Source organism: Halomonas sp. MMH1-48 (genome assembly GCF_022348105.1).
Taxonomy (GTDB): Bacteria; Pseudomonadota; Gammaproteobacteria; order Pseudomonadales; family Halomonadaceae; genus Vreelandella; species Vreelandella piezotolerans.
Window position 1 is genome coordinate 1 of sequence record NZ_JAKRFL010000007.1, and the last position, 167,726, is coordinate 167,726.

Below are 167,726 nucleotides of genomic sequence, written 5' to 3' on the forward strand. Positions count from 1 at the left end.
TGATCCCATGCCGAACTCAGAAGTGAAACCGCTTAGCGCCGATGGTAGTGTGGGGTCTCCCCATGCGAGAGTAGGTCATCGTCAGGCACTTATACCGCAAAGAACCCAGCCAACCGGCTGGGTTTTTTGTTGTGCGCTCGATAAGCCCCGTACACACCGTGTGCGGGGCTTTTTGCTGTAAGAACTTCTAATAATTAAGCGAAAATACCAAGGTCGTTACCACTCGATCGACTCACCCGCCCAGTCCCAAAAGCTGCCGGTTTCCTCGGGGGATCTCTTGTTTATGACCTCGATTAGCCGTGTTGACACGAACTCTGGGCTGAACAACTTTTCGGCAGGGACGCGTGCTTGAAACGGCTTCGACAGAGAGCTGTCCGTCGTGCCTGGGTGAAGACAAAGAACGATCGACTGTTTATTAAGCCTGCTCAGCTCGATGGCCGCTGTCTTCATCAACATGTTGTGCGCAGCTTTACTGGCACGGTAGCTATACCAGCCGCCGTACCCATTGTCGGTAATGGAGCCGACTCGAGCAGAGAGGCTGGCGATGATCGTGGGGTGCTGGCCTTGCAGTGAGGGCTTGAGGGCACCAATGAGTAGCGCAGGCGTTGCCGCATTGACGTGCATGACGTGGGCAAAGGCTGCCTCATCCAACTGCTCTAGTCGTTTTTCGGGTTGTATGTGCTTAGACGTATCGTGAAGAACGCCCACGGCATTGAAGAGTAAGTGAACGGGCTGCCCATCCAATGCGTTACACAGCGCATCGCGACCTGTCGACGTGGTGATGTCCGCGGAAAGCGCCTCGAGTTTTGGATGCTGCATCGCTATCGTTGAACGGCTAGCCGCAATGACGCGCCCTGTTTGAGGTGCAGCCAAAAGGGTGTGCAACATGGCACGACCAATGCCGCCATTGGCACCTGCAATAACGGCGGTAAAATCTTCGGGGAGATAGGGAAACATGACACGCTCCAATAGTGAACAGTGTTGTTCTCATTGAAGCGTTTTGTATAGGGTTTGTCTATGCTTGTCGTTCAAGCCGACGCATTGATACGTCCTGGCTGAGCGCTGTTACGACCATTCGGTTTATACAGGGTTTTCTCGGCAATTTGCCGGATATAGTCGAGCATTTCTTGATTGTGCTTCATGCGCACGGACAGCATTTGGCCGGTCAGCGCGTTCATGCGTGATACGCGTTCACTCTTTTCGAGCAGGCTTTCCCAAGTGGCTAAGCAATCGGCATCGGTGGCAGCTTGTTTGGCGCCAGGAGCGCCTTCTGGATAGCCAAGCTTGGTTTGAACGCCGCGGCGTAAAACTTCCATACGCTCAAGCTCTGCAAGCAGTGCCTGTTTCTTGGCAGCGATGTCTGTTAACACTTCACCATCGATACTGCCTTTGGTCAGCTGCTCTTGCTCATCGGTAAGTAGCTCGATAAGTGCTTCAAGACGCTGCAACTGACTGGAAAGAAGGCGTGATAGGCTCATAGGTCTTTCAAGTTGGCAAGCAGGCCATCAGCGATTCGGTCGGCACGTACTTCAAGCCGACCTTCGCGAATGGCATCGCGAATTTCTTGGACTTTAGTCATGTCGATATCTTGACTATCATCGATCCTAGACTGGCTAAGCTGAGTGGCTTCACGGGTCGTGTTACCCGTTTCCGATGGCTTGGTGCCACTGATTTTTTGAGCATCGTCACGCTGCTGCGCTGGTGTATTACGAAGCAGCGGATTAAGGTTATCAATTTTCACGTTGTTGGCCTCATCGTCAACGTTGGGGCGCCGTGCGCTATATGATCCTTTATCGGCTTCCTAAAAAGAAACTTTAGATGATCGGCTAAAAATCCACCATCAAAGTCCCTTGGCCAATCACTCGCGCATTCATGATGTCTCGAGGGCCAAAACGCACACGAATGGTCTCGCCCTCTGCGCCATCCGTTAGCGCTTCTCCTTCCCTTGAGACGCGAAAGCCAGAACCTTCTGCTATGACCGTGACGCGCTGGCCGCGTTCAACGAGGCTGGGAGCTTGTAAGAAATGTGCTTGGAAGGTGCTACCGCTGCGAATGGGACGCTGAGCAACTTTGCCAACGACATCCTCCTCACTGGTTAGCGATTGAGATGACAGATCACTCAGATTGCCTTCACGCTGAGCCAGCATGGACGATGTGATGAGTGTGCCGCGGGCAATGTCTTGGCCAGCCACGATGTAGCGACCTATCACATCTACTTGGGCTTGCAGATAGCGAGTTTGGCGTCCGTCTTCTCCGCAGCGAACGCCCACCGACACACGACCGATTGGCGCTTGGTTTGCATTAGGGAGAAAGGGGGAGGGTTGAAGGCAGGGTGGCAGGTGCGGCGATGGTGGTGCGATATCGATGACGACCTCCTGCCCCAGTGTTTGAGTTTCTTGGTACAGAAACTGCTGCACTGTGTCGAGCAGCGTTTGATCCGTAGCTTGCGCCAAGACGGGCTGAGGAGCGCCGACATAAAGAAGTAATAACAAAACGTTAAGAACTATTGAGCAGCGTGCAGCAAAATGCAGCAAGTAGCGCATGAGAAGATCGCTCAGTTTAGAAAGACAGATGGCAAGCATCAGCCCGGCAGTGTAATGCAAAAGTACCCCACGCATCATGGGAAATGCTGGTGTAAACGGTAGCTGTTCCATGCTTTAAGGTGAAAGCCGCACGCCTATTATTCATCATCAACAATTTCCGATTTATTTTTTGCCTCTCAGCGAGCGAGGGTCGGCATGATCGATCAGCTTGAATCTGCCTTTAACTTTCACCAGCAGGCGCTAGGGTTGCGGCAGCAACGACACCAAGTACTTGCCGCCAATATTGCCAATGCCGATACCCCCAACTACAAAGCGCGAGACATCGATTTTGCCAGCGAGTTGAAGAAAGCCGTCGATGGTGGCCAAGCTCAGCAGCAGCGCGGTGGCTTGGCGTTGGCGCGTACGTCAGACCGGCATCTGGCAGGTGAAGGGCCAGCTTGGCGAGGCGCAGGAAGTGCAGATTTACTGTATCGGATTCCAGACCAGCCCAGTTTGGATGGTAACACTGTCGATATGGATCGCGAGCGAACACAGTTTGCCGACAATGCGGTGCGCTATCAGGCCGCGCTCACCATTATGAACCGTCGTATTCAAGGCCTGAAAAATGCGATGCAGCCTGAATAACCTAGTAATAGGAGAAGAATAAGCTATGTCGATGTTTTCAGCGTTTGAGATCGCCGGTTCCGCCATGAGCGCCCAAGCCCAGCGAATGAACGTCACCGCCAGCAACATGGCGAATGCCGATAGCATTGCGGGCCCAGATGGTGAGACGTATCGCTCCAAACAGGTCATGTTTGAGACCCAGTCCCAGAATAATCGTTTTGGCGTGGGTGGGGTGCGGGTTACTGAAGTCGTGGAAGACGACTCTCCGCTACGTATGGAGTACATGCCGAATCACCCCGCCGCCGATGAAGAAGGCTATGTGGCTAAGCCTAACGTGGATCCGGTGCATGAGATGGTCAACATGATTTCTGCGTCACGCTCTTATCAAGCCAACGTGGAAGTCTTCAACACAACCAAGCAAATGATGGTTCAAACGCTGTCGCTCGGTGAGGGCTAATAATGAATATTGACACGAGTGTCGTTAATAGTATCACCAGCAGTGGTTCGACCGCTGGCCTCTCCACGCGGCAGTCCGCTGAGCTGCGCGATAGCTTCATGACCCTGCTAATTACACAGCTCCAGAATCAAGATCCGCTCAATCCGATGGATAATTCGGAAATGACGTCTCAGCTTGCTCAGATCAATACCGTCAGCGGTATTGAAGAGCTGAACGCTACTTTGAATGGCATTACCCAACAGATGGATGCGGCACAAACGCTGCAGGCCGCAGGCCTGATCGATAAGGCCGTGCTGGTTCCTGGTAATAACGTAATGGTGAGCGTGGATCCTGAGAATGGTTCCTACGCTACGCCGTTCGGCATCGAGTTGGATACCCCTGCCGAGAAAGTTGAAGTCACCGTGACGAGCCAATCAGGGGAAGTGGTTTACACCAATAACTTAGGCCGCGTGGCTGCAGGCGTAGAATCGTTTAGTTGGGGTGGGATGACCAATGGCGGCGAAGCGGTTCCTGAAGGCGCTTACCGGGTCAATTTTAAAGCAACCAATGCCGAGGGCGAGTTGCTAGAGTCACGTGCCTTGAATTATGCCCTTGTTCAAGGCGTTTCGCCTGGAGCGGGGGGCAGTGATGTACGCCTTGACCTTGGCGCGATCTATGGCCAAGTGACACTCGATCAAATCAAACAAATTCTTTGATGATTCGCTAGCCGACACTTTTTCCAGGGGAATATCATGAGTTTTACGCAAGCACTCAGTGGTTTGAACGCTCAGCAGCAAAAACTAGGCGTGGTGGGTAACAACATCGCTAACTCGCAGACTGTTGGCTTTAAAAGCTCCAATATTCAGTTTGCGGATGTATTTGCAAACTCGCGCGTTGGTTTGGGGGTGCGAACATCTGCTGTATTGCAGAATTTCAGCCAGGGTAACATCGAATCCACCAGCCGTAACATGGACTTAGCCATTGCAGGTGAAGGCTTCTTTCGCTATCAGCAGCCGAATGGCGAGATCGGGTATTCTCGTAACGGCCAGTTAACCATGACCGCTGATGGCCGTCTTGTGAATGCTCAAGGCGCGCAGATTATGGGTTACCCTGCCGATGCCGAAGGTAACGTACAAGAAGGGGGTAATGTCGTCCCGATGGAAATTCCGCCGGGTGACTTACCTGCAAACGCTACGACAGAGTTAGGTGTCTCGTTGAACTTGAACTCTGGACAGCCAGTCATTGCTGCTGCGTTTAACGCCGATAATGCGAATACCTACAATTACTCCACTAACGCGACTGTCTTTGATTCGCAAGGTAACGCACGTAACTTAACCCTCTACTTTACAAAGACAGCGGCTAACCAGTGGAACGTGAATGGTCGCCTCTCGGGTGGGCCTGCTGATGGCGGCACCTACGACGTCGCGTTAGGTAATCTCACCTTTACCCAAAACGGTACTCTGCAGGCGGAGAACACCAATAATGCCACGTTCAATAATAATGAGTTCGGGGCAGGCAATCCGTTAGCGGCTTTGGATATTGAGCTGAGTTTCGAGGGAACGACACAGTTTGCCAGTGAGTCCACGGTCAATGACACTATTCAAGACGGCTATACCGCAGGTGCTCTCGTGGGTATCACCATTGAGGAAGATGGCACCATCATGCGTAACTACTCCAATGAGGAGTCGCGTGCCGCGGGGCAAGTGACACTGGTGACGTTCCGTAATCCTGAGGGCCTGCGTCCTGAAGGGGATAACCTATGGGCCGCTACCGGCACCTCAGGCCAGGAACTTCTAGGTGCCCCAGGGGCTGGTTTGCGTGGTTTGATCCAACCAAATGCGATCGAAACATCCAACGTTGATATGGCGCGTGAATTGGTCGATATGATCGTGGCTCAGCGTGCGTACCAAGCAAACTCCCAGACCATTAGCACCCAGGACGAGCTGCTGCAAACCATCATTAACATTTAATGACTGGGCGAACGGGTAAGGAGTAAACGTCTTGGATCGCATGCTTTATACCGCCATGAGTGGCGCAAAACACACGATGGATCAGCAGTCGGTAGTGAGTAATAACCTATCGAATGTGTCGACCGCTGGGTTCCGCGCTCAGCTTCAGGCCGTGCGCTCTGTGCCCGTGCAAGGCGATGGTGCATTGCCTACCCGGGTATCTGCCGTTGCCACGACGCCGGGAACCGATTTCTCGCAAGGCCCCATCGAGCGTACTGGGCGTACGTTGGACGTGGCCATGCAGGGGAATGCTTGGATGGCGGTGTTAGCAGACGATGGGACCGAAACCTATACCCGACGTGGTGACTTGCAGCTCGACAGCGATGGTGTGCTGTTGAGTGTCGGCCGTCCCGTCATGGGTGACGCTGGCCCCATTGCGGTGCCACAGGGGGCGCAAATCTCTCTAGGTGCCGACGGCACGATTAGTGCGATTCCTCAGGGAGAAGGTCCCGCGGCAATGGTGGATGTTGGTCGTATCAAGCTCGTGACGCCAGATGAGCTGGGTCTGGAGCGCGGGGATGATGGTTTGTTCAGAGCGCCCCCTGGTGCAGATGGGGCGCCTGGTGTGCTTCAAGCTGACGAAGATGCACGGTTGGTTAGCGGTGCGCTGGAGGGCAGTAACGTGAGTGCCGTCGATGCCATGGTGTCGATGATCGACGTAGCGCGCCGTTACGACATGCAAATGAAAATGCTCAGCTCGGCGGATGAAAATGCTCAGCGAGCCAACAGTATTCTCTCTATTCAAGGCTAATTGCAGCCACTCAGCCAAGGGAACCTACGTATGATCAAGTCTTTGTGGACTGCTAAAACCGGGCTCGAGTCCCAGCAAACCAAACTCGATGTCATTTCGAATAACCTTGCGAACGTGAGTACCAATGGTTTCAAGCGTTCTCGGCCTGTTTTTGAAGACCTGCTTTATCAAAACATGCGTCAGCCGGGTGCCCAGAACAACATTCAGGACCGCCTGCCTTCTGGTATGCAGATTGGCACCGGGGTGCGTGCCGTGGCCACGGAGCGTCTGCACACTCAAGGGGGCTTGGAAGAAACGGGCAATTCCCGAGATCTTGCGATCAATGGGGAAGGCTTTTTCCAGGTGTTGTTACCTGACGGCACAATTGGCTACACCCGTGACGGCAGTTTTCAGCTAAACGAAAATGGTCAGATGGTCACCGCCAATGGCTACCCGATTGAGCCAGCGATCTTCATTCCCGCCAATGCGTTATCGGTCACCATTGGGGAAGATGGAACCGTAAGTGTTCGGCAGCCTGGTATCGCTCAAGATGCCGATATTGGGCAGATCAACGTTGCCTCCTTTATCAATCCAGCAGGCTTGGAAAGCATCGGTGGCAATCTTTACCTGGAAACCGGTGCCTCGGGCGCCCCAAACCAAAATGCGCCGGGTAACAACGGTGCCGGACGACTGTTCCAAGGATATGTGGAGACATCGAACGTGAACGTCGTCGAAGAAATGGTCAATATGATCCAAACGCAGCGTGCCTATGAGATCAATAGTCGTGCTATCTCTACCAGCGATGAAATGCTAGCGCGTCTAAGCCAGCTCTAATGTCAAAGTTCGTCAGGGCTTCTTAACAGGTCGCGCTATGCTGAAATCAAACTTTAAGTTACGCCGCATCGTGATGGCGAGCTTGGCACTACTGGTGTTATTGACGGCAGGGTGCGCGCAGATACCTCGGGCATCGGTCGTCGGTGAGCAAGAGCAAATCACCATTGTCGATCGGCCGCCACCGATACCCAATGGCTCCATCTACCAGGCACGTCGTGGCTATCAGCCGCTGTTCGAGGACCGCCGTCCCCGTACCATCGGCGATATTCTGACCATCGTGCTCGATGAAGAGGTGAGCGCGAGTAAGAATGCCCAATCCAATGCCAACCGCTCGGGCAGTGCAAGCCTTAACCTGGCCCAGCTACCCGACGTGTTGGATACGCTGGCGGAGTACGGTTTCGATATCGAAGGCGCCAGTGACTTTGCAGGCGGTGGCGGCTCACAAGCCAACAATACGTTTACCGGTACGATTACCGTGTCCGTGTTGGAAGTCATGAATAACGGGAACCTGCGCGTGCGCGGTGAAAAGCAGATTGCGATCAATCAGGGCACCGAGTTCATTCGTTTCTCGGGTGTCGTGAATCCTCGCACGATTACCGCGCAAAACACCGTGCCGTCGACTCAAGTCGCCGATGCGCGTATCGAGTACGTGGGCGATGGCTATATCAACGAAGCGCAGCATATGGGGTGGCTGCAGCGCTTTTTCCTGAATGTGTCGCCGTTCTAGGCGTGTCAACAAGCTCGACAACAGAGACCTGGTGAAATGGCTATGCAGTGGAAAGCGTATCGATATCTAACAGCAACCTTGCGTATCGTGACGCTGTTGGCGCTTTGTTTGGTAATGCTGCCAGCCCACGCTGAACGCGTGCGCGAACTGGCGAGCTTTGCAGGCGTGCGAGATAACCAGTTAGTTGGCTATGGCTTGGTGGTGGGGTTAGACGGTAGCGGTGATCAGACCACCCAAGCGCCATTTACTAGCCAGAGCTTGACCAACATGCTGTCGCAGTTAGGCGTGACGGTGCCGCCAGGCACCAACCTACAACTGCGTAATGTGGCCGCCGTCATGGTGACGGCAGACCTTCCTCCGTTCTCTCGTCCCGGGCAGCGTTTGGACATCGTCGTTTCTTCGATTGCCAACGCCAGCAGTTTGCGGGGCGGTACGCTACTCATGACGCCGCTCAAAGGCGCCGATGGTGATACGTACGCGATTGCCCAAGGCAACATGCTGGTAGGTGGTGCGGGAGCACAAGCAGGCGGCAGTAGTGTGCAGATCAATCAGCAGGCGTCAGGCAGGATTCCTAACGGCGCCCTGGTCGAGCGGGAAGTGCCGCTCAACTTGGGGGGCAACGGCGGGGTGTTGGAGCTGCAGCTCAATGACGCCGATTTTGGTACCGTGCAGCGCATGGTCTCTGCCATCAACAGTGAATTCGGGCAGTCCGTTGCCTACGCGCGAAATGGACGGGTCATCGCCCTCGATGGTCCTATGGATGCCAATGACCGCGTCAATTTCATGGCGCGAGTCGAGAACGTGCAGGTGACGCCCACCGAAGCGCCCGCTAAAGTCGTGCTGAACGCACGAACCGGTTCCGTGGTGATGAATAGTGCGGTGACGCTACGTCGTGCGGCCGTCGCGCATGGCAATCTTTCGATCATGATCGACACCCAGTTTGGCGTGAGCCAACCCAACCCCTTGGGGCAAGGCGACACCGTGGTCGTGCCGGATGCAGATATCAATATCGAACAGCAAGAGGCGTACCTACAGATCGTCGAAGGGGCTGACTTGGCGGAAGTGGTGAACGCGCTCAATGCGTTAGGCGCCACCCCTCAAGATTTAATGTCAATTCTGGAAGCATTGAGAGCTTCGGGCTCTTTGCGTGCTGAGCTGGAGATCATTTAATGAGTATGGGGGATATGACCAGTCAGTTCGCGCTGGATATGAGCGGTTTTCAGCGGCTACAGCACAATGCCCGCCTCGACCCGGAGGCTGGGGTGCAAGGCGCAGCGCAACAGTTTGAAGCCCTTTTTATCCAAATGATGGTCAAAAGCATGCGGGATGCCACGCCAACCTCAGGGTTGCTAGAGAGCCGCGACACGACCTTCTATCAATCCATGCTCGACCAGCAGTGGTCACAGGTCATGGCTTCCCGAGGCATTGGCTTGGCCGATGCATTGGTGGAACAGTTACAGCGTCAAGGGGCGGTTGGTCAAGTTAGCAACCCTGATCAAGAACTTCAGGCACTGATTGCAGGTATTCCTCGTGGGACGCCGCGCGTGCTAGACAATCCACTACAGCCGAACAGTGCTCAGGCGCCTGCCAATACGACGGGTAGCGGCCGCTTTTATGACGAGCTGGACGCCGTCCAGCAATTGGAATCCAGCAGCGCACCCGCCATGTTGGCGGAGCCCCGGCGTCCGGTGACGTCTTCCCATGACCATGTCGAGCGTTTCTTAAACACGCTGGCCACGCCTGCCCAGGCGGCGAGTGCTGCCACGGGGGTACCTGCTGAACTCATTTTAGCGCAGGCAGCCCTGGAGACGGGCTGGGGGCGTCACGAAATAGCCACTCGGCAGGGGCATAACAGCTACAACGTATTTGGTATCAAAGCCGGTAGCCATTGGCAGGGCAAGACCACCGACATCGTGACCCATGAGTACGTGAACGGTCGCCGTACGCAGGTCGTCGATACGTTTCGTGTCTATGACTCGTTCGAGCATGCCTTTACCGATTATGCCAATTTGATTGGCAACAACCCTCGCTATGCCGGTGTTCTACAAGCGGCCAATGCGGAGCAGGCTGCCCGTGAGTTGCAGCGCGGCGGCTATGCGACCGACCCGCGTTACGCCGACAAGCTGGTCTCGGTCATGAACACGATGGGGCCCTTAAATACAGCGGAGAGTTTGCTGGCGGATTCTCGCTAGCGATGCCTCAAGTTTGCCTGCGCATTGCCGATAAATAGATACCGGCCTAAGGAATTGAACCATGAGCATGTTTTCGATCGGCTTAAGCGGCCTCAATGCGGCGCAGAATGCCCTCAATACGACAAGCAACAACATTAGTAACGTCTATACGCCCAGTTATAATCGCGAGCTTACCCAGCTCGGTGAGGGACGTGTAGGGGGCGGCGTACGTGTCGATGATATCGAGCGCCAGTTCAATACTTACGTGGCCAATCAGCTCAATAATGCTAAGACGCAGTCCAGCGCTTTAGAAACGTATTACAACCAAGTCTCACAAATTGATAACTTGTTGGCCGATCGAGACGCAGGTCTTTCCCCGCTCATGCAGACGTTTTTCTCGTCTTTGGAAGACTTGGCAAGCTCGCCCTCTGACCCAGCAGCACGCCAAGGGGTGCTGGGAACGGCAAACACGCTGAGCGCACAGTTTCGTTCGTTCGATGGTTATTTGCAGGACATGCAGAGCAATATCAATAACCAGATCAAAGACGAAATCACTCAAGTCAACAATACTGTGGAGCAGATTGCGGGCCTTAACAAAGAGATTTCGCTGGCACGCGCACGAACTGGTGAAGCTCCGAACAGCTTGCTGAATCAGCGAGATTTTTTGGTTTCTCAGCTCAACGAGCGCATGGATTTGCGGCTCAACGTGCAGGATGGCAAGACGTACAACATTAGCTTGCCCAACGGTCAGCCGCTCGTCACGGGAACTAGCTCGTTCAAATTAGAACCCGTGCAGGCCGACTACGATCCACAGCGGACGATCGTGGGATATCGTGATGGAGGCGGTAACCTGATTCAGTTGGACGAGTCCACGGTCAAAGGAGGCGCGTTAGGTGGCTTGATGAACTTCCGTTCTGAGACGCTCGATAAAACTCAGAACCAAGTCGGACAGCTCGCCGTGTCGTTATCCGTGGCGTTTAACGAACAGCATAAACAGGGCGTTGATTTGGACGGCGTTCAGGGCGATGACTTCTTTAATGTCAGGACACCCCAGGCCTACAGTTATGAGGGCAATAGTGCCGTCACGATCGATGCAATCGCGTTTGACACAGACAACATCGCTCAACTTCGTGCAACAGATTACACCGTCAGTTTTGCTGGCGGCACTCCTACCGTGACGCGTAACGATAGCGGTGCAAACGTCGATATCGGGACAGGGTGGGACGCTGCCAACAATACGTTGTCGTTTGGCGGCATCTCCATGACGTTCAGCAATACACCGGCCAATGGGGACCAGTTCGAGGTTCAACCCGTGCGTCGAGCGGCCAATGGGATGGAAGTCAATCTCATCGATGCCGATAAAATTGCGGCGGGTTTGCCCATCAATCCCAACGATGATCCGGCCGATTGGATCGCTGCAGGCGCAGGCGATAATAGCAACGCCTTGCTGCTCCAAGATCTTCAAAGTAAAAACATCGTAGGGGGGAGTGCCTCGGTCAGCGGTGCCTATGGTGCGCTCGTTAGTGACGTGGGTAATCGCACCAACATTACCCAAGTCAACCTGGATGCGCGTCAGGGGCTAACGGATCAGCTCCGGGCCGTACAGCAGTCCGAGTCGGGCGTTAACTTGGATGAAGAAGCGGCTAACCTGATTCGATACCAGCAATTTTATCAAGCGAATGCCCGCGTGATCGATACGGCAGGTACGATCATGGATACCATTTTGAACCTGCGGAACTAATAGGAGCTTAGGCGATGCGTGTCAGTACGGTCACTATGTATGAGCAGAGTACGGCTTCCATTAACCGTCAGCAAAATGACTTTCTAAAGATTGGTCAGCAAATTGCCAGCGGCCGCCGGGTCGTCAACCCGTCCGATGATCCGCAAGCGGCATCACGTGCGGTAGGGGTAGACCAGTCGAAAGCCATCACACAGCAGTATGAAGATGCTCGGGTATCGGCACGTAATTCACTGGCACAGACAGAAAGTATTCTGAATAGTATTAGTGATGCGGTGACCAGTGCCAAAACACTATTGATCCAAGCATCCAGTGATACCTTGAGTGATGTCGATCGGGAGTCCATCGCCAGTGAGTTGAAAGGCGTTTACGAGACGATGATTGGGCAGGCGAATGCCACCGATGGTAACGGCCGCTATATTTTTGGTGGTTATAAAGATAACGCGCCGCCTTTCGTTAAATCTGCGACAGGCAGTATTGAATACAATGGTGATGTTAACGCGCGTTCTCAGCGTGTCGACTCGTCTCGCCTCATGCCTGTCACAGAAAATGGAGCAACGATTTTCCAAGGTGTGCCTAGCGGAGCAGGCTACATCGCAAACGCTGACGTAGCCAATCAGGGAAGCGTGACGTTTAGTGGACCTCAAGTGACCAGCGTCAACGACCCGAATTATGGTGAAAGCTTTCGCGTCCTTTTCGACGATGATGGGGCTGGTAACCCCACTTATACCGTTGAGCAGTTTGATGGTGCTGCTTGGCAGCCAGTAGCGGGCCTTGAAGACCAAGCTTATGACCCTGCCGGCGAGCAAATAAGTTTTGGTGGCGTCAGTTTGACCTTGAAAGGAGCTCCTCAGGTCGGTGATGAGATCTTGGTAGCGCGGCCTGGCAGCGACCAGCTTCCCGCTGACCTGTTCCGCACCATGGAAGCAGCGATTCGTGTGCTAGAGACCCCAGCAGAGAACGATACGCAAAAGGCTGCCCTTCGCAATACGCTGAATACGTCCATGCGTGAATTAGATAATTCACTAGACAATGTGTTGACGGTACGCGCTTCTGCTGGCGCAAGGCTCAATGAGCTGGATGTCATCGATGCGGTAGGCAATAACCGTATGCTCAACTATGAGCAGACGCTATCGGATCTGGTCGATCTCGACTATGCCGATGCGATTTCGGAGTATAGCCTGCGTCAAGTAGGCCTGCAGGCGGCTCAAAAAGCGTTCGTGGATATCAAAGGCATGTCGTTGTTCGACTTCATGTAGCGTCTCAGCGCCTAACGTCTACTGAAAGCCTCAGCCAGGATGCTGAGGCTTTTTAGTTCAAGGGGGCCATGGTCTCGATGAGGCTCTGGGTAAAATTGACCCCTTGGCTAAACAGCTGTTGGAGAAAGCGGCCGATATCGCTCATCAACACCATGAGCAGCACAATGCCAACGGTCAACGACGTGGGAAAGCCGATATTGAAGACGGTCAGCTGTGGCGCTGAGCGGTTGAGGATGCCTAGCGATAGGCTAATGATCAGCAGCGATGCCACCAGAGGAAGAGCCAGCAGCATGCCGGAGGCAAAAATCGTTCCTGCATACCGCGCCAGTAATTCGAAGGCATTCGGGTTCAAGGTACCGATCCCGATAGGCAGCGTTTGAAAGCTCATCACCAACGCCTCCAACACCATCAAATGGCCGTTAAACGCGAGAAACATCAGTAGCGTGACCATGTAGAGAATGCGTGAGAGCACCATGATGTTCGTGCCGCTCGACATGTCGAAAAAGCTCGCAAAGGCCAAGCCCATCTGTAAGCCGATGAACTCACCGGCGGCCTGAACGACCGCGAAGACGATATGCATCACGAGTCCAATCGCGATACCGATCAGCATTTGTTCGACGATGATGCCAAGCCCCGCCCAAGACATGAGCGGGACGTCTGGCATGGGAGGCAAAACAGGAGTAATGACGACGGCAATGACCGCTGCCAGAGACACTTTCGCTGGCGTTGGGATGCTAGAGTGGCCCCAGAGAGGCGTCGCCGTCATAAACGCCGTAATGCGTACGAAAGGCCAAAAGAAAGCGACTAGCCACCCCTGTAGCTGCGCAAAGGTGACGTCGACCATGGTTACATCACCATGGCGGGAATATTGGTGAATAGGCGCGTTGTAAAGTCGGTAATCAAACCGATGAGCCAAGGGCCTGCTAGTACTAGAACGGCAAAAACGGCCAGAATCTTTGGAATGAAGGTAAGCGTCATTTCATTGATCTGAGTGGCCGCCTGAAACAGGCTGATAATCAGACCTGTAAAGAGGGCCGCCAACAGCATGGGTCCCGCCAAAAAAAGCGTTACGCGCATGCCTTGATAAGCAACGCTCATCACCATTTCAGGTGTCATGGATAGAGGCTCCTTGCCGCGCATGCGACGTTAAATCATATAAAAACTTTCAGCCAGCGAGCCAATGATGAGCTGCCAGCCATCGACTAGTACGAAGAGCATGAGCTTGAAAGGCAGTGAGATGGTCACAGGAGGCACCATCATCATCCCTAGTGCCATCAAGGTGCTCGCCACCACTAAATCAATGATCAAGAATGGAATGAAGATGGTGAAGCCGATTTGAAAGGCTGTCTTGAGTTCGCTGGTGACAAAAGCGGGAAGCAGCACCCGCATGGGGAGCTCCTCGGGGCCTTGCAGCGGACCGACATCGGCCAGACGAACGAAGAGAGCGAGGTCGGGTTCCCGCGTCTGTGCCAACATGAACTCACGAAAGGGGAGTTGAGCACGCAGTAAGAACTCTTCGAAATTGATTACTTCGTCCGTCAAAGGCACCCAGGCGGTATCGTAGACCTGACTCAAGACGGGCGACATAATGAAAAACGTCAGAAACAGCGCAATGCCCAGTAGTACCTGATTGGGCGGCGTTGCCTGCGTTCCCATGGCGGTGCGCAGCAAGCTCAATACGATGATGATGCGTGTGAAGCTGGTCATCATCAACAGCATCGCAGGTAAAAAGGCCAGCGAGCTTAAAAATAGCAGCGTTTGTAGCGAGAGCGACCACTGCTGGCCGCCATCTTCCATTGGCTGTGATACAAGGCCGGGTAGCTGCTGAGCGGCGGCGGGTAAGGCTATCAGGCTGCCAACCAGAAACAGCGCCAACAGCCACCAGCGACGTAGAAAGGGCCAAGCAACGGGCGAAACGTGAGTCATGATGAGTGCTGAGAGTCTGAAGAGGGTGAGGCGCTTTTACCACGATTCTTGGCCAGCGCATTGGCTAGGCGCTGCGAGAAACGAGAGGGCGGCGATTCAGGCGTCGGGGGGCGGTTTAGTGGAGCGGGCCGCTCATGCAGTTTGCTGATACGGCCACTACTGACCCCCAACACTAGCCACGTATCTTCCACTTCGACGACCACCACGCGCTCACGATTGCCAACGGCAGTGGTTCCGACGATCCGAAGCCGCGCCCCCTGGTCGAACCGGTGTTGTTGCCAGCGCTTGAGCAGCGACGTACAGACCAAAATGATCGCTATGACGAGTGCGAGCGCCGCGGCCGTTTTACCCAACGCGGCCATGCCCACCAGGGCGTCACCGCCGCTTAGCGCATCGACCGAGGGCTGAGCGCTGGAAGTCGCCACGCTCATCGGTTGAGTTTATGAATCCGTTCGGACGGCGTGATAATTTCCGTAATACGGATACCGTACTTATCTTCGATGACGACCACTTCGCCCTGGGCAATCAAATAGCCGTTGATCAGGATATCCATAGGCTCCCCAGCAAGGCCCTCTAGCTCGATAACGGAGCCTTGCGCCAGCTCCAGGAGCTGTTTGATCGTGAGCTTCGTGCGGCCGAGTTCTACGGTCAGCTTGACCGGAATGTCCATGATCATCTCTAGATCACGGGAGGGGGCATTTCCTTGCTCACCGCTCAGTGGGCGAAACACCTCTTCGGTTGCAGACTTGGCTTGAGGCGCCTCTGGGGCGGGCTCATCCTCTGCATGAGACTGCTCGGCTGCTTCCTGCTCAGCCATGGCAGCTGCCCAGGGGTCCTCGTCTTCGCTGGCGGCATCCGCGTCAGACGACGGCTCTTCTTGCTCAGACATGGCTTCCGCCCAATCGTCATCAGAGACTTTTTGATCGGGTTTATTAGGATCAGTCATGCTTTGGATTCCTTGGCTTTCTGTCGCGTTGAACCTTTAATAAAGTCCTTGGACGATACGTTATTCATAGCAGCATGGTCGATCATGCGCAGTACCCGTAACGCGCGTTGCTGGCGCTGGCTACCGTACTCGCACTCCATGACGGGAACCCCATCGACACGTGCGGTAATCGTGTTAGGGATATCCACCGGCAAGACATCCCCTTTTTTCAGTCCCATGACCTGCGCAATACGGCTGGGAATTTGTGCAAACTCGGCCACCAGCTCTACTTCCGATTGGCGGAGTTCGCTTGCCATACGACGTGACCAGGAGCCGTCACTGTCATGATTACTATCGTTGATCGGGTTCACCAACAGGTCACGCAGCGGCTCGATCATGGCGTAGGGCATACAGATTTGAAAACTGCTCGAGAGGTTGCCAACTTCGATGTTGAATTTGGTATTCACCACGATCTCGTTGGGAGAGTTAGTGATGTTGGCAAACTTCGACTGCACTTCTGAGCGTAAAAAGTGGACATCGATGGGGTATACCACTTTCCAGGCTTCTTGATACGCATCGATCGCCAGATTCAATAATCGCTGAATGATGCGCTGCTCGGTGTTGGTGAACTCACGCCCATCCGACTTGGTGACGAAACGTCCGTCGCCCCCAAATAGGTTGTCCACCACCATGAAAACCAAATTCGGTGGGAAAACCACCAGTCCAGAGCCTCGCAGCGGTTTCATCGATACGATATTGAGGTTGGTGGGTACCGGTACGTTGCGTGAAAAGTTGCTGAAGCTCTGATAGCTAACAGACTCTACCGTGATGTCTGAGCTGCGCCGAATCAGGTTGAACAAGCCGTTGCGGAAATAACGCGCAAAACGCTCGTTGATAAAATCGAGCGCGTGAAGACGTTCACGAATGACCCGGTGCTGTGTCGACGGGTCATAAGGACGTATACGCGACTCATCCTGCGTTTGAGAAGACGCTACCGAGGGCTCGTCATCTCCGCTGACGCCTTTGAGTAAGGCATCGATCTCTTCCTGGGACAGTAGATCGTCCTGCGACATGAACGGCTCCGTTCCCTAGGTTATTGCACAATGAATTCGGTAAACAGCACTTCCCGAAGGTCTAGCGGGGGCTGGTTTTCCGTCAGTGGAACGCTCAAGCGGTTAATGATTTCTTGGGCGAGCGTCTCTTTGCCTTCTGTCGAGGTCAGCTGGTTGGCTTGCTTGCCTGAGAGCAGAATGAGCAGACGGCTGCGAACTTGCGGCATGTGCTCTTCGATGAGTGCTTTACCTTGTTCGTTACCCACACGCAGGGTAATACCCGCGTAAAGTAGGCGCGATCCAAAGCGGTCATCCGCAAGATTGACGGTAAAGGGTTCGATCTGCGTAAACACCGGAGGCGTGTGTGCGACCGTTTGCTGTTGGGTTTCTCCATCGGTGCTGCCGTCACGCTGGTCGAGCACGAGGTAGATCGCCGCCGCTGCACCTGCTGACGAGAGCAAGACAAGAATGATCATTACCCAAAGCAGTTTTTTTGATCCGCCGCTTGATTCTGCCATTGTTGTTCCCATGATGTTCACGCATGACGCTAGCCAAGCATTATGCCTAACGCGGGTGATGGTGAAGAAACGAACAGGCTTCCTTGGGGAGCCTATCTTTTGGTTTAGTTAATTAACCCGATCATGACGACATAGGTCATGCCAAACGCCGAGGCGACTTAAGCATAGAGATCGACGCGTCCATCCAGGGTTACCGGCGTGCTGTCCAACGTGGCTGTTGGCCCATTACTTTCGACGTCGTTGCCGTCAATCAGCCCGCCGCCGCCATTACCCTGCTGGGCAAAGGCTTGTTCATTGGAAGCGTTTTGCTCACCCACTGACGTTTCACCCAGTGAAATGCCTTGTTCGGCCAGCGCGTCGCGTAGTTGCGGAATCGCCTGCTCCAATACCTGACGAACCTGCGCATGAGCCGATAAGAAGTGCGCCTGGGCACCGTGTTCGGTCATTTTCAATGAAATGGAGAGCGGGCCAAGTTCGGCGGGGTGCAGTTTCATCTGAATGTGTTGCTCCCCCCCTCGCTGAGCAAATTGAACGAGTTGCTGACCGAGCTGGGATGGCCACGCCGGATGCGATACGGGAGTACCGATCGAGGAGGGGAGCGAGGTGCCCGATGGAACGGCAGCAGGGGCAGGAGTGCCATGAACATTAGGCACGTTGAGTGCTAGTTCGCTGGCGCTACCCAGCCGCGCAGCTGTGTCATTAGCGCCATTGCTGACCGCCAAGGCACTCGTCATTGCCTCACTACTGACGCGAAGTTGAGATGCATTCATTTGCGCAGCCGATTCCGTCAGCGTGCTGTATGTGGCAGGCTGACTGCTCGAGGATGCATGAGCCGTAGAGTTGGCGGCGAGCAGTGAGACGATGTGCTGGTTGCGGGACTCAAGTGTAGAGTCACCGGCCGAGCCTGTGCCGGCAGCGAGTTGCTGATAAGCAGCGACTAACGCGGCAGCATCTTGTTGGCTTATCGCTAACTGTTCGGCAATATCAGCAATCGACACGGTCTCAGCCGTGACGTCGCGGGATTGAGTCGTTGCATCACTGAAGGCTGCGACCAGCGCAAGACGACTGGAAATTTCGTCAAGCGCTGATGGTGAGGTCTCTCCGGTGCTGCTGAGCATGCCGGGCAGAGCGGCTAGCTGGTCGGCGCTGGGTTGCTCTGCGTTGTGTAGCTGCGCGAGCAGCGTCGCGAGCTCTTCTTGGTCGAGCTCAATGCCTAGTGACTCCAATAGCGAGGCGAACTCCTTCAGAGCAGCCGATGCCTGTGAGGCGGATGTCGCACCGGTAGCGAGTTCTTGCGGCAGGCGTGGCTGTCCTTCATTCGCCTGAAGCATGGCTTGGCGGAAAAGACCGTTGCTGGAGAGGCTTTGAGCCCCGGTTGTCTGTGAAGCCGACATGCCATTGCCTTGGCTAGGACTCGCAGAAAGTAACAGTTGAATATTCATGAATAGGCTTCCTGACGCGACGCTAAAGGGGTTTGTCAGACTGCTGGCGAGCCAGACGATTAGTGACCATGTCGTCGCTCGCTTTCTGCTCGTGACGCGCTTGTCGGCGGTGCTCTTCTAATAACCGGCGCGAGGCCAGTGTATCGTAAGAGGAGAGTTTGCGCTGCTCCTGTTGCCAGTGCTGTTGGCTTTGTTGCACACGCTTTTGCTGCGCCGCTAGCGCCTGTCGGGCACGGCTAAGAGCAGCGTCCAGTGACGCCAAGAACTGTTGATAATTGTACATGGTAGCGGGATCGATGCCGTCACGCATGGCTTGCTGTAAACGCTCGGCGTACTCCGCCCGATAGCGATTGAGCGACTGAAGCTGCGCTTCGGTTTGCTGCTGAGTTTGGCGCTCTTGCGCCAGCAGTTTGCCGGCTTGGTCGCGTGCATCGCGGGCAAGGTCTGTCAGCATATCGAGCTGTTGATGACTCATTTAGCCTCCCACTACCGTGTGCAGGGCTTGGCGGGACTCCTCAAGCGGCGCACACTCCTCGATATTTTGTTGAAGAAATCGCTCTAGGTCAGGAAAGCGATTGACGGCTTCATCTAGCCGAGGGTCATGCCCAGGGCTGTAGGCTCCCACGCTGATCAAATCGCGGTTGCGTTGATAGCGTGAAAAGAGTTGTTTGAACGTTCGCGCTTTCTGCTGCTGTTCTTGCGTCACGATGGCAGTCATCGCACGACTGATAGACGCTTCTATGTCGATGGCAGGGTAGTGGCCTGCTTCGGCCAGTGTGCGTGATAACACGATATGGCCATCCAAGATCGCCCTGGCCGAGTCGGCGATAGGGTCCTGCTGGTCATCTCCCTCGGTGAGTACGGTATAGAACGCCGTAATCGAGCCGCCGCCTCGCTCCGCATTTCCCGCCCGCTCGACCAAGCCAGGCAATTTGGCGAACACCGATGGCGGATACCCTTTCGTGGCGGGCGGTTCGCCGATGGCGAGCGCAATTTCCCGCTGAGCCATGGCATAGCGCGTTAGCGAGTCCATGATCAGCAGCACGTTGCGTCCAGCGTCGCGGAACCCTTCGGCAATGCGCGTGGCGTAAGCGGCCCCCTGCAATCGTTGGAGGGGCGACGTGTCGGCAGGGGCGGCGACGACCACGGCGCGTCGACGGCCCTCTGGACCCAAAATATTGTCGATGAAATCCTGCACTTCGCGGCCGCGCTCGCCGATCAAGCCAACCACGATCACATCGGCTTGGGTATAGCGTGCCATCATACCCAGCAGTACCGATTTACCGACGCCAGAGCCAGCGAATAGCCCCATGCGTTGGCCTCGGCCTACGCTAAGCAGTGCGTTGATGGCGCGGATGCCGACATCGATCTGTGACTCTATGGGCGCTCGAGACAGTGGGTTGAGCGGTCGAGACTGCAGGGTCGTGCGGGGTGCCTCTTCGACGCTTTCACGGTCGTCGAGCGGATTACCGTTACCATCGAGCACGCGCCCCAGCAGTTCGTCGCCGACTGGGAAGCGACGAGCACTATGCCCGTTGCCATCGACCAAGGGCGTCACCCGTGCGCCTGGCATCAAGCCAGAAATTTCTTCCAGCGGCATCAGGTAAAGCTTATCGCCCGAGAAGCCAACGACTTCGGCTTCGGCATGCTTATCACTGTCGTTCAGGCGGCCATCGGCACCCGGAAGTTCGATTTGGCAGGCGCTGCCAACCGCCACACGTAACCCGACTACTTCGATCACCATGCCCGTTGCGCGCACCACGCGACCGCTGGTGCGGTAATACGGTAGCCTTCCCACGCGCTGAGTCGTGCGTTGGAGAGCTTTTTGCCATCGGTGCTGATGCGGGCAACGTAAATGGTTCATGGCATTACGCTCCCGATGATGGCGCGCTGTGGCGCTTACGGAGCTGAGCTTGGACGCTCTGCCAACGGCTTTCGAACGTGGCATCCAATTCGCCCTGGGCGCTGGTCAAGCGACAGCCACCACGTGCCAGCTGGTCATCCGGCTGCAGCGTCCAACTGGCCGCTTCTAGCTCGTTGCCTAAGTGCTCAGCGACGAGTTCATGGTCAGCGGGGTTGAGCCATAGCCGTTGGCTGCCAACGAGCGGAGGCTCGGTGTGCAGCAGCTCTCGCACGATGGCGAGAATATGGTCGGGATGGTCTGCCAATGCCTCGCCTGCCAACTGCTTGCCGGTGGTCAAAGCAAGCTCTACCAGGTCGTGAGCAATGGTGTCGTCAAGGTGCTCAAGAGCATCGGAGAACTGTTTAGCTAACGCCGCCAGAGGTGTCACGCTCTGGCGGATTTGTTCGTTGAGCTCTTGCGCGGCATGCTCGCGGCCTTCGTTAAGGCCTTGGGCATACCCCTCTTCATGTCCGCGCGCCAGCCCTGCCTGGTACCCCTCTTCTTCGGCGGCTTTGCGCAGTCGTTCGTAAATGTCTTTGCGCTCTTGCTCTTCACGTACCCGCGCTTCCTCTGCTGCGCGCCGTGCCGCCTCGACTTTTCGCTGGTGTTCGTTAGGCACTTTGCCATGGCTGTCGAATTGTGAGCGGCGGGACGAGGTCAGCTCGTCCATTTGCCAACGTCGCCAATCTCCGTGACGGTCAAACTCGGGAGCATGCGTATTAGACATACTCGTCGTCTCCACCTGCTAGGACGATTTCACCTGAATCAGCCAGGCGGCGAACGATTTGTAGAATCGCTTTCTGCTCGGTTTCTACCTGGGAAACGCGAATGGGGCCACGGGCTTCCATGTCTTCGCGAACCAAGTCGGCAGCACGCTGGGACATGTTGCGCAGGAATTTGTCCACCAGCGCGTCTTGGGCTCCCTTGAGTGCCACCACCAAGGAGTTCGTCTCGACTTCTTGTAGCACCATCTGAATGGCACGGTTGTCCAGGTCCAGCAAGTTCTCGAACAGGAACATCTCGTCGATGATTTTCTGGGCAAGATCTTCGCTGTGCGAACGAACGGTCTCGATGGCCACTTCTTCCTGAGACGAATTCATCAGGTTGAGGATCTCGGCCGCCGTTCTTACGCCGCCCATTTTGCTACGCTTGAGGTTCTGGCCATCGAGCATACTGCTGAGCACCTCGGTGAGCTCCTGCAGAGCGGCAGGCTGAACGCCGCTGAACGTGGCAATCCGCAGGACGACATCGTTACGCAACTTCTCTTCGAACAGCTCGAGAATATCGGCCGCCTGATGACGATCCAGGTGTACCAGGATGGTCGCAATGATCTGCGGGTGCTCGTCGCGGATAAGCTCCGATACCATGGATGCTTCCATCAGGTTCAGGGCATCGATACCCGAGTTTTCGCCCGTAGATTCGAGAATGTCCTCGATGAGGCTGGTGGCTCGCTCACTGCCCAGCGCCTTGGTCAGCACCGACCGAATGTGTTCGCTTGAGTTGAGGTTCAGGGCCACGAACTCTTCGGTCTCGCGATGGAAGGCTTCTAGCACGGCTTTCATGTCTTCATGGGAGACTTGGTGAAGCCGCGCCATTTCGGTACTGATCTCTTGCACTTCGCTGGCGCTGAGGAATTTGAACACCTCTGCGGCGCTGTCTTCATCCAGCGCCAGCAGGAGAATGGCGCTTTTACGAGCGCCGCTCATTTCGGCAATGCTAGTCATTGGCGTTCATCCAACTGCGAATGATCATCGCGACCATACGGGGGTCTTCCTGAGCCATCTCTCGCAGATCGTTAAGGTTGTGTTCGTAGAGCGACGTTTTGCGACGGCGCTTGGGCTTGCTGCTGTAGGTGTCTTCCTCGTCGCCATCACTCTCACTCTCCTGCTCGTCCTCTTCATCTCCTATGCGCGTACTCAGCGTTCCTCCAGGCATGGCAGCCGCCATCACCGGAGGTTGCGTGTAGCGCTTGATCAGCGGGCGCAAAATCAGCCAATAGAGTAGCAAGGCGGCAATAGCGACAAGAAGGTAGCGGCCCAGCGTCGTCGCCATGGCGATGTTGTCGGGGTGCTGCCACCACACCGTTTCGATGCGAGTCTCGTCATCGGCGGCAAAGGGCGTATTCACGACTTCGACTTGGTCGCCTCGTAGCTCAGAGAATCCCATGGCCTGCTGAACAAGGCGTTCGATCTGGGCGATCTCCTCGGCGCTGAGAGCCACCTGTTCTACCTCGCCCTCTTCATTGGTCACGCGTCGGAAATTGACAACGACTGCTGCAGAGAGCCTTTGAACTTGGCCCAGGCGATGCTGAACGTGCTCGATGCTGCGGTCGACTTCGTAATTCACCACGTCTTCTTGACGCAGGTTGCGCAGCGCACCGGGCTCGGCGTCGTCGTTCCCATCGCCCTCTTCTGCATCTGGCTGATTGATGGGGGAGGGAGCGACACCTGGCGGAGTATTGCTGAGCGCGCCAGGAATGCCGGTCGCTAGAGGGTCTTCGCCATCGTACGACAGGCTCAGCTGGCGACTGCGTACGGCGGACTCGTTAGGTGCTTGGTTGGGGCTATAGCGTTCGGAGGTTTGCTCACGACGCGAAAAATCGATTTGAGCCGCTACCTGGGCGCGTACATTGTCGCTGCCCATGATAGGTGACAGGATGTTTTCGATCCGCTGCTGGTAAGAGCGTTCGACTTCCGTGATATAGGCCAGCTGAGTGCCGTCTAGATCGTTGCCTTGGGCGCTGTTGGCTGTCAGTAGACGCCCGTTTTGATCGACGACGGTGACGTCCTCAATGGCGAGTTCGGGCACGCTGCTGGACACCATGTGGACGATGGCGCTCACCTGACCCTCACCCAGTACCCGCCCAGGTAACAGAGTGAGCACGACGGATGCCTTGGCAGGCTCCCGGTCGCGGATGAAGACTGACGGCTTCGCCATGGAAAGATGCACTCGGACGCGTTCGACGGGCCCCAGCGACTCGATGGACCGGGCAAGCTCACCTTCCAGTCCACGTTGGAAGTTGACCTGCTCAGCAAACTGGCTAATACCGAACGCCTGCGTTTCCATGAGCTCTAGACCCAGGTTACCCCCTTGCGGTAGACCCTGTTCGGCCAGTTGAAGGCGCAGGGTGTGCACTTGGTCGCTGGGTACCAGCAGGGCTTGGCCACCCTGGCTGAACTGATAGGGAACGCCACGGGTATCTAGCTCTGTAATGATTCGGCCGCCGTCAGCTTCGCTGAGGTTGCTATAAAGCACCCGGTAGTCGGGACTGCTGGCCCACATGAAGAGGGCGGCCACAATTGCGATAGACGCAGCAGCGGCCACCAAAACGACCACAAGCGGATTGCCGCGCAACTGCTTCATAGTGCGCTCAAAAACCGATGGGCTGTTGGTGTCGTTCTCTGCAGCTCCGCTACGCGGAGGGCTTTGTGTCGTGCTGTTTTGACGGCCTGCCGTCGCACCCGTTTCGCTCATGCGTCCCTCCAGATGGGAAGGCAAAACGGGGGTCGACCAAGGCGCATCACCAAAGAAGGCATAGGCTATATCCGTCAATCGCGGTTATCCGCTGAAAGAATGAAGCGGAATTGTGATGGACGCCATTATCCTGGGGGGCGTCAACCATAAATGAACGAAAAGCTTGGCTTTTCACACGCATTTGTACGTATGAGGCTTTTCGTACCGATGGTAGGCTTGCGGCATTAAATGGCCACCCGCAAATTGAGGCAAGTGTATGAGTTCACCTTCCATACAGTCTGCGCTGCAGCAGATGCAAGGGCTCGCCGCCCAGGCGGCTCAGCCGATCAAGGGCGAGCAGCTAACGACGTCGGTTGGGCAGTCGGGCTTTGGTAGTGAGCTGCAGGCTTCTATTCAGCGTATCAATCGTTTACAGCAGTCGGCCAACGCGAAAGCGATGGCGTTTCAGGCCGGTGAGCCGAACGTCGAACTGAACGATGTCATGGTCGATATGCAGAAAGCGAGCGTGGCCTTTCAAATGGGTATGCAAGTACGCAATCGTTTAGTGACCGCATACCGCGACGTTATGAATATGCAGGTGTAAGGCGTTTAGCTTAAGCCGAGAGGGTGGTCGGCTGACACGATGCCGACGCTCTTGGCCGTGCGCTGCTACCGTTACGCTTGTGAAGAGATAAGCTTGCCTTGCAGTTCCTCCAGGCGTTCGGCCATTTGTAATATCTCTTCTGCGGGGATTTGGCGTATCACATCGCCCGTTTCTCGATCGATCACTCGGGTGATGATGCGCGATGAATCCTCACTGATGTCGAATTCAAGCCCACGAGGGCGCATGACATCGTTGATGCGCTGGATAGGTTCCACCAGCTCTTCTCTGGTCGCGGGTTGAGTGTCTGAGGGTGCTGGCTGGAGGGGGGTAGGCGTGATCGCAATGAGGCTGGAATCATTGCGTGAGCGCTCCTGCGGCAGTGCGGCGACGAGTGATGAGGCGATTGAATCAACGATGAATGGGCCCATATACAACGTTCCTCCCTAAGCGAAGCCAGTCATGGCTAGGTAGCGTAACCGAGTAAAGGCGTGAGGCCGTTTACCGTTCGGTGATGAGCCTCTTCACAAGTCTATCGGCATGTTTGCCATCAACTTTATAGTTTTTACTATAGACGAAAAGAAAGTGTTATTAGCCCTATGGCGGGCATACGGCTCAATGAAAGCTTCTGTTATGCTTTGTTACTTTGTGATGGGTGTTAATACATAACGCGTTGGGGAAAGTGAGGCACGCATGGAAGTCCAGCAAGATGAGTACGAGAGCGTCACTAGCGCGTCGGCCATAAGCTCTCTATTAAACACCATGATCGAGAGTGGCGGCGTGTCTCTTTGCTTGGCAGCCCCTGATGCGAGTCCGGAGCCTATTGTGTTGATGGAGCAGCATGAGGGCGACACGCTCGTCATGGATCTCTCCTCCGTCGACTACTTGCTGGGCCGCTTGCAGCAAGGAGAGCAGTTTTTCTTGCGTGGTCAATCCCAGGGTAAAGTAGTGAGAACGCCGCTTCTCTCGTTGACCGAAACCCGCCGTTCTGGCGGTCGTTTTTTATGTTGCAGTGATTATCCTGCGTCAGTCGACGTTTTGCAGCGTCGTGAGTCCTATCGTGCCGAACTGCGCATGGGTATGGTGGTGGCGGCGACCGTCTTTGGGGATGGGGATGAAAGTGTGCTGGGCGAGCTGCGCGACCTGTCGCAAGACGGATGCCAGCTTGAGTTGCCGTTGGCCGCTAGTGGCGTGCTGGCAGAGACCGATGCGCCGCTGAAGATTGCGTTGACTTTCCCTAATGGCACTTACTTCGAGGTTCACGCGGTTGCGCGGCACCAAAAAACCGACCCTGAGCGTCACTTATTGCGCGTTGGCTTCCGTTTTACAGGCTGCACGTCCGAACAAGAGCGCCAGATTTGGTACTTCGTCTGCGAGATCGAGCGCGAAGCGTCGCGTTATAAAAAAGAAGCCCAAGAAGAGCGTCAGCCGTCGCCCCTTTTCGAGCAGCCTAGTCGTCGTGCGCCGGATACCGAGCACGTGGGAAGACGAGATATTCGTCGCTACGCGACACCAATGGCGCGACGTTTGGTCAAAGTGGCGGCGTTTTTGGATGCCCAGTTGCTGCTGCTTCAGCAGGGGAGCGACATCGATTCACGCCAGCTTTCACGCAATGCCGACCGTTTGTTGATGCTGCACGAAGAGGATCGTGAAGGGCTATTGTTTGCTTCTCGCTGTCTTTCATTGGAGCCGCTGCTGGTGCGCCACGGTATCGCAGTGGCGGTGCATTTACTGGACTTGGTAGGCAATAACATGCCCCGGGAAGTGCGTAAGGCCATCGTGGCAAGTGGATTGGTTCACGACCTGGGTAAAGCGTTGATACCGCAGGTAGTGTTCAAGGCGCCTAGCTTTGAGGCGACCCATCGTCGCGCGCTCAGTGAGCACGTGTCGCTACTATTGGCGCGTCTACATACCTGCCAGTGGCTCTCTGCCACCGTGGCGCAAGCCGTCATTGGTGGTATCAATGAGCGGCTGGATGGTAGCGGTTATCCAGAAGGGTTGACCGGTGAGGACATCAACGAGTTGGCAAAAGCGAGTGCGGTCGTCGATGTGGTAGAAGCCATGCGGCGCGACCGTGCGGATCGCCCAGGGCGCACCGCTCAGCAGATCTACCGACACCTCCTTGCGCATCCGCATCAGTTCGATCCGCGCTGGATCAAGCGTTACATCGAGCATTTCAAAACGCTACCGGTGGGTTCTTTGGCGCTCTTTTCGAGCGAACAGTTGGCCTGGGTACTACGTCTCGATGACAGTGGTTCGCCGCTAGAAGTCGTGTTGACGCAGCAGCCAGAGCCACCCATGCGTGACAATTTGGGTACGGTCATTCGAGGCGACGTCTTGGAGCGACTGGGTAAACCCATCCGTGAAGTAGCCGTCTCGACATAGGTGTCCGCGCAGGGTGGCAAAATTAAAACGCCATTATGCTTAAAGTCCGCGACGCCCGCGCCGATATATTGAATAGCTGAGCAAGCATGCTCAACCACTCAGTTGAAACAGCCGTTCGCTGCGAAGTAACGGCTGTCGTTTTACCTCATACAGGAGTGCCCGCCAATGACTTACACTCGCGGTGGCGCCGCTAATGGACGTGGTGCAAGTGCGTATGCCCGTGTCGGCGTTGAAAGTGGTGTGATGTCTGCTGACCCGCATCAACTGATCGTGATGCTTTTTGACGGTGCTCAGGCAGCCATCCGTGCAGCACGTATTCATATGCAAGCTGGTAATCGGGCCGAAAAAGGGCGCTCGATTTCCAAGGCTCTCGACATTATCAATAACGGCCTGGCGGCGGCCCTTGATCAAGAGAAAGGTGGCGTTATTGCCGAGCGGCTTGCGTCACTGTACGACTATATCGCTCGCTTGCTGTTGGCGGCTAACTTACGCAACGACGAAGAAAGCCTCAATCAAGCCGAGCGTTTACTTGAAGATATCGCTTCCGCATGGCGTGAAATCGGTCAACAGCAGAGTGCATGAGGCAAGCATGGCAGCTTCCGAAACAGCCCATCGTCATTCGCAACAGGCACTCTTGGATGCTTATTCAAAGCTGCTGGTGCGCGTTCACCATATGCATGAGCTGGCGAACGCAGAGCAGTGGGCAGAACTGATCGAACAGCGCAGTAATTACGTGGTGCTGGTTGAAGAGCTGCGTGAATTAGATGTCACGGTCGTGCTCGATGCGCAGGGTAAGCAGCGCAAGTCTGAACTGCTAGAGCAAATTCTGGAGCATGACGTTGAGATTCGTCGCCGCTTGGTTGCCCGGCGTGATGAGCTTGGCAAGTTGATCGGTGTCACCCAGCGTCAGCGGGATTTGCACCGCGCTTATGCGCCCCAGCAGGGGGCCTACGACGCTTACGAGAGCGATCCCTCTCGCGATAAGGGGGCGTCGTGAGTGGCATTACGCCGCTTATCGACACCCTGTTGCATCAGGTGCTTGGCCGCCAAGCCGAGGTGTCCACACAGCGTGCTTTGAATGCGCCCGTTCAACCGGTATATGCCGGTGACGGACCAAGAGCGTTACAGGGTGATGCTGGGCTGGATGGCCGCCCACTCGCACCGCTATTGGGTGATCTAAAGCGCTTGCCAGGCTCGCCCGATGGGTTTCGACAAGCGCCACCGGGCGCGCTGCCCACGGGGGCTCCTAGCTCCACGCAAACGCATTTCAGTCCGGCGGCGCGCACTATCGCCGATGTGTTGCTGCGTTTTCCTGCTCCTCCCACCGTGCTACGTCCACAAGCGCCGCTAATGACAACGCAGGAGACGCCCTCGGCAACGGTATTGGCTAACCGATTAGAGGCGAGTATTCGAGACAGCGGTCTCTTTTACGAATCCCACCTTAAGCGCTGGTTTCAAGGGGAGGCTCCCCGTCAACAGCTGATGCGTGAACCACAAATGCAGCCTGGTCCTCGCCCTGCCGCCATCTTCGTGCCTAACGCTACATCGGCAGTGCTGAATACCACCTCCACGGCTCCTGCGTCGGCGCTATTGGCGAGCTCGGCGCCGTTAGCCATTTTGCCTAATACATCGCTGACCCCGGCAGCGGGCGGTCAGCTACTGCTAGAGCGTCCCGCCCTGTTGCCGCCCAGCCCCAGCGCTACGCCACCTCCCTTGACGGTCAGTCGAGAGCTGCCTCAGGTGCCCGTGGCCTTGCCAGTGAGCAGCGAATGGGACGTGTCGAGTCGAGGAGGGCCCAAGGAGATCGTTCACGAGAGCTTGCAAGGGCTCGTGCGTCAGCAATTGGAGATGATGGTAACGCCGACGCTGCGCTGGGAAGGTGATGTCTGGGCGGGGATTTTTATGGCGCTCGTGATCCATCTGCCCGGTCGCGACGGGCAAAAAGGCGCGGGGTGGGACGAGGGTGAGGCAGACGAGGGGTGGCGGTCGGAAATGCAGCTCGATGTCCCTAATCTCGGACGCTTTAGCATTGCGCTGTCACTTTATCAGGGAACTCTAACGATCGATTTGACGGCCGATAATGTGACGACTCAACAGCGCCTAGAAGAGGGCGTTGGCGCGTTGGAGCAGCGGTTAAGTGCCTTCGATTTCCGTAAAGTTCGTGTCATGGTGGGACATGTAACATTGGAGAGCGATGATGGCGATCGCGGATGATCGACGCCGCCAAGCCGTCGCGCTGGCCTATCAAGAGGGAGAGCGGGCTCCACGTGTCGTGGCAAAAGGATACGGGGAGCTTGCAGAGCGGATTATGGCGGAAGCGCAGCGCCAGGGTATCTACGTACACGATGCCCCAGAATTGGTAGCGCTATTAATGCAGTTAGACTTAGATGCAGAGATACCTGCCAGCTTGTATCAGGTCGTCGCTGAGCTGCTCGTCTGGGTCTTTGAGCTATCGGACAGTGGGCTGACTCAGCGTGAAAGGCTCAAGTAGCCAATGCAAGCGTTGTATGCAACCATGATACTGGGAACAAAAGTCATCAATGGCGCCAGTATAACGGTCACAATGGAGCGCCTGTGTCGTTCGATGGGACACTATGAGTCAAACAAGCTTTCTCGATGAAATTCAAGAGATCAACTTAGCGTATCTATTACTTGCGCAGCGGCTGTTGAGCGAAGATCGTGAGGCAGCGATGTTTCGCCTAAAAATCGATGGTGAGCTCGCCGACCTTTTGATATCGCTCAATGCGTGGCAATTGACCAAGCTGGCGCGGAGCAACCAGTTGGTCTGCCGGTTCAGCCACTCGAGTGGACAGCGGCTGCGCGACATTCTTGAAAACCCTAGGGATCAAGGGCTGTCGGGGCTGCATGCGTCACTGCTATCTGCCTGTGAGCCGATGAGATCACTGACGTCAGGAGAGTCGAAGTGAGCCAGAAAAGCTTGGTTGATGAAATGCACCAAGTACAGCTGGCCATTGAGCTGATCGAATTAGGTGCACGTTTGCAGGTGTTGGAGACGGAGACGGAGCTGAGCCGTACCCGCTTGATCAAACTTTACAAAGAAGTGCGCGGAATGTCGCCGCCTAAGGGGATGCTGCCATTCTCTGCGGATTGGTTCGTCACTTGGCTGCCCAACGTGCACTCCTCGTTCTTCTACAACATTTATGTCGGGCTGCTGAAAGGCGCGGGCTGTGAGCGCATCGACGCCTTCGTTAAGGCTTATCGACTGTACGAAGAGCAGATTTCTTTGGAAGGTGTGGAGCCTGTGCTTGGGCTGACACGTGCTTGGACACTGGTGCGCTTTTTCGAAAGCGACCTTTTGCAGCTAACCACCTGCACGCGTTGTGAAGGCCGCTTCGTGGCGCACGCCCATAGCCCCGTCCACGACTACGTGTGCGGTATTTGTCAGCCCCCATCCCGAGCTGGCAAGACCCGTAAGGCGTCGCGCTAAACGTATAAAATTGTCACGCCCCTGGCGGCATGGCAGAGAGGCAATAAACTGGCCCTTTAACGCTTAGATAGCGGTAAAAGGCGGTGGTACTTTTTCATTAAGCAGCGCATTCGTCTGAGTATGATGTTGCTAAGTAGTACTAGGGATGGAGCGGTGCCTGCGCGGTCGAGCTCGTGACGCTGTTCCGTTTGATAAAAAACCGATATCGCAAGGACTCTGCTTGTGCTGATTCTTTTAGGTTATGTGGTCGTACTGGTATGTGTGTTCGGCGGTTATGTACTGGCAGGTGGAAGCCTAGGGCCACTATATCAGCCGACGGAGCTGCTGATGATTGGCGGGGCGGGGGTGGGAGCCTTCATTGCTGCCAACAACGGCAAAGCCATCAAGGCGACGTTCAAGATCCTGCCGCGGCTAAAGCGTACCAAGAAGTATAACAAAGCGCTCTATATGGAGCTGATGGCACTACAGTACAAGATCCTCTCCAAGGTGCGCCGCGAGGGCATGCTCGGCATCGAGCGCGATATCGACAATCCCCAAGAGAGCCCGCTTTTTCAAGAGCACCCTTCGGTGCTGGCAGACCCCCATATCATGAACTTCCTGACCGATTATCTTCGCCTGATGGTCAGCGGCGGCATGGAGCCCATGGAGATCGATGAGCTGATGCTCCATGAAATCGAGGTCTTCGAACAAGAAGCGCACGTGCCCATTGACGCCATTTCCAAGGTGGGTGACGCCATGCCGGCTTTCGGGATCGTGGCGGCGGTCATGGGGGTCATCAAGGCGTTGACGTATGCAGACGCTTCCGCTGCGCAAATGGGGGAGATGATCGCGCTGGCGCTGGTCGGTACTTTTCTAGGGATTCTGCTGGGCTACGGCTTCATTAGCCCAATCGCCAGTTACGCTGACCGCCAGGCCAAAGAAGCGGAAAAAATGTTGCAGTGCATCCGCGTGACGCTGCTGGCGAGCCTGCACGGCTACGCCCCGCAGCTCGCCGTCGAATTTGGTCGTAAAGCTTTACATACCGCTGAACGACCCAGCTTTACCGAACTGGAAGAGTATGTGCGCGACGCCAAAAAGGGCGGTAATGCATGAGTAAAGGCGGCGATAAACGCCCGATCGTCATCCGGCGTAAGAAAGTGGTTCATGCCCACCATGGGGGGGCGTGGAAAATTGCGCTGGCGGACTTCATGACCGCGCTGATGGCGCTCTTCTTGGTAATGTGGATTTTGAGTGTCTCCAGTGAAGAGACTCGGCGTGGCGTCGCGGAGTACTTCAGTACCCCGCTCGTGACGGCCATTACCGGAGGAGACATGTCGGGCAGTACCAGCGTGATTCCCGGCGGCGGCCCTGATCCGACGCATAGTGACGGTGAGCGGGCACGCATCGACGTACTGCAGCAAACGCGGCCAAGCGCCCAGGAAAGGCGTTTTTTCGATGAGCTGCAGGAGCGCATCGAGCGTGCCATCGAGCGGGATCCGGAACTGCGTGAGCTGCGCAACCAGATGCGCTTCGATTTGACTCGGGAAGGGCTGCGTATTCAGCTGCTGGATACCGAACAGCGTCCGATGTTCGAGCTGGGCAGCGACCAGGTGGCGCCGTATATGCGCAGTCTACTGCGCACCATGGCGCCGCTGCTGAACGAACTGCCGAATGACTTGAGCATCAGTGGCCATACCGACAGCGTGCCCTATGCCGGTGGTTACCGGGGTTACAGCAACTGGGAGCTCTCCAATGATCGTGCCAATGCGTCGCGTCGCGAGTTAGTGGCCGGGGGGCTTGATCCAGATCAACTATTACGCGTATCGGGCTTTGCGGATCGCGTGCTGTTGTCTGACACTGCGCCCACGGATCCTGTCAATCGCCGTATCGAACTCGTGGTGCTGCTGCCGGAGATCGCCGAAGCCATTCGCAACCCAGGCATTCTGTCGGCAGATGACACGCTGCCGGAGGGCAATGTGCCTGAGGCACTGCTCCCCGACCAAGCGTTGCCCGGCGACACGGCGCTCGATGAGCCAGTGCCAGCAGAACAAGTGCCACCCAATATGCCGCAGGTCGACGATGCACAGTAATCTCGGCTTGTCACAAAAAAATATGACGTTCACGTGGAGCGGTGCATGGATATAGCGGATTTTTTTGACACCTTTTTTGAAGAAGCGGAAGAGCTGCTGGCCGATATGGAGCAGCACTTACTGGAACTGGATGTCGATGATCCGGATAGCGAGCAGCTAAACGCTATCTTCCGAGCCGCCCACTCGATCAAAGGTGGCGCAGGGACCTTCGGTTTTAGCGTGCTCCAGAAAACCACGCATATTTTCGAAAACCTGCTGGATCATGCTCGCAAAGGCGAATTGACCCTGCGTGCCGAGCACGTGGATACCTTTTTAGAGGCCAAAGACATCATGCACGAGCAGCTCGATGCCTACCGCAACGAGGAAGAGCCTAACCAAGAAGCGTACGAGCGTATCTGCCAGACGTTACAGCAAATTGCCCTCGAAGAGATTGGCAAGACGCTCGATGCGCCCGCTGCGGCTCCGGCTCCGGCCCCCAAGAAAGAGGCACCTCAAGAGGAGAAAGAGACGGCGGCTGGCAGTGAGCAGTTACTCAAAGTGGCGCTTCTCAACGTTGGCGACAAAGACCGTGGGCTACTCGTCGAAGAGCTAGAGCAGTTAGGCGACATTCAATCACAGTCGGGCGATGAAAAACGCTACGAAGTCACCCTGAGCGGTGGTGTCAGTGCCGATGATATCGAAGCCGTCATGTGCTTCATTATTGAGCCTGACCAAATTGAAATCACGGCGTTGGGCGCAGCAGCCCCCGCTGCGGCGCCCGACGCGAAAGCGAAAGACGTCACGCCTGCCGCAGAAGCACCGGCCGTTGAAGCGAAGCCGGCTGCACCTGCGCTGAAAGAGCCTGCCAAAGCAACCGCCAGTAAATCGGCGAAGGCAGCGCCCAAAAAAGCGGCCGCAGAGTCATCCTCGATTCGTGTGTCGGTGGATAAGGTCGATCAGATCATCAACTTGGTAGGCGAGCTGATCATTACACAGTCGATGCTCGATCAAACGGTCAGTGACCTTGGCGACCAGTCGGTGGGCAATAGTTCCCTGCAAAATGGCATGAGCTTGTTGCAGCGTAACGCCCGCGACCTTCAAGAAGCAGTCATGTCGATTCGTATGATCCCCATGGAGTTCGTGTTCAGCCGCTTCCCACGAGTCGTGCGTGACACCGCAGGCAAGCTCGGTAAAGAGATTGAGCTGGTGACGGAAGGCAAATCCACCGAGTTGGATAAGAGCTTGGTCGAGCGCATCACCGACCCGCTGACGCACTTGGTGCGTAACAGCTTGGATCACGGTATCGAGATGCCCGACGAGCGCGAGGCGTTGGGTAAACCGCGTACCGGCAAACTGGTGCTTTCCGCCCGTCATCAGGGTGGCAATATTCTGATCGAAGTTCGCGACGACGGGGCCGGAATGGACCGGGATCGACTGCTGGCCAAAGCTCGTGAAAACGGCCTCAACGTCTCGGACACCATGTCGGACGAGGACGTCTATCAACTGATCTTTGCGCCTGGTTTCTCCACGGCGAAAGAGGTGACCGATGTCTCCGGTCGTGGCGTGGGGATGGACGTGGTCAAGCGAAACATCCAAGGCATGGGTGGGCGCGTTGAAATTCAGTCCAAAAAAGGCGAAGGCACCAATACGCGGATCGTACTGCCACTAACGCTGGCCATTCTGGACGGTATGTCGATCAAAGTCGGCAACGAAACCTTTATTCTGCCCCTTTCTACCGTGCTGGAGTCGCTACAGCCTGCCAAGGGAGACATGTACGCCATGGCAGGGGACGATGTGGTGCTCAAAGTGCGCGATGAGTACCTCCCAGTCATTGCCATTCACGAAGTGCTGGATGTCGAAAACGCCATTACCGACCCGACCAAGAGTATTGCTGTCATCGTTCAGGGGGAAGGGCGTCGCTACGCCATGTTGGTGGATGAGCTCATCGGCCAGCAGCAGGTCGTGGTGAAGAACCTCGAAGACAATTATCGCAAAGTGCCCGGCGTATCGGCCGCTACCATCTTGGGAGATGGTAGCGTTGCGCTAATTCTCGATATCACTGGCTTACACCGTTTAAGCCGTGCCAAAAAAGAAGCAGGGAAAGTCGCTAACCAACCCCATCTCTCTTATTACAAGGAGGCTGAGCCGTCATGAGTCAAGCATCTAATGAGGCGGTGCTAGCCGCCGCCGAAGCGGAAAACCGTGAGTTTCTCGTATTCTCGCTGGGCGATGAAGAGTACGCCATCGATATTTTGAAGGTGCAGGAGATCCGCGGTTACGAAAACGTGACCCGTATCGCCAATGCGCCCGACTTTATTAAAGGGGTGACGAATCTGCGCGGCGTCATCGTGCCGATCGTGGACCTACGTATCAAGTTTCATCTGGATAACGTCGAGTACGGTGGCCAGACGGTCGTCATCGTCGTCAACGTCGCGGATCGTATCGTCGGCATCGTGGTCGACGGCGTATCCGACGTCATGACCCTGACGCCGGATCAAATCAAACCCGCGCCCGAATTTGGCGTTACGCTCTCCTCCGATTTCCTGAGCGGTCTCGGCAGCCTAGACGATCGGATGCTCGTCCTGGTCGATATCGACAAGCTGCTCACCAGCGAGGAAATGGCGCTGGTCGACAGCACCAGCCACCACTAAAGACCTACCGCAGGGCACAGGGAGTGTGCCCGCCTTAAGTCAATGAATACCCACTCTGGCGCCATGGATAGCGCTGGCCAGTATGGTTGTGTTTGGAGAAAAGCGTGTGACACAGCTAGTACGTCAACTGATGAGCAATATGACTGTTCGTCTAAGCTGGGGGCTCGTGTTGGCCACCTTCTCAGTATGGGTACTCATCGCCTGCGGTATTGGGCTTTATGCGTTGCATCATGGCGCGAACATCGTCCAAAGTGCCAGTGATCCACAAGCTCAGCAGTTGGCGTTCCAAACCTTTGCCTCCCAGGTTCGCTGGGTATTGATTGGTGTGGTCGTGATGACGTTACTCACGGTCGCGGTGGTGATATGGGGCGTGAGTGCCAACGTGCTGCGCCCCTTGGACCGGTTGGTAGGCTATTTCGAGCGTATGGCACAAGGCGATCTCAGCCAGCAGATCCGCTCTCCCGGTAACAACGAGATTGGCAAGCTCTATACCGCCATGGCCCATATGCAGGGCTCCCTCTCTGAGACCGTTGGCGTCGTCAGGCGCAGTGGGACGACCATCTTCGAGCGCTCCCAGCACATTGCCAGTGGGAACAACGACCTCTCTTCGCGCACCGAGCAGCAGGCTTCGTCCCTTGAAGAGACGGCATCGAGCATGGAGCAACTCGCGTCGACCGTTAGCCACAATGCCGACAATGCTCGGCAGGCAAGCCAGTTGGCAGGCGACGCGACGCTGACGGCACGGCGCAGCGGCGAAGAAGTGAGCCATATCGTCGACACCATGCAAGAGATCAGCGCCAGCTCCCATCAGGTCGCTGATATCATCACGTTGATCGATAACATCGCTTTTCAAACCAATATTTTGGCGCTGAACGCGTCGGTCGAGGCGGCCCGTGCCGGCGAGCACGGCAAAGGGTTTGCCGTCGTGGCTCAGGAGGTTCGTAGCCTGGCCAGCCGCAGTGCAAGCGCCGCCAAAGAGATTCGCACCTTGATTGATGCATCGCTGGGTAAAGTGGATGCGGGCACTCAGCGTGTCAATCAAGCAGGCCAGACCATGCAGGATTTGGTGGCCGCCGTCCAACGCGTCAGCGACATCATGGATGAGATTGCCTCTGCATCGGAAGAGCAGAGTAACGGTATCGGCCAAGTGAATCAGGCCGTTGCGCAAATGGACCAAGTCGTTCAGCAAAATGCGCAGTTGGTGCAGCAAGCCGCGCGGAGCGCCAACGAACTCGAGAGCGAGGCGGCGCGCCTGCGTGAGGCCGTCGAGCGTTTCCAAGTGGCGGGCGAGAGCCCAGCCCGGGCACCAACGCGAATGACCACCACGGCGACCATCGCCTCGGTGCCGACCCGCTCTGCCCAGCCGGTGGCGAAACCTCTTACCACCAGCCAAGACGAGTGGGAAGCCTTTTGACGCGACGGCATTTTCGCTAATCGCAAGGCTCCACACGCGCTACAACATCAATAACAAGGCAGCAAGATGCGTAATAACCAGCCAGTGACTCAACGGGAAGTTGAACTCAAACAAGACGATTTTTTGGTCTCGCGTACGGATTTGAAAGGGCGCATTACCTACGCCAACCCGGCGTTCATCGAGATCAGTGGCTATCGACACGACGAGCTAATTGGCGCGCCGCATAACCTGATTCGCCATCCGGACATGCCGCCACCCGCGTTTCATAATCTTTGGCAAACCGTCCAGGCGGGAGACACCTGGCGGGGGCTCGTGAAAAACCGCTGTAAAAACGGCGACCACTATTGGGTCGACGCTAGCGTGACCCCGATCGTAGAAAATGACCAAGTGATTGGTTACACCTCGGTACGCGTGCAAGCAACCCGAGACGCCATTGCGCAAGCCGAGCAGCGCTACGCGGAAATGCGCGAAGGGCGCAATAAACGTCTCTACCTCGATAAAGGTCGCTTACGTCAAAAAGGGGGTTGGCAGCGTCTCAAACGCATCCGGCTCGACACCATTCGCGCCAAGCTGATCGGCATGGTCGTCGTCGCAGGGGCGCTGCTCATGGCTAGCGGCGGCTTAGGCCTTTATGGTTTGAACGTAGCGGGTGAGCGGCTAGGCGAGCTAAACGACGACGGACTCAGGGACGTCATTCGTTTGCAGCAGATCGACCAAACCATTGCCCAGACGCGTCAGTCGATGATCGAACCCGAGCGGATGGAACTGATCAATCAACGTTTTGAGATGGGCGAGGCCGTTGCCGACAACGCGGCTGAAGTGGCCAGCGTGTGGGAGGCGTTCTATGGTCGAGAGGTGAACGCAACTCCTCTGGCCGAGTCGTTCGACGAACGGCTTCAGGCCTTCCTGACGAATGGGATGAATCAAGCGGCGAGCGTGCTTCAGGCTGAAGAGACCTATCAAGCCTTTACCGGCTTGGATGCCGTGATCAGTGTGATGAACGAGGATGGGCGGGCCTTGTCGGGCATGGTCAATGAGCTGATTGCACAGAAGCAGGCAGCCGCCGAAGCCATGGCGGCAGATGCCGAGCGTGGCCAAGCGACCATGTTGACGGCTCAGGCAGCGATGCTGGGTGTTGGGCTGTTGCTGCTGGTGCTCATCAGCGTCGTAACGCTGCGCTCGATTATTACGCCGCTAAAGCGTGCCTCGCGTTTCACGCTGCAAATTGCCGGTGGCAACCTAGCGGCTCGCGTACCGCCCAAGCGGCGTGATGAGATAGGTCAATTAATGGACTCGCTGAACACCATGCGCAAAAGCTTGAGCAGCATCATCCGCGATGTGAAAGATGGCATCGACGTGGTGACGCCTGCCGCCAAGAATATCGCCAGTGGCAACGAGGCGCTCTCATCGCGCACCGAACAGCAGGCCGCGTCGCTACAGCAAACCGCCTCGAGCATGGAGGAGATGACCACGACGGTGCGTCAAAACAGTGATAATGCTCAAGAAGCGCGTCGTCTGGCCGATAATAATGCAACAAGAGTGACACAAACCGGTGAATTGATGACGCAACTGGTCGCCAATATGCAGCGGATTACCCAAAGCTCCCAAAAAATGACCGAGATCATCAACGTCATCGACTCGATCGCATTTCAGACCAATATCTTGGCGCTGAATGCGTCGGTCGAGGCTGCTCGGGCAGGTGAGCATGGCCGTGGGTTCGCCGTGGTGGCCGAAGAGGTGCGCAAGTTGGCCGGGCGCAGTGCTGGCGCATCGCAAGAGATTCGTGCGTTGATCGATACCTCCAGTCAGCAGGTCAGTGCGGGAGCAGGGCTCGTCGAGAAAGCCGAGGCGGCGATTAGCGAAGTTGCCGAAGCGGCGCGTAGCGTGACCCATATCATGCACGATATCTCGTCCGCCTCGGAGGAGCAGAGCAGCGGTATTGCGGAGGTCAATCAGGCCGTCGCAGAAATGGATCAAGCCACACAGCAAAACGCCGTGCGCGTGCAAGAAACGGCACAAGCGGCCATGGCATTAGAGCAGCAGGCAAGTCTGCTGGCGCTATCGGTAGAAGCATTCCGGCTAACCAGTCAGGGACCATTGACGCCGCCAGCCGTTTCCACGGGCGCCACCGTTTTACCGAACGTCAAGGCATCACCTGCAACAGCGCAGATCAGCAGTGCCACAGCGCCGGTGCCGAGTCACAAGAAGCGGCAGATCGCCACTGTAGAGGAGTGGGAAGAGTTTTGACAGACCAACGCGAACGGGGTAGCGACGCAGGCCAATGGGCGTCCAGTGGACAGATCGAACGCGATCTGGTGCTGACCGATGCGGATTTTGCGCGTATTCGAGAGCTGATCTATCAGCGCGCAGGCATCGTTTTGGCCGAGCATAAGCGTGAAATGGTCTATAGCCGCTTGGCCAAGCGGCTGCGTCATCATGGCATGACGCGCTTTACCGACTACCTGTCGCGGCTGGAGCGTCAGCCCGACGCGAAAGAGTGGGAGGCGTTCACCAATGCACTGACGACCAATCTCACGGCATTTTTTCGTGAAGCCCACCACTTTCCACTGCTGGCCGAGCATATCAAGCACAAGCCTGATCCCGTCACCATCTGGTGTTCGGCGGCATCGACGGGAGAAGAGCCTTACTCCATCGCTATGACGCTGTTGGAAACGTTGGGGCCCAAAGCGTCGCAGGCCAAGGTCATCGCCACGGACATCGACACAGAAGCGCTGGCCAAAGCACGCAAGGGCATTTATCCCCAGGAGCAGGTGCGCAAACTCGATGAGTCGCGCGTCAAGCGGTTCTTTCAAAAGGGCACAGGCAACCATGTGGGGCTCGCCAGGGTGCGGCCGGAGGTCTCGGCGCTGGTCGAGTTCATGCCGCTCAACCTACTGGCGCCACAGTGGCCAGTAAAGGGGCCATTTGATGCGGTCTTTTGTCGTAATATTATGATTTATTTCGATAAAGATACGCAGGCTAAGATATTGAAGCGGTTCGCGCCGCTGATGAAGCCTGATGGCCTGCTCTTTGCCGGTCACTCCGAAAACTTCTCGTATATCAGCGATGCGTTTAAGTTGCGCGGGCAAACAGTCTACACCCTCGCGAAATAAGCGAATAAAAAATGCGCGTTGTGCTCGACCTTGGGATAGGGCTCGGACGAGCAACGCGGCAATGGCTATCGTAAGAGGAGGCGTGCTTTGAGCGCAGCCAAGATTAAAGTGTTGTGCGTCGATGACTCGGCGTTGATCCGTGATTTGCTGACAGAAATCATCAACTCCCAGCCCGACATGGAAGTCGTCGCCGTTGCGCCTGACCCCATCGCTGCCCGGGATCTGATCAAGCAGCATAATCCTGACGTGCTGACGTTGGACGTCGAGATGCCGCGCATGGACGGTCTCGACTTTCTCGAACGGCTGATGCGCTTGCGACCCATGCCGGTTCTGATGGTGTCGTCGTTGACGCAAAGTGGCTCTGAAATCACGTTACGAGCACTGGAGCTGGGCGCGTTGGATTTTGTCGCCAAGCCGAGCCTGGGTATTCGCAGCGGCATGATGGAGTACGCCAACGAGATTGCCGATAAACTCCGCGCTGCCGCACGCTCTCGACCGCGCCAAGCGCGTCACAAAAACACGCCGCCTCCGAGTCAGCTCAAAGCCCCGATGATGACCAGTGAAAAGCTGATCATCATTGGTGCTTCCACCGGCGGCACCGAAGCCATTCGTGCGGTGCTGGAGCCACTGCCTGCCAATGCGCCAGCGATTCTGATCACTCAGCACATGCCTGGGGGCTTTACACGCTCTTTTGCCGAGCGTCTGGATCGTTTGTGCCGTATTACCGTGAAAGAGGCCGCGGACGGTGAGCGCGTGCTGCCAGGGCACGCCTATATCGCGCCCGGCGACCAACACCTGGAGCTGGCCCGCAGCGGCGCTAACTACGTCGCACGGCTCAACGATGGGCCACCGGTCAACCGTCATCGCCCCTCCGTCGATGTGCTGTTTCACTCGGCGTCGAAGCACGCCGGTAAAAACGCCATTGGTGTGATTCTCACGGGGATGGGCAAGGACGGCGCGGCCGGTTTATTAGAGATGCGCCAGGCTGGCGCGCCCACCATCGCTCAGAACGAAGAGTCTTGCGTGGTCTTCGGCATGCCGCGTGAGGCGATTGCCGTTGGCGGAGCGGTCGAAGTGGTGGCGCTCGACGACATCCCGTCTCGACTGATGGCGCTAATCGCCGCTTCCGGTCGCGCGCAGCGGGTTTGACACCACGATATCGAACATCACCTGGATAGCTATTGACAAGGGAAACGACAACAATGAACCGCTTGCTGCGCAATCTCCGTATCCATACCGCCGTCGTCACGGCACTTGCCTGTTTGGTCACCCTTATTTTGGTGGTGGCCGGACTTGGTGTCATGGCCGATCGCAGTGCGCAGAGTAATCTTGCCACGCTCAATCAGATCGGCAACGAGCAGCTCAACGAGTTGAACCGCGCCGACTCGCTGCTCAATCAGGCCATGCTGGCGATGGAAACGGCGTCCAATCTATTGATGGTGGGTCGTACGCAGCAGTCCAATGAGCAGGTAGAGGTGGCAGCCAATCGGATCGAGCGGGCAGAGGCGCGCTTCAATAACTTTGCAGCGACGCCTCGTACGCCCCAAGGGCAAGCGCTAGGGGAGGCCGTGGAGGACAATTTCCACACGGTGCTCGCGCTCGTCAAGCAGCAGCACGAAAGCTTCGCGTTCATGGATATCAATACCTTCAATCAGTTGCGGGGGGAGTTAGCCCAGCCGCTGGAAGCACTGGCAGCGAGTATTACGGCGTTCGTAGAGTACGGCTTCGAGCGTGTGGCGACGACCCGTGCCGACGCGGAGGCCCAGGGGGATACCTTCACGTTGATCAATGCGCTCGCCGTCGGGATGGCGCTGTTGGTTTCCTTAGCGATCTATATGGGTTTGCGCCGTACGGTCATTGCACCGCTGAACGATGCCGTTCAGCGGCTGGACCGTATTGCTCAGGCAGATTTGACTCAGCCGTTGCCTGAAGCAGGCAAGAACGAAATTGGGCGCCTTTTTGCGGCCATGGCGACCATGCAGCAGAATCTCAGCACGACCGTGACGCGGGTACGTGAGGGCAGCCGAGAGATTCACCATAGTACGCGAGAAATCGCCAGCGGCAACGCGGATCTGTCGTCTCGCACCGAGCAGCAGGCCGCCTCGATCGAGCAAACGGCCGCCAGCATGGAGCAGATGACGGCCACGGTGAAACAGAATGCCGACAATGCTCGTCAGGCCAGCACGCTCGCAGCGGACGCCTCGACCACGGCAGAGCAGGGGGGCGAAGTGGTGCAGCAAGTGGTCGATACCATGCAGGGCATCTCGTCCAGCTCACAAAAGGTGGCCGATATTACCAGTGTGATCGATTCGATTGCTTTCCAGACCAATATCTTAGCGCTCAATGCGTCGGTCGAGGCGGCGCGTGCCGGTGAGCAGGGGCGCGGCTTTGCCGTCGTGGCAGGCGAAGTGCGCAACCTCGCTAGCCGCAGTGCCGATGCGGCAAAAGAGATTAAAACGCTGATCGAGGCGTCTGTTAGTCAAATCAACCAGGGCTCTTCTCTGGTAGAAAAGGCAGGACAAACGATGACCGATGTCGTCACGGCGGTGCGTCGTGTGACCGATATCATGGATGAGATCTCCGCCGCCTCTCAGGAGCAGAGTGACGGGATCGAGCAGGTGAGTCAGGCCGTTGGGCAGATGGATCAAGTGACACAGCAAAACGCGGCGCTAGTGCAACAAGCGTCTGCCGCTGCGGCGTCGCTGGAAGAGCAGGCGAATCGCTTGGAAGAAGCGGTGGCCATCTTTCAGGTGCTGAGCGACTCGTCCGCGCGTAGCGCCCTGCCGGCACAGCATGCCGCTACCCAACGTGCACCGCACAAGCTGGCTCAGAACACATCGGCGGCTGCGGCTCCTGTTGCACCGCCGCGGCATCAAACGACGACCCAGGCCCACGATGAGTGGGAAGAGTTTTAACCCTGACTGAATTCACAGTCACCCAATACATGATGTTAGTGAGAGGATGACCCATGGCCGATAAGAACATGAGCTTCTTGGTAGTAGACGACTTTCCCACCATGCGCCGGATCGTCCGCAGCCTGTTGAAAGAGCTCGGGTTTACCAATGTAGATGAAGCCGAAGATGGTCAAGACGCGTTGAACAAGCTGCGCGCTGGCAACTTCGAATTCGTCGTGTCGGATTGGAACATGCCGAATCTCGATGGTTTGGAGATGCTCAAAGAAATTCGTCAGGATGATGCGTTGAAAGATCTGCCGGTTCTAATGGTGACGGCAGAGGCCAAAAAAGAGAACATCATTGCCGCCGCACAAGCGGGCGCCAATGGTTACGTCGTCAAGCCGTTCACAGCCGCCACCCTAGAAGAGAAGCTGAATAAAATCTTCGAGAAAATGGGTAAATGACGCGGCGGAGCCAAGGTGCTCGGTTAACGAGGAGACAACACAATGAGTCAGAATGAGCAGGGTGGTTCTGCCCAACTGTCCGAAGAAGCCGCTGAAGACCTGATCTTTCGTATTGGTAAGCTCACCCGCATGCTGCGTGACAACATGCGCGAGCTTGGCTTGGACAAGGAGATCGAGAAGGCCGCCGAAGCGATTCCCGATGCCCGTGACCGACTGCACTATGTGGCAACGATGACCGAGCAGGCGGCGGACAAGGCGCTCAACGCCATCGATCGGGCGCAGCCGCTGCAAGACCAGCTCTCTGAGCGTGCCGAAGCCTTGGATAAACGCTGGGGTGAGTGGTTCGAAGCACCCAAGGAACTGGATGACGCCAAGGCGCTAGTCAAAGAAACGCGGACCTACCTGAGCGATGTGCCGCAGATCACCGCAGCGACCAATAAAGAGCTGCTGGACATCATGATGGCTCAGGATTTCCAGGATCTCACGGGCCAAGTCATCAAAAAGATGATGGACGTGATTCGTGAGATCGAGCACCAGCTGGTTCAGGTACTGATCGACAACGTGCCGGGCGCAGAAGCGCGCGAAACGATGCAGCGCAAGGCGGAAGATCAGTGGAAAAACGAGAACGCGCGTCGCAATGAAGACCTTCTCAATGGGCCGCAGGTGAAAGCGAACGCCCCTGATATCGTCACCGGACAGGATCAGGTAGACGACTTATTGGACGAATTAGGCTTTTAATGCCGGGTTATTAGCATATTGTAAGCCTCTGCCTCTGGCAAAATAAGACCCCAGCTCAGCCGTCCTCAAGGGCGGCTGAGCTTGTGGTGTGCCTTATTTTGGTCGACCGACCACTCGTCAGCCGGATGACAGCATGGCAGATAACGACAGCGATCAGGAAAAAACCGAAGAGGCCACGCCTCGACGCTTGGACAAAGCGCGGGAAGAGGGCCAGGTGCCTCGGTCCCGAGAGCTGACGACCTTCCTGATGCTGCTCGGGGGCGTGATAGGTCTATGGAGCATGGGGCAGATGCTCTATGACCAGCTTGGCATGGTGATGGAGCAGGCGTTCTTGTTCGAACGTCGCCAAGCCATGGAAACTACCTCGATGCTGGTCAACGCGCTGGACTTGGGGCAGCGAACGCTCATCGCGATGCTACCGCTCTTTCTGCTGCTCACGGTCATTGCGCTGGTAGCGCCCGCACTGTTGGGCGGCTGGCTCATTTCCTCCAAATCTCTCCAGCCCAAGTTCTCGAAGCTGAACCCGATCAAAGGGATCAAACGACTCTTTTCCACCCAAGCACTGGCCGAATTGGCAAAGGCTATCGCCAAGTCGGTACTGGTGGGAAGTGTGGCGTTCAGCTTTTTATATTTTAATATGGGGCGGTTTTTGGGACTGATGGATCAGCCCATTCAGCAGGCGCTGGTGAGCGCACTGAACATGGCCGCTCTGGCGGCTGGTCTCATCGTGTTGTCGCTGATCGTAGTGATTTTGATCGATGTGCCGTTCCAGCTATGGAACAACGCCAAGCAACTGCGTATGACCAAAGAAGAGGTCAAACAGGAGCACAAAGACTCCGAAGGCGACCCCCATGTCAAAGGGCGTATTCGCCAGCAGCAGCAAGCCATGGCGCGCGGACGCATGATGAGTAAAGTCCCCGACGCCGATGTCATCATCACCAACCCAACGCATTACGCGGTGGCACTGGTATACCAGGAGGGGCGTATGGGGGCCCCTCGGCTGGTGGCCAAAGGCGCGGACGCCGTGGCCGCACGTATCCGTGAAATAGGTGAAGAGTCTGGCGTTCCGAGATTGGAAGCAGCGCCATTGGCGCGTGCCCTGTATCATCATGTCGACTTAGAGGCCGAAGTGCCTGCCGAACTGTATACCGCCGTGGCCGAGGTCATGGCCTGGGCCTATCGCCTGAAGCACGTTGCACAGCAAGGAGGCGAGGTGCCCCCCACTCCCGATAATTTACCGGTTCCCCCGGAAATGGACAGTCCCGGCCGTCGTGCCGGTGGCAATGAGGCGCAAACATGAAAGGCTTAAGCCAGTTGATCAATCAGCGACCCTGGATGAACGACGTGAGCATGAAGCTGCTTGCGGGCCCGCTGCTGATTTTAATGATTCTGGGCATGATGATTCTGCCCCTCCCGCCGTTCGCGCTGGATCTGCTGTTCACGTTCAACATTGCGTTGTCCATCATGGTGTTGCTGGTCAGCATGTTTGCCGAAAAGCCGCTGGACTTCGCCGCTTTTCCGGCCGTCCTGCTGTTCACGACGCTGCTTCGCCTCTCGCTCAACGTGGCCTCCACCCGCGTGGTATTGATGGAAGGCCACGAAGGCGGTGATGCGGCGGGCAAGGTCATTGAGGCGTTCGGCACCTTCCTCGTCGGCGGTAATTTTGCAGTGGGGCTAGTCGTCTTCCTCATCTTGGTCATCATCAACTTCATGGTCATCACCAAAGGTGCGGGGCGTATCGCCGAAGTGGGCGCTCGCTTCGTGCTCGACGCCATGCCTGGCAAGCAGATGGCCATCGACGCCGACTTGAATGCTGGGTTAATTGGCGAAGATGAAGCGAAAAAGCGTCGCGCCGAGGTAGCCCAGGAAGCCGACTTCTACGGCTCCATGGACGGTGCCAGTAAATTCGTTCGTGGTGACGCGGTGGCGGGTCTGGTCATCATGGTGGTCAACATTATTGGTGGCCTGCTGATTGGCATGATGCAGCACGATCTGGGCTTTGCCGATGCCGCGCGTACCTATACGCTGCTGACGATTGGCGATGGCTTGGTGGCTCAGATCCCGGCTCTGGTCATCTCGACGGCTGCAGGCGTCACCGTGTCTCGGGTAAATACCGAGCAGGACGTTGGTCAGCAGATGATCAGCCAGCTGTTCGTCAATCCTCAGGTCATGATTCTAGCGGCGATGGTCATGGGGTTGCTCGGCCTGGTGCCCGGCATGCCCAATTTCGTATTCTTGGTCTTCACCGCGCTGCTGGGCGGCTTGGCGTGGTATCTGATGCGTCGCAAAGAGCAGACCTTGGTCAAAGAGGAGATCGCCACGGCGCCACCGCCTCTTCAAGAGACGCCAGAAGCCAGTTGGGAAGACGTACAGCTGGTTGACACGCTGGGTCTGGAAGTGGGCCACCGTTTGATTCCGCTGGTAGATTCGCGGCAAAAAGGGGAGTTGCTGGGGCGCATTAAAAGCGTCCGTAAGAAATTCGCCCAGGAGGTGGGCTTTTTGCCCCCGGTGGTACACATTCGCGATAACTTAGAACTGCCGCCCAATACCTACGTGCTTTCCATGAAAGGCGCCGAAATCGGCCGTGCCGACGCGCAGCCCGGCAAATGGCTGGCCATCGACCCCGGCCAAGTGTCCGGTGAGCTACAAGGCACGCCAACGCAAGACCCAGCCTTTGGACTGCCTGCGGTATGGATCGATGGCAACCAGCGCGAGCACGCTCAGGTCTACGGCTATACGGTCGTGGATGCCAGCACGGTGATCGCCACCCATCTGAACCATCTGCTGCACCGTCACTCTCCCGAGATGCTGGGGCGGCAAGAAGTGCAAAAGCTGCTGGACAAACTGGGCGAAGACCAAAAATCGCTGGTCGAAGAGGTGGTGCCCAAAGCGATCTCTCTGACCGTGTTGCAGCGAATTTTGCAGAACCTGCTGGATGAAGACGTCTCGATTCGCGATATGCGCACGGTGTTGGACACCTTGGCTGAGTATGCGGGACAACAGAAAGACCCCAATGAGCTGACCGCTCTGGTGCGTATCGCGCTGGGTCGCGCGATTACACAACAGTGGTTTGCTGGCCAGGAGACCCTGCACGTCATGGGACTGGACGCGCAGCTCGAACAAGTATTGATGCAGGCCATGAACGGTAACGGGGCCATGGAGCCGGGGCTGGCGGATACGTTGATGAATCAGGCACAGCAGGCGCTCGAGAAGCACGAAGGCAGTGGTGAAGCGCCCGTGCTGGTCGTTCAACACTCGTTGCGCGCGGTGCTATCGCGCTTCCTACGCCGCCGGATGCGCCACTTGGTGGTGATGTCCCAGGCAGAAATTCCCGACGACCGCACCCTGCGCGTGACCACCCTGGTCGGTGGCCGCTAAATTGGTAACAGGTGAACCATGAGCGTGAGACGTTTTGTCGGAGCCAATAGTCGCGATGTCATGCGCCAAGTGCGCGAAATACTGGGTGACGATGCCTTGATCGTCGCTAATCGCCGCACCGAAGGCGGCGTTGAAATTCTGGCCATGGCCGACGACGCGGTCGACCAGTTCGATCCGTCACCCGCAGAGCCTTCAGAAGTATCGCGAGACGCCCCGGCGCCCGCCGCGGCTTTCTCACTGCCGACACAGCCAGATCCGCTGGAGGCAATGAGCGAGCGCCTGCTCCGAGAAATGCAGGACATGCGCGAGCTGCTCTCTCGCCGTCAGCCGATGGTGGAGTCGCCGCGCGGCACTCAAACGACGTATGAATATCTGCTAGCCATGCTGGTGCGGGTGGGCTTTAGCGCCGAACTCAGCCATGAGGTGCTCGAAGCGCTGCCCGAGGAGTTATTGACCCAGGAAGGCGGCCATGACGCTGCCAGCGCTTGGCTGCGCGAACAGCTCATAGCGCGGCTGAAGGTGCTGGCGCACGAAGATCGCTTTTTCGATCAAACCGGCATCGTGGCGCTGGTAGGGCCTACTGGGGTCGGTAAAACCACGACCACGGCCAAACTGGCGGCGCGTTTCGTCATGCGCCATGGCACTCGTCCGGTGGCGCTCGTGACCACTGATAGCTTCCGCATCGGTGCCCACGAGCAGCTACGCATCTACGCCCGACTGTTGGATACGCCGATGTACGCGCTCGACGCAGAACAGCCTATCGACGAGCTGGTCGGCCGATTGCAAGGCAAACAGTGGGTCATCATCGATACCGTTGGGATGAGCCAACGAGATCAGCGCGTGATCGAGCAGATTGCGCACTTGCAGGGCGGACAGTCGACCGTACGGCTGGTGCTATTGCTCAATGCGGCCAGCCAGCCAGAGACCCTGGAAGAGGTGGTGTTGCGCTACCGTCAGGCAGCGCGGGCCGCAGGGGCCGAGCTCGACGACTGCATCATCACCAAGCAGGACGAGGCCGGGCGACTGGCGCCCGTTCTGGATATCGTAATGCGCCACGGCATGCGCGTACTGTTTGGATCACACGGCCAGCAGGTGCCGGAAGACATGGCCGTGGCCACGCCTTCTGGCCTGATCGACCAAGCGCTCTCGGCCAGTTCGAGCGCTTCGATGGATCAAGGCGGCCCGGCCAGCGCGCCGAGCCTGCCGCGCTGGTCGCGGGATGTGCTAGGCCAGGGGCGCCGGCTGACGTCGGTACTGACTCGGCTGCGCCAACGGGTCGCCGATTTTCACCGTTTGGAGGCCGCCTGGGACATCGCTGCGCTGCCCAGCGTGGTGCAGGATCAGCGTTTAGACACGCTGCTGGCTGGCGCGGAAGCGACCCACGATGCCATGGGCGTCGTATGGTCGCCCAGGCGCAACGAGCGCAACTGTGACTGGTCGATGCCGGACGTGGCGCTCGACGATCAAGGGGCATGGTTGGCACTGACGCGTTTGCAGCATCGCCAACCTGCTGGGTGGCAACCACGATTGGCGGGCTGCGCGGCAGACATCGCCGTTCATCTGCTGCCTACCCTGCCGGAGTCCGACGCGCTGGCATGGCTTAACGACCAGCGCTTGACCTGGGTCAGCGCCGTCAACGCCGGTCAGCGTGTACACTGCCAGGGCGAGCGTCATACCCTGCGCACGCTGTTTCAAGAGAGTACGCTCACCCACCGTGTTGCCATTCGTTTTCGTGGTCAACGCATGCAGCTGTCGACAGCCTACGTGGAGGCCCACGATGCCACCGGCAACGCGGTGCTGGCCTGGGTGGGCGACGTGTGCGATCCAGAAAGCAGCAAGCGTGTCGTGCGCCGCTACTGGCTAACTCCCGCGCGTCTAGGCAGCGACGTTGTATCGCTACTGGTCATTCAGTTACAGAGTGATGGGCTATCCGCGTTGACCAAGCGTGCCTGGCAGCAGCTAAAAGAGGCGGATGGCGGCGAGGTGAGCAGCGAGCTACGCCTGCTCATGGCCAGCGGCGCCGCCGCTGTAGCCAGTCACTTGGATTTGGCCGATGACGACGCGGTGCAAGCGTTGCGAGCCGACCTGTTGCGCCTGCTGGGCAGTCAGCGTAAACGCCGCGATACGGCGCTACTCGACGCCTTGGTGCACGTGTTGATGGCACGCGATGCCATTCGCCAGCTCGGTAGCGTCAGTCGCGAGGACCTGATATGAGCGGCCAGGATCAAGCGGCGGGCCTGCGGAAATGGGCCGATCTACAGCGTCAGCAGCGAGCCGCACAGGACGAACCACAAGATACCCATGCGTCCGCCGCTCCTGCCTCGCCGGTCAGTACTGAAGAGGCGGCGGTGCATACCCAAGACGCTCTGGCGCCCACTGTCGCTGCCGCCACTGAACCGGCGACGGTGACGCCACCGCGCCCTCAGAAACCGCTGGTGGTGATAGGGCTACCGCATACCGGCGCCGCACAAGTCGATAAAGTGCGTGGACGTTTGGGGCAGTGGTCGGCGTTGGGGCGTCAGTGGGCGGGCGACCCGCAGGATTGGCAGATTCAGGTCGTCATGGCCGATACGCCGTCGCTGGCCATGCTGGCGAAGGAGCATGCACGATGGGCGCTATGGGTCACTAGCGATGCCGATGGCTTTGCCAGCATGTACCGTGTGCTTCGAAAAGTGCGAGAGCATGGCGGTCCGCGACGCCTGCTGGCACTCCATGAACCGCACCTGCCGCGTCAGGGGCTGCTGGAGAACTTGCGTGACGCCGCCGCTTACTATTTGGATATCGAGCTTTTGTTGCTTGCACGTTGAGACAGATGATCGGCTTGCTGTCGTTAGCGACCTACGCCGAATAGAGGGCCCGCGTATGAGGCTATTTGCCCGACAGACGTTGATAAAAGCCGTAAAGTTGTTAACAGTGAAAAGGGTGAGCCCCTACGCAGCGATGCTGGCAACCATCATGTGGGTCGTTAGCGTCGAGGCGGCAACGGGTAGCTGGAGCCGAGACGTGCCTGGCGTGTTGGTCGCCATGAGCGACCGCACCAGTCAGAGCCAGGCCATTTCGCCACCAGCAGGCATCCCGCTGGGAGGAGCGACGCTAACGCGCGTGCAGTGGCGGTTCGACACCCCACCGAGTCATCCCGTCAACGCTTGGTTGTGTCACCCTGAGCGCTGCGTGGCACTGTCGGGCATGCGCGGCAGTACCACTGCGCTGGAAGGCATGTTGGCAAATGCGCCGTTGCACTTTCGGTTTGCACTGTCGCCGGGCCAGCGGCCAGTGAGGGTGCAGGGGCTACAGGTGATAGTGAATTATCGGTAAAGGCCGTTCAGCCGCGAGGCACGAGGATGTATACAGCACAAGGCAGGATCAAACAAAGTGAGCTGTTGACCCAATACATGCCACTGGTGCGACGTCAGGCCTTAACGCTGCAGGTAAGATTGCCCGCAAGTATTGAGCTAGATGATCTGATCCAGGCAGGCATGGTGGGGCTATTAGAGGCGCTGGGACGCTTCGATGCTGCCCAGGGTGCCACGTTCGCGACGTTCGCCAGCCAGCGGATTCGCGGTGCCATGATGGACGAGCTGCGCACTCGCGACTGGCTGCCGCGCAGCGTACGTCGTTCGGCGCGGGCAGTGGACGATGCTGTACGCCGCTTGGAGCAGCAGTTGGGCCGCCCCCCTGAAGAGGGTGAAATTGCCCGCGAGCTGGAGATGCCCCTGAGCGAGTACCAGCAGCTGTTAAATGACACCAACAGTGGTCAACTGCTGCCGTTCGAAGAGCTGGTCGCCGATGGCGGTGAGCCGGCGGGTGACGATGCCCAGCATCGGCCGTTTGACCAATTGCTTGATGAGCAGCAGCGACACACCCTGATCGAGGCCATCGAGGCATTGCCCGAGCGCGAAAAGCTGCTGATGGCGCTCTATTACCAAGAAGAGATGAACCTTAAAGAGGTCGGCGCGGTGCTGGGCGTCACCGAATCGCGGGTCTCCCAGCTACACAGTCAGGCGGTGAGCCGTCTGCGCGCGCGTTTACGCGATCACGATGAATCCTAATACCCACTCACCCTACTCGGCGAGGAGCCGTTGATGAACCCATCTACGTTGATCGGTATCTTTGCCAGCATGTTGCTGCTGGTAAGCGTGCTGTTCTTTACTGCAGAGTCGCCCGAAAGTTTTATCAATGTGCCGGGACTGGCCATCGTCATCACCGGTACGCTGGCGGCGACCTTCATCAGCTATCCGTTGAAAGAAGTGCTGCGAGTGGTGCGTTTGGTGGGCTTGGTATTCCGCCGTGAGAATACCTATGTGCGGGACGATATCAACGAGCTGGTGTCCATGTCGCGGCTCTGGTTCAAAGGTGACGTGCGGGCCGTCGAACGGGAGCTCGAACACACCCGCAACCCGTTCTTACGAACCGGTATTCAACTTGTGATTGCCAATACCAAAGAGGATGAGATTTTCGACATGCTGCGCTGGCGTATCGCCCGCTTGAAAGCCCGCGAACACGCCGAAGCGCAAATTTTTCGCACCATGGCGACCTACGCGCCCGCTTTCGGCATGATCGGCACGTTAGTGGGGCTGGTCAACATGCTCGAAGTCATGGATGCCGGAGACCTTCAGGTCATCGGCCCCCGCATGGCGGTAGCACTGCTGACCACCTTCTACGGTATCTTGCTGGCCAACCTCGTGTTCAAGCCCATCGCCGTCAAGCTGGAGCGGCGCACCGAGGAGCGGTTGATTACCATGAACATGGTGCTCGAAGGGATTTCATTGATCACCAAGCGCCGCTTGCCATCGTTCATCGAAGAGACGCTCAACTCCTTCGTAGCGAACTACCACGATGAGATCCGGGACGCCAACGTCAAACCCCGTCCCGACGTTGGCTCCGCATTGAAAGGGTAGCGCCATGCTCGACCGCGACTCACGGCATGCCCTGGAGCTGCCCGCTGCAGTGGGTGAGAGTGACGAGAGCTGGCTAACCAGCTACTTGGACGTGCTCACACTGCTCATCACGCTGTTCGTTCTGCTGCTAGCCTTGGCGCCGCCGAGCGGCGGCGAAGGGCAGAGCCGCGAGGCCCTGAGCGTCGCCAGCGCCGTGACCTCACTGCCGCTCGCTAGCTTGGCCACGGGTATTCAGCCACGCCATGAAGGGTTGCAACCTCATATGGCGGGACTCGACATTCCTGGTGTAAGCGTCTCGCAAGGTCAAGAGGGCGTGACGCTGCGCATCGACGACAGCCTTTTGTTTCCCAGCGGCAACGATGTGCTAACGCCCCAAGGGCAAGATGTGTTAGAACGACTCTCTTCCGTGCTGGCGACTTTCGATGGGCAAATCTCCGTTGAAGGTCATACCGATAACGTGCCTATCTCGACGCCGAGGTTTCCATCGAACTGGGAGCTCTCAGTAGGCCGTGCCATTGCGGTCGTGCGCCAATTAGAGCGGCAAGGCATTGCCATTTCACGTATGCGGGCGGTCGGTTATGCCGACACCCAACCCATGGAAAGTAACGCTACCTCGGAAGGGCGAGCAGCCAACCGGCGCGTTGAACTGCTGCTAAGGCAGCAGGTCGAGGGGTAAAGCACTATCTCGAGGCTATCTGCGTGTCGAAGCATCACTCGCTACTACAATCGTTTGGCGCCGTCATGGTGCTCGACGGTGAGAGTCGGCGCATTCAGGCGGTCAGTCGCAACCTAAACAAACTGCTGGGATTGGCAGACACCGAGCTCCGTGCGATTTCCCCCGCCACCGTGCTGGGCAAGCGGTTGAGCCAACGATTGCGCCAAGAGCTGCATGGACGCCAGCGGTTAGCGAGCCCGCTGGCCTTCCGTCGGCTACATGACACCACGCGCCTGCAGGTTCACGCTTATCGCACGCATCGCCACGTGGTGGTCGAAATCGAGCCCCTCAGCCCGCTGGGCAAACGGCGCCTGCTGGGGACCGTCAACGAGCGCTTGATGCGTCTAGCCGAAGCGACCCATCAAGAAGAACTGCTGGATTATTTAGTGACTGCCGTGCAACAGCTCACCGGTCATGATCGCGTCTCGGTCTGTCATTTCGATAGCGATTGGCACGGGCTGATCGTCGCCGAAGCGCAAGGCGGGCACCTGCCTGCGCTGCTGGGCCAACGCTTTCCTGCCAGTGACTTTCCGATCACGCTGCGCCGCACCTACGAGCGCCATCCGATCCGTTTGATTCATGACGCCAGCGCCCATGCAGAACCGCCGCTGCCGTGTACGCCAGAGGGCGAGAGCGTCGATTTGCGCCACTGCTTTTTACGTGCCCCCGCGCCGGAGCGTCAGCGCTACTTGCAACGGTTGGGCGTACGCGGTGCGATGAGCCTGGCCATGCAGGGTGACACCGGGCTGTGGGGCTTGCTGTTCTGCCACTCGGCAGCGTCTCATCCGGTGTCGCCGCCAGTCCGCGATGCCGTTCGCACCCTCGTCCAGATGGCGACCCAGCGGCTTTTGCTACTCAGGGCTCGACAAGAGGCCCGCTATCTTCAGCGCGTACAAGATAGTTTGGTGCTCTCGACGAATGCCCGTATCGAGCCGCAAAGCCCCGTCGAGTTGTTGTCAGCCCAAGCGGAGACATGGTGCTCGCTGTTTCGCGCCCACGGTGTTGCACTGTGGCTGAAAGGCAGCGTTTACGCGGACGGTCATACGCCTGACGCCGCAGTCGTCGCTCAGTTCGTCAAACGGCTCGACCAAGCGCATCGACACAGCGGGCCTTGGTGTACCCGTGGCGTGGCCAGCGAGCCCTTGACCGAATCCCTGAACATGCCGGACCAATGCGGCATTCTGGCCGTGCCGCTGCCCATGAGCGCGGCTCAGCGCGGCTGGCTGATCTTCTTTCGCCCCGAGCAGGTAGAAACGCTTTACTGGGCGATGCAACCGACCTCGGCACCGCTACCCCCGGTGTTGGTGGCGCCGTCGGCGGCCTGGTGCGAAGAGGTAGTGGGCAAAAGCGAGGCGTGGCAGCGCGTCGAGCGCCTGGCGGTGATGGACCTGGGAGAAGACCTGACGCTGGCGATCTCCGCTTACGAGATTAGCACGCTGAACATGCATTTAGAGCGTGAGCGTAAGGCGCTTGCCGCTGCTAATCAGCGCTTGGAGCAGCTCGCCCACTTCGATCCGCTCACTCATGTGTGGAACCGCTACCGTATCGAACAGGCCATCGATGCCGAACTGGTCGCGGCCAAACGGTACGGTGCTGCCTTTGCGCTGCTGCTATTCGATGTGGATCACTTCAAGCAGATCAACGATACCCACGGACACAGCGTGGGCGACGACGTGCTGGTGTCGCTGGCGCGCCTGGTGGAAACCTCGCTACGCGGCTGTGACCACCTGGGCCGCTGGGGCGGCGAAGAGTTCGTGGTGCTCGCCACGCACTCGGACATGGACGCCGCGGTCGGCTTGGCCGAGCGGCTGCGTAGCCTGGTGGCGACACTGCACGTCAGCGGCCTGGACCAGCCCATCACGGTGAGCATCGGTGTCGCCATTTGGCAGCCCGGCGATAGCTGTAAAACGTTGATGGCCCGGGCCGACGCTGCCATGTATCGAGCCAAGCGTAGCGGCCGTAACCGCGTAGAACTCGCCGAAGAGCGCGTGACTTAAGGCGTGCGGGCCGTCTCGGCGGCCGCACTGCACAACGCTTGCATGCGCGAGATGGCCGCATCTGCACCCGCCAGGCTAAAGGTCATGTACCAAGGCTCCCGCTCGTTCTGATCGAAGCCAAGAAAGAGCTGTTCCCCCGACTGCATTTCCTCGATCAGCGTCTCCATATCTTGCAAATAGAAATGGGCATAAAAGCCGTCATCGCCGCGCTCGGTAATGAACTCCGCCATGGTGTCGATGATCGGCTGGTCGTCGATGCGTAGCCGCGTCGGCACGAGGTTCACCGCACGGCTTTCGCCTTGCTGTTGCGCCAGCGTCACTCGCATCTCGAGCCAAGGTAGGTCGCAGACACCCTGGGTCGTGTTCACGCTGAGCGTAGCGTCTGAGTAGCTGTGGGTCTCCACGGCGCGGAAGTGGCGTTCGTCGCCAAGGCTAAGGGCCATCGACTGCCAGTGCCCGTGGGGTTCGGTAGAACTCACGTTGAACGTGGCCGCCAGCGCCGGGTTCGCCAGCAGGAGCGTGGACAACGCGTAGGAAGAGAGTGCGCGAGTGGGGCTCATAGATCGTATCGTCATCGAAAACCCTAAGCCTATAGCGTGTTGAGAATAATCAAAAGGGTAAGGTGCTGTTTTTTCTATATCTAGTGGGTTTGATTCAAAAAAGCAGCCGATATAGTAGAAAGTCGGGGCTATACTCTCTGGCGATGCCTTGTATCATCGGGCCGTTTTAGCCTCTATTGATCCCTCGTGAAGGAGTTTCGTGACATGAACACCGCAGCCAAGGCGATGAAGACATCCAGTGAGGTCCCTCTGCAGGCCCCCTCAAGAGAGATCTGGGATGCCAAATATCGGTTGAAAGATCGCCATGGCCAGCCGGTAGATCAGGATGTCTCGGCGACGTTCGAACGCGTGGCGCGCGCGCTAGCGGCCGTCGAGGGCGAGCACGCTGACGAGTGGCTGCCCAAGTTCCGCTGGGCGTTGGAGAACGGCGCGATTCCCGCCGGCCGTATTCTCTCCAATGCCGGTGCCGACGCCTACAAACCCGCCGTCAGTCTGATCAATTGCACCGTCTCGCGTACCATCCATGACTCCATGCGCGATATTCTCGATTCCGTGGTCGATGCTGGGATGACCTTGAAATCGGGCGCGGGCATTGGCTACGACTTTTCGACGCTGCGACACAAAGGCGCTTTCGTGTTTGGCGCAGGCGCGGGCACCAATGGCCCGCTGGCCTTCATGGATATCTATGACAAGATGTGTTTCACCGTGGCATCCGCCGGGGGACGTCGCGGTGCCCAGATGGGGACCTTCGATGTCGGTCACCCCGACGTGCGCGACTTCATCCAGGCCAAACGTGAAGCCGGGCGGCTGCGCCAGTTTAACCTTAGCCTGCTGATCACCGACGAGTTCATGGAAGCAGTGAAGCACAACGCCGACTGGCCGCTGGCCTTTCCGCTGCATCCAGGTGAAAAAGAGGACGTTAGTGATGACGACATCATTTACCGCGACTGGCCGGTGATCGAAGAGGGCTACACGGTGGATGATCAGGGGCGCGTGGCCTGCCGCATTGTCGAAGTGATCAAGGCCCGCGAGCTGTGGGACACGATCATGGCCTCCACCTACGACTACGCCGAGCCAGGCTTCATCTTGATCGATCAGGTCAACCGTATGAACAACAACTGGTTCTGTGAAGATATTCGCGCGACCAACCCGTGTGGTGAACAACCGCTCCCACCAGAAGGGGCCTGCCTACTGGGATCGGTCAACTTGACCAAGTTCGTGATCGAACCATTTAGCGCCGAGCCGCGCTTCGACTGGGAGCGCTATCGTAACGTCGTGGCGATCTTTACCCGAATGCTCGATAACGTAGTGGAAATCGCCGGACTGCCGCTTCCCCAACAGCAGCGCGAAATCGAAGCCAAGCGCCGCCACGGCATGGGCTTTTTAGGGCTCGGTTCGACACTGACCATGTTGAAGATACCCTACGGTTCTCAGGCATCGCTGACGTTCACTGAGGAAGTGAGTCGTCACCTCGCGTTGGAAGGGTGGAAGCAAGCGCTGGAGCTCTCTAAAGAGAAGGGCATGGCGCCGGTGCTCGAAGAGGAGCACACCATCACGCCAAAAATGATGCGCGAGCGCCCACAGCTGGCCAGCGACGGTTACGAGGTCGGTGACAAAGTGCCGGGCCGCATTCTGCATGCCCGCTATAGCCAATACATGGCCAAAGTGGCCGAGCTGGAGCCGGACTTGGTGGCGCAGCTCGCCGAGCACGGCGCGCGGTTCACTCATCACAGCTCGATTGCCCCGACGGGCACTATTTCGCTCTCCATGGGCAACAACGCCTCGAATGGTATCGAGCCGTCGTTCTCACATCGCTATTTCCGCAACATCATTCAGTCCGGCAAAAAGACAAAGGAGCAGGTGGAAGTGGTCTCCTTCGAGCTGGCCGCCTATCGCCACTTCATCGCTGCCGATGCGGTAGAAAGCGATCTGCCGGATTACTTCATCACCGCCGACTCGGTGTCGCCCGAACAGCACGTCGCCGTGCAGGCCGCCGCGCAGCAGTGGGTAGATTCTGCCATTTCCAAAACGGTCAACGTGCCGACCGAGTTCCCGTTCGAGCAGTTCCAAGACCTCTATTTGCAGGCGTATGAGAGCCGTTTGAAAGGCTGCACGACCTTCCGCTTCAATCCAGAAGCGTTTCAAGGGGTGCTGGTGCGGGAAGACGATCTCAAGAACACCACCTACGTCTTCGAACTAGAGAGTGGCGAAACGCTGGAACTGACGGGCGATGAAAAAGTGCTCTATGACGGTGAGGAGCACAACGCGGCCAACCTGTTCGATGCCTTGAAAGAGGGCACTTACGGTAAGTGGTAACCAGCGCACGCGTAGGCTTGAGCAACGGTCAAACATTGGGAGAGAGCGTTATGGCGGTCGAAATCACGTCGAAAATTGTCGGTTACCGAATCAAACAGCCGGAACGGCCTACCCCCGAGCCCGTGTTGGCCGAGGAGGACCCGCTGACGGTCCGTATCCCCTCGCGTCCGGAGGGGACGCTGGAGGCGGTGTCGGAGAAGATCTCCTACGTGGGGGCCGAAGGGCGTAAGAAGGTCTATTTGCTGGTGTCGTTCATGCCGGTGGAGGGGGTGGTCGGTGGTCAGCGCGTGGTGATCGAGCGCCCGGTGGAGTTTTTCTTTCCGTCGGGCCAGCTCTCCAGCGAGCATCAGTGGATCACTGCCACGATGCGTAGCCTGTCGCTAGCGGCGCGGGGCGGCTATGTCACGCAGGCCGTGGCGGATCTTCGCAAGGTGGCCTGGGATAAGGGGTTGGTGCGCTGTGGCATGAATCGCTGGGATAAGCCCATGTTTCACGATTCTGAAGTGGCGGCGATTGCTTGGTCGATTCAGCAGATTCTCTATCGGCGTGGCTTTCTGGATCAGGACGGCCACCAAGTGCCGGTCGAGACGCTGGTTGCCCGCTACGCCCACCGAATGCAGCATGGCCATGCTTGGCAGCCCGAGGAGCGTCCAACTGTCGATGAGGCCTCAGGCGCGCCTGTATCCGCCAGCGGCGCGCCGGCCACCGTGGGCACCTGCCCCGAGTGCCGAGGGGACTTGATCATGATGGATGGCTGTCCTACCTGCTACGCCGGATGCGGCTGGTCCAAGTGTGGCTGACGCGCCCCCTTTGCTAAGTGCTGCGCGCTGGGCCAGCGGGCGGCACACGTCGCATCAGCCGTCATCGGAGGATCAACCGTCGAGCAGGGGGCGGACGTTATCGGTCAGGTAGCAGTCATCGAACTCTCCTTCCGTGGCCAGCGCATCCAGGTCGGGAATCGACACGTGGTGGCGGTCGCGGAAGACCAAACCATCCTCGCTGAGCGCGCTGAACGTGCGGCTGACATGCACCGGGCTCAGCCCCAGAATATCGGCCAGCTGCTCTTGGGAGAGCGGGAGACGGAACTGCCCACTAATATCGTCATTGGTTTGGCGTAGGCGCAGGTACATTTCATGGAGGAAGTGGGCCATCTTTTGGCGCGCGCTGCGCCGTGCGAGGTTCACCAACCGTTCGGTGAGCAGCGCCTGCTGACGGCTGCCGATGGCGAACATCACCGAGGTGAGCGGCAGCGACTCACGAAAGAGATCGAGCATCCGTTTATGGGGGAAATGGCAGACCACTCCGTCCGTAATCATGCGCACGTTCTCGAGACGCTGAGAAAACGCAAACTCCCGCAGGCCGATGATGTCCCCAGGGAGGAAAACTTCGAGAATCTGCCGATCACCATTTTCTAGGTGACGGTAAGAGTAAGCCCAGCCGCTGCGCAGCGTGCAAAACTCGTTGGCAGGGGCGCCCATCTCCCATAGTAGCGAACCAGCCTTGATGTCGTCAGGGCTCTCTTCGAGTGAATTGAGCAACTGCTTTTCGTCGTCTGTCAGCGTACAGTAGTGGCTAAAGTGGCGAATAATGCAGCTCTTATCCTGTTCCACGCGTGCTTCTCCTCGTGCAAACCACCTTTGTTAAACGGCGTCGTTACTTACTATAAGCAGTCGTCACGCGGCATGCTCGCTCTTTTGCGTCTCCCGGCGCGTTTGCGCCGGGACGGCCGCTTAAGAGGTGGTTGACGCGCGGTGTCCCCGCTCGAGAAGCGGGGCCAAAAAGCGCCCTGTATGCGAGACGTGCTGCTTGGCAAGCTGCTCCGGGGTGCCTTCGGCAATGATTTGTCCGCCACCCGAGCCGCCTTCCGGGCCCAGGTCGATTAGCCAGTCAGCGGTCTTGATCACATCCAGATTGTGCTCGATCACCACGATGGTATTGCCGTGATCTCGCAGGCGATGCAAGACCGTGAGCAGTTGGCGAATATCCTCGAAATGCAGTCCCGTGGTGGGCTCATCCAGAATATAGAGCGTTTTCCCGGTGTCGCGCTTGGCGAGTTCGCGGGCGAGCTTCACTCGCTGGGCTTCACCGCCAGAGAGGGTGGTCGCGCTCTGGCCCAAGCGAATGTACGAAAGCCCAACGTCCATCAGCGTTTGTAGGCGGCGGGCAATGGCTGGCACTGGGCTGAAAAATGCCAGGGCGTCCTCCACGGTCATCTCCAGCACTTCGTGGATGGTTTTACCCTTGTAATGAATATTCAGCGTTTCGCGATTATAGCGCTTCCCTTTGCACACGTCGCAAGGCACGTAGATATCCGGCAGAAAGTGCATCTCGACCTTGATCATGCCTTCGCCCTGGCACGCCTCGCAGCGCCCACCTTTGACGTTGAAGCTGAAGCGGCCCGGTTTGTAGCCCCGTGAACGTGCCTCTTGGGTGCCCGCAAACAGCTCACGAATGGGCGTGAAAATGCCGGTGTAGGTGGCCGGATTAGAGCGCGGCGTGCGACCAATCGGACTCTGGTCGATATCGATCACTTTATCGAGCTGATCGAGGCCCTCGACCTTCTCATATGGCGCGGGAGTGAGCGTGGTGGCACGGTTGAGCTCGCGGGCCGCAATCGGCATCAGGGTGCCGTTGATCAGCGTCGACTTGCCCGAACCGGATACTCCGGTGACGGCAATGAAGAGCCCGAGCGGCAGGCTGAGGGTGACGTTTTGCAGATTATTGCCCGTCGCGCCGTGTACCACTAGCTGCTTATCGGGATTGCCGGGAATGCGATAGGGCGGCACGGCAATTTCGCGGGTGCCAGAGAGATATTGACCGGTCAGTGAGTGAGGGTTGTCCATCACCTGCTGAGGCGTGCCTTGGGCGACGATTTCACCGCCGTGCACCCCGGCACCGGGGCCAATGTCCAGCACATGGTCCGCCGCGCGAATGGCGTCCTCGTCGTGTTCGACCACGATCACGGTGTTGCCCAGGTCGCGCAGCCGCTCCAGGGTTTTCAACAGGCGATCGTTATCCCGCTGGTGCAGGCCGATGGAGGGCTCGTCCAGGATGTACATGACGCCTACCAGCCCCGCGCCGATCTGGCTGGCCAGACGAATGCGCTGGGCTTCGCCGCCCGAGAGGGTGTCGGCGCTGCGCTCCAGGTTCAGGTAGTCCAGGCCCACGTTGACCAAGAACTCCAGGCGCGCGTGGATCTCGTTGACGATCTTGGCGGCGATCTCGCCTTTACGACCGGGTAAGTCGAGCTCGGCAAAGTAGTTCCACGCCTCGCCAATCGGCAGGTGGACGATATCGGCAATGTTGTGTTCGTCCACGTAGACATGACGCGACTCTTTGCGTAGCCGCGAGCCGCCGCAGGTCGTACACGGCTGGACGGCGATATACTTGGCGAGATCGTCGCGCACCATGTTGGACTCGGTTTCGCGATAGCGGCGCTGCATATTGGGCAAGACACCCTCGAACGCATGTTCCCGAGTGACTTTGCGGCCGCGATCCCCCACGTACACGAACGGAATTTGCTCATTACCGCTGCCGTTGAGAATGATGTCGCGCTCGTGTCGCGCTAAGTCCTGCCAGGGCGTTTCCAGCTCGAAGCGGTAGTGCTTGGCCAGTGCTTGTAACTGGGTGAAGTAATAAATGTTGCGCCGATCCCACCCTTTAATGACGCCTTCCGCCAGAGAGAGCTCCGGGTGGCTGATGAGCTTGTCGGGGTCGAAGTATTGTTGAACGCCCAAGCCATCGCAGGTCGGGCAGGCCCCCGCCGGGTTGTTGAAAGAGAACATGCGCGGCTCGAGTTCGGAGAGCGAGTAGCCACACACCGGACAGGCAAAGCGCGATGAAAAGGCGAGATCCTCCTGCTCGCCATCCATGAAGTGAATCATCGCCGTGCCGTCGGCCAGGTTCAGCGCCGTCTCGAACGACTCTGCCAGCCGCTGGGCAATGTCGTCGCGTACTTTGAAGCGGTCGACCACCACGCTGATATCGTGTTTTTTACGCTTATCCAACGGTGCGATGTCGTCGAGTTCGAGCACTTGACCGTCGATCTGCACCCGCACGAACCCCTGGGCACGCAGCTCGCTGAGCAATTGTAAATGCTCGCCTTTGCGACCCTTCACCACTGGGGCCAGCAGCATTAGCTTGGTGCCTTCGGCGAGATTCATGACTTGGTCGACCATTTGCGAGATGGTCTGGGCTTCTAGGTCTTCCCCGTGCTCGGGGCAGCGCGGTGTGCCGGCGCGGGCAAACAGCAGGCGCAGGTAGTCGTAAATTTCGGTGATCGTACCGACCGTCGAGCGAGGGTTATGCGAGGTGGACTTCTGCTCGATGGAAATGGCCGGAGAGAGTCCCTCGATGTGATCCACATCGGGTTTTTCCATCATCGACAGGAACTGTCGCGCGTAGGTGGAAAGCGACTCCACGTAGCGACGCTGCCCCTCCGCGTAGAGCGTATCGAACGCCAGCGATGACTTGCCGGAGCCGGAGAGCCCGGTAATGACAATCAGTTTGTCACGGGGCAGCTCCACATCGATCTGCTTGAGGTTGTGGGTGCGGGCACCCCTGACCAGAATGCTGTCCATCAACACCTCGAATCGCGTGGCAAAAGCGTAATTATACGTTTGCTGTACCCTTCCCGGCAAAACTGTCTCTGCTGTCGCCACCGCGCTGGCGTTTCCAGCGTGGTGACAAAGCGCTAGAATGGTCGGTTATCTCAGGCCGTTCTGGCCCATCCACCATACACAAGGGCACTATGCGCAAGGTTTCCGCACTGCTGCTGGCCGCTGAACGCCGTGCAATCAGCGGCTTGGCTGGCCTTTACGCGTCTCGTATGCTGGGACTCTTCATGGTTCTGCCGGTACTCGCGCTCTATGCTGATACGTTGGCAGGTGCAACGCCGCTGCTCGTGGGGGTCGCGTTAGGCATCTATGGCCTTACCCAGGCGTCGCTGCAAATTCCGTTTGGCCTGCTCTCTGATCGTATCGGGCGCAAGCGAGTGATTGCCATGGGGCTTGTGATTTTCGCCGTCGGTAGTGTGATCGCTGCAATGGCGGATACGATTGTCGGCGTGATCGCCGGGCGCGCGCTGCAGGGCGGTGGCGCCGTGGCGGCGGCCATCATGGCGCTACTGGCCGATCAAACCCGCGAGCAGGTTCGCACTGCCGCCATGGCCACCATCGGTCTTTCGATCGGCGTGTCGTTTGCCATTGCCATGGTGCTTGGTCCCTGGCTGGCCGCCTGGGCCGGTCTCTCCGGCGTGTTTTGGTTTACCGCCCTGTTGACGCTGGTGGGACTGGTGGTGCTATGGCGCTGGGTGCCGCCCGCTCCGCGCCGGTTGCGCCACCGCGACGTTGGGCTGGATCGCAAACAGTTCAAGAGCGTGATGACTCGACCCGATTTGTGGCGACTGGATCTATCGATTTTTGCGCTGCATTTGGTACTGATGGCCATTTTCGTCGCCATTCCGTTTCGCTTGCTCAATGCAGGCGTAGCAGCGGAGTACCATGGGCTTGCCTATCTCGGCATCATGGCACTGTCATTCGTCGCCATGGTGCCGCTGGTCATCGTCGCGGAAAAACGTCAGCGGATGAAGCTGATGTGCCTGCTGGCCATTGGGGCCATTGCCTTGAGCCTGGCGAGCCTGGGGATGCCGCTCTCGCAAGGACGTTGGCTGTTCGTTTGGTTGTTCGTGTTTTTCACCGGATTTAATTTGCTGGAGGCGACGCTGCCCTCCATGCTCAGTAAGCTGGCCCCAGCGGGTGCCAAGGGGACGGCCATGGGGGTGTACTCCACCAGCCAGTTTTTAGGCGCCTTTTTAGGCGGCACGCTGGGCGGCTTGTTAGCCAACGTTTGGGGGTTGAACGCCGTCTTCATAGGCTGTGCCTTGTTGGCGCTAGGGTGGTGGACGGCCATGTGGCGTATGCCGTCGCCGCCGCCGCTCTCGAGTGAAGTGATGGCGCTGCACGAAACGCAGCCCGATGCGATGAACCTGTTGATGGAGCATCTTGCCGACGTGGTCGGCGTAGAAGATGTGATGGTCGTGCCAGAAGAGCGTTTGGTCTACTTGAAGGTCAATCGCGACGCATTGGACCAGGCGGCGTTGTCGAGACTGATGTCGCCGCCACGAACCTAATGACTCACCGCTGGCTTAGCTGTGACCAGCTGTCAGTGACCGCTAATGTACACGATGAATGATGAGGAGCGACCTTATGGCGCGCGGGATTAATAAAGTTATTTTGATTGGCAACTTAGGCCAGGATCCGGATGTCCGTTTCACTCCCTCCGGTACCGCGGTGGCGAACCTGAACCTGGCCACCTCTGATACCTGGATGGATCGTCAAAGCGGCCAGCGTCAGGAGCGCACCGAATGGCATCGCGTGGTGCTGTTCAACAAAACGGCCGAAATTGCCCAGCAGTACCTGAAAAAGGGCTCGAAAGTCTATATCGAAGGCCGCCTGCAAACGCGCAAATGGCAGGATCAAAATGGCCAGGACCGCTACAGTACGGAGATCGTCGCCAACGACATGCAGATGCTCGATGGCCGCAGCGGTGACTACCAGGGCGGCGGTGCGCCGCAAGGTGGCTATGCCCAGCAGGCACCTGCTCAGCAGGCCCCGCCGCAGCAGAACTATGGCCAAAACTATGGTCAGCAGCAGCCACCCCAACAAGGCGGTTACCCCAATCAAGGCGCTCCGCAGCGCTCTGCGCCGCCCCAGCAGCCTGCGCCTAACCAGCAGAACAACAGCTACGGTGCGCCTGATCCGGGCAATTTCGACGACTTCGACGACGAAATTCCGTTCTAACGCTGGCAGGCGTTCGTCACCGCATGACGCACGAGTTTACGTTCTTGGGTTGAGGAAGAGGGTCTGTCTTGAAGCTGCTGATACTGGATGCCGGGCACTGCTTGAGTTTAGCATTGGCTCGGGAAGCGAGCCGGCGCACCGATACCGAGCTGGTAATCGAACAGGGCCTCGCCGTTTCGGCGAGCCAGCTGCAGGCCATCGCGCCCGATGCGGTGATCATTCCGCCGCTGGCGCATCCGCTGAGCATGACCCCTGCCGAGGTAAAAGCCCATGCGGACGCCGTGGAGCGCTGCGTGGATGCGTGTCAAACCCAAGGAGTGGCGCTGGTCTGGTGCGTGTCCGATCAGCTTTACGAAGAGGGATTCGATATCCCCATCGATGAGCACGTCGTGCCCGCCCCACGCGACGAGTGTTTGCGCCGCCTCGTCCAGACCGGCGACCGCATTCGCGCCGACTACCACCGACACCTGATCGTGCGCTTGGGGCCCCTGTTCGCGCTGGAAGGCAGCCACGCTTGGCTGAATGAAATCATTGATAGCTTGGTGACCGGGCAGGCGGTTCGGGCCGCCGAGGATGTCGTCTGTTGCCCAACATCGGCCGATGCAGTGGCGATGGCGCTCATCGGCATGCTGCAGCAGCAGGCCTGCGGGGCCGACGCTTGGGGGGCCTACCATTTGGCAGGGACGGAGCCGGTCAGTGCGTTCACCTTTACCTCGATGGTGCGCACGCAATTGGCGACGCACCTGGAGGGCCGAGGTGAGACGGTCGCGCTAGGTGAGGTGCAAGCACTGAACCATCACCACGATGCTAAATTACGCCGCGTATTGAACTGTCGCCGCGTGCTGGATGTGTTTGGCGTTCATCAAAAGCCATGGCGGCTGGAAGTTGGACGCATGCTGGATGCTTGGTGTCTCACCCGCGACCAGCAGCCCGATGACGTTGGGACAGGAGAGTCAGTTTGATCAATGTGGGTCGCAGCCTGCTGTTTTATGTAGGTTATTTCACTGCCATGCTGCTCATTGGGGTGCTTTTTTTACCCATCGCACCGTTTCTGCCACTGGCGGCTCGCTATCGGCTGTTGAATCTCTACAACTACTTCTTGATGGTGTGGTTCCGCATTGCCTGCGGTGTGCGCTATGAGATTCAGGGGCGGGAGAATATCCCGTCAGGGCCCTGCGTCATTCAAGCCAATCACCAGTGTGAGTGGGAGACGGTCTTTCTGCAGGTGATGAAGCCGCCGGTGTGCACCGTGCTCAAGCGCGAGCTGCTGCGCATTCCCGTTTTTGGGTGGGGGCTGCGCTTGCTACGCCCGATCAGTTTGGATCGCTCCAAGCCCGCGCGAGCCATGAAACAGGTGCTGACGCAGGGCGTCGAACGCCTGGGCACTGGCCTGTCTGTCCTGATTTTCCCAGAGGGCACGCGGGTGGATCCTGGCGTGCGCAAGCGCTATAACAAAAGCGGTAGCGTCGTTGCTTGCCGAGCCGGTGTGCCGGTGCTTCCCGTCGCTCACAATGCCGGTGAGCGCTGGCCTGGTCGTCACTGGGTCAAGCGCCCAGGGGTGCTTCGCGTGCGCATTGGACCGCCCATCGCGACCGAAGGGCGCACGCCCGACGAGGTGTTGGTGGATGTCGAAGCCTGGATCGAGGGGCAGCTGCAGGAGATTTCCGAGGTCCCAAGGCCCGTGGTTCGCTAAGCGCGCTGAGCAACTATCCACACATATTCACGCAAAAACGGCGCCCGAAGGCGCCGTTTTTGATGCCGTACATGGATATCAGTCGTCGTAGCGCTGGAACACCAAGCAGGCGTTGGTGCCGCCAAAGCCAAAGCTGTTGGAGAGCACGCGCTCGAGGGTGACGCCGTCGCGACGCTCGGTCACGATATCGAAACCGTCGGCCTGCTCGTCGAGCTGCTCGACGTTGGCAGAAGCGGCCACGAAGTCGTGCTGCATCATGAGCAGCGAGTAGATCGCTTCCTGTACGCCAGTGGCACCCAGCGAGTGGCCGGTGAGCGACTTGGTCGAGCTCATGGCGGGCGTTGAGTTGCCGAACACGCTGCGAATCGCTTTCAGTTCAGCGACATCGCCAACCGGTGTCGAGGTGCCATGGGTATTGATGTAGTCGATATCGCCCTGCACCGTGGCCATGGCCTGATGCATGCAGCGCATCGCGCCCTCACCAGAGGGGGCCACCATGTCATGGCCATCCGAGGTCGCGCCATAGCCGACGAGCTCGCCATAGATCTTGGCGCCGCGCGCTTTTGCATGTTCGAGCTCTTCCAGCACCAGCATGCCGCCACCACCGGCGATGACGAAACCATCGCGGGCCTGATCGTAAGGGCGAGAAGCTTTGTCCGGGGTGTCGTTATAGTGCGTAGAGAGAGCACCCATGGCGTCGAACAGACATGACAGCGTCCAGTGCTCCTCTTCGCCACCGCCAGCAAAGACTACGTCCTGCTTGCCGAGCTGGATCTGCTCCATGGCGCTACCAATGCAGTGGGCCGAGGTCGCACAGGCAGAAGAGATGGAGTAGTTCACGCCTTTGATCTTGAACGGCGTGGCCAAGCAGGCGGATACCGTGCTACCCATGGTGCGGGTCACGCGGTAAGGGCCAACGCGGCGCAGGCCTTTCTCGCGCATGAGATCGGCGGCTTCGACCTGATTGGCGCTAGACGCGCCGCCCGAACCTGCAATCAGGCCGGTGCGCTCGTTCGACACTTGCGCTTCGGTCAGACCAGCGTCTTCGATGGCTTGAGCCATGGAGACGTAGGCGTAAGCCGCTGCATCGCCCATGAAGCGGCGCAGCTTGCGGTCGATTAGCGTATCGAGATCGATATCGACACTGCCCGCCACATGGCTGCGGAAGCCGCGCTCGGCGTACTCTTCCTTGAAACGAATACCGCTGCGCCCGCTTTTGAGCGCGTCTAAGACCTGTTGCTGGTCGTTGCCTAAGCACGACACGATGCCAAGGCCGGTGACTACCACTCGTCGCATGGGAGCCTCCTGTTAGAAATTCGCAGTGGAGGTGAATAGGCCAACGCGCAGGTCATTAGCCTGGTAGATATCGCGCCCGTCGACGGACACGGTTCCGTCGGCGATGCCTAAAATGAGCCGACGGGTAATGACGCGCTTCATGTTGATGCGATACGTCACTTTTTGAGCGTCGGGCAAAATTTGGCCGCTGAATTTCACTTCGCCGCAGCCTAGCGCACGGCCTCGGCCAGGATGGCCAAGCCAGCCCAGATAAAAACCTACCAGCTGCCACATCGCGTCGAGACCCAAGCAGCCAGGCATCACCGGGTCGCCGGGGAAGTGGCAGTCGAAGAACCACAGATCCGGAGTGATATCCAGCTCGGCGATCAGTTCGCCTTTGCCGTGTTCACCGCCCTCTTCATGGATATGCGTGATACGGTCGAGCATCAGCATGTTGGGGGCTGGCAGCTGTGCATTGCCTGGGCCAAAAAGCTCGCCACGCGAGCAGGCCAGCAGTTCTTCGCGATCAAAGGAGTGTTGCTTGGTCACTGAATCGTTCCGAGTATGAAGATGGTTGTTGCGCCTAGTCTACTTCCCGAGACCACCGAATGCACGTCACGGGCGCCTTATCGTCACTTTCTAATGCTTTTTAATGATTTGCCAATACGGCAATCGTCATGAGTGTAACGTTTCACTTAGCGAATTCGCACAATAAACGGCCTATTGACGTAATATGCTCTATCCAAGTTTTGGGTTAGACGGCATGATGTCGTCGACCCTTGTTTTTAGTTAGTGATTGCTGATAGGACAACAAGACCCGCCATGTGGCTGCCTGTTTCTCTTAATCGTCCGCTGGTTTGGGTAGCGCTCATGGCGCTGCCTGCGTGTGTATGGATTCCTGATACCGCGCTGCGCATGGTGGCCGCCAGCTTGGTTACGTTGGGTTTATGGGATGCTTGGCACCAAGTTCGTCAGCAGCGGTTGCGCCTGCGGCTTGCCCAAGATGCCATGGGGTTGGCGGGGGATGCCATGGTCATCAGCGACGTGCAAAATCGCGTTCTGGCCGTCAATCCGGCCTTTACCGACATTACCGGCTACGAGAGTCAGGAGATGGTCGGCCGCAAGCTTGAAACCCTCGCGGCGCAGCGCCACGACAAAGCCTTCTATGAAAGCTTTTGGAGCACCCTCAAAGCCACGGGCCGTTGGGAAGGGGAAATGTGGAACCGCCGCAAACATGGCGATGAGTACCCCGAGTGGCTCAAGGTTCGTGCCGTGACCGACAAACGCGGCAAGATTACCCATTTCATCAGTCTGTTTACCGATATTTCGGCGCAAAAGGCTCGCGAGCGTGACCTGCGCCGCATCGGCTACGAGGACCCGCTGACCGGGCTACCTAATCGTCGCCGCCTGCATGACCTAATGGCCTCAAGGCTGCGCCACCTGCGCGCGGGTGAGAGTTTGGACATGGCGCTGATCGATATCGATGGTTTGAAGTCGGTCAATGACAGTCTGGGCGTCGAGCAGGGGGATCGGTTGCTTGCGCGGTTTGCTCAGCGGCTCACCAGCTACATGGCGGGCAGCGTCGTCGGCCGCCTGGGGGGTGATGAGTTTTTGGTGATTCGCACCACCACCTTCGATGATCACGACAAATGGATCATGACCCTGCGCGATCATATGTGCAGCCCTTTCGAGATCAATGAGCAGTCGCTGCGCCTAGGGCTGACCATTGGCAGCTGCCGCGCGCCCGAAGATGGCCGCGACTCCGGCGTGCTGTTTCAACGTTTGGAGTCCGCCCTGTATAGCGCCAAGCGATTGGGGCGTAACCATAGCCAGCGCTTTCGCCCAGCCTTGGACAAGCAGGATAATCCCCAGCTGGCGCTGGTCAGCGATCTGCGCGCCGCGCTGGTGTCCGGTGACCAGTTAGAGCTTCACTACCAAACTCAGCACCACCCAGGCAGCGGTGAGCTGATGGGCATGGAGGCATTGCTACGCTGGCGCCATCCACAGGATGGCATGATCTCGCCGGGCGAGTTCATTCCTCTGGCCGAGCGTCATGGTCTGATGGCCGAGCTAGGTAGCTGGGTGATCGAGAAAGCGTGTGCGCAGCAAGCACACTGGCAAAACAGCGGTATGCCCAAAGTGACCGTGTGGATCAACATCTCGGCGCTGCAGCTCTTTCAGGGCGATCTGGAAACCCAATTGGCGACCTGCTTGGAGCGCTATCAGCTCAAACCGTCGCAAATTGGTCTGGAGCTCACCGAGTCGGTGCTGCTGGACGAGCGTGCCGGCGACATGGGCCCCCGCCTACAGGCGCTTCGGGCGCTTGGCTACGCCATTGCCATCGACGACTTCGGTACCGGCTATTCATCGTTAGGCTATTTGAAACGACTGCCGGTGGATAAGATCAAACTGGACCGTGCGTTCATCCGCGAGCTTCCCAATGACCAAGCCGATGCGGCCATCGTCACGGCGGTGTTGGCCATGGCCGATGGGATGGGACTGGAAGTCGTGGCGGAGGGCGTTGAAACTCAAGCCCAGTGTCAGTTTTTGATCAAAGCGGGCTGTACGCTGGTGCAGGGATTTTACTTCGCCAAACCACTGCCTGCCTCCGAGCTAGAGCAGCGCTGGTCGCCGGTGGCGCTTGCCGAGGGTGTTCATTGAGTCGTTGCAGCGACCCGCCGTGCGTAGTAGCTAATGCCTAGGCAAAGCGCGGCCCAGATGACCGCTTGCACCGGCAAAAGCCACGCTGCCAAACTTACGTTGGCCAGCGCCGCGCCCCCCAAATAAGAGAGTGGGCCACTGATCGCGCCACACGCGGCGGCCATCAGAGGGTAGCGCCATAGCCAAACAAGCGAGTGAAAGACCAGCGTGGCGAACAGCGGCCAGAGCATCCATAGCCATACGGGCAGCAGTCCCGCAACGAGCGCTTGGTCGCCAAAATCGAAGCCGCCTGCCACATGTAGTCCGCCATCCATCGCCAGCCCCAATAGAGCGAATAGCCCGATGAAACGCCATTCGCCGGGTTTGGCCCAGTGCCAAAAGTGCCAGCCCAGCAGTGCCGCCCCGCTGATCGCGGCGATCCATGAGCCGCCCAGCACACATAGCAGCCAGCCCGCCTCGAAGCGCAGCGCATTGAATAACATCGCGCGTACTGGCATGGGGGAGGGCGACGCCATTTACAGCGCTCCGGTGAGCGGGGCCGGTTTGGCCGCCGGCTTGGCCAGCAAAAGGTGGCAGGTGCCGATGGAGCGCTCGATAAAGCCGCCTTCGCAGTAACACAGGTAGTAGCGCCACATACGAATGAAGCGCTCGTCATAGCCTTGGCTACGTACCTGGTCGAGACTCGCCTCGAAACGGTGGCGCCACTCCCGCAGCGTCCGTGCGTAGTGCTGGCCAATCTCATCGAGCGCCACGACGTTGAGAGACGTTTTACGCATTACGCTCGAGAGCATGGCGTGATGGGAGGGCAAAAAACCACCGGGGAAAATGTAGCGCTTGATGAAGTCCATGTCGCGTTTGGCCTCTTCGAAGCGCTGGTCGCGAATGGTGATCGCTTGCAGCATCACTTGACCATCATCGGTCAGCAGGCTGTCGATCTTTTCGAGATACGTATTGAGATACTGATGTCCCACCGCCTCGATCATTTCTACCGAGATCAGCCGATCGAAACGTCCGGTCAGCTCGCGATAATCCTGCTTCAGCAGTGTGATTTTATCTTCCAGCCCTTCTTCTTTGATGCGCAGGGCGGTATGTGCGTACTGCTCCTCGGAAATCGTCGTGGTGGTCACCCGGCAGCCGCGTGTCTTGGCAGCGTGAATGGCCAAGCCGCCCCAGCCCGTGCCAATTTCCAACAAGTGGTGCTCGGGGCGAACGTCCAGCTTCTCGAGCATGATGTCGAGCTTATAGGTCGAGGCCTCTTCCAAACTGGCTTCCGGGTAGGGGAAGACGGCGCTGGAGTACATCCAGTGGCGTGTATCCAGGAATGTCGCAAACAGATCGTTACCGATGTCATAGTGCGCGGCGATATTGCGCTTGGAACCGGACAGACTGTTGCGTTGGAAGCGGTAAGCCAGTCCCAGCAGCCAGCGGGTGAGGCGAGCGCTACCGTTCTCCATCTGGCCATTGACATGATCCAGATTGGCCGCGAACAGGCGGACCAACGCCACCAAGTCATCGGCGTCCCAATCGCCGTCCATATAGGATTCTGCGGCACCGACGGTGCCGCCAAAGGCGAGCCGCTTCCAGGCGCGTGAGTGACGGATCACCACGGTGACTTGTAGCGGGCCCTCCTGACCCAGGTGATGGCACTGGTTGCCCTCGATCAACGTGATGCGTCCGCCGCGAAAGGCATCCAACTGAGCCAGCAAACGGGGTTTTAGCCAGCGAGTGAAGCGGTCTTGGCGCGCTGGCTGGCTATTGGGAGGCGTGGTACGCAGGGTGGTCATTTTGAAGTCTCCTTGCGCTTAGGGTGGTTATAAACGGGGATGCGCTTGAGCCACAGGCGAAGCGCTTCAAAATGGATTCCCGCGACCGTTTTCAGACTCATCCAAGGGTGCTTGGCGAGGGTGGCCAGGAGCACGCCGCGCGTGGCGGGCGCTGCATCGAGCGTGAGCGTAGCGTCGAAATGGCGTTGTTCGTGCTGCCAGTTCTCCATATGCAGATAGAGCTGGTCGCCGGGCGAATTGAATTTCCAGCGATAGGTCATCTCCATGGGGTTGAAGGGCGACACGTGCATGGCTTTAGCAAAGCGTGCCTGATGCGCGTGGCGGTCGGTCTCGACATGGCAGGCGTAGCAAGTACGCTCGCGCCAGGGCATATTGGTGACTTCACCCAGCACGGCGGCTAGGCGTCCCAGCTCATCGTAGGCGTAGTACACGGTGATAGGGTTGAACATCGTGCCGAGGGTGCGCAGTTGGGTCAGCATGCAGATACGACCGTTAGGGGCGCTGCCTAGCTGGCGGGCCAACTCTTCCCGCACGGCGGTGCGCAGCGGGCGGTCCGTCGGGGCCAGATAATCTTCGCGACGAAAGCGCGCCAGCGCCGGGCGTCGCGCGCTGAATCCCGGCACGCCGTCGAAGAGCGTGGGGAGCTCATCGAGATCGAGCCACGCCATCCACATCTGATAGCTAAACGTGTGAACCTTGGGCGTAAAGCGGCGGTGGCGAAGCGTACCGCGATAGATGCGCGAGCGCGGCGCAGCGATCATCCCAGCCCCTCCCCAACGCTGTTGGGCATCAACTCATGCGCGGGCAGCGCCGTCGGCGTGGTGGGCGGCTCAGCGGCTTCGTCACAGCCCAGTGCCTGCGCCACACGTAGCGCGCTCCAAACGCCGTCCTCATGAAAACCGTTGCGCCAGTAGGCGCCGCAGAAGTGGGTGCGCCGTGCCACCGACGAGATCTCGTCGTGGCGCATTTGAGCGGCCTGACCTGCCAGCGTGAACTGGGGATGGGCATAGGTGTAGCGGCCAAGCACCTTGGTCGGATCGATACTGTCGGAATCGTTCAGCGTGACGCAAAACGTGGTGTCTGCTGCTAAACGCTGCAGGATGTTCATGTTGTAAGTGACCGATACTCGCTCGTCGGCGCCGCGGCCATCCAACCGGTAGTTCCAGCTTGCCCAGGCGCGCTGGCGGCGGGGCAGCAGCGAGGTGTCGGTGTGCAGCACGACCTCGTTGTCCTGGTAAGGCATTGCTCCCAGGATCTCGCGCTCGGCGGCAGAGGCATCTCCTAGCATGGCGAGCGCTTGGTCAGCGTGACAGGCCAGTACGACCTGGTCGAAGCGTTCGCTGCCCTGGGCCGTGGTCACCACGACACCCGTGTCGCTGCGAGTGATGTGGGTCACCGGGGTGTTGAGACGGATGCGCGACGCATAGGGCGCGGTCAAGCTAGGGATATAGCGCTTGGAGCCGCCCACGAGGGTATACCATTGGGGGCGGTGGTTGACCGATAGCAGTCCATGGTTGCGGAAAAAGCGAACGAAAAACGTCAGTGGGAAAGCGCGTAGATCACCAATGCTCGCCGACCAGATGGCGGCCCCCATGGGCAGCAGGTAACGACGCTGGAACGCGTCGCCGTAGCCGTGTCTATCGAGGTACTCACCCAGCGTCATGTCCGCCGGTAGCCGTTTGCTCTCTAGGTCGGCGGTGGCCTGTTTGTTAAAGCGTAAAATATCGCGTAGCAGACGATAGAACGAGGGATTGAGCAGATTGCGGCGCTGGGCGAAGAGCGACGTGAGCGTATGGCCGTTGTACTCGAAGTCGACGTCCGTCTCATGCACCGAAAAACTCATCTCGGTGGCTTGGCTGGGCACGCCGAGGGTCGCTAACAAGCGTTGAAAATGGGGGTAGGTCCAGTCATTGAAAACGATGAAGCCGGTATCGATGGCGTAGGGCTCGCCATTGACCTCGACGTCCATGGTGGCCGTATGGCCGCCTAGTCGACGATCGGCTTCGAACAGCGTCACCTCATGCTGTGAGGATAGGTACCATCCGGCGGCCATCCCGCTGATGCCGCTGCCAATAACCGCAATGCGCTGTGACGCTGTGACGCTCATGGTGACTCCTTGGTTTGCCGCGTCATGCGCAGGCCAATCCATCGCCGCAGGGCGGGGGGTAAAATGCCCAAACATTTGACGATATAGGTAAACCGCCGTGGGAAATGGATATCCAGGCGACCTTTGGCCAGCCCTGCAATGATCGCCTTGGCGGCTTCGTCGGCCGTGACCTGCATGGGCATAGGAAAGTCGTTGCGGTCGGTGAGCGGTGTTTTCACGAAGCCCGGGTGGATCAAGCTGACGTCGATGCCTTCCTGGTGCAGATCAAGACGCAGAGATTCAAGAAAGTAACTCACGGCGGCCTTCGACGCGCCGTAAGCCTCCGCGCGAGGCAGCGGCAAGTAGGCCGAGGCGCTCGATGTCGCGGCCAAGCGTGCTGGTTTGCCTTCCTGACGAGCAGCACGCAGCAGCGGAAGGGCGGCGTCGACGCCATACAGCGTGCCAAACAGGTTTGGAGTGAAAACACGTTCGACGAGCGCCATATCAAAGTGTCGCGCGTCGAGATACTCGCAGGTGCCCGCGTTGAATAGTGCAACGTCTAATGCGCCCAGCCATTCGCGAATCTGCTCACCGGCGGCTAATACGGCCTGATGGTCGCTGACGTCCAGGGGCAACGGATAAGCGTTGTCATGGCCATTGCAAAGCGCATGCAATGCCTCTTCGTTGCGGGCGCTCAATACCACGCGGTGTCCCTGTTCGATTAACTGTTTGGCCAGCGCTTCACCAATGCCGGAGGTCGCGCCGGTCAGCCAGATACGTTGGGACGTATTCCATGTGCTCATCCTGCTCTCCTGTAGCGGCCTGTTAGCACGCAGCCTGCGTGCGTATCAACGAGGTCACACGACTCAACCCAGGCGCTGCTTTAACCAGCGTATGACACGTCCCATGATGGGAAGGTGCTCGTACAGCATGGCCCCAGCATCGAAATAGTCGCGGTGACGCGACACTTTTCCGTCCTCGGTAAACGTCAGCGCACTGCAACCCTCCACACTCACTGGCCTTCCCCGGGCCAAGCGAGGGTGAACGAACTCCATGGTCCACGTCACGAACGCTTGATACCCCTGCATCTGCTGGGTATGGAACGTGAAGCGGCAGCGCTCAACGTTTTCGTACATCGTGGCGAAGTAGCGCTCTAGCGCCTTGCGACCCTCAATGTGATGTAGCGGATCGTTGAAAACAACTTCCTCAGTATATACCTCGTATAGTTTTTCTGTACAGGTGTTGTCTAGTTTGTTGAAGAAAGCACAAAACTTGGCCAAAGCGCGGTCGTCGGTCATCGCACACTCCTTGCAAGTGACAGGGCGTCATGATGAGAGAATGGTAGGTAGATAGGCAGCATAGCGGCACATGGCCGCCATGAAGAGGCGTATGTGGCGGCTACTTCGAGAGCGCTTTGAAGGCGTCGAGTGCCCGCTGGCGCGCCGCTTTGTGATCGACGATGGGCGCTGGGTAATCGATGGGATCGAGCATGTCTTTTGGTGGGGCGTGTCGCGCTTTGGCTGGCAGCGATGCAAGCTCGGGCAGCCATTGGGCGATGAACTCGCCGTCGGGGTCGAAGCGAGTCGATTGGGTGGTGGGGTTGAAAATGCGGAAATAGGGTGCCGCATCGGTTCCCGTCGAAGCGGCCCACTGCCAGCCGCCATTGTTGGCGCAGAACTCGCCATCCACCAAGTGGCGCATGAAAAAAGCCTCACCACGTCGCCAGTCGATCAGCAGGTGTTTGCTCAAGAACATGGCCGTGATCATGCGCAGACGGTTGTGCATCCAGCCGGTCGACACGAGTTGGTGCATGGCAGCGTCCACGATGGGGTAGCCGGTGCGGCCCTCGCACCAAGCGGCAAAGCCGTCGTCGTCATCGCGCCAGTCGAGCTGCTTGGTGTGTTCTTGAAACGGCTGGTAGCGGCACACCTGGGGGAAGCCGACCGCCACATGCTGATAAAACTCCCGCCACACCAGCTCGTTCACCCAGGCCGTCAAGCCCGCGTCGCCGTCGGCGAGGCTCCCGCCGTTTTCGCTCATCACGGCTTGTAGGCACTGGCGATACGAGATCATCCCCAGGGCTAAATAGGGTGACAGCTCGCTGGTTCCCCGCACCTTGGGAAAATCGCGCTGATCCTTGTAATGCCGCCCGCGAAAACGCAAGAAGCGCTCCAAGTTGTCGCTAGCGGCGTTTTCGCCTGCGGGCCACTGGCGGCCATCCAGCGGCTCGTCGTCGAGCGCGGGCAGAGACGGAAGCGAGTCGCTTTGGATCTCGAGGGGCGACTGGGCTTCTGGCGTGTCGCGCAGCGCAAGCTGATCCGCCGTTACCTGTTTGTGCCACGCTTTCGCAAAGGGTGTAAACACGCCGTAGTAATCGCATTTGCCGGTCAGCAAACTGCCTGGGGCAAAGGCAACGGCGTCATGGTGACCATGAGCAGTTATCTCTGCCTGTTGAAAGGCCTTCAGTACTGCCTGATCGCGGCGCTGCTCGTTGAGCGGATACTCGTAATTGAAGTGTAGCCGCTCGACGCCGTACTTCTGGGCAATCTCCAACAGCGCTTGAGGGGCGTCGTCGTAGCGTTCGATATCGCGGTGCAGAAGCGGGATGTTCAGACCGTTGAGCGACGTCTTCAGTGCACTGACGCCGCGCGCCCAAAAATCGAGCTTGTTCGCACCGTGACCGTGGTCACGCCACTGCTCGATGCTGCGTAAAAAAACCGCTACGACCGGCCCTTTGGCGGCAGCGGCGGCGAGTGCGGAATTGTCATGAATACGTAAATCGCTGCGAAACCAAACAAGCTGCAGGTTCATGCAAAATCCTTAGGTTAGCCGATGCCACCGCGTTTACAGGATACCGGATTCACGTAGCAGCGGGCGCAAACGAGCAATCGCTTGGGGAAGGTCGTCCCCCAGCATGTGAACGGCGCCGTCACGGAGGTCGTTCTCGCGCAGCCGCGCCACTTCGCCGCAAACGCCGAGGGGCACGCCGAGGGCTTCGGCGGCTTTGGGTAAATCGTCGCGAATATAGCGATCGTTTTCCCGCTGACCGCTGGAAAGCAGCACCATCGATGAATGTAGGCGAGATACCGCTTGCGGCAAATCGTCGAGTGGCAGCGAGTGATCGAAGAGTTGCACGCGGTAGCCTTGTTCGCTGGCCATGAGCGCGCACATCAACACCCAAAGCGGACCGGGGTCGTCAGGCATAGCGCTGAGTAGGATCAGCGGTCCCCGTGTCGCTTGGTTGGCGTAGTGCAAGCGAATACCTACTTGGCTGCGGAAAAACGCTTCGAACGTGCGGCGTACCAAGTCGTCGGGCTCGGCGGCCCACTTGGCTTCTAGGGTCAGAATGACCGGCTGCCAAAGCTCGTTGATCGCCACGCTCAGCGGATAAAGCGCCAGGCTCTGGTGATACAGGGCTTCTAACTTCGGCAAGTCGACCGCTTCGATGACCGCCTGAAGCTGCTGGCGTTGGCTGGCCCAGTCACCGGCATTCGGCGTTGGTGCCTCGACCGTTTCAGGTTGGTCGAGCAGGTCCGCCACTTGGCTGACCGGTACGCCGCGGTTTAGCCATTGAAGAATGCGCTCGATGCGGCTGATATCGTCCTGGGCGTAGAGCCTGTGGCCCTTGGGCGTGCGCTGTGGACGAATCAAACCGTAGCGTCGCTCCCAGGCGCGTAGAGTGACCGAGTTCACACCCGTCAAACGGGAAACTTCCCGGATCGGATAGAGGGGAGTATCGGGTGGGTGGGTCGCCTTGTTGCTCATGGGCGCCATTGCCTCTTGGTTGCCTGCAGCCAGCGCTGCAGGGGTCTGTCAATAATTGCGATAGCTATGTTGCCGCGCCAGCTCGGCGCAGGGCCATCTAGCCGTATAGCGATGTCGTATAGCGATTCGTTGAATAACACCTAATCGATGGAATAGGATCACGCTATTATAGGCACCTTTGTACAATTTGTGGCGACTGGGTACAACCTTTGCGGTGTCCATCTTGGTGCGCTGTTAGTCGGAGTATTATTAGACCGACCGGCCTAATAATGCCGCCCCCAGCTCGTTTCCAGAGAGCCAAGCATCCTCGACACGGCTACCGCGGAAGCTGTCACCGCACAGTGCTAAACCGCTCTCACTGTACAAGAACGACTGCCTGCCTGGCGAGGCAGGCTGGGCATAGCGCCAGCGGTGCGCCCCTACGTCAATAGGAGAGGGGAGCGATGTGTCGCTGGGCAGTGTGATGACGAATGCCTCCCATAGCTGCTGCGCCGCGGAGGCTGGTGTCGCGTCGATATGTGCATCGCTCCAGTCGAGTTGGGCCAGCAGGCTCAGGCTTTCCGGCTGGTGCTTTCGCCCTGGTTTGGTGTGGTTGCGAGAGACCAAGCGTAGAGCAGGATGCTCAAGATGCAGGCTCTGCCACTGGTCGCCGACGGGAAGTCTTGGAAGCGATTCGTCAAATATGGCCCATGCCGCCCAGCAGCTCCGCTGCGGTCTTTCTTCACAGGCGTCGGACAGCATCGGTTCCCAATCTGCCAGCAGCGCTTTCGCCTGGGGCGGCGGGGCGCTGATCACCACGCAATCGAAAAGACCGTACCGGTTGTCTTGAGCATCGCGAAGCTGCCAGCCTTTGGGCTGGCGCTCTAAGGCCGTGATGGTCGTTTCGAGCAAGAGCGTGGCATCAGCGAACGCGCTCAGCCCGTCGGCCAGGTAGCGAGTAATGGCGCTCATGCGCGGCGCTCCACAATAGCGTATCTGCCCATCGTCGTGTGTTTGCCAGCCGGATGCACTAGCCTGATAGCGATGTGTTGGCCAGATGTCCACACAACCGGCGTGTCGCCACTCGTCGACCTGACGCGCAAAACGCTCATCACGCACGGTAAAGGCTTGGGCGCCGAGGTCGAGCATGGCGGCAGGGCGCTGTTTACTGGACATTCGCCCGCCGGGACCGCGTGCCTTATCGAATAGCCGAACCTGGGTGCCCTGCTGCGCCAGTCGATGGGCGCAGGCCAGCCCAGACAGCCCGGCGCCCACGATGGCCACGCGAAGCGCAAAGGGTGATGGATAGCTCTCGTTTGCCGTTGCGGCCATACGTCCTCGCGGTATCAGTAGGCGGGTTCCATTTTATCGTAGCAGTTATGTATAAATATCGTACAATTAAATAAGTTGCAATGTGTATGAGTGACCGAACCTCGCCCACCGAGACCGCTCATCCGGCGGTGGCAGGCAACACTCTCCTGCACACCACGTTTAACGGCAAAGGAGTGACACCATGCGGGTATTAATCACCGGGGGCAGCGGTTTCGTGGGCCAGCGACTCAGCCAAGTGCTGATCGACCAAGGGCACGAGGTGCAGGTGGTGTCCCGAACGCCCCACAACGTGCGCGGTAAACTGCCCAAGACCTGCGATATCCGCGATAGCGCGCAAGCCTTCGTGGACACACCGCCAGACGCGCTGGTGAATTTGGCGGGGGAGCCCATTGCGGCAAAACGCTGGAACACCGAACAGAAAGAGCGACTCATCCGCTCACGGGTCGAGAGTACCCAGCAGCTCATTGCCCTCTGCGAGCAGCTGACGGCCAACGGCCAACCTTTACCGAGCGTCATGGTGAGCGGTTCGGCGATGGGCTATTACGGCGATCAGGGGGACAAGGTGGTGGACGAGACCACCACGCCCCACGACGAGTTCGCGCATCGGCTGTGCGCTCAGTGGGAAGCGGCGGCCAAGCCCGTGGAGACGATGGGCATCCGGCTGGCGATTCTGCGTATTGGGCTGGTGCTCGAAGCGGGGGGCGGGACGCTGCAAAAAATGCTGCCGCCGTTCAAACTCGGCCTAGGCGGGCGGTTTGGTGATGGTCAGCAGTTCATGCCCTGGATTCATCGAGATGACCTGGTGGCCGCGATCATCTATTTGATCACCCAGCCAGCCCTCTCTGGTGCGTTCAACGGCAGCGCACCGCATCCGGTGACCAACGCCGAATTCACCCAAACGCTGGCCAAGCAGCTGCATCGTCCGGCCATGTTTCCGGTGCCCGCGTTCGTGCTGAAAGCGGGCTTTGGGGAGATGTCGCGGCTGCTGTTGACCGGGGCAGACATGCGTCCCGAGCGGCTACGCGAAGCGGGCTTCGAGTTTCAGTACCCGACGCTCGACCAAGCACTGGCGGCCATCCTATAGCCGCCCGTCGTGAGCCTTAGTTCGCGTTGGAGTCGACGGTGATGATCACCCGCACCGAGTCGAGTCGTAGGCGAGTGTTTTCGATAGCGCTGCTCAGCGCCTGACGCTCCTGCTGCAGCGCTTCCAGCTCTTCACTACGCACCGCCGGATTGTGCTCCGCCAGCGCCGTCAGGCGGGCCAGCTCGGCGTCGAGCTGGGCGCGCATGCGGATTTCTGCGGCCTCTACGATACTCGGCAGTTCACGCTCGGCTTCGCCTTCTCCTTGGGTGAGCAGCTCGCGAAGCTGATCATGGCGGCTCTTGATCAAATCCCGCGCCAGCGACTTGTTCACCTTCTGCAGGTTTTTGCCCAACCCGGTGAACGAGATTTTGCTGGTCAAATTGGCGCCTGACTCATCCAGCAGTACGCGTACGGCGGTGGGCGGCAAGAAGCGGTTCAGGTGCAGCGATTTGGGGGCCGGGCAGTGGGTGCGAAACACCAGTTCGGCCATCAAACGCCCGCTGGGAATCGCTGGGTGGCGTAGCAGCGCCAGCGCGGTATTGCCCATGGTGCCATCGAGAACCCGGCCGATCATTTCGCGCACCAGCGGATGCTCCCAGGAGAGTCGCTGTACGTCATCCCGCGCCAGTGCCTGGGCGCGACTGTAAGTGGCAGAGAAGCCCTCTTCGCCTTTGACCAACCCGGGCAGGCCATCCAGCATGTGCTGGCTGGGCTGAAGGTGCAGCAGACCGTTGCCGATCTCCTGGCTGTCGACCCCGAAGATATCCAGCGCACGCTCCACGTAGCGAGGCAGCGCCGGATCCTCGTCCAGCTCGCGCACGGCATCGATCACCTGCTGCGCTCGCCCGGGGCGGCAGGCGTTGAGTTCCAGCAGGCGGTTGCGGCCTGCATCCCGTTCGGCGAGCTTGGCGATGAACATCTCTCGGGTCTCGTCGATGATCTCGTCGAGCATCTCGTCGTCGAGCAGCGCATCGGCCAGAGCATCGCCAAAGGCATCGAACAGGTCGCTGCCCACTCCATGGGGCGCGCTGAACGCGTCCATGCCTTCGTGGTACCAGCGCAGCAGGCGCTCGCCGGGGCTGCCGGTAAACGTAGGCACGTGCAGTTCGATGGCGTGGCGCTGGCCGATCCGGTCAAGGCGGCCAATACGCTGCTCTAGCTGGTCGGGGTGCTGCGGCATGTCGAACATGACCAAGTGGCGGCAGAACTGGAAGTTGCGCCCCTCGGAGCCGATCTCGGAACACACCAACACCTGGCAGCCATCCTCTTCATCGGCAAACGCGGCGGCGGCCCGGTCGCGCTCGACCAGCGACAGGCCTTCGTGGAAGACCGGCGCATGGTAGCCGCCCAAGACCCGCAGGCCCTCCGCGAGCCCTTCTGCGGTTTCCCGGTGGTGGGCAATGACCAGTACTTTGTCGTTGGCGAAGCCCGTCTCGCTGTCGTCGCTGAGTTTTTCGAGCAGCCAGTTGACGCGAGGGTCGATGTGCCACCAGGCCTCGGTGTTCAGCGGGTCGTTGCTGAGCTCGCGGTACATGGCGTCCGGGTAGATCAGTACGTCCGGATGGTCCATGCCGGTTTCGATCAGCAGCTCGTCCAAATAGTCGTCGTCGCGCTCCAGGCGGCGCAGCACGCGGCGGTAGGCCGACGGCAGTTCGAGCGGAGCTAAATGCAGGCGTCGCTCGGGGAAGCCACCTACGTGACGGCGGCTGTTGCGGAACATCACGCGGCCGGTGCCGTGGCGGTCGAGCAGTGCATCGCGCAGCTGGGCGCGTGCGGCGTCCTGCTGCTCCGGGCTGGCCTCTGGGTGGCACAGCGTGGCGAGCAGCGCCTGGCTGTCGCGGTCGTCGGCCACGGCGGCGACGCGTTCGCGGGCGCTCGCGGTGTGCGGCAGCTCCTCCAGGGCATCGATGGCGCCTGCCACCGCGACGTAGTGCTGCTCCTCCTCTTTGAAGCGCTCGATGTCGTGGTAGCGCTCGGCGTCTAGTAGCCGCAGGCGGGCGAAGTGGCTTTCCAGACCCATCTGCTCCGGCGTGGCGGTAAGCAGCAGCAGGCCGGGAATCTCGGCGGCGAGCTGTTCCACGCACTGGTAGCCGGGGCCGCTCTTCTCCGGGCTCCAATCCAGGTGGTGGGCCTCATCGACGATCAGCAGGTCGAAGCGGCTGGCCAGGGCTTGGTCCTGGCGATGAATGTTGGCGAACAGCCAGCCTTGGCTGGCCAGCACGAGCTGGGCGCTCTCGAACGGGTTGACGCTGCCGTGGGCCTGGCTCTGGTGCTCGTCCAGCAGAGTGACGTTCAGCGAGAAGCGGCGCAGCAGTTCGACCAACCACTGGTGGGTCAGGCTGTCGGGCACCAAAATCAGCGCGCGCTCTACCCGGCCAGCCAGCAGCAGGCGGTGCAGAATCAGGCCGGCTTCGATGGTTTTGCCCAGGCCCACTTCGTCGGCCAACAGAACCCGCGGCGCATGGCGTCCGGCGACTTCGTCGGCAATATAGAGCTGATGGGGTATGAGGTCGATGCGCGGCCCGGCAAAACCGAGGGCCCCGTGCTGCTCGATGCGCTGGAAGTGGTGAAGAGTGCGAAAGCGAAGATCAAACCAGTCGTTGCGGTCGACTTGACCGGTGAGCAAGCGGTCGCGGGCCTGATCGAACTGCATGGTATCGGCCAGCTTGGCCTCGGGCAGCTCGCGCAGAGTGCCGTCGCTGTCTTCACCGATGTAGGTGATCAGGCCGCGACTCTCTTTGCTGTCATCGACGATCATCTGCCAGCCATCGGCAGAGAGAACGCGGTCGCCGCTGCCGAACATCACGCGGGTGAGCGGCGCCTGGCGAGTGTTGTAGGTGCGGGTTTCCTGGCTGGCACTGAACAAAATGGTAACGCTACGGGCGTCGCAGTTAAGCACGGTGCCGAGTCCAAGCTCGGCTTCGCCGTCGCTAATCCAGCGCTGGCCGGGAGAAAAATCGCTCATGATGCCTCGAGGAAGTCGTCAAAATCGGGTCGTACGCCGCCGGGGCAGGTGACCGGCGGCTAACAGGGCGGGGGATTCTAACGCAAAGCAGCGGGGGGATTAAGGTCTATCGTGGTCAATCGCTCAACCAGCGCTCCAACTGCGCGCGGGTCAGTTCACCGACGTGCACGTCGAGGGTTCTGCCCGTCGTATCGAAGAGCACCGTCGTCGGAAGCCCCGGCGCTTGGAAGCGCGCCATCAGCGTCTGCTCGGGGTCGCGCAGCGGGTAACGGAAGCTGAGCGATTGCTCGTCCAAATAGCGGGCGATGGGCAGCAAGTCCTCGCCCTGATTCGCCACGATGACGGTGACGCCTTCGCGCTGGTCCGCCTCTTCCAGCAGCGGCATCTCGCGCAGGCAGGGCGGGCACCAGGTGGCCCACAGATTGACGATGATGCGTTCGCCTTGATGGGTCAGCGACGGCAGCGACACCGCGTTGCCGTCGAGATCGTCTAGCGTGACATCGGGTAGCGACGTGACGGCAAATGATTGACCCAGCGGTGATAGCGTGACCAGCACCAGCCAAAGGCTGGCGGCGCCTACCGTCATGGCCAGGCCGCCGATCATCGCCAATAGCCGCGCGCGCAGTGCCCAGACGGTCCAAAGCAAGCCAGCAAGCAGGCCGCCGAGGGCGTGATAGCCCGGCTGCCATACTTTCAGCGCGTCCAGCGGGGACGCAGCGTAGCTCTCCCAATGGAGGACGACGAACGTCACCCGCGCGCCGACGAGCCAGGCGAGCAACAAGCCGTTGAACCAGCGGCCATGGGGTCTGGCGGATAGCCCCAGCAGGTAGCGGCTGCTCAGCAGCAGCAGCAGCGCGCAGGCCAGCGCGTAAAGCCGTGGCGTCGAAATCAGCAGGGGGCCGAGGGCTATGGCATTCATCGTCATTCCGGTAAGCAGGTACACTAGGGCACCATACCATGCACGCTACTCACGATGGAGATGTCGATGCCGCAATCCTCTTTTGACACCCTGCGCGCTCTGGCCATAGGCAGTCAGGCGCTAGGCCTCGCGCTGATCATTACTCTCGAAACCGTGCTCGATGACGGTGCCCGCCCCTGGCAGGGCGCGGTACTGGCCGTCATGGTGGCGTGTGCGCTGCTCATTGCACTGGTGCGCATGTACCGCAACAAGCGCCGACAGAAGCGACTGGCTGAGCATTTAGAGGCATCAGAGCCGAAAAACCACGAGCGTTAGAAACCGTTGCTTGTGTTTTTGACGGGACGGTTCCAGATTATGGGTAGCCCTGCGCTGGACGGTCAGGGCACTCAATCTACTGGGAGCGACAAATAATATGATCAATAAGCGCGCACTAGCCATTGCCGTAGCGGCCTCATCACTTGCTTTAACCGGGATGGCCCAAGCGGAGGTCAAAGTTGGCTTCTTGGGCGGCTTTACGGGGGGGATCGAGAGTCTGACACCGCCGATCTTTGCTGGGGCTCAGCTGGCGGTCGAACAGGTCAACGCGCAGGGCGGTATCTTGGGGGGGCAAACCCTGGCCATGCCTTCGGGCGATACCACCTGTTCCGATGCGTCGGCCGCCTCCAACGCCGCCGACCGCATGGTGAACTCCGAGAACGTCACGGCCATCGTTGGGGCGTTATGCACCGGTGCCACGATTGCCGCCGCCAACAACGCCGCGATCCCTGGCGGTGTGCTGATGGTGTCGCCAGCATCGACCGCGCCTGCGGTATCGGAGCTGGACGACAACGATCTGGTCTTCCGTACCGTGCCGTCGGACGCCTTCCAGGGGGAAATGCTGGCCAAGCTGCTGCTGGATAAAGGCATCGACTATGTGGCCGTTACCTTCGTCAACAACGACTATGGACGTGGTCTGTCGGACGCCTTTAGCGCCGCGTTTACCGCCGGTGGCGGCGAAGTGGCCGAGAACCTCGCCCACGAAGATAACCGGGCCGATTACCGCTCCGAGCTGGGCTCACTCTCCGCCAGCGGTGCCGATACCCTGGTCGTCTTGGCCTACGCTGACACGTCTGGCCAAACGGTACTGCGTCAAGCCTATGAGAGTGGCATGTTCACCCAGTACGTGGGCGCTGACGGGATGGTGGGCGACAGCCTAGTCGAAGCGATCGGTGCCGACGTATTGGATGGCATGATTGCCACTCGCCCCGGCAGCCCAGAGCTACCCGGCACCGAAATATTTAACAACGCAGCGACTGAGGCGGATATCGATCCCAGCGCCGTGTTTGCGGCTCAGGCATACGATGCGGCCTTCCTGATTGCGCTAGCCATCGAGCAGAACGGCAGCGCCGACCGTGAAGGGCTCTCGGAAGCACTGCGCAGCGTATCGAGTGCGCCCGGTGAAGTGATCCTGCCCGGTGAGTGGGAGAAAGCCGTCGAGCTGATCGCTGCGGGTACGGACATCAACTACGAAGGCGCCTCCGGCTCCCACGAGTTCGATGACAACGGTGATGTACCGGGCGTGGTCGTCGAGATGGCTGTAGAAAACGGCACCTTTACCAGCAAAGGGCAAGTGGACCTGTAAGCCGTTACCATCGCTACATAACACAGCGCCCCGCTCATTGAGCGGGGCGCTTTTCGTTGGGCGATGCCTGTGTCATTAGCCGTGGCTTTTGATCTTTTCAGGCAGCAGCCCTTTGGGGGCAAAGCGCAGTACCAGGGTGATCAGCATGCCGATCACCAGGACGCGCGCTTGAAGCGCTCGACTGTCCATATTGCTGGGTGCCTCCCAGCCAAAGGCGTTCTCTCCGAGTGCGACGAACAGCTCCATCAAAAACAGCGCCAGCGGCTCGGACATGATCCAGATGATGTAGACGGCCACCGCACCAAAAATGGTGCCCAGGTTATTGCCGGGGCCGCCCAGGATGACCATCACCAGCACCAGAAAGGTGTGGTTCAGCGGTAGGTAGCCCTGCGGATCGAACAGGCTGTTGAACGTGCCCAACATGCCGCCCCCCAGGCCCATCAAAATGCAGCCCAGCACGAAAATCTCCAGGCGACGCTTGTTGATGTCCTTACCCATGGCCGCCGATGAGAGTTCGTTGTCGCGGATCGCGCGAATCATTCGCCCCCAAGGGGCGTGATAAGCACGGTGCAGCAGGAAGAAGATCACCGCAATGACCACCGCCGTCACCGATAGATAGATGGCGCGGGAGAGGGTAAAGCCGAGTTCGGCAGGGCCAGGCGTGGGCCAAGGCAGCGGCGAGACCGTGGCCGTGCCGCGGGTCAGCCAGTCGGAGTTTTTCAAAAACGCCTTGATGATCTCGGCAATACCCAGGGTGGCAATCGCCAAGTAGTCGCTGCGCAGCCCAAGACACACATGGCCGATGAAGTAGCCCACGCCACCGGCCAGCGCGCCGCCGACGATCCAGCCCACCCAAGGCGGCAGGCCAAATCCGCCCACAAAGCCCGCCTGGGACTGAATTTGGCTGGTGACATCGCGCAACAGACTGATCACGACGAGGTAGAGTACCACCGCCAGCACTACGGCGATCACGGTGCGCAGCGTTTTGGGTACACCCAAGCGGTCGAGTTTGGTGGCACCGATGACCACGACCGTGGCCGCAAGGCCATAGAGCAGCACTTGGCCTAGCTCGCCCGGCAGCTCGGTACCCCAAAAGGCGTCGTTGACCGGTACGCTAAACAGCATGGCGCAGAAGCCGCCGAGGGCGACGAAGCCCATAACCCCGGCATTGAACTGCCCGGCGTAGCCCCACTGAATCGTCAGGCCCAAAGCGAGAATGGCGTAACAGGCGGCTTCGACCAGCATGCGGGTGCTGTAGGCCGCACCCATCAGGGCATACACCGCCAAAACGGCGAGGAGCAGCGCACCAAACAGCACCAGCTCGCGCAGCGGGAAGCGGCGCTGCGGGGTGGCGTCTTTCGGCGTGTAGGCCGGATTGCGAGTATTGGTTGGATGGCTCATTAGATCACCTTGCCTTTGAACAGGCCGGTCGGGCGCCACACCAGGATGGCCACCAGAATGAAGAACGGCACCACGATTTTGTATTCAGTACCCACGAAGGCAAGATTCGACGGCAGCGCCAGCCACTCGGGAAAACTGTCTTGGAAAGGGCGTATCAACACGTTCCAGTTGAAGACGGCCAAGGTTTCGGCAAAGCCCACCACGAACCCACCGGCAATCGCGCCGTAAGGATGGCCCACTCCGCCGACGATGGCCGCCGCAAAGATCGGCAGCAGCAGGAAGAAGCTCAGGTCCGGTTTGAAGGTCACGTCCAACGAGAGCAGCGTGCCCGCAATCGCTGCGAGGCCGCCCGCAATCACCCAGGTGACCGCCACGATGGTATTGGTATTAATGCCCGATGCCTGGGCCAGCTCCGGATTATCCGACATGGCGCGCATGGCTTTGCCTAACCGTGAACGGTTGAGGAACAGGTGGAGCGCCATCACCGCAACGATGGTGATCACGAACAGATAGATCTGCGGTTCGGTGATCACGATCGGTGCCCGCGCGCCTTCGAACGGTAGCGCTAGACGAAAGATCTCTTTGCGGTCATCGACATACAGACTCTGCCCGCCGGTGCCCGAGAACAAACGAATCAAGCCCTGCAGCATCAGCGTGACCCCCAATGAGCCAATCACCATGACGATGGGCTTTACGCCATGGGCGCGCAGCGGCTTATAGAAGGCCTTATCGATACCGACGGCGAGCAGGGCGGTGAGCAGCATCGCCAGCGGCAGCATGATCAGCGCCGTGGGAACGCCAATGCTGGCCCCGACGGCAGGAAACGCCGTGGTGAGCAGCAGCACCATGAAGGCACCGAAGGTCATCATGTCGGCATGGGCAAAGTGGGCAAAACGCATGATGCTGAAAATCAGCGTCACGCCAATCGCGCCAATGGCATAAATCGAGCCGGTGACGCTGCCCGCAATCACCACATTATTAATGAAAAAAGCCAGTTCGTTCACGCGTTTCTCCCCCGGGCTAGCCGCCCAAAAAGCTTTTGGCGACATCGGGGTCGGCCAGCAGAGCCGCCCCGGTATCCGTAAAGCGGTTCTGGCCTGCTGCCAGGACAAAGCCTTTATCGGCAATCGCCAAGGCCTGCTTGGCGTTCTGCTCGACCATCAAGATGCCCACACCTGCGGCGTTGATCTTCTTCACGCGATCAAAGATCTCATTCATATAGAGTGGCGATAATCCGGCCGTGGGCTCGTCTAGCAGCAGCAGGCTGGGCTCTGCCATCAGTGCACGACCCATGGCCACCATCTGGCGCTGGCCGCCGGAGAGCTCGCCCGCCGGCTGGTGGCGCTTCTCGACCAGCGGCGGGAAGAAGTCGTACACCTGTTCCAGCATGCGCTTGACGTTCTGCGGCTTCAGGTAGGCGCCCATCTCCAGGTTCTCTTTCACCGAGAGGCTGGGGAAGACGTTTTTCTCCTGGGGGACGAAGCCCATGCCTCGCTCCACGAGTTGGTTGGGCGGTAAATTGTGGATGGGTTGGCCGTTGAGCAGGATTTCGCCCTGGTTGACGTTCAGAAGCCCAAATACGGCTTTGAGCATGGTGGATTTTCCCGCGCCGTTGGGGCCGACGATGACGCCGACCTCGTCGGCATACAGGGTCATATCGACCCCGTTTAAAATGTTCATACTGCCATAACCACCGTGCACGTCGCGTGCTTCAAGCAGTGGCTGGGGTGATGCCTGTGTCGATGACATAAACGCGTCTCAGCAAGCGTCGCGCTGGGGTCTCCAGACGCGATCATGTTGTTGTAGCCGTGGGTGGGCTGTTGGTCGTGACGGTGTGAAGCGTATTGCCGGGGTTAGGCGGCATCCGAGCCGAAGTAGGCCTCGATGACTGCCGGGTCGTTCTGTATCGCTTCGATGTGTCCTTCCACCATGACGCTGCCCTGGGCCAGTACGATGACCGGATCGCAGAGCCGCGAAATCATGTCCATGTCGTGCTCGATGACCAGGAAGGTGTAGCCCATCTCGCGGTTGAGCCGCTCGATGTTGCCCATCAAATCGCCGAGCAGGGTGCGGTTCACCCCGGCGGCGATTTCATCGAGCAGAACGACCTTGGCATCGGTCATCATGGTGCGGCCAAGCTCCAGAAGCTTCTTCTGTCCGCCGGAGAGATTGCCCGCAAGTTCGTTGCGCACATGGTGCAGGCCGACGAAGTCGATGACCTCCAGCGCGCGGCGGCGCACCTCGGCCTCTTGCTCGCGCACCAGCGATGGCTTGAACCAAGTATTGAACAGATTTTCACCGGCCTGTCGGGGGGGCACCATCATCAAATTTTCCAGCGCGCTCATCTGGCTGAACTCGTGGGCAATTTGAAAGGTGCGTAGCAGTCCTTTGTGGAAACGCTGGTCGGCGCTCAAGGTGGTGATGTCTTCGCCATCGAGCAGGATCTGCCCGCTGTCCGGCGTCAGCGCCCCGGCGATCAGGTTGAAGAGCGTCGATTTACCGGCTCCGTTAGGGCCGATCATGCCGGTGATCGACCCTTTCTCGACTTGGATCGAACAGTCGTTGATGACATGTAGCCCACCGAACGCTTTATTGACGTGTTGTACTTCGATAAGCGGTTGCATGGTGTCCTCGTAAGGCAGGCGGCCTCGTCACCGCCTGCAGCAGGGATATTGTTATCAAGGTTTAGAGTGGCGCAGACGCTGGGCAAGCGCAAAAGCCGCCACGATGAGCAGTGCGCCGAGCGTTGGAATCAGATACCCCTCAATGTGGGGTATCGTACGTAAAAAGACGAACGATACTGCCGCCGGCCCGACGAAACGCACTAAAAAGCGCCAGAAAGCGAACCAGGTGGCATTGGTGCCGAGCTCTTTCATGACTTCGCTCTGGGTCAGCGCCCAGCCGGCAAACAGGGCGATCAACAGGCCACCCAGCGGCATGAAGATATTGGTCAGCAGCTCGATGACATCGAAGGCGCTGCGTCCAAACAGCGTATGGAAAATCGTGCCTTCTGCCCAGACGTTGAAGCTGACCACCGTGAGTAGCCCCATGGCCCAAGCCGCAACGACCATGATGGTGACCGCCTGGGGACGCGTCATGTCGAAGCGCTCGACCAGAAACGCCGCGACCGGCTCGATCAGCGAAATGGAGGAGCTAATGGCGGCCCCCAATACCAGAATGAAGAACACACCACCGACCAAGGCACCAAACGGCATCTCGGCAAAGGCCAGCGGCAGCGTCACGAACATCAGCCCGGGGCCCTGGCCGGTTTCCAGGCCCGCGCCGAACACCAGCGAGAAAATGGCCAGGCCCGCGACCATGGCAACGGCGGTATCGACGAACGCGACGGCAATGGCCGTCCGTGTGAGCGACGCGTCGCTGGACATATAAGCGCCGTAAGCCATGATCGCGCCCATACCGAGGCTTAGGGTAAAGAACGATTGACCCATGGCCTGCAGCCAGCCTTCCAGGCTGAGATCGCCAATGTTGAAGGTGAACAGGAAGCTCGCTGCCGCGCCTACATCGCCATTGATGATGCCGTAAATCAGCACCACGATCAGAATGACGAACAGCGCAGGCATCATGATGCGCAGGCCCGACTCTATGCCTTTATGAATACCCATACCGACGATCAGCGCGGAGCCCACGATGAACAGCGTGTGGTACAGCGTCATTAATCCGGGCGAGGCGAGCAGCGCATTGAAGCCCTCGCTGATGGTTTGCGCGTCTGCGCCAACCAGCGAACCGGTGAGCATCAGCCAGGTGTAGTGCAGCGCCCAGCCCGCGATCACCGAGTAAAAGCTCAAAATCAAAAAAGCGGAGGCGGCGCCCAGCCAGCCTATCGACTCCCACGCCCGTGATGTGCGATGCGTTTTAGTCAAATGCCGCATACCCATGATAGGGCTTTGACGGCTGGTGCGCCCCAGCATGGTCTCGGCGATGAGGATAGGAATGCCCACGGCAAAAATGGTCAGCGCGTAAATAAGGATGAACGCCCCGCCCCCGTTTTCACCGGTGAGGTAGGGAAAGCGCCAGAGGTTGCCGAGGCCGACGGCAGAGCCCACCGCCGCCAATAAAAACGTGCCTTTGTGTGTCCAGACGTTATGACCGCTCATGTGAAGGAGTGTCCGTATAGGGGTGCCAGGATGGGGGTAAGTATCCAAACACTTGTATGAATTATGGCATGTCAGCACCCCGAGGGCGTGCTGAGAATAGCGCTACTTTGCGATAGAACGTCAGCGCTTTCCAGCGTACTAGCGTTTAGGGTGCGTTAACGAGCACGCTTGGCGATGAACCAAAACGCGCGGCCAGAGGGGCTGTCGTACGAAAAAGGTTGCTACGCTGAGAACTTACATAAAAAAGCCCGCGCGGCGGCGGGCTTTGTGTCGGCAGCGGTCAGCTTACTTTTTGCTGGAGCGCTTGCGCTCGTTCTCTTTGAGCAGTTTCTTACGTAGGCGGATAAAGCTCGGCGTTACTTCGACCAGTTCATCGGAATCGAGGAATTCGATGGCTTGCTCCAGAGTGAACTTCACTGGCGGGGTCAGTACGATGTTCTCGTCGTTGCCCGAGGCGCGCATGTTATCCAGCTTCTTACCTTTGGTGGGGTTGACCACTAGGTCGTTGGCACGGCTATGGATACCGATCAGCATACCTTCGTACACCTCGGTGCCGTGGTCGACGATCAGCTTGCCACGCTCTTGCAGCGTGTAAAGCGCGTAGGCCAGCGCTTTGCCGTCGACCATGGAGACCATGACGCCATTACGACGCTCGATGGCGGCGTCGGGCTTTAGCGGGCCGTAGTGGTCAAAGCGGCTGGTTAGAATGCCGGTACCAGACGTCAGGGTCAGGAACTGGCCGCGGAAACCGATCAAACCACGGGCGGGTATGATGAAGTCCAGACGAACACGGCCTTTACCGTCCGGGTTCATGTTGGTCATTTCGCCCTTGCGGTAGCCGAGCTCTTCCATGATCGAGCCTTGGTGCTGCTCTTCACAGTCGATGATGACTTCTTCGTAGGGCTCCTGCTTGACGCCGTCGATCTCTTTGATGATGACCTCCGGACGGCCAACGGCCAGCTCGAAGCCTTCACGGCGCATGGTTTCGATCAATACCGACAGGTGCAACTCGCCACGGCCAGAGACTTTGAACTTCTCGGGGGTTTCGCCCTGCTCGACGCGCAGCGCCACGTTGTGGATCAGTTCTTGATCCAGACGATCCTTGATATTGCGGCTGGTAACGAACTTGCCGTCTTTACCGGCAAACGGCGAGTCGTTGACCTGGAACGTCATGGAGACGGTCGGCTCATCGACGGTCAGCGGCGGCAGCGCTTCGACATTATTCACGTCGCACAGCGTGTCGGAGATCGCTAGATCTTCGATGCCGGTGATGCAGACGATATCGCCAGCGGTGGCTTCATCGGTCTGCACTCGCTCGAGGCCCATATGGGTCATCACCTGGCCGACCTTACCCTTACGGGTCTTGCCTTCTTTAGTGATCACGCTGATTTGCTGGTTCGGCTTGACGCTGCCGCGAGTGATGCGGCCCAGGCCGATGACGCCGACGTAGCTGTTGTAGTCCAGCGCTGAGATCTGCATCTGGAAGGGGCCGTCGACTTCGACCTTCGGCGGCTCGACGATGTCCACGATGGCTTGGAACATCGGGTCCATGTTGTCGGCCAGCTCTTCCGGATCCATGCCGGCAATACCGTTCAACGCCGAGCAGTAGATGATCGGGAAGTCGAGCTGCTCGTCGGTGGCGCCGAGGTTGTCGAATAGATCGAAAATTTGATCGATGACCCAGTCGGGGCGCGCGCCAGGACGGTCGATCTTGTTGACGACGACGATCGGCTTCAGGCCCTGGGAGAACGCTTTTTGGGTCACGAAGCGGGTCTGCGGCATCGGGCCGTCAACGGCGTCGACCAGTAGCAGTACCGAGTCCACCATGGACATGACGCGCTCGACTTCACCACCGAAGTCGGCGTGCCCAGGCGTGTCGACGATGTTGATGTGGTAACCCTTGCCATTACCATCCTGCCACTGAATAGCGGTGTTTTTGGCCAGGATGGTAATACCGCGCTCCTTTTCCTGGTCATTCGAGTCCATGATGCGCTCTTGGCCTTCGGCCTTGCGGTCGAGCGTTCCGGACTGGCTTAACAGTTTGTCTACCAAGGTAGTTTTACCGTGGTCTACGTGGGCGATGATGGCAATGTTGCGAAGATTCTCGATCACGACGCGATCCTGCTGGAAAAATAGGGCGGCATTATAGGGTCTGGGGATGGTCTACTACCAGCGCTGTCTTAAACAAAGCAGCAAGTCAATAACCTAAACGCGGCAGTTTTCGCTGTTGTGACGCTTCCGTTAAGATAGGCGTTTTCCCAGTTGGGGCAAGCACATGACCATCGGTAACCTGATGCGTTTGTTAAGCGATGGCGAGGTTCATTCCGGTGAACAATTAGGCGAAGCGCTGGGCGTTTCCCGAGCCGCCGTGTGGAAACAACTAAAAAAATTAGAGGTGCTGGGTGTCGAGCTGGTGGCCGTCAAAGGGCGCGGCTACCGGCTCGCCTACCCGTTAGAACCGCTGGAGGGCGCCAAGATCGTCGAACGGCTGCCCGCCGATGCCCGCCATTTGCTGACACGGCTATTCGTCGAAGATCAGCTGCCGTCCAGTAACGAATATCTGCGCGAACGCTTTTCGCAAGGGGCGGGGCATGGCGAGGTCTGCTTCGTCGAGCTGCAAACGGCTGGGCGTGGTCGCCGGGGGCGAGTGTGGTCGACTCCCTGGGGGCAGAGCCTAATGGTGTCGATGGGGTGGCGCTTCGAGTCCGGCATCAATGCGCTGGAGGGGCTTAGTCTGGCCGTCGGTGTGGTGGTCTCCCAAGTGCTCGAACGTTATGGTGTGTCGCCCAAGTTGAAGTGGCCCAACGATGTGCTGCTGGCCGAGCAGGGTGGTGAACTCGGTAAGCTGGCCGGTATTTTGATCGAGGTGACCGGCGACGCGGCTGGCCCCTGCGAAGTGGTCATCGGCATGGGCATGAATCTGTCATTGCCAGATAGCTTGCGCGCCACGATCGACCAGCCGGTGGCGGCGCTGTTCGATGCGCAGCCGGGCATTTCGCGTAATCAGCTAGCGGCAGACATGGTAGCAGGGCTTTTGAACATGCTGGCAGGGTTCGAAACCCGCGGGTTTGCTCCCTGGTTGAATGCCTGGAATCAGCGGCATGCCTACGCAGGCCTGCCCATCCGTGTGATTCAAGGCGAGCGTACCAGCGATGCCGTCGCCGGGGATGTCGATGAAAGTGGTAACCTATGGGTTACTGAAAATGGTTACTCGCGACGCCTGGTCGGCGGTGAGATTAGCGTACGTAGGCGCCTATGATTTTGGATTTGGATATCGGCAACACGCTGTCGAAGTGGCGGCTCAAGGATGCCGAGAGCAGCGAGATCCGTTCGCGAGGCGCCGTGTGGACGCGAGAGGAGTGGCGTCCCGGGGCAGACATTCCCGATTTGGACGTCGTGGAAGCGGTACGTATCTCCAGCGTGGCCAGGACGGCCGTGCTTGAAGAGACCGTCGCGCTGCTGCGGCGCCAGGTGCGCCATGTGTACGTGGCTCGCTCGACGTCAGAGGCGCTCGGTGTCGTCAACGGATATGAAGAGCCGGGGCGACTCGGCGTCGACCGCTGGATGGGGGCGCTGGCAGGCTACCAGCTGGCGGGGGGGTGCTGCGCGGTGGATTGCGGGAGTGCCATTACCATCGACTTCGTATTACCGGGCGGTATGCATCTAGGTGGTTTTATCATCCCAGGGCTGCGGCTGATGAAAGAGAGCCTGAAGCTGGGAACACGCAATGTCGCCATCGATCCGGAAAGCGAAGCCGATGCGCTACTAGAGCCGGGAAGGCGCACGGTGGATGCGGTGAACCATGGTATTTACATGGCCGCCGTTAGCGCCATCAACCGCATTTACAGTGAAGTATGCGATCAGCAGGGGGTGACACTACCGGTGCTGCTGACCGGCGGCGATGCCCGTGTGGTATCCCGTGGCGTGCAAGTGCCTCACGCGGTGTGGCCCGACATGGTCTATGGTGGGTTGGAGGCCTGCTATCCGCTCACGTTTGCCGAACGTGCTGGAAAGTTGTCGGGCGCGCCGCGAGTGCCAGAGCCGGTATCATTAGAAAAAATTCGTGCAGGCCTTGCATTCTCCATGCTGCTTTGACAGAATGCAGCGCGTTCCAGAGCGGATGCCGTGCTTTGAAAGTGCTGCTTCCAGCAAGCTTTGATAAATAAAGGGTTTGCAGGCTTGACACCGTTTTGGAGGCTGGCATAATGTGCCGCCACAGCTGGAGAGGTTCCCGAGTGGCCAAAGGGAGCAGACTGTAAATCTGCCGCGAAAGCTTCGAAGGTTCGAATCCTTCCCTCTCCACCAGATTGATCGAGCGCTGAGTTGTTCAGCGTTTGGGAATGAAAAGCCGGTAAGCGGGCATTAGCTACTGTTTCTCGTGCAACGGATTGTCATTCTACAGGCAAGTTCGGCGGGCGTAGTTCAATGGTAGAACCTCAGCCTTCCAAGCTGATGGTGCGGGTTCGATTCCCGCCGCCCGCTCCAGTTTGATGTGTTTGGCTCATGTAGCTCAGGGGTAGAGCACACCCTTGGTAAGGGTGAGGTCGACGGTTCAATTCCGTCCATGAGCTCCATATTGCAAAAAAAGCGAGCGAAGCTCGCTTTTTTTGTCTGTGCTCTCCCATTGGGTGGAGGGTAAAAGTAAGGGTTGTCAGGTGGGGGTTTCTCCGCTATCATGGCGCCCGCTGTTGCGTAGGCGTTTGCTTGCGCACGTGACGATACAGGCCAGTAGCTCAATTGGCAGAGCAGCGGTCTCCAAAACCGCAGGTTGGGGGTTCGATTCCCTCCTGGCCTGCCAGCCTTCCCCAGGTTGGTATGTCTTTTTCTAGAATTCCTTTGTCGCTCGCTGCACCCTTGGGAGTCTCGTTTTTATGAAGCCTAGTTCCGTAAAACATGGCGAAGAGGTGCAACAGACGCGCCATGACGGGCTCAAGTGGGCGGCGGTTGTGGCGCTGCTTGTCGTTGCAGTCGTTGGTAATACCTATTTCACCGATGTTGGCCTGCTCTACCGCGTCTTAGGTGTGGTGGTGTTGTGTGCGCTTGCGGGTTTGATCGCCTTAACAACCACCAAAGGCCGTGACTTGGTTGAGCTTGCCATCAGCGCCAAGAAAGAGATTCAGCGCGTTGTATGGCCGACCCGTCCTGAAACCATCCAAACCACGGCGATCGTGCTAGTGGCTGTGCTGGTGGTGGGTCTGATGCTGTGGTTGATCGATACTCTTCTTGGCTGGGCGATGTCCGGCGTCATTGGTTAGGAGTTTTCATGTCCAAACGTTGGTACGTCGTCCACGCTTATTCCGGCTTCGAAAAGCATGTCATGCGCTCGCTTATCGAGCGTGTGAAGATGTACGGCATGGAAGATCGCTTTGGCGAGATCCTGGTGCCGACGGAAGAAGTGGTTGAGATGCGTGACGGTAAGCGCCGCAAGAGTGAGCGCAAGTTCTATCCGGGCTACGTGTTAGTCGAGATGGAAATGGTGGATGAAACTTGGCACCTGGTGAATGAAACGCCGCGTGTCATGGGGTTCATTGGCGGCACCAAAGAGAAGCCCGCCGCGATTACCAGTCGCGAGGCGGAAGCCATTCTGCGTCGTGTGAAAGACGGCACCGACAAGCCGCGACCCAAAACCATGTTCGAGCCGGGTCAGTCCGTTCGTGTCATCGATGGTCCGTTTGCTGACTTCAACGGTGTCGTTGAAGAGGTGAACTACGACAAGAGCCGCCTGCAGGTCAGCGTGCTGATCTTTGGGCGTGCAACGCCTGTTGAGCTCGAGTTCTCGCAGGTAGAAAAAGAGTAATCTCAAAATGTTGCAGGCTGGTGTCCTATGCGCGCCAGTCTGGATTCATGTAAAGCAGCCCAGCGCTGCTTTACGCGTACCGGGGAGCCGTCAGGCGCTATCACCCAACTGGAGTATTTACCATGGCCAAGAAAGTACAGGCTTATATCAAGCTGCAGGTTGCTGCAGGTAAAGCCAACCCGAGTCCGCCCGTAGGCCCCGCGCTGGGTCAGCATGGCGTGAACATCATGGAATTCTGTAAGGCGTTCAACGCTGCGACTCAAGAAATTGAGCCGGGCCTGCCGACGCCTGTCGTGATCACTGTCTACTCTGACCGTAGCTTCACGTTCGTCACCAAAACACCGCCTGCGGCTGTTCTGCTCAAGAAAGCGGCTGGCATCAAGTCCGGTTCTGGTGAGCCGAACAAGAAGAAAGTCGGTACCGTGACTCGCGAGCAGCTCGAAGAGATCGCCAAGACCAAAGAGCCGGATATGACGGCTGCTGATCTCGACGCCGCGGTGCGCACCATCGCTGGTAGCGCTCGTAGCATGGGCTTAAACGTGGAGGGTCTCTGATCATGGCTAAATTGTCTAAGCGCGCGAAAGTCATCCGCGAGAAAGTAGACCCGAACAAAGCGTACTCTCTGGAAGAAGCCGTTGCGCTACTTTCCGAGCTGTCGACTGTCAAGTTCAAAGAGTCTCTGGATGTGGCGATCAACCTGGGTGTTGATCCGCGTAAATCCGATCAGGTCGTACGTGGCGCTACCGTCATGCCTAACGGTACTGGTAAAGACGTTCGCGTAGCCGTCTTCACCCAAGGTGCCAATGCTGATGCGGCTAAAGAAGCCGGTGCTGACATCGTGGGTATGGACGATCTGGCTGAGCAAGTCAAAAAAGGCCAAATGGACTTCGACGTGGTCATCGCCTCTCCGGATGCGATGCGCGTTGTCGGCCAGTTGGGCCAAATTCTTGGTCCGCGTGGCCTGATGCCGAACCCGAAAGTAGGCACCGTGACGCCTGACGTGGCGACGGCGGTCAAGAATGCCAAAGCGGGTCAGGTGCGTTTCCGTACCGATAAGAACGGCATCATCCACACGACCCTAGGTAAAGTGGATTTTGACGCGGCGTCCGTTCAGGGCAACTTGGAAGCACTGGTAGCTGACCTGAAGAAGCTCAAGCCGAGCTCTTCCAAAGGCATCTACTTTAAGAAAATTACCCTGTCCACTACCATGGGCCCGGGTTTGACCATCGACCACTCTGCGCTGGTATAAGCGAGTCGTCGGCAGGTTTTAGTAAGTACCGAGCAAGAACTTTGCGGTCCCTCGCTAGGCAGTCAGTCGAGCGAGGCGCCGTCAAAGACCGCAGGTGCCGCCTCGTCTTTTGAGACGGGGCGGCTTAATCGCCCTAGAGCGCCTGCGCAGATGGTGTGGCCGCCAGTTGGTTAACGCTTTTCGCAAGCCGCTTTCTGGTGAGCACCATCCCCCAAGGCTTCCAAGGCCAGCAGTATGCCTTGGAAGAGATGGTAACCACCGGAGCCTTGATGGGTTCCGGCACGAAGGAGTGATCACTGTGCCACTAGCACTTGAAGGCAAGAAAGCGATTGTTGCCGAGGTCAGTGAAGCGGCCAAGGGCGCACTCTCCGTCGTAGTTGCCGATTCTCGTGGCGTTACGGTCAGCAAAATGACCGATCTGCGTAAGCAGGCCCGCGAGAACGGTGTAGAGCTTCGCGTTGTTCGTAACACGCTGGCTCGCCGCGCACTCGAAGGCACTCAGTGGGAGTGCCTGAACGAGAGCTTTGTTGGTCCTACTCTGCTGGCTTTCTCTACTGAGCATCCGGGCGCTGCCGCTCGTCTGTTCAAGGATTTCGCCAAAGACGAGAAGAACTTCGAAGTCAAAGCGTTGGCCTACGAAGGTGAGCTGATTCCGGCTGCTGACATCGATCGTCTAGCAACCCTGCCGACCTACGACGAGGCGATTGCCAAGTTGATGTCGGTCATGAAAGAAGCCTCCGCTGGCAAGCTGGTTCGTACTCTGGCCGCACTGCGCGACCAAAAGCAAGAAGCCGAAGCTGCCTAAGCAGCGTTTCTTGCAGGCGGCGTGAACGATCGAGTCGTAGCGTTGCCTGAACCAAGCAATGAACCCTGAGTTCTCGGTCGACCGAGACTCCCGCAAAGTTAGGAATGAAACAATGGCACTGACCAAAGACGATATCATCAATGCTGTAGCCGACATGTCCGTCATGGAAGTTGTCGAGCTGATCGAAGCGATGGAAGAGAAGTTCGGCGTTTCTGCAGCGGCGGCCGTGATGGCTGGTCCGGCTGCTGGCGGCGAAGCAGCTGCTGAAGAGCAGACTGAATTTGACCTGGTGCTGGCATCTGCTGGTGACAAGAAAGTTAACGTCATCAAAGCCGTTCGTGAAATCACCGGTCTTGGCCTGAAAGAAGCCAAGGGTGCCGTTGACGGCGCGCCGGCGACCATCAAAGAAGCCATGTCTAAAGAAGACGCTGAAGCCGCTAAGAAGAAGCTGGAAGAAGCGGGCGCAACCGTCGAGCTCAAGTAATCCTTGTGCTGATGGCTTTACGCGCTGCGTAAGCTTCCACGGCTGGCGGCGGGCTATCCCGCTGCCGGCCTTTTTCTGTTGTAATATGCTGCAAGGCAACAGCAGAAGCGCTGCGGTAAAAAGCAGCAAAACAGTAAGACCGTTGTTGTGAAGCGTACGTTGTTGTGACGCGTCAGTTGTGAAGCGCGAGTGATGTTGGCAAGCGACAGCAAAGCGCGAACAGCACTACTGTAACACTGTTATCTATCAAGATTTTTGACGGCGAGCTACCGATTTAGGAGCTTGCTGTCTGCGTCTGAAACGCCCGCGGGGCAGATGACCACGCATCGGTCACCCATGGTGAACAAGCTGGGGAATACAGATGGCTTACTCATATACTGAGAAAAAACGCATCCGCAAGGATTTCGGCAAACTGCCCCAAGTGATGGATGTGCCTTACTTGCTGGCCATCCAGCTTGATTCCTACTACGACTTTCTCCAGCAGGATCGTTCGCCCGACGAGCGCCACGAGGTTGGCCTGCACGCGGCGTTCAAGTCCGTGTTCCCGATCGAGAGCTTCTCAGGCAATGCGGCCCTGGAGTACGTGAGCTACCGTTTCGGTACGCCAGCGTTCGATGTCAAAGAGTGTCAGCTGCGTGGCGTGACCTATTCCGCTCCGCTGCGTGTCAAGGTTCGCTTGATCATCTACGATCGCGACTCTTCGAACAAGGCCATCAAAGACATCAAAGAGCAGGAAGTCTACATGGGGGAGATCCCCCTGATGACCGAGAACGGTACCTTCGTCATCAACGGTACTGAGCGGGTTATCGTTTCTCAGCTCCACCGTTCGCCCGGTGTGTTCTTCGATCACGACAAAGGCAAGAGCCACTCCTCAGGGAAGTTGCTCTACTCTGCTCGCGTGATTCCTTACCGTGGCTCTTGGCTCGACTTCGAGTTCGACCCGAAAGACAACGTCTTCGTACGTATCGACCGCCGCCGCAAACTGCCGGCCTCGGTATTGATGCGTGCGCTGGGCATGAGCACCGAAGAGATCCTCGACGAATTCTTCGAAACCAGCAAGTTCCACATCGAGAAGAGCGGTTTCTCGGTGGAGCTGGTACCGTCACGTCTGCGCGGTGAAACGGCCACGTTCGACATCAAAGATGGCGAAGGCGGCGTCATCGTCGAAGAGGGCCGTCGGATCATTCAGAAGCACATTCGTCAGCTTGAAAAAGCCGGCCTTGAGCGTCTGGAAGTGCCGATGGAGTACCTGTTCGGCAAAACGCTGGCCAAAGACCAAATCGATACCAAAACCGGTGAGCTGATCTGCCCGTGTAACACGGAAATCACTCCGGAAGTCCTCGAGCGTATGGCGCAGGGCGGTATCACGCATATCGAAACCCTCTACACCAACGACCTCGACTGCGGTTCGTTCATTTCCGACACTCTGAAGCTGGATACCACCGGCTCTCAGTTGGAAGCGCTGGTCGAGATTTACCGCATGATGCGCCCCGGCGAGCCGCCCACCAAAGAGGCTGCCGAGACGCTGTTCCACAACCTGTTCTTCACCGAAGACCGCTACGACCTGTCGGGCGTTGGCCGGATGAAGTTCAACCGTCGCCTGCGCCGTGAATCCGACACGGGCTCTGGCGTATTGGATCGTAAAGACATCCTCGATGTCCTGCGTGAGCTGATCAATATCCGTAACGGCTTCGGCGACGTGGACGATATCGATCACCTGGGTAACCGTCGTATTCGCTGCGTGGGCGAAATGGCCGAGAACCAGTTCCGCGTCGGTCTGGTGCGCGTCGAGCGTGCGGTGAAAGAGCGCCTTTCCATGGCGGAAAGCGAAGGCCTGATGCCGCAAGACCTGATCAACGCCAAGCCGGTTGCGGCGGCGGTGAAAGAGTTCTTCGGCTCCAGTCAGCTGTCTCAGTTCATGGACCAGAACAACCCGCTCTCCGAGGTGACCCACAAGCGTCGTGTGTCGGCACTCGGCCCGGGTGGTCTAACCCGTGAGCGTGCAGGCTTCGAAGTGCGCGACGTACACGCCACGCACTATGGCCGTCTGTGCCCGATCGAGACGCCGGAAGGCCCGAACATTGGTCTGATCAACTCGCTGGCGACGTACAGCCACACCAATAGCTACGGCTTCCTGGAGACGCCTTACCGTAAGGTCGTCAATAGCCAGGTGACCGATGACGTGGTGCATCTCTCTGCCATCGAGGAGGGCGATTTCGTTATCGCCCAGGCCTCTGCTGCCGTAGATGAGTCTGGCAAGCTGAGCGATGACTTGGTGCAGGTGCGTCACCGTGGCGAGACGACCTTCATGCGTCCTGAACAGGTGACGCTGATGGACGTGTCTCCGCGTCAGGTCGTCTCCGTGGCCGCCGCGCTGATCCCGTTCCTCGAGCACGATGATGCCAACCGCGCCTTGATGGGGGCGAACATGCAGCGTCAGGCCGTTCCGACCCTGCGCGCCGACAAGCCGCTAGTAGGTACTGGCATGGAGCGCTTCGTGGCCCGTGACTCCGGCGTTTGTGCCGTGGCACGCCGCGGCGGCGTCATTGACTCCGTCGACGCGCGTCGTGTCGTGGTGCGGGTCAACGAAGACGAGATCATCGGCGGTGAAGCCGGTGTCGACATCTACAACCTGACCAAGTACACCCGTTCCAACCAGAACACCTGCATGAACCAGCGCCCCATCGTGCGCCCTGGTGACAACGTGGCGCGTGGTGACATCCTCGCCGACGGTCCGTCCGTCGACATGGGTGACCTCGCGCTTGGCCAGAACATGCGTATCGCGTTCATGCCCTGGAACGGCTACAACTTCGAGGACTCCATCCTCCTGTCCGAGCGTGTGGTTCAAGAAGACCGTTTCACCACGATCCACATCCAGGAGCTGACCTGTGTGTCCCGCGACACCAAGTTGGGGCCGGAAGAGATCACCTCCGATATTCCCAACGTCGGTGAATCGGCGCTGGGTAAATTGGACGAAGCGGGCGTTGTTTACATCGGTGCCGAAGTCGGCCCCGGCGATATTCTGGTCGGTAAGGTCACGCCCAAAGGCGAAACCCAGCTGACGCCCGAAGAGAAGCTGCTGCGCGCCATCTTCGGTGAGAAGGCGTCTGACGTAAAAGATACCTCTCTGCGTGCTCCTACCGGCATGAAAGGGACGGTCATCGACGTTCAGGTCTTCACCCGTGACGGCGTCGAAAAAGACTCCCGTGCACTCTCCATCGAGCAGATGCAGCTGGACGAAGTGCGTAAGGATCTTCAAGAGACCTACCGCATCGCCGAAGATGCCACCTTCGAGCGTCTGAAGCGTACGCTGGCCGGTCAAGCCGTCAACGGTGGACCGCAGCTGAAGAAAGGCGACGTGCTGGACGACGCGTACCTGGACGAACTGCCCCGTCAGCAGTGGTTCAAGTTGCGTATGCAGGACGAGTCGTACAACGAACTGCTGGCCCAGGCCGACGAACAGCTCGAAAACCGTCGGAAAGAGATGGACGAGCGTTTCGAAGACAAGAAGCGCAAGCTGACCCAGGGCGATGACCTCGCGCCGGGCGTGCTGAAAATCGTCAAGGTCTATATGGCGGTCAAGCGTCGTATTCAGCCCGGTGACAAGATGGCCGGTCGCCACGGTAACAAAGGTGTTATCTCTGCGATCATGCCCATCGAAGACATGCCGTTCGACGAGAAGGGCGAGCCGGTGGACGTGGTACTGAACCCGCTGGGTGTACCGTCGCGTATGAACGTCGGTCAGATTCTGGAAACCCACCTGGGTATGGCGGCACGCGGCTTGGGTGTCAAAATCGACGCCATGCTGCGCGACGCCCGCGGTCAGCAAGTCGCAGAAATTCGTGACTTCCTGGGTCAGGTGTATAACACGCCGGGTACTCGCGTCGAGGATATCGACTCCTTGACCGATGACGAAGTCATCGCGCTGGCGAAGAACCTAAAGGGCGGTGTGCCCATGGCCACGCCGGTGTTCGACGGTGCCAAAGAGCACGAAATCAAGCACCTGCTGAAGCTGGCGGACATTCCGGAGTCGGGCCAAATGACGCTGTACGATGGCCGTACCGGCGATGCGTTTGACCGCCCGGTGACCGTTGGCTACATGTACATGCTGAAGCTCAACCACTTGGTAGACGACAAGATGCACGCGCGTTCTACCGGTTCTTACTCGCTTGTTACGCAGCAGCCGCTGGGTGGTAAGGCGCAGTTCGGTGGTCAGCGCTTTGGTGAGATGGAAGTGTGGGCGCTGGAAGCCTATGGCGCCGCGTACACGCTGCAAGAGATGCTCACCGTCAAGTCGGACGACGTCGAAGGCCGCACCAAGATGTACAAGAACATCGTGGATGGCGACCACACCATGCAGGCAGGCATGCCGGAATCCTTCAACGTACTCGTGAAGGAAATCCGCTCGCTGGGCATCGATATCGAGTTAGAGAGCTAGGAGCCGTCCCATGAAAGATTTGGTGAAAGTACTCAAATCGCAATCTCAGTCCGAAGAGTTTGACGCGATCAAGATTACCCTGGCGTCGCCGGACATGATTCGCTCCTGGTCCTTCGGCGAGGTGAAGAAGCCTGAGACCATCAACTACCGTACCTTTAAACCGGAACGGGATGGTCTGTTCTGTGCCAAGATTTTCGGCCCGGTCAAAGACTACGAGTGCTTGTGCGGCAAATATAAGCGCATGAAGCACCGCGGTATCATCTGTGAGAAGTGTGGTGTCGAAGTCACCAAGGCGGCCGTGCGCCGTGAGCGCATGGGTCACATCGAACTGGCATCGCCGGTGGCTCACATTTGGTTTTTGAAATCCCTGCCGTCGCGTATCGGCATGTTCCTCGATATGACGCTGCGTGATATCGAGCGCGTGCTCTATTTCGAAAGCTTCGTGGTCATCGACCCCGGCATGACCACGCTGGAGCGTGGTCAGCTGCTCAACGACGAGCAGTACTTCGAAGCCTTGGAAGAGTTCGGCGACGACTTCGACGCCCGTATGGGGGCCGAAGCCGTTCAGGAGCTGCTCAAAGACATCGATCTGGAAGAAGAGATCAACACGCTGCGTGAAGAGATTCCGCAGACCAACTCTGAAACCAAGATCAAGAAGCTCTCCAAGCGCTTGAAGCTGCTGGAAGCGTTCTACCACTCCGGCAATGCGCCGGCGTGGATGGTCATGGAAGTGCTGCCCGTACTACCGCCGGACCTGCGTCCGCTGGTGCCGCTAGACGGTGGCCGTTTCGCGACCTCGGATCTCAACGACCTCTACCGTCGTGTGATCAACCGTAACAACCGTTTGAAGCGTCTGCTCGACCTCAATGCGCCCGACATCATCGTGCGTAACGAGAAGCGTATGCTGCAGGAAGCGGTCGACGCACTGCTGGATAACGGCCGCCGCGGCCGTGCCATCACGGGTTCCAACAAGCGTCCGCTGAAATCCTTGGCCGACATGATCAAGGGTAAGCAGGGGCGTTTCCGTCAGAACCTGCTGGGTAAGCGCGTCGACTACTCCGGCCGTTCGGTGATCACCGTGGGCCCGACCCTGCGTCTGCACCAGTGCGGTCTGCCGAAGAAAATGGCGCTCGAGCTGTTCAAGCCGTTCATCTACTCCAAGCTGCAGTCGCTGGGCCATGCGTCCACGATCAAAGCCGCGAAGAAGATGGTCGAGCGCGAGCTGCCGGAAGTATGGGACATCCTGGCCGACGTCATTCGCGAACACCCGGTACTGCTCAACCGCGCGCCGACGCTGCACCGTCTGGGTATCCAGGCGTTCGAGCCGCTGCTGATCGAAGGTAAGGCGATTCAGCTGCACCCGCTCGTCTGTGCGGCCTACAACGCTGACTTCGACGGTGACCAGATGGCGGTTCACGTACCGCTGACGCTGGAAGCCCAGCTCGAAGCCCGCGCGCTGATGATGGCGACCAACAACGTGCTGTCCCCGGCCAACGGCGAGCCGATCATCGTACCGTCGCAGGACGTTGTTCTGGGTCTGTATTACATGACCCGCGAAAAGATCAACGCCAAGGGCGAAGGCATGGTGTTCTCCGACCTCAATGAGGTAGAGCGCGCCTTCGGCACACAGTCCGTGTCGCTGCATGCCCGCGTCAAGGTGCGTCTGGACGAAGTGGACGTCGACGAAGAGACTGGCGAGCGCTCCGAGCACCGCCGTCTTTACGACACCACCGTCGGTCGTGCGCTGCTGTTCCGCATTCTGCCGGAAGGCGTTCCGTTCGCGCTGATCGATCAGCCGATGAAGAAGAAGGCGATTTCCAGCCTTATCAACGAGGTATACCGTCGTGCGGGGCTGAAGCCCACTGTCATCTTCGCTGACCAGCTGATGTACACCGGCTTCCGTCTGGCGACCTGGTCCGGTGCCTCGATCGGTGTTAACGACTTCGTTATCCCCGATGCCAAGACCGAGATCGTTGATGCCGCTGAAGCAGAAGTCAAAGAGATCGAAGACCAGTTCTCCTCTGGCCTGGTAACCGCAGGCGAGAAGTACAACAAAGTTATCGATATCTGGTCCAAGGCGAACGATAAAGTTGCCAAGGCGATGATGGTGGGTATCTCGAAAGAGACGGTCGTTGATCGTGATGGTAACGACGTCGAGCAAGACTCGTTCAACAGCGTCTTCATCATGGCCGACTCCGGTGCTCGTGGTAGTGCCGCTCAGATCCGTCAGTTGGCGGGTATGCGTGGCCTGATGGCCAAGCCGGATGGCTCGATCATCGAAACGCCGATCGTGGCCAACTTCCGTGAAGGTCTGAACGTACTTCAGTACTTCATCTCGACCCACGGCGCACGTAAAGGTCTGGCGGATACGGCACTGAAAACGGCCAACTCCGGTTATCTGACTCGTCGTCTGGTAGACGTTGCTCAGGACTTGGTGATTACCGAGACTGACTGTGGCACCGAAAACGGCCTGACGCTGCACCCGATCATCGAGGGTGGCGATATCATCGTACCGCTGTCTCAGCGCGTACTGGGTCGTGTCGTCGCGCAGGACGTGGTCGATCCGAGTACCGAAGAAGTACTGATTCCGCGTAATACGCTGCTCGACGAGAAGTGGTGTGCCTCGCTGGACACCATGGGCGTTGACGAAATCGTCGTACGCTCCACGATTACCTGTGATACCGCTCACGGCGTGTGTTCCGCCTGTTACGGACGTGACCTTGCCCGTGGCCACCAGGTCAACATCGGTGAGTCCGTCGGTGTCATCGCCGCACAGTCGATCGGTGAGCCGGGTACCCAGCTGACCATGCGTACGTTCCACATCGGTGGTGCAGCATCGCGTTCGTCTGCGGTCGACAGCGTTCAGGTCAAGCACGGCGGTAAAGTGCGCCTGCATAACATCAAGCACGTTGAGCGTGCCGACGGCAAACTGGTCGTGGTCTCTCGTTCGAGCGCCTTGGCGGTTGCCGACGATCACGGTCGTGAGCGTGAGTACTACAAGCTGCCCTATGGTGCCGAGCTCTCCGTGCGCGATGGCGACGTGGTCGATGCCGGTGCTGTCGTAGCCAAGTGGGATCCGCACACCCATCCGATCATTGCGGAAGTGGAAGGTAAGGCGCAATTCATCGACCTCGATGAAGGTGTCACCATGCACCGCAGTGTCGATGAGATGACCGGTCTGTCGTCCATCGAAGTGATCGAGTCGGCCGCACGCCCAATGGCGGGTCGTGACAAGCGCCCGATGGTGATGCTGAAAGATGCCGCTGGTGAGTACGTATCCGTGTCCGGTTCCAATACGCCGGTTCAATACCTGCTACCGGGTAACTCCATCATCTCGGTGGACGACGGTGCGACCATCGGTGTAGGTGAGGTCGTTGCGCGTATCCCGGTCGAGGCGTCGGGTAACAAGGACATCACCGGTGGTCTGCCCCGCGTGGCTGACTTGTTCGAAGCACGTAAACCCAAAGAGTCCGCTATTTTGGCGGAAATCAGCGGTGTGGTGAGCTTCGGTAAAGAGACCAAAGGTAAGCGTCGTTTGACGATTACGCCTGAGTCTGGCGATCCGTTCGAGGCGCTGATCCCGAAATGGCGTCAAATCGCCGTGTTCGAAGGCGAGACGGTCGAGAAGGGGGAGGTGATCTCCGATGGCCCAAGCAACCCGCACGATATCCTGCGTCTGCTGGGTGTCGCAGAGCTGGCCAAGTACATCACCGCCGAAGTACAGGACGTTTATCGTCTGCAGGGCGTAGGCATCAACGACAAGCACATTGAAGTCATCGTGCGTCAGATGCTGCGCAAGGTGGAGATCACCGATTCCGGCGACTCTGACTTCATTACCGGTGACCAGGCAGAACTGGTGCGCGTGCTGGAGCAGAACGAGCGTCTGGAGAAAGAAGGCAAGTTCCCGGCCAAGTATCAGCGCTTGCTGCTGGGTATCACCAAGGCCAGCTTGGCCACTGAGTCGTTCATCTCTGCCGCGTCGTTCCAGGAAACGACCCGCGTACTGACCGAAGCAGCGGTAACCGGCAAGCGCGACTACCTGCGCGGCCTGAAAGAAAACGTGGTGGTTGGACGTCTGATTCCGGCAGGTACCGGTCTGACCCATCACGCAGAGCGTCGTCGCAAGCGCGAAGACGTAGAGCGTCTGTTCAATCCCTCGGCCACCGAGGTAGAGCAGGAGCTTGGCGCTCAGTTGACCGCCCTGGATTCAGACGACGATCTGTAACCAACGGTAGACAACGAGCAACACGAGTAGCTGGCCCAAAGAGCAGGGTCTTGTCGGCGAATACGTCGGCAAGACTTGACGCCACCTGGGGTCAGCCTTTAGAATGCGCAGCCTTTAACAGTGGGGCGGGTGCGCCCGCATCCGCTGAAGGTACTTGTTAAAGGCTAAGGCAACCATTGGAGTCAGCTAAACACCATGGCAACGATTAATCAGCTAGTGCGCAAGCCGCGCAAGCGCCCCGTCACTAAAAGTGACGTGCCTGCGCTTCAGGCATGCCCGCAAAAGCGCGGCGTTTGTACGCGCGTTTACACCACCACCCCGAAGAAACCGAACTCGGCGCTGCGTAAGGTTTGCCGTGTGCGCCTGACCAACGGTTTTGAAGTCTCTTCTTACATCGGTGGTGAAGGTCACAACCTGCAAGAACACTCTGTTGTTCTGATCCGTGGCGGTCGTGTAAAGGATTTGCCCGGTGTGCGTTATCACACCGTTCGTGGCGCCCTGGACACCTCTGGCGTTCAGAACCGTAAGCAGGGTCGTTCTAAGTACGGTACTAAGCGTCCGAAGTCCTAAGACGTCTTATCGCAGCATCAAGGGCTGCGGCGTTACCTTTCACACGAATATATCGGTCTGATAAGAGTAAGGTCGGGCGGCGCAACGAGCGACGTGAGTCCCGGGTTTACCTGAAGGATCCTTAATTGAGGGCTTGTCATGCCTAGAAGAAGAGTTGTAGCTAAACGCGAAATCCTGCCGGATCCCAAGTTCGGAAGTGAGCGTCTGGCGAAGTTCATGAACCACCTGATGGTCAGCGGCAAGAAGTCCGTAGCTGAGCGCATCGTATACGGTGCGTTGGACAAGGTTGCCGAGCGTAGTAAAGAAGAGCCGCTGGAAATCTTCGACAAAGCGCTGGAAACCATCCAGCCGATGGTTGAAGTTAAGTCTCGCCGCGTAGGTGGTGCGACCTATCAGGTGCCGGTTGAAGTTCGTCCGTCACGCCGTCAAGCGCTGGCAATGCGCTGGTTGGTAGACGCTGCGCGTCGTCGCGGTGAAAAAACGATGGTTCAGCGTCTGGCAGGTGAAATGCTGGATGCCGCTGAAGGTAAAGGTTCTGCCGTTAAGAAGCGTGAAGACGTACACCGCATGGCAGAAGCCAACAAGGCCTTCTCTCACTATCGTTTCTAAGCTCGGCGCTTCTAAGTTTGTGTCGCTTTTTGCCAGTTGTAGTGTGATTGAAAAGATGTTCGTCATGTTGCAACACGCCGCCGCTATCGTTGTCGATGGCGGCGGTGGCATAAGCAAAAAGTACACCGCTGGATTAACGAGCATCGCCAACTAACGGGAGTTTCACCGTGGCACGCAAGACTCCACTTAAGCGTTATCGCAACATCGGTATCGTGGCACACGTCGATGCGGGTAAAACCACAACGACCGAGCGCGTACTGTTCTACACCGGCCTTTCCCACAAAGTGGGTGAAGTGCATGACGGTGCGGCGACCATGGACTGGATGGAGCAGGAGCAGGAGCGTGGTATCACTATCACCTCGGCTGCAACGACCTGTTTCTGGCAGGGCATGAGTAAGCAGTTCGACGAGCACCGCATCAACATCATCGATACGCCTGGGCACGTTGACTTCACTATCGAAGTCGAGCGTTCTCTGCGCGTTCTCGATGGCGCGGTCGTCGTGCTGTGCGGTTCCTCCGGCGTTCAGCCGCAGACCGAGACCGTATGGCGTCAGGCCAACAAATACGAAGTTCCGCGTATGGTATTCGTCAATAAGATGGACCGTACCGGCGCTGACTTCTTCATGGTTGTCAACCAGCTGAAAGAGCGTCTGGGTGCCAACGCTGTGCCGATCCAGATCAACTGGGGTACGGAAGAAGACTTCAAAGGCGTTATCGACCTGATCGAGATGAAAGCCATCTTGTGGGACGAAGAGAGCCTGGGCATGAACTTCGACCTCGTGGACATTCCGGCGGAGCTGCAAGAGACCGCTGAAGAGTACCGCGAGCAGATGGTCGAAGCGGCTGCCGAAGCCTCTGAAGAGCTGATGGACAAGTACCTTGAAGAAGGCGAGCTAACCGTCGCTGAAATCAAGGCGGGTCTGCGCGCTCGCACGCTGGCTAACGAGATCGTTCTGGTTACCTGTGGTTCTGCTTTCAAGAACAAAGGTGTTCAGGCGGTACTGGACGGCGTTATCGAGTACATGCCTTCGCCGACAGAAGTCAAGGCGATCGAAGGTGAGCTGGACGACAAAGACGGCACCGTCGCGACTCGTGAAGCAGACGATAGCGCTCCGTTCGCTGCACTAGCGTTCAAGATCGCCACCGACCCCTTCGTTGGTACGCTGACCTTCATTCGCGTCTACTCAGGCGTTCTGAAATCTGGTGACGGTGTCTACAACTCCGTGAAGCAGAAGAAAGAGCGCGTTGGTCGTATCGTTCAGATGCACGCCAACTCTCGCGAAGAGATCAAAGAAGTACTCGCAGGCGACATCGCTGCTTGTATCGGTCTGAAGGACGTCACTACAGGTGACACTCTGTGCGACATCGATAACAAAATCATTCTCGAGCGCATGGAGTTCCCGGATCCGGTCATCTCGGTTGCCGTTGAGCCGAAATCCAAGGCCGACCAAGAGAAGATGGGCGTTGCGCTGGGTAAACTGGCTCAGGAAGACCCCTCTTTCCAGGTCAAGACCGACGAAGAGACCGGCCAGACCATCATCTCGGGTATGGGCGAGCTGCACCTGGACATCATCGTTGACCGTATGCGTCGCGAGTTCAAGGTAGAAGCGAACATCGGTAAGCCGCAGGTTGCCTACCGTGAAACGATTCGTGGCAGCGTCGAGCAGGAAGGTAAATTCGTACGTCAGTCCGGTGGTCGTGGTCAGTACGGTCACGTGTGGCTGCGTATCGAGCCGCTGACTGCAGAAGAGAAGGGTGAAGGCGAAGAAGAGATCTTCTTCAAGTTCAACTCTGAGATCGTAGGTGGTGTGGTTCCGAAGGAATACGTACCTGCGGTTGAGAAAGGTGCTTTCGAGCAGCTGCAAAATGGTGTCATCGCGGGTTACCCGATGATCGACGTCAAAGTATCGCTGTTCGATGGTTCCTACCATGACGTGGACTCTAACGAGACTGCGTTCAAGATTGCTTCTTCTATGGCAGTGAAAGAAGGTGCCAGGAAGGCCAAGGCCGTGCTGCTGGAGCCGGTGATGAAGGTCGAAGTCGTGACCCCCGAAGAGTTTATGGGTGACGTCATGGGCGACCTGAACCGTCGTCGCGGCCTGGTGCAGGGCATGGATGACTCTTCCTCTGGTAAAGTCATTCGTGCAACGGTGCCACTGGGTGAGATGTTCGGTTACGCAACCGATCTGCGCTCACAGACCCAGGGCCGTGCGAGCTACTCTATGGAGTTCGCGAAGTACGAGGAGGCGCCCTCCAGCGTCGTTGAAGCCGTCATCAACCAAAACGGTTAACCGTTAGCTAACGTAAAGAGGTTATAGCAGTGGCTAAGGAAAAATTTGAACGTTCCAAACCGCACGTCAACGTCGGCACCATCGGTCACGTCGACCACGGTAAAACGACTCTGACAGCGGCCCTGACCCGCGTGTCTGCTGAGGTTTTCGGCGGCGACTGGCGTGAATTCGATACCATCGATAACGCTCCGGAAGAGCGTGAGCGTGGTATCACCATCGCGACATCTCACGTTGAATACCAGTCTGAAGTGCGTCACTACGCACACGTTGACTGCCCGGGACACGCTGACTACGTCAAGAACATGATCACCGGTGCTGCCCAGATGGACGGCGCGATTCTGGTATGTTCTGCCGCTGACGGCCCCATGCCGCAGACGCGTGAGCACATCCTGCTGTCTCGTCAGGTTGGCGTTCCGTTCATCGTCGTGTTCCTGAACAAAGCGGACATGGTCGATGACGAAGAGCTGCTCGAGCTGGTCGAAATGGAAGTTCGTGAACTTCTGTCCGAGTACGACTTCCCGGGTGACGATACGCCGATCATCACTGGTTCTGCCCTGATGGCACTGAACGGTGAAGACGAGAACGGCATGGGTACTACTGCGGTAGCTAACCTGATCAAAGCTCTGGATGACTACATCCCCGAGCCGGAGCGTGCGATCGACCAGCCGTTCCTGATGCCGATCGAAGACGTATTCTCTATCTCTGGCCGTGGTACCGTTGTTACCGGTCGTGTAGAGCGCGGTATCGTTAAAGCTGGTGAAGAAGTGGAAATCGTGGGTATCCGCGACACCACCAAAACCACCGTTACTGGCGTAGAAATGTTCCGTAAGCTGCTCGACGAAGGTCGTGCAGGTGAGAACGTTGGTGCGCTGCTGCGTGGTACTAAGCGTGATGACGTTGAGCGTGGTCAGGTACTGGCGAAGCCGGGCACCATCAACCCGCACACTGTCTTCGAAGCCGAAGTCTACGTACTGTCCAAAGAAGAAGGTGGTCGTCACACCCCGTTCTTCAAAGGCTACCGTCCGCAGTTCTACTTCCGTACCACTGACGTTACCGGTACTTGTGAACTGCCGGAAGGCGTTGAAATGGTCATGCCGGGCGACAACGTGAAAATGGTTGTTACCCTGATCGCTCCGATCGCTATGGACGACGGTCTGCGCTTCGCGATCCGCGAAGGTGGTCGTACCGTTGGTGCTGGCGTTGTGGCCAAAATCGTTAAGTAATCTGATTACTTGATGATAAGAGGGGGCTCTAGTGAGCCCCCTTTTCTGCGCACCAATCGCAAATGTTTGACATGTGCTGTTGGCGTGCCTATAATGCGCATCCTTTGAATGCGTGGGTAGACGGCTCGCGCCGTCGACATCCATTGGAGTTTAGGGCAAATGCAGAACCAAAAGATTCGCATTCGGTTGAAAGCGTTCGACCATCGCCTGATCGATCAGTCCACAGCGGAGATCGTTGAAACCGCTAAGCGTACTGGTGCTCAGGTTCGTGGTCCGATTCCGCTGCCGACCAACCGCGAGCGCTACACCATCCTGATTTCACCGCACGTCAACAAAGATGCGCGTGATCAGTATGAGATTCGTACTCACAAGCGTGTGCTCGATATCGTCGAGCCGACCGAGAAAACCGTTGATGCGCTGATGAAGCTCGATCTCGCCGCTGGCGTAGACGTGCAAATCAAGCTCGACTAATACACTAGACACTTTGCGGCCCAGCGCTCATCGATCATGTTTGAGCAGCAGCCGCCGCGCCGTGAGGCGCCACACAATGTGCTAGTGGAATGCTCTGGAAAGGGCAGCCATAGCGGGTGATAGCCCCGTACACTATAGGAGACTGAGTATGACTATCGGTTTAGTCGGTAAAAAGGCCGGGATGACCCGTGTCTTTACCGAAGATGGCGCATCCGTGCCCGTGACCGTTATTGAAGTTGATCCTAACCGTGTAACACGCGTCAAGACCATTGAGTCTGACGGTTACGCAGCGGTTCAGGTGACTACAGGTTCTCGTAAAGCCAAGCACCTCACCAAAGCGCAAGCGGGTCAGTTTGCCAAGGCGGGTGTTGAGGCTGGTCGTTCACTGATGGAATTCCGCCTTGCAGAAGGCGAAGAAGCTCCTGAAGTGGGTGGCGAACTCACCGTATCCCTCTTCGAAGCTGGTCAAATGATCGATGTGACCGGCACCTCTAAGGGTAAAGGCTTCCAGGGTGCTGTTAAGCGCTGGAACTTCCGTACCCAAGACAACAGCCATGGTAACTCCCTGTCGCACCGCGCGCCGGGTTCTATCGGCATGTGTCAGACACCGGGTCGTGTATTCAAAGGCAAGAAAATGGCCGGTCAAATGGGTAACACCCGTTGCACCGTACAGAGCCTTGAGATCGTCCGTGTCGACGCCGAGCGTAACCTGCTGCTGATCAAGGGCGCAGTGCCGGGTGCTACCGGTAGCGACGTTATCGTTCGCAGCGCCGTGAAAGCTGGCTGAAGGGGATAATTACCAATGAATCTGAATCTTGCTGCAGGCACGGGTACCGTTGAAGTAGCCGACGCCACTTTTGGCAAAGAATTCAACGAGGCGCTGGTGCACCAGGTCGTTACCGCCTATTTGGCTGGTGGCCGTCAGGGCACGCGCGCTCAAAAGAACCGTTCCGACGTACGTGGTGGTGGTAAGAAGCCGTGGCGTCAGAAGGGTACCGGTCGTGCACGTGCCGGTACTATCCGCTCTCCGCTGTGGCGCAGCGGCGGTGTCACTTTCGCGGCGCGTCCACAGGACTACACCCAGAAAGTTAACCGCAAAATGTACCGCGCGGCGATGCGTTCCATCCTGTCTGAGCTGGTACGTCAAGAGCGCTTGGTCGCTGTTGAAGAGTTCAGCGTAGAAGCGCCGAAGACCAAGCAGGTCGCTGCCAAGCTGAAAGAGCTCAACCTTGAGAAAGTGTTGATCGTCACTGAAGAAGTCGATGAAACGCTCTATCTGGCCGCACGCAACCTTCCCCACGTTGACGTGGTGGATGTCGCTGCAGCTGATCCGGTGAGCCTGGTTGCCTTTGATAAGGTCCTGGTCACCGTCTCCGCCCTGCGTAAATTCGAGGAGAAGCTGGCATGAACCAGGAACGCGTATTCAAGGTTCTGCTTGGACCGCACGTGACCGAAAAGGCCGCGATGGCAGCCGAGCGCAACCAGTACGTTTTCAAGGTGGCAAGCGATGCTACCAAGCCCGAGATCAAAAAAGCCGTTGAAGCACTGTTCGGCAAGAAGGTCGGCAGCGTTCAGGTGCTGAACGTCAAGGGTAAAACTAAGCGTACTGCTCACGGCGTTGGCCTGCGTAAGGGTTACCGCAAAGCGTATGTGACCCTGGCTGCGGGTGAAACGCTCGAAGACTTCTCTGGCGCCGAATAAGGGCAGGAGTACGGATAATGGCAATCGTCAAGACCAAACCCACATCCGCCGGTCGTCGCCACGTCGTCAAGATCGTTGGTGAGGAACTGTACAAAGGCCGTGCCTATGCACCGCTTTTGGAAAAGCAGTCCAAGTCCGGTGGCCGTAACAACTACGGTCGCATCACCACCCGCCACGTGGGCGGTGGGCACCGTCATCACTATCGGTTGATCGACTTCAAACGCACCAAAGATGGCATTCCGGCCACCGTTGAGCGTTTGGAGCACGACCCGAACCGCAGTGCGCACATTGCACTGCTGAAGTATGCCGATGGCGAGCGTCGTTACATCATTGCACCGAAAGGTGTCAGCGCGGGTGACGTGCTGGAGTCTGGTGTCAACGCGCCCATCAAGAAAGGCAATGCCTTGCCGCTGCGCAACATCCCGTTGGGTTCTACCGTTCACGGTATCGAACTGAAGCCGGGTAAAGGCGCGCAGATTGCTCGCAGTGCCGGTACTAGCGCTCAGTTGGTTGCTCGTGAAGGTAACTACGCCACCCTGCGTCTTCGCTCTGGCGAAATGCGCAAAGTGTTGGCAGAGTGCCGCGCAACCTTGGGTGAAGTGAGCAACTCCGAGCACAGCCTGCGTCAACTTGGCAAGGCCGGTGCGAAGCGCTGGAGAGGTGTGCGTCCGACTGTTCGCGGTGTCGCGATGAACCCGGTGGATCACCCGCACGGTGGTGGTGAAGGCCGCACCAGTGGTGGTCGTCACCCGGTATCCCCGTGGGGCGTACCGACTAAGGGTCATAAGACGCGTAAGAACAAGCGCACCGACAAGCTGATCGTTCGTCGTCGTAATAAGACACGTTGATCTAAATTGCCAAGACATTAAGAGGTAACGGCTGTGCCACGTTCACTTAAGAAAGGTCCCTTCATTGACCTTCATCTTTTGAAGAAGGTAGAGGCTGCAGTGGAGAAGAACGACCGCAAACCGATCAAGACTTGGTCGCGTCGTTCGATGATCCTGCCAAACATGGTAGGCCTCACCATTGCTGTCCATAACGGTCGCCAGCACGTCCCGGTGCATGTTTCCGAGGAAATGGTTGGCCACAAACTGGGCGAATTCGCTGCCACTCGCACGTATCGCGGGCATGCGGCGGACAAGAAAGCCAAACGGTAAGCCAGAGAGGATTAAGAGATGGAAGTCACAGCTAAGCTGAGTGGCGCTGCTTTATCCGCACAGAAGGCCCGTTTGGTGGCTGACCAGGTGCGCGGTAAACCGGTCGCCGAAGCGCTTGATCTGCTGACCTTCTCCCCGAAGAAGGCTGCCAAACTGGTCAAGAAAGTGCTTCAGTCCGCCATCGCGAATGCGGAAGAAAACAACGGCATGGACATCGACGAGCTGCGTGTCTCGACCATCTGCGTCGATGAGGGCATGACGCTCAAGCGTATCAAGCCGCGCGCCAAAGGCCGTGCGGACCGTATCTTGAAGCGCACCTGCCACATCACCGTCAAGGTAGCCGAGAAGTAGGAGTCGACCAGATGGGTCAGAAAGTCAATCCAACAGGCATTCGACTGGGCATCGTCAAAGACCATGCTTCTGTCTGGTATGCCGAGCGCGGCGCCTATGCCGATAAGCTCAACAACGATCTCGAAGTGCGCAGCTTCCTGGAAGAGCGTCTGAAAAACGCTTCCGTAAGCCGCATCCACATCGAGCGTCCGGCTAACAACGCCCGCATCACCATTCACACTGCCCGCCCGGGTATCGTGATTGGTAAAAAAGGTGAAGATGTCGACCGTCTGCGTCGCGATCTGACCGAGATGATGGGTGTTCCGGTTCATGTGAACATCGAAGAAGTTCGCAAGCCGGAGCTGGATGCCAAGCTGGTCGCTGCCAACGTAGCGGGTCAGCTGGAGCGTCGCGTCATGTTCCGTCGTGCCATGAAGCGCGCGGTACAGAACGCAATGCGTCTTGGCGCTGGCGGCATCAAGATTCAGCTGTCAGGTCGTCTGGGTGGTGCCGAAATCGCACGTACCGAATGGTACCGCGAAGGTCGCGTTCCGCTGCACACTCTGCGTGCGGACATCGACTACGCCACTTACGAAGCTCACACCACCTACGGCGTCATCGGCGTCAAAGTGTGGATCTTCAAGGGTGAAATCCTCGGCGGTATCGAGGAAGTACGTGCCAAGGCGAAGCAACAGCAGCCTGCCGGCAACGCGCCCAAGAAGAAAGGTTCCAGGTAAGGGGAGAGCGAGTCGATGTTACAGCCCAAGCGTATGAAATTCCGCAAGATGATGAAAGGCCGCAACCGTGGCCTGGCGCATCGCGGAAGCAAGATCAGCTTCGGGGAGTACGGTCTCAAAGCAACCGGTCGTGGCCGCATCACTGCGCGTCAGATCGAAGCTGGCCGTCGTGCGATCACACGTCACGTCAAACGTGGCGGTAAGATTTGGATCCGCGTATTCCCGGACAAGCCGATCTCCAAGAAGCCGCTCGAAGTTCGTATGGGTAAGGGTAAAGGTTCAGTTGAGTACTGGGTAGCCCAGATCCAGCCGGGTCGGGTCCTGTACGAAATTGAAGGTGTGTCCGAAGAGCTGGCCCGTGAAGCATTCGAGCTGGCCGCCCAGAAGATGCCCCTGTCCACCACCTTTGCGAAACGGACGGTGATGTGATGAAAGCCCAGGAAATTCGTGAAAAGTCCGCAGGAGAGCTCAAAGAGCAGCTCCTCGAGCTCCTCCGCGAGCAGTTTAACCTGCGCATGCAGAAGGCCACTGGCCAACTGAGCCAGACTCATCTGCTCAAGCAGGTCCGTCGGGATATCGCCCGCGTTAAGACTGTGCTCAACGAGAAGGCAGGTGATTGAGATGGCCGAAGAGAAAAAAACACGTACGCTGACCGGCAAGGTGGTCAGCGACAAGATGGACAAGTCCATCGTCGTTATGATCGAGCGTCGTGAGCGTCACCCGATCTACGGAAAATACGTTAAGCGCTCCACCAAGCTGCACGCCCATGATGAGGCGAACCAGGCAAAGGCAGGCGATACGGTTTCCATTCAGGAGTGCCGTCCGCTTTCCAAGAAGAAAGCCTGGACGCTGGTCGAGGTGGTCGAGCAGGCCAAAGGTTAACCCCTGCGTCTGTCCAACCAGTGCAGTCAGATTAGGTTTGGAGAAAACCGATGATTCAGACTCAGACAATGCTGGATGTCGCCGACAACAGCGGAGCGCGCCGGGTGCAATGCATCAAGGTGCTAGGCGGTTCTCACCGTCGTTACGCCCGCGTTGGTGACGTCATTAAGGTAACGGTGAAAGAAGCGATTCCGCGCGGTAAGGTCAAAAAAGGCCAAGTGCTGAAAGCGGTGGTCGTTCGCACCCGTAGTGGCGTCCGTCGTAGTGACGGTTCGCTGATCCGTTTCGATGGAAATGCGGCAGTTTTGTTGAACAACACCAACGAACAGCCGATCGGCACGCGTATCTTCGGGCCGGTAACTCGTGAACTTCGTAACGAGAAGTTCATGAAGATCATTTCCCTAGCGCCTGAAGTGCTGTAAGGAGCGAGGCGGATATGCAAAAGATCAAACGTGACGATGAAGTCATCGTCATCGCCGGGAAGGATAAGGGCAAGCGCGGCACCGTTAAGCGGGTACTAGAAAACCGCTTCGTGGTGTCTGGTGTGAACATGATCAAACGTCACACCAAGCCCAATCCCATGGCGGGTAATCAGGGCGGTATCGTCGAGCGTGAGGCTCCGATTCACGCGTCCAACGTAGCCATCTTCAATTCGGAGACCGGTAAGGCGGATCGCGTCGGCTTCCAAGTTAAGGAAGACGGTACCAAGGTACGTATCTACAAGTCGACGCAGACGCAGATCGACGCCTAACGCGAGTCGGGTAGCAAAATGGCGAACTTGAAAGAACGTTATCAAAACGAGGTGGTAGCTCAACTCAAAGAGCAGTTCAGCTACGCCAACGTAATGCAGGTACCCCGGATCACGAAAGTGACTCTGAACATGGGTATCGGCGAAGCGGTCAGTGATAAAAAGCTGATCGACAACGCCATCGGCGACCTGGAGAAACTCTCTGGTCAGAAGCCGCTGGTGACCAAGGCACGCAAGTCCATCGCGGGCTTCAAGGTGCGCGAAGGTTGGCCGATCGGTATCAAAGTGACACTGCGCGCAGAGCGTATGTGGGACTTCCTGGACCGCCTGGTAAACATTGCGATTCCCCGCGTGCGTGACTTCCGTGGTCTTAACCCGAAGTCTTTTGACGGTCGCGGCAATTACTCTATGGGTGTGCGTGAGCAGATCATCTTCCCGGAGATCGAGTATGATAAGATCGATCGCGTTCGGGGGCTGGACGTCACTATCACTACTACCGCCAACACCGACGAGGAAGGCCGTGCGCTGCTAGCTGCACTGAACTTCCCGTTCAAGAAATAAGGGTTGGATCATGGCTAAGAAAAGTATGGTAGAGCGTGAGCTCAAGCGTACTCAGCTAGTCGAGAAGTATGCGGCTAAGCGCGCAGAGCTCAAGAAAATCATCTCGGACGTGAACGCTTCTGAAGAAGATCGTTTCGAGGCGACGCTGAAGCTGCAGCAACTGCCGCGCGACTCAAGCCCGGTGCGTCAGCGTAACCGCTGCCGCGTGACTGGCCGTCCGCACGGTTTTTACAACAAGTTCGGTCTCGGCCGTAACAAGCTGCGTGAAGCCGCCATGCGTGGCGACGTCCCTGGTCTGAAGAAGTCCAGCTGGTAACGCCACGTAGAATCATCAGGAGCGCACATTAAATGAGCATGCAAGACACTCTGGCGGATATGTTCACCCGTATCCGCAATGCGCAGATGGCCACCAAGGAGACGGCTACCATGCCGTCCTCCAAGCTGAAAGTCGAAGTGGCCCGCGTGCTAAAGGAAGAAGGCTACATTACCGACTTTACGGTGGCTGAAGGCGTTAAACCCGAGCTGACCGTTACTCTCAAGTACTTTGAGGGTAAGCCGGTTATCGAGCACATTCAGCGGGTTTCCAAGCCGTCTCTGCGCCAGTACAAAGGCAAAGACAACCTGCCTAAGGTCGCCGATGGTCTGGGTATCGCGATTGTCACCACCTCTAATGGTGTCATGACCGATCGTGCCGCGCGCCAAGCAGGCGTCGGTGGCGAAGTCATCTGCACCGTATTCTAGGAGGCTGGAATGTCCCGCATAGCGAAATATCCGGTTAAAGTGCCTGCTGGTGTCGACATCAAAATCGACGCTGGCCAGCTGACCGCCAAAGGCGGCCAGGGCACGCTGTCTATGACCGTTCACCAAGACGTGGTGATCGCTCAAGAAGACGGCCAGCTGACCTTCGCCCCGAGTGAGTCTGCCAAGAGCTGGGCAATGGCCGGTACTACCCGCGCCTTGGTTCAGAACCTGGTCACGGGCGTATCTGAGGGTTTCACAAAAACTCTCGAAATTGTTGGCGTCGGTTATCGTGCCCAAGCTAAGGGCCAGACGCTCAATCTTTCACTGGGCTTCTCGCACCCGGTCGACTACGAACTGCCTAAGGGTGTTACGGCGGAAACGCCGAAAAACACCGTGATCGTGCTGAAAAGCGCGGACAAGCAGATGCTCGGTCAGTGCGCCGCGGAAATCCGCGCCTTCCGTCCGCCTGAGCCGTATAAAGGCAAGGGTGTACGGTACGCCGACGAGCAGGTGCGTCGCAAAGAAGCCAAGAAGAAGTAAGGCAGGGTTATGAACGCGAAGAAAGAATCTCGTCTCCGTCGTGCCCGCCGCGCTCGCGCCAAGATCCGCGAGCTGGGCGTGTATCGCCTGTGCGTCAACCGTACCCCGCGTCACATCTACGCGCAGATTATCTCGCCGGATGGTGGCAAAGTGCTGGCCAGTGCTTCTACGCTGGACAAGGCACTGCGCGAGGGTGCGACCGGCAACACAGACGCGGCTACTAAGGTCGGTGCTCTGATTGCCGAGCGCGCTAAAGAAGCAGGCATCACCCAGGTGGCCTTCGACCGTGCTGGCTTTAAGTATCACGGTCGCGTCAAGGCTCTGGCCGACGCCGCTCGTGAAGGCGGCCTGGAATTCTAAAGGGTTTTACGATGGCGAAGAACGAACAGCAAAGCGGCGATCTGCAAGAGAAGTTAGTGCAGGTCAACCGCGTCGCCAAGGTGGTCAAGGGTGGTCGTATTTTCGGCTTCACCGCACTGACCGTCGTTGGTGATGGTAAAGGTCGTGTCGGTTTCGGTCGTGGCAAGGCGCGTGAAGTGCCGGTCGCAATCCAGAAAGCGATGGATCAAGCTCGTCGCAACATGGTCAAGGTCAACCTTGCAGGCAACACGCTGCAGTACCCGGTCAAAGCCCGTCACGGCGCTTCCAAGGTGTACATGCAGCCAGCCTCCGAAGGTACCGGTATCATCGCCGGTGGCGCCATGCGCTCTGTACTAGAGCTGGCCGGTGTCCACGATGTACTGGCCAAGTGCTACGGTTCCACCAACCCGGTTAACGTGGTGCGGGCGACTGTCAAAGGTCTCTCCTCCATGCAAGCACCGGAAGACGTGGCCGCCAAACGCGGTCTGTCTGTCGAAGCGATCACGGGGTAAGGCACCATGGCAGCAACGATCAAGGTTACCCAGATCCGCAGCACCATCGGCGTTTTGCCCAAGCACAAGGCTACTATGAAGGGCCTGGGCCTGCGTCGCATCGGTCATACGGTTGAGCTGGAAGACACCCCTGCCGTACGCGGCATGATCCACAAGGTGACCTACCTTGTGCGCGTTGAGGGAGAGTAATCCATGAAACTCAATACCCTGAGCCCGGCACCGGGCTCCAAGCACGCTGAAAAGCGCGTTGGTCGTGGTATCGGTTCCGGTCTTGGTAAGACCGGTGGCCGTGGCCACAAAGGTCAGAAATCTCGCAGTGGCGGTAGCGTCAAGCCAGGTTTCGAAGGCGGTCAGATGCCGCTGCAGCGTCGTCTGCCGAAGTTCGGCTTCACGTCCGCTAAATCGCTGGTATCTGAAGAAGTCCGCCTGGCCGAGCTTGCCAAGGTTGCCGGTGACGAGGTCACCATGGAAACCTTAAAGCAAGCCAACGTGCTGAAGGATGCAACGCAACACGCGAAAATCATCCTTTCTGGCGAACTGAACAAGGCGGTTACCGTTCGTGGTATCAAGGTCACCAAAGGTGCCCGTGAAGCGATCGAAGCCGCTGGCGGCAAGGTAGAGGACTAAATGGCCAAGTCAGGAAATATGCCGGCGATGGGCAGCGGTCTGAGTGAACTGTGGGCGCGTTTGCGCTTCGTGCTCCTCGCCATCGTGGTGTACCGTATCGGTGCCCACATTCCCGTTCCCGGTATCAATCCTGACCAGCTTGCTGCCTTGTTTAGGGAGCAACAGGGCACCATCCTAGGCATGTTCAACATGTTCTCGGGTGGCGCCCTGGAGCGCATGAGCGTCCTCGCCTTGGGCATTATGCCCTACATATCGGCGTCGATTATCATGCAGCTCATGACTGCGGTCTCCCCTCATCTTGAACAGCTCAAGAAAGAGGGCGAGGCTGGCCGCCGCAAGATCAGCCAGTACACCCGCTACGGCACGGTGATACTGGCACTTGTCCAGGCTACCGGCATGTCCGTGGGTCTGGCTAGCCAAGGCATCGCTTACAGCGCTGACTTCAGCTTCTATTTCACTGCGATCATCACGTTCGTGTCGGGCGCGGTGTTTATGATGTGGCTAGGTGAGCAGATCACCGAGAAGGGCATTGGCAACGGTATTTCGCTGCTGATCTTCGCGGGGATCGTCGCTGGGCTGCCCAGTGCCGTGGGGCAAGCGTTCGAGCTTGCTCGCAATGAAGGGGCCTGGAATGTTCTTCCGCTGTTAGCGCTGTCAGTGCTAGGTATTGCCACCGTTGCGTTCGTGGTGTTCATCGAGCGCGGTCAACGCCGCCTCAAAGTGAACTATCCGCGACGCCAAGTCGGCAATAAGATGTATGCAGGCCAAAGCAGCTACTTGCCTTTGAAGGTGAACATGGCCGGTGTTATTCCAGCCATCTTTGCTTCTAGCATCCTCCTCTTTCCGGCTTCGATCGGTCAGTGGGTAGGGGCTGGCGAAGGGATGGAGTGGTTGCAGCGTGCATCACAAGCGTTAGGCCCTGGCCAACCGCTTTACATCTTGCTTTTCGCGGCGGCAGTGGTATTCTTCTGCTTCTTTTACACAGCGCTGGTCTTCAATCCCAAGGATGTGGCTGACAATTTGAAAAAGTCAGGCGCCTTCCTGCCGGGCATTCGCCCCGGCGAGCAGACCGCTCGCTATATCGACAAAGTGATGACGCGTCTCACTCTGTTCGGTGCCTTGTATATCACTGCGGTTTCCCTGATGCCCCAGTTCCTGATCGTAGCGTGGAACGTCCCGTTCTTCTTTGGCGGTACGTCGCTGCTGATCGTGGTAGTGGTCATCATGGACTTCATGGCCCAGGTGCAGTCGCATCTCATGTCGCATCAATATGACTCAGTGATGAAGAAGTCCAACCTGAAAGGCTACGGTAGCGGCGGCATCATGCGCTGAGGCGCGCCGTTGCGAATTGGAGAGAACGATGAAAGTTCGAGCTTCCGTAAAGAAGATGTGCCGTAACTGCAAGATCATTCGTCGCAATGGCGCTGTTCGCGTCATTTGCATCGAACCGCGGCACAAACAGCGTCAGGGCTAAACCTGGGCTGTATTAAGCGGGTGCCGGCATACCCCTTGCCTTAGGGCTTATAAAGGGGTATGCTGTTGCGCCTTTTGTAGATGATTAAACGAGCAAGCCGCTCAAATTTCGGAGTAAGCTGATGGCCCGTATTGCAGGCGTCAATATCCCGGACAACAAGCATGCGGCGATCTCGCTGACCTATATCTTCGGGATTGGCCGTACTCGCGCTAAGCACATTTGTGCTGCTGCCGGTATCGCGCCGACTGCCAAGATCGTAGACCTGTCCAGCGATGAGCTGGATACCCTGCGTTCTGAAGTTGGTAAGTTCACCGTAGAAGGCGACCTTCGTCGTGATGTCACGCTTAACATCAAGCGTCTCATGGACTTAGGCTGCTACCGTGGTCTGCGTCATCGTCGTAGTCTTCCGCTGCGTGGTCAGCGGACCAAGACTAACGCGCGTACCCGTAAGGGCCCGCGTAAGCCGATCCGCAAATAACACGCAGGCTCTTTCATAGAGAGCCAGCGTATAGACAGGAATAGACATCAACATGGCTAACCCGCGTAGTAACCGTAAAAAGGTTAAAAAGCAGGTAGTGGATGCCGTTGCGCATATCCATGCCTCTTTTAACAACACGATCGTGACGATCACAGACCGCCAGGGCAATGCTCTCTCTTGGGCAACTGCCGGTGGTTCGGGTTTTCGTGGTTCTCGTAAGAGCACCCCGTTCGCTGCGCAAGTAGCAAGCGAACGTGCAGCGACTGCTGCAGCCGAGTATGGTGTGAAAAACGTAGACGTGCTGGTCAAAGGCCCCGGTCCCGGCCGTGAATCCGCCGTGCGCGCACTGAATGCCGCCGGCTTCCGCGTGCAAAGCATCGTAGACGCGACGCCCATTCCCCACAATGGCTGCCGTCCGCCTAAGAAACGCCGCGTTTAAGGAGACAGATTCATGGCTCGTTATATTGGACCTAAGTGCAAATTGTCTCGTCGTGAAGGCACCGATCTCTTCTTGAAGAGTGGCGTGACTCCCTTCGAGAAGAAGTGTAAATCCGAGCAGATCCCGGGTGTACACGGCCAGCGTCGTCAGCGTCTTTCCGACTACGGCTTGCAGCTTCGTGAGAAGCAGAAAGTACGCCGTATGTATGGCGTACTCGAAAAGCAGTTCCGCAACTACTACAAAGAAGCCGCTCGCCTGAAAGGTGCGACCGGTGAAGTATTGTTGCAGCTGCTCGAATCCCGACTGGACAACGTCGTCTACCGCATGGGCTTCGGCTCGACTCGCTCTGAAGCGCGTCAGCTGGTCAGCCACAAGGCGATTTCCGTGAATGGCCGCACCGTTAACGTTGCTTCCTACCAAGTGAAGCCCGGTGACGTGGTCGCTATCCGTGAAAAGGCGAAGAACCAAGCCCGTATTCAAAACGCGTTGACCATTGCGGCCAACCGTGGCGACATCGCTTGGATTGACATCGACGCCAAGAAGATGGAAGGCACTTTCAAGGCTCTGCCTGAACGCGGTGACCTGACTGCCGACATCAACGAAAACCTGATCGTCGAGCTGTACTCCAAGTAAGCAGTTTGATGTACGTTTCTGCTTCTTGAGGCCTGGGCGGGATAGCAAAGCTAACCGCCCAGATGCTCTTGAGTATTGTGCTTTAGAGTACTCAGTATCCGTTTGGCAGCCTGAAAGGTGTTCATATGCAGCGTTCAGTGACAGAGTTTCTTCGTCCTCGCGACATCAAGGTCGAAGAAATCAGCGCACATCATGCCAAAATCGTCCTCGAACCGTTCGAGCGCGGCTTTGGTCACACCCTGGGGAATGCACTTCGTCGCATTCTGCTTTCATCCATGCCCGGCGCCGCTGTGGTAGAGGCTGAAATTGCCGGTGTAGAGCACGAATACAGTGCGCTCGAAGGGGTGCAGGAAGATGTCATCGAAATCCTCCTGAACTTGAAAGATGTTGCGATCAAGATGCACAGCCGCGATGAGGCGGTGCTCTCGCTGAACAAGCAGGGCCCAGCCGTCGTCACCGCTGGCGACATTGCGCTTGATCATAGCGTCGAAATCGTCAACCCGGACCATGTCATTGCACACGTCAATGAAGGTGCCGAGCTGAAAATTCAGCTTAAGGTCGCGCTGGGTCGTGGTTACGAACCGGCTGACGCTCGTGGCTCTGATGAAGAGACCCGTGCGATTGGACGCTTGCAGCTGGATGCCACCTTCAGCCCTGTTCGCCGTGTTTCCTACTCGGTCGAAGCCGCTCGTGTCGAGCAGCGTACCGACCTCGATAAGCTGATTATCGACCTGGAAACCGACGGTACCCTGGATCCGGAAGAGGCTATCCGTCGCAGTGCGACCATTCTGCAAGAGCAGCTGGCCGCCTTCGTCGACCTGGAAGCTGATAAAGAGCAGGAAGTCGAAGAGGAAGAGGATCACGTCGATCCGATCCTATTGCGCCCCGTAGACGATCTCGAGTTGACCGTACGCAGCGCTAACTGCCTCAAAGCCGAGAATATCTACTACATCGGTGATCTGATTCAGCGCACGGAAGTGGAGCTGCTGAAGACTCCGAACCTCGGTAAGAAGTCCTTGAATGAAATCAAGGATGTATTGGCAGCGCGCGGCTTGTCCCTCGGCATGCGGCTGGAAAATTGGCCACCCGCTAGCCTGAAGGACGACAAGGCTTCCGCGTAAGCGTCGACTTGAGTCCCAGTTTGGTAAGGAATCACAACCATGCGTCATCGTAAGAGTGGTCGTCATCTGAATCGTACCAGCTCGCACCGTCAGGCCATGTTCAAGAACATGTCTGTCTCGCTGGTCGAACATGAAGTCATCAAGACAACCCTGCCCAAGGCCAAGGAACTGCGTCGCGTTATCGAGCCGCTGATCACCCTGGCAAAGCAGGATAGCGTTGCAAACCGCCGTTTGGCGTTTGCTCGTACGCGCTCCAAAGAAGCCGTCGGCAAACTGTTCAACGAGCTGGGTCCGCGTTACGCCGAGCGTCCGGGTGGTTACATCCGTATTCTCAAGTGCGGTTACCGCACCGGCGACAACGCGCCCATGGCGTACGTTGAGCTCGTAGACCGCCCGGTGGCTGAAGAAGAAGCCGTCGCTGAATAAGCGCTGCTCCTTCTGGTAGGCACAATGAAAACCGACCCTTTTGGGTCGGTTTTTTTATATCTGCGCTTTTTCCGCTGCTTTATCGAGATGAATGCTCTAAGGGAAGATCAATTTAACGATAAGGCATGCTAGGCTAATGCAGCAGCCGTATGAACGGCCAAGCGTCGGGCAGTGTGATCAATCAGTAAGAGGTCGGTATGGCAACAACACGAGGAGTGAGCACAGCGGTTTGGGCGGCGCACTGGCTACTGGTCATGCTGATGATGATGCTGATGGGTAGCGCCAACGCCCAGGCGAATCCTCGTTATGCAGGCATCGTTGTGGATCTCGAAAACGGCGAAGTGCTATACGCTGAAAATGCTGACGAGCCACGCTATCCTGCGTCGCTCACGAAAATGATGACGCTCTACCTAACATTCGAAGCGCTGGAGGAGGGAAGACTAAGCCTCGATCAGCCGTTGCCCGTTTCTGCTCAGGCGGCTGCCATGCCGGCGACCAAACTATGGCTGTCGGCCGGTAGCTCCATTCCTGTGGATACGGCGATTCGTGCGCTAGCCGTGCGCTCTGCCAACGATGTGGCCGTGGTCGTGGCGGAAGCATTAGGTGGCAGCGAGCAGCGCTTTGCTAACCTGATGACGGTGAAAGCCCGTGAACTGGGGATGAACGCCACCACCTTCCGCAACGCCTCTGGGCTGCCCGATGACCAGCAAAGGACGACCGCGCGTGACATGCTGACGCTCTCGGTACGAGTCATGCAGGACTTTCCTCAATACTATCACTACTTCGGGTTGCAGGAGTTCACCTATCGTGGCACGCGCCATACCAGCCACAATCGCTTGGTGCGCGACTACCCCGGTGCCGACGGCTTGAAAACCGGCTTCATTCGCGCGTCGGGCTTTAACGTAGCCACCACCGCCGTTCACAACGGTCGGCGGATGGTGGCCGTGGTGATGGGCGGATTTAGCTCCTCCTCGCGAGATACCCACATGGCGGATCTGCTGGACCGTAGCTTTATGCGCGCCTCGCTCAGAGATCGGCGCACCTGGTTGGCGAACACGAGCTTTTCCAGTGAGTTCATGGGCTTTGCCGGGCCTGCGCAACCGCTGCGACAGTCAATGCCTGTTCGACCCTCTAACCAGCCGATGGTAGCCAATGTCTCGGCAACGTCCCTCTCCCCGACACCGAGCGCTACACGCACAACGCCCGCGCAGGCAGTCGAATCTCAACTCATCGATGCTGCTGAGGCAGACCGTACGCCGCCCTCCGCGTCTCCAGATCCGCTGCAGGCCTTTATCGAGCGGGAGCAGGTACTGGCCAGTGCGTCGCCTGAGGGGCAAGCAGCCTCGGCGAGTTGGGGCATACAAGTCGGAGCATTTAGCCAAGCGGCACAGGCAGAGCAGTTTGCTCGCCAAGCCGCACAGCGGCTGCCAACGAGCGTGGGAGGCCGCGTTGCCATCGATCCGCTTCAGGGGCCCACGACAGTGTTTCGCGCCCGTGTCGTCTCATTGAACGAATCGCAGGCACGCCAAGCGTGCCAAGCGCTACAGGCGCAGGGCATGGACTGCATGGTGGTCAACGCGAGTCTTTGAGCCGCATGATATCGCTGCCCCGCCAATCCCCGGTTGGCGGGGCTTTTTTATGCTGTGCGTCTGGGTGCGCAGCCACAATAATAAACGTAGAAGAGGAGACAACGGATGACGCCCTCGCTAAAAGGCATTTTATTCATGTGCTTAGGCGTGCTGTTTTTGGCGCTTGGCGATGCGGTCTCTAAATGGCTGGGAGCCGTCCACTCGCCCTTACAGATCATCTTTTTCCGCACATTGGTATCGCTGCCGCTGATTGCCCTGTTGGCTTACGTAAGCGGCGGATTACGCAAGCTGCGTACTCGGCGTCCAGGCGTGCATCTGCTGCGCGGTTTGATTTACACCGCCACGATGGTCTGCTTCGTGTGGGGCTTGACCCTGCTGCCCTTGGCCGAGGCCACGGCGATTGCCTTCGTCGCGCCGCTGTTCGTGACGCTACTCTCCGTACCGCTGCTGGGTGAGCGTATCGACCCGCCGGTGCTGGTGGCGTCGCTGCTAGGCTTCTTAGGAGTGCTGATCGTCGTGCGCCCTGGCGGTGATGCTTTCCAGCTGGGCGCAATGATCGTTCTTGCGGCGGCGGTGTTCTATGCGCTCATGATGGTGACGGCGCGGCGCTATGGCGCCAACGAGCACCTATGGGCGATGGTGTTCTATATGACCATGGTGCCGCTGGTCGTGACGGCCGTGAGTTTGCCCTGGGTATGGCAAACCCCACAGCCGTGGCATTGGCTTGGATTTTTGGTATCTGGGGTGTTGGGTGTCGGTGCCACGGCATTCATTACTCTGGCCTTTCGCTATGCGCCTGCGGCCATTGCAGCCCCTTTCGATTATACGGCCATGCTCTGGGCGGTGCTGTTGGGTTGGTGGTTCTGGGGAGAGCTGCCGGACCTTTGGGTATGGGTCGGCAGCGCGCTGATCATGTTGAGCGGCTTAGCTATCGCTTACCACGATCGACGCACTACCTTGAAACGCCGCCCAACGGCGTAGACGTTAGGCAAACTGATAGACATCCATGGCCAGCACGCCGTGTTCGACGCTGTGATGACGCAGTGTTGCCTGTCCGCCCGCCCCCATGGCTACCAGAAGCGGCTGAAAGTGCTCGGGTGTGGGGTGATTACGTTCAGCATCGGGGCCGCGTTGCCAGTGGATGAGTGCATCGCGGTCATCTTCTCGCAGCCTTGCATGCACCCACTCGGCGAAACGCTCGACCCAAGCCGGCACTTGACTGCCCTGAGCCTGCAGCTCGTAGAGATTGTGGGTCAAGCTGCCCGAACCGATCACCAGGATACCCTCCTGACGCAGCGGTGCGAGCTGCTCGCCCAGGGCGATCAACTCGCTAGCACCCCAGCGGCTGGGCAGTGATAGCGACACCACCGGTATATCGGCATCCGGATGCATCAGTGACAGTGGCACCCACGCGCCGTGATCCAGTCCGCGCTCCGTCTCCGTGGCGCCTAGCTGTTGGGCCAAACGTTTGGCCAAGACGGGTTCCCCAGGCGCTGGGTACTGCACGGCAAACAGGGCGTCGGGAAAACCGCCAAAATCGTGGATAGTCGTAGGTGTCGCGCTACGGCTCACCTGCAACCGTTCGGTCTCCCAGTGTGCTGAAACCACCACGACGGCCTTGGGTCGCAGAGTGCGGCCCAGCTTCCTCAAGAAGTGATGGGCTGGCGTGGGGGTGAGCGCCAGCATGGGAGAGCCGTGGGAGATGAAGAGACTCGGTAACATAGGATGCGCTCCAGTCAATGGGCCTGCCAACGTGTGATTCTCGGCAGGCCATTGGATTATGCCAGTCGGCGGCTGATGACGAAGCTACCGCTGCCCAGGCCGGCTTGCACCAGGAGGGCCACGGCCCAGAACACTGGGAACTCCCAGCCGCCGCCGGGATTGGAGAAGACCCAGCCGTTACCGAGGTGTACCCAGGCGGCGCCGAGCAGCACCGGTACTAGCGCCAGACTCACCCAGCGGGTGTATAGGCCCAGCATCAGGGCCAAGCCTCCGCCGACTTCGGCGGCAATGGTCAAGTAAGCCATGAAACCGGGCAGGCCAAGCGATTCGAAGTAGCCCACCGTGCCAGGAAGAGTAAACACGAACACTTTCATCAGGCCGTGAGCCAGGGCCATCACACCTAGGCTAACGCGCAGTAGGGCGGTTGCATGAAGGGTTGTCGTCGGGGTAGGTAACGTCGTCATAGCACTCTCTCGCGTTTTGGGCATCACCATGGATGCGATGATGCTACTGTAGGCTAGCGAGAGGAGAAGATAATCTAACCGATGAGCACTTTACTGTTGCGATATACGCGATAATCCAAGCCCCTGTTCCCATATGGGTGGGTCGCCCCAGGCATCGGCCAACTGATCGATGAAGTGCGCTACCTTGGCGGGTAGAAAACGCCGTGCGGGGTAGAGGGCGTGTATGTCTAGGTAGGTCGGCGGTAGGTCTAATAGAAGCGGCACCAAGTGTCCCCGCTGTACGCTCTCATGAATCAGAAAACTGGGTTGTTGGGCGATGCCTAATCCCGCTTCTGCGGCATGGGTCAACATATCCCCATTATTGCTCTCCAGCGGCCCCGTGACGCTAACGTACTGCTGGCCGAAGCGCCAGTCGCCGCTGTTCTGCCCGCTGCGGTAGCGTAGGCAGTGGTGCTGGGTAAGGTCTTCGATGCGCAAAGGCGTACCATGCTGCGCTAAATAGCCGGGTGACGCGCACAGCACGAGCTGGCAGCGGGCTAGCCGTCTGGCGATCAGGCTGGAGTCGGGCAGGCTGCCGATGCGGATGGCGACATCATAGCCCTCCTCCAACAAATCTACGCGGCGGTCGTTGAGATCGAGGCGTACATCGAGTGCGGGGTGCGCCTGCATGAACTGCGCTACCTGAGGCGCGAGATAGCGCGTGCCGAAACTCATGGGACCATTGATGCGCAGCCGCCCACTCACAGTGTGAGTGCCACTGCCGACATCGGCAGCGGCCTCCTCCAACGCCAGCAAAATGGCCTGGGCATGGGCTAAATAGCGCTCTCCCGCATCGGTAAGATGCAGCCGCCGCGTCGTGCGCTGAATCAAGCGAGCGCCCAGCGTCTCCTCTAGCGCCATGACCTGCCGCGACACCCGCGTACGTGAAAGATCCAATGCCTCGGCAGCGCGGGTATAGCTGCCAAGCTCCGCCACTTTGACGAAGGCGGTCAGCTGGTCGAGTCGACTCATGGGGCGCGAAACGCCAGCGCCGCCCGGTAAGGGTCGGGCTGGCCGCAGATCGCAGAAATCACCGCCATCCCTTGGGCGCCGGCGGCACTCACTTGGGTGGCGTGCTGCGCCTTTAAGCCGCCAATCGCCACGCTGGGCAACGGGCAGGCGCGCACCAGCTCGGCTAAGCCCTCGAAGCCGATGGGCCGAGCATGATCCTGCTTGCTGGCAGTGGCGAAAATGGGGCCTAACCCGACGTAGTCCAACAGCGCGATGGGCGCGTCACGAAGCTGCGCGAGGGTGTTGATCGACAGTCCTAGAATGGCCTGCGGCCCCAGCGCCTCCCGCGCCTCTGGAACCGCGGTATCGCTCTGGCCAACATGCAGGCCGTCGGCACCGCTGGCGATGGCCACGGCGAGTCTGTCGTTGATGATCAGCGGCACATGGGTGCCCGCCAGCAGCCTTTTGAGGCGCTTGGCTTGTTCGATCATCGCCTCGTCGCTGGCATGCTTGTCGCGTAGCTGCACCACGGTGACTCCGCCTTTGACGGCGGCTTCCACCGTCGCTTCGAGGCCCGCTTCCGCGCACAGAGCGGCATCGGTCACCAAATAGAGCGAAAGATCACACGGCATGCAGCGTCTCCACTTGGCTTTGCGACGAAAGATCCTCTGGAGTGAGCTGGTACAGTGCATCCAGAAACGCGACCTGAAAGCTGCCCGGCCCCTTGGCCTGCTGACCCGCACGATGACCGGCGATGCCAAAGCACGCCAAGGCGGCCAGCGTCGCGGCCAGCGGGTGCTCGCGGTTGGCGGCAACGAACCCGGCCACCAAGGCGCTCAAGCCACAGCCGAGCGTCGTGACGCGGGGCATCAGCGGGTGGCCCCCGGTTAACCGTACGTGGTGGATGCCATCGGTGATGACATCGGTTTCGCCGGTCATGGCGACGATGCAGCGTTGCCGCTGGGCGAGCGTCATGGCGGCGTGAGTGGCGTCATCGGTGGTGGCGGTCGCATCGACCCCACGCCCTTGGCTGGCCAAGCCGGCCAGAGCCATCACTTCCGAGGCATTGGCGCGAATGACGCTGGGGCGATGGGACAGCAGCGCCTGGCACACCCGCTGGCGGAACTCGGTGGCCCCGACGGCGACGGGGTCCAGCACCCAGGGGGTGTCGGTCGTGTCGGCCGTGCGCGCCGCCAGCTGCATCGACTCAGCCCAGGGGGCAGAGAGCGTGCCGATATTGATGGAGAGCGCGTCTGCCATCGTGGTAAATTCAGCGACCTCTTCTGCGGCGTGCAGCATGGCAGGCGATGCGCCCGTGGCCAGCAGCAGGTTGGCGGTACTGTTCATGGCCACGTAATTGGTCATGCAGTGAACGAGCGGCGTGGACTCGCGCAGGGCAGCGAGCATATCGCCAAGTGGGGGGTAAGTCATGGTTTCCTCCCGGGTAAGGAGGTGGTGGTAAGCACCACGACTCCCTACGCCGGCGTTATCCGGTTCAGGTTCAAAGGGTGCTTCTCAGCCGCTGAGCGGCGCCCCTGTCGTTGGTGGGTACTATCCTAGCCTTGGGCGGCGCTGTAAAGCCCGCAACGAGTTAACGAAACGCGATGCGGGTCCCGTACGTGAGCATTTCGTCAGGGGTGATGGCTCGGCCCTGCACGCCAATCATTTCGTCGCCGCACTGATCGGCAAAGGTCAGCACGCCATGGGTTAAGCCGAGCTGGCCCAGAGCGTCGCGAATTTCACCGGTTCCCAGAAAGGTGCTGACGCGACCTTGAGCGTCACAGAGGTCCGAGACGCCATTAGCATGGTGGAAACGCACTTTGTAGATACCGTCCATGGATTCGACTTCGACGATGGGGGAGAAGCCGTTTTGAATCGCATTACTCAGCTGCTTCAATGTCAGGCGATCGCCAAGGGTCATATCGATAGCGGTCATGACGTGCTCCTATCGGACGCCGTTCATGGGGCATCACGGGTCACTATGTAAAATTGTCGAAATAGAAGTGTAGAAGATTTGCATCATTTTTCCAGGGGCATTCGGGGGCGCCTTTGCCCAGGTATTAATGCACGGCATCTAGCGCATGCTGCTGGAGTTTGACCAGTGGAATGATGTCCAGCGTTCGCTCGTTCGTACCGGACAAAACGACCGGCGGCGCGAGTCCTACCTGTGCCGCTTCGGCCCAGCGGTGCGCGCAAAGACACCAGCGATCCCCGGGTTTCAAACCGGGAAAGCCAAACTCCGGCCGCGGTGTCACCAAGTCGTTGCCTTGCGCCTTGGAGAAGGCCAAAAACTCCTCGGTCACCATGGCGCACACCGAATGGATGCCGACATCGTCTGGCCCTACCCGGCAAAAACCATCGCGATAGAAACCGGTTTTCGGCGAGTGGCAGCAGGGCGTGAGCGGTTCACCCAATACGTTTAGATCACGGGACATAAAGACTCCTCGGGGGCAGGCTGGAATTCTGCGTTCCTCGCCCTCATAACATGGGAAATAACGCCTTCAAAGGCAGTGATGCACAGGCAGCGGGAAGCACGACGCTGTCGCCTAAGCCTTGTACAAAGTCATACGTCCGTCAAAGATTTTGCATCGCGTAAACACAAGCATCATCCAACCAGGAGAGTGTCATGTCGTATCAAGGTGAACAGCATCCGGGGGTGACCCCGGCCGCTTCGCAAACCCAGGGCTTTCGCTTGAACCACACCATGCTGCGGGTCAAAGACCCTGAGCGTGCGCTCGCGTTTTACTCCAAGGTGTTTGGCATGCAGGTGCTGCGCCGTCTGGACTTCGAGGAGATGCAGTTTTCGCTCTACTTTCTGGCCAATGTCGAGGAGAGCGATCACGTGCCGGAAGAGACCCAAGCGCGCACCGCCTGGACCTTCAGCCAGAAAGGCCTGCTAGAGCTGACCCACAACTGGGGCACCGAAAACGAGCAGGACTTTGCCTACCACGACGGTAATGCCGAGCCGCAAGGCTTCGGGCACATCTGTTTTAGCGTGCCGGACTTGGAAGCCGCCCAAGCGTGGTTCGATGAGCACGACGTCACCTTCGTGAAGCGTGCCGACCAAGGCAAAATGAAAGACGTGATCTTCGTCAAAGACGCCGATGGCTACTGGATCGAAGTGATTCAAGCCGACCGTATGGCAGGCATGGGCGATTAACGATGGCTCATCTGCTGTTTCGGTTGCACCACGTGACCGATGAAGAGGCCATGGAAGTCCGCCAACTGCTGGAAGAACATGGCTTCGACGTGTACGAAACCCAAGCGGGCTTTTTCCGCCTGGGAGTCGACGCCATCTGGTTGCGCGACCCAGCACAGCAAGACGATGCCGAGGCGGTGCTGGCGCGTTACCAGGCCGAGCGATTAGCCAAGGTGCGCCGTGAACACGAAGAGGCGCTGGCGCGTGATGATGCCCCTACGCTGTGGCGACGCTTCATGGCCCATCCGCTTCAAGTCACGCTAGTGATCGTGGCGGTGCTTATGATCGCTCTGCTGACCTTACTGCCGTTCGTAGGACTCGCCCGCTAAACGTCGCACAGCGCGTTAGATAGGTGTCCGCGTTTGATGTACATCATGACCCCTGAGGGTCCAGCGCTAAGCCGCGGGGCAGCCCCCGGGGGATAGCGGCACCAGCTACCTGCCGGGTACTCGGTGTCTGCGTCACGTAGCGAGCCCTCCAGTACGAACAGCTCCAAGCCGCCCGGCAGTGCCGGATAGTCGATAATGACCTCGCCTTCCCAACGCTCTAGGCTGACGCGTTCATGTTGATAGGTGTGCAGCATTTTGTAGGTGATGCCTGGCCGACGGTCGGGCTGCCAGGGCAGGCGGTGGGCGGGAATGGCGAGTTGGAGCAGGTCGTTTTTATCGAACTGATGAAGTTTCACCAGGATCAGCGCACCCTCGTCGCCAATGCGCGGCGTGTGCCCCGTGCCGATGGGGTTGCGTAGATAGCTGCCCGCTGGGTAACGGCCATGCTCATCGGCAAACACGCCTTCGAGTACCAAAATTTCCTCACCGCCTTCGTGGGTATGGCGGCTGAACTGGCTGTTGGGCGCGTAGCGCACCAGGCTCGTGGCGCGGGCCACCTCATCGCCAATGCGATCCAGCATCATACGTTCGACACCTGCGCTAGGCGAGGCCACCCAGTGATACTGTTCCGGCGTGACACAGGCAAAGTGGCTAAAGTCGGCGTTTAGGCGCATGGTCGTGGCTCTTTGCGGTGAAGTAAACAGTGAACAGTGGCAGCGGCGTTGTTAGTGTCAGTCTCCCCATCCCGACAGCAAAATGCAATGCAAAAAAATACCGCCCTAATGGGGCGGTATAGGGCCTTTCCGGCCTGGTCTAGTGGCGATGACCATGAGCTTCATGGCCCGGAGTAGCTAGGGCATCGTGCAGCACCCGGGCGTTATGGCGCATCATGCCAAGGTAGGTGCTGGCATCGCCTTCACTGGCCAGCGCATCGGCGTATAGCGTGCCAGCGATGGGCAGGCCGGTCTCTTCCGCTAGCTGCGTAATGATCGCTTGGTTGGTCATGTTCTCGTGGAACAGCGCCTGTACGTTCTCCTGCTCGATCACATCGATCAGTGCGGCCATGCTGGCACCGCTGGGATCGGCTTCGGTCGATAGACCAACCGGTGAAAGAAAATTCACGCCGTAGGCGCTGGAGAAGTAGCCAAAGGAGTCATGGCCGGTGATGACGCTGGCCGACGCAGGAATCTCGCTTAGCAGTTCACGAATCTCGGCATCAACGTTATCCAGCTCTGCCAGATAACGCTCGGCGTTGGCTTGGTAGCTCTGCGCATTGGCGCTATCCGCCTCGATCAAGCCATCGCGAATATTGGTGACGTAGACTTTCGCCTGCTGCAGATCTTGCCAAGCGTGAGGGTCGTCATCACCATGCTCGTGACCGCTATGGTCATCATGCGCATGATCGTCGTGACCGTGTTCATGATGGCTGTGCTTTTCATGTTCATGCTCTTCATGACCGTGTTCTTCATGCGCATGGTCGTGCTCGTCATGGTGCGCGTGGTCATCGTGGCCGTGCGACGCAAAAGCGCGGGGTGCGATGCCGTCGGTGGCGGTGACCAATGGGCCGTCGTAATCGCTGGAGTCAATCAGGCGCTCCATCCAGCCCTCGAACAGCAAACCGTTGAAGACCACTAGGTCTGCCCCTGCCAGTGCGCGGGCATCGCCGGGGCTTGGGGAGTAAACGTGAGCATCGCCATCCGGGCCAACCAGGGCGCTGACCTCCACATGCTCTCCGCCGACGTTCTCGACCATATCCGCCAAGATGGAGAAACTGGTGACGACTTGAACCCGCTCGTTCGCCATGGCCGCAGGCAACGCCAACATGGCCGACACGCCGACTAACCAACGCGATGAAGAGAAAAGCGACATAACATGCTCCTGATGATGTAAGAAAACGGATAACGACGACTCGCTAGTGAGAATGCTCCATCGCCAGCGGCGTGGTTTTACGGCGCAGCTTGGCGGCCAAACTGTGGTAGCGGCCAAACAGCGCCGAGAACAAATAGGCCACCCCAGCCAGCAAGATGATGCTCGGGCCCGAGGGCGTGTCCAAATGGAACGACAGCAGCAGCCCGCCGGTGCTGGCCAGCATCGCCAGCACGACGGCAATGCCCATCAACCCTTCCAGACGCTTGCTCCAAAACCGTGCCGCCGTGGCGGGCAGCATCATCAAGCCAACGGCCATCAGCGTGCCGAGCGTTTGGAAACCGGCGGTCAAGTTGAGCACCAACAGCCCTAAAAAGATGCTGTGCACCCAGCCGCTGCGGCGGTGTTGGCCGCGCAAAAATAGCGGATCCAGACACTCCACCACCAGGGCGCGGAAAATGATCGCCAGGGTGATGACGATCAGTGTGCTGATCGACGCAATCAACAGCAGCGCCGTGGAGTTGATCGCCAAAATGGAGCCAAACAGTACGTGGGTTAAATCCACGCTGCTGCCCCCCATGGAGATCAGCATGACCCCAGCAGCCAGGGAAATGATGAAAAAGCTCGCCATGGCGGCATCTTCCCGCTGGCCGCCCATTTTCGAGACCGCTCCCGCCAGCAAGGCCACCATCACCCCAAATAGCACGCCACCCACGCTCATCACCGGTAGCGAAAAGCCCGCCAGCAAAAAGCCCAGCGCCACGCCGGGCAGAATCGCATGGGCCATGGCATCGCCAATCAGACTCATGCCACGCAGCACCAAAAACACCCCCAGCGGCGGGGCGGCCAGTGAGAGCGCGAGCCCGCCGACCACGGCGCGGCGCATGAAACCGTAATCGAACGGGCTGACGAACCAGGTATTAAGCAGTTCCAGCATGACGCCCTCCCAGCGTAAACGGCACCACTTGGGCAGATGCATGCTGCTGATTGAGCGCGCTGGGGGCGACCCAGCGGCCGTGGCCAGCGCTCAGCATCAATACCTCATCGGCCAGGCGACGCAGGTGATCCATATCGTGCAGTACGATGATGATCGTGACGCCGTCGTCGGCCATTTGGCGCAGAATGCGAATCAAGATATCCACCGTGTCGCTGTCCACGTTGGCAAACGGCTCATCCAATAGCAGCAGTTCTGCCTCTTGCATCAGCGTTCGCCCAATCAGCGCCCGCTGGCGCTGGCCACCGGACAGCTCGCCCAGGGGGCGGTGCGCCAAGTGAGAAATGCCCAAGCGCGCCATGATCTCACGGCCCTTGCGGTAATGGGCGGCACAGTACCCTTTCAGCGCCCCGTGGCTTGGCCAACTGCCAGTCATCACCAGCTCTTCCACGCTCATCGGGAAGGTCAGATCCAGCGCCAACTGCTGGGGTAGCCAAGCGCGGCGAGCGTTATCCACCGTACACACCACCTTGCCACTAATAGGGCGAAGTTCGCCCATGATGGCCTGGATCAGCGTGCTTTTACCGGCCCCGTTCGCGCCGATGAGCGCGGTAATCGCACCGGGTTTGATATCGCCATCCACATGCTCGAGCACCGTGCGGCGACCCTGGGCCAAATGCAGATCGTGAAGCTGCAAGCGCGATGGTGAACGCTCGCTCATAGCGGCCACCCGCTGGCCCATACCACCAGCCCCCACAAGGCCAACAACGGCAGCGCCATCAGCCCGAGCCGCTTCGTGGCCGACAGCGACATCAATGAAAAATGACAAGGACCTTCCTTGTTATGGCGATGCATGTGCGCACTCATCGAGCAACCTCACTTACCAATAAATAAGTTATAACATAACGTTTTGTGAAACCAAAAAAGTGGCGAATATTTTACGCGCTCATCGCGTGCTGACAACGATGAGCGAGCTTATGTTTGAGAGATATACCAAGTGATCCTAGTAACGCCAAACGGCGCCAATCTGCTCAGGGGATACCAACAGCGCGTACTCGCCTTCCAGCGTGAGTGGGCCAAGCGATACGCGGGCGGGTTGGAAGCGATTGATAGCGCGGGTCGCCTGGCGGGGCTGCGTCCAAATTTGTAGCTCATTGATCAGCATGCCCGTCGCAAAGTTCATCGCGCCATCGCGCTCACGACCGTCGGCGGCAATGACCGCGCCCGCTACGGTATTCACCACCAACGAGCCAACCCGCGCCTCGAGCCCGCGGCGCTCCCGTTCCGCCTGGGCAAGCGACAGCCCTAGCGCCTGTACGCCGCTCAGATCGCCCTGCGCTTTCAAGCGTTCGTACTCCGCCAGCGCCGCCGGATGCGGTTGGCGGTCGGTCAGCATACCCCCTAGCGCTAACGCGGATTTCACCACGCCAACGCGAGCATCGAAACGGTCGTCCGGATCACTGGCCTCGCTCGATTGGTAGGCGTTATAGGCCAGGCTCGTGGCATAAACACCCGTCCATCCCCACTGCCAAACGTGGGCCTGTTGGGCACCGCTTTCGAATACCTCATCGTAAGCCGCCCAGTCATCCGCTGGCTGCGCCTGGGCGGGCAGTGCCAGCATCAGCGGAACTGCTGCGAAAAGCACGCGCAAATAAAGGGGTAATTGCATGGGGAACCGCCTGAAGGGCTGAGAAATGAGTGTTAAGCGTAGCATGGGGAGAGTACGCGTTTGTAAAAAGAGCGGGAGCAGGCAGCGTTCTGGCTAACCCCTGATGAGGGTCAATGGTGTTTCAAAGTAAAGAGTGCTTAGATGGTGGCAAGAACAATAGGAGAGCCGCCATGGATGACTTTTCACCTTCTGATCTTAAAACCATCCTGCACTCCAAGCGTGCGAACCTGTACTACCTCCAGCACTGCCGAGTGTTGGTGAACGGTGGGCGGGTAGAGTACGTCACCGATGAAGGGAGCAAGTCGCGCTACTGGAATATTCCCATTGCCAATACCACCTCGATACTGCTGGGCACAGGCACTTCGATTACCCAAGCGGCCATGCGCGAACTCGCCAAGGCAGGTGTACTGGTCGGGTTTTGTGGTGGCGGTGGCACACCGCTGTTTGCCGCCAATGAAGTGGATGTGGACGTTGCCTGGCTGACGCCACAAAGCGAGTACCGGCCCACGGAGTACCTCCAATACTGGGTACGCTTCTGGTTTGATGACGCCAAACGCCTGGATGCTGCGCGCGCCTTTCAGCAGGCGCGCTTAGCCCGTATCGATGCGCTGTGGACAAGCCGAGTGATGAAAGACGCAGGCTTTACGATTCCCACTGATCACCTACAGAGCGCACTCACCCATCATCGCGAAGCCATCAAGCAAGCCCCCAGCACGGTTGACCTGCTCACCCTGGAAGCGCGATTAACCAAAACGCTGTTCAAGCTAGCGGTGAACGCCGTTGATTACGGCGACTTCTCCCGCGCCAAGCGCGGCGCGGGTACCGACCCCGCCAACCGTTTTCTCGATCATGGCAACTACCTAGCCTATGGCTTGGCGGCGACCGCCACTTGGGTATTGGGCATTCCCCACGGCCTGGCGGTACTCCACGGTAAAACCCGCCGAGGTGGGCTAGTGTTCGATGTGGCGGACCTGGTGAAAGACGCGGTGATTCTGCCCCAAGCGTTCATTTCCGCCATGCGCGGCGATGAAGAGCAGGAGTTCCGCCAAGCCTGCATCGAACGCTTGACCCGCACCGAATCCCTCGACTTCATGATCGATACGCTCAAGGAAGTCGCCCAGGCGCTGGGGCAAGAACTGGGGAGCGGCGATTCATGAACGTGTTGCTGATTTCCCAGTGCAATAAAAATGCCCTGAAAGAGACGCGCCGCATTCTCGACCAGTTTGCCGAACGCCGGGGCGATCGCACGTGGCAAACACCGATTACCCAGGCCGGGCTGGATACGCTGCGTAAGCTGCTGCGCAAAACTGCCCGCAAGAACACGGCCGTTGCCTGCCACTGGATTCGTGGCCATGACCACAGTGAGTTGATGTGGGTGGTGGGGGATGCTGCCCAGTTCAATCTCAATGGCGCCGTACCGACCAACACCACCGCCCGAGATATCCTGCGACGCCGCGATGAAAATGACTGGCACAACGGTGAAGACATTCTTCTGCTCACCGCGATGGCCGCGTTACTGCACGACCTGGGAAAAGCCTGCGACGCCTTCCAGCAGCGGCTTAAAGGCACACTGGAAGGGCGTAACTTATACCGTCATGAGTGGATATCGCTGCGCCTGTTTCAAGCATTCGTGGGGAAAGATGACGACGCCACTTGGCTGGCGCGTCTGGCCGAAGGCAGCTATCAAGAGCAGGACTGGCTTGAGGGTTTGGAGCGCGACGGGATAGATGCCCCCACCTCATCGGTGTTTAGTCGCTTACCGCCGCTGGCTGCCGCGTTGGGTTGGCTAGTGCTTTGCCACCATCGGCTACCGCTAAAACCACCGGAAAAAGAAGGCAATACTGAAAGGCGCTGGGGCAGAGGCAAGGCGCCCCTTCAGGCGGAGCAACTGGGTGGACTGTTTGATTCTATCCATGCCGAGTGGAACGAGATTCCCGAGACGCAAGACCCTAAACGAATAGCGCCGTATTGGCAGTTCAGTAAGGGCTTGCCGGTCAGCACATCCCGCTGGCGCGAACGAGCGGTAAAGTTGGCCTCTCGGCTACAGGCGCGGCTTCAGAGTAATGGTGGTCGCTGGCTGGAAAGCCGCTACGTCATGCACTTGGCTCGGCTTAGCTTAATGCTGGCCGACCACCACTACTCAAGCCTTGAAGATCTCCAGCATCGCGTGCGCGGTGAGCCTAACTACCCGTTAATTGCCAATACCGTGCGCAAAACTGGCAAGCCCAACCAGCCATTGGATGAGCATATTCTGGGGGTTGAGAAACACGCGGCGGCGGTTGCTCGCGCGCTACCCAGCGTCGACAGCCACTTACCCCGTTTAGCGCGCCATAAAGGGTTCCGTAAGCGCAGTAGCCATCCGCGTTTTCGGTGGCAAGATAAAGCGTTTGACCTTGCCCAGTCGCTAAGGGAGCGCAGCCAGCGCCAAGGATTTTTTGGCATTAACATGGCGTCCACCGGGTGCGGTAAAACCCTCGCCAATGGGCGCATCATGTATGCGTTGGCTGACCCTCAGCAGGGCGCGCGGTTTAGCATTGCGCTGGGGCTACGCACCCTGACGCTTCAAACTGGCCAGGCTCTACGTGATCGTTTGAATTTGGGTGAAGACGAACTCGCCGTGCGCGTGGGGGGCAGCGCCAATAAAGCCCTGTTCGAACACTATGAGCAGCAGGCTGAAGCCCGAGGCTCGGCGTCGCAACAGGCGTTGATCGAAGAAGATGCCCACGTGGTGTTTGACGGCAATTTTGATAGCCACCCAGTACTGCGCCGCTTGAGCGATGAGCCGGGCACTCGCGCGCTGATCGCCGCGCCCATTTTGGTATGTACCGTTGACCATCTGGTGCCGGCTACGGAAAGCACACGCGGCGGGCGGCAGGTCGTGCCTATGCTGCGCCTAATGAGCAGCGATCTGGTGCTCGATGAAATAGACGATTTCGATATCAACGACCTGCCCGCGCTTACTCGATTAGTCAATTGGGCGGGGCTGCTAGGTTCAAGGGTACTGCTTTCATCGGCCACCTTGCCACCCGCATTGGTCGAGGGTTTGTATGAAGCTTACCGCAGCGGGCGCGAAGCCTTTCAGCGCCATCGTGGCGAGCCGGGCTTGGCGGTGGATATTTGCTGTGCCTGGTTCGACGAGCACGATCGTCAGCATGAAAACTGCGCCAGTCGCGAGGCCTTCAAGGCCGCACACAACGCTTTTGCCAAGCGCCGTTTAGAACGTTTGGCCAAAAGCCCGATACGCCGCCGCGCGGATATTTTAGCGGTGCCGCCGCTGGGCAAACGCCCTGAAGAGATAAGGCCAGCCATTGCGGCCCTACTGCGTGAGAATACGCTAGCGCTTCACCAGCAGCATCATTCCGTTGACCCGCATTCGGGCAAGCGCGTCAGCTTTGGCTTGGTTCGCATGGCGAATATCGACCCATTAGTGGATGTTGCCAGAGCGCTGTTTCAACAGGGCGCGCCGGAGGGGTTTCGCATTCACCTCTGCGTTTACCACTCCCGCCACCCGCTGGTCATGCGCTCGGAGATTGAGCGTCGGTTAGATAGAACGCTGCAACGGGCCGACCCTGAGCGCGTTTTTCAGCAGCCGGATATCCGCCGCCTATTGGATAGCAGTGAAGAAAGCGACCACCTATTCATTGTGCTGGGCTCGCCAGTCACTGAGGTGGGGCGCGACCACGATTACGACTGGGCGATAGTCGAGCCGTCTTCCATGCGCTCGATTATCCAGCTAGCAGGCCGGGTACGCCGTCACCGCGAGCAGGCGTGTGACTCGCCGAATATCTTATTGCTGGATACCAACCTCAAGCATCTGGAGCAGCCTGGAAAGCCTGCTTTCCACAAACCGGGCTTTGAAACAGATCTGCAATGGCGGCTAAGTAGCCACTTCCTTAGTGAGCTGTTAACGCAAGATGAGTACCAGGTGATCGATGCCCGCCCCCGCGTGCTGGCGCGGGAAGTGCTGCGCGCCAAAGATAGCCTTGTTGATCTAGAGCATGAGCGGCTGCATCAACTGATGGTCGAGCAGCCCGCCGAGCCATTGACCAAAAAAGAGCTACGGATCGGCAAAACGCCCAAACCACCGCCGTTAGGAGCCTACAGCTGGCATGTGATGCCGCAGCTGCATTTGACGGGTGTATTGATTCAGCGCGACCCATTTCGCCAACAGCTCGAACCTGAAATAACCCTAGCGCTGCTGCCGGATGAGGGCGGCGAAACCTGGAGGCTACATCGTGTCGACGACGGCGCAAGGCGAGGCGAAAAGCTCTACGTGCCGGTGGAAGAGAGCCTACTGGTGCGGGTAGACCTGGCAAAAGAGCAGGGCGAGCGGATACAGCCCTGGGGTGCAACCGACTATTTAACAGCCCTGGCCGACTTGGCCGAAGACCTGGATATCTCTCTGGATCGCGCCGCCCGATCCTTTGGTACGGTGACGGCGTCGGCTAGAAATCAGCGGTGGGGGTATCACCCGGTGCTGGGGTTTTGGCGGAGCAAATGAAGGCCGGTGATAGTCACCGGCCCGCTGCCTGTGCGGCAGTGTATCGTAGCTGGAGTACCCCATGGGGTAATTTTCTAAGCTGCCTATGCGGCATTCATGTGAAATTTTGTTTTTAACCATTACACCTTGAGGTGCGCTAGCAATCGTATCGGTTTGCTTTTGGGTAGAAACAAGTATAGGCTAGCCCTCAGAGTGCTGCAACACTCTACGGGCTAGCCTTCAGGGCTGCACTGTACTTTACCTAGAGAAGGAGGGACTCATCATGCCTAACTACGATTACCATATCGTCGTGGCGAACTATCTGATCGTCGTAGCAAATTTCATGATCGTGATCATGCAATAGCAAGCGTCGACTCCATCCACTCCCCCGAAGCACTGCAATGCTTCGGGGGATTATGGTTACATGAAGCGTACTCCGTTTCAACGCTGAGGTTAGCAATATGCCCAGTAATATAAGCCCCAATCATCAAGTTTTACGTAAGATAATCAATGATTTTTTGGAGGAGCGACTTGCATTAAAAACTGAAAAGCTAGCTCCCGATGATCCAAAATACCAGGCGCTGGTTGAGCAGTTTCACTTCGATACATGGATCAACGATGCAGCCAGGCGCGTTGGACAACTGCAAGTCGTCACCCATTCTCTCAAGCCGATTCACCCGGATGCCAAAGGCTCCAATCTTTACGCCCCACCTGAATCGCTAAATAACCATTCTCTGGTTGGCAGCCACACGCTATCCGCTGATTTTGCGGGCGATGTGGTGGGGAACGCTGCCGCCCTGGATGTTTATAAGTTCTTGAAGCTGCAATTCGAAGGGAAGTCACTGCTTGAGCGGGTGCTGGAAAACGACGCTGAGATGGCAAAGGCGTTAAGCGCCAATCCTGAGCAGGCTCAGTCGTGGATCAGTGCCTTTGCTGCGATTACCGAACCGCGTGGCGAGCACGCCTCACATACCCGAGGCAAACAGCTCTATTGGCTGGTGGGGGAGGATGCAGCAGACCTGGAAAAGGATGCTGAGAATTTTCATCTGCTCGCACCGCTTTACGCCACTTCGCTGGCGCACCGTGTATTCCAGACCATTAACCATGATCGATTTAGCGAAGAGGCCAAAGAGGCACGTAAGGCCAAGCGAGAAGGCAAGTACGCTGGGCAACCCGTGCACAGCTACCCCAACTTGGCTGTGCAGAAAATGGGCGGCACCAAGCCGCAGAATATCTCACAGCTGAATAGCGAGCGGGGTGGTAATAATTACTTATTGGCTTCAATGCCGCCTAGTTGGGGAAAACAACAGGTTAGCCCACCATATAATGTGGATTCTGTTTTTCATCGCTTTGAGAAATTAGATAATGTCAAGAGAGATCTAGGTAGGCTTGCTTGGTTCCTCTCAAGCGATCCTTCCCCGAATGTTCATACTCGCACTCGGGTGGATGATATACATGGCTCTCTCATAGATGAGTTGATGGCTTTCACAAGCCAGTTTCATGAGTTGCCAGCAGGTTGGAGCACTAGCGAAAAGTGTAACCTGCCTATTGAAGAAATTTATTGGCTTGATCCTGGACGCTCTGAGGGCGATGAGCAGTTTCGAAAAGAACGCGAGAACCTTGATTGGACTGCTGCTGTACGTCGTCGGTTTTCCAATTGGCTTAACGAAAAATTAAGCAAAAAACTTAGCGTAGGTGATGTTGAGTTTTTTTATTGGCAGAAAAAGCTGAAAGAGAACGCTACCCACCAGCGTGTTTTGGATCGTGATCGCCGCTGGTTGGCATCGCTTGAAAAAGAATTAGATGCATGGGAAGGAGCGCTAGACGATGAGTAAAGTAAAAAATATTCTGGTTCTGCCGCGCCTGCGAGTGCAAAACGCCAACGCGATTTCCAGCCCCATGACCTGGGGCTTTCCCGCCATGAGTGCATTTGTAGGCTTGATGCATGCTCTGGAGCGGAAGTTAGCAGAGGCGAGTCTTCCCGTTTCGTTAGGTCGCGTTGGGGTTATTTGCCATGACTTTGAAACCCAAGCCACAGAGGGTGGCTACATTCGTGGCTTTCACTTGACGCGCAACCCAGTGGACAAAACCGGCGGCACGGCAGCGATTGTAGAAGAAGGGCGTGTTCATCTGGATATCACGCTGATCTTCGCGATTGATACCGGCGCTGCAGAAAGCGAGCATGAGAATATCGCCCATCAAATCAGTGAGATGGTATCGGGCATGCGTATTGCCGGTGGCAGTGTGGTGCCCAATCGCAACGTGCCGAGCCATAAGCAGCGCCCGCAATGGGTCATGCTCGATGACAATGAAGATGAACGCTACAAGCAGTTCGCTCGACTGAAGCGCCGCTGGCTGCCGGGCTTTGCGCTGACCCTGCGCGATGACTACCTCACCGAACACCTTACAACGCTGCAACAACACAACCCTGAGGCCAGCTTACTAGATGCGTGGCTAGACCTCTCTCGTCTTAACCATGTTTGTACGCTAGAGAACGAAGGCGAACCCAACGAAAAGCCCGTTTGGCAGGCGCAGCGTCCCTATCGCGGCTGGTTGGTGCCGATTCCAGTTGGTTATGGCGCTATTTCCGACCTTTTCCAGCCCGGAGAAGTGGCTAATGCCCGCGATACCAAGACCCCGTTCCGCTTTGTCGAAAGCCTCTACTCCATTGGTGAATGGGTTAGCCCACACCGCATGAAGCAACCTGAAGACCTGCTTTGGTACGTGGATAACGACGAGGAAGCGGGCCTCTACCGTCTCAATAACGACTATCACCTTCGCACCTCAGCACAGTAAACAAGGAGCTTTATCATGGCTAAGAACGATACCCTTAAAACCGCTTCTGTCCTCGCTTTTGAGCGCAAGCTCGACCCTTCCGATGCGCTACTGTACGCCAGCAATTGGGATAAGCGGCAAGAAGAACAGCAATGGCAGTCGGTTAAGGTGCGCGAAAAATCGGTGCGCGGCACGATTTCCAATCGCTTGAAAGCCAAAGACCAGGACCCCGCCAAGCTAGATGCCGCGATTGAAAACCCCAACCTACAAACCGTCGATGTAGCCACACTGCCCCATGATGCAGATACCCTAGTTGCCCGCTTCACCCTGCGCGTATTATCTGGTGCGGGAACACCGTCAGCCTGTAATAACGCTGAGTACCAGGCCAAGTTGGAACAGGCAGTTGCCGAGTATAAGCACACTCAAGGCTTTGGCGAGCTGGCGCATCGTTACGCCAATAACCTCGCCAATGGCCGCTTTCTGTGGCGTAACCGCATGGGCGCAGAGCAAGTAGAAGTGAGTATTCGCCAGTTGGCCCAGGGTAAAGCCACCAAAGAGTGGACGTTTGATGCACTCTCCCTTTCGTTGCGTGCTTTCGAGGATACTGCCGAGCTTAAAGAGCTGGCGGGTGTCATCGCCGCTGCGTTGGCAGGCGAGCAGCACTTGCTGCTAGAAGTGGTGGCCTATGTCCGCATGGGCAGTGGTCAAGAAGTGTTCCCTTCTCAAGAGCTGATTCTTGATCGAGGCCGAGGCGACAAAAGCAAAACGCTATACCACGTCAGCGGTATTGCCGGTATTCACTCGCAGAAGCTGGGTAACGCTATCCGTACCATCGACACCTGGTACCCCAATGAAAACGATGAAGATCTTGGGCCTATTGCTGTCGAGCCTTATGGTTCAGTGACCACCCAAGGCAAAGCGTACCGCCAGCCCAAGCAGAAGGCCGACTTTTACTCACTGCTGGATAACTGGATGATCAAAGATCAAGTGCCTTCCAAGGAAAACCAGCACTTTGTGATGGCAACACTCATCCGTGGTGGCGTGTTCGGCGAAGCGGGGTAAGCCATGGATCATTACATCGATATCCGGCTAAGGCCGGACCCCGACTTTCCCGAAGCCATGCTGATGGGGGCGCTTTACAACAAGTTGCATCGAGCGCTATTCGACCTACAGGCAACGGATCTAGGCGTGAGCTTTCCAGTCCATAAACACGGTGTTCGTGCCCGCACGTTAGGCAGCCATTTGCGTTTGCATGGCACCCATGAGCGACTACAGCAGCTGATGGGTATGGATTGGCTGACAGGCATGCGGGATCACACGCAGGTAAGCGAAGTGTTGGAAGTGCCTGCGGGTGCTCAGCATATCAACGTGGCGCGGAAGCAGTTCAACACGGGCAGCGAGAGCCGCGCCAAGCGCTATGCCAAACGGCACAGCATTAGCGAAGAGGAGGCAAGGAGCATTTACGCCAAGGTGGCGGCTCGACGAATTGAGCTACCGTTTGTGCAGATCAATAGTCGATCTACTCAACAGCGCTTCAGCCTGTTTATTGAACATGGCAAACCTGCAGCGTCTTCATCGGAAGGCTCATTCAGCCATTACGGCTTGAGCCCCAGCGCCACCGTGCCCTGGTTTTGACCCTTTTTTCTGACATGAAAATAGGCAGCTAATAATCAATGACTTAGCGGTATTGCTCCTGAAAGGGTAATACCGCTTTTTTTGGTGAAAGCTCTTTAACAATCAGCACATTAATTTTGATATGCTCTAGTGCGCTGCCGCCCAGGCAGCTCAGAAACGCCAGTCGGATCTCGTCATTCTGCCCACCGCGTGCGCTGCCGCCCAGGCAGCTCAGAAATGCATGGCACTGCCGTGGTGTGGGGTCGCGCGGTGCGCTGCCGCCCAGGCAGCTCAGAAACGATCCGCTCCGAGCGTGAGCTATGGATTGAAGTGCGCTGCCGCCCAGGCAGCTCAGAAACTGAAACCGGCACTTGGCTGCTGGAAAAAGGGGTGCGCTGCCGCCCAGGCAGCTCAGAAACGAGCCAGCCTGTGTCTGGGCTGCCGTTCGCCGTGCGCTGCCGCCCAGGCAGCTCAGAAACACCCGCTTGGTGGTGTAGAAGCCAACGTACGGTGCGCTGCCGCCCAGGCAGCTCAGAAAGTGATAGCCCTGGGCGGTTTTGCTGTTGGTGCGTGCGCTGCCGCCCAGGCAGCTCAGAAACAGAACATGCGGGCCGATGCGCTGCTGTCCAAGTGCGCTGCCGCCCAGGCAGCTCAGAAAAGCCGATCATTGACCGGCACCACCACTCCACAGTGCGCTGCCGCCCAGGCAGCTCAGAAACCCACTCTCTCTGACGCAAGCGCGCCTGAGCCAGTGCGCTGCCGCCCAGGCAGCTCAGAAATGCAACGTGTGCAGGTAATGGAAAGCGCCGCCGTGCGCTGCCGCCCAGGCAGCTCAGAAATATCCACAGAAGCTAGGTAGGTGCCTGACGTCGTGCGCTGCCGCCCAGGCAGCTCAGAAAATCATCCAATGCCCCTTCAATATTTTATGCTGGTGCGCTGCCGCCCAGGCAGCTCAGAAAACCGCCCCACCAATGCTGGTGGTATCAATCCCGTGCGCTGCCGCCCAGGCAGCTCAGAAATTTGCTAGCGGTGTTGATCAGCGCGCCCCATAGTGCGCTGCCGCCCAGGCAGCTCAGAAAAGCCGCGACGATGCCGAAGCGCACTACCTGGCGTGCGCTGCCGCCCAGGCAGCTCAGAAATTAGCGCCCGCCTCCTCAAGGTCTGCCGCCGCGTGCGCTGCCGCCCAGGCAGCTCAGAAAAGCACCGACGGCTTGGTTGCGCAGGAGGACGGGTGCGCTGCCGCCCAGGCAGCTCAGAAAAGATGGAGATTCGCCGCCAGGAGTTGCTGCAAGTGCGCTGCCGCCCAGGCAGCTCAGAAAATAACGGCGACGGTAGGCCATGGCATAGTTGGGTGCGCTGCCGCCCAGGCAGCTCAGAAATGATGCGTGAGCGTGACGGTCGCACCGTCGAGGTGCGCTGCCGCCCAGGCAGCTCAGAAAGGTATCATTTACTTCGTGGCCGGGTAGCTGCTGTGCGCTGCCGCCCAGGCAGCTCAGAAAAGTGCCAGCAATTCGCTAAACGTGTCGCGGTAGTGCGCTGCCGCCCAGGCAGCTCAGAAAATCCTGTCACAGCAACGAGAAGCGCCGCGAATGTGCGCTGCCGCCCAGGCAGCTCAGAAATGCCTGCCCGCCACCATCCACCACGGCATCACGTGCGCTGCCGCCCAGGCAGCTCAGAAATCGACGGCCACAAATTGGGCGTGAACAAGCACGTGCGCTGCCGCCCAGGCAGCTCAGAAATCGCAAAGATCGCAATGAGCAATCGCCAGTCGGTGCGCTGCCGCCCAGGCAGCTCAGAAAACGCTCCCCAGCGAATTGGTGGGCTTTTTCGTGTGCGCTGCCGCCCAGGCAGCTCAGAAAACCACGAAGCGGAGGGAGATTGATCATGATCATGTGCGCTGCCGCCCAGGCAGCTCAGAAACAAACCTATGGCGACCCGGCATGGACGGTGAAGTGCGCTGCCGCCCAGGCAGCTCAGAAAGATGCAGCGGCCCGAGTACAGTTTGCCACGGTGTGCGCTGCCGCCCAGGCAGCTCAGAAAAAGCGGCAAAGATCACGGAGATCAACGACGCGGTGCGCTGCCGCCCAGGCAGCTCAGAAAAGCTCGTCCTTGGGCGCCGTCTCAATCGGCTGGTGCGCTGCCGCCCAGGCAGCTCAGAAATATAGACGGATTTCAGCCAAGCGTCGGTTAACGTGCGCTGCCGCCCAGGCAGCTCAGAAAGTGTACCAGCTCCACGACGCCCAAGCGATCGAGTGCGCTGCCGCCCAGGCAGCTCAGAAAACATGGGTTACCCATGCAGCGAAGCTGACAATGTGCGCTGCCGCCCAGGCAGCTCAGAAATTGCCGCCAGCGACCAGTGAGCGCTTGTCGTTGTGCGCTGCCGCCCAGGCAGCTCAGAAATGTTAGGCCAATCAGCTCTTTATGATCCGCATGTGCGCTGCCGCCCAGGCAGCTCAGAAAGAATGGTGGAGGGGACGCCCGTTCGACAGATCGTGCGCTGCCGCCCAGGCAGCTCAGAAATGCAGCGCTCGCTCTTGCTCGTCCCACTGCTCGTGCGCTGCCGCCCAGGCAGCTCAGAAATCTGGCGGGTACAACATGGGCGAGGCTGGTGCGTGCGCTGCCGCCCAGGCAGCTCAGAAATTTGGCCACCACCGCTTCGGCTACGTAGTATTGTGCGCTGCCGCCCAGGCAGCTCAGAAAATGCCGAGCATCACGTCGCTGCCCATGTACTCGTGCGCTGCCGCCCAGGCAGCTCAGAAAAGTCGAAATACGCGTTGATATTGGCAAATTCGGTGCGCTGCCGCCCAGGCAGCTCAGAAACTTGGCCTCGCTGCCCTCGCGGGCCTCGTTTTGTGCGCTGCCGCCCAGGCAGCTCAGAAAAGCTTCTTGACGCCGTACTCAAAGGCCGCTTCGTGCGCTGCCGCCCAGGCAGCTCAGAAAAGGACATACCGAGAGGTTAGCCCCTGGCGTAAGTGCGCTGCCGCCCAGGCAGCTCAGAAATGCTCAACAAGAAGGGCTACCGCTACGGGGGCGTGCGCTGCCGCCCAGGCAGCTCAGAAATGCCGGACGAAAGCCACGGCATGAGCCGCAAGGTGCGCTGCCGCCCAGGCAGCTCAGAAAGGAGAGCGGAAACAAAAAAGGCCGCCCGAAGGGTGCGCTGCCGCCCAGGCAGCTCAGAAAACCATCATGCAAGAACGCGGCTGGTCGACTGCGTGCGCTGCCGCCCAGGCAGCTCAGAAATGACTCGATCATCATTAGCAGCGACCTAGCATGTGCGCTGCCGCCCAGGCAGCTCAGAAATCTTGAGCAATGCGCCGTGATTCGCGGTCGTTGTGCGCTGCCGCCCAGGCAGCTCAGAAATTGTCCAGCACAAAGCCCAGGAGGCGCGGGTTGTGCGCTGCCGCCCAGGCAGCTCAGAAAAGGCAGCAAAAACGCCCTCCAGGTGAATCCTGGTGCGCTGCCGCCCAGGCAGCTCAGAAATTTTCGCCAACACTGGCCAAGAGAACGAGGAAGTGCGCTGCCGCCCAGGCAGCTCAGAAAATAAATCCAGGCTTGGCCATCGCTTTAAGGTCGTGCGCTGCCGCCCAGGCAGCTCAGAAAAGCAGCGCAGGCGAGGCAAACGCCTGGATGACGTGCGCTGCCGCCCAGGCAGCTCAGAAATGTGTTCAGGCCCAATAGAATGAAGTCTGCTAGCTCGCTGCCGTGCAGGCAGCTCAGAAAATCAAACTCGGTGATGCCAGTAAAGGCGGCAAGTTAGCTGCCGCCCAGGCAGCTTTAGTTGAAAGGCAAGGGCGGGACAAGTAAACCCCTACCCCGATGCCTTTCTTACTTACTCCTTCTCCTCATCCTCTTCCCAGCGCTCCATGGCGCGTTTGTCGTCGGGTAGGCGGACCATGTCACCGATGTTGAGCTTTTTGTGCGACTGAAAGCGGTGGCCGTGCTGGTCGAGAATGGCGGCGACGCTGCCGATGCTGACGGCGTCTTCTTCCCGGTAGGCTTCGACTTTGACTCGGACGATGCGGCCCTGATAGCGAGCGGAGAGAATCGCGCCGGGGTAAGGGGGCGTGTGGTCGGGGTCGTTTTTGAAAAAGGCGGCGACGCTTGCGCTACCGGGTTCATCCCATTCGACATGTTGATGCATGGTCAGTGTCCTTACAGGAGTCGTTAGAAAATAAGCCAGCACATTCAGTGTAGTGTGCGTTAGCAGCACTCGGCCAATGTGCGTGGACACGCCTAGTCGATGCGCTTAACTTACCCCTCTAGGGGAACGTGGGAGGAGAAGGCGCCATGCATCCGTACCGTGCGCTATTTGAGCAGTCGAGCACGCCTCTGTTCGTGGTGGAGCGTTCAGCGCACGAGGCGATGAACGTGTATGCAAACGCGGCCTTTCGGCACGCGGTGGGCTGGGTTGACGATAATAGCGACATGGCGCTGGCCAGCTGTTTTCCATTGGACGTGAATAACGTGCTGGCCGCCGTATATGCCTGCGATCAGCAACAGACCGTGCAGGAGCTGATGGTGACTTGGGCAGATGCCTCAAGGCGTTGGCAACTGCAGCTTTCTCCCGTGGTAGAGGGCGAGTATCGTGCAGTGTATGGGGCACTTCATGAGCTGGTTCTGCCATTTGGCGAATCTTTGGATGCGCTGCTGTCTCAGTTGCCGGGCTTCATCTACCAGTTGCACTACTCGCTGTCGGGTCACTGGCGTTACACCTACGTTGGCCAGCGGGTAGAAGAAATGTTTGGGGTGAGCGTCGAAGAGGCGCTGGCCGATGCGCAAACGTTGCTGGCCAACATTCATCCTGGAGACCGCGATACCGTCATCGCAAGCTCGCTGGAAAGCGCTCGCACGCTGACGCCAGGGAAACAGGAGTTTCGGATGTTTCATCGTCACGGCGAGATGCTGTGGGTGGAAGCCAGTGACCAACCCCGCCGCGAGCCCGATGGCAGCGTGCTGTGGACGGGGTATGCCAACGATATTACTCAGCGTAAAGCGCTCGAAGCGGCGCTGAAATCCAGCGAGCAGCGCTTTCGCCAACTGGTGGAGCAGGCGAACGACATCATTTACACCCTCGATGCCGATGGCATGCTGACCTATATCTCGCCTAACTGGCCGCGCATATTGGGGCACGAGGTGAACGAGGTGCTCGGGCGGCATATGAGCTTCGTTCTACATCCGGAGGACTTAGAGGCGTGCCGTCGTTATATCGAAAACGTGTTTGTGACGGCCGAGCCGCAAGGGCTGATCGAGTACCGTGTGCAGCATGCCAACGGCGAGTGGCGCTGGCACTTTACCAACGGTGCGCCGTTGTTGGATGAGCAGGGCAACGTGATCAGTTTTATGGGCATCTCTCACGATATTACGCCACGACACGAAATGGAGCAGCGGGTGCTGCATTTGGCACAGCACGATACGCTGACCGACCTGCCCAATCGAGCGATGTTTTTTGGCGAGCTGACCAAGGCGCTGCGCTCGGGGGGCCAGTTGGCCTTCTTGTTCATTGACCTGGACAACTTCAAGCCGGTGAACGATCGCTGGGGCCACGCCGTTGGCGACCAGTTGTTAAAAGCGGCGGCACAACGCATGCGCGCCCGGCTGCGGGGCACCGATATGGTAGGGCGAATCGGCGGCGATGAGTTCGTGGCGCTGCTGGGTGGTTCGGTCATGAAAGAGGACGCGTTAGCGGTCGCGCATCAGCTCTGTTCAGCGCTGGCCGAGCCGTTTGCGCTGTTGGTGGGCGAGGTATGCGTCTCCGCCAGTATTGGCGTGGCGCTCTTTCCACTACACGCAAAGGATGAGGCCACCCTGATTCACTGCGCGGATCAGGCGATGTATCGCGCCAAAGCGGAAGGGCGTAATCGCGCTATCCTTTACTCTGCTTGTGAGTCAGGCAAGACTGCGGGCGTTGCATCGACAGACTGAAACATGAAGTTTAGCGCCGCGGGTAGGCTGGCTCTCCATACGCGCCAAGTATGGCCACCAGGGTAGAGGTCGAGCCGTACGTCACCAGGTTGAATACGTTCTATGGCTTGGCGCAGCTGGCGTGCATGGAACTCGGCGTCATAGACATCACGGCGTCCGGCGCTGATATAGAACGGGACAGGGGGCGTGTCGCCTTGCTCTGCCTCTGGGCGCGGCGTGACGCGTAGGCGGTAGCTTTCTAAATGGGCTGTGTAGTTTAGCTGCTCCCAAAGCGCTTGATCGAACTCGCCCTGCGCATTCAAAAACGCTGGATGTCGGTGAGCGGAAGAGTTTTTGGGTGGCGCAGGGATATAGCTGGCGGGGCTGAGGGCAGCGGCAGCGGCAAACAGCTCTGGACGTTCGAGGGCGAAATTCACCGCGCCATAGCCACCAGCAGAGAGCCCCGCTACGCCACGTTGCTCGCGCGTCGTTCCCACATGATAGGTCGCTTCGATATGCGGCAGCAGGTCGTTGAAAAAAGCGCTACGGGCAGCTTCGTTATGCCCATCGACCCACCAACTGCGGCTGCCGGGCATGACGAATACCGCTGGAGGTAGATGCCCAGCCTCGATCAAACGATCAGCCGTTTGTGGCAAGTTGCCTTTGGTTGCCCAGTCAAACTCGTTACCAAATGACCCGTGTAGCAGGTATACCACTGGGTAAGGCGCCGAGGCCTGAGGGTCATAAGCGTCCGGTAAATAGATCGTATACGGGTAGTCATAACCCAGGGTGGGTGAAAAGAACTGTGCCCGTGAGACATCGCCCGCCAGGGCAGCGCTACTCAGTGCCAACCCACCCAAAACGACCATGATCGCGCGCATCCAGCCGGTGAGGCATTCAGAGACAGTGCGTCCGAGAGCGTGTAAAAGCGGGAATCTGAGCGACTGTTCGAACACGAGGCCTCCAGGAATTTACCGTCGTTTAAAAGGTCGGACAACGCTGTAAGCCAGCCTGTTCATTGTCGTAAGCCCCTACATCAGCTTAGCAGCGGGGCTTGGTGGAGGTTCGATGCAGAAAATCGAGGAAATTTACTGGCTGCGCGCGTACGGCTGTGTCGCCGTGTTTCTCTTTCATTGGCTAGATCACCTGAATCAGCGCGTGGACAACGTCGTTACCGATCTCATGCGCATACCGCTGGTGCTGGGCACGCCTGTATTCCTGTTCATTTCGGTCTTTGTGTTTGCCGTTCGCTATGACAAGCAAGTACCGCCAGGTTTTCTATGGCAGCGAGTGAAATACGTCATGCTGCCCTATTTAACGTACGGGTTCATCTATTCCACTGCCCAGTGGTGGCAACTGGCGGGCAGCGACAGCGCCGTGAATGTTTGGGAGAACGCAAAAGCCTACTTTATTTATGCGGGCTGGCATGGCTATTTTTTGATCATCGCCATGCAGTTCTATGCCGCTTATTGGGCCTTTACTCGTTGGCAGCTATGGCGCTTGCATCCGGTTCCTTGGCTATGGGGAGCTTGCTTGATGAGTATGGCATATTGGGGGTTGGCGTATGCGTTGGCTATTGAGCCGCCGGGTTATTTGCTTTGGGTGGCTCCGTTGGGTTGGATCTATCTGTTCTTCTTGGCGCTAGTGCTGGTGCGCTATTACCCCTTAACGCCTTCTAGCCAGTTGATCGAACGGCCCGTTTGGCTACAAACTCTCTCGCAACCACGTTGGCTCTTGTTGTTCGTTGGCTTGATCGTGCTGGCCACGTTCGAGTATCGGCTGTCGTTCTCCTCGAAAGAGGTGTGGGTCATTCCCTTTTTTGTGCTGTTCACGCTGGCATTGATGCGTGGCTTAAAAGGGCGTAAAGCGCCTGGATGGGTGCGCTATATCAATGCTTACTCGTTTGGTATTTATCTAGCGCATCCTATGTTTTTTACGCTCACCGATACGCTAGTGGGCATTTCTACGCTGCCCCTGGCGGTTTATGCGCTGTTGCTCATCATGGTGGGTAGTGTGGGATCGATTCTGCTCAACAAAGTAGCCAATACCACCACATTGGGTGCCATGTTGCTGGGTAAGCGTTTAAAAATATGAACGGTTCGACGGGTTGGTGAGCTGGCAGGTTGGCGTTAAGAGTCAAAGAGGGGCAGGCGCTAAGAGGAGGTGGGTGAGCGGCTTTGTGGCGAGCCTCGAGCAAGCCCAAGCGACTCGCCGCTTAGCGTTTTTAAACGCGTAGGGCAAGCGTATAGGCGCTGTAAAAAGTCGAGCAGTGCTGGCTCATCGAGCTCTGGATCGAAGCCTCCGATTCGCTCCAACCACGCACGGCGAATGGCAATGTAGGGGGGAACGGTCACCGCCGAGCTGAGAAAGTGCAGCAACAGACGTTCCGAAAAGCGGGGAGTGGCGGCGTTGATGAGCAGCGCATCCGTCGCCGTGTCTAGCTGTGGATAGAGTAGGTACCAAAGCTGCGCCGCCATGGGTTCTTTATGCAGCGCAATCAGCAGCCAGTCTGCCTGGCTAATATACGCCGCTTGGTTGAGGCGTGCACCTAGGGTATGGGCAGGTGTCACCAAGCCGTGCGCGTGGTAACGCTTTTCGAGATCGGTGAGCCGTTCATCCGAGTGAGCACAGGTCACGATAATGGGTAGGGCATGGTCAGCAAGACCGGATTGGCGAATCGAGCGCAGGTGGCGGGGTAGCAAAGCTCCTGTCACTGAAGCATCAACGATAAAGCAGACCGTACCCATGCACGCGGCTTCCTTTTGTTATGAAAGCATCTCTGTTTGTAATTGATTGTAGATGTGGGTTTCTTTACGTAGCAAGAGAAAGTTTTTTAACGAAAAAAACAGTGAGGCTGGCGAGTTATTCATTTTGGTGCGTCTTGAGTGTTATTTGCACCAAATGCGTGCAAGGAAATGACGGTCTAGGCGTTTGAAAAAGCAATTGCCACTCCCTTGCTGCATTAAGACGCATGGGATGAGTCATTTTTCATATTTTAAAACAAAGAGTTGTTGATATTTTTTTCCATTATGGTGCAGAGTTGGCATGCTCTGTGCTTGTAAGCCATAGGTAGTTTCATCAGCGGCTATTGAAGCGTAGGCAGACGCCTCCAGGCGTGCTACAACGATAGCCGGTCTGAAATGATCGCTGGGCGGTTTGTTATCCATCGTCGAACAAACGTTGAGCGAACAAAAAAGACAAACGCGCCACATGCAGCCGCGTGTTGAACGATTTGTTGAATAACACCTTTATCGATCGCTTACAGTTACACGCTTTAAGCCACGCTCATACCGGAGGACACTATGTCAGCCAAGACTCTCGCGCTAATCGAAGAACATGATGTTAAGTGGGTAGATCTGCGTTTCACCGACACGCGCGGTAAAGAGCAGCACGTCACCGTACCGGCACGCGACGTGAACGAAGAGTTTTTTGAAAACGGCCAGATGTTCGATGGTTCTTCCATCAACGGCTGGAAGGGCATCAACGAGTCTGACATGATCCTGCGTCCGGAAGACGGTACCGCCTTCCTCGACCCCTTCACCGAAGATGCCACACTGATTCTGCGTTGCGACATCATCGAGCCGGCCACTATGCAGGGCTACGATCGCGACCCGCGCTCCATCGCCAAGCGCGCCGAAGCCTACCTGCAGTCGACTGGCCTGGGTGACACTGCCTTCTTCGGTCCGGAGCCGGAATTCTTCATCTTCGATGAGGTGCACTGGAAAGCCGACATTCAAGGCGCCATGTACAAAATCACCTCTGACGAAGGCGCATGGGCGACCAGCAACCAGGTAGAAGGCGGCAACTTGGGCCACCGTCCGCGCGTGAAAGGCGGCTACTTCCCGGTACCCCCGGTCGACAGCTTCCACGATATCCGTGGTGCGATGTGTAACACCCTGGAAGCGATCGGTCAGACCGTCGAAGTTCACCACCACGAAGTGGCGAACGCCGGTCAGAACGAAATCGGCGTGAAGTTCAACACGCTGGTGAAGAAAGCCGACGAAGTTCAGGAAATGAAGTACGTGATCCACAACGTGGCGCACGCTTATGGCAAGACCGCGACCTTCATGCCGAAGCCGCTGGTGGGCGACAACGGCTCGGGCATGCACGTCCACCAGTCGTTCTGGAAAGATGGCCAGAACCAGTTCGCTGGCGACGAGTACGCGGGCCTGTCCGAAATGGCGCTGTACTACATTGGCGGTATCATCAAGCACGCTCGCGCGCTGAACGCCTTCACCAACGCCTCTACCAACTCGTACAAGCGTCTGGTGCCGGGTTTCGAAGCGCCGGTCATGCTGGCCTACAGCGCCCGTAACCGTTCTGCGTCCATCCGTATTCCGTACACCGCTAGCCCGAAAGGCAAGCGTGTCGAGACGCGCTTCCCCGACCCGACCGCCAACCCCTACCTGGCGTTCGCGGCGATGCTGATGGCGGGTATCGACGGTATCAAGAACAAGATCCATCCTGGCGATGCCATGGACAAGAACCTGTACGACCTGCCGCCCGAGGAAGGCAAGTCCGTCCCGACCGTGGCCAACAGCCTGGATCAAGCCCTGGAAGCGCTCGACGCTGACCGTGCGTTCTTGACCGAAGGCGGCGTGTTCACCGACGACATGATCGATGCCTACATCGAACTGAAGATGGAAGACGTCGAGCGTATTCGCATGACGACTCACCCGATCGAGTTCGACATGTACTACAGCTGCTAAGATCACCCTTGAGGTGTCGTTAGCCTGAAAACCCCGCCTCGGCGGGGTTTTTTCGTTGAGGCGAGGAAAGGAAAAGAAAAGGGAGGAAGACGTCATGATCCGTCGCTGGCACGTGCGCTATGCAAGAGGATTATCCACAGGTGCTGCGCTGCTATTGGGGCTGTGGGTAAGCGCGGCGCTGGGGCAAACGGTGTATCGCGTGGTGGACGCCCAGGGCAAGGTGACGTTTACCGACAACCCAGAACGTGGCGGTGAAGCCGTCACGTTGGCACCGCTGCCCAGCGTGACGACGGTGCGCTCTGCCCCACCTGACAGCCGAACCCCGGGCCGCACTCAGAGCCATCCCGGGCAACCGTTTATGCCTTATGACCGCTTTACCATCGTCAACCCGGCAAACAGCAGCGCCGTTCGGGGCGGCATGACGCCCGTGGAAGTGCAGGTGGTGCCGCCACTGCGGGACGACCACCAAATTCAACTGAGGGTGAATGGCGAACTGAGCCAATCCGCCCTGCATAGCGACGCCTTCTGGCTGGCGGGGTTACCTGTGGGAGCGCACCATATTCATGCGGAGTTGTTGGATAGCCAGGGCCGTGTGCAGCACCGCACCGATCCGGTGACTATTTTTATCACTGACTAATCGAGTGCACTATAATGGTGCAATGAGGCGGTGGGCTAGGCGGCTCATTGCGCTATTAAGGCTCGTCATCTCCCCGCTATCTGCCCACAAGCCGTGCATGCCGTCGCTTGCGCCGAATTGGCGCGCTTTTTGCAGATCCTCTCGCATACCTCTTTTGATGGATCAGTGCCATGTGTATTGATCGAAGCGACGTTTCAGGACACGCCATGTATCAGCGCTTGCTCGAACACCTCACCACAGCAGTCCTGTTGCTCGACGGTGAACTCCGCGTTCGCTGGATGAACCCGGCGGCGGAAGCGCTGCTGGCCGTGAGCTTTAGCCGCGTGCAGGGGATCAGCCTCGATACGCTGTTGGGCGGAGACGAGAGCATCGACGACGTACTGGCCAAAGCACGCGATGCGTTTCATCCCTATACACAGCGTGAAGCGCGTATCACGTCGCTCAATAGCGAGCCGCTGACCGTCGATTATACCGTGACACCGCTGTCGGCCGACGAGCTGCTGTTGGAAGTCGAGCCGCGGGATCGGTTGATGCAAATCTCCCGAGAGGAGGCCCTTACCACCCGCCAAGAAACCATCAAAGTGCTGGCGCGGGGGTTGGCCCACGAGGTGAAAAATCCGCTAGGGGGCATTCGCGGTGCCGCGCAGCTGTTAGAGCGAGATTTGGATGACCCGGCCCTGCGCGAGTTTACCCATATCATCGTGGAAGAGGTTGACCGCTTGCGTGACTTGGTCGACTCCATGCTAGGGCCGAACCGTATCGTCAAGCATGAGCCGGTCAACATTCATAAAGTGTTGGAGCGCGTAAGGGCGCTGCTGATCGCCGAGCATCCTCAGGTGGTCGTCAGCCGCGACTATGACCCGAGCCTACCGGACCTGTCCGGTGATGAGGCGCAGATGATCCAAGCAGTGCTCAACGTGGCCCGCAACGCGGTGCAAGCCATGAGCGATGCAGGTACGCCCGCGCCCGAACTGACACTGCGTACCCGTGCGCGCCGCCAATTCACTTTGGGAGCCGAGCGGCACCGCCTGGTGAGCGAAGTCGGCATCATCGATAACGGTCCTGGCATCCCCGAGTCGCTACGCGACACCCTTTTTTACCCGATGGTCTCCGGCCGCGCAGAAGGGAGCGGTCTGGGGCTATCGATTGCCCAGTCAATACTGCACCAACATCAAGGATTGATCGAATGCGACTCTCGTCCCGGACACACCGAATTTCGTTTACTGATTCCATTGGTCATTAATTGCACCGGAGAAGCGTCATGACTGAGGCGACACGTACCGATGTTGCACGAGTGGTTATTGTCGATGATGACCGCGCTATCCGCTGGGTATTGGAGCGCGCTCTGGCGCAACCCGATCTGGAGGTCGAGTGTATCGAGCGTGCCGATACGGCGCTCGCACGCTTGCTGGAGAGCCCGCCGGATGTGCTGGTCACCGATATCCGTATGCCGGGCATCGACGGGTTGGATTTAATGGCACGGGTGCGTGATGCCCATCCGGATTTGCCTGTGATCGTCATGACCGCGCACTCCGATCTCGACAGCGCTGTCGCCTCCTATCAAGGCGGGGCATTCGAGTACTTGCCCAAGCCGTTCGATGTGGATGAAGCGCTCGCGCTGGTGCGCCGGGCCGTGGCCCATGCGCGTGAACGGCAGCGGCCGGTGAGTGTGCCGGAAGGTCTTAGCGCCGAGATCATCGGTGAAGCGCCGGCTATGCAAGAGGTCTTCCGGGCGATTGGACGGCTCTCCCATTCGCATATCACGGTACTGATCAACGGTGAGTCGGGTACGGGCAAGGAGCGCGTGGCCCAGGCGCTGCATCAGCATAGTCCGCGCTCGGGAAAGCCGTTCATTGCCTTGAATATGGCGGCGATTCCGCGCGATTTGATCGAATCAGAACTGTTCGGCCACGAGAAAGGCGCGTTTACTGGTGCTGCGCAGCAGCGCCAGGGGCGTTTCGAGCAGGCCAATGGCGGCACGCTGTTTCTCGATGAGATCGGCGACATGCCCGCAGAAACGCAAACCCGCCTACTGCGCGTGCTGGCCGATGGCGAGTTTTATCGGGTGGGCGGGCATACGCCGGTGAACGTCGATGTACGGATCATCGCGGCAACGCACCAGAACCTTGAATCACTCGTCGACGATGGGCGCTTTCGTGAAGACTTGTTTCACCGCCTGAACGTGATTCGTGTCCATCTTCCGCGTTTGGCCGAGCGGCGCGAGGATATCCCACGCCTCACCCGGCACTTTTTGGCCGAAGCCGCCAAGGAGTTGTCCACCGACATTAAAGTATTGACCCCCGAAGCAGAAGCGCATCTGACCCGCCTGCCGTGGCCCGGTAACGTCCGTCAGCTCGAGAACATTTGCCGATGGCTAACGGTGATGGCTTCCGGTCGGGAGATTCTGGTCGAAGATTTGCCTCCGGAGCTACGCACCGTCGGCACGTCAGAGAGCAGCGTCCATGGCGACTGGCGCTCGGCGTTCCGTGATTGGGCCGATCATGCGCTGGCCGAAGGGCATACCCATTTGCTAGAAGAGGCCGTTCCTGACTTCGAGCGCATTTTGATCGAGACGGCGCTCAAGCACACCGGCGGGCGTAAAGGCGAAGCCGCCGAGCTGCTGGGCTGGGGGCGCAACACCTTGACACGCAAGCTTAAAACGCTGCTGCCTGCGTTGGCGGATGACGCCTAATTCGTGGGCTCGTGGGTAAGGGCTGGAGGTAGAACAAAGACGGCATCGGCAAGCGCGGGGTCTGGGAGGCGGCACTCTGCCTGATCCCACGGCAGTAGGCTGAGGGTGTGTCGAATCCCCATCCCTTCGAGCTGGTGCTCTACGCCGTGGCCATAGGTGACGTGACCAAGGCCCATTAAGCCAACGGCTAACGCACCCTCTTTGACGGCGCCTGCAAGCCCGTGGGCCATGGCGGTATCCCAGGTGAGCTGCGCTTGGGTGAAGCGGGCTAGCATGGCAGGGTCCCCTTGCCCCATGCCATGCTGCTCGAATACCTCGGTCAAACGCTGCTGATAGGCTGAACTGGCGGGTAGTGGGGTAGGAATCCCGTAGCGCTGGTCAGCGGGGACACGATCAAAGCCTTCTTGAACGAGCCGTTGGCGCAATTCTGGCGTGATGTTGAGAGCCACCAGCGGAATCGCTTGCAGTCGCGCGAAGTGAAGAATGGGCAAGTAGAGCTCGGCATCGAATCCCCACGCGTCATCCCAGCGGCTGTCGGCCAGCAGCTCTGTCTCGGTCAGCTCGCCCGCTACCCAGCGGTCTAACACCGGCTGAGCGCTTCTTGGCAGCATCTCCAAGCCAACCACCATATCTTCGCGGAGAGCATGTAGCCCTGCGAGCGTGTGCAGCTGCCAGCGGTGATGATCCTCGACGTCGTGCTGTTCGCCCAGTAGTACGACCTGCTGTCGAGCGGCCTGGGCAAGCAACGTTGGTGCGCCCACGGCACCGTCTGCTTGCCACCACTGCCCTGGTGACGGGCAATCGCCATAGGCGTGTCCCGTGGCAAGTGCCATCGTCAGCAGAATCCATGGCCACGTGGGGCGCATTGTGTTAGCCCTTCTGAGCTTTGAGCCGGTTGATCTCGGCCAAAAGTGCTTCTGCTTCTTCGGTCAGCGTGGCGTTGGCTCGCATATCACCGTTGCGGGACGCCTCCATCGCCGCTTGAAGCTTACGCTCATAGGCTTGCTGAAGCTTTTTTTGAGGGTCGCGATTAAATAGACCGAACATGATCACTCTCCTTTTTTGTGTACACTATTTGTATAGCCATGAGGTGACAATGTCGACTCTTAATCGTTCTTATTTTATGTAGCGCCGCGCTCACTCGTCGCGCATAGCGTTAAAAAACGACGAAAATCAACCAAGATCGTCTCCAAACTGTTATGCAGACGATGATCGTCGTCGATCATCCTGAGTGACAATCGCTGTGCCTGGGCGCGTTCAATAACGGGGCCAGGAGGTACCACATCATCCTGCCAACCGTGAATGATATGCGTGTGCCGCGCTTGAATGGTGGGGGATGTTTGGGGGTATTTGGGTAAGCCAAGCGCAGGGGCAAGCAAAAAACAGCCCAGGACTGGTGTCCGAGCACTGACGGCGGCGCTTAACCAGCCACCAAGGCTAGACCCTGCCATGACGCAACGTGAGGGATCATCGCCGCGCTTCTGAAGTGCCTGCTGTAGATGAGCCAGCCGCTGGGCTGGCTCGTCCATGCCCCGGTAATCCATGACGACTGGCTCACAGTCATCTAGCTGTTCGGCAATGCCCTTGAGCGCTTGCATCTTTAGTGCGCCCGGGCCACTTTCCAAGCCATGTGAAAGGTAGACAGTCATCATCATGGTCAATCCGCCGACCGCTGAATGGCTTCACCGCCTTGTTCGATATCTTGCCCCATTCCGCGAACGGTATTGCAGCCACTCAGCACCAACAGCGTTGCCAGCAGCAAAATGCCCAGTGCGACGGTACGTTTCATCGGCCTTTCCTCGTGCCTAAGTATGCCCATGCGAGCGTGAGAGTGTGATAAGTAACATAAGCGTTGTTGTCATCGACCGCTACCGTGAAACGAGGGATTTTGTCACGATGAGCCAACGTCTGATGTGCCAAAGGATGGGGGCGGCTCGTGCGAATTTGTCGCATGTGTCAGTTCGATACATAAAGATTCGCCCTAGTGGGCGCTTCTCTGCTTGACTTGGTAGTGAGTATTTTTTCTAAATTATTGTTTTATTTGTTTTTATTTTTGTTTTTTCGAACGATGGCCTAGAGTCTGCAATACATTGAGTGTTATGAAGAGTATGACGTCAGCACCACCCTTTAACAGCGTGAGCAGGCTGACAAGCAATCAAGGAGGGCAGGACGCCCAATCAGCACCAGGGAAGTGAAAGGACACTCAGCCTGCTCACTCTTATCAACACAGGATGTGTTGGTCATCGACGCCAGGGAGTGGCAGCGGTGCAAAACAGCCATCTCGCTTCGGCGGGATGGTTTTTTTGCGTCAATTTTTAACGAGTAACTCTCTGATTTGTCTATTTTTTAATATTTACAGCGTTATTTGAACAGCACTTGTACAGATGAAGAAGGGGTTTTGGTCTATCCTTTCGGTTAAACCAAAATTCAGCGGTTAGAAGACGTCAACGTAGCAACCGCGTACTTTCAGGGACAAGCGCTATGGCGATGGTACTGATGTTGGGCATGTTCGTCCTGTTTCTGGGATTTTCCGGGGTCGGCGTATACATGATGTTCAAGACATCCTTGATGGCGGCGACCGAAGAACGTGACGATATTCCGCCCGATAGGTAGTACCGCCACGTTGACCGTTCGCATCACAAAGCCGCGCGCTCCATCGCTATTTCATGAGCGATAGAGCGCGCGGCTTTTTTTGTGCGTAGCCCCAGAGCGGTGATGGCGTCTTGTCGTAGTACCGGCCGAGGCTAGCCCATCCAGTAAAGGCTCAACAGTGCAAAGCCATAGCCCATGACACCGCCGACCAGAACGTCACTGACGTAGTGCAGCCCAAGTCCTACGCGAGAAATGGCAATCAGCAGGCTGAGTGGTAAAACGATGGGCAGTAACCAGGGCGTATGGGCAGCCACCAAGACGCTAAACATGACGGCATGCATGGTGTGGCCGCTAGGAAAACTGTAGCGGTCTCGGGCAGGCTCACCGCAGTGCACGCCGCCCAAATACGTAATGAAAGGACGTTCGCGGCACAGTTTCGTTTTGACCAGTTTGTAGACTGTAATGGCTATGAGCGCGATCAGCGTGTACTGCAAAATGCGCCCCCATCCATCGGGTTGTAGCCAGGGCTGCGCTGTAATCAGTAGCACCCAAACGGGCCAGTCGCCCAGTTTACTGGCCGCTTGCAGGGTCAGCCGCCAGGGGCGATAGATCGAGAGGTGAGTGACTCGTTGGCAAAACCGCCACTCCCATAGATCAAGACGATCGAATACGACAAGCGGACGAGCTCGCATGATTAGCCTCCTGGGCCTCGTTGAGGTAGCGCAGAAATTGCTCCGCGATGCCCGACCAGCTCTGTTCTAGGGCGCGTAAACGGGCAATCCTTCCTAGTCGTGCGTATTCGGCGGGATGCTGGCAAAGCGCGACGGCCGCCTGTTGAAACGCCACGGCATCGTTGGGTTCGACCGTGATACCGTTGTGCCCGCTCTGGATCAGTTCGGCGCTGGCGGCATGACGGTATGCCACCACCGCTAACCCGCTGGCCATGGCTTCGGTGACCACATTTCCCCAGGTTTCCGACAGTGATGGAAACACGAACATATCCGCACTGGCATAGTGCCGAGCCAATGCCTGCTTATCGATGAAGCCTGTGAAATACGCGTCAGGTAGTGCTTTTTCTAACTGTGATCTCCCTGGACCATCGCCGACCACCACAAGCGCCATGTCGGGGCGCACATCGCGCATGGCTTGCAGTGTTTCCTGAAGTAAGGTGAGATTTTTTTCTGGTGCAATGCGCCCTACGTAGAGGGCCACTGGCTGGTGTTCACTAACGCCCCACTGCAGCCGGAGTGCGTCATCACGAGAGGCGGGCGAGAAGTGTTCGCCATCGATACCCCGAGACAGCACCTGCACGTCGCGGATGCCCTGCTGGCGCAGTAACGTTGCCTGCTGCTGGGTGGGGACTAGCGTCAGCGCGCAGCCGTTATGAAAGTAACGCAAATAGCGGCGTGTGGCGGACGACAGCCAAGAAACCCCGTAATCGTGGCAATAGTGGTCGAAATTGGTGTGCCATCCCGCGACTAACGGAAGCTGGAGCCGCAAGGCGGCCTGCCGTGCTGCCCAGCCAAGCGGGCCTTGGGTGGCCAGGTAGACCACGTCGGGTCGATGCTGTTGCCAAAAGCGACGCACCGTGGCGTGGCGAGCAAAGCCCACCTGCACGTCACGGTAGCCGGGAATCGAACAGCGATTCACCTGTAGCTCGTGCCCGGCGTCTTGGGCAGCGCCAGCGGTTTTAGGCGTCGGTCGAATCACATCCACTGTGACCCCCAGGCGCTGTAATTCACGGCACAACCGGCTGAGCGTGTGGGCAACGCCGTTGATTTCTGGTGACCATGTTTCGCTAACGATACAGAGCCGCATGTGCGATTCATCCCTTTATCACGTTTGCGAACATAGTGCGCAGCCACAATGACATTGACGAGTCAGGTAGGTGAACAAGCGATGACAGCGCGGCTGGGCGCAGCGTGTTCGACGTTTTAATTATAGGTCTCACTATAAGTTGAAACGTTTATTTTGGATAACAGATAAATGTTAATTTTTGAGGACATTTTTATTTAAGTTTTTATTGATGAAATAGACATAAATAAAATAAAACTTTAAGAAGAATGACATATACCTTCTCTAAGGTAGCCGATGACGAAGCAGTCAATGCTTCGGTCGTGACTTTACAATGTATAGTCTTAATGACTTGAATGGCGAATTAACGCTTTACTCTGGCTCAATAAGTGCTGATAACAAGCACGGGCGAATCTAAAGGGATCCATCATGTTTAAGAAAACGACACTTGCTCTGGCCGTTAGCGGTTTACTGGGTGCCTCTGCTGCCCAAGCGGCGATGGTGTATGATCAAGACGGCACTACGCTGGATATCTATGGCCGTATTGCCATGGGGTTCGAAGGTGGCGGCGCAGAAGAAAACAACGTTGATAATAGTGAAGAGTTTCGCAACTTTGGCTCTCGTTTACGTATTACTGCTGGCCATCCCCCACTGTCAAGCTAGTTGGAGTGTCAGCGGCTGTTAGACTCTGAACGATGTGGGGCGTGACGAGGTTCCGATGAAGTACTCCGACGAGCGCCGGGAAGCCATCCTCAAGAAGCTGCTCCCGCCG

At 58.1% G+C, this 167,726-nt stretch carries 170 protein-coding genes, 4 tRNA genes, 1 rRNA gene, 1 pseudogene, 1 CRISPR repeat array and 1 riboswitch; of the genes and pseudogenes, 114 read left to right on the top strand and 62 right to left on the bottom strand.

From position 1 onward, the window contains the following. Positions 1–87 (top strand): 5S ribosomal RNA (gene rrf, locus MHM37_RS08245); the annotation flags it as partial. A 129-nt stretch (positions 88–216) separates the two neighbouring features. Here the strand turns inward: rrf and MHM37_RS08250 are convergent. The 4 genes from MHM37_RS08250 to flgA all read right to left on the bottom strand — a co-directional run bounded on the left by MHM37_RS08250 (position 217) and on the right by flgA (position 2,453). Next, positions 217–957 (bottom strand): SDR family NAD(P)-dependent oxidoreductase, encoded by a 741-nt coding sequence (locus tag MHM37_RS08250; protein ID WP_139527765.1) that lies wholly within the window; start codon positions 955–957, stop codon positions 217–219. Between the two features lie 71 nt (positions 958–1,028). Continuing rightward, a complete protein-coding gene (locus MHM37_RS08255; RefSeq protein WP_139527767.1) occupies positions 1,029–1,478 on the bottom strand; it encodes a flagellar protein FlgN in 450 nt (149 codons plus the stop codon). Then, a complete protein-coding gene (gene flgM / locus MHM37_RS08260; protein ID WP_139527769.1) occupies positions 1,475–1,741 on the bottom strand; it encodes a flagellar biosynthesis anti-sigma factor FlgM in 267 nt (88 codons plus the stop codon). Before flgM ends, MHM37_RS08255 begins: the two co-directional genes overlap by 4 nt. 85 nt (positions 1,742–1,826) lie before the next feature. After that, on the bottom strand, positions 1,827–2,453 hold the full coding sequence (flgA, locus tag MHM37_RS08265; RefSeq protein ID WP_239296410.1) for a flagellar basal body P-ring formation chaperone FlgA: 627 nt from the start codon (positions 2,451–2,453) through the stop codon (positions 1,827–1,829). A 285-nt stretch (positions 2,454–2,738) separates the two neighbouring features. Here flgA and flgB point away from each other — a divergent pair, with 285 nt between their 5' ends. The 11 genes from flgB to flgL all read left to right on the top strand — a co-directional run bounded on the left by flgB (position 2,739) and on the right by flgL (position 13,050). Further along, positions 2,739–3,167: a flagellar basal body rod protein FlgB gene (flgB, locus tag MHM37_RS08270; RefSeq protein ID WP_139527772.1), complete on the top strand. Its 429-nt coding sequence runs from the start codon at positions 2,739–2,741 to the stop codon at positions 3,165–3,167. 25 nt (positions 3,168–3,192) lie between these two features. Further along, on the top strand, positions 3,193–3,603 hold the full coding sequence (gene flgC, locus MHM37_RS08275; RefSeq protein ID WP_139527777.1) for a flagellar basal body rod protein FlgC: 411 nt from the start codon (positions 3,193–3,195) through the stop codon (positions 3,601–3,603). Beyond that, on the top strand, positions 3,603–4,298 hold the full coding sequence (locus MHM37_RS08280; RefSeq protein WP_239296417.1) for a flagellar hook assembly protein FlgD: 696 nt from the start codon (positions 3,603–3,605) through the stop codon (positions 4,296–4,298). The genes flgC and MHM37_RS08280 overlap by 1 nt, the downstream gene beginning before the upstream one ends. Positions 4,299–4,334: 36 nt before the next feature. After that, positions 4,335–5,552 (top strand): flagellar hook protein FlgE, encoded by a 1,218-nt coding sequence (gene flgE / locus MHM37_RS08285; protein WP_139527779.1) that lies wholly within the window; start codon positions 4,335–4,337, stop codon positions 5,550–5,552. Positions 5,553–5,583: 31 nt separating this feature from the next. Then, positions 5,584–6,342, top strand: a complete 759-nt coding sequence (locus tag MHM37_RS08290; RefSeq protein ID WP_139527780.1) for a flagellar basal body rod protein FlgF — start codon at positions 5,584–5,586, stop codon at positions 6,340–6,342. Between the two features lie 30 nt (positions 6,343–6,372). After that, on the top strand, positions 6,373–7,155 hold the full coding sequence (gene flgG / locus MHM37_RS08295) for a flagellar basal-body rod protein FlgG (RefSeq protein WP_139527781.1): 783 nt from the start codon (positions 6,373–6,375) through the stop codon (positions 7,153–7,155). A gap of 37 nt (positions 7,156–7,192) precedes the next feature. Then, positions 7,193–7,882, top strand: a complete 690-nt coding sequence (locus MHM37_RS08300) for a flagellar basal body L-ring protein FlgH (protein ID WP_139527782.1) — start codon at positions 7,193–7,195, stop codon at positions 7,880–7,882. Between the two features lie 42 nt (positions 7,883–7,924). After that, a complete protein-coding gene (locus MHM37_RS08305; RefSeq protein WP_139527783.1) occupies positions 7,925–9,052 on the top strand; it encodes a flagellar basal body P-ring protein FlgI in 1,128 nt (375 codons plus the stop codon). Next, a complete protein-coding gene (flgJ, locus tag MHM37_RS08310) occupies positions 9,052–10,074 on the top strand; it encodes a flagellar assembly peptidoglycan hydrolase FlgJ (RefSeq protein WP_139527784.1) in 1,023 nt (340 codons plus the stop codon). The genes MHM37_RS08305 and flgJ overlap by 1 nt, the downstream gene beginning before the upstream one ends. A 61-nt stretch (positions 10,075–10,135) precedes the next feature. Further along, complete coding sequence (gene flgK, locus MHM37_RS08315) at positions 10,136–11,794, top strand: flagellar hook-associated protein FlgK (protein WP_139527785.1); 1,659 nt, start codon at positions 10,136–10,138, stop codon at positions 11,792–11,794. Between the two features lie 14 nt (positions 11,795–11,808). After that, positions 11,809–13,050, top strand: a complete 1,242-nt coding sequence (flgL, locus tag MHM37_RS08320; RefSeq protein ID WP_139527786.1) for a flagellar hook-associated protein FlgL — start codon at positions 11,809–11,811, stop codon at positions 13,048–13,050. Positions 13,051–13,102: 52 nt separating this feature from the next. Here the strand turns inward: flgL and fliR are convergent, their stop codons facing one another. The 13 genes from fliR to fliF all read right to left on the bottom strand — a co-directional run bounded on the left by fliR (position 13,103) and on the right by fliF (position 24,290). After that, positions 13,103–13,894 (bottom strand): flagellar biosynthetic protein FliR, encoded by a 792-nt coding sequence (gene fliR, locus MHM37_RS08325; protein WP_139527787.1) that lies wholly within the window; start codon positions 13,892–13,894, stop codon positions 13,103–13,105. Positions 13,895–13,896: 2 nt separating this feature from the next. Beyond that, on the bottom strand, positions 13,897–14,166 hold the full coding sequence (gene fliQ, locus MHM37_RS08330; protein ID WP_044629584.1) for a flagellar biosynthesis protein FliQ: 270 nt from the start codon (positions 14,164–14,166) through the stop codon (positions 13,897–13,899). Between the two features lie 30 nt (positions 14,167–14,196). Beyond that, positions 14,197–14,976 carry a flagellar type III secretion system pore protein FliP gene (gene fliP, locus MHM37_RS08335; RefSeq protein WP_139527788.1) on the bottom strand — a complete coding sequence of 260 codons (780 nt, stop codon included), beginning with the start codon at positions 14,974–14,976 and terminating at the stop codon, positions 14,197–14,199. After that, positions 14,973–15,407 (bottom strand): flagellar biosynthetic protein FliO, encoded by a 435-nt coding sequence (fliO, locus tag MHM37_RS08340; RefSeq protein WP_239296409.1) that lies wholly within the window; start codon positions 15,405–15,407, stop codon positions 14,973–14,975. Before fliO ends, fliP begins: the two co-directional genes overlap by 4 nt. Then, positions 15,404–15,922, bottom strand: a complete 519-nt coding sequence (gene fliN, locus MHM37_RS08345; RefSeq protein WP_239296408.1) for a flagellar motor switch protein FliN — start codon at positions 15,920–15,922, stop codon at positions 15,404–15,406. Before fliN ends, fliO begins: the two co-directional genes overlap by 4 nt. Further along, the gene (gene fliM, locus MHM37_RS08350) at positions 15,919–16,974 is read right to left on the bottom strand and encodes a flagellar motor switch protein FliM (protein ID WP_139527791.1); all 1,056 of its coding nucleotides are present in this window, start codon (positions 16,972–16,974) and stop codon (positions 15,919–15,921) included. Before fliM ends, fliN begins: the two co-directional genes overlap by 4 nt. A 20-nt stretch (positions 16,975–16,994) precedes the next feature. Next, the gene (gene fliL / locus MHM37_RS08355) at positions 16,995–17,471 is read right to left on the bottom strand and encodes a flagellar basal body-associated protein FliL (protein WP_239296407.1); all 477 of its coding nucleotides are present in this window, start codon (positions 17,469–17,471) and stop codon (positions 16,995–16,997) included. 158 nt (positions 17,472–17,629) lie between these two features. Continuing rightward, entirely contained in the window at positions 17,630–18,913 is a 1,284-nt protein-coding gene (locus MHM37_RS08360) for a flagellar hook-length control protein FliK (RefSeq protein WP_239296406.1), read from the bottom strand. A 22-nt stretch (positions 18,914–18,935) separates the two neighbouring features. Beyond that, on the bottom strand, positions 18,936–19,388 hold the full coding sequence (fliJ, locus tag MHM37_RS08365; protein WP_139527794.1) for a flagellar export protein FliJ: 453 nt from the start codon (positions 19,386–19,388) through the stop codon (positions 18,936–18,938). Beyond that, positions 19,389–20,777, bottom strand: coding sequence for a flagellar protein export ATPase FliI (fliI, locus tag MHM37_RS08370; RefSeq protein ID WP_139527795.1), 1,389 nt, complete (start codon positions 20,775–20,777; stop codon positions 19,389–19,391). It lies immediately after the preceding gene. Positions 20,778–20,781: 4 nt separating this feature from the next. After that, positions 20,782–21,543 (bottom strand): flagellar assembly protein FliH, encoded by a 762-nt coding sequence (fliH, locus tag MHM37_RS08375; RefSeq protein WP_239296404.1) that lies wholly within the window; start codon positions 21,541–21,543, stop codon positions 20,782–20,784. Further along, positions 21,536–22,540, bottom strand: coding sequence for a flagellar motor switch protein FliG (gene fliG, locus MHM37_RS08380; protein ID WP_139527797.1), 1,005 nt, complete (start codon positions 22,538–22,540; stop codon positions 21,536–21,538). The genes fliH and fliG overlap by 8 nt, the downstream gene beginning before the upstream one ends. Continuing rightward, the gene (fliF, locus tag MHM37_RS08385) at positions 22,533–24,290 is read right to left on the bottom strand and encodes a flagellar basal-body MS-ring/collar protein FliF (protein ID WP_239296402.1); all 1,758 of its coding nucleotides are present in this window, start codon (positions 24,288–24,290) and stop codon (positions 22,533–22,535) included. Before fliF ends, fliG begins: the two co-directional genes overlap by 8 nt. Positions 24,291–24,546: 256 nt before the next feature. Between fliF and fliE the strand changes: the two genes are divergently transcribed. Continuing rightward, on the top strand, positions 24,547–24,873 hold the full coding sequence (gene fliE / locus MHM37_RS08390) for a flagellar hook-basal body complex protein FliE (protein ID WP_139527799.1): 327 nt from the start codon (positions 24,547–24,549) through the stop codon (positions 24,871–24,873). Between the two features lie 71 nt (positions 24,874–24,944). Here fliE and MHM37_RS08395 read toward each other — a convergent pair whose 3' ends face one another. Then, positions 24,945–25,301: a flagellar protein FlaG gene (locus MHM37_RS08395; protein ID WP_139527800.1), complete on the bottom strand. Its 357-nt coding sequence runs from the start codon at positions 25,299–25,301 to the stop codon at positions 24,945–24,947. Between the two features lie 262 nt (positions 25,302–25,563). On the opposite strand from MHM37_RS08395, the gene MHM37_RS08400 reads away from it, so the two are divergent. The 27 genes from MHM37_RS08400 (at position 25,564) to MHM37_RS08530 (ending at position 55,013) form a co-directional block, all read left to right on the top strand. After that, positions 25,564–27,255 carry an HD domain-containing phosphohydrolase gene (locus MHM37_RS08400; protein ID WP_239296401.1) on the top strand — a complete coding sequence of 564 codons (1,692 nt, stop codon included), beginning with the start codon at positions 25,564–25,566 and terminating at the stop codon, positions 27,253–27,255. Between the two features lie 165 nt (positions 27,256–27,420). Continuing rightward, positions 27,421–27,837 carry a flagellar export chaperone FliS gene (gene fliS / locus MHM37_RS08405; RefSeq protein ID WP_139527802.1) on the top strand — a complete coding sequence of 139 codons (417 nt, stop codon included), beginning with the start codon at positions 27,421–27,423 and terminating at the stop codon, positions 27,835–27,837. A gap of 7 nt (positions 27,838–27,844) precedes the next feature. Next, positions 27,845–28,252, top strand: a complete 408-nt coding sequence (gene fliT, locus MHM37_RS08410) for a flagellar protein FliT (RefSeq protein WP_139527803.1) — start codon at positions 27,845–27,847, stop codon at positions 28,250–28,252. Further along, complete coding sequence (locus MHM37_RS08415; protein WP_239296400.1) at positions 28,249–29,469, top strand: flagellar hook-length control protein FliK; 1,221 nt, start codon at positions 28,249–28,251, stop codon at positions 29,467–29,469. The genes fliT and MHM37_RS08415 overlap by 4 nt, the downstream gene beginning before the upstream one ends. After that, complete coding sequence (locus tag MHM37_RS08420) at positions 29,453–29,746, top strand: EscU/YscU/HrcU family type III secretion system export apparatus switch protein (RefSeq protein ID WP_139527805.1); 294 nt, start codon at positions 29,453–29,455, stop codon at positions 29,744–29,746. The genes MHM37_RS08415 and MHM37_RS08420 overlap by 17 nt, the downstream gene beginning before the upstream one ends. A 103-nt stretch (positions 29,747–29,849) precedes the next feature. Then, positions 29,850–30,182 carry a flagellar transcriptional regulator FlhD gene (flhD, locus tag MHM37_RS08425; RefSeq protein ID WP_139527806.1) on the top strand — a complete coding sequence of 111 codons (333 nt, stop codon included), beginning with the start codon at positions 29,850–29,852 and terminating at the stop codon, positions 30,180–30,182. Beyond that, a complete protein-coding gene (gene flhC, locus MHM37_RS08430; RefSeq protein WP_153843269.1) occupies positions 30,179–30,703 on the top strand; it encodes a flagellar transcriptional regulator FlhC in 525 nt (174 codons plus the stop codon). Before flhD ends, flhC begins: the two co-directional genes overlap by 4 nt. Before the next feature lie 222 nt (positions 30,704–30,925). Next, complete coding sequence (motA, locus tag MHM37_RS08435; protein WP_153843268.1) at positions 30,926–31,795, top strand: flagellar motor stator protein MotA; 870 nt, start codon at positions 30,926–30,928, stop codon at positions 31,793–31,795. Next, positions 31,792–32,772 (top strand): flagellar motor protein MotB, encoded by a 981-nt coding sequence (motB, locus tag MHM37_RS08440; protein ID WP_153843267.1) that lies wholly within the window; start codon positions 31,792–31,794, stop codon positions 32,770–32,772. The genes motA and motB overlap by 4 nt, the downstream gene beginning before the upstream one ends. Before the next feature lie 45 nt (positions 32,773–32,817). Further along, positions 32,818–34,905, top strand: a complete 2,088-nt coding sequence (cheA, locus tag MHM37_RS08445; protein WP_153843266.1) for a chemotaxis protein CheA — start codon at positions 32,818–32,820, stop codon at positions 34,903–34,905. Beyond that, positions 34,902–35,402 carry a chemotaxis protein CheW gene (gene cheW / locus MHM37_RS08450; RefSeq protein ID WP_139527811.1) on the top strand — a complete coding sequence of 167 codons (501 nt, stop codon included), beginning with the start codon at positions 34,902–34,904 and terminating at the stop codon, positions 35,400–35,402. Before cheA ends, cheW begins: the two co-directional genes overlap by 4 nt. A 130-nt stretch (positions 35,403–35,532) precedes the next feature. Beyond that, a complete protein-coding gene (locus tag MHM37_RS08455; protein ID WP_239296415.1) occupies positions 35,533–36,816 on the top strand; it encodes a methyl-accepting chemotaxis protein in 1,284 nt (427 codons plus the stop codon). 66 nt (positions 36,817–36,882) lie between these two features. Continuing rightward, positions 36,883–39,063: a methyl-accepting chemotaxis protein gene (locus tag MHM37_RS08460; protein ID WP_239296399.1), complete on the top strand. Its 2,181-nt coding sequence runs from the start codon at positions 36,883–36,885 to the stop codon at positions 39,061–39,063. After that, a complete protein-coding gene (locus MHM37_RS08465) occupies positions 39,060–39,929 on the top strand; it encodes a CheR family methyltransferase (RefSeq protein ID WP_139527813.1) in 870 nt (289 codons plus the stop codon). The genes MHM37_RS08460 and MHM37_RS08465 overlap by 4 nt, the downstream gene beginning before the upstream one ends. Before the next feature lie 87 nt (positions 39,930–40,016). Continuing rightward, positions 40,017–41,078 carry a chemotaxis response regulator protein-glutamate methylesterase gene (locus tag MHM37_RS08470; protein ID WP_239296398.1) on the top strand — a complete coding sequence of 354 codons (1,062 nt, stop codon included), beginning with the start codon at positions 40,017–40,019 and terminating at the stop codon, positions 41,076–41,078. Positions 41,079–41,131: 53 nt separating this feature from the next. Continuing rightward, positions 41,132–42,844, top strand: a complete 1,713-nt coding sequence (locus MHM37_RS08475) for a methyl-accepting chemotaxis protein (protein ID WP_239296397.1) — start codon at positions 41,132–41,134, stop codon at positions 42,842–42,844. Between the two features lie 53 nt (positions 42,845–42,897). Continuing rightward, a complete protein-coding gene (gene cheY, locus MHM37_RS08480) occupies positions 42,898–43,287 on the top strand; it encodes a chemotaxis response regulator CheY (protein ID WP_139527816.1) in 390 nt (129 codons plus the stop codon). 42 nt (positions 43,288–43,329) lie between these two features. After that, entirely contained in the window at positions 43,330–44,025 is a 696-nt protein-coding gene (cheZ, locus tag MHM37_RS08485) for a protein phosphatase CheZ (protein ID WP_139527817.1), read from the top strand. A gap of 133 nt (positions 44,026–44,158) precedes the next feature. Then, a complete protein-coding gene (gene flhB, locus MHM37_RS08490) occupies positions 44,159–45,325 on the top strand; it encodes a flagellar biosynthesis protein FlhB (RefSeq protein WP_139527818.1) in 1,167 nt (388 codons plus the stop codon). Next, complete coding sequence (gene flhA, locus MHM37_RS08495; protein WP_219862357.1) at positions 45,322–47,403, top strand: flagellar biosynthesis protein FlhA; 2,082 nt, start codon at positions 45,322–45,324, stop codon at positions 47,401–47,403. Before flhB ends, flhA begins: the two co-directional genes overlap by 4 nt. 18 nt (positions 47,404–47,421) lie before the next feature. After that, a complete protein-coding gene (gene flhF / locus MHM37_RS08500; protein WP_239286279.1) occupies positions 47,422–49,617 on the top strand; it encodes a flagellar biosynthesis protein FlhF in 2,196 nt (731 codons plus the stop codon). After that, positions 49,614–50,210, top strand: coding sequence for a hypothetical protein (locus MHM37_RS08505; protein ID WP_139527821.1), 597 nt, complete (start codon positions 49,614–49,616; stop codon positions 50,208–50,210). Before flhF ends, MHM37_RS08505 begins: the two co-directional genes overlap by 4 nt. Positions 50,211–50,325: 115 nt before the next feature. After that, positions 50,326–50,718 (top strand): flagellar protein FlhE, encoded by a 393-nt coding sequence (locus tag MHM37_RS08510; protein ID WP_239296396.1) that lies wholly within the window; start codon positions 50,326–50,328, stop codon positions 50,716–50,718. A 26-nt stretch (positions 50,719–50,744) separates the two neighbouring features. Next, entirely contained in the window at positions 50,745–51,452 is a 708-nt protein-coding gene (locus MHM37_RS08515) for an RNA polymerase sigma factor FliA (protein WP_139527823.1), read from the top strand. Positions 51,453–51,485: 33 nt separating this feature from the next. Next, the gene (locus MHM37_RS08520) at positions 51,486–52,301 is read left to right on the top strand and encodes a MotA/TolQ/ExbB proton channel family protein (RefSeq protein WP_139527824.1); all 816 of its coding nucleotides are present in this window, start codon (positions 51,486–51,488) and stop codon (positions 52,299–52,301) included. A gap of 4 nt (positions 52,302–52,305) precedes the next feature. Beyond that, a complete protein-coding gene (locus tag MHM37_RS08525) occupies positions 52,306–52,977 on the top strand; it encodes an OmpA family protein (protein WP_153843262.1) in 672 nt (223 codons plus the stop codon). A 23-nt stretch (positions 52,978–53,000) separates the two neighbouring features. Then, positions 53,001–55,013 (top strand): sensor domain-containing diguanylate cyclase, encoded by a 2,013-nt coding sequence (locus MHM37_RS08530; protein ID WP_239296395.1) that lies wholly within the window; start codon positions 53,001–53,003, stop codon positions 55,011–55,013. Here the strand turns inward: MHM37_RS08530 and MHM37_RS08535 are convergent. Further along, complete coding sequence (locus tag MHM37_RS08535; protein WP_168444417.1) at positions 55,010–55,573, bottom strand: hypothetical protein; 564 nt, start codon at positions 55,571–55,573, stop codon at positions 55,010–55,012. The two genes, MHM37_RS08530 and MHM37_RS08535, sit on opposite strands and share 4 nt — an antisense overlap. Before the next feature lie 204 nt (positions 55,574–55,777). Here MHM37_RS08535 and MHM37_RS08540 point away from each other — a divergent pair, with 204 nt between their 5' ends. Continuing rightward, positions 55,778–57,889 (top strand): adenosylcobalamin-dependent ribonucleoside-diphosphate reductase, encoded by a 2,112-nt coding sequence (locus tag MHM37_RS08540; protein WP_239296393.1) that lies wholly within the window; start codon positions 55,778–55,780, stop codon positions 57,887–57,889. 50 nt (positions 57,890–57,939) lie between these two features. Continuing rightward, positions 57,940–58,689: a ribonucleoside-diphosphate reductase gene (locus MHM37_RS08545; protein ID WP_239296392.1), complete on the top strand. Its 750-nt coding sequence runs from the start codon at positions 57,940–57,942 to the stop codon at positions 58,687–58,689. 72 nt (positions 58,690–58,761) lie between these two features. On the opposite strand, the gene MHM37_RS08550 is transcribed toward MHM37_RS08545, so the two are convergent. Then, positions 58,762–59,499, bottom strand: a complete 738-nt coding sequence (locus MHM37_RS08550; RefSeq protein ID WP_153843259.1) for a Crp/Fnr family transcriptional regulator — start codon at positions 59,497–59,499, stop codon at positions 58,762–58,764. A gap of 120 nt (positions 59,500–59,619) precedes the next feature. Further along, positions 59,620–62,469, bottom strand: a complete 2,850-nt coding sequence (gene uvrA / locus MHM37_RS08555) for an excinuclease ABC subunit UvrA (protein WP_239296391.1) — start codon at positions 62,467–62,469, stop codon at positions 59,620–59,622. Positions 62,470–62,639: 170 nt separating this feature from the next. Here uvrA and MHM37_RS08560 point away from each other — a divergent pair, with 170 nt between their 5' ends. From MHM37_RS08560 to MHM37_RS08575, 4 genes are all read left to right on the top strand, one after another. Continuing rightward, positions 62,640–64,019: an MFS transporter gene (locus tag MHM37_RS08560; protein WP_153843257.1), complete on the top strand. Its 1,380-nt coding sequence runs from the start codon at positions 62,640–62,642 to the stop codon at positions 64,017–64,019. A gap of 76 nt (positions 64,020–64,095) precedes the next feature. Next, positions 64,096–64,689 carry a single-stranded DNA-binding protein gene (gene ssb, locus MHM37_RS08565; protein ID WP_239296390.1) on the top strand — a complete coding sequence of 198 codons (594 nt, stop codon included), beginning with the start codon at positions 64,096–64,098 and terminating at the stop codon, positions 64,687–64,689. A 68-nt stretch (positions 64,690–64,757) separates the two neighbouring features. Continuing rightward, positions 64,758–65,651, top strand: a complete 894-nt coding sequence (locus tag MHM37_RS08570; RefSeq protein ID WP_139527834.1) for a sugar nucleotide-binding protein — start codon at positions 64,758–64,760, stop codon at positions 65,649–65,651. Beyond that, on the top strand, positions 65,648–66,382 hold the full coding sequence (locus MHM37_RS08575) for a lysophospholipid acyltransferase family protein (RefSeq protein WP_239296389.1): 735 nt from the start codon (positions 65,648–65,650) through the stop codon (positions 66,380–66,382). Before MHM37_RS08570 ends, MHM37_RS08575 begins: the two co-directional genes overlap by 4 nt. Before the next feature lie 78 nt (positions 66,383–66,460). Here MHM37_RS08575 and fabB read toward each other — a convergent pair whose 3' ends face one another. Beyond that, positions 66,461–67,678: a beta-ketoacyl-ACP synthase I gene (fabB, locus tag MHM37_RS08580; RefSeq protein WP_239296388.1), complete on the bottom strand. Its 1,218-nt coding sequence runs from the start codon at positions 67,676–67,678 to the stop codon at positions 66,461–66,463. A 12-nt stretch (positions 67,679–67,690) separates the two neighbouring features. Continuing rightward, positions 67,691–68,206: a 3-hydroxyacyl-[acyl-carrier-protein] dehydratase FabA gene (gene fabA, locus MHM37_RS08585; protein WP_139527837.1), complete on the bottom strand. Its 516-nt coding sequence runs from the start codon at positions 68,204–68,206 to the stop codon at positions 67,691–67,693. Between the two features lie 273 nt (positions 68,207–68,479). Between fabA and MHM37_RS08590 the strand changes: the two genes are divergently transcribed. Beyond that, positions 68,480–70,318 carry a GGDEF domain-containing phosphodiesterase gene (locus MHM37_RS08590; protein ID WP_139527838.1) on the top strand — a complete coding sequence of 613 codons (1,839 nt, stop codon included), beginning with the start codon at positions 68,480–68,482 and terminating at the stop codon, positions 70,316–70,318. Here the strand turns inward: MHM37_RS08590 and MHM37_RS08595 are convergent. The 9 genes from MHM37_RS08595 to MHM37_RS08635 form a co-directional block, all read right to left on the bottom strand. Further along, a complete protein-coding gene (locus MHM37_RS08595) occupies positions 70,312–70,833 on the bottom strand; it encodes a DUF2878 domain-containing protein (RefSeq protein WP_239296387.1) in 522 nt (173 codons plus the stop codon). The two genes, MHM37_RS08590 and MHM37_RS08595, sit on opposite strands and share 7 nt — an antisense overlap. Further along, positions 70,834–72,102: a cyclopropane-fatty-acyl-phospholipid synthase family protein gene (locus MHM37_RS08600; RefSeq protein ID WP_153843254.1), complete on the bottom strand. Its 1,269-nt coding sequence runs from the start codon at positions 72,100–72,102 to the stop codon at positions 70,834–70,836. It lies immediately after the preceding gene. Next, positions 72,099–72,863, bottom strand: coding sequence for a DUF1365 domain-containing protein (locus tag MHM37_RS08605; protein ID WP_153843253.1), 765 nt, complete (start codon positions 72,861–72,863; stop codon positions 72,099–72,101). The genes MHM37_RS08600 and MHM37_RS08605 overlap by 4 nt, the downstream gene beginning before the upstream one ends. Beyond that, positions 72,860–74,209, bottom strand: coding sequence for an FAD-dependent oxidoreductase (locus MHM37_RS08610; RefSeq protein ID WP_153843252.1), 1,350 nt, complete (start codon positions 74,207–74,209; stop codon positions 72,860–72,862). The genes MHM37_RS08605 and MHM37_RS08610 overlap by 4 nt, the downstream gene beginning before the upstream one ends. Beyond that, a complete protein-coding gene (locus MHM37_RS08615; RefSeq protein WP_139527843.1) occupies positions 74,206–74,991 on the bottom strand; it encodes an SDR family NAD(P)-dependent oxidoreductase in 786 nt (261 codons plus the stop codon). The genes MHM37_RS08610 and MHM37_RS08615 overlap by 4 nt, the downstream gene beginning before the upstream one ends. 63 nt (positions 74,992–75,054) lie before the next feature. Continuing rightward, the gene (locus tag MHM37_RS08620; protein ID WP_219862372.1) at positions 75,055–75,486 is read right to left on the bottom strand and encodes a nuclear transport factor 2 family protein; all 432 of its coding nucleotides are present in this window, start codon (positions 75,484–75,486) and stop codon (positions 75,055–75,057) included. A gap of 100 nt (positions 75,487–75,586) precedes the next feature. After that, entirely contained in the window at positions 75,587–76,999 is a 1,413-nt protein-coding gene (gene phrB / locus MHM37_RS08625) for a deoxyribodipyrimidine photo-lyase (RefSeq protein WP_239296386.1), read from the bottom strand. A gap of 33 nt (positions 77,000–77,032) precedes the next feature. Then, positions 77,033–77,953 (bottom strand): MerR family transcriptional regulator, encoded by a 921-nt coding sequence (locus tag MHM37_RS08630; RefSeq protein WP_176558247.1) that lies wholly within the window; start codon positions 77,951–77,953, stop codon positions 77,033–77,035. A gap of 249 nt (positions 77,954–78,202) precedes the next feature. After that, positions 78,203–79,264 carry an FAD-dependent oxidoreductase gene (locus tag MHM37_RS08635; protein WP_239286271.1) on the bottom strand — a complete coding sequence of 354 codons (1,062 nt, stop codon included), beginning with the start codon at positions 79,262–79,264 and terminating at the stop codon, positions 78,203–78,205. A 181-nt stretch (positions 79,265–79,445) separates the two neighbouring features. Here MHM37_RS08635 and MHM37_RS08640 point away from each other — a divergent pair, with 181 nt between their 5' ends. Further along, positions 79,446–80,348: a TIGR01777 family oxidoreductase gene (locus MHM37_RS08640; RefSeq protein WP_239286269.1), complete on the top strand. Its 903-nt coding sequence runs from the start codon at positions 79,446–79,448 to the stop codon at positions 80,346–80,348. Between the two features lie 16 nt (positions 80,349–80,364). Here the strand turns inward: MHM37_RS08640 and rapA are convergent, their stop codons facing one another. Both rapA and MHM37_RS08650 read right to left on the bottom strand, forming a co-directional pair. Continuing rightward, positions 80,365–83,313, bottom strand: a complete 2,949-nt coding sequence (gene rapA, locus MHM37_RS08645) for an RNA polymerase-associated protein RapA (protein WP_239296385.1) — start codon at positions 83,311–83,313, stop codon at positions 80,365–80,367. 115 nt (positions 83,314–83,428) lie between these two features. Then, the gene (locus MHM37_RS08650; protein WP_239286265.1) at positions 83,429–84,232 is read right to left on the bottom strand and encodes a TlpA disulfide reductase family protein; all 804 of its coding nucleotides are present in this window, start codon (positions 84,230–84,232) and stop codon (positions 83,429–83,431) included. Between the two features lie 66 nt (positions 84,233–84,298). Between MHM37_RS08650 and MHM37_RS08655 the strand changes: the two genes are divergently transcribed. Next, positions 84,299–84,547 (top strand): hypothetical protein, encoded by a 249-nt coding sequence (locus MHM37_RS08655; RefSeq protein WP_239296384.1) that lies wholly within the window; start codon positions 84,299–84,301, stop codon positions 84,545–84,547. 97 nt (positions 84,548–84,644) lie between these two features. Next, entirely contained in the window at positions 84,645–85,853 is a 1,209-nt protein-coding gene (locus MHM37_RS08660; protein ID WP_139527852.1) for an ABC transporter substrate-binding protein, read from the top strand. Between the two features lie 75 nt (positions 85,854–85,928). Here MHM37_RS08660 and MHM37_RS08665 read toward each other — a convergent pair whose 3' ends face one another. The 6 genes from MHM37_RS08665 to typA form a co-directional block, all read right to left on the bottom strand. Continuing rightward, positions 85,929–87,254: a branched-chain amino acid ABC transporter permease gene (locus tag MHM37_RS08665; protein WP_239286261.1), complete on the bottom strand. Its 1,326-nt coding sequence runs from the start codon at positions 87,252–87,254 to the stop codon at positions 85,929–85,931. Next, the gene (locus MHM37_RS08670) at positions 87,254–88,258 is read right to left on the bottom strand and encodes a branched-chain amino acid ABC transporter permease (protein WP_139527854.1); all 1,005 of its coding nucleotides are present in this window, start codon (positions 88,256–88,258) and stop codon (positions 87,254–87,256) included. The genes MHM37_RS08665 and MHM37_RS08670 overlap by 1 nt, the downstream gene beginning before the upstream one ends. Positions 88,259–88,274: 16 nt before the next feature. Beyond that, entirely contained in the window at positions 88,275–89,003 is a 729-nt protein-coding gene (locus MHM37_RS08675; protein WP_153843243.1) for an ABC transporter ATP-binding protein, read from the bottom strand. Between the two features lie 104 nt (positions 89,004–89,107). Then, on the bottom strand, positions 89,108–89,878 hold the full coding sequence (locus MHM37_RS08680; protein WP_239286259.1) for an ABC transporter ATP-binding protein: 771 nt from the start codon (positions 89,876–89,878) through the stop codon (positions 89,108–89,110). A 54-nt stretch (positions 89,879–89,932) separates the two neighbouring features. Further along, positions 89,933–91,369, bottom strand: a complete 1,437-nt coding sequence (locus MHM37_RS08685; RefSeq protein ID WP_139527857.1) for a sodium-dependent transporter — start codon at positions 91,367–91,369, stop codon at positions 89,933–89,935. 285 nt (positions 91,370–91,654) lie between these two features. Continuing rightward, entirely contained in the window at positions 91,655–93,481 is a 1,827-nt protein-coding gene (typA, locus tag MHM37_RS08690) for a translational GTPase TypA (RefSeq protein ID WP_139527858.1), read from the bottom strand. 163 nt (positions 93,482–93,644) lie between these two features. Here typA and MHM37_RS08695 point away from each other — a divergent pair, with 163 nt between their 5' ends. From MHM37_RS08695 to MHM37_RS08930, 48 genes are all read left to right on the top strand, one after another. Further along, the gene (locus tag MHM37_RS08695; RefSeq protein ID WP_239296383.1) at positions 93,645–94,628 is read left to right on the top strand and encodes a biotin--[acetyl-CoA-carboxylase] ligase; all 984 of its coding nucleotides are present in this window, start codon (positions 93,645–93,647) and stop codon (positions 94,626–94,628) included. Next, the gene (locus tag MHM37_RS08700) at positions 94,625–95,464 is read left to right on the top strand and encodes a type III pantothenate kinase (RefSeq protein ID WP_239296382.1); all 840 of its coding nucleotides are present in this window, start codon (positions 94,625–94,627) and stop codon (positions 95,462–95,464) included. Before MHM37_RS08695 ends, MHM37_RS08700 begins: the two co-directional genes overlap by 4 nt. 126 nt (positions 95,465–95,590) lie before the next feature. After that, positions 95,591–95,674, top strand: a tRNA-Tyr gene (locus MHM37_RS08705). A 106-nt stretch (positions 95,675–95,780) separates the two neighbouring features. Continuing rightward, positions 95,781–95,854 (top strand) — tRNA-Gly (locus tag MHM37_RS08710). 14 nt (positions 95,855–95,868) lie between these two features. Further along, a tRNA-Thr gene (locus tag MHM37_RS08715) sits at positions 95,869–95,943 on the top strand. A gap of 148 nt (positions 95,944–96,091) precedes the next feature. Further along, positions 96,092–96,167, top strand: a tRNA-Trp gene (locus MHM37_RS08720). Between the two features lie 73 nt (positions 96,168–96,240). Then, positions 96,241–96,624 (top strand): preprotein translocase subunit SecE, encoded by a 384-nt coding sequence (gene secE / locus MHM37_RS08725; protein WP_139527861.1) that lies wholly within the window; start codon positions 96,241–96,243, stop codon positions 96,622–96,624. 8 nt (positions 96,625–96,632) lie between these two features. Beyond that, positions 96,633–97,166: a transcription termination/antitermination protein NusG gene (gene nusG, locus MHM37_RS08730; protein WP_139527862.1), complete on the top strand. Its 534-nt coding sequence runs from the start codon at positions 96,633–96,635 to the stop codon at positions 97,164–97,166. Between the two features lie 122 nt (positions 97,167–97,288). Further along, complete coding sequence (gene rplK / locus MHM37_RS08735; RefSeq protein WP_139527863.1) at positions 97,289–97,720, top strand: 50S ribosomal protein L11; 432 nt, start codon at positions 97,289–97,291, stop codon at positions 97,718–97,720. A gap of 2 nt (positions 97,721–97,722) precedes the next feature. After that, positions 97,723–98,415 (top strand): 50S ribosomal protein L1, encoded by a 693-nt coding sequence (gene rplA, locus MHM37_RS08740; RefSeq protein ID WP_139527864.1) that lies wholly within the window; start codon positions 97,723–97,725, stop codon positions 98,413–98,415. A gap of 298 nt (positions 98,416–98,713) precedes the next feature. Beyond that, entirely contained in the window at positions 98,714–99,220 is a 507-nt protein-coding gene (rplJ, locus tag MHM37_RS08745) for a 50S ribosomal protein L10 (RefSeq protein ID WP_139527865.1), read from the top strand. Between the two features lie 112 nt (positions 99,221–99,332). Then, complete coding sequence (rplL, locus tag MHM37_RS08750) at positions 99,333–99,704, top strand: 50S ribosomal protein L7/L12 (RefSeq protein ID WP_139527866.1); 372 nt, start codon at positions 99,333–99,335, stop codon at positions 99,702–99,704. A gap of 361 nt (positions 99,705–100,065) precedes the next feature. Continuing rightward, positions 100,066–104,142: a DNA-directed RNA polymerase subunit beta gene (gene rpoB / locus MHM37_RS08755; protein WP_239296381.1), complete on the top strand. Its 4,077-nt coding sequence runs from the start codon at positions 100,066–100,068 to the stop codon at positions 104,140–104,142. Positions 104,143–104,152: 10 nt separating this feature from the next. Continuing rightward, the gene (gene rpoC, locus MHM37_RS08760; RefSeq protein WP_153843238.1) at positions 104,153–108,367 is read left to right on the top strand and encodes a DNA-directed RNA polymerase subunit beta'; all 4,215 of its coding nucleotides are present in this window, start codon (positions 104,153–104,155) and stop codon (positions 108,365–108,367) included. 195 nt (positions 108,368–108,562) lie between these two features. After that, positions 108,563–108,937, top strand: a complete 375-nt coding sequence (gene rpsL / locus MHM37_RS08765) for a 30S ribosomal protein S12 (protein WP_009098973.1) — start codon at positions 108,563–108,565, stop codon at positions 108,935–108,937. Between the two features lie 138 nt (positions 108,938–109,075). Further along, complete coding sequence (gene rpsG / locus MHM37_RS08770; RefSeq protein WP_016915771.1) at positions 109,076–109,546, top strand: 30S ribosomal protein S7; 471 nt, start codon at positions 109,076–109,078, stop codon at positions 109,544–109,546. Between the two features lie 167 nt (positions 109,547–109,713). Next, complete coding sequence (gene fusA, locus MHM37_RS08775) at positions 109,714–111,837, top strand: elongation factor G (protein ID WP_239296380.1); 2,124 nt, start codon at positions 109,714–109,716, stop codon at positions 111,835–111,837. A 29-nt stretch (positions 111,838–111,866) separates the two neighbouring features. Then, on the top strand, positions 111,867–113,060 hold the full coding sequence (gene tuf / locus MHM37_RS08780) for an elongation factor Tu (RefSeq protein ID WP_139527870.1): 1,194 nt from the start codon (positions 111,867–111,869) through the stop codon (positions 113,058–113,060). Positions 113,061–113,219: 159 nt separating this feature from the next. Continuing rightward, positions 113,220–113,531: a 30S ribosomal protein S10 gene (gene rpsJ, locus MHM37_RS08785; RefSeq protein ID WP_009098983.1), complete on the top strand. Its 312-nt coding sequence runs from the start codon at positions 113,220–113,222 to the stop codon at positions 113,529–113,531. A gap of 148 nt (positions 113,532–113,679) precedes the next feature. Further along, positions 113,680–114,318, top strand: a complete 639-nt coding sequence (gene rplC, locus MHM37_RS08790; protein WP_044628835.1) for a 50S ribosomal protein L3 — start codon at positions 113,680–113,682, stop codon at positions 114,316–114,318. 15 nt (positions 114,319–114,333) lie between these two features. Continuing rightward, positions 114,334–114,939, top strand: a complete 606-nt coding sequence (gene rplD / locus MHM37_RS08795; RefSeq protein ID WP_139527871.1) for a 50S ribosomal protein L4 — start codon at positions 114,334–114,336, stop codon at positions 114,937–114,939. Beyond that, the gene (gene rplW / locus MHM37_RS08800) at positions 114,936–115,232 is read left to right on the top strand and encodes a 50S ribosomal protein L23 (RefSeq protein WP_009723902.1); all 297 of its coding nucleotides are present in this window, start codon (positions 114,936–114,938) and stop codon (positions 115,230–115,232) included. The genes rplD and rplW overlap by 4 nt, the downstream gene beginning before the upstream one ends. Positions 115,233–115,249: 17 nt before the next feature. Then, the gene (gene rplB, locus MHM37_RS08805; RefSeq protein ID WP_044628832.1) at positions 115,250–116,080 is read left to right on the top strand and encodes a 50S ribosomal protein L2; all 831 of its coding nucleotides are present in this window, start codon (positions 115,250–115,252) and stop codon (positions 116,078–116,080) included. 33 nt (positions 116,081–116,113) lie between these two features. Further along, positions 116,114–116,389 carry a 30S ribosomal protein S19 gene (rpsS, locus tag MHM37_RS08810; RefSeq protein ID WP_009098993.1) on the top strand — a complete coding sequence of 92 codons (276 nt, stop codon included), beginning with the start codon at positions 116,114–116,116 and terminating at the stop codon, positions 116,387–116,389. A gap of 18 nt (positions 116,390–116,407) precedes the next feature. Beyond that, positions 116,408–116,740, top strand: coding sequence for a 50S ribosomal protein L22 (gene rplV, locus MHM37_RS08815; RefSeq protein ID WP_044628831.1), 333 nt, complete (start codon positions 116,408–116,410; stop codon positions 116,738–116,740). Positions 116,741–116,751: 11 nt separating this feature from the next. Next, positions 116,752–117,456, top strand: a complete 705-nt coding sequence (gene rpsC, locus MHM37_RS08820) for a 30S ribosomal protein S3 (RefSeq protein ID WP_018917731.1) — start codon at positions 116,752–116,754, stop codon at positions 117,454–117,456. A gap of 15 nt (positions 117,457–117,471) precedes the next feature. Further along, positions 117,472–117,885 carry a 50S ribosomal protein L16 gene (gene rplP, locus MHM37_RS08825; protein WP_007112000.1) on the top strand — a complete coding sequence of 138 codons (414 nt, stop codon included), beginning with the start codon at positions 117,472–117,474 and terminating at the stop codon, positions 117,883–117,885. Further along, positions 117,885–118,076, top strand: a complete 192-nt coding sequence (gene rpmC, locus MHM37_RS08830; protein ID WP_027337514.1) for a 50S ribosomal protein L29 — start codon at positions 117,885–117,887, stop codon at positions 118,074–118,076. Before rplP ends, rpmC begins: the two co-directional genes overlap by 1 nt. A 1-nt stretch (position 118,077) precedes the next feature. Then, positions 118,078–118,338: a 30S ribosomal protein S17 gene (gene rpsQ, locus MHM37_RS08835; protein ID WP_009723897.1), complete on the top strand. Its 261-nt coding sequence runs from the start codon at positions 118,078–118,080 to the stop codon at positions 118,336–118,338. A gap of 50 nt (positions 118,339–118,388) precedes the next feature. Continuing rightward, on the top strand, positions 118,389–118,760 hold the full coding sequence (rplN, locus tag MHM37_RS08840; protein WP_009723896.1) for a 50S ribosomal protein L14: 372 nt from the start codon (positions 118,389–118,391) through the stop codon (positions 118,758–118,760). Between the two features lie 14 nt (positions 118,761–118,774). Next, positions 118,775–119,089 (top strand): 50S ribosomal protein L24, encoded by a 315-nt coding sequence (gene rplX, locus MHM37_RS08845; protein WP_009723895.1) that lies wholly within the window; start codon positions 118,775–118,777, stop codon positions 119,087–119,089. Positions 119,090–119,107: 18 nt separating this feature from the next. Continuing rightward, positions 119,108–119,647, top strand: coding sequence for a 50S ribosomal protein L5 (rplE, locus tag MHM37_RS08850; RefSeq protein WP_139527872.1), 540 nt, complete (start codon positions 119,108–119,110; stop codon positions 119,645–119,647). Positions 119,648–119,657: 10 nt separating this feature from the next. Continuing rightward, positions 119,658–119,963: a 30S ribosomal protein S14 gene (gene rpsN / locus MHM37_RS08855; protein WP_044628827.1), complete on the top strand. Its 306-nt coding sequence runs from the start codon at positions 119,658–119,660 to the stop codon at positions 119,961–119,963. Between the two features lie 32 nt (positions 119,964–119,995). Further along, the gene (gene rpsH, locus MHM37_RS08860; protein ID WP_009723892.1) at positions 119,996–120,388 is read left to right on the top strand and encodes a 30S ribosomal protein S8; all 393 of its coding nucleotides are present in this window, start codon (positions 119,996–119,998) and stop codon (positions 120,386–120,388) included. A 9-nt stretch (positions 120,389–120,397) separates the two neighbouring features. Beyond that, positions 120,398–120,928 carry a 50S ribosomal protein L6 gene (gene rplF / locus MHM37_RS08865; protein WP_139527873.1) on the top strand — a complete coding sequence of 177 codons (531 nt, stop codon included), beginning with the start codon at positions 120,398–120,400 and terminating at the stop codon, positions 120,926–120,928. A 9-nt stretch (positions 120,929–120,937) separates the two neighbouring features. Beyond that, entirely contained in the window at positions 120,938–121,288 is a 351-nt protein-coding gene (rplR, locus tag MHM37_RS08870) for a 50S ribosomal protein L18 (protein WP_139527874.1), read from the top strand. 11 nt (positions 121,289–121,299) lie between these two features. After that, entirely contained in the window at positions 121,300–121,800 is a 501-nt protein-coding gene (gene rpsE / locus MHM37_RS08875) for a 30S ribosomal protein S5 (protein WP_044628824.1), read from the top strand. 6 nt (positions 121,801–121,806) lie between these two features. Next, a complete protein-coding gene (rpmD, locus tag MHM37_RS08880) occupies positions 121,807–121,989 on the top strand; it encodes a 50S ribosomal protein L30 (protein ID WP_139527875.1) in 183 nt (60 codons plus the stop codon). 3 nt (positions 121,990–121,992) lie between these two features. Continuing rightward, entirely contained in the window at positions 121,993–122,427 is a 435-nt protein-coding gene (gene rplO, locus MHM37_RS08885) for a 50S ribosomal protein L15 (protein ID WP_089674586.1), read from the top strand. Continuing rightward, the gene (gene secY, locus MHM37_RS08890) at positions 122,428–123,759 is read left to right on the top strand and encodes a preprotein translocase subunit SecY (RefSeq protein WP_054640906.1); all 1,332 of its coding nucleotides are present in this window, start codon (positions 122,428–122,430) and stop codon (positions 123,757–123,759) included. 28 nt (positions 123,760–123,787) lie between these two features. Further along, on the top strand, positions 123,788–123,901 hold the full coding sequence (gene rpmJ / locus MHM37_RS08895) for a 50S ribosomal protein L36 (RefSeq protein WP_009099023.1): 114 nt from the start codon (positions 123,788–123,790) through the stop codon (positions 123,899–123,901). Between the two features lie 121 nt (positions 123,902–124,022). After that, positions 124,023–124,379 (top strand): 30S ribosomal protein S13, encoded by a 357-nt coding sequence (gene rpsM / locus MHM37_RS08900; protein WP_062363022.1) that lies wholly within the window; start codon positions 124,023–124,025, stop codon positions 124,377–124,379. A 52-nt stretch (positions 124,380–124,431) separates the two neighbouring features. Continuing rightward, positions 124,432–124,818: a 30S ribosomal protein S11 gene (gene rpsK / locus MHM37_RS08905; protein ID WP_009099028.1), complete on the top strand. Its 387-nt coding sequence runs from the start codon at positions 124,432–124,434 to the stop codon at positions 124,816–124,818. Positions 124,819–124,830: 12 nt separating this feature from the next. After that, positions 124,831–125,451, top strand: a complete 621-nt coding sequence (rpsD, locus tag MHM37_RS08910; RefSeq protein ID WP_044628820.1) for a 30S ribosomal protein S4 — start codon at positions 124,831–124,833, stop codon at positions 125,449–125,451. Between the two features lie 125 nt (positions 125,452–125,576). Then, entirely contained in the window at positions 125,577–126,572 is a 996-nt protein-coding gene (rpoA, locus tag MHM37_RS08915; RefSeq protein WP_016915790.1) for a DNA-directed RNA polymerase subunit alpha, read from the top strand. A 39-nt stretch (positions 126,573–126,611) separates the two neighbouring features. After that, entirely contained in the window at positions 126,612–126,998 is a 387-nt protein-coding gene (rplQ, locus tag MHM37_RS08920) for a 50S ribosomal protein L17 (protein ID WP_044628819.1), read from the top strand. A gap of 197 nt (positions 126,999–127,195) precedes the next feature. Beyond that, positions 127,196–128,587: a serine hydrolase gene (locus MHM37_RS08925; RefSeq protein WP_239296379.1), complete on the top strand. Its 1,392-nt coding sequence runs from the start codon at positions 127,196–127,198 to the stop codon at positions 128,585–128,587. Positions 128,588–128,692: 105 nt separating this feature from the next. Further along, the gene (locus MHM37_RS08930) at positions 128,693–129,568 is read left to right on the top strand and encodes a DMT family transporter (protein WP_153843237.1); all 876 of its coding nucleotides are present in this window, start codon (positions 128,693–128,695) and stop codon (positions 129,566–129,568) included. A 3-nt stretch (positions 129,569–129,571) separates the two neighbouring features. On the opposite strand, the gene MHM37_RS08935 is transcribed toward MHM37_RS08930, so the two are convergent. From MHM37_RS08935 to MHM37_RS08965, 7 genes are all read right to left on the bottom strand, one after another. Further along, positions 129,572–130,309 carry a class III extradiol ring-cleavage dioxygenase gene (locus tag MHM37_RS08935; protein WP_153843236.1) on the bottom strand — a complete coding sequence of 246 codons (738 nt, stop codon included), beginning with the start codon at positions 130,307–130,309 and terminating at the stop codon, positions 129,572–129,574. A 56-nt stretch (positions 130,310–130,365) separates the two neighbouring features. After that, the gene (locus tag MHM37_RS08940) at positions 130,366–130,773 is read right to left on the bottom strand and encodes a DoxX family protein (RefSeq protein ID WP_153843235.1); all 408 of its coding nucleotides are present in this window, start codon (positions 130,771–130,773) and stop codon (positions 130,366–130,368) included. A 90-nt stretch (positions 130,774–130,863) separates the two neighbouring features. After that, positions 130,864–131,784, bottom strand: a complete 921-nt coding sequence (locus MHM37_RS08945; protein ID WP_239296378.1) for a LysR family transcriptional regulator — start codon at positions 131,782–131,784, stop codon at positions 130,864–130,866. Then, positions 131,781–132,395, bottom strand: a complete 615-nt coding sequence (gene thiE / locus MHM37_RS08950; RefSeq protein WP_239296377.1) for a thiamine phosphate synthase — start codon at positions 132,393–132,395, stop codon at positions 131,781–131,783. Before thiE ends, MHM37_RS08945 begins: the two co-directional genes overlap by 4 nt. Then, positions 132,385–133,194, bottom strand: coding sequence for a hydroxyethylthiazole kinase (thiM, locus tag MHM37_RS08955; protein WP_239296376.1), 810 nt, complete (start codon positions 133,192–133,194; stop codon positions 132,385–132,387). Before thiM ends, thiE begins: the two co-directional genes overlap by 11 nt. Positions 133,195–133,218: 24 nt before the next feature. Then, positions 133,219–133,310: riboswitch (TPP riboswitch) on the bottom strand. Between the two features lie 44 nt (positions 133,311–133,354). Beyond that, positions 133,355–133,699, bottom strand: coding sequence for a hypothetical protein (locus MHM37_RS08960; protein WP_139527882.1), 345 nt, complete (start codon positions 133,697–133,699; stop codon positions 133,355–133,357). 124 nt (positions 133,700–133,823) lie between these two features. Further along, positions 133,824–134,198, bottom strand: a complete 375-nt coding sequence (locus MHM37_RS08965) for a DUF2237 domain-containing protein (protein WP_139527883.1) — start codon at positions 134,196–134,198, stop codon at positions 133,824–133,826. Positions 134,199–134,389: 191 nt separating this feature from the next. Here MHM37_RS08965 and gloA point away from each other — a divergent pair, with 191 nt between their 5' ends. Beyond that, positions 134,390–134,923: a lactoylglutathione lyase gene (gene gloA, locus MHM37_RS08970; protein WP_139527884.1), complete on the top strand. Its 534-nt coding sequence runs from the start codon at positions 134,390–134,392 to the stop codon at positions 134,921–134,923. 2 nt (positions 134,924–134,925) lie between these two features. Further along, the gene (locus MHM37_RS08975) at positions 134,926–135,291 is read left to right on the top strand and encodes a DUF6164 family protein (protein ID WP_239296374.1); all 366 of its coding nucleotides are present in this window, start codon (positions 134,926–134,928) and stop codon (positions 135,289–135,291) included. Here MHM37_RS08975 and MHM37_RS08980 read toward each other — a convergent pair. The 5 genes from MHM37_RS08980 to MHM37_RS09000 form a co-directional block, all read right to left on the bottom strand. Continuing rightward, positions 135,288–135,965, bottom strand: coding sequence for a cupin domain-containing protein (locus MHM37_RS08980; protein WP_239296373.1), 678 nt, complete (start codon positions 135,963–135,965; stop codon positions 135,288–135,290). The genes MHM37_RS08975 and MHM37_RS08980 overlap by 4 nt on opposite strands. A gap of 139 nt (positions 135,966–136,104) precedes the next feature. Further along, complete coding sequence (locus MHM37_RS08985) at positions 136,105–137,160, bottom strand: zinc ABC transporter substrate-binding protein (protein WP_239296372.1); 1,056 nt, start codon at positions 137,158–137,160, stop codon at positions 136,105–136,107. 43 nt (positions 137,161–137,203) lie between these two features. Next, positions 137,204–138,094 carry a metal ABC transporter permease gene (locus MHM37_RS08990; RefSeq protein ID WP_239296371.1) on the bottom strand — a complete coding sequence of 297 codons (891 nt, stop codon included), beginning with the start codon at positions 138,092–138,094 and terminating at the stop codon, positions 137,204–137,206. After that, positions 138,078–138,812 carry an ABC transporter ATP-binding protein gene (locus MHM37_RS08995; RefSeq protein WP_239296414.1) on the bottom strand — a complete coding sequence of 245 codons (735 nt, stop codon included), beginning with the start codon at positions 138,810–138,812 and terminating at the stop codon, positions 138,078–138,080. The genes MHM37_RS08990 and MHM37_RS08995 overlap by 17 nt, the downstream gene beginning before the upstream one ends. A gap of 282 nt (positions 138,813–139,094) precedes the next feature. Next, positions 139,095–139,712, bottom strand: a complete 618-nt coding sequence (locus tag MHM37_RS09000; protein WP_239296413.1) for a hypothetical protein — start codon at positions 139,710–139,712, stop codon at positions 139,095–139,097. Positions 139,713–139,930: 218 nt separating this feature from the next. On the opposite strand from MHM37_RS09000, the gene cas1f reads away from it, so the two are divergent. The 6 genes from cas1f (at position 139,931) to cas6f (ending at position 148,650) form a co-directional block, all read left to right on the top strand. Further along, complete coding sequence (cas1f, locus tag MHM37_RS09005) at positions 139,931–140,917, top strand: type I-F CRISPR-associated endonuclease Cas1f (RefSeq protein ID WP_239296370.1); 987 nt, start codon at positions 139,931–139,933, stop codon at positions 140,915–140,917. Continuing rightward, positions 140,914–144,261, top strand: coding sequence for a type I-F CRISPR-associated helicase Cas3f (gene cas3f / locus MHM37_RS09010; protein WP_239296369.1), 3,348 nt, complete (start codon positions 140,914–140,916; stop codon positions 144,259–144,261). The genes cas1f and cas3f overlap by 4 nt, the downstream gene beginning before the upstream one ends. A gap of 440 nt (positions 144,262–144,701) precedes the next feature. Next, positions 144,702–146,075, top strand: a complete 1,374-nt coding sequence (csy1, locus tag MHM37_RS09015) for a type I-F CRISPR-associated protein Csy1 (protein WP_239296368.1) — start codon at positions 144,702–144,704, stop codon at positions 146,073–146,075. After that, positions 146,068–147,036 carry a type I-F CRISPR-associated protein Csy2 gene (gene csy2 / locus MHM37_RS09020; protein WP_239296367.1) on the top strand — a complete coding sequence of 323 codons (969 nt, stop codon included), beginning with the start codon at positions 146,068–146,070 and terminating at the stop codon, positions 147,034–147,036. Before csy1 ends, csy2 begins: the two co-directional genes overlap by 8 nt. A gap of 15 nt (positions 147,037–147,051) precedes the next feature. After that, positions 147,052–148,077, top strand: a complete 1,026-nt coding sequence (gene csy3, locus MHM37_RS09025) for a type I-F CRISPR-associated protein Csy3 (RefSeq protein ID WP_239296366.1) — start codon at positions 147,052–147,054, stop codon at positions 148,075–148,077. Between the two features lie 3 nt (positions 148,078–148,080). Beyond that, positions 148,081–148,650 (top strand): type I-F CRISPR-associated endoribonuclease Cas6/Csy4, encoded by a 570-nt coding sequence (gene cas6f / locus MHM37_RS09030; protein ID WP_239296365.1) that lies wholly within the window; start codon positions 148,081–148,083, stop codon positions 148,648–148,650. 129 nt (positions 148,651–148,779) lie between these two features. Beyond that, positions 148,780–152,349: a CRISPR direct-repeat array (repeat unit 28 nt; unit sequence GTGCGCTGCCGCCCAGGCAGCTCAGAAA). 109 nt (positions 152,350–152,458) lie between these two features. Here the strand turns inward: cas6f and MHM37_RS09035 are convergent. After that, positions 152,459–152,770, bottom strand: a complete 312-nt coding sequence (locus MHM37_RS09035) for a hypothetical protein (protein ID WP_139527890.1) — start codon at positions 152,768–152,770, stop codon at positions 152,459–152,461. A gap of 146 nt (positions 152,771–152,916) precedes the next feature. Between MHM37_RS09035 and MHM37_RS09040 the strand changes: the two genes are divergently transcribed. Next, positions 152,917–154,551, top strand: a complete 1,635-nt coding sequence (locus MHM37_RS09040; protein ID WP_153843225.1) for a sensor domain-containing diguanylate cyclase — start codon at positions 152,917–152,919, stop codon at positions 154,549–154,551. On the opposite strand, the gene MHM37_RS09045 is transcribed toward MHM37_RS09040, so the two are convergent. Next, the gene (locus MHM37_RS09045; protein ID WP_239296363.1) at positions 154,500–155,399 is read right to left on the bottom strand and encodes an alpha/beta hydrolase-fold protein; all 900 of its coding nucleotides are present in this window, start codon (positions 155,397–155,399) and stop codon (positions 154,500–154,502) included. The two genes, MHM37_RS09040 and MHM37_RS09045, sit on opposite strands and share 52 nt — an antisense overlap. Positions 155,400–155,598: 199 nt before the next feature. On the opposite strand from MHM37_RS09045, the gene MHM37_RS09050 reads away from it, so the two are divergent. Next, positions 155,599–156,624 (top strand): acyltransferase, encoded by a 1,026-nt coding sequence (locus tag MHM37_RS09050; protein ID WP_239296361.1) that lies wholly within the window; start codon positions 155,599–155,601, stop codon positions 156,622–156,624. A gap of 59 nt (positions 156,625–156,683) precedes the next feature. On the opposite strand, the gene MHM37_RS09055 is transcribed toward MHM37_RS09050, so the two are convergent. Then, positions 156,684–157,277 carry a hypothetical protein gene (locus MHM37_RS09055; protein WP_153843223.1) on the bottom strand — a complete coding sequence of 198 codons (594 nt, stop codon included), beginning with the start codon at positions 157,275–157,277 and terminating at the stop codon, positions 156,684–156,686. Between the two features lie 234 nt (positions 157,278–157,511). Beyond that, entirely contained in the window at positions 157,512–157,697 is a 186-nt protein-coding gene (locus MHM37_RS09060; RefSeq protein WP_153843222.1) for a hypothetical protein, read from the bottom strand. A 135-nt stretch (positions 157,698–157,832) separates the two neighbouring features. On the opposite strand from MHM37_RS09060, the gene glnA reads away from it, so the two are divergent. The 4 genes from glnA (at position 157,833) to ntrC (ending at position 162,568) form a co-directional block, all read left to right on the top strand. Then, the gene (gene glnA / locus MHM37_RS09065; protein WP_139527893.1) at positions 157,833–159,239 is read left to right on the top strand and encodes a glutamate--ammonia ligase; all 1,407 of its coding nucleotides are present in this window, start codon (positions 157,833–157,835) and stop codon (positions 159,237–159,239) included. A 94-nt stretch (positions 159,240–159,333) separates the two neighbouring features. After that, complete coding sequence (locus MHM37_RS09070; RefSeq protein ID WP_139527894.1) at positions 159,334–159,876, top strand: DUF4124 domain-containing protein; 543 nt, start codon at positions 159,334–159,336, stop codon at positions 159,874–159,876. Between the two features lie 206 nt (positions 159,877–160,082). After that, positions 160,083–161,141: a nitrogen regulation protein NR(II) gene (gene glnL / locus MHM37_RS09075; RefSeq protein WP_239296412.1), complete on the top strand. Its 1,059-nt coding sequence runs from the start codon at positions 160,083–160,085 to the stop codon at positions 161,139–161,141. Then, positions 161,138–162,568, top strand: a complete 1,431-nt coding sequence (ntrC, locus tag MHM37_RS09080; RefSeq protein WP_139527895.1) for a nitrogen regulation protein NR(I) — start codon at positions 161,138–161,140, stop codon at positions 162,566–162,568. The genes glnL and ntrC overlap by 4 nt, the downstream gene beginning before the upstream one ends. Here ntrC and MHM37_RS09085 read toward each other — a convergent pair. From MHM37_RS09085 to MHM37_RS09100, 4 genes are all read right to left on the bottom strand, one after another. Next, complete coding sequence (locus MHM37_RS09085) at positions 162,565–163,434, bottom strand: ChaN family lipoprotein (protein ID WP_239296359.1); 870 nt, start codon at positions 163,432–163,434, stop codon at positions 162,565–162,567. The genes ntrC and MHM37_RS09085 overlap by 4 nt on opposite strands. Positions 163,435–163,438: 4 nt before the next feature. Then, on the bottom strand, positions 163,439–163,615 hold the full coding sequence (locus tag MHM37_RS09090; protein ID WP_139527896.1) for a DUF6435 family protein: 177 nt from the start codon (positions 163,613–163,615) through the stop codon (positions 163,439–163,441). A 74-nt stretch (positions 163,616–163,689) separates the two neighbouring features. Beyond that, complete coding sequence (locus MHM37_RS09095) at positions 163,690–164,220, bottom strand: YqiA/YcfP family alpha/beta fold hydrolase (RefSeq protein WP_239296411.1); 531 nt, start codon at positions 164,218–164,220, stop codon at positions 163,690–163,692. A 5-nt stretch (positions 164,221–164,225) separates the two neighbouring features. After that, complete coding sequence (locus MHM37_RS09100) at positions 164,226–164,357, bottom strand: entericidin A/B family lipoprotein (RefSeq protein WP_239296357.1); 132 nt, start codon at positions 164,355–164,357, stop codon at positions 164,226–164,228. Positions 164,358–165,049: 692 nt separating this feature from the next. Here MHM37_RS09100 and MHM37_RS17090 point away from each other — a divergent pair. Beyond that, positions 165,050–165,181 carry a hypothetical protein gene (locus tag MHM37_RS17090; protein WP_255303963.1) on the top strand — a complete coding sequence of 44 codons (132 nt, stop codon included), beginning with the start codon at positions 165,050–165,052 and terminating at the stop codon, positions 165,179–165,181. 131 nt (positions 165,182–165,312) lie between these two features. On the opposite strand, the gene MHM37_RS09105 is transcribed toward MHM37_RS17090, so the two are convergent. Both MHM37_RS09105 and MHM37_RS09110 read right to left on the bottom strand, forming a co-directional pair. Then, the gene (locus MHM37_RS09105) at positions 165,313–165,852 is read right to left on the bottom strand and encodes a phosphatase PAP2 family protein (protein ID WP_239296355.1); all 540 of its coding nucleotides are present in this window, start codon (positions 165,850–165,852) and stop codon (positions 165,313–165,315) included. Continuing rightward, positions 165,815–166,978 carry a glycosyltransferase family 1 protein gene (locus tag MHM37_RS09110; protein ID WP_219862419.1) on the bottom strand — a complete coding sequence of 388 codons (1,164 nt, stop codon included), beginning with the start codon at positions 166,976–166,978 and terminating at the stop codon, positions 165,815–165,817. The genes MHM37_RS09105 and MHM37_RS09110 overlap by 38 nt, the downstream gene beginning before the upstream one ends. 405 nt (positions 166,979–167,383) lie before the next feature. Between MHM37_RS09110 and MHM37_RS17095 the strand changes: the two are divergent. Further along, positions 167,384–167,614 (top strand): annotated as a pseudogene (locus MHM37_RS17095) (porin); the annotation flags it as partial. Between the last annotated feature and the right edge of the window lie 112 nt (positions 167,615–167,726).

What these genes read in the sequence shown, in the direction of transcription:
- motB (WP_153843267.1), top strand. Translation starts at nt 31,792, where the DNA reads ATGAGTAAAGGCGGCGATAAACGCCCGATCGTCATCCGGCGTAAGAAA.
- cheA (WP_153843266.1), top strand. Translation starts at nt 32,818, where the DNA reads ATGGATATAGCGGATTTTTTTGACACCTTTTTTGAAGAAGCGGAAGAG.
- rpsG (WP_016915771.1), top strand. Translation starts at nt 109,076, where the DNA reads ATGCCTAGAAGAAGAGTTGTAGCTAAACGCGAAATCCTGCCGGATCCC.
- fliO (WP_239296409.1), bottom strand. Translation starts at nt 15,407, where the DNA reads ATGAGCGTGGCGACTTCCAGCGCTCAGCCCTCGGTCGATGCGCTAAGC.
- phrB (WP_239296386.1), bottom strand. Translation starts at nt 76,999, where the DNA reads ATGAACCTGCAGCTTGTTTGGTTTCGCAGCGATTTACGTATTCATGAC.
- MHM37_RS08395 (WP_139527800.1), bottom strand. Translation starts at nt 25,301, where the DNA reads ATGGGCCCATTCATCGTTGATTCAATCGCCTCATCACTCGTCGCCGCA.
- rplL (WP_139527866.1), top strand. Translation starts at nt 99,333, where the DNA reads ATGGCACTGACCAAAGACGATATCATCAATGCTGTAGCCGACATGTCC.
- MHM37_RS08640 (WP_239286269.1), top strand. Translation starts at nt 79,446, where the DNA reads ATGCGGGTATTAATCACCGGGGGCAGCGGTTTCGTGGGCCAGCGACTC.
- MHM37_RS08300 (WP_139527782.1), top strand. Translation starts at nt 7,193, where the DNA reads ATGCTGAAATCAAACTTTAAGTTACGCCGCATCGTGATGGCGAGCTTG.
- rplK (WP_139527863.1), top strand. Translation starts at nt 97,289, where the DNA reads ATGGCCAAGAAAGTACAGGCTTATATCAAGCTGCAGGTTGCTGCAGGT.
- cas6f (WP_239296365.1), top strand. Translation starts at nt 148,081, where the DNA reads ATGGATCATTACATCGATATCCGGCTAAGGCCGGACCCCGACTTTCCC.
- rplF (WP_139527873.1), top strand. Translation starts at nt 120,398, where the DNA reads ATGTCCCGCATAGCGAAATATCCGGTTAAAGTGCCTGCTGGTGTCGAC.
- MHM37_RS09055 (WP_153843223.1), bottom strand. Translation starts at nt 157,277, where the DNA reads ATGGGTACGGTCTGCTTTATCGTTGATGCTTCAGTGACAGGAGCTTTG.
- MHM37_RS08605 (WP_153843253.1), bottom strand. Translation starts at nt 72,863, where the DNA reads ATGATCGCTGCGCCGCGCTCGCGCATCTATCGCGGTACGCTTCGCCAC.
- fliM (WP_139527791.1), bottom strand. Translation starts at nt 16,974, where the DNA reads ATGTCGCAGGACGATCTACTGTCCCAGGAAGAGATCGATGCCTTACTC.
- rpmJ (WP_009099023.1), top strand. Translation starts at nt 123,788, where the DNA reads ATGAAAGTTCGAGCTTCCGTAAAGAAGATGTGCCGTAACTGCAAGATC.
- cas3f (WP_239296369.1), top strand. Translation starts at nt 140,914, where the DNA reads ATGAACGTGTTGCTGATTTCCCAGTGCAATAAAAATGCCCTGAAAGAG.
- MHM37_RS09050 (WP_239296361.1), top strand. Translation starts at nt 155,599, where the DNA reads ATGCAGAAAATCGAGGAAATTTACTGGCTGCGCGCGTACGGCTGTGTC.
- cas1f (WP_239296370.1), top strand. Translation starts at nt 139,931, where the DNA reads ATGGATGACTTTTCACCTTCTGATCTTAAAACCATCCTGCACTCCAAG.
- MHM37_RS08460 (WP_239296399.1), top strand. Translation starts at nt 36,883, where the DNA reads ATGCGTAATAACCAGCCAGTGACTCAACGGGAAGTTGAACTCAAACAA.
- MHM37_RS08630 (WP_176558247.1), bottom strand. Translation starts at nt 77,953, where the DNA reads ATGAGCAACAAGGCGACCCACCCACCCGATACTCCCCTCTATCCGATC.
- MHM37_RS08560 (WP_153843257.1), top strand. Translation starts at nt 62,640, where the DNA reads ATGCGCAAGGTTTCCGCACTGCTGCTGGCCGCTGAACGCCGTGCAATC.
- cheW (WP_139527811.1), top strand. Translation starts at nt 34,902, where the DNA reads ATGAGTCAAGCATCTAATGAGGCGGTGCTAGCCGCCGCCGAAGCGGAA.
- rpsK (WP_009099028.1), top strand. Translation starts at nt 124,432, where the DNA reads ATGGCTAACCCGCGTAGTAACCGTAAAAAGGTTAAAAAGCAGGTAGTG.
- fliQ (WP_044629584.1), bottom strand. Translation starts at nt 14,166, where the DNA reads ATGACACCTGAAATGGTGATGAGCGTTGCTTATCAAGGCATGCGCGTA.
- gloA (WP_139527884.1), top strand. Translation starts at nt 134,390, where the DNA reads ATGTCGTATCAAGGTGAACAGCATCCGGGGGTGACCCCGGCCGCTTCG.
- MHM37_RS08475 (WP_239296397.1), top strand. Translation starts at nt 41,132, where the DNA reads ATGAACCGCTTGCTGCGCAATCTCCGTATCCATACCGCCGTCGTCACG.
- MHM37_RS08610 (WP_153843252.1), bottom strand. Translation starts at nt 74,209, where the DNA reads ATGAGCGTCACAGCGTCACAGCGCATTGCGGTTATTGGCAGCGGCATC.
- rplB (WP_044628832.1), top strand. Translation starts at nt 115,250, where the DNA reads ATGGCAATCGTCAAGACCAAACCCACATCCGCCGGTCGTCGCCACGTC.
- flhA (WP_219862357.1), top strand. Translation starts at nt 45,322, where the DNA reads ATGAAAGGCTTAAGCCAGTTGATCAATCAGCGACCCTGGATGAACGAC.
- rplO (WP_089674586.1), top strand. Translation starts at nt 121,993, where the DNA reads ATGAAACTCAATACCCTGAGCCCGGCACCGGGCTCCAAGCACGCTGAA.
- MHM37_RS08400 (WP_239296401.1), top strand. Translation starts at nt 25,564, where the DNA reads ATGGAAGTCCAGCAAGATGAGTACGAGAGCGTCACTAGCGCGTCGGCC.
- MHM37_RS08505 (WP_139527821.1), top strand. Translation starts at nt 49,614, where the DNA reads ATGAGCGGCCAGGATCAAGCGGCGGGCCTGCGGAAATGGGCCGATCTA.
- rplR (WP_139527874.1), top strand. Translation starts at nt 120,938, where the DNA reads ATGAACGCGAAGAAAGAATCTCGTCTCCGTCGTGCCCGCCGCGCTCGC.
- rpsL (WP_009098973.1), top strand. Translation starts at nt 108,563, where the DNA reads ATGGCAACGATTAATCAGCTAGTGCGCAAGCCGCGCAAGCGCCCCGTC.
- MHM37_RS08635 (WP_239286271.1), bottom strand. Translation starts at nt 79,264, where the DNA reads ATGGCCGCAACGGCAAACGAGAGCTATCCATCACCCTTTGCGCTTCGC.
- flgJ (WP_139527784.1), top strand. Translation starts at nt 9,052, where the DNA reads ATGAGTATGGGGGATATGACCAGTCAGTTCGCGCTGGATATGAGCGGT.
- MHM37_RS08455 (WP_239296415.1), top strand. Translation starts at nt 35,533, where the DNA reads ATGAGCAATATGACTGTTCGTCTAAGCTGGGGGCTCGTGTTGGCCACC.
- MHM37_RS09040 (WP_153843225.1), top strand. Translation starts at nt 152,917, where the DNA reads ATGCATCCGTACCGTGCGCTATTTGAGCAGTCGAGCACGCCTCTGTTC.
- MHM37_RS08665 (WP_239286261.1), bottom strand. Translation starts at nt 87,254, where the DNA reads ATGAGCCATCCAACCAATACTCGCAATCCGGCCTACACGCCGAAAGAC.
- MHM37_RS08945 (WP_239296378.1), bottom strand. Translation starts at nt 131,784, where the DNA reads ATGAGTCGACTCGACCAGCTGACCGCCTTCGTCAAAGTGGCGGAGCTT.
- MHM37_RS09095 (WP_239296411.1), bottom strand. Translation starts at nt 164,220, where the DNA reads ATGATGACTGTCTACCTTTCACATGGCTTGGAAAGTGGCCCGGGCGCA.
- MHM37_RS17090 (WP_255303963.1), top strand. Translation starts at nt 165,050, where the DNA reads ATGGCGATGGTACTGATGTTGGGCATGTTCGTCCTGTTTCTGGGATTT.
- rpsH (WP_009723892.1), top strand. Translation starts at nt 119,996, where the DNA reads ATGAGCATGCAAGACACTCTGGCGGATATGTTCACCCGTATCCGCAAT.
- rplW (WP_009723902.1), top strand. Translation starts at nt 114,936, where the DNA reads ATGAACCAGGAACGCGTATTCAAGGTTCTGCTTGGACCGCACGTGACC.
- secY (WP_054640906.1), top strand. Translation starts at nt 122,428, where the DNA reads ATGGCCAAGTCAGGAAATATGCCGGCGATGGGCAGCGGTCTGAGTGAA.
- MHM37_RS09100 (WP_239296357.1), bottom strand. Translation starts at nt 164,357, where the DNA reads ATGAAACGTACCGTCGCACTGGGCATTTTGCTGCTGGCAACGCTGTTG.
- rplQ (WP_044628819.1), top strand. Translation starts at nt 126,612, where the DNA reads ATGCGTCATCGTAAGAGTGGTCGTCATCTGAATCGTACCAGCTCGCAC.
- nusG (WP_139527862.1), top strand. Translation starts at nt 96,633, where the DNA reads ATGTCCAAACGTTGGTACGTCGTCCACGCTTATTCCGGCTTCGAAAAG.
- MHM37_RS08540 (WP_239296393.1), top strand. Translation starts at nt 55,778, where the DNA reads ATGAACACCGCAGCCAAGGCGATGAAGACATCCAGTGAGGTCCCTCTG.
- rpmC (WP_027337514.1), top strand. Translation starts at nt 117,885, where the DNA reads ATGAAAGCCCAGGAAATTCGTGAAAAGTCCGCAGGAGAGCTCAAAGAG.
- csy2 (WP_239296367.1), top strand. Translation starts at nt 146,068, where the DNA reads ATGAGTAAAGTAAAAAATATTCTGGTTCTGCCGCGCCTGCGAGTGCAA.
- uvrA (WP_239296391.1), bottom strand. Translation starts at nt 62,469, where the DNA reads ATGGACAGCATTCTGGTCAGGGGTGCCCGCACCCACAACCTCAAGCAG.
- MHM37_RS08695 (WP_239296383.1), top strand. Translation starts at nt 93,645, where the DNA reads ATGACCATCGGTAACCTGATGCGTTTGTTAAGCGATGGCGAGGTTCAT.
- thiE (WP_239296377.1), bottom strand. Translation starts at nt 132,395, where the DNA reads ATGCCGTGTGATCTTTCGCTCTATTTGGTGACCGATGCCGCTCTGTGC.
- MHM37_RS08995 (WP_239296414.1), bottom strand. Translation starts at nt 138,812, where the DNA reads ATGAGCGAGCGTTCACCATCGCGCTTGCAGCTTCACGATCTGCATTTG.
- rplN (WP_009723896.1), top strand. Translation starts at nt 118,389, where the DNA reads ATGATTCAGACTCAGACAATGCTGGATGTCGCCGACAACAGCGGAGCG.
- MHM37_RS09070 (WP_139527894.1), top strand. Translation starts at nt 159,334, where the DNA reads ATGATCCGTCGCTGGCACGTGCGCTATGCAAGAGGATTATCCACAGGT.
- MHM37_RS08650 (WP_239286265.1), bottom strand. Translation starts at nt 84,232, where the DNA reads ATGAATGCCATAGCCCTCGGCCCCCTGCTGATTTCGACGCCACGGCTT.
- glnA (WP_139527893.1), top strand. Translation starts at nt 157,833, where the DNA reads ATGTCAGCCAAGACTCTCGCGCTAATCGAAGAACATGATGTTAAGTGG.
- MHM37_RS08985 (WP_239296372.1), bottom strand. Translation starts at nt 137,160, where the DNA reads ATGTCGCTTTTCTCTTCATCGCGTTGGTTAGTCGGCGTGTCGGCCATG.
- MHM37_RS08685 (WP_139527857.1), bottom strand. Translation starts at nt 91,369, where the DNA reads ATGAGCGGTCATAACGTCTGGACACACAAAGGCACGTTTTTATTGGCG.
- cheZ (WP_139527817.1), top strand. Translation starts at nt 43,330, where the DNA reads ATGAGTCAGAATGAGCAGGGTGGTTCTGCCCAACTGTCCGAAGAAGCC.
- MHM37_RS08360 (WP_239296406.1), bottom strand. Translation starts at nt 18,913, where the DNA reads ATGAATATTCAACTGTTACTTTCTGCGAGTCCTAGCCAAGGCAATGGC.
- MHM37_RS08700 (WP_239296382.1), top strand. Translation starts at nt 94,625, where the DNA reads ATGATTTTGGATTTGGATATCGGCAACACGCTGTCGAAGTGGCGGCTC.
- MHM37_RS08940 (WP_153843235.1), bottom strand. Translation starts at nt 130,773, where the DNA reads ATGACGACGTTACCTACCCCGACGACAACCCTTCATGCAACCGCCCTA.
- rplP (WP_007112000.1), top strand. Translation starts at nt 117,472, where the DNA reads ATGTTACAGCCCAAGCGTATGAAATTCCGCAAGATGATGAAAGGCCGC.
- MHM37_RS08600 (WP_153843254.1), bottom strand. Translation starts at nt 72,102, where the DNA reads ATGACCACCCTGCGTACCACGCCTCCCAATAGCCAGCCAGCGCGCCAA.
- rplA (WP_139527864.1), top strand. Translation starts at nt 97,723, where the DNA reads ATGGCTAAATTGTCTAAGCGCGCGAAAGTCATCCGCGAGAAAGTAGAC.
- rapA (WP_239296385.1), bottom strand. Translation starts at nt 83,313, where the DNA reads ATGAGCGATTTTTCTCCCGGCCAGCGCTGGATTAGCGACGGCGAAGCC.
- rplE (WP_139527872.1), top strand. Translation starts at nt 119,108, where the DNA reads ATGGCGAACTTGAAAGAACGTTATCAAAACGAGGTGGTAGCTCAACTC.
- flgB (WP_139527772.1), top strand. Translation starts at nt 2,739, where the DNA reads ATGATCGATCAGCTTGAATCTGCCTTTAACTTTCACCAGCAGGCGCTA.
- rpsE (WP_044628824.1), top strand. Translation starts at nt 121,300, where the DNA reads ATGGCGAAGAACGAACAGCAAAGCGGCGATCTGCAAGAGAAGTTAGTG.
- MHM37_RS08520 (WP_139527824.1), top strand. Translation starts at nt 51,486, where the DNA reads ATGAACCCATCTACGTTGATCGGTATCTTTGCCAGCATGTTGCTGCTG.
- MHM37_RS08250 (WP_139527765.1), bottom strand. Translation starts at nt 957, where the DNA reads ATGTTTCCCTATCTCCCCGAAGATTTTACCGCCGTTATTGCAGGTGCC.
- MHM37_RS08675 (WP_153843243.1), bottom strand. Translation starts at nt 89,003, where the DNA reads ATGTCATCGACACAGGCATCACCCCAGCCACTGCTTGAAGCACGCGAC.
- rplC (WP_044628835.1), top strand. Translation starts at nt 113,680, where the DNA reads ATGACTATCGGTTTAGTCGGTAAAAAGGCCGGGATGACCCGTGTCTTT.
- MHM37_RS08620 (WP_219862372.1), bottom strand. Translation starts at nt 75,486, where the DNA reads ATGACCGACGACCGCGCTTTGGCCAAGTTTTGTGCTTTCTTCAACAAA.
- flgC (WP_139527777.1), top strand. Translation starts at nt 3,193, where the DNA reads ATGTCGATGTTTTCAGCGTTTGAGATCGCCGGTTCCGCCATGAGCGCC.
- flhB (WP_139527818.1), top strand. Translation starts at nt 44,159, where the DNA reads ATGGCAGATAACGACAGCGATCAGGAAAAAACCGAAGAGGCCACGCCT.
- fliL (WP_239296407.1), bottom strand. Translation starts at nt 17,471, where the DNA reads ATGGCAGAATCAAGCGGCGGATCAAAAAAACTGCTTTGGGTAATGATC.
- MHM37_RS08960 (WP_139527882.1), bottom strand. Translation starts at nt 133,699, where the DNA reads ATGACCGCTATCGATATGACCCTTGGCGATCGCCTGACATTGAAGCAG.
- rpsC (WP_018917731.1), top strand. Translation starts at nt 116,752, where the DNA reads ATGGGTCAGAAAGTCAATCCAACAGGCATTCGACTGGGCATCGTCAAA.
- rpmD (WP_139527875.1), top strand. Translation starts at nt 121,807, where the DNA reads ATGGCAGCAACGATCAAGGTTACCCAGATCCGCAGCACCATCGGCGTT.
- MHM37_RS09110 (WP_219862419.1), bottom strand. Translation starts at nt 166,978, where the DNA reads ATGCGGCTCTGTATCGTTAGCGAAACATGGTCACCAGAAATCAACGGC.
- rplD (WP_139527871.1), top strand. Translation starts at nt 114,334, where the DNA reads ATGAATCTGAATCTTGCTGCAGGCACGGGTACCGTTGAAGTAGCCGAC.
- rpsQ (WP_009723897.1), top strand. Translation starts at nt 118,078, where the DNA reads ATGGCCGAAGAGAAAAAAACACGTACGCTGACCGGCAAGGTGGTCAGC.
- MHM37_RS08590 (WP_139527838.1), top strand. Translation starts at nt 68,480, where the DNA reads ATGTGGCTGCCTGTTTCTCTTAATCGTCCGCTGGTTTGGGTAGCGCTC.
- flgG (WP_139527781.1), top strand. Translation starts at nt 6,373, where the DNA reads ATGATCAAGTCTTTGTGGACTGCTAAAACCGGGCTCGAGTCCCAGCAA.
- rpoA (WP_016915790.1), top strand. Translation starts at nt 125,577, where the DNA reads ATGCAGCGTTCAGTGACAGAGTTTCTTCGTCCTCGCGACATCAAGGTC.
- MHM37_RS08595 (WP_239296387.1), bottom strand. Translation starts at nt 70,833, where the DNA reads ATGGCGTCGCCCTCCCCCATGCCAGTACGCGCGATGTTATTCAATGCG.
- MHM37_RS08930 (WP_153843237.1), top strand. Translation starts at nt 128,693, where the DNA reads ATGACGCCCTCGCTAAAAGGCATTTTATTCATGTGCTTAGGCGTGCTG.
- rpoB (WP_239296381.1), top strand. Translation starts at nt 100,066, where the DNA reads ATGGCTTACTCATATACTGAGAAAAAACGCATCCGCAAGGATTTCGGC.
- fliS (WP_139527802.1), top strand. Translation starts at nt 27,421, where the DNA reads ATGACTTACACTCGCGGTGGCGCCGCTAATGGACGTGGTGCAAGTGCG.
- fliJ (WP_139527794.1), bottom strand. Translation starts at nt 19,388, where the DNA reads ATGAGTCATCAACAGCTCGATATGCTGACAGACCTTGCCCGCGATGCA.
- MHM37_RS08255 (WP_139527767.1), bottom strand. Translation starts at nt 1,478, where the DNA reads ATGAGCCTATCACGCCTTCTTTCCAGTCAGTTGCAGCGTCTTGAAGCA.
- ssb (WP_239296390.1), top strand. Translation starts at nt 64,096, where the DNA reads ATGGCGCGCGGGATTAATAAAGTTATTTTGATTGGCAACTTAGGCCAG.
- thiM (WP_239296376.1), bottom strand. Translation starts at nt 133,194, where the DNA reads ATGACTTACCCCCCACTTGGCGATATGCTCGCTGCCCTGCGCGAGTCC.
- MHM37_RS08615 (WP_139527843.1), bottom strand. Translation starts at nt 74,991, where the DNA reads ATGAGCACATGGAATACGTCCCAACGTATCTGGCTGACCGGCGCGACC.
- rplX (WP_009723895.1), top strand. Translation starts at nt 118,775, where the DNA reads ATGCAAAAGATCAAACGTGACGATGAAGTCATCGTCATCGCCGGGAAG.
- rpsM (WP_062363022.1), top strand. Translation starts at nt 124,023, where the DNA reads ATGGCCCGTATTGCAGGCGTCAATATCCCGGACAACAAGCATGCGGCG.
- MHM37_RS08980 (WP_239296373.1), bottom strand. Translation starts at nt 135,965, where the DNA reads ATGCGCCTAAACGCCGACTTTAGCCACTTTGCCTGTGTCACGCCGGAA.
- MHM37_RS08660 (WP_139527852.1), top strand. Translation starts at nt 84,645, where the DNA reads ATGATCAATAAGCGCGCACTAGCCATTGCCGTAGCGGCCTCATCACTT.
- MHM37_RS08925 (WP_239296379.1), top strand. Translation starts at nt 127,196, where the DNA reads ATGGCAACAACACGAGGAGTGAGCACAGCGGTTTGGGCGGCGCACTGG.
- MHM37_RS08975 (WP_239296374.1), top strand. Translation starts at nt 134,926, where the DNA reads ATGGCTCATCTGCTGTTTCGGTTGCACCACGTGACCGATGAAGAGGCC.
- fliG (WP_139527797.1), bottom strand. Translation starts at nt 22,540, where the DNA reads ATGACTAGCATTGCCGAAATGAGCGGCGCTCGTAAAAGCGCCATTCTC.
- MHM37_RS08680 (WP_239286259.1), bottom strand. Translation starts at nt 89,878, where the DNA reads ATGCAACCGCTTATCGAAGTACAACACGTCAATAAAGCGTTCGGTGGG.
- flgE (WP_139527779.1), top strand. Translation starts at nt 4,335, where the DNA reads ATGAGTTTTACGCAAGCACTCAGTGGTTTGAACGCTCAGCAGCAAAAA.
- fliR (WP_139527787.1), bottom strand. Translation starts at nt 13,894, where the DNA reads ATGGTCGACGTCACCTTTGCGCAGCTACAGGGGTGGCTAGTCGCTTTC.
- MHM37_RS08525 (WP_153843262.1), top strand. Translation starts at nt 52,306, where the DNA reads ATGCTCGACCGCGACTCACGGCATGCCCTGGAGCTGCCCGCTGCAGTG.
- flgK (WP_139527785.1), top strand. Translation starts at nt 10,136, where the DNA reads ATGAGCATGTTTTCGATCGGCTTAAGCGGCCTCAATGCGGCGCAGAAT.
- MHM37_RS08305 (WP_139527783.1), top strand. Translation starts at nt 7,925, where the DNA reads ATGCAGTGGAAAGCGTATCGATATCTAACAGCAACCTTGCGTATCGTG.
- MHM37_RS08655 (WP_239296384.1), top strand. Translation starts at nt 84,299, where the DNA reads ATGCCGCAATCCTCTTTTGACACCCTGCGCGCTCTGGCCATAGGCAGT.
- flgL (WP_139527786.1), top strand. Translation starts at nt 11,809, where the DNA reads ATGCGTGTCAGTACGGTCACTATGTATGAGCAGAGTACGGCTTCCATT.
- fliI (WP_139527795.1), bottom strand. Translation starts at nt 20,777, where the DNA reads ATGAACCATTTACGTTGCCCGCATCAGCACCGATGGCAAAAAGCTCTC.
- fliP (WP_139527788.1), bottom strand. Translation starts at nt 14,976, where the DNA reads ATGACTCACGTTTCGCCCGTTGCTTGGCCCTTTCTACGTCGCTGGTGG.
- MHM37_RS09045 (WP_239296363.1), bottom strand. Translation starts at nt 155,399, where the DNA reads ATGGTCGTTTTGGGTGGGTTGGCACTGAGTAGCGCTGCCCTGGCGGGC.
- fabB (WP_239296388.1), bottom strand. Translation starts at nt 67,678, where the DNA reads ATGCGACGAGTGGTAGTCACCGGCCTTGGCATCGTGTCGTGCTTAGGC.
- flhD (WP_139527806.1), top strand. Translation starts at nt 29,850, where the DNA reads ATGAGTCAAACAAGCTTTCTCGATGAAATTCAAGAGATCAACTTAGCG.
- rpsD (WP_044628820.1), top strand. Translation starts at nt 124,831, where the DNA reads ATGGCTCGTTATATTGGACCTAAGTGCAAATTGTCTCGTCGTGAAGGC.
- MHM37_RS09035 (WP_139527890.1), bottom strand. Translation starts at nt 152,770, where the DNA reads ATGCATCAACATGTCGAATGGGATGAACCCGGTAGCGCAAGCGTCGCC.
- MHM37_RS09060 (WP_153843222.1), bottom strand. Translation starts at nt 157,697, where the DNA reads ATGGATAACAAACCGCCCAGCGATCATTTCAGACCGGCTATCGTTGTA.
- rpsJ (WP_009098983.1), top strand. Translation starts at nt 113,220, where the DNA reads ATGCAGAACCAAAAGATTCGCATTCGGTTGAAAGCGTTCGACCATCGC.
- MHM37_RS09085 (WP_239296359.1), bottom strand. Translation starts at nt 163,434, where the DNA reads ATGCGCCCCACGTGGCCATGGATTCTGCTGACGATGGCACTTGCCACG.
- csy3 (WP_239296366.1), top strand. Translation starts at nt 147,052, where the DNA reads ATGGCTAAGAACGATACCCTTAAAACCGCTTCTGTCCTCGCTTTTGAG.
- flhF (WP_239286279.1), top strand. Translation starts at nt 47,422, where the DNA reads ATGAGCGTGAGACGTTTTGTCGGAGCCAATAGTCGCGATGTCATGCGC.
- cheY (WP_139527816.1), top strand. Translation starts at nt 42,898, where the DNA reads ATGGCCGATAAGAACATGAGCTTCTTGGTAGTAGACGACTTTCCCACC.
- MHM37_RS08420 (WP_139527805.1), top strand. Translation starts at nt 29,453, where the DNA reads ATGGCGATCGCGGATGATCGACGCCGCCAAGCCGTCGCGCTGGCCTAT.
- MHM37_RS08545 (WP_239296392.1), top strand. Translation starts at nt 57,940, where the DNA reads ATGGCGGTCGAAATCACGTCGAAAATTGTCGGTTACCGAATCAAACAG.
- MHM37_RS08965 (WP_139527883.1), bottom strand. Translation starts at nt 134,198, where the DNA reads ATGTCCCGTGATCTAAACGTATTGGGTGAACCGCTCACGCCCTGCTGC.
- rpoC (WP_153843238.1), top strand. Translation starts at nt 104,153, where the DNA reads ATGAAAGATTTGGTGAAAGTACTCAAATCGCAATCTCAGTCCGAAGAG.
- fliH (WP_239296404.1), bottom strand. Translation starts at nt 21,543, where the DNA reads ATGTCTAATACGCATGCTCCCGAGTTTGACCGTCACGGAGATTGGCGA.
- rplV (WP_044628831.1), top strand. Translation starts at nt 116,408, where the DNA reads ATGGAAGTCACAGCTAAGCTGAGTGGCGCTGCTTTATCCGCACAGAAG.
- rpsN (WP_044628827.1), top strand. Translation starts at nt 119,658, where the DNA reads ATGGCTAAGAAAAGTATGGTAGAGCGTGAGCTCAAGCGTACTCAGCTA.
- secE (WP_139527861.1), top strand. Translation starts at nt 96,241, where the DNA reads ATGAAGCCTAGTTCCGTAAAACATGGCGAAGAGGTGCAACAGACGCGC.
- MHM37_RS08515 (WP_139527823.1), top strand. Translation starts at nt 50,745, where the DNA reads ATGTATACAGCACAAGGCAGGATCAAACAAAGTGAGCTGTTGACCCAA.
- fliE (WP_139527799.1), top strand. Translation starts at nt 24,547, where the DNA reads ATGAGTTCACCTTCCATACAGTCTGCGCTGCAGCAGATGCAAGGGCTC.
- MHM37_RS08990 (WP_239296371.1), bottom strand. Translation starts at nt 138,094, where the DNA reads ATGCTGGAACTGCTTAATACCTGGTTCGTCAGCCCGTTCGATTACGGT.
- fliF (WP_239296402.1), bottom strand. Translation starts at nt 24,290, where the DNA reads ATGAGCGAAACGGGTGCGACGGCAGGCCGTCAAAACAGCACGACACAA.
- fliT (WP_139527803.1), top strand. Translation starts at nt 27,845, where the DNA reads ATGGCAGCTTCCGAAACAGCCCATCGTCATTCGCAACAGGCACTCTTG.
- ntrC (WP_139527895.1), top strand. Translation starts at nt 161,138, where the DNA reads ATGACTGAGGCGACACGTACCGATGTTGCACGAGTGGTTATTGTCGAT.
- glnL (WP_239296412.1), top strand. Translation starts at nt 160,083, where the DNA reads ATGTATCAGCGCTTGCTCGAACACCTCACCACAGCAGTCCTGTTGCTC.
- MHM37_RS09105 (WP_239296355.1), bottom strand. Translation starts at nt 165,852, where the DNA reads ATGCGAGCTCGTCCGCTTGTCGTATTCGATCGTCTTGATCTATGGGAG.
- MHM37_RS08935 (WP_153843236.1), bottom strand. Translation starts at nt 130,309, where the DNA reads ATGTTACCGAGTCTCTTCATCTCCCACGGCTCTCCCATGCTGGCGCTC.
- csy1 (WP_239296368.1), top strand. Translation starts at nt 144,702, where the DNA reads ATGCCCAGTAATATAAGCCCCAATCATCAAGTTTTACGTAAGATAATC.
- MHM37_RS09000 (WP_239296413.1), bottom strand. Translation starts at nt 139,712, where the DNA reads ATGCTGGCACTGCCCGCCCAGGCGCAGCCAGCGGATGACTGGGCGGCT.
- MHM37_RS08535 (WP_168444417.1), bottom strand. Translation starts at nt 55,573, where the DNA reads ATGAGCCCCACTCGCGCACTCTCTTCCTACGCGTTGTCCACGCTCCTG.
- fliN (WP_239296408.1), bottom strand. Translation starts at nt 15,922, where the DNA reads ATGACTGATCCTAATAAACCCGATCAAAAAGTCTCTGATGACGATTGG.
- MHM37_RS09090 (WP_139527896.1), bottom strand. Translation starts at nt 163,615, where the DNA reads ATGTTCGGTCTATTTAATCGCGACCCTCAAAAAAAGCTTCAGCAAGCC.